This window comes from Providencia sp. LY12 (assembly GCF_057621555.1).
In genome coordinates this window covers 4,024,731-4,255,416 of record NZ_CM172594.1, presented here as the reverse complement: position 1 = coordinate 4,255,416, position 230,686 = coordinate 4,024,731, and the positions used below count along the sequence as shown (strand labels likewise).

The following is a 230,686-nucleotide window of genomic DNA, read 5'->3' as shown; positions in this document are numbered from 1 at the left end:
TGGCTAATTGATAATCACCGTTATGGTTACAACCTATTTCAGCGACAATAAAAATTTTATTCATTCTATATTTCTCTAATTAGTCTTGTGGGTGAACCTGCAACAACAACGTTATCTGGGATATTGCGAATAACTACAGAACCGGAGCCAATAATGGAACACTCGCCTATATTGATCTGCCCATTTACTACAGTACAACTTCCGACAAAAGTCTTCTGTCCAACATTGACATCACCATTCAATACAACATTTGTTGAAATGTTAGTGCATATTCCAATTGTATTGCCATGTTCAATTAAAGCTCTAGTATTAATTACGGCGCCATCTAATATTGTTGTTCCACTATTAATGATACTCATTTTCCCTATATAAATCCCTGTACCTAAATACACACTCTTAGATAATATTGCTGTGGGATCTATAACATTAATAAGTTCTAGTTTTTTTTCTTTTAAAAGAATTAAAAATTCATGTCGGACAACAGGGTCTCCAATACCAATAAAGTATACATAATCTGACGGATTGCTAATGTGATAGATGCTTTTAGCTATAATTGGATAGCCTTGGTGAGTTCCTATTTTGTAGGTATCTACAAATCCTGATAATGAGTATTGGTGTTCATCTAAGCTATCAATAATAGATTTAGCAAAACCACCAGCACCAATGATAATTAATTTCTTTTTTGTCATGATTTTCTGATTCTATTTTAAGACGTAAGAAACCATGTTTAACTACATAATAGTAGTTATTAGATCCCATAGCTACCGCACTGGGTTATCGGGTCCCAGAGCGCCATTGAATTTCAAAATTTAGTGTTTATTAATTGAAAATGCTGCATTTTTTTCAGGTCTGCTCAATTAATAAACACTGCTTATGATAGCTTTCCCATATAGGTCGACTTGTGCCGTAAGCACAATCAATCAAAAGCCCTTAATAATAGCACTAAAGTATCGGAGTGACTATCGGTGTGAGGCGCCTAAAAATCGCTACTTTACCAGTAATCTTCTGATCACCTTTTTGAAACCATTAAGTGAGTTATTAGTATATAGTTCTATCAAAAATTGTTAATTTCACATTGGGTGGCATATTGGTTTGAGTGGTATCTATACTTAGGGGCTAATCTGATAGTCAAGAAAAAGCATGTATACGGCTAGATAGTATAAAAAATAATGATAATCACAGCTGTAACTTGATGTATGTTATTAATATATAAATAGATCACGCCCATGTGGTGTAGGAAAAGGTAATTACTCGAATAACGATATAATCAATGAAATATAATATTTATAAGAATTGTCTGAGCTATTTCTTACTTACAAGTATATGTGGTAAACGCGTATAGGCAAATATCGCCAAATGTTTGAGACACTAATTTCATCACTATTTGTGAATATGAATAAGTTAATTATCAGTCAGGTTGAGTTTGGATGGGAATATTAGGCGAAATAAGATAGGAATATATGGCTGATATATAAAAAGGCCTTTGGCGCATGAGCACCAAAGACCTTCATAATCCAAGATTAGCGCCCGTGTTCTGGCAGCCAAATCTGTAGGCGTAATCCACCTAGCGGGCTGTCGTCAGCTTTTACCCAGCCTTTATGTTGGGAAATCGCTGTTTCAACAATTGCTAAGCCAAGCCCTGTACCGCCGGTTTCTCTGTCGCGAGCTTCATCGGTGCGATAGAAAGGTCGGAAGATATGCTCGCGGTCAGCAGGGCTAACACCTGGGCCATCATCGTCGACAGTAATTAAAATACCGTTATTTTCTTCTTTGAAATCAACCGCAATATGGGTGTTTGAGTAGCGCAGTGCGTTACGCACTATGTTTTCAAACGCACTGCCAATGGCGGATGGATTGCAATATAACGGCCATGAGCCAGGGTGCGATGTGACATCCAGCGTCTTGTTCATCTGCTCCGCTTCGAAGCTTGCATCATCTAGAATATCTCCCCATAACTCATCGGCTTTGATGTGTTCGCGAAGAATTTCATTTTTATGCTGGCTGCGAGAGAGAACCAGCAAGTCATTGATCATGCTATCTAAACGGTGAGTTTCTGTTTCGATGCGCTCCAGTTCTTTACTCTCACCATGGCGGCGACGTAATAATGCCGTCGCTAGCTGTAATCGTGTGAGTGGGGTGCGCAACTCGTGAGATATGTCAGAAATCAATCGCTGTTGAGCGGTAACCATGCCATCTAACGCACTGATCATCTGGTTAAAACTGTTACCCGTAGATAAGAATTCTTGGGGACCCGATTCTAGCTCTGGGTGTGGGCGCAAGTTACCTTTCGCCACATCGTCCGCCGCCATTTTTAATTTACGGGCAGGGCGAGCCAAGCTCCATGATAGCCACAATAGCAACGGTGCGCTGATTAGCATGGTGGCAATCAAGAGTAAAAATGGTCTGTCAAACAAGAGATTAATAAAGTCTGATTGCGGGCTGCTAGCTGGGCGAACTAAATACAGTTGGTAGTGATCTTCACCGTCTCGAATAGAAAATGGACCTAGAATTTCTGCGCGTCCGTACTTTTTCTTCTTCGGATGGTCGGCATTATCGGATTGACCAATAAAGTTGCGGATCACCTGCATTTCACTCGGCATCGCACCAATCACGCGGCCTTCACTGGTCACGATAATCAGCCGTTGCCCTGGGGGCGCCCATTTTTTGATGGCGTTGGAAATCCGTCGCCACCAAAGTAGGTCGTTCATCGGTGCTTGAGCGAGTTCGGCTTCGATGTGTTGCTCAAGCATCTCCCCTTGGCGTTGCTCACTTTCCATCAGGACGGTGAGCTGCCGAGAGTCGAGCTTAGGCACCATCAGCACTAGCATTAATACTAGTGCGAGGGTAAACCAGAAAATCGCAAATATTCGAGCTGTTAAGCTGTTGATCATGTGGCAGAAACCATCAAGTAACCGCGTCCACGCAAGGTTTTAAACCAAGGTTGACCATCGGTGCGTTCTGGAAGTTTGCGGCGCAAGTTTGAAATATGCATATCAATCGCACGGTCAAATGGCGTGAGGCGCTTACCCAAAACTTCTTGGCTTAAATGCTCTCTTGAAACCACTTGCCCTAAATGCTGGGCTAATAGATAGAGCAAAGTAAACTCGGTGCCGGTTAAATCAAGGATTTCGTTATCGAAGCTGGCTTCTTGACGACCCGGATTGAGCTGTAATTTATCCACTTGTAAGGTTGGGGTGTTGCTGTTGTCCCCTTGAGTTTGCTCGCTCCAGTTTGAGCGGCGCAGTAACGCACGAATCCGCGCTACTAACTCCCTATCGTTAAATGGTTTTGGTAAATAGTCATCGGCACCGAGCTCTAAGCCCAGCACTTTATCTAATTCACTGCCACGCGCCGTTAACATAATGACGGGTGTTTGGTGAATTTGGCGTAACTCTTTTAATGTCTCAATACCGTTTTTCTTCGGCATCATGACGTCGAGTAATAATAGGTCAATGGATGAATCGATTTGCTGTAATGCTTGCTCACCGTCATAAGCGATGACAACATTGAAACCTTCCATTTCCAGCAGTTCTTTTAAAAGCGACGTGAGTTCACGGTCGTCATCAACTAATAGGATTTTATGCATTAATTAAGTCCTCCAACTGCCAAAATACGATAACAATCTTCACGATTCCATGACTTTACGTTCTTTTACATGCTCTGACGCTAGTTTGCAGCCGACCGCGTATATTTAACTCCATTGAATCACGAGCATCGTTCGGAGACAAGGTATCTAAATGCAAAGAATAGTACACAGAACAAAACACAGTTCAGTACATAAAACAGCCGCATACGTTTTAGCTTCTGCATTTGTTTTCGGGCCAGTCGCTGCGTTTGGTGAAGCATCTGAAAGTAGTGTTGATGATGAACCATCATTAGTGCTTCAAATGCAACCGGACCAGCCACTACAAACCACACATATTGCTATTCAGTTTCAGATCCCTGAATCATTAAATAGCGACGAACGTGCCAGTGAATTTATGTTTAATGGTATCACGTTGAGTGAGAAACAGCGCCAACAGCTTCGTGACTTGATGGCTACCCAGCGCCACCGTCATGGTGAAAATGTTGCCTCAATACAAGAACGTGAGTCATTACACAAACTTATTATAGCGGATCGCTTTGATGATAAAGCTGTCCGAGCGCAACTTGAGAAACAATTGCAAAAAGAACTGGATGAACGCGTTGAGATGGCTCGTATCCATCACGAGCTTTACCAGTTACTGACGCCAGAGCAAAAGGCGCAGCTTGAGCAAATTAATCAGCATAAGTTCGCTGAATATCAAGTTATGCAGTAGAGATTCCTAGTAGTGAGTGTAGTTGAGTTTTTTAAAGCCTGTAGTTGAGTTTTTAAGTTGTATCGTTGAGTTTCGAAGTAAGTAGTGAAGTAGCAATAACTGAAGTTTTTCCTTGCCATAGACACCATCCCTGTCTTTATAGCCCCTTTTTAAGGGGCTTTTTTTTGTGTTAAATGGAACTATGTTAACTATAGTTGACAGTGTGAGTGTGATAACTATAGTTGACAGATAGCGAGAAGGGAGGCTCTATGCTGACCGTACTAACGACAGATATTTTTAATAGATGGATGCATGACCTGAAAGATATTCGAGCAAAAACAAAAATACAGGTAAGAATTCGGCGTTTGAAGCAAGGCAATTTTGGTGATGTTGAATCAATAGGTGATGGTTTTTCTGAATTAAAAATACATGAAGGGAAAGGATATCGCGTTTATTTAAGAAAGATTGATAATACAATCGTATTGTTAATCAGCGGTGGTGATAAATCGACGCAGCAAAAAGATATCGACAAAGCCAAACAAATTTTTCGTGAAATTGAAGGTGATCTATGAATATTAAAATAAAAGAGTATGACATTGCTGAGCACTTAACGAACGAAGAAGAAATTCAGCTGTATCTTAATGAAATATTAGAAGAAGGCGATACGGCACTCATTCTTGCAGCATTAGGCGATATTGCGAGAGCGAGAAATATGACCCAATTAGCAAAGGAAGTAGGAATGAGCCGAGAAGGGCTATATAAGGCACTATCTGGTGAAGGTAACCCTGCATTTACCACTATCTTGAAGATAGTTCATTCACTAGGACTAAAGTTGCAATTTAAGAGCGCAAGATAACCCTCTTTTTTACTCTTCTATTACTATCAGTAATATTTTTATTACTGATATGTTGTCTATACATTCACTTTCCACGTACTATCTTCATTTCCAGCGATTATTCCGAACACTTGCAAAATAGATTTTCACACATCCAAAGAGGTCATATTGCGCCATGATCCAGAAACTTACTGCTCAAGATTATAAAAAAATGCCTTGGAAAAATGGGCAAGGATTTACGTTAGAACTCGCAAGAAGCCACGGGGAAGGGCTAGAAAATTTTGACTGGCGAGTGTCGATTGCAGACGTAAAATCCGCGGGCTCATTCTCTTTCTTCCCAAATAAACAGCGCATTATTGGCGTATTGGAAGGCACCGGGATTGTGTTGCAGATAGATAAAAACCTGCCAGTTTCTTTATTACAAAAGCAATTTCACGCCTTTAATGGTGAAAGTGATGTGTATGCCGAATTAATTAATGAAGCCATCCGCGATTTTAATTTGATTTACAACCCTGAAAAGTATTCAGCTCGGCTGCAATGGGTATCTTGTGAGTCAGCAAACTCGTGGATCAGTAATGGAAACTGTGTGCTGATTTTTAACTTACAGGGCAAGCTAGAGTTGCAGGTAGATGGGCAGCACTCAGTCTTAAATGATTTTGAAACCCTATTGGTCGAAAAATCAGGTACTCCTACGCAATATATTGCCTCTCCTGAGCATCATGGGGACTTTTGTGTGATTGAGTTATTCGAAAGATAACGCTGCAAAGCCATTTAAGTCATTTTAGAGTGATTTAACTCAGTCAAATCGCGACTATTTAGTTAGCGGATAATTCTGATAATTTCACTCTTTGGACAAAATTGTTATCAAATTCATAGATTGCTTATTTAATGGCTTTATTCTTATTGTGATTTTAAACAGAATCTTTAGGCTATATCTCCTAATCGTTATTAGAACGAGAATGGTTTATTAAAAACAGTAATATAATTTTTGTAGCAAGGAAAAAAAAGAAGATGAAAATGAAGGCGCTTGTTGCGGTCGCAGTTTCTGCGGTCATTATGACTGGCTGTAAGAGTATGGACACTGGGCTGATGACCAACTCTGGAATGCAATTATTCCAAGCTGCAACATTATCTGATGCAGATGTTAAAAAATTCAGTGATGACGCTTGTAAAGAGATGGATGCAGAAAACAAAATTGCTCCAGCTTCAAGCAAATATACTCAACGCTTAAACAAAATTGCTAAAGCACTGGGTAGTGAAGTTGACGGTACTCCGGTTAACTATAAAGTTTACATGACTAAAGATGTGAACGCATGGGCAATGGCAAATGGCTGTGTACGTGTATACAGCGGCCTGATGGACATCATGAACGACAACGAAGTTGAAGGCGTTCTGGGTCACGAAATGGGTCACGTTGCTTTAGGTCATACCCGTAAAGCAATGCAAGTTGCTTATGCAGCAGTTGCAGCACGTACTGCGGCAGCCGCATCAGGTAACGATGTTGCGACTCAATTAAGCTCTTCACAGTTAGGTGAGCTGGGTCAAAAACTGGTTAACTCTCAGTTCTCTCAACATCAAGAAAGCCAAGCGGATGATTTCTCTTATGATCTGCTGAAAAAACGTGGTGTGGATACTAAAGGCTTAGTGACTGGTTTTGACAAATTAGCAAAACTGGGTAGCAAAGAAACTAGCATGTTTGACTCTCACCCACCGTCAGATGAGCGTGCACAACATATCCGTGACCGTATCGCGGCAGATAAAAAATAATTTTTATCTTGAATGATATTAATGGGGAAGCTAAGGCTTCCCCATTTTTTACCTAACATCTGAGTTTTATATATAACCTGCATTTTATCTTAATTCTGGTGGTGAAAATAAAGTCACAAATCAGAACTTATCCAGTTGTACTCTTGTTCGACGCTGCATATCTTATTAAGAAAATACGATTAAGAATTTTTTTTATCATTGTTTTATTTGTGCTCGATAAGAGAGCAAGGAAAAAAGATGGAAAAAACACAGCGAGTTTCTCTACTGGCGAAAGGAATGGGAATGCTGTTGTCCGGTACTTGTCGTTTATTAACGGGTGTCCGTACACGTTGGGTCGGATGCCAACCGGCTATTACCCCCCGCATCTACTATGCTAACCACTCAAGTCACCTCGACGGGTTGGTTATCTGGTCAGGGCTGCCTCCTTTAATGCGCCATTTTGTTCACCCTGTTGCCGCGAAAGATTATTGGGATGGCACACCATTTCGTCGCTACCTCGTCAATAAAGTGTTTCGAGCCGTCTTGGTTGATAGAAAAGGGGACAAACCTGCAAAAGAGTCTGTCCTTGGGCCGCTAGAAGCGGTGCTTGCTGCAAACCATTCATTAATTTTATTTCCAGAGGGAACTCGAGGAGATGGTGAGGAACTGGGTAGCTTCAAAAGCGGAATTTATCATTTAGCAAAAAAATATCCCAATGTTGAAGTCGTCCCGGTGTATTTGGAAAATTTAAATCGCGTGCTACCGAAAGGAACAAAGCTCGTGGTTCCAGTTATCTGTTCAGCAACGGTTGGGAAGCCACTATCCCCACTGACTGAAGATGAAAATAAGGCGGATTTTTTGCAAAGAGCGAAAGTTGCACTTGAGGAGATGATGCCATGAGTCTTTGGGATCGTGAATTAGCACTGCTGTTATCCGGTGTCTTCGGTATTTTGATGGTCGCCAGCGTGATAGGCGGTATTCTGGCATACCGTTATTCAGGGGAAAAAAGTAACCCAACCATTGATAACTTAAATGCGCGTATTCGTGCTTGGTGGGTGATGTGCATCGTTTGCGTTTTGGCGGTGGTACTTGGGAATATCGGGGTCGTGATCCTGTTTGCATTGATCTCTTTCTTTGCATTAAGGGAATTTATTACGCTAGCACCGACTCGCCGTAGCGACCATGAAGCGCTATTTTGGTGTTTTTTCGTCTTCCTTCCTCTGCAATATGTGCTGGTTGGGATTGAGTGGTATGGGATGTTCTCGATTTTTGTACCCGTGTTTGTCTTCTTGTTTTTACCGACGCGAATCGCGTTGGCGGGGGATACTTACCACTTCCTCGAACGCACGGCGAAAATACAGTGGGGTATGTTGGTCACGGTATTCTGCTTGAGCCACGTACCGGCATTATTGATGCTGAATATTGAAGGTTACCAAGGGGAAAACGTTAAGTTGCTGCTGTTTTTAATTGTGGTCACGCAAATCTCTGATGTGCTGCAATATGTCTTTGGTAAGTTACTGGGTAAACACCCTATTGTGCCTAAGCTTAGCCCAAATAAAACCGTCGAAGGATTTATTGGCGGAATATTAACGTCAGTGTTAATTGGTATCTGTTTGTATTGGGTGACGCCATTTAGTTGGTGGGCCGCAGGGCTTATGTCATTGGCGATTACGTTAATGGGCTTTGTGGGCGGCCTGTGTATGTCTGCCATTAAACGCGATAGCGGGATCAAAGATTTTGGTGCCATTATCGAAGGACATGGTGGAATGTTAGATAGAATTGATTCCCTATGTTTTGCCGCACCAATTTTCTTCCACCTAACGCGTTATTTTTATACCTAATAGCCTGTTATAAATAGATTTTTCTATTTTTCAATAACCGCAAAAGCACCGTAGGGTGCTTTTTTTATGGGAAAATGCTCTGCATCTTGCAATGATGGGGTCGTGCTGAGATTAACATGGTATCATCGAGACTTAATTTGTACTTCGAAGTAAGATGATTACGTTGAGTGGGTTAGTTTTCGTCATTTGAGCTAAAATTATGTAATCGAGATCACAAGAAAACATAAAAGTCGGCGGGAAAACCCATGCATAATCCTTGCTTTGTCGTATTATTCCAGCTGTTGAATCAATTCAGCAAAATTATTGGCTGAGTTTTAGCGGTTAATCCGTCAGCAACTTGTAGTGAATATCAGAGCAGTGCGGTGGTTTTTTCATAGATTTGCAATTTATGTTCATTAATCAGAGGTCATCATGGTCAAGCAGATTAAAAGAATTGGAGTGTTAACGAGCGGTGGAGATGCACCGGGTATGAACGCGGCGATCCGCGGCGTAGTACGTGCAGCTCTCGCAGAAGGTTTAGAAGTGATGGGTATTTTTGATGGATACCTCGGCCTTTATGAAAACCGTATGAAGCAATTAGACCGTTATAGCGTTTCGGACATGATCAACCGTGGCGGTACATTCTTAGGCTCTGCGCGCTTCCCTCAATTCCGTGATGAAAAAGTCCGCGCAGTGGCGGTTGAAAACCTGAAGAAAAACCACATCGATGCATTGGTTGTTATTGGTGGTGACGGTTCTTACCTTGGTGCTAAATGCCTGACTGAACTAGGTTTTCCATGCATTGGCTTACCAGGCACGATTGATAACGACGTTGCTGGAACAGACTACACCATCGGTTATTTCACTGCGTTAGAAACTGTGGTTGAAGCAATTGACCGCTTACGTGATACATCGACTTCTCACAAACGTATCTCTATCGTTGAAGTGATGGGGCGTTATTGTGGCGATCTCACCCTCTCTGCGGCAATTGCAGGTGGCTGTGAGTTTTTAGTTCTGCCAGAACAAGAAATGCCATTTAACCGTGAGGAGTTACTGTCAGAAATCAAACGTGGGATTGAAAAAGGCAAGCGCCATGCGATTGTCGCGATCACCGAGCACGTTTGCGATGTGGATGAGTTAGCAAAATACATTGAAGCAGAAACTCATCATGAAACTCGTGCAACTGTATTAGGTCACATTCAGCGCGGTGGTTCTCCAGTGGCTTATGACCGTATTTTGGCTTCTCGCATGGGTGCATATTCTATCCAACTGCTGCTTGAAGGCTACGGCGGGCGTTGTGTGGGGATCCAAAATGAAAAATTAGTTCACCATGATATTGTTGATGCGGTCATGAACATGAAACGCGTCTTCAAGAAAGATTGGCTGGAAACAGCGAAAAAACTGTACTAATTTCTCACCTCTATTATTGCAAATCTCACCGGTATGGTTGGCATTATGCTGACCATATCGGCGAAGATTGCCCTTGTTCCCCTCGATATTCCTCTTATTTATAAGATTTACCTTTTCGGTATTTCCCGTTGCCGTGGGTATCTGTCAGCCTGATTCCGTATTCAATTAATGGAGAAAAGGATGATGGTACGTTTCTGGCAAAGTTCACGCTATCCCATAGCGGCATTTTCTTTATTGTTATTAACTGCGGGAGCATGGGCGAAAGATATCCAAATTTTAAATGTCTCTTATGACCCGACTCGCGAATTTTATCGCCAATATAATCAAGAGTTTGGTGATTATTGGAAAGCAAAAACGGGGGATACAGTGACGGTGCGCCAGTCTCATGGCGGTTCCGGTAAACAAGCCACTTCGGTGATTAACGGATTAGAGGCTGATGTGGTGACGCTAGCCTTGGCATATGATGTGGATGCGATTGCACAAAGCGGCAAAATTAATCCGGGCTGGCTGAAAAAGCTCCCTGATAACTCCGCGCCTTATACTTCAACTATTGTCTTTTTAGTGCGTAAAGATAACCCGAAAAATATCCATGATTGGAATGATTTGATTCGAAAAGACGTTTCGGTTGTGACGCCGAACCCGAAAACATCCGGAGGCGCACGCTGGAATTATTTGGCGGCATGGGGATATGGATTAGAAAAAAATCAGAATGACCCAGAGAAGGCAAAACAGTTTGTGAAGCAGCTTTATCAAAATGTTGAAGTGCTAGACTCTGGGGCGAGAGGGGCAACCAACAGCTTTGTAGAGCGTGGAATCGGCGATGTACTGATTGCGTGGGAAAATGAAGCGTTGTTAGCCATTAATGAGTTAGGTGCGAAGGGGGATTTTGAAATTATTACCCCGAGTATTTCCATTTTGGCAGAGCCAACCGTTGCTGTTGTCGATAAAACAGTGGATAAGCGAGATCATCGTGAAGTGGCACAAGCCTATCTGGAATTTTTGTATTCACCTAAAGGGCAAGAAATTGCCGCAAAAAACTATTATCGTCCGCGAGATGCTCAAGTAGCCAAAGAATATCAAAACCAGTTTCCACAATTGAAATTGCTCACCGTGGATGAGAATTTTGGTGGTTGGCAACAAGCGCAGAAAACGCATTTTGCTAATGGTGGGATCTTTGATGAAATCATTCGCCGCTAATCGCTAACGATTTAAAGACCAAATTAAGCTCCTAACCGTCCGCTATCATGGCGGAACGGCTAGGAATTTATAACTACCGAATGTTTATCGCTACCAGCTATATTTCACGCCTAGCTGACCGAGATACATCGTTTGTTTATTACTGTTTCCTGATGTTTTTTCACCACCTTTCGGGTATTTCCATTTAGTGGGTTCATAGGCAACGCCGCCCCATAATGCTAACTTCGGTGTCATTTTGTATTCCACTTGAGTTCCGATACGGTAGCCATTACGTAGTTGCTGAGTGATTGAGCCTCTATTGTTGTATTCATTATCATTAATGAGATAGCGGAAATAAGGGGAAATGCTCCAGTCTTGATTAATAGTCACGGGTAAGCCAAGGCGAATTTGGCGTTGTAAGGATTGGGTGGTGAACTCATTATCCCACGCTTTATCGCTGTAATAGCTGATTTTGGCTTTAATGCTATCGGTGAGTTTGTAGCTCACGCCAACTTCAGATTCAAATTCGTAGCTATTGGCCACATAGAAATTACTGTAGTAGTAAAGTGCACCCCAATAATTAAATGTCCATCGTTCATCAAGGTTAATTGAACCAGAAGGCATAACCCAATAGAGGCTGTTGGATGAGCGTGCTTTAGAGCCTGGCGTTCCATCATTAGATTCTTTGCGGTAGGTGAAATTGACATCGAGGTTGGAAATTTTATCTTTAATGAACTGTTTGGTTGCACCGATTTGGGTTCGATTACGAATGTAGGAATCTCTGGAATTGGCGAAGTTTTTTCCGTGATTTCTTAAGGTTTCTCGGTGTTCGAGATCAAACGACCAAGTGGATGCCGGATTACTCAGCGATAACTTACCTATCATACTGGCTTTGTCATACACTTTGTTATTCAGTGAATCCCGCTGACCTTGATACTCTTCGAGCTCGACATACACATTGGTTTTAACGTGCCAATGATTATCACTGGATTGAGAATAACTGGCAGTAGGGAAAATGATTGCTGTGCTAAGAATTGCAGTATTAAGAATTAAACCCGTTATAGACTTCATATTCATCCTTTATAGAAGGCTTTAATTATTTAATGATTGAAAATCGATGGACTCACAGATTAATTATAATAAGGCAGAGTATGTCGGGCTCTGTGGATAAGGATCTAATTATAATTAATAAGGAGCCATTGATTTTTATTACACAACTAATTTACAGAATAAAGAATATCAATCATGAAAAGTCGGCGAGCCGACGCAAGCAATCTAAATGAATTATCTTGAGGTTGTCTATGGTTAATTTTTGATGGTATAGGTATTTAAATTAGTGGGTTAGCTAACTTTTCATTACCTAGTAGATTGTGTTTGTTCGATTTTTATTTATATTTTAAATGAAATTGAAGTTTGTCTGATACTTATATTTTTTTTATTTTACAGTAATTTTTCAAATGTAAAGTAATGGTTTATGTTTTTAATTAATGATTTTTTAAATTCTTTTTTTATTATTTTTTATTTAATGGAATGCAAAATAAAACCGTCTATTTAATGTTAAATTAAAATAGACGGTTAAATAAAATAATTAAATGCAGAATTTAATTATTTAGCTTTTTTTGCTTCAGCTGCTGCTTTAACAATCACCGCAAAAGCATCTGCTTTTAAGGACGCGCCGCCAACTAAAGCACCATCGATATCTGGTTGAGTGAATAACTCAGCTGCGTTGCCTGCGTTAACAGAACCGCCGTATTGAATGATTACTTGCTCAGCGACAGCTGCATCTTTTTTCGCAATGTGGCTACGAATAAATTTATGTACTGCTTGCGCTTGCGCTGGAGTTGCAGATTTACCCGTTCCGATTGCCCAGATTGGCTCATAAGCGATAACCGCGCCTTGGAATGCTTCTGCACCTAATGTGTTCAGGACTGCATCGATTTGACGAGCACAAACTTCTTCAGTCTTGCCAGCTTCGTTTTCTGCTTCGCTTTCACCGATACACAGAACTGGGATTAAACCTTGTTCTTTCAGCACTGCAAATTGTTTTGCAACGAACTCATCACTTTCTTTGTGATAAGTACGGCGCTCTGAGTGACCGATGATGATGTATTTTGCACCAACATCTTTCAGCATTTCAGCAGAAATTTCGCCAGTAAATGCGCCAGACAGGTTGACGTCAACGTTTTGTGCGCCTAATGCAATGCGGCTGCCAGCGATAGCGTGTTTAGCCTGAGTTAAGTACATTGCTGGTGGTGCAATTGCTACGTCACAGCCATCAACGCTGCTCAGTTCGTTACGCAGGCCAGCAATCAGTTCATTGACCATCTGGGTACTGCCGTTCAGTTTCCAGTTACCCATTACCAATGGATGTCGCATGTTATTTCCTCCAACCAAAAAGTTTGAATGATTTATCGATTAGTTTTTCATCACGCGATCAAAGTGTTACGCGCAACGAGACGTTTCTGTCGCTGTTCCTGCATTATAGGAACAATGGATAATAATAGCTTTGCTTTTCATCATGCTTATTGCTAGAGCGTGATCATCATCCATTTCGCGTGTTTGTTGCTCTCAATTATTTACTGCTTTCGCTTGCTTGTTGCTCTAGCTTAATCGGTTCAACAGCAAAAGTAAGCACATTATTGTCACTTTTTACCAAAATATATCGTAATGCACCTAATCTCGCTTCTTCTGCGCGAATTGGGGTTTTATTGGCCATAAACTTGTTCAGCGCGGCGGTCAGCTCAGGGGCTTTATCCAAAGAAACATTAGGGTCAAATTGATGAATAATAGCGATGATATAGCGCTCAATTAATTGGCGACTTTCTTGGGCGTCAGCTTCGTTGTCAGTAGGCAATAATGTGATTTGTAAGCTTTTAATTTTCTCACTACCCCGTTCGAGGACGGCAGATGAGTATATTTGTTGATTAATCCGTGATGCGGCACGAATGTAGGGCGCGGATATATCTTGGCTAGCAATCACTTTGTATTCGTGAAGATACAAATCTTTATAGGTTTGATTAAATTGACTACGTAGCTCTGGGATCGTGAGATTAAAGGTTGGCGCATCAGGCGCTAAATAGGCGACGCTTAAGTTGGTATCAGGTAACGTCGGTACCTTTTGGGAGAGTGCCATTTGTGGAAAATAGCACACAAAAGCGGTTATGATGATGGACATGGAACGGAATATTGGTTGAGCCATTTTTTCTGCCACTTATTCTTCAGAGATTAATATTGTATCAGGATTACACACAATGACATTACTACAATGGGCTTTTTCCTTTAAAGGCAGAATTGGACGACGACCATTTTGGGCGGGTGTTGCAGGCTGTTTTATTTTGATGACCCTGATTTCTCTCTTTCAAAACGCGTTTTCATTACCGGATGTTGTTGTGGTGGTGTTGTTTATTTTATTACTGTATCCCCTTGCTGCAATTTTCACTAAGCGCCTTCATGATAGAGGTAAACCGGGGGGATGGTTTGCTTTAGTCGTGTTAGCCTTTGCCCTTTTTTCCTTCGATGTCAGTCAATTGGCGGAAATTTGGCAATGGGGCATTGGACGCTTTCTTCCATTGCTGATTACGATGATGATGCTGATTGATTGTGGCGTTTTTGTAGGAATGGAAGGTGAAAATCCGTATGGAGAAAAGACAGATAAGGTTGATTATCTGTCTTAGCAGTTAGGCTATTACCAGTACTGTTCGCTAGTAATATGTCCCGGTTTACGGCGTAAATGTTTAACTAACCCGTGGGTTTCTTTGAGTTTATCCCGTGTATCTCGCACCATTTCTGGGTTGCCACACAGCATGATGTGGCATTTATCTGCGTCAATCGGCAACCCAACAAACTCTTCCAATTGATGATCTTCAATTAATGCGGGAACCCGTCCATATAGTGAGCCGGGGACGTGTTCACGGCTCACAACAGTGACAATGCGTAGTTTTCCTTGGAATTGCTGCTCTAATTGCTGCATGAGCGGCAGGTAACTCAGATCTTTTTGGTAACGCACGGCATGCAGTAAGACGATTTTTTCAAAGCGTTCTAGCCCTTTATTCTCTTGTAAAATAGAGAGAAATGGACCAATAGCCGTACCTGTTGAAAGCATCCAAAGATGTTTACATTCTGGGATTTCATCTAGCACAAAGAAGCCAGAGGCCTCATCGGTGATTTGCAGTGTATCGCCGATTTGTAGCTCAGCTAGCTTCGGGCTCAGTTTTCCATTGGGAACAATGACAAAATAGAATTCAAGGCGGTTGTCACTGGGGGCATTCACATACGAGTAGGCGCGGGCAACGCGTTCCCCATTAACTTCAAGGGCGAGTTTAGCAAATTGTCCTGCAATAAACGGTTGAATAGGCGCATCCACCACTAAACTAAACAAGGTTTCTGTCCAATATTTGGCCTCAACCACCCGACCTGTTACCCAATTCGCCATAAATTTGTCCCTCTTATCGAAAAAGCCTCAGAGAAAGTATTCAACAGTGTGAATTATTTAAGATATACATTGCTGAAGTTAATAGGATTTCATACTAGATCAGTTCATTGTTTATGCTTATCGATAAAGTGTTTTAGTGGATTATTCTGTAAATGGGGAGTTTGGTAATTTTAATGTACAGTTAAGTTGACAGAGGTGGCGAATATTACTGCCAACGCAAAGTAAATTAAAATGGTGTCCTACCTCGAAAAATTCATAAATTTTGTTATCTTTATCACACAAGAACAACATCAATTGTTTGCTAGTTATATAATTCCAATGTAATGGGCAAAACAACGAATAAAAATCTATTATTTAATCCTGAGTGCAACTGTTCGTGTTATTAAACTTTAATAATGCGGCGCTATTGTGTGCTCAGGAATTGTGAATGTCTGAGAGCAAAATGAGAAAGCTTGAAAATTTTAATCTGTTGCTAATGTTGATTGCCCTCGCTGCGGTTGGGCAAATGACTCAAACTGTTTATGTTCCCGTTATTGCTGAAATTGCGGTGTATTTCGGTGAACCTTCGGGTGCCGTACAGCGCGTTATGGCGGCGTATCTGTTTTCTTACGGTTTTTCCCAGTTACTGTATGGCCCGTTATCTGACCAAATTGGTCGCCGTCCGGTGATTTTAGCCGGGTTATCTATCTTCTTAATTTCAACGATTGTCGCTATTTTCGCCCCAACATTGACGGTATTGACAGTAGCGAGTGGTTTACAAGGTTTAGGTACAGGGGTTGCTGGAGTAATGGTGAGAACCATGCCGCGTGACCTGTATAAAGGCACTGCACTACGTTACGCCAATAGTTTGCTCAATATGGGGGTGTTAGTGAGCCCACTGTTAGCCCCTATGTTTGGTGGGATACTGGCGCACTTTTTTGGTTGGCACGCCTGTTATATTTTCTTATTCCTATTGGGTGGCGGAGTGTTGTTCAGTATGTATCGCTGGATGCCGGAGACTCGTCCTATTTCACCTGAAAAACATAATTTAGTGGCGTCATACCGTGAATTATTATCTAACGGTTCGTTTCTTTCGTATTTGACGATGTTGATTGGTGCTCTGGCGGGGATCGCAGTTTTTGAAGCTTGTAGCGGTGTATTGATGGGTGGTGTCTTAGGGCTAAGCAGTATTACCGTCAGTATTCTGTTTATTTTGCCTATTCCTGCGGCGTTCTTTGGTGCTTGGTACGCGGGGCGTGAAGGTAAGAATTTCTCCACCTTGATGTGGCAGTCTGTACTGATTTGTTTAGCTGCGGGCATCATGATGTGGGTACCAGGTTGGTTTGGCATCATGAATACATGGACACTGTTGGTACCTGCCGCCATTTTCTTCTTTGGTGCTGGAATGTTATTCCCGTTGGCGACTACTGGTGCGATGGAGCCATTCCCATATTTAGCCGGTGCCGCAGGGGCATTAGTGGGTGGTTTACAGAACGTGGGTTCTGGTGTTGCAACGTGGGTGTCTGCGTTAATGCCACAAAATGGCCAGTTTAGCCTTGGTTTGTTGATGTTCTTGATGTCGATGCTAGTCGTATTGTGCTGGCTGCCATTAGCGCGTCGTATGAGTCATACCGAGCGTATGGTTTAATTTAGAGTGTTGTTTTAGATTTATGTTCAGGGGGCAAATAAGCCCCCTGATTTATTATGCTGCTAATGGTATGAAATGCGCTGCTTCAATCCATTGAGTGGCCTGTTGTTGTGCGCCAATTGTGTCCTCTTTCATTCCTGCCATTTGTGAAGCGAGCGAGTTAAATTCCACAGGGCGATCGTAGTTTAGAAATTCCTTATTTTCTGAGAGTGTATTTTGGGCATTCTGTCCAATGAATATAGAATTAGCAGCTACGTCATCTTGTAAGTGGATATCGGAATATATTTTAATGCCTGCGATCTTTAAATCTGGGGTACTGTCTATCGTGCCTTTTACCGTCAAAATACCATCTTGAGCTGAAAGGTACCAAGGCTCTATAGGTGCATATTCTTGAATTTCACCTTGCTCATCATAAAGGCAGATGGTTGCCCAGTAGATATTGTTTGATGATGCAAATTCGCCAATATCAATTTGTTGATTAAGTTGCACATCAGACAGTAACTGAACATCGGATAGTACAGCCCGCTGAGGGAGTGATGCGAATGAATTTTCTTCATATAAATCAAAATGGTTGAGCGGAGTAAATGTTGCTTCAGTATCCACAATGGGCTGCGATGGGTCTAATGAAAAGTATTGCAGGTTTAATCGCCCTTTTTCGACCCATTTTGCACACAATGTTCGACTATCTTCACTCACCGACCAAAACAGTCTGCTACCACGCCAATAGTTATCTATCTGTAATTGTTCCGGCACAGTTTTTCCATCACCATAAATAAATAAGCGATTTGCTAGGGATTCAGGATTTTTATAGTGATAGAGCGTTGTGTCGTTGTTTTCTTTAGATTCGATAATCTCAATGCTGACTAATTCCCCCTTATTGGGAATGTTCAAATTAAGTTCGTTATCCCTCAAGGAAATTTTTAGGGATTCGGTGAGTAGACCGGATGGTGTGACATAGGTGATCGTCAAACTATGAGGGGAATCAGAATGATCCTGTTGGATCAATTGCCCGATAGTTTGAGTCACGGTGAGGTAGCTATAGGGGTGCTGTGAGCTATTAGGTAAAGGAAGAAATATGCCATTAAGTTGGTAGACGGAGACATATTCGCCTGGGACTTCACTTTCGTTAATTTTAGATAAAAAATGTTGAGCCAAGTAAATATAGTAATCTGAATGCGCTAAGAATGCGTCGTATTGATCGCTGTAATGAGGACAATCACTCGGATACATTGCGGGTATAATCTCATATTCTGGCTCGTCTTTACGGAAGGTTGTGTATTGCTGGCGATATGAATCATATGCAATGTTCTTACCATGACTTTCCGCTGGATATGGGTAACCTGCTTTTGTGGTATGGTCGAGTGCAAGACCATGCCCAAACATTTCATGCCATAAAATACTGGGTTTTGATATTCCGCCACCAAAGTTATGGGTTGCTAACCCAATCACACCTGATGTGCCCCCCTCCATAGATAGCGGCAGGATAGCGATATAAAAAAATTCGCTATACAGCTCTGTTCTCCGCGCTGCTTTTTGGCTCTCTAAATAAGAGCTCTCAATTTGTGACATTGATGGTTCTTGGATACTGCTTGGAGCGTCATATAAAAGATGAATCAGCGTCGTTCTATCTGTATAAATCGCATCATCTTGAACGATACAAGGGTATAAAGCCGATTTCTGAGGGATAGGGGGATAGCTATATAAGGTTAGCTGGTGAATGGGTAATTTGGCGAGCGCTTCTAATCCCCAACTGAGAGGAGAATAAGAGTAAGTACCGTGTCCATCTTGGTAAAGCGTTTTATGCGCGACATATGCAGTGATGGGCTTTATCTTTTTGATTCTAGGAAAAAAACTTCCTTCAGCGGTATAGAAGGGAAATGGTGTACCTTCACCAGGCATTGCGTATTTAGCTTCAACATTTTGGATGCCATATTGAGTTATTGGTATACCCCCCGCGAGAATTTGTATCTCCATATCAGGTTGAATCCATTTTCCCTTTATCGGCGCGGTATAGCTGTAACGGTGCCAATCTTTAGCTTCGAAGCTAGGCGTATTAGGCGGTGGGGTGAGAGCGGCGGGAAGGTTTGATGGACCCGTTAAAACCACTTTCTCTAATTCAATTCCCTCTTTATCTCGAATAATGGCCACAATATCGGGCGCTGTAGCCTCAGAGTCACTGGTAATATCAATTTTTAATAAAGCGGGTCGGTCAGCCGTTAAACTGAAGTATTTAGTATGGGGCTCAAGTAAGTGGGTTTGTGCTAGCTGAATATTGTGAATTTGCATATCGCTTGGCACGGGGTGATGGCGCATCTGAGGCTGATGATAAACCGGATCTGGTAACGTAAAAGTACGCTTACTTGGAAGGGACAGATAAGGCGCTTCTTCAGATTGTAGCTGAATAGACATAGGGGCAGAAACAGAGCCATCTTTCATAATGGCAATAAAATCAAACTGGTCATGCCCACGGAAAGATTGTTTACCATCAGGTATATATTGCCATTCTCCGGTTATTTCGTTTAATACAACCTCTCCAAATAATGGCTCTTCAATAAGCTGAAAATACACAATTTCCTCATGAAATGGCAAACTTCCAGACAGCACACCTACGTGAAATTGATTGGCGATACCATGGGGATTTTCTGCAATAAGAAGAGGGTGTAACTGCTGATTTTTTAGCTGAAATTGGGAAACAATCATGCCGCCACAGGTGATGACAATCTGGTTATTTTTATAGTGAGCTGAGATAAGTGGGAGTTCAAGATCAGCGAGTTGCTGATTAATATAGTCTTCGATTTCGGCAGCAAGCCCCTCCCAGGAATCGTGTGATGATAGGCTGATATCATCCAGTCTTAAAACGGTGTTCAGCCGTGAGTTATTAATCTGAATTGAAAAAGAGTGGCTATTTTGTAACGTCGCTTCCGTGAGTGCGAACGAGCTTATAGACGTAGAAGGTAATGACAGTGCCTGCTGGTAGCCATCAGGGTTGAATAAAGAATGTGGGGCTGGTTGTTCAAGCGAGGTATTTTCTGTGGTAATCAAGGGAGTGTGATGAATGAAATCATCAGGAATAAACTGTACTGATTCTTGCCCTGAAAAGCCCCAACCTAAGCGGATATTGGGGGCATTATCTTGTGTCGTGGTGGTGATTTTAAAGTGAACTTGCTGCCCCTTTTGGGTATGTTTAATCACGATTTCGCCACATTCATCTTGAGCATTAATTTGATGAGTGTACTGATCAATATCCAGTGTGAGGTTATAGGGATGATATTGCGTATCCACATAGAGGATAAGGCGTTCAGATTTAGGCACGGTGAGAACGCCTTCATAAACCCAAGTGGTTGGCTCTATTTGTTGAGGTAATCCGCTGAAATAGTAAGTTAAATTATCTAGAATATAGTATTTTTGCTCGGAGCTATCTTCATCGGATGCAGGGGTGGCAGTGACGGATATCCCTGGTTGAGAATATTGAGTGAAAATCGTTGTATCTTGCTCAGACGCTGGAGAGTCTTGTATGTATTCTAGCTCGTCAAGAAGCAATTGAACTGGCTTCGAGATAAGCGTTGTATCATTTTCAATAATCAGTAAGCCGCCACCAGTCAATTCAAGCCAATGTCGTGCCAGCTCTACTTGCAGATCGTTAGCATCACCCGCAAGAATGAGCATGCCATAATGACGCTCTGATTGGCCGCTTGGAAGTAGTAACTCAACAAATTGCGATTGAGAACGAGGCTCTCCATCGCGCCATTGATGAGGGGAGTTAAAGCTATCAACCCATAAATTATGCAATGGATGGAATTTAAACCCTGAAAAATCATCTTCATCTAGAGTGCTTAATAGATAGTTTTTTCGCTGTTCTCCCGGTAAACGAGGCTTATCCAGTAACCAGTTTGTGATATCAAAAGCGGCTTGTCCTGAATGTGTTTTCTGAGGATCGTCTTGTAGCCCTCCTAAGTAAAAACTGTCTGTGTGGATTTTTGCAACTCGTCCGCGATTTTTGTATAGACCAAGCTCTAAATATCCATGCTGTTGTGCTTGGGATGTGAGTTGTGCACTGGATTGATTGGTGTGCATCAATGCATATTTTTCCCGGTTATCCATAACCTTCACTCCTGAAATAATCTAAAAATAATTATTTATAAAATAATTCATAAACATAGTTATTGCAGGGACGAATTCTAGATAAGCAGGTGGGAGCTTTCTAATTTATTATTCATCTATGAGTGATGTTTTTATTTATTAGCGAATTACTTGAGATGTTGCGATTCGTAGTCGCGAGTAATAAAAAAGCAGTGCCGGAGCACTGCTTTGACGGTTTGTTTAGCAATATATTTTGTTTAGCGATATATGTCGTGATATCGAAAAGTTAAGCGCGGTCTTCCCACTCTTGAGCACGAGCGACCGCTTTTTTCCAGCCTTCGTATTTATAATTGCGCTCAGTGGTTTCAATACCCGGTTTAAAGACACGTTCAATGTTGGCTTTACTTTGCAGTTCATCCAAACTTTCCCAGAATCCAACGGCGATACCCGCTAAGTAAGCGGCACCTAACGCGGTGCTTTCACGGACTTCAGGGCGTTCTACAGAGGTACCGAGAATGTCTGATTGGAACTGCATCAGGAAGTTGTTCGCAACGGCACCACCGTCCACACGTAAGGCTTTTAGGCGTTCACCAGAATCGGCTTGCATCGCATCGAGGACATCGCGGGTTTGATAGGCGATGGATTCCAATGTGGCACGGATAATGTGGTTGCGGTTTGCCCCACGGGTTAAACCAAAAATAGCGCCGCGCGCATACGGATCCCAATAAGGGGCGCCTAAACCGGTAAATGCAGGCACCACATACACACCATTGCTGTCTTTAACTTTGGTGGCGAAATATTCGGAGTCCGTAGATTCATCAATCAGTTTCAGTTCATCACGTAGCCACTGAATAGAGGCGCCGCCCACAAACACCGCACCTTCAAGGGCATAGTTCACTTCGCCTTTAGGACCGCAAGCAATCGTGGTTAATAGACCATGATTGGAGCGAACTGCGGTATCACCGGTATTCATCAAGAGGAAGCAGCCAGTTCCGTAGGTATTTTTTGCCATACCGGATTTTACGCACAGTTGACCATACAGTGCTGCTTGTTGGTCACCCGCAATGCCCGAAATTGGGATACGCGTACCGCCTTTACCCCCAATGTTGGTTTGTCCGTAAACTTCAGAGGAAGGGCGGACTTCTGGCAGCATGTTACGAGGAATATTTAATGCTTTAAGGATTTTGTCATCCCATTCTAAATTACGAATGTTGAATAACATGGTACGAGAAGCGTTGGTATAGTCAGTGACGTGGACGCGACCTTGACTCATTTTCCAAACTAACCAAGTATCGACAGTACCGAACAGTAATTCACCTTTTTCTGCGCGTTCACGAGCACCTTCGACGTTATCGAGGATCCATTTTACTTTGGTTCCTGAGAAGTAAGGGTCGACCACTAAACCCGTATTTTGGCGAATATACTCTTCAAGTTCTTTATCGTTCGTTTTTAAATGGGTACAAAAGTCAGCGGTACGGCGGCATTGCCAAACAATCGCATTATAGACGGGTTTACCTGTCGCTTTCTCCCAAACAATCGTGGTTTCACGTTGGTTGGTGATACCGATACCTGCCACTTCATCGGTACGAATATCGGCTTTAGCGAGAACTTCAATTAATGTCGAACTTTGCGTTGCCCAAATTTCCATTGGGTCATGTTCTACCCAGCCTGGTTTTGGGTAGATTTGCGTGAATTCGCGCTGGGAAATACTGACGATATTTGCATCATGGTCGAGAACGACAGCTCGCGAACTGGTTGTGCCTTGATCAAGAGCGACAATATATTTTTTAACGATATTGGTTTCTGTTGTCATAATTTAAACCTGTTCAGCAATGGGTTAATCTGGTTTTAGGTAAACCCAGTTTTAGAAATAAGAAACGGTATTAAGAGGATTTTTTCTCTTCTTCATCAGACTCGCAAGTCATGCAAGGCAGATGGCGACCAATGAGTTTACGGTAACCGAATGCCCCTAGCAGACCACCAACAATCGGTGCAGTCAATGGGACAAGGAAATAAGGAATATCACGTCCGCCTGTCAGGGCAATATCACCCCATCCAGCCAAATAAGCCACGACTTTCGGACCAAAGTCACGAGCTGGGTTTAAGGCGAATCCAGTCAATGGACCAAAAGAGCCACCGATAACCGCAATTAAGATACCAATTAATAATGGTGCTAATGGGCCTTTAGGAACGCCGTTACCATCATCGGTTAAACCTAAAATTAGGCAGACTAAAATGGCAGCAATCACCACTTCAATAAAGAATGCATGGAGTACGCTGATTTGTGGTGCAGGGTAAGTAGAGAATACACCCGCAGTAAATAGACTTTCTTGCGTGCCACGAACAATATGGTGAACTTGTTCGTAATCGAAAAAGACAGGGGAATACATTGAGTAAACTAGGGCAGCAGCACAAAAGCCCCCTAGCATTTGAGCGATAATGTAAGGAATCACTTTTCGCTTATCGAAACACGCGAATAACCATAATGCTAATGTGACGGCAGGGTTTAAGTGAGCGCCAGAGATGCCCGCAGTTAGGTAAACTGCCAGCGCGACGCCGAAGCCCCAAATCACACTAATTTCCCAAAGACCTAACTGGGCACCCGCAATACGTACAGCCGCGACACATCCTAAACCAAAAAAAACCAACAGAGCAGTTCCAAGAAACTCCGATATGCACTGACCTGTCAGTGTTGAAGGTGTCATTTTGCTCATAATTATTCATCCTGCAATAGTCAATATAGGGGGCGTTTTGCACGAGTAAAATTTTCTTCGCGAAAATTTATTCTGTTAATTTAGCGAGAAAAAAGATAATCGAATATTGCGATTTGTGAAAACTGTGTGTCAAATCACCAAAAAACGAAAACAAACAATCATTTTTAAGGTCGAATTCAAACATTTGAATAGTCACGGTCGAAACAATTAAGAGAATAATGTTTGTAATCAAGTGTAAGTCACTGGACACAGAGGATCATGCTACTTACAATCGGGGGAAAGCGCTTATAAAGGGAGATCCGAACATGTCATTTGAAGTATTTGAGAAACTAGAATCCAAAGTTCAACAAGCCATCGACACCATCGCATTAATGCAAATGGAAATTGATGAACTGAAAGAACAAAACAGTGCATTAAGCCAAGAGTTACAAGCCAACAAATCAGGTACTGAATCACTGGTTCGTGAAAATGAACAGCTGAAGCAAGAGCAGGCGACTTGGCAGGAGCGTTTACGGACCCTGCTCGGCAAGATGGAAGAAGTCTAATCTCCTCGTCATACTTCGCATTGTAGGGGTGTTGGCTGCACTCAGTTATCCTAGTCACATACTTGTGTATGCTCCTAGGAATACCTTCGTTTGCCGCCTACCTACAATACGAATTATTTAGAGGTATTTAGAAGTTTGTTTTCTGAAAGAAGTGAAAAACAGAAAATAGAAAACAGAGCAGAAAAGAAAAAGGCAGATAGTGATATCTGCCTTTTTTGTGGAATTTGGTGGGAATTATTCGTCGATGGCTTCGTCGAAATCGTCGTTGGCTGCTTGGGTAAGCGGTTCTTCGGATAAAATCATGCCCGTGTTATCGGCATACAGATAATCACCGGAGAAGAATGTCACGCCGCCAAAATTAACGCGGATATCGCTTTCGCCGATACCTTCGTCAGGGCAACCCGCAGGGATTGCAGCAACTGCTTGGATGCCGAGATCTAACTCCATTAATGCATCCACTTGACGGACGGCACCGTAAACCACAATACCTTCCCAGCCATTGTCTACCGCTAATCGAGCAAGTTCAGCGTCAATCAGCGCTTTACGCACTGAACCACCGCCATCCACCAGCAAGATGCGCCCATGGCCGTCTTCTTCCAGCAAATCATACAGAATGCCATTATCTTCAAAGCATTTTACTGTAATGATTTGACCGCCAAATGAAGTACGTCCACCAAAGTTGGAGAATAAAGGTTCTACTACATTAACGCTTTCTTGGTAGATGTCGCAGAGTTCGGAAGTATCATATTTCATAGGATTTAGGTCTTTTTTGCTGCAAGAGGAAGGTCAGTATATCCCTTTTAGTCACTGATTGGCAAAATTCCCGCCAGAAAATAAGCGGGAAAAGTCAAAAAAACAGCAAATAATTGAGACTATTTACTCAGGATAACCCCAAGGGAGAATAAAACGTTGGTGACTAAAGCGATTTTCACCATATTTTCTAACATTGGGCGCATCCCTTCTGGGGTAGGATCAGAAAGCACTTTGCGCACATGATTCATCAGCATTGGTACCGCCAATAAGAATAACCAGCCCGCCCAACCTGTTAAATAGAGTAAATTGAAAAATACCAAACATAAGATGGAAACGATGATGATAATGGCGTGGTACATGCGCGCGCCTTGTGGACCTAAACGCACTGCCAACGTGTTTTTACCCGCTTTAATGTCGTTTTCAATATCACGCATGTTATTGATATTTAAAACAGCTACAGACAGTAAACCGCAAGCTGTTGCTGGTAGGATAGTGATGATATTAAAGCTATTCGCTTGTAGGTAAAAAGTACCAATCACACTTAACCAACCAAAGAAAATGAGGACGGAAATATCCCCAAGGCCAAGGTAGCCATAAGGTTTTTTACCGACGGTATACGTAATGGCAGCCACGATAGCCACTAACCCTAAGCCAAGGAATCCGATGGCATCTTCTGGTTTTTCGCACGCGACAATAATCAACAATAGACCGGAAAGGCAAGCCGCGAAGATATTCAGCTTCAGCGCTTTTTTCATATCTTCTTTGGTGATGACGCCTTTTTGCATTCCACGCAGAGGTCCGATGCGTTCAGCGGTGTCTGAGCCTTTAATCGCATCGCCATAGTCATTGGCGAGGTTAGATAAAATTTGTAATAAGCCCGCTGTGATAATAGAAAGCAGAGCGACAGGCCACTTAAAGTTACCCGTGAAATAGGTCAATGCGGATCCAGTGACGATGGCAATCACCCCTAATGGTAGGGTTTTTGGTCGTAAACTTTCTAGCCAAGCTTGTTTGCGGCTGATTGAAGATGAGTTCATGTAATTTATTCACCGTACTCGTGATATTTCAATGGGTAACGTGGCTTTGCTGCTGAGTGACCGTTTGAATTATTGGGAGTAAATGTTCTTATTAAGTTGGATTTTATATGTCAAAAGTGCAGCAAGATTGCTGCACTTTAGCTAACATCCATTAAGGATACATGAAAACCTGATAATTAATAAGATTATAAAATAAATCTACTCAGGTCTTCGTCTGCTACCAGTTCGTCTAAGTGCTGGCGGACATACTCAGCATCGATTGTAATGCTTTGTCCGTCGCGCTCGCTGGCGTCGAAAGAGATATCTTCCATCAGACGTTCTAGCACAGTATGTAAACGACGCGCACCGATATTCTCGGTTGATTCATTCACTTGCCATGCAGATTCTGCAATTTTACGAATACCATCTGCGGTGAATTCAACGCTAACACCTTCTGTTGCCATCAACGCTTTGTACTGTTCAGTCAAAGAAGCATTAGGCTCAGTTAAGATGCGCTCGAAATCTTCAGTGGTCAGCGCCTGAAGTTCAACACGAATTGGCAGACGACCTTGCAGTTCCGGAATCAAATCAGATGGGCTAGAAACTTGGAATGCCCCAGATGCGATAAACAGGATGTGGTCAGTTTTCACCATACCGTGTTTGGTTGAGATGGTGCAGCCTTCGATTAATGGTAATAGGTCACGCTGAACCCCTTCACGGGACACATCTGGACCTGAACTTTGACCGCCGCGTTTACAGATTTTATCAAACTCATCAATAAACACGATACCGTTTTGTTCAACGGCTTCAATGGCTTGTTCTTTCAGCTCTTCAGGATTAACCAGTTTTGCCGCTTCTTCTTCCACCAGCAGTTTAAAAGCTTCTTTGATTTTCATCTTACGAGGCTTCTGTTTTTGACCTGCTAAGTTTTGGAACATAGATTGTAGCTGGTTGGTCATCTCTTCCATGCCTGGAGGAGCCATGATTTCAACGCCCATTGGTGCTGCGGAAACTTCAATTTCAATTTCTTTATCGTCTAATTGACCTTCACGTAACTTCTTACGGAATGCTTGGCGTGCTGGTGATTGCTCATCAACAGGCTCTGCTTGTCCCCAGTTATTTTTTGCTGGTGGGATCAACACATCAAGAATGCGTTCTTCCGCCATTTCTTCGGCACGATAACGGTTTTTCTCGATAGACTGTAAACGCACCATTTTTACCGCAGAATCGGTAAGATCGCGGATGATAGAGTCAACTTCTTTACCTACATAGCCCACTTCCGTGAACTTAGTGGCTTCAACTTTGATGAATGGCGCATTTGCCAGTTTGGCTAAACGGCGTGCGATTTCGGTTTTACCTACCCCGGTAGGACCAATCATCAGTATGTTTTTTGGAGTCACTTCATGGCGTAAATGCTCATTTAACTGCATACGGCGCCAGCGGTTACGCAGGGCGATAGCAACAGAACGTTTAGCTTTATGTTGACCAATAATATGGTTGTCGAGTTCGCTGACAATTTCGCGTGGAGTCATTTCGGACATGCTAGCAATCCTTATGATTTTGAAGAAATTTCTTCAAAGTTGACATTATGGTTGGTGTAAATACAGATATCTCCCGCTATCGCGAGGGCTTTTTCCGCGATTTCGCGAGCGCTTAAGTCTGTATTTTCGAGAAGGGCGCGTGCTGCTGATTGGGCATATGGACCACCAGAGCCAATCGCAATCAGGTCATTTTCAGGCTGAACGACGTCGCCATTACCCGTAATAATTAATGAAGTGTGTTCATCAGCGACGGCAAGCAGTGCTTCTAATTTGCGCAGCATGCGGTCGGTACGCCAATCTTTGGCTAATTCCACCGCCGCTTTAGTGAGGTGTCCTTGATGGAGTTCAAGTTTGCGCTCGAACAGTTCAAAGAGTGTGAATGCGTCTGCGGTGCCACCGGCAAATCCTGCAATGACTTTGTCGTTATATAAACGGCGAACTTTGCGGACATTGCCTTTCATGACGGTATTACCCATCGTCGCCTGTCCATCACCACCGATTACAACTTGGCCATTACGGCGAACACTTACGATTGTTGTCATGAGTTAGCCCCTGGTTGTATTACAAAAAGAATGCAGTTGATTTCATTTTTTGATAGATAAATTTCAAGTGATAGTGGTCTATTCACTATCACTTGAAAGAGATTGATCTCAAAAATAACTGCTTACGAGTACGTTAAAACAGTAGATGGGGGGGCGGCGGGGATTTTTCAACCCCCAGAAGCACGAAGAATACAACCACTCACGCCAACGCCTGCTGCACGGTCACGCATGCTTTCAGCGGTGGACTTAGAATATGGGCCTAATACGATGCGATGCCAGCCACCACCTGCGGTGACGCGACTTTCGATACCCGCAAATGCGAGAGTGGCACGTACTGACTCAGCCTGCTCTGCTGTTTTAAATGAACCGCATTGAACGAGCATATTCTGCATTTTATTCACCGGAGCCGTTTCAGGTTTAGGCTCAGATTTCACTTCCGGTTTTGTGACAGGCTGAGCTTGCTGAACTGGCGCAACTGGACGTGTTTCCGGTTTTTGCTCAATAATCGACGGTTTGCGTTGGGTTGGAGCTTCAACGGGCTTAGCTGGTTCATTGATCACTACTTGTGAGCGCGGTACCGGCTTACCATTAAATGGCACTTCTTGCAGGTTGGTCACAGGTTGACGACGATCAGAATCCATTTGTTCTAACAACTGGCGCTGTTCGGTAGTGAGATCAGACTGACGAATATTGCCGCTATTTGTGCTAGGTTGCGATGGCGAAGTGTAATCTTGCCAAGGCTCTTCCAGCTCCCTTTTATAGCGCCAAGGTTCTTCAGGTTTAGGTGGCAGCGTGCTACCCGGTTTTGCAGCTTGAGTGGGGAGTGCAGTTTGAGGCGCTTCTTTTTTATTATGAGTAATAAAAAATAGCCCACCTACGAATAACACCACAATAGCGACCGCCACAATTAATGTGGTTAGCGGTAGCCCTTGGGCCTTCTTCGATTTGCCTTTGCTTTTTTTACGAGCGGACGACCGTCCTCGAGCTACATAATCTTTTTGTGCCACGCTATTAATTCACTAGTTGTCAGTTGTTAATCGTTATTTAGGTCATATGTTACTTAACCTTAACGATTTTGCCTAGCATTTAGGCGCTTTTGTACTCTCTCTAACGATTAAATCAGAATCTAGGAGACGAGAACCTGCAGTGACACTATTTCCGTGTAGCTGTTCTAGTAATAATAGCATCGCATGGCGACCAATTTCCCTGCGAGGGTGATTGATGGTCGTCAGTGCGGGTAATGTATATTTGGCTTGCTCAAGGTTATCAAAGCCGACAAAAGAGATATCGTCTGGAATGTTCAGACCCATTTTCTTCGCTTGCCACATGGCACCGAATGCCATGATATCAGTATGGCAGAAAACGGCAGTCGGTGGCTCTGGTAAAGAAAGTAATGTTTTTAATGCTTCAGCGCCGCTTTCATGAGAGAAATCCCCACGTACAATATAGCTCTCTCTTAGCCCTTCTCCGGTGCGTAACATGGCTTTTTTATACCCTTCTAAGCGGTATTGGCTATGTGGCATCTCTTCAGGTCCTGCGATACAAGCAATACGTTTATGACCTTGTTTTAGCAGGTAATGGGTAGCATTGAAGGCCGCGGTGAGGTTATCAATATGCACCGTTGGGAGTTTTAACTCTGGCGCGAATTCGTTAGCCATCACAATTGGCGGTAGATTTTTTTGTTCTTCGGTTGAGACGTCAAACGGTAAGTTAGAGCCCAACAGAACCATGCCATCAATCTGTTTGGTAATGATCAGGTTGATAAAGGCATTTTCTTGTTTCTGTTGATGTTTACAGTCACCAATCAGCACAAAGTAACCTTCGTGAGCAGCCACTTCTTCAATACCGCAGATCACATCGCTGAAGAATGGATCGCTAATGTCTGGGACGATCGCGAGAATAGTTTTGGATTCATTGCGTTTATAGCTGCGGGCAAGGTTATGAGGATAATAGCCAACATCTAAGACGGCTTGCTCAACTTTTTGGCGTGTTTGCAGGGAGACTTTTTCAGGGTTCATCAATGTCCGAGAAACGGTGGCTGTTGATACGCCAGCTGCGTTCGCGACATCTTTCATGGTCGCCGTATTATTGTGCTTTTTACTTTCCACAACGCCTTCCTTTGTCTATTTAATCGATTGCTTTTTTTTGAATGGCGCGAACACGTCATTTTGTTAATTAAAAGACATTCTAAAGAGTTTCACAATAATATCTGTTACCTAGTTTGCATAAAAAGTGTGACTTGCATCATTTTTTAGAGCTGCCTCGCAAAATTTGAAAATAGTTATAGTGATAACCACTTAATCCAAATTCTTAATCCATGCGTTTATGGCAAAAAATGACGGTTTAGTTATTGGAGTCAGTTAGTTACAGCACCCCTATTTCGGGTAAATGAGTGCTGTTAACCGTCCGTAGGATCTACGTCAATATTCCATTTTACCTTGCGGCTTTCCGGTTGTTTTAGTAACTCAGGTAATAATTGCGCCATAAACTGTTGCAGATAGGCGCGTGATGGATGTTGCAATAAAAGCTGCCAGCGAAAACGTCCGCCTCGTTTGGCTTGAATAGACGGTGCAGGACCTAAAATCCATAAGCGTGAGTCACTTTGTGGGTGTTGGCTAATATATTGGCGAACATTCTGTAAAAACTGCCTTGAATCCTGATTATTATGATCTTCAGACCGAATAAGAATGTGGCTAGTAAACGGTGGAAGCATTGCCACTCGGCGCTCTTCAAGGGCTTCTGCAGAAAAGGCGTTATAGCCACTTTCTAGTAAGGTGAGCAAAAGCGGGTGCTCAGGGTGGTGAGTCTGTAAGAACACTTCCCCCTGCTTACCTGCCCGTCCTGCTCGTCCTGAGACCTGCACATATAATTGTGCGAAACGTTCGGCGGCTCTAAAATCGCTAGAAAATAAGGCGCCATCAACATCCAGCAATGCCACGAGAGTCACATCTGGAAAATGGTGTCCTTTCGCCAGCATTTGTGTGCCAATCAAAATTCGCGCGCCGCCTTCATGGACCGTGTTCAAATGTTGCTCCAGTTCCCCTTTGCGGCTGGTGGTATCACGGTCAATACGGGTGACAGGCACATCCGGAAATAGCTCGGAAATTCCTTCTTCTAGCTGCTCGGTTCCCATTCCGACAGGCACTAAATGCGTTGATCCACATTGCGGGCATTGGCGCGGAACAGGGCGCTGGCTATCACAGTGATGGCAACGTAACTGATGAAAATTTTGGTGCAAAGTATAGTAATGATCACAACGCTGGCATTCCGCTATCCAACCGCATTCATGGCAGATAAGTGCAGGCGAATAACCTCGGCGGTTTAAAAATAAAATCACCTGATTATTTTGTGCGAGGTGATTTTTAATATGTTGGATCAGTAAATGGGATAGTCCAAATTTAAGCGGCTGCCCTTTTAAATCAATCAAATGCTGCTCAGCGGGACGGGCGTTTCCTGCACGGATAGTGAGATTTAATTGACGATATTTATTCTGTTGAACATTGCTCAGTGTTTCGAGTGATGGCGTCGCAGTTCCCATGATAATTGGGATATTTTCTTTTTTTGCACGGAAAACCGCCAAATCACGGGCATGGTAGCGCCAGCCATCTTGCTGTTTATACGAACTGTCATGCTCTTCATCGATAATAATAATGCCAAGACGGGCAAATGGCGTGAACAAGGCAGAGCGAGTCCCGATGATAATGCCGTTAGAACCTTGCTTTGCCCGTAACCAAACCGCTAAGCGTTCACTGTCATTGAGTGCAGAATGCAGCACATCCACAGGAACGTTAAAGCGTTCACGGAAGCGATTAATGGTTTGTGGTGTTAAGCCAATTTCGGGGACTAATACCAAGGCTTGTTTACCTTGAGCCAGAATATTTTCTAACACACTCAGGTAGACTTCGGTTTTTCCCGATCCGGTGATCCCCGCCAGTAACCACGGCGAAAAATTATCATCTTCTGCGCGAATTGCGCCTACAGCAGTGGCTTGTTCGCTATTGAGTCGTAAACGTTCTCCGCTGACGGCAAACTGTGATTGCCATTTTTCCGCAACTGGTTGAACAGGGTGCAACTCGGCATACTGTTTTTTCTTTAATGCTTGCAGGGCGCTTTCACTGATTTCAAGCTCACTAACTTGATGGCGATAAACCGGACGGCGGCGTAAGAGCGCTAATGCTTGCTGCTGTTTTGGGGATCGTTTTAGCTCATTCAGATCCGCCGCTTGGCCTTCTTCAGTTACTTGCCATTGCCAGATCGGTGTAAATTCAGCGGGTTTCCCTTGGCGCAATAGGGTTGGCATCGCGTGAAATAGCACTTCGCCAATAGGATAATGGTAGTATTGAGATGACCATAACAGCAGCTGCCAGAGATCGTCGGGGAACAGGGTTTTTGAATCTAACACCAGCTCCACGGCTTTGAGTTGGTCTTCGGGAAATTCGCTTTTATCGCTCAGATTAACAACCACACCAAGGGCTTGGCGTTTGCCAAAAGGCACCATAACTCGTCCACCGATGACGGGGACTGGCATATTTGCACCCAAGAGATAATCAAATGTGCGATTTAATGGAACAGGTAACGCCACCTGAACGACGATCATAGCTGGATTTCCGTCTGTTTTTTGTACAAAAATATGAGGGTATTCTGTTAGAGTACCACAAAAATCATGCTATTTTCATTGCGTGATAAACAGATTTTCTGTATGATCCGCCGCCTTTGGTATCAATTAATTTTGTTTTGCCAATAAACTAAATTTAATCAACACGACGTGTGGTGTCCGGCGTTAGGGCTGGAATGGCGACACGGCCTTATTAGAGGTTCTCCCATGAAAAAAGGTATTCACCCTAAATACGAAGAAGTTACTGCAACTTGTTCTTGCGGCAACGTAATGAAAATCAACTCAACAGCTGGTCACTCTCTGAACCTGGACGTTTGTGGTAACTGCCATCCGTTCTATACTGGTAAACAACGTGATGTTGCTACCGGTGGTCGTGTTGATCGCTTCAACCAGCGTTTCAGCATCCCAGGTGCTAAAAAGTAATAAAACCTGTCACGTTGAAGTTGATTTAACGTATTCAGTAAGAAAACCTGTTCAATTGAACAGGTTTTTTATTGCTTAAAATTTACTGAATTAGGTGTATTAAAAACGGTAGGCGATCCCGAACATAAAGTCATGGCTGGCGAGATTGATGGTGGATGTTTCCGTCGCGTTTTTATCGAGGGCATTTGCCATGGATATTTTGTATTTACCTGCTTCGGTAAATCGATAGCCCAAGTCAAATGAGAGGTTATCGTTGAAAGCATATCGGCTACCCAGCCCTAAACTCCATGCTAGTTTATTGATTCTATCTGACTTTGATTGATTTGAACTTTGTTTAAAACCAAAAATTTCGAATTCTGACCGTTGTGTATTTTCATACCGTGTACTTGCTAATCCGAGCCCAAAAGAAATATAGGGCGTGAATGCGGTTTGATTTTTCATATCATAGTAGCTATTTAACATAACGGTCGTTAGCGTCGCTTCGTTTTTCATATCAGAAGAGCCAGAATTACTGGCTGAACCAGAAAGTGCATTAAGGTTATGAGTATCGCTAACTTTTCCTCGCATACCCACTTCTACCTCAGTGCGTACAGGCACTGAAAATTGGTCATAAAAATCATAGCCAATACCGATAAAATTACCAAAAGCAGGGTGACTTTTATCATTAAATTTTAGTGTTCTGAAATCAGATTTTTTTTCATTACTGTATTCGAATTTAGAATCATATATATTCAGGACAGATACACCAATTTTACTGGATATATATACCCCGTTATTACTGGATGCTATTGCTAAATTAGCAAACAACAAGCAACTTGAAGCCAAAAGTAAATTTTTCATAATTAAGCACCAGTGAATGATTTCGGATGGAAACCTTACTGGAGTATAAGTGATGCAGGCGAGGTTATAGTCAGAGTAAGAAACTTCGAGGGATTACGCTAAACGGAGAGAATAAAATGAATATTTTTCAGGGTAAAATTCTGTAAAATACAATTCATTAGAAATAAATGCTCATCGTAATTGTAATATTTAGATTCAACAGCTGAAATAAGTAGGTTGGCATCTCAAGAATATGTATTAAGATGCCAACTGAAAATCCTTAGAAACGGTAAGTTACACCAAACATAATGTCATGGCTTCTGACTTTCACTTTTGAGGTGTTTTCTTGGCTATCAGCGTAGTAACTCGCTTCAGATTTTCCAGCATCTAAGAAGCGGTATCCCATATCCAATGAAACGTGATTATTCACTCGGTATTGCGAACCTAAACCGACGCTCCACGCAAAGTTCGTGGTGGTTTTAGATTTGGTGAATTTTTCATGAGTGAATTGGTTCATGCTAACAATATGTTCATTGTAGTCGTAGCGCATTTTGTGGTTAATGCTTGCCATACCTAACCCGACGCTCACGTAAGGGGTAAATTTGGTGTCATTTTTGAAATCATAATAGGTATTGAGCATTACCGTATTTAAGGTGATATCGGTTTTGACATCATCCGAGCTACTTAAATCGACGTGGTCGTTGTAGGACGCCAAGTTATGGCTTGTGGACGCTTTTTCTCTCATCCCAAATTCAAGTTCGGTACGCAGAGGTAACGTGGTGGTTTTAGAAAAATCGTAACCGACGGCAATGTTGCCACCGAAAACAGAATCATTGGTATTTCCGAGATTGGTTTTTTCAAATTCGTTATCGCTAGTGAGCCATTTTTGATTTGAAACTTGGACAATTGAAGCCCCGATTTTACCTGAGACATACAGGCTTTCTGCCCCTGCAAAGGCAGCACTAGACACCAAACTGAGTAGAGATACGGCAATAATTTTTTTCATTATAAATTCCATTTAGCTATGTATTCGAATCACGCAATATGAGTATAGATAACTATTAAATTTATCTATGCAGGATCCCCATAAAACTTGATATACAGCAGGCTTTATTGTTTTTTAATATAATTAAGCATTTAGCTGTAAAAATAGTCTTTAGAGGAAAGAAAAATCGCGCTTTATCTGACGGATGGCTTGTTCTTGAGATTAATCCATGGAAAAACGCGTACATTGGTTATCGGCAACAAATGAAATTGCTTAACAGCATGAAGATAATGAAAATAAATGATGGGGGATCAGCGGGTAAGAGTGTTATTTAGGTGAAATAGATTGCTAAGATAAGTCACACTCGACCCACATCAGTAAGTCGAGTGCTAAAGAAAGACGCAGAGGGATTAATATTCCCAAGTTTCTGGGTCAATACCCAGTTCGCGCATGATCTCTTTTGCTGCTTCAGGGATCTCATCATTGCGTTCTTTACGCAAATCATCATCATCCGGCAGCGGTTGACCAGTAAACGCATGCAAAAAGGCTTCGCACAGTAATTCACTGTTAGTCGCGTGGCGCAAGTTATTGATCTGACGACGAGTGCGTTCATCAGTTAAAATTTTCAGTACTTTTAAAGGAATTGATACTGTAATTTTTTTGACTTGCTCGCTTTTTTTGCCATGTTCAGCATACGGACTGACATATTCACCGTTCCATTCAGCCATGAGATACCTTGGATATATTCATTGATAATAAAATAATATACGAGTGTCAGTTTCCTGATCCTGAAGATGAATTTTTTTCAAGATACACTCAGCATACGGGTTAAGAATAAAGGGCTTAAGTTATTATTTAATGCGTATTAAAATCAATAAATTAAGTCTTTTTATATGCCGGTAATGTGGTCTAACTATCCATTGGCACATAATTATTATGGCTGATTATTCCATTAGTTGTTATAAACGTAAAGAGGTTTAGACGTCCAGACATGTTGACGTCTAAATTTGCTTTGAGTATGATTTGAACTATCCCATACTTGGAGAGACACTCATGACATACAAAGCATCCACTATCGCGATACATAATGGACTCAATGAAGACTCGCAATTTGGTTGCGTTGTTCCTCCCATCTATTTATCTAGCACCTATAATTTTACAGATTTCAATGAGCCAAGAACCCACGACTATTCCCGTCGCGGCAATCCTGGGCGAGATATTGTACAGCGAACACTGGCACAGCTAGAAGGAGGAAGTGGTGCCGTGATGACTAACAGCGGGATGTCGGCTCTCCATTTATTATGCACGGTATTATTACAGCCGGGTGATTTACTCGTTGCTCCTCACGATTGCTACGGCGGCAGTTACCGCTTATTTAACAGCTTGAGCCAAAAAGGGGCTTATCAGGTTGAATTTGTTGACCAAAGCGACGAATCAGCGTTGCAAACGGCATTAGCGAGAAAACCCAAACTGGTACTCATTGAAACCCCAAGTAACCCGTTACTGAGAATTTATGATATCCAACATATTTCGAACCTTGCACATCAAGCAGGGGCTTTGGTGGTGGTGGATAACACATTTTTAAGCCCTGCATTACAGCAACCATTAGCGTTAGGTGCTGATTTTGTTGTACATTCTTGTACAAAATATCTCAATGGTCATTCAGATATTATTGCGGGTGCTGTGATTGCAAAAGAAGAGAAATGGGCTCTAGAATTAGCATGGTGGGCGAATAATATTGGTGTCACTGGCGGTGCATTTGACAGTTATCTGTTACTCAGAGGTATTAGAACATTACTGCCTCGCATAAAACAGCAGCAGCATAATGCGGGTGAAATCGTAAAATATCTTAAAACTCAGCCGCTGGTGAAGAAAATATATTATCCTGCCTTGAGTGATCATCCGGGACATCACATTGCTGCCGCGCAACAATCTGGCTTTGGCGCAATGTTAAGTTTTGAATTTGCAGGCGATGAAGCGCAACTTCGTCAGTTTTTACAGGCGCTGAGCTTGTTTACATTAGCGGAATCTCTCGGTGGTGTAGAAACCTTGATTTCCCATACGGCGACCATGACCCATGCAGGCATGTCCCCTGAAGCGCGAGCCGCAGCAGGTATTACTGATAGTTTACTGCGCATTTCAGTTGGTCTTGAAGATAGTCAGGATCTTATCGCAGATTTGAGCCACGCATTTAAGGTTGCGTCATAACGTTAGCGGAGTTTTTGATGAGTGCAATAACAGCATTTGAGGTGATCCCTTGTCACCGACAGTTACACAAGTTTGGGGGAAGTAGCTTAGCTGATGTGAAATGTTATCAGCGTGTCGCCACCATTATGGCGAACTACAGCCAACCCGGCGATTTAATGGTTGTTTCTGCGGCAGGGAGTACCACAAACCAGCTGATAAGTTGGCTTAAATTAAGCCAGAGTGACCGTATTTCTGCCCATCAAGTGCAACAAGCGCTACGCCGCTACCAGCAAGATTTGATCAGTGGTTTACTGCCTGAAGAGAAGGCTAATGAGCTCAATCAGCTATTTGTTGCGGATTTAGAACGACTCAGTGGGCTACTGGATAAACCTATCAATGATGCTACCTACGCAGAAGTTGTGGGGCATGGTGAAATTTGGTCTGCACGTTTAATGTCTGCCGTGCTTGAACAGTTTGATATGGCAAGCGCTTGGCTAGATGCACGTACATTTTTACGCGCAGAAAGAGCAGCGCAGCCACAGGTGGATGAGGTTCAATCCCGCCATCTCCTACAGCAATTACTGGTGCAACATCCTCAGCGCCGTCTTGTGGTCACAGGGTTTATCTCCCGTAATCAAAAAGGTGAAACCGTCCTGTTAGGACGTAATGGCAGTGACTATTCGGCTACCCAAGTAGGGGCATTAGCGGATGTCGGCAAAGTCACCATTTGGAGTGATGTGGCAGGGGTATACAGTGCGGATCCTCGCAAGGTGAAAGATGCATGTCTATTGCCGTTATTGCGTTTAGATGAAGCGAGTGAATTGGCTCGCCTTGCTGCGCCTGTCTTACATACGCGTACTTTGCAGCCTGTTTCCGTCAGCAATATTGATTTGCAGCTGCGCTGTAGCTACCAGCCGGAGCAAGGCTCCACCAAAATTGAGCGTGTATTAGCCTCGGGGACGGGAGCAAAAATTGTCACCAGCCACAACGATGTGTGCTTAATTGAGTTGCGAATTGCCCCAGGGCGCGATTTTAACCAAATCTGCAAGGATGTGGATTTATTATTAAAACGCGTACAACTTCGCCCATTGGCGCGAGGCGTTCACCATGACCGCGCTATCTTGCAACTGTGCTACACCTCGGAAGTGGTGGAAAGCGCGTTGAATGTATTGGAAGAAGCGGCATTGCCTGGGTCTCTTTCATTACGTGAAGGTTTTTCACTGGTGGCTCTGGTTGGCGCTGGTGTGTGTAAAAAACCGCTGCATAGCCACCGTTTTTATGAAGAGCTTAAAGGGCAGCCGGTTGAGTTTATCTGGCACTCAGAAGATGGCATTAGCTTAGTCGCGGTACTGCGTACTAATCAAACTGAGCATATCATTCAAGGCATGCACCAAAGCTTATTCCGCGCCGAAAAGCGCATCGGCTTAGTATTATTTGGTAAAGGCAATATTGGCGCCCGTTGGTTAGAGCTGTTTTCGGTTGAGCAGCAAAATATTTCTGCTCGCAGTGACTTTGACTTTGTTTTGGCGGGTGTCGTGGATAGTCGCCGCAGTTTATTGAATTACCAAGGTATTGACCCAAGCCGTGCATTAGCTTTCTTTGATGATGAAGCGGTCGAGCATCAGGACGACAATCTGTTTTTATGGATGCGAGCGCACCCTTATGATGACCTGATTGTGTTGGATGTCACAGCCAGTGGCGAGCTTGCTAATAGTTATGTGGACTTTGCGAGTTACGGTTTCCATGTTATCAGTGCAAACAAACTCGCAGGGGCAGCGCCTACTCAGCAGTATCGTGAAATTCGTGATGCATTCGCCAAAACGGGGCGTCATTGGCTCTATAATGCGACCGTTGGCGCTGGGTTGCCGATCAACTACGCAGTGCGCGATCTCAAAGAAAGCGGTGACGCGATTCTGGCGATCAGCGGGATCTTCTCTGGCACATTATCGTGGCTATTCTTGCAGTTTGATGGCTCAGTGCCTTTCAGTGAGCTTGTCGAGCAAGCTTGGCAGCAAGGATTAACGGAACCGGATCCGCGCATCGATTTATCTGGGCAAGATGTGATGCGCAAGCTCATTATTCTGGCGCGAGAAGCGGGCTATGATATCGAACCGGATGATGTGCGCGTGGAATCGTTAGTGCCAGCGCAAGCGGAAACAGGCTCACTGGATGAATTCTTTGAAAATAGCGCCGTGATTAACGAGCAGATGCAGCAGCGCTTAGAAGCCGCGAAGGAGCTGGGGTTAGTGCTACGTTACGTGGCGCGGTTTGATGCAGTGAAAGGTAAAGCAAAAGTGGGTGTCGAGGCGGTTAAACCTGAGCACCCGTTAGCCTCTTTATTGCCGGGGGATAACGTTTTTGCCATTGAAAGCCGTTGGTACCGTGATAACCCATTGGTGATCCGTGGACCAGGTGCGGGTCGCGATGTGACCGCCGGTGCTATCCAATCTGACCTGAATCGACTTTCTCAGCTTTTATAAAATCAGTAACGCACGGGTTAGATAAACGCGTGCGTTCTCTTCATTTCCCAAATTTTCCAATTCCTATTTTATTCTTAAATAAGATTCATGACTTAAAAGTGCTGAATCGACGATAGATTGCGCTGACGCAATACTTAAATAAGAAAAATTAATAAAAATGGTGCCGTAATTAAATTTCAGAAAAATCACCCAAAGCGCTTTTTTTCTGATATGAATATAGGGTACAGGGTGAAATTCGCGGTCTGCATCACAAAACATAATTCTAGCCGACTGAAATTTTATTACAGGAAATCCAGCGCAGTTTGTTAACCGTTCATGAGAAGCGGGGTGGCATCCTGCCAACAGCACAAGATCAGGAGTCCCATGAATCAGCAATATTCCGCAATGCGCAGTAATGTCAGTATGTTGGGTAAGCTACTCGGTGATACCATCAAAGACGCTCTTGGTGAAGATATCCTCGATAAAGTCGAATCTATTCGTAAGCTATCCAAATCCTCCCGCGCAGGTAATGAAGTTCAGCGCCAAAAATTATTAATGACCTTGCAAACACTGACCAACGACGAGCTATTACCCGTTGCGAGGGCATTCAACCAATTCTTAAACTTAACCAACGTGGCAGAGCAATACCACAGTATTTCTCCCCACGGTGAAGCGGCGAGTAACCCTGTTGCCCTACAGAAATTATTTGGGCGTTTAAAAGAGCACGATTTTAGCCACGGTGATATTCAAAAAGCCGTTGAAGAGCTCTCTATTGAGCTGGTGCTGACCGCCCATCCAACCGAAATCGCCCGACGTACCTTAATTCACAAATTGGTTGAGGTGAACACCTGTTTATCCCAGCTCGATCATGATGATTTAGCGGATTACGAACGCAACAATATTATGCGTCGCTTACGCCAACTGGTGGCGCAATCTTGGCATACCGATGAAATTCGTAAAATTCGCCCTACGCCAATCGATGAAGCGAAATGGGGCTTTGCGGTTGTTGAAAACTCGCTGTGGGAAGGGGTTCCGGCATTTTTACGGGAATTTAATGAACAGCTTGAAGAGTCCATTGGGGCCGGTTTACCCGTAGAAGCAAACCCAATCCGCTTTACGTCATGGATGGGCGGTGACCGTGATGGTAACCCGAATGTGACCGCGGAAGTCACTCGTCACGTTCTGCTATTAAGCCGCTGGAAAGCTGCCGATTTATTCTTGAAAGATATTCAAGTCTTGGTGTCGGAGCTTTCTATGACGGAAGCGACGCCAGAACTGCGTGCGCTGGCGGGCGGCGATGATGTGGATGAGCCTTATCGCCAAATTGCCAAAAATCTGCGTAGCCAATTGTTCTCTACATTGGAATATTTAGAGCGCCGAGTGAAAGGCGAGCAAGTTTTGCCACCAGCGGATTTACTGACGGATAACGCGCAACTTTGGGATCCGCTGTATACCTGCTATCAATCGCTCGTTGCCTGCAATATGAGCATTATTGCTAATGGTTCACTGCTAGATACGCTACGCCGTATTCGCAGCTTTGGTCTGCAATTGGTGCGTATCGATGTGCGCCAAGAAAGCACTCGCCATACTGATGCGCTGTCTGAGCTGACAGAATATTTGGGGCTAGGTAACTATGGCAATTGGTCAGAACAAGAGAAGCAAGATTTCTTACTGACTGAGCTGCAATCGCGCCGTCCGCTGATCCCACAAGATTGGCAACCGACAGCAGAAACGCAAGAAGTATTCGAAACTTGCCGCGTTATCGCTAAAGCGAAAAATGACTCTATCGCCGCTTACGTGATCTCGATGGCGAAAGTGCCATCCGACGTTTTAGCCGTCAAACTCCTGCTAAAAGAAGCGGGTGCCTCCATTAAATTGCCGGTTGCGCCACTGTTCGAAACTCTGGAAGATTTAAATAACGCCGAAAGCGTGATGACTAAGTTGCTTAGCATTGAGTGGTATCGTGAGCTGATTGATGATCGCCAAATGGTGATGATTGGTTACTCCGACTCGGCAAAAGATGCGGGTGTGATGGCAGCGTCATGGGCGCAGTATCGTGCACAAGATGCCCTGATTAAGTTGTGCGATAAAGAAGGCGTGAAACTGACACTATTCCACGGTCGTGGCGGCACCATTGGTCGTGGCGGTGCGCCAGCGCACTCTGCACTACTTTCCCAACCACCGGGAAGCTTAAAAGGCGGGTTGCGTGTGACGGAACAAGGCGAAATGATCCGCTTTAAGTTTGGTCTCCCGCAAGTGACGATTAGCAGTTTAGCCATGTACGCGAGCGCTATCCTCGAAGCCAACTTATTGCCACCGCCAGAGCCAAAAGAAGAGTGGAAGGCAGTAATGAATTCGTTGTCAGATGTATCTTGCGCGATGTATCGCGATTATGTGCGTGAACAGCCTGACTTTGTCCCGTATTTCCGTGCGGCGACCCCAGAGTTAGAGCTGGGCAAATTGCCATTAGGTTCTCGCCCTGCAAAACGTCGTCCTACTGGGGGTGTTGAGACCCTTCGCGCTATTCCTTGGATTTTCGCGTGGACACAAAACCGCTTGATGTTACCCGCATGGTTAGGGGCAGGTGCGGCGTTGAAACATGTCATCGAAAAAGAAGGCAAGCAAGCGGTACTGGATGAAATGTGGCAAGAGTGGACATTCTTCAAAACCCGTATTGCAATGCTGGAAATGGTGTACGCGAAAGCCGATCTATGGTTAGCGGAATATTATGACCATTGCCTCGTTGAGAAACGTTTATGGCCACTGGGACAAAAGCTGCGTGACCAGTTATCTGAAGATATTAAGAGTGTTTTAGCGGTCTCTAAAGATGAAGCGTTGATGGCGGATTTACCGTGGATTGCTGAATCCATCGCGCTACGTAACGTCTATACCGATCCACTGAACGTATTGCAGGCTGAGCTATTGCATCGCTCTCGTCAACAAGAGCATCCAGACCCACGTGTGGAGCAAGCGTTGATGGTGACCATTGCTGGTGTTGCGGCGGGTATGCGTAATACGGGCTAGCAATTAATTTCTGTCAGTAAAAAGGCTGCCAATTGGCAGCCTTTTTCATTTACGGTCGAACGTTATTTTTTGTTTTGATCATTATGGATCAAATGATAAGGCGAACGTGCCCGTGGGTGGATAAAGAAATGGTTCGTTGGGGCATTGTGAGTTTTGATATGAACCATGGAGACGTTGGTGGATTTTCCTACTTTATTGTGGAATGCATAAATCACAAAAGGCAGCAGGAAGATAATTACAAAACTGACCGCGAGCAGCGTCACGTAAGTCGTATCATCTGCTCCGCCCGGCAATGAACTTGGTGGGAAGAATGACACCACAAATGCCAGAATTGAGATCACTAACCCAACAAACGCGATTAACAATTTAAAGCTTTTACCGCCCGGAACGTTGAATGCCCGTTTTTTATCAGATTGTTTGCAGACTAAATGCATATAACCGAGGAACAGCATAAAGTAGCTACACAGATAAATAACAACGGTTAATGCCAGTGCTATCAGGAAGGACATATTTCCGCCGCCACCCGTGTTAGTGAGGACAATAATCGCCACCGTGGTGATCAGTAATTGGGAAATCACTAACGTAACTGGCACGCCATTTTTATTCACTTTGGCAAAGCTTTTCGGCAGAATTCCTTTTTGTGCAGCGACATACATCCCACGGGAAGGTCCCACAATCCAAGAGGCAATTTCCGCTAATACGCCGAGTAACAGCAACGCAGCAATAATCCGTACTGCCCACTCTAAGGTGGAATTAAAGTGGGTAACGAGAACCTCAAAGGTTTGTACCACACCTGCAGACAGGTTGATTTCGCTGTTAGGGATCACGGCAGCAACCGATAAACCGCCAATAGAGCTTAAGCAAATCGCCGCAATCATCAATAAAAACATTGCCGCAGGATAATCTCGACCGGGGTTTTTCATTTCGTTGACGTGGGTTGCTGAGGCTTCAACACCCATGTAGCTGAGAATAAAGGCGACAAAGACCACTAACGTGCCGATTTGAGTGAAGTCAGGAATAAAGGTTTTTGTGCTCATCTCGATAGCTAAAGGTGCACCGCTTGCCAAGTAGCTAATCGCTAGCCCAACGAGAATGAGAGCCGGTAATAAAATCCCAGCAAAGAAACCAACTTTTGCGATACTTGCTGTATATTTAGTTCCACCAAATTGAGTAAAGGCGAGAACCCATAAAATCACCAGAGCGCCGATGGTTTTGGTGATGGGATCAGTATTAAGTTCTGGCCAATTTAATATGTAGGATAGGGCGCCGAGTACAAAGTACAGCATCGGAATAAAACCTATCGCAATTTGCAGATAACCAAATGAAATTGCCGCAAATCCCCAACGCTCTCCCAATGTGTTGGAAACCCACGCGAAAATCCCTCCTTCTTCCCAACCTTCAACGGTGGCCATTTCGGCAGCACATAAGGCTACGGGGATGAACCATAGCAATCCCCCTAAGAGTAAAAAGAAGACTAAACTGAAACCCGATGTGGCGAATGTCGGATATTCATAGACCGCCATCACCATAGACGCGGTGATCGCAAAAAAACCTAACAAGGTGAGTTGTTTTGCGGCTGGAGCTGTTGTTGACGTCGCCATGCCTATTCTCCTGTCATATGTTTTACGAAGTCAGTCGGCGCATAAATGAATACGCCGACTGGATAAACGACTAAGGATTAGCTGTGATTGAAACCGCCGCTTTCTTCTTCAGAAAGTGGTGTACTGACAGGGTGTTTCTCGAAATATTCGAGGGTGCGTTTGAAATCTTCGATGAGCAGTGAGGCGAGGTCTAGGCTGACACCATGACGGACTAAAATACGTTGGATCACCAGGTCTTCGCGGTTTGCAGGCATTGAGTAAGCGGGAACTTGCCAGCCGCGACTACGTAGTTTGTCTGCAATATCATATAAAGAGTAGTTACTAGTTTTCGCTCCGTCTTTTAATTTCCATGCCAGCGCTGGGATACCTTTGGCACTATCGCCATCAAAGATCATCTCAAATGGACCCAGTTTTTCAATTTCACGGGCAAGGTATTGCGCGGTGGCATAGCAAGCATTATGAATTTTAGCGTAGCCTTCGCGACCAAGACGCAGGAAGTTGTAATACTGTGCAATGATTTGTCCACCTGGACGAGAGAAGTTTAATGCGAAGGTTGGCATGTTACCGCCAAGGTAGTTCACATTGAAAATTAGCTCTTCTGGGAGGTCTTTCGCTTCACGCCAAATTACCCAACCGGCACCTAATGGCGCTAAACCAAATTTGTGTCCAGATGCGTTGATGGATTTAACGCGAGGTAAACGGAAATCCCATTCCAGTGTAGGCGCACAGAAAGGCGCGAGGAAACCACCACTTGCACCATCCACGTGAATAGGAATGTCTAAGCCCGTTTCTTTTTGCAGTTTATCCAATGCATCATGAACTGCTTTCACTGGCTCATATTGGCAAGTGAACGTCACACCTAAAGTCGGAACGACACCGATAGTATTTTCATCAACGCGTTTGAGAACTTCTTCAGGGCTCATGATCAGGCGGTCGCCTTCAAGTGGAATTTCACGCAGTTCGACATCAAAATAACGGGCAAATTTATGCCAACAAATTTGGACAGGACCACAGATTAAGTTAGGTTTATCGGTGGGTTTTCCTTTGGCGGCTTGTTTTTTACGCCATTGCCATTTTAACGCCAGACCCCCTAACATTGCGGCTTCTGAAGAGCCAATCGTTGAGCAGCCTAATGTATTGAGTGCGTCAGGAGAGTTCCATAAGTCAGCGAGCATATGCACGCAGCGGTTTTCAATTTCAGCGGTTTGCGGATATTCATCTTTATCAATCATGTTTTTGTCGATAGAGAGATCCATCAAACTGCGAATTTCGTCATCTACCCATGTTTGGCAAAATGTCGCTAAGTTTTGTCGGGAATTACCATCTAGCATTAGCTCATCACGAACTGCACTAAATACATTTCTCGGGTCGCTTTCTTTGATTGGGAATTTCGTTTTTGGTAAGGATTGGGATAAATCAAATGAAGCATAAATATCATCTAATTCACTATATTTTGAAGATACTGATTTATTATTCATACAACGAATCTCCTCAATAATTGAGATGTTATTACTAGGAATGATCAATAATCTTATATTTTCATATAAGCATAAAAATAAATTAGAATAAAGTTCTTTAAACGAAAGTCTTATTTTAATAGCGGTTGTTTTGATTATTTGTTTTTATGGTAAATATGATTTAAATTCGAAGTTAATCAGGTATAACAATTTATCAACATTGTTAATCTGGGTTTTCACTACGTCATTCAATGTGAAAAAATGAGTTGCATCAATGGGATATGTGGTTTCTTTGGTTTTGTAAGCTATTGAAAAATAATATTTTCATTATCAGGTAAATAATGGTGAATAAGGATAAAATAGCGTTTTATGTGATTTTTAATGATATTAATCAGCGCATCACTAAACGACTATTTGTTTTGGATTGATCTAATTTCGGTTTTTTAATTAAATATTTACTGTATTTTAATTCTATTTGGACATATTCAATGAATTATTTATGTCATAATTTTAATATCTAGTCTAATAATGATTAGTTTGAGTCTGCATTAACTATGTAAAATGGAATTATAGAGAATGGCGATAAATAGAATAGAGGGAAGGAGAATATGACTGGGTTAATTCACGATAAATGAATTAACCCGATAAGTGATAGGAATGAAGTGGTTACTTCAACCTAACACCCAATTATTTTGGTCTAACGCCTAATGTGTGGCAAATGGCGTAAGTCAATTCAGAGCGGTTTAAGGTGTAAAAATGGAAATCTTTTACGCCTTCACGACTTAAAATTTTCACCATGTCCATGGCAATTGATGCACCAACAAGATTGCGACTTTCAGGGTCATCATCTAAGCCTTCGTACATTCTATTCATCCAACTTGGGATGCGCACATTGGTAATTTTGGCAAAACGTTCTAGTTGGCGGAAGTTAGAAACTGGCAAAATTCCCGGTACGATTTCCACATCAATGCCCGTTGCTACGCAGCGGTCACGAAAACGTAGGTAGCTTTCAACATCGAAGAAAAATTGGGTAATGGCGCGGTTGGCTCCGGCTTCAATTTTTTTCTTCAAATTGATTAAGTCTGCCTGAGCACTTTTAGCTTCAGGGTGTACTTCGGGGTAAGCGGCGACGGAAATGTCAAAGTCAGCTTCCGTTTTCAGTAACTCAACCAAGTGCTCAGCATACATATCGGGCTTACGGCTGTTATTAGGAAGGTCTCCCCGTAATGCCACAATATGGCGAATACCGTTATTCCAGTAATCGCGCGCGATGGTTTTTAGTTCATCAGGGCTGGCATCGATGCAGGTTAAGTGCGGTGCTGCCACTAATCCTGTTTTATCTTTGATATCTTTAATGATGCTATGGGTTCTATCTCGCTCACCGGAGTTAGCACCGTAGGTGACAGAGACAAAATTCGGTTTTAAGACCTTGAGCCTATCGATAGACTTCCACAATGTTTGTTCCATTTCTGCTGAGCGAGGTGGGAAAAATTCAAATGAGACATTAATCTGCCCATCTAATTCAGCTAAATTTTGGTTCAACGCCTCGCGCTGATTTGCGTGAAAGAAACTCATACCCTGTGACCTCGCCTCAAGAAACTCATTATTTAATGATTATTTTCGTTATTCGATTATATGCACTCTTTTGTACTTCTATACGTTTAGACGTCTAAATAGAGATTACGCGATATTGAGTGAGAGTCAACTCCTAAATCAAATTTGGAATTGATGTTTTTTCAGACGCAACAAGAGAAAAATTCATGATGGGAAGATGCGGAGCCGAGTGACTCCGCATGCAGTACAACATTATTCAGTAAAACAGAAGTGCTCGACCATTTGGCTGATGAGTTGGCGGGTTGGTTCAATAAAGCTCATATCGATGAACTCATCAGGCTGGTGGGCTTGTTCAATAGAGCCGGGACCCAGCACCAGTGTTGGACAAAGTTCTTGGATAAATGGCGCCTCCGTACAGTAGTTCACAGTTTCCGCTTTTTTACCTAATAGCTGCTCAATGACTGCCACCATTTTATGATCTGTGGGGCATTCATAGCCGGGGATTGGTGGGTGCATCTCTTCAATGGCTAAGCGACCCGGCCATTTTGCACGAACGGGTTCGAGAGTTTCATTGAGTAGCTCGTCCAGATCTTGCAACGTTAAACCTGGCAGTGGGCGAATATCCATATGTAATTCACAGCAACCACAAATTCGGTTCGCTGCATCACCACCATGAATATGACCGAAGTTCATGGTTGGATAAGGGATCACAAACGCAGGGTTGTTATAGCGCTCTTTCAATGTATTTCTTAAGGTCATTAAGTGAGAGATAGATTCATGCATTAATTCAATGGCATTAACGCCTCTATCTGGATCACTGGAATGCCCAGATTGACCTGTAATACGAATGGCATTGGAAAGATGTCCTTTATGCGCGCGAATAGGCTGCAATGAAGTTGGTTCACCGATGATGGCGAAATCAGGACGCAACTGCGTGCTAGCGGCAAAAAAGCGAGCACCAGCCATCGAGGTTTCTTCATCTGCCGTGGCGAGAATATGCAAAGGGCGCTTTAAGGTGCTGAGGTCAACATCTCGCAGTGCATCAATAATAAAGGCAAAAAAGCCTTTCATATCTGCGGTGCCTAGCCCATACAGTTTGCCATTATGTTCGGTGAGCTTGAACGGATCTTTACTCCAGCGACCATCATCAAATGGCACGGTATCCGTGTGACCACATAGCATCAACCCTCCGTTACCTTCGCCAATCGAGGCTAACAGGTTATATTTATCTCGGGTATCAGGGACCGGTTGAATATTCACAGTAAAGCCTAAGGTTTCTAACCATCCACCTAATAGCTCCACCAGCGCTCGGTTACTCTGATCGAGTTGCGAATCGGTCGCACTAATCGACGGAGTGGCGATTAATTGACGATAAATCTCAATAAATGCAGGTAATTTAATATTCACTGTTGACAGCCTTTATCCATAATAGTATCAATATTCATGCACTTTATTTGAATAAAAATACACATTAAACTGTTTGGGTCACGAGTACAAGGTAGAAAACACATGTTGAACACACTCATTGTCGGGGCCAGTGGTTATACTGGAGCAGAATTAGCCGCTTACTTACAACGTCACCCCGATATTCATCTTTCTGGGCTGATGGTTTCCGCACAAAGTGCGGATGCAGGTAAATGCTTTTCTGATTTACATCCCCAGTATAAAGGCATTATCGACCTTCCGGTTCAGCCGCTTACCGATGTGGCTGAGGCAGCAAAAGGGGTCGATGTTGTTTTCCTCGCGACCGCCCATGAAGTGAGCCATGACATCGCGCCCCAGTTTCTTGAAGCGGGTTGCGTGGTGTTTGACCTTTCGGGTGCTTATCGTGTTCAAGATGCGGCGTTTTATCCGCAATACTACGGTTTCGAACATACAAATACCCAGTGGTTAATGCAAGCAGTTTACGGTTTAGCGGAATGGCAGGCAGATAAAATCCGTCAAGCTCAGCTGATTGCGGTACCGGGGTGTTATCCAACGGTTTCTCAACTTTCATTAAAGCCGCTGATTGAAGCGGATTTGCTCGATGAGAACATGTGGCCAGTCATTAATGCGACCAGTGGCGTTTCAGGGGCAGGGCGCAAAGCTTCCATGACGAACAGCTTTTGCGAAGTGAGCTTACAGCCTTACGGTATTTTCACTCACCGTCATCAACCTGAAATCGCGACGCATCTAGGTAGAGATGTGATTTTCACGCCACATTTAGGCAATTTTGCACGGGGCATACTGGCGACCATCACTTGCAAAGTGAAAGCCGGCGTTACAGCGGAGCAAATTAGCCAAACATTTAAAGATGTGTATCACAACAAACCGTTAGTTCGTTTATATGACAAGGGGGTTCCTGCACTGAAATCGGTGGTTGGCACGCCATTTTGTGATATCGGCTTTGTATTGAAAGGTGAGCACCTGATTTTAGTGGGTACAGAAGATAACCTATTAAAAGGTGCCGCAGCGCAAGCCGTTCAGTGCATGAATATTCGGTTTGGTTTCAACGAAACGCAGTCATTACTTTAATGCTCTTATGGCAATTTATTAAGGATAAATCCCCATGCAACCTTTAGTCATTAAATTGGGTGGTGTGTTACTCGATAGCGAAGAAGCCTTAGAAAGATTATTTACGGCGATCCAAACCTACCGTCAAGCTCATCAACGTGAGCTGGTGATTGTTCACGGTGGTGGGTGTTTAGTCGATGAATTAATGCAAAAACTGCAATTACCCGTCGTGAAAAAGCAAGGATTGCGCGTTACGCCAGCAGACCAAATCGACATTATTACTGGTGCGTTAGCCGGAACGGCGAATAAAACCTTGTTGGCATGGGCGATTAAACATCAATTGCAAGCGGTGGGTTTATCCCTTGGGGATGGACACAGCGCAGTGGTTACGCAAATTAATGATGAGTTAGGCCATGTGGGTAGCGCGAAAGCGGGTGATGCGAAGTTACTGAAATTATTACTGTCTGCGGGATATTTACCCATCATTAGCTCTATCGGGATCACCGAAGAGGGGCAACTGATGAACGTCAATGCAGACCAAGCCGCGACAGCGATTGCCCAAGCACTGAATGCAGATTTAGTCCTGCTTTCTGATGTGAGCGGTATTTTAGATGGTAAAGGTCAAAAGATTGATGAAATGACCACCGCCAAAGCCCAGAAACTTATCGATCAAGGCATCATCACTGATGGAATGATAGTCAAAGTGAATGCGGCTTTAGAAGCGGCTTCCACATTGCAACGTCCGGTGGATATTGCAAGCTGGCGTCATGCGGAACAGTTGCCATCATTATTTAATGGCACCGCGATTGGCACACGAATTCTTGCTTCTTGAATGAAGAACTGAGCAAGCAAACAGACAAATCAAACATTTATTTTAAAAGAATTGGGACAGGTAATTTATGAAAAAGGGCATTAAGAAGATTGTATTAGCATACTCCGGTGGATTAGATACGTCGGCTATCATTCCATGGTTAAAAGAGAACTACGATGACTGTGAGGTCGTGGCATTCGTTGCTGATGTGGGTCAAGACAGAGAAGACTTAGTCGGTGTTGAGAAAAAAGCCCTGCAATCAGGTGCTTCTGAATGCTATGTGGTTGATCTGCGCGAAGAGTTTATCAAGGAATATATCTACCCAGTACTGAAAACGGGTGCATTGTATGAAGGTAGCTATTTACTGGGTACGTCAATGGCGCGTCCAATTATCGCTAAAGCGCAAGTTGAAATCGCATTGAAAGTTGGCGCAGACGCAGTCGCGCACGGCGCAACCGGTAAAGGTAATGACCAAGTGCGTTTCGAAAGCACTTACACCGCTTTAGCACCACAACTGAAAGTTGTTGCGCCATGGCGTGAGTGGGACTTACGTTCCCGTGAAGCTCTGCTGGATTACCTGAAAGAACGTAATATTCCAACTACCGCTAGCTTAGAGAAAATCTACAGCCGTGATGAAAACGCATGGCACATTTCTACCGAAGGTGGCGTATTAGAAAGCACATGGAATGCAGCCAACCAAGATTGCTGGGTATGGACGGTTGATCCGAAAGACGCACCGGATGAAGCTGAGCTGGTGACTGTGGGTGTGAAACACGGTGAAGTGGTTTCTGTGAACGGTAAAGCCCTGTCTCCATTGGGTTGTTTAGAAACATTAAATACGCTGGGTGCAAAACATGGCGTGGGTCGTATCGATATCGTAGAAAACCGTTTAGTGGGTATGAAATCCCGAGGTTGCTATGAAACCCCAGGGGGCACCATCATGATGGCTGCGCTGCGTGGTGTTGAGCAATTAGTATTAGACCGCGATAGCTACAAGTGGCGTGAGCAGTTAGGTCTGGAAATGTCTTATGTGGTGTATGACGGTCGCTGGTTTGCGCCACTTCGTCATTCTCTGCAAGCAGCGGCAGAATCCCTGGCTCAGGATGTGACGGGGGAAGTGGTTCTGAAACTGTATAAAGGGCAAGTGACTGCTATCCAGAAGAAAGCGGATAAGAGCCTGTACTCTGAAGAGTTTGCAACATTTGGTGAAGATGAAGTTTACGATCATAGCCATGCTGGTGGCTTTATCCGTCTCTATTCGCTCTCTTCACGTATTCGTGCGCTGAAAGAACAGAACAAAGCAAAATAGTTTTATCGGTATGACCCCGACAGCCAAATCAGGCTGTCGGGCAGACACTTATTTTATCAATCAGGTAGGGACTCGTTATGGCACTTTGGGGTGGACGTTTTAGTCAGCAGGCAGATCAACGGTTTAAACAATTCAATGATTCACTGCGTTTTGATTATCGCTTAGCTGAGCAGGATATTATTGGCTCAGTGGCATGGTCAAAAGCGTTGGTCACGGTTGGCGTACTGTCTGATAGCGAGCAAAAATCTCTCGAGCAAGCACTCAATGTGCTATTGGCGGAAGTGCAAGCCGATCCTGAGATTATCTTGCAAAGCGACGCCGAAGATATCCATAGCTGGGTCGAAGGTAAACTGATTGATAAGGTCGGTGATTTAGGGAAAAAACTGCACACAGGTCGTAGCCGTAATGACCAAGTTGCGACAGATTTAAAACTGTGGTGTAAAGGCCAAGTGGCGCTGTTATTAGAAGCTGTGACTGAGTTACAAAAAGCGTTGGTCATCACCGCTGAACATAACCAAGATGCAGTGATGCCAGGCTATACCCACTTACAACGTGCCCAGCCAGTGACATTCGCTCATTGGTGTTTAGCGTATTGCGAAATGTTGTCTCGTGATGAAAGTCGTTTGCAAGATACTTTAAAACGTTTAGATGTCAGCCCATTAGGGTGCGGGGCGTTGGCGGGTACAGCCTATGATATTGACCGCGAGCAATTGGCATCATGGTTAGGTTTTTCCTCCGCAACGCGTAATAGTTTAGATTCGGTGTCTGATAGAGACCATGTGTTAGAGCTGTTATCCGACGCAAGTATTGGTATGGTGCACTTATCACGTTTTGCTGAAGATTTGATTTTCTTCAATAGTGGCGAAGCCGGGTTTGTAGAGTTATCGGATAAAGTGACTTCAGGTTCGTCGCTGATGCCGCAAAAGAAAAATCCTGATGCATTGGAGCTAATTCGTGGTAAATGTGGCCGTGTTCAAGGGGCATTAACCGGCATGATGATGACACTGAAAGGATTACCGCTTGCCTACAACAAAGATATGCAAGAAGACAAAGAAGGGTTATTCGATGCCCTTGATACATGGTTAGATTGTATGCATATGGCGGTACTTGTTCTGGATGGCATCCAAATTCGTCGTCCTCGTTGTGAAGATGCAGCAAAACAAGGCTATGCAAATGCGACCGAGCTGGCTGATTATTTAGTCGCAAAAGGCGTTCCATTCCGTGAAGCTCACCATATTGTGGGTGAAGCTGTTGTGGCTGCGATAGCGCAGGGGAAAGCATTAGAAGAAATGGCATTAAGTGATTTGCAAAAATTCAGTGCAACTATCCAACTGGATGTGTATGAGATTTTATCTCTGCAGTCTTGTCTTGATAAGCGATTAGCAAAAGGTGGGGTATCTCAAAAGCAGGTAGCAAAAGCCATTGTAGATGCGAAAACTCGCTTGAAGATGTAAATAAAGAAAATGTAGTAAAAAATGGGGGGTAGCATGGCTACCCCAATTTCCATAACGTTTAATTTTAACTATATTTAATTGTTAACATACCCATCTGTTTGTCTTCATTCAGCCAATCATAAGAATAGACACTTCGACCGCCATTCAGGACTTTCCAACCTTGAGTTTTTACTAACTTTTTCAGGTCAATGCTATTGGCAACCATATCGTCATTGTCATTCAGACAATTTAAAGTGACATTATTATTATTTACTTCATTCAAGCAAGAGGCATAGACAATTGAACCTGTAAATTGGATGGTACCGTTATGTTCGCTGTTTTCTGCATAGGCATTAACGGCGCTAAAAGCAGGAACGAGTAATAATGCCATGACTGCGCGAGAGAAGGTTTTTTTAGCGATTGATGTTAAATTTTTCATAATAGTATCCCCTAACTGATTTGTGTTTAATCAATTTTTTTAAGTGGCTTAATTTAATAAATTCGGTATTGCGTAAGGTATATATTGGCTACTTTTATTTTTTCAATTACCTCGTGCTATTTGATGGAGCGTATAATAATTCAATTAACTCGATTAAGGTGTAAATATTGAAAATCAAATGTATGGAAATTTTAAAATTAAATTAAACAATATGGGATAAGTTAAATATAGTATAAGTAAAAGCACTCACCCATAAAAAACTATTTAGTCACCAATTTGCTTATAATTATGGTATAAAAAACCTTTTTATTCGATATTTTCGAATGAAAAATTCAAGTTATGAGATTTTAAAGCACTCATTCATTGAGTGATTGATAATATATATCAAAATCTATGTAGATCACTTTAATATACTCTTTTATATGTATTTACAAACTTTAATTAAATGTGAAAGCGAATATAACAAAATGTTTCATTACTATGGGGTAATACTTAATAAAGCTATTCTATTTATAATTGCTATTACCTTATTTTCGGGTATTAAGTTCCATTAGTGTGTTTTGAACCATTCGCTATTATCATTTTTTAGAAGGTTTTCGATAATCATTCTATATAGAAATATAAGAGAAATTATCTAGATGGCTAAGTATCAATATTCCGTACTTTCATGATAAACAATATGCGTTTTACATTTGATATCATCTGTATTGAACATTCCTTAGTTTTAAAGTGACTTAATGTCTTTTGTAGCGGAATCCAATGCTCACAATGCTTATCACGTTTTTTCTTCTTACCTTAATTAACTTATCTAAACGTCTAAAAGGTGTCTGACTACGAGTTAAGCTGCCAATTTTTACGTTGGCGTTATTTGTTTTGCGTTTGATTACAGTAATTATTTGTCTAAATGATTCGAAATTCAACGTTCGAAATATTAGTAAATATTACTGAAAAAACAATGGGTTAATAACGATTGTTATCATATCTAAGAGCAATAGTGTAATTTACCTTTATGGATATTAATGGCCGTTCAATTTATTGGAACGAAGTGCTATTTTCTGTATCAATTTGCATTATTGTACTAGTTTTATGTCATTGTTAAATTTAGGTTAGGTAATTATTTATTTTAAAATAGTAATATTTAGTGATTTAACTTGGATAATATTACTCGGAATAAGAGTAATATTGTTTGATACTTCTGTTCGGTACTATTTTTCTCAATTAAATTATAGAAATACATTTACTTTCTTATTCTTACAATTTGTTTCATTTTTACATGAGATAAATCTTAAAAAGGCAAGGGTGTTTTTTAATTTTATTGATAGATGAAATATTATCTATTCTTTATAATGATTGGTATTATCTATATAGTCAGGCATAACGAGAGGAAAAAGGCGGATGAATATTCGTGATCTGGAGTACCTAGTTGCACTTGCTGAGCACAAGCACTTTAGACGTGCTGCGGATTCTTGCCATGTAAGTCAGCCTACGCTGAGCGGTCAAATTCGTAAGCTTGAAGAAGAGCTCGGCGTGATGCTATTAGAAAGAACCAGCCGAAAAGTGCTTTTTACTCAACAAGGTTTATTGCTCGTTGAGCAGGCAAGAACGATCTTAAGAGAGATAAAAGTTCTACAAGAAATGGCAGCTTTACAAGGTGAAAGTATGTCGGGGCCTTTACATATAGGGCTGATCCCAACGGTTGCACCTTACTTACTTCCGCACATTATTCCTGAATTACATCGTGTGCACCCTAAACTAGAAATTTACTTGCACGAAGCACAGACTCAGCAATTATTAGCTCAGTTAGATAGTGGTAAGTTGGATTGTGCCATCTTGGCAGAAGTCAAAGAAACGGAACCATTTATTGTGGTGCCATTATTTGAAGAGCCAATGAAACTCGCAATTTATGAAAATCACCCATGGCATGCCCGTGACACGGTTGAAATGGGCGAATTAGCGGGTGAGAAATTATTGATGTTGGAAGATGGTCATTGTTTACGTGATCAAGCGATGGGGTTCTGTTTCCAAGCCGGGGCAAAAGAAGATACCCATTTCAGAGCGACAAGCTTAGAAACGCTGAGAAACATGGTCGCAGCGGGTAGCGGAATTACATTACTACCAGATTTGGCGGTACCTCATGAGGCTTGTCGTGATGGAGTTTGTTATTTGAACTGTATCGAACCTGAGCCAAAACGCCGAATTGTATTAGTTTACCGCCCGGGCTCTCCATTGCGTGGACGTTATGAGCAGCTTGCTGAAACAATTTACAGCTCGATGGATAAGTATTACAGAAATAAAAAGTAAGCGATAAAAACAAAAAAGTGATTGCGGGAATAAACCTGCAATCACTTATTCTAAAGCCAATCATTCAGTGTAAAGCGTAGTGACTCGCTAAAACAGTCGATTTAGACCATTCAATGCTGCAACTCGGAACGCTTCTGCCATGGTTGGATAGTTAAATGTGGTGTTAATGAAGTATTCGATGGTATTCCCTTCACCTTTTTGTTCCATAATCGCTTGGCCGATATGAATAATCTCAGCCGCTCTCTCACCGAAACAGTGAATACCTAAAATTTGAAGTGTTTCTCTATGGAAGAGAATTTTCAAACTACCCACATTCATGCCCGCAATCTGTGCTCGTGCTAAATGTTTAAACTGAGCACGACCAACTTCATAAGGGACTTTCATTGCCGTCAATTCTTGTTCTGTTTTACCCACAGAACTAATTTCTGGAATGGTATAAATACCCGTCGGAATATCTTCAACTAAATGGGCATTACCTAAGCCAGAGGTAATTGCGCGAGCCGCAATTCGCCCTTGGTCATAAGCCGCAGAAGCTAGGCTTGGATAGCCAATCACATCACCAACAGCATAGATGTGCTCATTACTGGTACGATAAGCATGGTCAACTTTAACTAAGCCACGACCATCGGCTTCGATTCCCACATTCGCCAGACCGATATTATCCGTATTACCAGTACGGCCGTTCGCGAACAGTAAGCAATCCGCTTTCACTTTCTTGCCCGATTTAAGATGAACAATAACGCCATCATCTAAACCTTCAATCTTTTCATATTCTTCGTTGTGACGAATAACCACGCCACTGTTCCAAAAATGATAAGACAACGCATCAGACATCTCTTGATCAAGGAATGCCAATAAATGATCGCGAGTGTTGATCAAATCGACTTTGACCCCTAACCCACGAAATATGGATGCGTACTCACAACCAATCACACCCGCACCATAAATAATCACATGGCGAGGTTCGTGGGAAAGGCTGAGAATGGTATCGCTGTTATAAATTCGGGAGTGGGTAAAATCAACATCAGGCGGGCAATAAGGACGTGATCCAGTCGCAATGATAATTTTATCTGCACTTAGGACATCACAACTTCCATCTGCATAGCGCACGCTAACATGCTGATCATCAACAAAAGTTGCTTCACCAGAAAACATTTGGCAACCATTGCGTTCATAAAACCCTTCACGCATGCGAGTTTGCTGACTTATTACGGTTTCGGCATGAGTAAGAATTTCAGAAAAAGAGGAGCGTAAACTGCGGGAATTATCACTATATAGAGGGTTTTGATTAAATTCGATAATGCGACTCACAGCATGACGAAGGGCTTTAGAGGGAATCGTACCCCAGTGGGTACAGCCGCCGCCGACACTATTATAACGTTCTATAACAGCAACGTTTTTTCCTTGTTTAACCAGCCCCATAGCGGCACCTTCACCACCAGGACCGGAACCAATGACAATTGCATCAAAATGGGTATGTTGTTGCATGAGGTAAGCCTGTTTTAATTCTAGGGACGTTGTGATAGTAACATTCGTTTGCCATCTTGTCTCAATTCGAAATCCTAAAGACAAATAAGTATAGGAAGTAGATAAAAATAAAGAGGTGCAAAGTATATAAAAAGTTTATAGGAAAAAAGTCGATAAAAGACACAGCCTAGAAAAAATGAAGCTGGGTGAAATTCTGAAAATGGTGAAATTGATGGGAGAGTCATCTTTTCATTAAACTAGATTAATAATTTTCAGGTATGCTTAACGGATGGGCGTATTCAAAAGTGATATTTTGATCTATTCGCGGCGTTTTAATTGTAGAAAACTAGGAAAATCGTGAGCAACACTATTGGCGTTAGAGCAAAACAAAAAGAAAAAACACGTCGTTCGCTCGTGGAAGCGGCATTTAGCCAATTAAGTGCAGAACGTAGTTTTACTAGCCTCAGCTTACGGGAAGTCGCTCGTGAAGCGGGCATCGCACCAACTTCGTTTTACCGTCACTTCAAAGATGTTGATGAGCTTGGATTAACCATGGTTGATGAGAGCGGTTTGATGCTACGTCAACTGATGAGACAAGCGCGCCAACGTATCGCAAAAGGCGGGAGTGTGATCCGCACATCAGTCTCCACTTTTATGGAGTTTATTGGTAATAACCCTAACGCGTTTAGGTTACTATTGCGTGAGCGCTCAGGAACTTCTGCTGAATTTCGTGCTGCGGTCGCACGAGAAATCCAACATTTTATTGCAGAATTAGCGGATTATCTTGAATTAGAAAATCGTACGCCGCGTTATTTCACTGAAATGCAAGCCGAGGCGATGGTCACTATCGTGTTTAGTGCGGGTGCTGAAGCGCTTGATATTGATGAAGAAAAACGTCGACGCCTCGAAGAGCGGTTAGTGTTGCAGCTACGTATGATAGCCAAAGGCGCTTATTACTGGTACCGCCGCGAGCAAGAAAAACAAAATGATACAGACCCTGACTTAACCAAAGAGTAAAGGAGAGACAATGACGGAACACAAGAATTATGAGAGGAGCACATTACTGCTATCTTTAGTAATTGGCTTATCGACTCACGGAACGTTCTCTACCCTGTTTAATTCCCTTGTGGAATTTTCTATCTTCCCAATCGTCACATTAATTTTGGCTGTTTACTGCTTACACCAGCGTTATTTAAATCAAGCGATGCCAATGGGATTACCAAAATTTGTCGCCGGCAGCTTTTTCTTAGGTATGTTTGGCTACGCAGCGATTTTACGGGTCCAACATCCTGATGTCGGTTCTAACTTTATCCCGGCCACGGTGATTGTCATTATTGCGTTGTGGATGTACACCAGCTGGAAAGCACGTAAAAAAGAGCTACACGAACAAGCTCTCGAAAGCGAAACTGAACATTAATATCAGTTTTGAATAAAAAGAAACGCCGCAACATAATAGTGCGGCGTTTTTTTATGGATAATTTATAGGGAACAATTTATAGAGAGTATTAGCGTCGAGTGAGTAACACACCACTTTCCATATGATGGGTATATGGGAATTGGTCAAATAAAGCCAGTTTTTCGACTTTATGGGTTTTGGTGAGTTCCGCTAAATTATCGCACAGCGTTTCAGGGTTACAGGAGATATACAGAATATGGTCATATTCTTGTACCAGCTGAACAGTTTTGTCATCCAAGCCACTGCGTGGTGGGTCGACAAAAATAGTATTGCACTGGTAATCCGCTAAATTAATCCCTTCTAAACGATTAAATTCACGAACGCCATTCATGGCTTGAGTAAAATCTTCCGCAGACATTCGGATAATCTGCACATTATCTATTTTGTTAGCTTCTATATTGTATTGCGCCGCATGCACTGAAGGTTTGGCAATTTCAGTCGCTAAAACACGATTGAAGTTTTGAGCCAGCGCCAGTGAAAAGTTGCCATTACCACAATACAACTCTAATAAGTCGCCAGTTGAATGTTGAGTCGCATCAATCGCCCACTCTAACATTTTAATATTCACCTGTGCGTTTGGCTGTGTGAAGCTATTTTCCACCTGGCGATAAATCATGTTTTTCCCTTTTACAGGTAAAACTTCATCGACATAATCGTGGTCGAGCATGATTTTAGTTTTAGAGGCGCGGCCAATAATTTGAACATCAAAGCCTTTCGCCGTTAAATCGGCTTTCAATTGTTTGGCTTGTTCCGTCCATTCTTCCCCTAATTTTTTATGATAAAGCAGAGAAACAATCAGCTTATTACTCAGCGTTGATAAGTAATCTATTTGGAATAATTTATGGCGCAGTAGTTCAGTGCGTTTTAATAAAGGCAGAAGTTCAGCCATCATGTCGTTGATTAGCTGGCTAGCAACTGGAAATGACTCAATTCGAATGCGTTCTTTGGTCTCTTTATCAAACATAATATGAAATAGGTCATCACCTTCGTGCCAAATTCTAAATTCTGCACGCATCCGATAATGGGAAGTTGGAGATGAATAAATTTCAGGTTCAGGCGCAGCATAAGGGGCCATCAAACTCTTCAGACGGTCAACTTTCTCTGCAAGTTGCAGTTCGTAATCTTCGGTGTGCAAGGTGTTTTGCATCATATGGCCCCATAAAACAGTCAAAATTCACATCAGGGGCGAAATTGTAGGGCAAGCAGCGAAGATGTCCAGTTTTCATTATCGATTCATGGACAGTGATAGCTATTCAATTTAGGATTATGTGCTGTGGTTGAGGGAATTTGGTGAGAGTCCAGAACTGACGCGCAACGGTAATTAAGGTATTCCCGTCATTCTTCAAACTACATGGGTGTTGGCATCGCTCAGCTATCCTAGTCACATACTTCAGTGTGCTCCTAGGAATATCTTCGCTTGCCACCTACATGCAGCTTGAATTATTTAGGGGATATAACAGGTCGAATTTTTATTTTATATATCGCTTCATATATAGAAACCCAACTTGTCACTTTATAAGTCCGATACCTACCACACTTCTTATCGCTTTGTTGAATCTCAGCGCGGATCTGATTTTCGGCGTCGCGGAATGTTAATTTAATTGATTTTCCGAGTGTAAACATAATGAATAATAACAAGTCGCTATCGCTTTCGGTGGCAGCTCTGGCAGTGTTGTGCGGTATTTCCTCTTTGGCAAGTGCAAGCTCTAATTCGTCAGATGAAATGGTGGTGTCTGCTAACCGTTTCGAGCAACCTATCTCTTCTATATTAGCGCCAGTCACTGTAGTGACCCGTGAAGATATTGATCATTGGCAGTCAAATACCGTGATTGATGTATTGAGACGCCTGCCGGGTGTGGATGTTGCACAAAATGGTGGAATAGGGCAACAAAGTTCCCTCTTTATTAGAGGAACAGAATCACGCCATGTTTTGGTTTTAATTGATGGTGTTCGTCTTAATCAAGCAGGGATTTCTGGTTCTTCAGATATGAGCCAAATTCCAATCTCGCTAGTGCAGCGTATTGAATATATTCGTGGCGCACGTTCAGCAGTTTATGGCTCTGATGCAGTGGGTGGTGTGATTAACATTATTACTCGCCGTAATAATGAAGGAACCACACTGAATGCTGGAATTGGTTCTTATGGCTATCAAAACTATAACGGTTCAACGCAACAAAAAATTGGTGAGAATACAACCGTTACGGGCGCGGCGGCTTATACATATACAAAAGGGTTTGATGTAGAGGCGAGAGGTAGTACAGGGAATTACCCAAATGGATATCCTCAGTCAGATAAAGACGGTTTCTTAAATAAAACACTATGGTTGGGAATTGAACATCAATTCTCTCCGAATGTTTCGGCTTATGCCCGTGGTTATGGTTATGATAACCGGACTGATTATGATGGTAGCTATGATACCGATTACACAAACATGCAGCATTACCTTGTTGATACACGTAAGTTCTCGAGTCGAACTTATGAAACAGGTCTGAAATACCATCAAGGCAATTACTCAACATCACTGCTAGGAAGTTATAGCCACTCTAAAGATTACAATTACGATCCAAGATACGGTCAATATGGACTGTATTCTAATCTGGATGAGTCTAAACAATATAATCTGCAATGGGGTAATAACTACCAATTTGGTAAAGGTAGTCTAAGCACTGGCGTTGATTATCAACGTCAAAGCGTTGAGCCAGGCGGTTACACAAATACGAGTAAAAAACAAACCGTTAATAACACGGGAATCTATCTTACGGGGCAATATGCACTAATAGATTCAGTGATTGCTGAAGCAGCTATACGCTCGGATCACCACTCAGAGTTTGATTGGCATACAACATGGCAGTCTGGGCTGAGTTGGGAGTTTTATGATGGCTACAAACTTGTTGGTTCTTATGCCACCGCCTATAAAGCACCTAATTTAAATCAGCTATATGTAGATAACCCTTCATGGAAAATGAAAGGAAATCCAGACCTAAAACCTGAAGAAAGCCAACAATGGGAAATTGGCTTAGAAGGCACAACAGGTCCTTTATTCTGGCAAATCAATGCGTACCGTAATGATATTGATAATTTAATTGCATATAAGTCTGGTGCACAGTTCAATTCTTATGAAAATATTGGTAAGGCTGAAATTAAAGGTGTGGAATGGGTTGGCGAGTTTGATACGTGGATGTTCCATCACCAATTTACGTATCAATATATTGACCCTCGTAATAAAGATACCAATAAGGTATTGGAACGCCGTGCTCAGCAACAAGTTAAGTATCAGTTAGATTGGAATATAGAAAAACTCGATATGGGCTTGACCTATCAATATATCGGCTCGCGACATGATACAGCTTATTATGAGAATGGTAAGTCAGAAAACCTAAAACTCGGGGGTGTAAGTCTTTGGGATATCACAGCTGCATATCCAATCACTTCACATCTCACAATTCGTGGTAAAATAGCTAATATGTTCGATAAAGACTATGAGACCGCGTATGGTTATCGCACCGCTGGAAGAGAATATTTCCTCACAGGAAGCTACAACTTCTGATAACAACCTATCTGTTCGCCCGACCATTCTGGTGTTTGACTCTGGAGTGGGCGGGTTATCTGTCTATCGTGAAGTCAAAAAACTGATCCCGAATGCGCACTATATATATGCATTCGATAATGAAGCCTTCCCTTACGGGGAGAAAAGTGAAGAGTTCATTATTGATAGGGTTTATCAAATCGTTAATGCCATCGCGAAAAAGCATCCTCTCACCATTGCCGTCATTGCGTGTAATACTGCAAGCACAGTGAGCTTACCTAACTTAAGAGCAAATTTTGCTTTCCCAATTGTCGGTGTCGTTCCGGCGATTAAGCCCGCAACTAAACTGACGCGTAATGGTGTAGTTGGTTTGTTGGCAACTCGGGGTACGGTGAATCGTGAATACACAAAAGAGCTGATTGAGCGCTTTGCGACAGACTGTAAAGTGATCTCTTTAGGTTCAGCGGAACTCGTACAATTGGCAGAAAGAAAATTGCATGGTGAAATATTGCCGCTGGATGAAGTGGCTCAAGCCGTCAAACCGTGGATTAAAATGAAAGAGGCCCCAGATACGGTGATTCTTGGCTGCACTCATTTCCCTCTTATAGTAGAAGAGTTAGAAAAAGTGCTTCCAAGTGGAACTCGATTCATTGATTCTGGCGCCGCGATTGCCAGAAGAACCGTTTGGCTCATCAATAATCAGGCTGAAGTTACGGATTCAAATGAAGAAGACTTCGCTTACTGCTTATCAATGAATGACAGTTTACAAGAATTACGCCCTGTTCTTGAGGCAGAAGGCTTCAAATCGGTGCAAAAACTGGCAATTTAAGCCAAATTCGCTGAAAAGCTGAGCGAACGAAAAAAAATATCAAAAAAAGGGTTGCCAGATTTTTCTGACTCCCTATAATGCGCCACCACTGACCGGGAACAAGCCAACGCAAAGCGCGATGGACACTGAACCGGCAGCGAGAGAATCTGAAAAGATTAAGTGAAAAAATACTTGACTCTCAATGAGGAAAGCGTAATATACGCCACCTCGCGACAACGACCTAAGTTGATAAAAACTGAGTCGAATTTCTAAAGAAATGTCGCACCGCTCTTTAACAATTTATCAGACAATCTGTGTGGGCACTCACAGGACACTATCAAAAAAATATTTGATTTTAAGTCTTGAAGAGTGACTAACACGTTAATTCATATATATGAACTAATAGGTAATTTGGTTTCTTCGGAAATCAAACGACAGTAAACATTCTTTGAGCATCAAGCTTTTTAATTGAAGAGTTTGATCATGGCTCAGATTGAACGCTGGCGGCAGGCCTAACACATGCAAGTCGAGCGGTAACAGGGGAAGCTTGCTTCTCGCTGACGAGCGGCGGACGGGTGAGTAATGTATGGGGATCTGCCCGATAGAGGGGGATAACTACTGGAAACGGTAGCTAATACCGCATAATCTCTTAGGAGCAAAGCAGGGGAACTTCGGTCCTTGCGCTATCGGATGAACCCATATGGGATTAGCTAGTTGGTGAGGTAATGGCTCACCAAGGCGACGATCCCTAGCTGGTCTGAGAGGATGATCAGCCACACTGGGACTGAGACACGGCCCAGACTCCTACGGGAGGCAGCAGTGGGGAATATTGCACAATGGGCGCAAGCCTGATGCAGCCATGCCGCGTGTATGAAGAAGGCCTTAGGGTTGTAAAGTACTTTCAGTTGGGAGGAAGGCGTTGATGCTAATATCATCAGCGATTGACGTTACCAACAGAAGAAGCACCGGCTAACTCCGTGCCAGCAGCCGCGGTAATACGGAGGGTGCAAGCGTTAATCGGAATTACTGGGCGTAAAGCGCACGCAGGCGGTTGATTAAGTTAGATGTGAAATCCCCGGGCTTAACCTGGGAATGGCATCTAAGACTGGTCAGCTAGAGTCTTGTAGAGGGGGTAGAATTCCATGTGTAGCGGTGAAATGCGTAGAGATGTGGAGGAATACCGGTGGCGAAGGCGGCCCCCTGGACAAAGACTGACGCTCAGGTGCGAAAGCGTGGGGAGCAAACAGGATTAGATACCCTGGTAGTCCACGCTGTAAACGATGTCGATTTGGAGGTTGTTCCCTTGAGGAGTGGCTTCCGGAGCTAACGCGTTAAATCGACCGCCTGGGGAGTACGGCCGCAAGGTTAAAACTCAAATGAATTGACGGGGGCCCGCACAAGCGGTGGAGCATGTGGTTTAATTCGATGCAACGCGAAGAACCTTACCTACTCTTGACATCCAGAGAACTTAGCAGAGATGCTTTGGTGCCTTCGGGAACTCTGAGACAGGTGCTGCATGGCTGTCGTCAGCTCGTGTTGTGAAATGTTGGGTTAAGTCCCGCAACGAGCGCAACCCTTATCCTTTGTTGCCAGCGATTCGGTCGGGAACTCAAAGGAGACTGCCGGTGATAAACCGGAGGAAGGTGGGGATGACGTCAAGTCATCATGGCCCTTACGAGTAGGGCTACACACGTGCTACAATGGCGTATACAAAGAGAAGCGACCTCGCGAGAGCAAGCGGAACTCATAAAGTACGTCGTAGTCCGGATTGGAGTCTGCAACTCGACTCCATGAAGTCGGAATCGCTAGTAATCGTAGATCAGAATGCTACGGTGAATACGTTCCCGGGCCTTGTACACACCGCCCGTCACACCATGGGAGTGGGTTGCAAAAGAAGTAGGTAGCTTAACCTTCGGGAGGGCGCTTACCACTTTGTGATTCATGACTGGGGTGAAGTCGTAACAAGGTAACCGTAGGGGAACCTGCGGTTGGATCACCTCCTTACCATTGAAGTGTACTTGTGAAGTGCTCACACAGATTGTCTGATAGAAAGTAGAGCAAAAAGCGCGTCTGCGAAGCTGACTGTAGTGTCCCCTTCGTCTAGAGGCCTAGGACACCGCCCTTTCACGGCGGTAACAGGGGTTCGAATCCCCTAGGGGACGCCAATTGCGCGGAGAATGAGTGAAAGACGTTCCCCACAAATAATGATTAAGCCAATTACGTTGTAGTTGGTTTAACAATTATGCTCTTTAACAATCTGGAACAAGCTGAAAATTGAAAACAACGCACATTGTTTATCGCTTAAACAATGTGAGAGTCTCTCAAAAATCTCAACGTGAATGTGTTCAATTGACCGTCGGGTCAGTTGGTAAAGACACCTTCGGGTTGTGAGGTTAAGCGACTAAGCGTACACGGTGGATGCCTAGGCAATCAGAGGCGATGAAGGACGTGCTAATCTGCGATAAGCGTCGGTAAGGTGATATGAACCGTTATAACCGACGATTTCCGAATGGGGAAACCCAGTGCAATTCGTTGCACTATCGTTTGATGAATACATAGTCAAACGAGGCGAACCGAGGGAACTGAAACATCTCAGTACCTCGAGGAAAAGAAATCAACCGAGATTCCCCTAGTAGCGGCGAGCGAACGGGGAGCAGCCCAGAGTCTTAATCAGCATTAGCATCAGGAGAACGGTCTGGAAAGGCCGGCAGTAAAGGGTGATAGCCCCGTATCCGAAGGTGTTAGTGTTGTGAACTCGACGAGTAGGGCGGGACACGTGTTATCCTGTCTGAATATGGGGGGACCATCCTCCAAGGCTAAATACTCCTGATTGACCGATAGTGAACCAGTACCGTGAGGGAAAGGCGAAAAGAACCCCGGCGAGGGGAGTGAAATAGAACCTGAAACCGTGTACGTACAAGCAGTGGGAGCACCCTTGTGGTGTGACTGCGTACCTTTTGTATAATGGGTCAGCGACTTATATTCTGTAGCAAGGTTAACCGTATAGGGGAGCCGTAGGGAAACCGAGTCTTAACTGGGCGAATGAGTTGCAGGGTATAGACCCGAAACCCGGTGATCTAGCCATGGGCAGGTTGAAGGTTGGGTAACACTAACTGGAGGACCGAACCGACTAATGTTGAAAAATTAGCGGATGACTTGTGGCTGGGGGTGAAAGGCCAATCAAACCGGGAGATAGCTGGTTCTCCCCGAAAGCTATTTAGGTAGCGCCTCGTGAACTCATCTTCGGGGGTAGAGCACTGTTTCGACTAGGGGGTCATCCCGACTTACCAACTCGATGCAAACTACGAATACCGAAGAATGTTATCACGGGAGACACACGGCGGGTGCTAACGTTCGTCGTGAAGAGGGAAACAACCCAGACCGCCAGCTAAGGTCCCAAAGTCATAGTTAAGTGGGAAACGAAGTGGGAAGGCTCAGACAGCCAGGATGTTGGCTTAGAAGCAGCCATCATTTAAAGAAAGCGTAATAGCTCACTGGTCGAGTCGGCCTGCGCGGAAGATGTAACGGGGCTAAACTATGCACCGAAGCTGCGGCAGCGATATGTAAATATTGTTGGGTAGGGGAGCGTTCTGTAAGCCTGTGAAGGTGTGCTGTGAGGCATGCTGGAGGTATCAGAAGTGCGAATGCTGACATAAGTAACGATAATGCGGGTGAAAAACCCGCACGCCGGAAGACCAAGGGTTCCTGTCCAACGTTAATCGGGGCAGGGTGAGTCGACCCCTAAGGCGAGGCAGAAATGCGTAGTCGATGGGAAACGGGTTAATATTCCCGTACTGGTGATAATTGCGATGGGGGGACGGAGAAGGTTAGGCTGGCCGGGCGACGGTTGTCCCGGTTTAAGGATGTAGGCAGGTGAATTAGGCAAATCCGGTTCACTATATGCTGAGGTCTGATGACGAGTCACTACGGTGGCGAAGTAGCTCATACCCCGCTTCCAGGAAAAGCCTCTAAGCTCTAGATTATCATTAATCGTACCCCAAACCGACACAGGTGGTCAGGTAGAGAATACTCAGGCGCTTGAGAGAACTCGGGTGAAGGAACTAGGCAAAATGGTGCCGTAACTTCGGGAGAAGGCACGCTGGCATTAGGTGAAGTGGTTTACCCATGGAGCTGAAGCCAGTCGCAGATACCAGCTGGCTGCAACTGTTTATTAAAAACACAGCACTGTGCAAACACGAAAGTGGACGTATACGGTGTGACGCCTGCCCGGTGCTGGAAGGTTAATTGATGGGGTTATCCGTAAGGAGAAGCTCTTGATCGAAGCCCCAGTAAACGGCGGCCGTAACTATAACGGTCCTAAGGTAGCGAAATTCCTTGTCGGGTAAGTTCCGACCTGCACGAATGGCGTAATGATGGCCAGGCTGTCTCCACCCGAGACTCAGTGAAATTGAACTCGCTGTGAAGATGCAGTGTACCCGCGGCAAGACGGAAAGACCCCGTGAACCTTTACTATAGCTTGACACTGAACATTGAGCCTTGATGTGTAGGATAGGTGGGAGGCTTTGAAGCGTGGACGCCAGTCTGCGTGGAGCCAACCTTGAAATACCACCCTTTAATGTTTGATGTTCTAACGTAGCCCCGTAATCCGGGGTGCGGACAGTGTCTGGTGGGTAGTTTGACTGGGGCGGTCTCCTCCCAAAGAGTAACGGAGGAGCACGAAGGTTGGCTAAGCATGGTCGGACATCATGCGGTTAGTGCAAAGGCATAAGCCAGCTTGACTGCGAGAGTGACGGCTCGAGCAGGTACGAAAGTAGGTCTTAGTGATCCGGTGGTTCTGTATGGAAGGGCCATCGCTCAACGGATAAAAGGTACTCCGGGGATAACAGGCTGATACCGCCCAAGAGTTCATATCGACGGCGGTGTTTGGCACCTCGATGTCGGCTCATCACATCCTGGGGCTGAAGTAGGTCCCAAGGGTACGGCTGTTCGCCGTTTAAAGTGGTACGCGAGCTGGGTTTAGAACGTCGTGAGACAGTTCGGTCCCTATCTGCCGTGGGCGTTGGAAGATTGAAAGGGGCTGCTCCTAGTACGAGAGGACCGGAGTGGACGCACCACTGGTGTTCGGGTTGTCATGCCAATGGCATTGCCCGGTAGCTAAGTGCGGAAGAGATAACCGCTGAAAGCATCTAAGCGGGAAACTTGCCTTGAGATGAGTCTTCCCTGACTCTTTAAGGGTCCTAAAGGAACGTTTAAGACTAAGACGTTGATAGGTTGGGTGTGTAAGCGTAGCGATACGTTGAGCTAACCAATACTAATGAACCGTGAGGCTTAACCTGACAACACCGAAGGTGTTTTCGAGAAGAGAGATTGAGTTGATTCAATGAGAGTGGAAACCGGAAGGTAGACACACAGCTTGTTCAAGATTGATATTCTGGTTTAAGAGAAGACTTAAACGGGAATAAACAGAATTTGTCTGGCGGCAATAGCGCGGTGGTCCCACCTGACCCCATGCCGAACTCAGCAGTGAAACGCCGTAGCGCCGATGGTAGTGTGGGGTCTCCCCATGTGAGAGTAGGGAACTGCCAGACATCAATTTTTAAGGTTGTGTCAGTGCTGACTGACCGTACCATATTGCTGATATGGCTCAGTTGGTAGAGCACACCCTTGGTAAGGGTGAGGTCCCCAGTTCGAATCTGGGTATCAGCACCATGAATACTAAAATAATTTAAAAGAATTTACCTAGCGGCAATAGCGCGGTGGTCCCACCTGACCCCATGCCGAACTCAGTAGTGAAACGCCGTAGCGCCGATGGTAGTGTGGGGTCTCCCCATGTGAGAGTAGGGAACTGCTAGGTTTTAAATATAAGAAGCCACCCAATAGGTGGCTTTTTGCTATCTAACGATCTGTACTTTTCAAAACTCTTCTCAATTTCTTACTTATCATATTATTTCCACCTACATGCTATTCACTGCTAGGTCTGGCTGATAGACTTATAAAAACTTAGATTATTATTTGAAATGAAGGTAGCAATGAACCTGACCGCCGAACTCAAATCACTTAATAGCTTCGGTATTGATGCCAAAGCTATTAAGGTGAATATTGTACAAAGCGCTGATGCGCTGTACCAACAGTGGACAACAGCAAAAAATGACAATCTTCCAGTACTGCTATTAGGCGGGGGAAGCAATGTGTTATTTACTGAAGACTTTGAAGGTGTGGTCATTGTAAACAGAATTAAGGGGATCGAAATTACTGAGTCTGCAGATGCTTGGCATGTACACGCATCCGCGGGGGAAAACTGGCATCAACTACTTGAAACATTGCTTCATAAAGGAATATATGGCGCAGAGAATTTAGCGCTGATCCCTGGATGCGTAGGTTCTGCACCGATACAAAATATTGGAGCTTATGGCTTAGAGCTAAAAGATATTTGTGAATATGTGGATATCCTCTGCTTAAATACAGGTCGAATCACTCGAATCCTTGCTGAAGAATGCGGTTTTGGATATCGAGACAGTATCTTTAAACATGAATATCAGAATTCACATGCGATTATCAGCGTTGGATTGATTTTTGCTAAGGAATGGTCACCAAAGCTAACATATGGTGATTTAGCTAAGCTCGATCCTAATACTGTAACGCCTTCTGATGTGTTTGATACGGTATGTGCGACTCGCAGAAGTAAATTACCGGATCCCGCTGTAACAGGTAATGCTGGTAGTTTCTTTAAAAATCCGGTCGTCTCTGGTGAACTCGCGGAGACAATCAAAGCTAGCTATCCTAATTGTCCTCAATACGCTCAGGCAGATGGAAATGTGAAATTAGCGGCAGGTTGGTTGATTGACCAATGTGGCTTAAAAGGTTATGAACTAGGTGGTGCTGCAGTTCATACACAGCAAGCTTTGGTATTGATCAATAGAGAGAATGCGACAGGAAAAGATATTGTGGAGCTCGCTAAGCATGTCAGCCACACAGTTGCACAGCATTTCGATATATTTTTGGAGCCTGAAGTTCGTTTTATAGGACGAAATGGAGAGGTCAATGCGATGGACTGTATACAATGAAAGAGATGAGTATTCCATTACAGGTTATCGATATTTTGGCGGATGGACAAATTCATTCAGGAGAACAACTGGGTGAACGCTTAGGAATGACGAGAGCGGCAATTAACAAACATATTAAAACATTGCGCTCATGGGGTCTTGATATTCAAACTGTGACTAGCAAAGGATATCAGCTTCCTTCGCAAATTAACCTACTGAGTAAAGAACGCATTGAACAGTATGTTACTGACTCTAATGTTATAGTTGAACCGGTTATCGATTCAACTAACCAATATATGTTGGATCGAATCCCTCATCTGCAATCTGGGGATACTTGCTTAGCTGAATACCAAAGTGCAGGAAGAGGTCGTCGTGGGCGCCAATGGATTTCGCCATTCGGATGTAACCTTTACCTTTCAACATATTGGAAGTTAGAACAAGGTCCTGCTGCTGCGATTGGTTTGAGCTTAGTGGTTGGTATTGTGATTGCCGAAACCTTAAATAAATTATGTGGAAATAAAGTCAAAGTTAAATGGCCTAATGACCTCTACATGAATGATAAGAAGCTTGCTGGAATTCTGGTTGAACTAACCGGTAAAACTGGTGATGCAGCGCATATTATTATTGGTGTTGGTATCAATATTGGTATGAGTAAAAATATCATTAAAAAAGAAGAAACAATTAATCAAGCTTGGTCTGCATTAATTGATGAAATTGAAAATATTGAGAGAAATGAATTAGCAGGAAATATTATTAATTCATTAAAAGAATCATTACATATATTTGAAAAACAAGGATTGAAACCATTTTTATCTCGGTGGTTTGAATTAGATAACTTTTTAGATCGCAAAGTTAAGCTATTGATTGGTAATGATATTGTTATTGGTGTTGAAAGAGGGATAAATGAGCAGGGTGCTCTGTTATTACAAAAAGAAAATGGAGAAATTATTCCCTATATTGGCGGTGAAATATCATTAAGATCGAATGAGAGTTAATTAAATTGGCCGGATAATACCGGCCTTATTAACTATTTTCTTAAGCGTACATTCCGAATAGAATGATTTTCGCCCTTAGTCATAATTAAACTTGCCCGTTCTTTAGTTGGCAAAATATTCTCTTCAAGATTTAAACCGTTAATCTCATCCCAAATAGAACTTGCCACATTGATAGCTTCTTCTTCACTGAGCTTAGAGTAATTATGGAAATATGAATCGGGATCAGAAAACGCACCTTGTCTAAATTTCAAAAAGCGTCCGATATACCATTGCTTCAGTAATTGAGGATCGGCATCAACATAAATGGAAAAATCAACAAAATCAGAAACAAAGACATGGTGAGGATCTTGAGGGTAGTCCATATCACTTTGCAGGACGTTTAACCCTTCTAATATTAAAATATCAGGTTGATCGATAACTTGTGTCTGATCAGGAACTATATCGTAGGTTAAATGCGAATAAACAGGCGCTGCAACATTGCGTGCTCCTGACTTGATTTGAGAAACAAAGTTAACCAACTTTCTCATATCGTAAGACTGGGGAAAGCCTTTTTTCTTCATTATATCTTTGTCGCGTAAGACTTGGTTTGGATATAAGAAGCCATCGGTAGTAATCAAGTCAACTTTTCGATGTTCAGGCCAACGGGTCAGTAGCGCTTGTAGCAAACGGGCGGTCGTACTTTTTCCTACAGCAACACTACCAGCGATACCAATGATATAGGGTACTTTTGCACCATTAGTTCCTAAAAATTGCTCTAACACCGCCTGACGGCGCAAATTGGAACTTATATAAAAGTTCAGCAGACGCGACAGAGGAAGATAAATTTCGATGACATCATCCATGGAGAGCTCTTCATTAATACCTTTCAGTTCAAGAAGCTCACTTGATGATAATGTTAGAGGAACAGAATCACGCAAAGTGGCCCAATGCTCTCTATCGAACTCTAAATATGGTGTCGTCATAAAATTTTCTTTTTGTTTCATAAGCCAACATCTGCCTATTGTGTGCAGGTTGGACAGGCTGCTAAAGCATCTGTATCCATAGAATTTGATAGCATCATAGCGAGTGAAGGGAAGTAGGCGTAGGTTTTTTTGTGTTTTATGTGAATTTTTTTTGACGTATGCAAAAAAAAGCAGGATTTTTGCTGAAAAACTAAACGATCAAAACAGGAGGAAAACTGTGATAGTGAATAAAAAAATTATATTTTACGAAACCAAACTTGATAACGGTGCTTTACTCCTCAGATTATAATCGATTATAGTTAATGGCTGCTGTTGATGTTTTAATCTTAAAATAGATAAAAAATCAACAAAATCGCAAAAAGTGAATAAAATATGAGCGAATGAACAAAAAATTAAATTTTTTTGTTGCAACCTGCGCTCACTCTTCCTAGAATGCGCAGCACTTGATGCCGGCATAGCTCAGTTGGTAGAGCAACTGACTTGTAATCAGTAGGTCCCGAGTTCGACTCTTGGTGCCGGCACCATTAAAAATTTGGATAGGTGGGATACCCAAGCGGCCAAAGGGAGCAGACTGTAAATCTGCCGTCACAGACTTCGAAGGTTCGAATCCTTCTCCCACCACCATCTCCAATAAGCTTCTATAAGCTTTGCGGAAAACAGTTTAACAGCTGATAACTCAGGTAGCCGAGTTCATTGCGGGCATCGTATAATGGCTATTACCTCAGCCTTCCAAGCTGATGATGCGGGTTCGATTCCCGCTGCCCGCTCCAAGATGTGCTGATATAGCTCAGTTGGTAGAGCACACCCTTGGTAAGGGTGAGGTCGGCAGTTCGAATCTGCCTATCAGCACCACTTCCCCGATGTTCTCAATTATCTCCTGTTTTGTCTCCTGTAAAGAAAGAATACAAGCGAATTTAATCCTTGCTTGGTTGATGTGGTTTAACCACCGATTCCGTGTCTTAGAGGGACAATCTAATGTCTAAAGAAAAATTTGAACGTTCAAAACCGCACGTTAACGTTGGTACAATCGGCCACGTTGACCATGGTAAAACTACCCTGACAGCAGCAATCACTACTGTTCTGGCTAAAACTTACGGCGGTAACGCTCGTGCATTCGACCAAATCGATAACGCACCAGAAGAAAAAGCGCGTGGTATCACCATTTCTACTTCTCACGTAGAATACGATACTCCAACTCGCCACTACGCACACGTAGACTGCCCAGGTCACGCCGACTATGTTAAAAACATGATCACTGGTGCTGCGCAGATGGACGGTGCAATTCTGGTTGTTGCTGCGACTGATGGCCCAATGCCACAAACTCGTGAGCACATCCTGTTAGGTCGCCAAGTAGGTGTTCCTTACATCATCGTTTTCCTGAACAAATGTGACATGGTAGACGACGAAGAACTGTTAGAATTAGTTGAAATGGAAGTTCGTGAACTTCTGTCTCAATACGATTTCCCAGGCGACGACACTCCAGTTGTTCGCGGTTCAGCACTGAAAGCGCTGGAAGGCAACCCAGAGTGGGAAGCGAAAATTGTTGAATTAGCAGGCTACCTGGATTCTTACATCCCAGAACCAGAGCGTGCAATTGACAAGCCATTCCTGCTGCCAATCGAAGACGTATTCTCAATCTCTGGTCGTGGTACAGTAGTAACAGGCCGTGTTGAGCGTGGTATCATCAAAGTTGGTGAAGAAGTTGAAATCGTTGGTATCCAAGCAACGGCTAAGACGACTTGTACTGGTGTTGAAATGTTCCGTAAACTGCTGGACGAAGGTCGTGCGGGTGAGAACGTTGGTGTTCTGCTGCGTGGTACTAAGCGTGAAGAAATTCAACGTGGTCAAGTACTGGCTAAACCAGGTTCAATCAAGCCACACACCCAATTCGAATCAGAAGTTTATATTCTGAGCAAAGATGAAGGTGGTCGTCATACTCCATTCTTCAAAGGCTACCGTCCACAGTTCTACTTCCGTACAACTGATGTAACCGGTACTATCGAACTGCCAGAAGGCGTAGAGATGGTAATGCCAGGCGACAACATCAACATGATCGTGACTCTGATTCACCCAATCGCGATGGATGATGGTTTACGTTTCGCAATCCGTGAAGGTGGTCGTACTGTAGGTGCGGGTGTTGTTGCAAAAATCATTGCATAATACCGCTCTTTCTGAATAAGAAAGAACCACAGAAAAAGGGACGTCTTAGGACGTCCTTTTTGTTTTTATATGACTCATTAATTTGTTTTATTTTCAAAAATTGCAATTAATGATAATTGAAATGCCAATCATTTTCATTTAAACTTACTGTATGTAATTTGTGCAGGTAAATGATCATGTATGTATGCCTTTGTGAAGCAATCACTGATAGACAAATCAGGAACGTGGCGCGTAAATATCACGTCACCTCTTTGAAAGGGCTACGTCAAATTTTGCCAGTAGGGCGCGAATGCGGAAAATGTATCCGACAAACGCGTGAGATTTTGCAGGAAGAACTTCAGCATCTTGAAGAGCAGTGTATTGAACACGTCGCATAACCTTTTCAAATATTCCTCTATTGTTTAATTAAAATTCGCCACACAGAACACTGTGTAAATATTATCCATATCATCAATTTCAGTACTACACTTATAGGACTGGAAGCGATGGAGGGTAAAAATGAAAGGCGATAAAAAAATGATAGCCCACTTAAATAAATTGCTGGGCAATGAACTTGTTGCAATTAATCAATATTTCCTACATGCCCGAATGTTTAAAAATTGGGGGCTAACTAAACTCAATGAAATGGAATATCACGAATCGATTGATGAAATGAAGCACGCTGATAAGTACATTGAGCGTATTTTGTTTCTCGAAGGTATTCCGAATCTACAAGATCTCGGTAAGCTGAATATCGGTGAAGATGTCGAAGAGATGCTTGCATCAGATTTGAAATTAGAACTCGATGGCGCCAAAAATTTAAAAGAAGCCATTAGTTATGCGGATTCAATCCATGACTACGTTAGTCGAGACTTAATGATAGAGATTCTTGCAGATGAAGAAAATCATATAGATTGGATTGAAACTCAGCTGGAATTGATCAAACGTTTAGGTATTCAAAACTATCTTCAAGCACAAGTTATCGAAGAATAGTTTTGTATGATTGGCGAAAATATAATTAGGCCCAGTGATGGGCCTTTTTTATATCTGCTAAATTTGCACATCAGAAAATTCGCACATATTTTCCCCGATTGCTTGCGTTTCGCGATAAATTACGTATAATGCGCGGGCTTACTGATGAGTAAGCCCTAAATTTTAGGACTGAAATCTCAGTATTGAGTCAACGATTTGTTGCTCATTTAGACAATACTCCCGATATGGGGGTTACATCAAGAACGATTACACTCCCCTATCAATCGAAATGGGTGCGAGGAGTAATCATTTACGTTTATAAAATAGTTGGAGCTCTGGTCTCATGCAGAACCAAAGAATCCGTATCCGCCTGAAAGCTTTTGATCATCGTTTAATCGATCAATCAACTGCGGAAATCGTAGAGACTGCTAAGCGCACTGGTGCGCAAGTACGTGGTCCTATCCCGCTGCCGACACGTAAAGAGCGTTTTACCGTTCTGATCTCTCCGCACGTTAACAAAGACGCGCGTGATCAGTACGAAATTCGCACTCACAAACGTCTGGTTGACATCGTTGAGCCAACCGAGAAGACCGTTGATGCTCTGATGCGTCTGGATCTGGCTGCCGGCGTTGACGTGCAGATCAGCCTGGGTTAATCAGGTCGTCGAACGATTGAGAGGTTGAAACAATGATTGGTTTAGTCGGTAAGAAAGTGGGTATGACTCGTATCTTCACTGAAGATGGCGTTTCCATCCCTGTAACTGTTATCGAAATTGAAAATAACCGCGTTACTCAGGTTAAAACTGCAGAAACTGACGGTTACAATGCAATTCAGGTTACTACTGGTAGCAAAAAAGCTAACCGTGTAACTAAGCCTGAAGCAGGTCATTTCGCTAAAGCTGGCGTTGAAGCTGGCCGCATTCTGCGTGAATTCCGTACTGAAGAGGGTACTGAATTTAACGTAGGTCAAAGCATTAGCGTTGAAATTTTCGCTGACGTTAAAAAAGTCGACGTTACTGGTACATCTAAAGGTAAAGGTTTTGCCGGCACAGTTAAGCGCTGGAATTTCCGTACTCAAGATGCTACTCACGGTAACTCCTTGTCTCACCGTGTTCCGGGTTCTATCGGTCAGAACCAGACTCCGGGCAAAGTGTTTAAAGGCAAGAAAATGGCAGGCCAACTGGGTAATGAACGTGTAACTGTTCAAAGCTTAGATGTAGTACGTGTTGACGCTGAGCGCAACCTGCTGCTGGTCAAAGGTGCTGTTCCAGGAGCAACTGGTAGCAACCTGATCGTAAAACCGGCTGTCAAGGCTTAACGTCGAGGAGATAGGAATGGAATTGGTAATGAAAGACGCGCAAAGCGCGCTGACTGTTTCCGAAACTACCTTCGGGCGTGATTTCAATGAAGCGCTTGTTCACCAAGTAGTTGTTGCGTATGCAGCTGGTGCTCGTCAAGGTACTCGTGCTCAGAAAACTCGTGCTGAAGTTTCTGGTTCTGGTAAAAAACCATGGCGTCAAAAAGGCACAGGCCGTGCACGTTCTGGTTCAATCAAGAGCCCAATCTGGCGCTCTGGTGGTGTTAGCTTCGCAGCTAAACCACAGGACCACAGTCAAAAAGTTAATAAGAAGATGTACCGCGGTGCTCTGAAAAGCATCCTGTCTGAATTGGTACGTCAAGATCGTCTGATCGTTGTCGAGCAGTTCTCTGTAGAAGCGCCTAAAACTAAGCTGCTGGCACAGAAACTGAAAGATATGGCTCTGCAAGATGTTCTGATCATCACTGCTGAATTAGATGAAAATCTGTTCTTAGCAGCACGTAACCTGTACAAGGTTGACGTTCGTGATGCAGCAGGTATCGACCCAGTTAGCCTGATTGCTTTCGACAAAGTGGTTATGACTGCTGATGCTGTGAAGCAAGTTGAGGAGATGCTGGCATGATCCGTGAAGAACGTCTGCTACAAGTACTGCGCGCGCCGCACGTATCTGAAAAAGCTTCTACAGCGATGGAAAAAAGCAATACCATCGTTCTCAAAGTTGCAAAAGACGCAACTAAAGCAGAAATCAAAGCTGCTGTACAGAAACTGTTTGAAGTTGAAGTTGAAGGTGTTAACACTTTGCTGGTTAAAGGCAAAACTAAACGCCACGGTCAGCGTTCTGGTCGTCGTAGTGACTGGAAAAAAGCTTACGTTACGCTGAAAGAAGGCCAGAATCTGGACTTCGTTAGCGGCGCAGAGTAAGTCGGAGGAGTAAAGAACAATGGCAGTTGTTAAATGTAAACCTACGTCTCCGGGCCGTCGCCACGTTGTTAAAGTGGTTAACCCTGAGCTGCATAAGGGTAAGCCTTATGCTCCGCTGTTAGAAAAAAACAGCAAATCCGGTGGTCGTAACAACAATGGCCGTATCACTACCCGTCATATTGGTGGTGGCCATAAGCAGCATTATCGTTTAGTTGACTTCAAACGCAACAAAGACGGTATCCCTGCAGTTGTTGAACGTTTGGAATATGATCCAAACCGTTCTGCGAACATTGCACTGGTACTATATAAAGACGGTGAACGTCGTTATATTCTTGCACCAAAAGGCCTGAAAGCTGGTGACCAGATTCAATCTGGCGTTGATTCAGCTATCAAAGCTGGTAACGCACTGCCAATGCGCAACATCCCTGTTGGTTCTACAGTTCATAACATCGAACTGAAACCAGGTAAAGGTGGTCAGTTAGCGCGTTCAGCAGGTACTTACGCTCAAATCGTTGCTCGTGATGGTGCTTATGTCACCCTGCGTCTGCGTTCTGGTGAAATGCGTAAAGTTTTAGCTGATTGCCGTGCAACCTTAGGTGAAGTTGGTAACGCTGAGCATATGTTACGAGTTCTCGGTAAAGCTGGTGCTAGCCGCTGGCGTGGTATTCGTCCTACCGTTCGCGGTACTGCGATGAACCCAGTTGACCATCCACATGGTGGTGGTGAAGGCCGTAACTTTGGTAAACACCCAGTAACACCATGGGGCGTTCAGACCAAAGGTAAGAAAACTCGTAGTAACAAGCGTACTGATCAATTCATCGTACGTCATCGTTCTAAAAAATAATTAGAGGATAAGCCATGCCACGTTCTCTCAAGAAAGGTCCTTTTATTGACCTGCACTTGCTGAAGAAGGTAGAGAAAGCGGTGGAAAGCGGAGACAAGAAGCCTCTCAAGACTTGGTCCCGTCGTTCAACGATCTTTCCTAATATGATCGGATTGACCATCGCTGTCCATAATGGTCGTCAGCATGTTCCAGTATTCGTAACCGACGAAATGGTTGGTCACAAACTGGGTGAATTCGCACCGACTCGCACTTATCGCGGCCACGCGGCAGATAAGAAAGCTAAGAAACGTTAAGGATAGGAGGAAGAGATGGAAACTTTAGCTATGCATCGCCACGCTCGTTCTTCTGCCCAGAAGGTTCGCTTAGTAGCCGACCTGATTCGCGGTAAGAAAGTGTCGCAAGCTCTGGAAATTCTGACCTACACCAACAAGAAAGCTGCTGGTTTAGTGAAGAAAGTACTGGAATCTGCTATTGCTAACGCAGAGCAAAACGATGGCGCTGACATTGATGACCTGAAAGTTGCGAAAATTTTCGTAGACGAAGGTCCAACTATGAAACGCATCATGCCGCGTGCGAAAGGCCGTGCAGATCGTATTCTTAAGCGCACCAGCCACATTACTGTGGTTGTGTCCGATCGCTGAGACTCTGGAGACTAGCAATGGGTCAGAAAGTACATCCTAATGGTATTCGCCTGGGTATTGTCAAACCTTGGAACTCTACTTGGTATGCGAATACTAATGAATTCGCTGACAACCTAGACAGCGACTTTAAAGTACGCCAGTACTTGAATAAAGAATTGGCAAAAGCGTCAATTTCACGCATCGTAATCGAGCGTCCTGCTAAAAGCATCCGTGTGACTATTCACACTGCTCGCCCAGGTATCGTTATCGGTAAGAAAGGTGAAGACGTTGAAAAACTGCGTAAAACAGTAGCGGATATCGCTGGTGTTCCTGCGCAAATCAATATCGCCGAAGTTCGTAAACCAGAACTGGACGCTAAATTAGTTGCTGACAGCATCTCTTCACAGCTGGAACGTCGTGTTATGTTCCGTCGTGCTATGAAGCGTGCAGTACAGAACGCAATGCGTCTGGGCGCTAAAGGTATCAAAGTTGAAGTCAGTGGCCGTTTAGGCGGTGCTGAAATCGCTCGTACCGAGTGGTATCGTGAAGGCCGTGTGCCACTGCACACATTACGTGCTGACATCGATTACAACACTTCAGAAGCGCACACCACTTATGGTGTTCTCGGCGTTAAGGTATGGATCTTCAAAGGTGAGATTCTGGGTGGTATGGCTGCAGTTGAACAAGCTGAGAAACCAGCTGCTCAACCTAAAAAGCAGCAGCGTAAAGGCCGCAAGTAAGGAGCGTCGCTATGTTACAACCAAAGCGTACAAAATTCCGTAAGGTGCACAAAGGCCGCAACCGTGGTCTGGCGCAAGGTACGGATGTTAGCTTCGGCACTTTCGGTCTTAAAGCTGTTGGCCGTGGTCGTCTGACTGCACGTCAGATCGAAGCGGCACGTCGTGCTATGACCCGTGCTGTTAAGCGTCAAGGTAAAATCTGGATTCGTGTATTCCCAGACAAGCCAATCACTGAAAAGCCACTCGAAGTTCGTATGGGTAAAGGTAAAGGTAACGTAGAATATTGGGTTGCCTTAATTCAGCCTGGTAAAGTCCTGTATGAAATGGACGGTGTGCCTGAAGAGCTGGCTCGTGAAGCATTCTCTCTGGCAGCAGCGAAACTGCCTATCAAAACCACCTTTGTAACTAAGACGGTGATGTAATGAAAGCACAAGAGCTGCGCGAAAAAAGCGTAGAAGAGCTGAACGCTGAACTTTTAAACCTGTTACGTGAGCAATTTAACTTACGTATGCAGGCTGCGAGTGGTCAGCTGCAACAGTCTCATCTAATGAAACAAGTGCGTCGTGATATCGCACGCGTGAAGACTTTACTGACTGAGAAGGCAGGTGCGTAATGAACGATAAAATCCGTACTCTGCAAGGTCGTGTAGTTAGTGACAAAATGGAGAAATCTATTGTTGTTGCTATCGAGCGTATGGTGAAACACCCTCTGTATGGTAAATTCATCCGTCGTACGACTAAATTGCACGTACATGACGAGAACAATGAATGTGGAATTGGTGACGTGGTAGAAATCCGCGAAACTCGTCCACTGTCTAAGACTAAGTCTTGGGCCTTAGTTCGCGTTGTAGAAAAAGCTGTTCTGTAATAGAATAGATTTTTCGTGATGAATAAACGGCTCTTTTTGATCGAGCCGTTTATTTTTTCCTGTCCAACACGAAGATGTGGTGTTATAATGCCGCGCCCTCGTAGTATGGGTATATTTGAACGGCCTCTTCATAATGAGGTGGCTCAGTAGTAGTTGACATTTAGCGGAGCACTAAAATGATCCAAGAACAGACTATGCTGAACGTGGCCGACAACTCCGGTGCACGTCGCGTAATGTGTATCAAGGTTCTAGGTGGCTCGCACCGTCGCTATGCACATGTAGGCGACATCATTAAAATTACTGTTAAGGAAGCAATTCCACGCGGTAAAGTTAAAAAGGGTGATGTCCTGAAAGCGGTAGTGGTGCGCACCAAGAAGGGTGTACGTCGCCCTGACGGTTCTGTCATTCGCTTCGATGGTAATGCTTGTGTGTTATTAAACAATAACAGTGAGCAAGTAATCGGTACGCGTATTTTTGGGCCGGTAACTCGTGAACTTCGTAATGAGAAGTTTATGAAAATTATCTCTCTGGCACCTGAAGTACTCTAAGGAGCGAACTATGGCAGCGAAAATCCGTCGTGATGACGAAGTTATCGTGCTAACTGGGAAAGACAAAGGTAAGCGCGGTAAAGTAAAGCAGGTTATTTCTTCTAGTAAAGTTATCGTTGAAGGTATCAATCTGGTTAAAAAACATCAGAAGCCAGTTCCGGCTCTGAACCAACCAGGTGGCATCGTTGAAAAAGAAGCGGCTATTCAAGTTTCTAACGTTGCAATCTTTAACGCGGCAACTGGCAAGGCTGACCGTGTAGGCTTTAGATTCGAAGACGGCAAAAAAGTCCGTTTCTTCAAATCTAACAGTGAAACTATCAAGTAATTTTTGGAGTATACGATGGCGAAACTGCATGATTACTATAAAGACGAAGTAGTTAATAAACTCATGACTGAGTTTAACTACACTTCTGTCATGCAAGTCCCTCGGGTCGAGAAGATCACCCTGAATATGGGTGTTGGTGAAGCGATCGCTGATAAAAAACTGCTGGATAACGCAGCAGCTGACTTAACAGCAATCTCTGGTCAAAAACCATTGATCACCAAAGCACGCAAATCTGTTGCAGGCTTCAAAATCCGTCAGGGCTATCCAATCGGCTGTAAAGTAACTCTGCGTGGCGAACGCATGTGGGAGTTCCTTGAGCGTCTGATTTCTATTGCTGTACCACGTATTCGTGACTTCCGTGGCTTGTCCGCTAAGTCTTTCGATGGTCGCGGTAACTACAGCATGGGTGTACGTGAACAAATCATCTTCCCTGAAATCGATTACGATAAAGTGGATCGTGTACGTGGTTTAGATATTACTATCACCACTACTGCGAAATCTGATGATGAAGGTCGCGCACTGTTAGCAGCGTTCAACTTCCCGTTCCGCAAGTAAGGCAGGTTACTCATGGCTAAGAAATCTATGAAAGCGCGTGATGTTAAGCGTGCTAAATTAGCTGAGAAATTCTTCGCAAAACGCGTAGAACTGAAAGCTATCATCTCTGATGTTAAAGCATCTGATGAAGATCGCTGGGACGCTGTTCTCAAGCTGCAAACACTGCCACGTGATTCAAGTCCTTCTCGTCAGCGTAACCGCTGCCGTCAAACTGGGCGTCCGCATGGTTTCCTGCGGAAATTTGGTCTGAGCCGTATTAAAGTCCGTGAAGCCGCTATGCGCGGTGAAATCCCGGGCCTTAAAAAGGCTAGTTGGTAATTGTCACCATATTGAATCACGGGAGTAAAGACAGATGAGCATGCAAGATCCCATCGCGGATATGCTGACCCGTATCCGTAACGGTCAGGCCGCGAATAAAGTTGCGGTCACCATGCCTTCCTCCAAGCTGAAAGTGGCGATTGCCAAAGTGCTGAAGGAAGAAGGTTATATTGAAGATTTTAAAATTGAAGGCGACATCAAGCCAGAATTGGAACTGACTTTACGTTATTTCCAAGGTAAGGCTGTCGTAGAAAGCATCCAGCGTGTAAGCCGCCCAAGTCTGCGCATCTATAAGAAAAAAGATGAGCTGCCACAAGTTATGGCTGGCTTAGGTATCGCTGTTGTTTCTACCTCTAAAGGTGTCATGACTGATCGTGCAGCTCGCCAAGCTGGTCTTGGTGGCGAGATTCTCTGCTACGTAGCTTAATTCGGGAGGAAAGAATGTCTCGTGTGGCAAAAGCACCCGTCGTCATTCCTGCCGGCGTAGAGGTAAAACTCAACGGTCAGGTTATTTCGATCAAGGGTAAAAACGGCGAGCTTACTCGTACTATCCATAATGCAGTTGAAGTTAAACATGAAGATGGCCACTTAACTTTCGCTCCGCGCGAAGGTTTTGCTGATGCATGGGCACAAGCGGGTACTTCTCGCTCACTGCTGAATGCAATGGTTATCGGTGTTACCGAAGGCTTCACCAAAAAACTTCAACTGGTCGGTGTTGGTTACCGTGCAGCAATCAAAGGCAATGCAGTAAGCTTGTCTTTAGGTTTCTCGCATCCGGTTGAACACGCACTGCCAGCAGGCATTACTGCTGAATGTCCAACACAAACTGAAATCGTACTGAAAGGTGCGGATAAGCAAGTGATTGGTCAAGTTGCAGCAGAACTGCGTGCTTACCGTCGTCCTGAGCCTTATAAAGGCAAAGGTGTTCGTTACGCCGATGAAATCGTGCGTACTAAAGAGGCTAAGAAGAAGTAAGGTAACACTATGGATAAGAAAGCAGCTCGTATCCGTCGTGCGACCCGCGCACGCCGCAAGATCCAAGAGTTGGGTGCGACTCGCCTGGTGGTACATCGTACTCCACGCCATATTTATGCGCAGGTTATTGCACCTAACGGTTCTGAAACATTGGTTGCCGCTTCTACTACAGAAAAAGCTATCAATGAGCAAGTGAAATTCACTGGAAACAAAGATGCAGCAGCAGCAGTTGGTAAATTAATTGCTGAGCGTGCACTGGAAAAAGGCATCACTGTTGTTGCTTTTGACCGTTCTGGTTTCCAATATCATGGTAGAGTCCAGGCACTGGCAGATGCTGCCCGTGAAGCTGGCCTTCAGTTCTAAGGTAGAGGTGTAAGATGTCTCACATCGAAAAACAAGCTGGCGAACTGCAGGAAAAGCTGATCGCGGTAAACCGCGTAGCTAAAACCGTTAAAGGTGGCCGTATTTTCAGCTTTACCGCACTGACTGTAGTTGGTGATGGTAACGGTCGCGTTGGTTTTGGTTACGGCAAAGCGCGCGAAGTTCCGGCAGCAATCCAGAAAGCGATGGAAAAAGCCCGTCGCAGTATGAAAACCGTTGCTCTAAACAACGGCACATTATTCCACCCAGTGAAAGGTACACACACCGGTTCTCGCGTGTTTATGCAACCTGCTCACGAAGGTACCGGTATTATTGCCGGTGGTGCAATGCGTGCTGTTTTAGAGGTAGCTGGAGTTCGCAACGTACTGGCTAAAACCTATGGTTCCACTAACCCAATCAACGTGGTTCGTGCAACACTGGATGCTTTAGACAGCATGAAGTCTCCAGAAATGGTCGCAGCTAAGCGTGGAAAATCCGTCGAAGAAATTCTGGGGTAATCAGCCATGGCTAAGACTATTAAAATTACACAAGTTCGCAGTTCAATCGGTCGTCTGCCGAAACATAAGGCAACACTGGTCGGTTTAGGTCTGCGTCGCATTGGTCATACAGTAGAGCGCGAGGATACTCCTGCTGTTCGTGGTATGATCAACTTGGTTTCCTACATGGTTAAAGTTGAGGAGTAAGAGATGCGTTTAAATACTCTGTCTCCGGCTGAAGGTGCCAAGCACGCGCCTAAACGCGTAGGTCGTGGTATCGGTTCTGGTCTGGGTAAAACCGGCGGTCGTGGTCACAAAGGTCAGAAGTCTCGTTCTGGCGGTGGCGTACGTCGTGGTTTCGAAGGTGGCCAGATGCCTTTATACCGTCGTTTACCGAAATTCGGTTTCACTTCACGTAAAGCAATGATCACTGCGGAAATCCGTCTGTCTGATTTTGCTTCTGTTGAAGGCGATGTTATTGATCTGAACGCACTGAAAGCCGCGAACGTTATTGACATCCAGATTGAATACGCAAAAGTTATTCTGTCTGGCGAAGTGAATCGTGCAGTTACTGTACGTGGCCTTCGTGTTACTAAAGGTGCTCGCGCTGCAATCGAAGCTGCCGGCGGTAAAATTGAGGAATAAGTGACAGATGGCTAAACAACCAGGATTAGATTTCCAAAGTGCCAAAGGTGGAGCTGGCGAACTAAAACGCAGACTTTTGTTTGTTATTGGGGCGCTAATTGTTTTCCGAATTGGTTCTTTTATTCCAATCCCTGGTATTGATGCCACTGTGCTTGCCAAATTGCTCGAACAGCAACAAGGCACCATCATTGAAATGTTTAACATGTTCTCTGGTGGTGCTCTTAGCCGTGCTTCTATCTTTGCTCTGGGTATCATGCCGTATATTTCGGCATCGATCATTGTCCAGTTATTATCTGTGGTTAACCCACGATTAGCAGAGATCAAGAAGGAAGGAGAAGCAGGTCGTCGGAAGATAAGCCAATATACTCGCTGGGGTACTCTGGTATTAGCAATATTCCAATCTATTGGTATTGCAATGGGTCTACCGAATATGCCAGGGATGCAGGGATTAGTTCTTGATCCAGGCCTCCCATTCTACTTCACGGCAGTTGTTAGCTTAGTCACAGGAACTATGTTCCTTATGTGGTTAGGTGAGCAGATAACTGAAAGAGGTATCGGTAACGGTATTTCAATTATTATCTTCGCTGGTATCGTTGCGGGTCTCCCGCCGGCTATTGGCCATACCATCGAGCAAGCTCGGCAAGGCGATCTGCACTTCCTCCTGTTGCTGTTGGTTGCGGTATTAGTATTCGCGGTAACTTTCTTTGTAGTGTTTATGGAACGTGGCCAACGTCGTATCGTCGTAAACTACGCTAAACGCCAACAAGGACGCCGTGTCTACGCTGCACAAAGTACACATTTACCGTTAAAAGTGAATATGGCGGGTGTAATTCCTGCAATTTTTGCTTCCAGTATCATACTATTCCCGGGTACAATAGCGTCTTGGTTTGGTGATGGAACTGGCTGGGACTGGCTGACTACAGTATCTATGTACTTACAGCCTGGACAACCGTTATATGTGTTGCTTTATGCCTCTGCGATCATCTTCTTCTGTTTCTTCTATACTGCGTTGGTTTTCAACCCAAGAGAAACAGCAGATAACCTGAAGAAGTCCGGTGCATTTGTACCAGGAATTCGTCCGGGAGAGCAAACGGCCAAGTACATCGATAAGGTAATGACACGATTAACATTAATCGGTGCTCTTTATATTACCTTTATCTGCCTAATCCCGGAGTTCATGCGTGACGCAATGAAAGTACCTTTTTACTTTGGTGGTACTTCCCTCTTAATCGTGGTTGTCGTTATCATGGACTTTATGGCTCAAGTGCAAACTCTGATGATGTCAAGTCAGTATGAGTCTGCATTGAAGAAAGCAAATCTAAAAGGTAAATAATCACGCGAGTGATTATGGTTTGCTTAGAAGTTACGGAGAGTAAAAATGAAAGTTCGTGCTTCCGTCAAGAAATTATGCCGTAACTGCAAAATTATCCGTCGCAATGGTAGCGTTCGTGTGATTTGCAGTGTTGAGCCAAGACATAAACAACGTCAAGGCTAAGAAAAAGCATTTTTTTCTTGCAAAGTTGGGTTGAGCTGGCTAAATTAGCCAGCCAATCTTTTTTATCTAAGATACATTATTGTTTGAGTATCCTGAAAACGGGCTTTTCAGCACAGTAATGTATATTTTAACTTAGGAGTGCATAGTGGCCCGTATAGCAGGCATTAACATTCCTGATCATAAACATACCGTAATCGCTTTAACATCGATTTTCGGCATCGGCAAAACTCGTTCACAGGCTATCTGTGAAGCAACTGGTATTGCTGAAAATGTTAAGATCAGTGAGCTGTCTGAAGAACAAATCGACAAGCTGCGTGACGAAGTTGCTAAATACGTTGTAGAAGGTGACTTACGCCGTGAAATTACCCTGAGCATCAAGCGTCTGATGGACCTTGGATGTTACCGTGGTTTACGTCATCGTCGTGGTCTTCCTGTGCGCGGACAGCGTACTAAGACTAACGCTCGTACCCGCAAGGGTCCGCGTAAGCCGATCAAGAAATAAGTCGGGGTATTGAATAATGGCAAAGGCACCAGTTCGTGCACGTAAGCGTGTAAGAAAACAAGTCTCAGACGGTGTGGCTCATATCCATGCTTCTTTCAACAACACAATCGTTACCATTACTGACCGTCAGGGTAACGCATTAGGTTGGGCAACTGCCGGTGGTTCCGGTTTCCGTGGTTCTCGCAAATCCACTCCGTTCGCAGCTCAAGTTGCGGCAGAGCGTTGCGCAGAAGCTGTGAAAGAATACGGAATCAAAAACCTGGAAGTTATGGTTAAGGGACCGGGTCCGGGTCGCGAATCAACAATTCGTGCTCTGAACGCCGCTGGTTTCCGCATCACTAATATTACTGATGTGACTCCTATCCCTCATAACGGTTGTCGCCCACCGAAAAAACGTCGCGTTTAATACGTTTCGTTTTTTTTAGGACTGTTGGAGAAAGAAAATGGCTAGATATTTGGGTCCTAAGCTCAAGCTGAGCCGTCGCGAAGGAACAGACCTCTTCCTGAAGTCTGGTGTTCGCGCGATTGACACCAAGTGTAAATTAGAACAGGCACCTGGCCAGCACGGTGCGCGTAAACCGCGTCTGTCTGACTATGGTGTTCAGTTACGTGAAAAACAAAAAGTTCGTCGTATTTACGGTGTTCTGGAACGTCAATTCCGTAACTATTATAAAGAAGCAACTCGCCTGAAAGGCAACACAGGTGAAAACCTGCTGACCCTGCTGGAAGGTCGTTTAGATAACGTCGTTTACCGTATGGGCTTTGGCGCAACTCGCGCAGAAGCACGTCAAATGGTTAGCCACAAAGCTATCATGGTAAATGGTCGTGTAGTTAATATCGCTTCTTATCAGGTTTCCCCGAATGACGTTATCAGCGTTCGTGAGAAAGCTAAAAAACAGTCTCGTATCAAGGCTGCTTTAGAGCTGGCTGAACAGCGTGAGAAGCCAACTTGGCTGGAAGTTGATGCTGCTAAAATGGAAGGTGTGTTCAAACGTATTCCTGAACGTACTGACTTGTCTGCGGACATTAACGAACACCTGATCGTCGAGCTTTACTCCAAGTAAAGCTTAGCACCAAAGAGAGGACACAATGCAGGGTTCTGTGACAGAGTTTCTAAAACCGCGCCTGGTAGATATCGAGCAAGTGAGTTCGACGCACGCTAAGGTGACCCTTGAGCCTTTAGAGCGCGGCTTTGGCCACACTCTAGGTAACGCACTGCGCCGTATTCTGCTTTCGTCTATGCCGGGTTGTGCGGTGACAGAGGTTGAGATTGATGGTGTACTGCATGAGTACAGCACCAAAGAAGGTGTACAGGAAGATATCCTGGAGATTCTCCTCAACCTGAAAGGGCTGGCGGTAAAAGTTCAGGGGAAAGATGAAGTTATTTTAACCTTGAATAAATCTGGCATTGGCCCTGTGACTGCAGCCGACATCATCCATGATGGTGATGTCGAAATCGTCAAGCCACAGCATGTGATCTGCCACCTCACTGACGAAAGCGCATCTGTAAATATGCGTATTAAAGTTCAGCGTGGTCGTGGTTATGTGCCGGCTTCTGCCCGAGTTCATTCGGAAGAAGATGAGCGCCCAATCGGTCGTCTGTTAGTCGATGCTTGCTATAGCCCTGTAGAGCGTATTGCCTACAATGTTGAAGCAGCTCGTGTTGAGCAGCGTACTGACTTGGATAAGTTAGTAATCGAAATGGAAACTAATGGTACAATCGATCCTGAAGAGGCGATTCGCCGTGCAGCTACCATCCTGGCTGAACAACTTGAAGCTTTTGTTGACCTACGTGATGTACGTCAGCCAGAAGTTAAAGAAGAGAAACCAGAATTCGATCCTATCTTACTGCGCCCAGTTGACGATCTGGAATTGACTGTCCGCTCTGCTAACTGCCTCAAAGCAGAAGCTATCCACTACATCGGTGATCTGGTACAGCGTACAGAAGTTGAGTTGCTTAAAACTCCGAACCTTGGTAAGAAATCTCTTACTGAAATTAAGGACGTCTTGGCATCTCGTGGTCTTTCTCTGGGCATGCGCTTAGAAAATTGGCCACCAGCAAGTATTGCTGATGATTAGGATCACAGGTTAAGGTTTTACTGAGAAGGATAAGGTCATGCGCCATCGTAAGAGTGGTCGTCAATTGAACCGCAACAGCAGCCACCGCCAAGCTATGTTCCGTAACATGGCAGGTTCTTTAGTTCGTCATGAAATCATCAAGACGACTCTGCCTAAAGCGAAAGAACTGCGTCGCGTCGTTGAGCCGCTGATTACTCTTGCCAAGACCGACAGCGTAGCTAATCGTCGTCTGGCATTCGCACGTACTCGTGATAACGAGATCGTTGCAAAACTATTTAATGAACTGGGACCTCGTTTCGCAGCTCGCGCAGGTGGTTACACTCGTATTCTTAAGTGTGGCTTCCGCGCAGGTGACAACGCTCCGATGGCTTACATCGAGCTTGTTGACCGTGCTGTTGAGTCTCAAGAAGCAGCTGCAGAGTAATCTGTAATTGCTTTCAAGAAAACCGGGTGTATTGCCCGGTTTTTTTGTACCTGCTATTCTAACCCTCCAAATTAATTCTTTTCCATCCTTGAATTTTTATTTTCTATCCATACTTATAGGCATAAGCAAATGAGCATGTATAAGATAGGTCAAATAGCTAAGTTGGCAGATGTTACACCAGATACGATCCGTTTTTATGAAAAACAGGGGCTGATGGGGCACAAAACGAGAACGGAAGGCGGCTACCGGTTGTTTACGGAGCAAGATTTACAGCGCCTACGTTTCATCCGTTATGCTAAGCAGCTAGGGTTTACACTCGAAGCGATTACTGAGTTATTATCGATTCGCGTTGACCCCGAACATCACACTTGTCAGGAGTCAAAAAATATCGTTGATATTAGACTGATTGAAGTGGAAAAGAAGATCCAAGAGCTGATCATTATGAGGGACTCATTGAAAACCTTGAGTTCAGCATGTTGTGGTGATGAACATGCATCAACATACTGCTCTATCATGGAGATTTTGGAAAAAGGCGCATCAAAGATTTATTAATTTAAAACTGATTATGAAGGTAGATTATGAATAAGTATCAGCATAAGCGTGGTGAAATTAAAGATAATGCCATTGAGGCACTGTTACATGACCCTCTATTTCGCCAGAGAGTTGAGAAGAATAAGAAAGGCAAAGGAAGTTATACAAGAAAAGGAAAATCAAATAAGGCTGGTAACTGGGAGGCCAGTGGTAATCGGTTAATAAACTTATTACCACTGGCCTTTTAGTTATTTTTTATTCTGTTCTTTCAGTAAGTCACGAATTTCAGATAGTAAAACTTCCTCTGTAGATGGTGCAGCAGGCTCTGCTGGTGCAGCTTCTTCTTTTTCACGACGAACTTTGTTCATTACTTTGATCGCCATAAAAATAGCAAATGCGACAATAACAAAATCAAAAACAGTTTGGATAAACATCCCATAATTCATTACGACGGCAGGTACACTTCCTTCCGCTTCTCGAAGTACAAGGCTGAATTGTTTAAAATCTACGCCACCAATGATTAATCCAAGTGGGGGCATGATCACATCGGCGACTAATGAAGAAACAATTTTACCAAATGCAGCACCAATAATAATACCGACTGCCATATCCACAACATTGCCCTTCATGGCAAATTCGCGGAACTCTTTTAAAAAACTCATGTACGACCCCTTCCCTTTATTTATTAACTAAATGACTAAACGTGTGGAACCACGTATCAAAATTATAGTATCTAGAATTATCAACCTGCAAATTTTTACTATTTATTTTAGATAATTATAAAAAGAACGGACTTGGCTGGAACAGCTTTTCCACATCCGGAACATATTTTTTATCGGTAATAAACATAATGACATGGTCACCTTGCTCGATAATATGGTAATCACTAGCAATGATAACTTCTTCCTCTCTTACGATGGCACCAATAATTGTGCCTGGAGGAAGTTTAATTTCTGATATTTTTTTACCAACTACTTTTGAGGTGTTCTCATCACCGTGGGCGATCGCTTCAATGGCCTCTGCGACTCCTCGGCGTAGCGATGAGACACTGACAATATCCGCTTTTCTGACGTGACCAAGTAAAGCTGAAATGGTAGCTTGCTGTGGAGATACTGCAATATCAATAACACCACCTTGAACTAATTCAACATAGGCAGACCGTTGAATTAATACCATGGCTTTTTTGGCTCCCATTTTTTTTGCAAGCATAGCGGACATGATGTTTGCTTCATCATCATTGGTAAGAGCAATAAACACATCCATTTGTTCAATGTGTTCTTCAGTCAGTAACTCTTGATCTGAGGCATCGCCATAAAAAACAATCGTATCGTGGAGCAATTCAGCCAATTCAGTTGCTCTTTCCTGATTACGTTCAATCAGTTTAACGCTATAGTCTTTTTCCAATCGCTTAGCTAAACCAGCACCTACGTTACCACCACCCACAATCATTAAACGCTTGTATGGTTTTTCTAATCGCTGAAGCTCACTCATTACTGCTCTAATATGTTGAGTGGAGGCAACGAAGAAAACTTCATCACCCGCTTCAATAATGGTTGAGCCTTGAGGACGAATCGGCCTATCTTGACGGAATATGGCGACAACGCGAGTATCAATGTGCGGCATGTGTTCACGTAAGCTAGACAATGCATTACCCACCAGAGAACCGCCATAGTAGGCTTTTACAGCGACAATACTTACTTTACCTTCAGCAAAGTTAACGACCTGTAGGGCGCCCGGGTATTGGATAAGTTTATAGATATATTCAATAACCAGCTGTTCTGGTGATATCAGATAATCAATAGGGATTTGCTCTGCCAAAAAAAGCTTGTCAGCTTCGCGGATATATTCGGTTGCACGAATACGCGCGATTTTATTCGGTGTATTAAATAGGCTATAAGCAATTTGGCAAGCAACCATGTTGGTTTCATCCGAGTTAGTCACTGCAACTAACATATCCGCATCTTCAGCTCCAGCATCTCTAAGAACTCGAGGGTGGGAGCCATGCCCATTAACGACGCGTAGATCAAATTGATCCTGTAGCTGACGCAAGCGATCGGCATTGGTATCAACAACGGTAATATCGTTATTTTCATCCACTAAGTTTTCAGCGAGTGTCCCACCGACTTGCCCTGCACCTAGAATAATGATCTTCATAGCATCTTCCTATCTCAGAGTCTTTGTTAAATATTACTGTACGTGCTTGAGTAAGCGGGCGTAAAAGAAACCATCGCCCCCAGTTGCGCTTGGTAATATTTGTAGGCCTAATTCTGTACCATCATTCATACTTGCATCAGTATGTTTAGAAAGGAAATGCTGAATTTGCTGGCTATTTTCTTCAGGCATGATGGAGCATGTGGCATACACTAATGTACCGCCAGGTTTTAAGTATGGCCATACAGCCTCTAAGATTTGAGCCTGTAGCTGAGATAGCTCTTGAATATCTGAATCGCGTCTTAGCCATTTAATATCAGGGTGGCGCCTAATAACTCCCGTTGCAGAACACGGAGCATCAAGCAAAATACGATCGAATTGTTGATCTTTCGCCCACTCTTCAGGTTTCGTACCATCCCCTTGAATAACAATAGCTTGTTGCTTCAATCTTTGCAGATTTTCTTTCACTCGTTTGAGTCGTGACTCATCAATGTCTACAGCAAGAACATGGGCTTTAGGAGCTAGTTCTAAAATATGTGTTGTTTTTCCGCCCGGAGCGGCACATAAGTCGAGAATATTCTCGCCATTAACTGGAGAGAGTAATTCAGCACAGCCTTGCGCAGAAACATCTTGCACTGTAGACCAGCCATCTTCAAAACCAGGTAAACCGGTAACGGGAGCCGCTTCTTCTAAGCGAATTGCACTTGGATGGGATGGGTGCAAGTGTGCTGTAATTTCCGCTTGTTCGAGTAACTCTAAATATTGCGCGGCAGTATGATGTTGAGAATTAACTCTTAACCACATCGGGGGACGTTGGTTATTGGCATCAACGATATTTTCCCAGTTATCAGGGTAGGCAGTTTGAATGCGTTTTAATAACCAACTAGGATGTAAATATTGGCTATTGTTATTTGTATTGCGCTCTTCTAACTGAACTTGCTGACGCTGAAAAGATCGTAGTACTCCATTTATTAGGCCTTTCAATTGTGGGCGCTTTAATGCAACAGCACCATCCACGGTTTCTGCTAAAGCTGCATGTGCAGGGATGCGTGTATAGAGCAATTGATAGATCCCAACCATGATGAGGTAATGCAAAGTTCTTTGCTTGCCTGTTAGCGGTTTTTCCATAAGCTGGCTAATAAACCATTCGAGCTTTGGTAGATAACGTAAAACACCGAAGCAAATTTCTTGCAGTAGTGCTTTATCTTTATCATTAATATTACGTTGAAGATCAGGTAAAACGGTACTTAACGATTGTCCGTTATCTAAAACCTGACTAATGGCGGTCGCAGCGATACTACGCAAATTATATTTGTTTTTCATAATTGAAAGAGAGTCTATTAGTTATTTAAGTAGCATTACCGGATCTGCATTTTCAGGTAATGCTACCAATATATTAGTCTAGCAATTGCTCAGGTATGAACCATTCGCGGCGGGAGTTAAGGATATCTTGCGCACTCATCGCTTTTTTACCAGGTGGTTGTAGCTGCGTAATATTTAATATCCCATTGCCAGTAGCAACACTGATGCCTTTTTTATCGGCACTGATGATAGTACCTGGGCGCTGATTATGCGCTTGAGCGATGACTTCCGCTTGCCATACTTTGATTAATTGCTCTTGAACCATGAAATAACTCATTGGCCAAGGGTTAAAGGCACGAATACAGCGTTCAATGTGTTCAGCAGGTAGTTTCCAATCAATTCGCGCTTCATCTTTAGATAATTTTTCAGCGTAATTGGCAAGTGAATCATCTTGTTTTTCTGGGGAACAATGGCCCGAAGAGAGTAAATCTACTGTATGAATGAGCGCTTTAGGCCCTGTCATCGCCAGCTTTTCATATAAAGTCGCACTCGTATCTTCAGCCGTAATCGGGCAAGTGGCTTTATATAACATATCTCCAGTATCAAGACCGGCATCCATCTGCATGATCGTGACACCAGTTTCATGGTCGCCAGCCCAAATAGATCGTTGAATTGGAGCTGCACCTCTCCAGCGTGGTAACAATGAACCATGAACATTCAAACAGCCTAAACGGGGAATATCCAAAACGGCTTGTGGCAGGATCAAACCATAAGCAACGACAATCATCAGATCAGCATTTTGATCTTTGATCCATTGTTGATTGTCTGGATCACGTAAAGTAACGGGCTGGAAAACAGGTATTCCATGTTCTTCCGCAAGAATTTTCACTGGGCTCGGTGTTAGCTTTTTGCCTCTACCTGCAGGTTTATCGTGACGAGTTAATACACCAACAACGTTATGATTGGTTTCTAACAATGCAGCCAAGTGTTTAGCTGCGAAATCAGGCGTACCTGCAAAAATAATTCTTAATGGTTCTGACACGATCCTTTCCCATTTATAGTAATAAAGACTAACTTATTATCAAATCAACGATTTTTAGCTTCTTTAGCTCTCAGTCTATCAAGTTTTTCTACTTTCTGGCGGATACGTTGGCGCTTTAACGGTGATAAGTAATCAACGAATAGTTTTCCAACTAAATGGTCCATTTCATGTTGAATACAGATAGCCAGTAGACCATCAGCTTCAAGTTCAAATGAAGTACCGTTATAATCAAGAGCACGCACTTTCACTTTCTCCGCCCTTGGTACAAATCCTAGCTGTTCAGGGATTGATAGGCAGCCTTCTTCTATACCTGTTTCACCTTCTTTATTAAGAAGCTCAGGATTGATAAGTACAAGGCGCTCATTACGTGATTCAGAAACGTCAATAACAATGATGCGCTGGTGGATATCCACTTGCGTTGCTGCGAGCCCAATGCCTTCCTCGTCATACATCGTATCGAACATATCATCAATAATACGCTGGATAGATACATCAACTTTTTCAACTGGTTTTGCAACGGTGCGAAGGCGCTCGTCTGGGTAATGTAACACGTTTAAGACTGACATAAATTTTTCGAGTAGTTTCCAAAATTTGAAAAGTAATTACCGTCTATTCTAGACATTTATCAGTCATATTGACAGTATTGGTTATGATTTGTTCGTTTCCAAATGTGCTAACTTATCTGTCAGGAAGACAAAATGAATGAACAGGAAATATGGCTAAGGCTTTCGCAAGTTAGCCGCGTTGGGATAAAAACAGCACTAAAGATAATATCTAAATTAAAACAATTGGATAAAGTAAATCATACAGGCTTAAAGGTCTGTGGGCTGAATGAAATGCAGCGATTGCAATTCTTAAATGTCCCTTTAAAGCGTATTGATTCAACTTTGAAATGGTTGGAAGTCAAAGAAAATCAATTAATTACATTTTTAGATGCGCAATATCCTTTTTTGTTAAAGCAGATATATAACCCTCCTTTATTACTGTTTGTGTCGGGACGAAGTGAATTATTATCTGAAAAGCAAATTGCCGTCATAGGAAGCCGGCAAGTTACTGCATATGGTAAAAAATGGACTGAAGCATTTGTTAGAAAATTCATCGATTATAATTTGGTGATCACTAGCGGTTTAGCATTAGGAATTGATGGTATCAGTCATAGAACTGCAATAGAAAACCAAGGAAAGACAGTCGCAGTATTAGGAAGTGGACTTTCCCATATTTATCCAAAACAACACGTTGATCTAGCAGAACGAATTAGGTCTGAAGGGGTATTAGTTTCAGAGTATTTTCCTGATGCTCCTCCATTAGCAAAACAGTTTCCTCGAAGAAATCGTATCATTAGTGGGCTAAGCAAAGCAGTATTGGTTATTGAAGCGGGTATGAAAAGTGGGTCGTTGATTACAGCTCGATATGCAATTGAACAAAATCGAGATCTATTTACACTGCCTGCACCATTAGGTAACTCAGCATTTAGCGGCAATCATTGGTTGATACAACAAGGGGCATACTTATTGGTAGAGCCCGAGGATATATTGCTACATTTAGAATGCTCACCAAATTGGATACAACCAGAGCTAGAGATTGAAACCACTGCTGAGCCAGAGTTAAATCTGACAGAAAGTCGGATTTTAGGTATGGTAGGCTACCAATCGACCCCTGTAGATATTATCGCGACTGAGTTACAGTTACCTATCACGCAAGTGATTTCAGCCTTAACTGAACTGGAGATAGATGGTGCAGTTATATCAGTGGCTGGTGGATATATTCGAGTCAGTTAGTTGTTGAAGAAGAGAATGGATTAAACAAAAACATGTCGAAGCAATTGCCTTTTGATACAGATAAAAATGAATACTGTCCTGAATGTAACTCTTTGCTGGTTATTCGAAACGGAGCTCATGGGCCTTTTTTAGCGTGCTCTGGTTACCCTCAATGTCATTATATTAAGCCATTAAGAGCTGTTGCTGAGACTCACATTGTCAAAGTATTGGAAGGTCAAAGCTGTCCTAAATGCGGATATGATTTGGTGTTAAAACAAGGGCGTTTTGGGATGTTTATTGGCTGTAGCCACTATCCTGAATGTGAACATACAGAGCTCATCGATAAACCGGATGAAACTAAGGTTCCTTGTCCTCAATGCCAAACAGGTAATTTACTACAAAGAAAATCCCGTTTTGGTAAAACTTTTTATGCTTGCGATAATTATCCTAACTGTCAGTTTATCCTGAATAATAAGCCTGTAGTGGGAAAATGTCAGTCTTGTGAATACCCATTACTTATGGAAAAAAAGGTTGGACAGGGAGTAAGATTGTTCTGTGCCAGCAAACGCTGCGGTCAGTTACAAGAAGAACTATGAGTTAAAACTATGCAAAATCAATCTACACCTGCAATTAAAAATATTATTGAAGCATTGAAACAACAACAAGTTATCGCTTATCCAACTGAAGCCGTTTTTGGCTTAGGATGTGACCCTGATAGTGAAGTTGCGGTAAATAAATTACTTGAATTGAAACAGCGCCCTTGGGAAAAAGGGTTAATTTTGATCGCTGATAATTATGAGCAGCTCAAAAATTATGTCGATGACAGCAAACTTAATGAGCAGCAGCGCCAAGCGATGTTTGCTACATGGCCAGGGCCTGTCACCTGGGTGATCCCGGCAAAGAAAACGACACCAAAATGGTTAACGGGTCAATTTGATACTTTAGCTGTTCGTGTGACAAACCATGAATTAGTGAAAGCGCTTTGCAGTGAATATGGCAAGCCAGTTGTATCAACGAGTGCAAATTTGAGTGGGTTGGAACCATGTCGAACCACAGAAGAGGTGATTGCGCAGTTTAAAGATACGATCCCCGTTCTTGATGGGGCTGTTGGTGGAAGATTAAATCCATCAGAAATTCGAGATGCTTTAACTGGGCAATTGTATCGTAAAGGATAATGATTAATGGGAATGTTTGCAGTTTTTGGTAATCCGATTCAACACAGTAAATCACCCTCAATACATCAAATGTTTGCTAAGCAGGTAGGCATTGATCTTGAATACCAGAAAATACTTGCTCCCGTAGAAGATTTTGAAGCTTATTTATCAGACTTTTTTGAAAAAGGCGGACAGGGTGCAAACATTACATTGCCGTTTAAAGAAAGGGCCTTTCAATTTGTATCAGAGTTAACGGAAAGAGCTCAAACCTGTGGCGCCGTAAATACCATTAGAAAGCTCGATAATCACCGCTTTTTGGGTGACAATACTGATGGTGCGGGATTGTTGCTTGATTTACAGCGCCTTGGGTTTGTATCGTCTTCAAGCAAAATATTAGTTATTGGAGCTGGTGGCGCAACTCGTGGCGCTTTATTACCTCTACTTGAGTACGGCTGCGATATTACGTTGACTAACCGAACCTTTATAAAAGCAGAATCTTTGTCTCACCAGTTTTCGGCTCTTGGGAAAATACAGAGTAGACCAATGGAGAAGCTCATTTCGGCGGAATTTGATCTGATTATTAATGGTACGTCTTCAGGAGTGACTGGAGAGATTCCTAAAATCAGTCCTGAACTGTTTTCTGAACAGACCGCATGTTATGACATGTTTTATCAACGAGGTTTAACACCCTTTTTGTCATTCGCTAAGCAGCATCAAGTGAATAAGCTAGCTGATGGCTTAGGTATGCTGGTTGGGCAAGCGGCATTTGCGTTTAAACTTTGGCATGGGGTGATACCAGAGATTGAGCCAGTATTAAAAGAGTTAAAAAAGGAACTTGAATAATGAATCAAGCGATTCAATTTCCAGACAGGGAAGTATGGGACCCGGCTATCAATAAGGTGCGTTTTCCTGTTTTAGTTAATGGACTACTTTCAGAGTGTGTTGTTTCACAAGCCCTACTTATTAAACGATATGGCCAGAATGAAGCTCCACTGGCGCTTTTTCAACATTATCGCTGGGATATAGAAGAAGAGTTCGAGGCCTTGATTGAACAAGGACTCGACAATGAACATGGCTTCTATGAATTGCTGGACGATAAGTAATTATTTTTCCACTCAACATAATTATTAGCTGAATAACGTAAATGACTAAGTTCAGCTTCGGTGAGCTTTCGAATCGCTTTGGCTGGGCTTCCCATATATAAGTAACCAGACTCTAACCTTTTTCCCTGAGTGACTAGGCTATTAGCGCCGATCACGACATCATCTTCAATAATAGCCCCATCGATCACGATAGATCCCATACCGACAAGAACTCGATTACCTATCGTGCATCCGTGCAGCATGACTTTATGTCCAACAGTGACATCTTCCCCAATGATTAATGGATTTCCATCAGGATTGCTGGTGGACTTATGGGTGACATGTAACACGGAGCCATCCTGAATATTCGTTCGTGCCCCTATAGAGATATAATTCACATCGCCGCGTAGCACTGATAGTGGCCAGATACTTACATCTTCGGCTAAGCGAACATCTCCAATGACGACAGAAGATGGGTCAATAAAAACATTTGTAGCGACTGAAGGGAAGGTTTCTAAATAAGGTCTTAAAGATGTATTCATATTCGTAGCCATAAAACGTAGATGGATATAAAGGTAACTATAAGGAAGCTCTTAATTAAGAATCAAATAATTAAGAGATGACAATATGAATAGAATTATACGGCAAAATAGCTGTTTTTATAATCATAGTGATAGTAAAAAAAGCATAATGATGAAATTATCTGCAAACGATATTTTTTTTAAAAAAAAAGGTTGTGTAATTTTTCGAGCTCCCTATAATGCGCATCCGTTGTCACGACAAACCGGCTCGAAGAAAACCTCGAAGCCCCGTGATAACAGAGGTGAAGAAAGAAAATAGTTGAAAATAATCGCTTGACTTTCTAAATAAAAAACGTAGTATACGACACCTCGCGACAACGACCTAAAGTCGATAATCAAAAGATTAAGTCGCACCGCTCTTTAACAATTTATCAGACAATCTGTGTGGGCACTCACAGGACACTATCAAAAAAATATTTGATTTTAAGTCTTGAAGAGTGACTAACACGTTAATTCATATATATGAACTAATAGGTAATTTGGTTTCTTCGGAAATCAAACGACAGTAACATTCTTTGAGCATCAAGCTTTTTAATTGAAGAGTTTGATCATGGCTCAGATTGAACGCTGGCGGCAGGCCTAACACATGCAAGTCGAGCGGTAACAGGGGGAGCTTGCTTCTCGCTGACGAGCGGCGGACGGGTGAGTAATGTATGGGGATCTGCCCGATAGAGGGGGATAACTACTGGAAACGGTAGCTAATACCGCATAATCTCTTAGGAGCAAAGCAGGGGAACTTCGGTCCTTGCGCTATCGGATGAACCCATATGGGATTAGCTAGTTGGTGAGGTAATGGCTCACCAAGGCGACGATCCCTAGCTGGTCTGAGAGGATGATCAGCCACACTGGGACTGAGACACGGCCCAGACTCCTACGGGAGGCAGCAGTGGGGAATATTGCACAATGGGCGCAAGCCTGATGCAGCCATGCCGCGTGTATGAAGAAGGCCTTAGGGTTGTAAAGTACTTTCAGTTGGGAGGAAGGCGTTGATGCTAATATCATCAGCGATTGACGTTACCAACAGAAGAAGCACCGGCTAACTCCGTGCCAGCAGCCGCGGTAATACGGAGGGTGCAAGCGTTAATCGGAATTACTGGGCGTAAAGCGCACGCAGGCGGTTGATTAAGTTAGATGTGAAATCCCCGGGCTTAACCTGGGAATGGCATCTAAGACTGGTCAGCTAGAGTCTTGTAGAGGGGGTAGAATTCCATGTGTAGCGGTGAAATGCGTAGAGATGTGGAGGAATACCGGTGGCGAAGGCGGCCCCCTGGACAAAGACTGACGCTCAGGTGCGAAAGCGTGGGGAGCAAACAGGATTAGATACCCTGGTAGTCCACGCTGTAAACGATGTCGATTTGGAGGTTGTTCCCTTGAGGAGTGGCTTCCGGAGCTAACGCGTTAAATCGACCGCCTGGGGAGTACGGCCGCAAGGTTAAAACTCAAATGAATTGACGGGGGCCCGCACAAGCGGTGGAGCATGTGGTTTAATTCGATGCAACGCGAAGAACCTTACCTACTCTTGACATCCAGAGAACTTAGCAGAGATGCTTTGGTGCCTTCGGGAACTCTGAGACAGGTGCTGCATGGCTGTCGTCAGCTCGTGTTGTGAAATGTTGGGTTAAGTCCCGCAACGAGCGCAACCCTTATCCTTTGTTGCCAGCGATTCGGTCGGGAACTCAAAGGAGACTGCCGGTGATAAACCGGAGGAAGGTGGGGATGACGTCAAGTCATCATGGCCCTTACGAGTAGGGCTACACACGTGCTACAATGGCGTATACAAAGAGAAGCGACCTCGCGAGAGCAAGCGGAACTCATAAAGTACGTCGTAGTCCGGATTGGAGTCTGCAACTCGACTCCATGAAGTCGGAATCGCTAGTAATCGTAGATCAGAATGCTACGGTGAATACGTTCCCGGGCCTTGTACACACCGCCCGTCACACCATGGGAGTGGGTTGCAAAAGAAGTAGGTAGCTTAACCTTCGGGAGGGCGCTTACCACTTTGTGATTCATGACTGGGGTGAAGTCGTAACAAGGTAACCGTAGGGGAACCTGCGGTTGGATCACCTCCTTACCATTGAAGTGTTTTTGTGAAGTGCTCACACAGATTGTCTGATAGAAAGTAGAGCAAAAAGCGCGTCTGCGAAGCTGACTGTAGTGTCCCCTTCGTCTAGAGGCCTAGGACACCGCCCTTTCACGGCGGTAACAGGGGTTCGAATCCCCTAGGGGACGCCAATTGCGCGGAGAATGAGTGAAAGACGTTCCCCACAAATAATGATTAAGCCAATTACGTTGTAGTTGGTTTAACAATTATGCTCTTTAACAATCTGGAACAAGCTGAAAATTGAAAACAACGCACATTGTTTATCGCTTAAACAATGTGAGAGTCTCTCAAAAATCTCAACGTGAATGTGTTCAATTGACCGTCGGGTCAGTTGGTAAAGACACCTTCGGGTTGTGAGGTTAAGCGACTAAGCGTACACGGTGGATGCCTAGGCAATCAGAGGCGATGAAGGACGTGCTAATCTGCGATAAGCGTCGGTAAGGTGATATGAACCGTTATAACCGACGATTTCCGAATGGGGAAACCCAGTGCAATTCGTTGCACTATCGTTTGATGAATACATAGTCAAACGAGGCGAACCGAGGGAACTGAAACATCTCAGTACCTCGAGGAAAAGAAATCAACCGAGATTCCCCTAGTAGCGGCGAGCGAACGGGGAGCAGCCCAGAGTCTTAATCAGCATTAGCATCAGGAGAACGGTCTGGAAAGGCCGGCAGTAAAGGGTGATAGCCCCGTATCCGAAGGTGTTAGTGTTGTGAACTCGACGAGTAGGGCGGGACACGTGTTATCCTGTCTGAATATGGGGGGACCATCCTCCAAGGCTAAATACTCCTGATTGACCGATAGTGAACCAGTACCGTGAGGGAAAGGCGAAAAGAACCCCGGCGAGGGGAGTGAAATAGAACCTGAAACCGTGTACGTACAAGCAGTGGGAGCACCCTTGTGGTGTGACTGCGTACCTTTTGTATAATGGGTCAGCGACTTATATTCTGTAGCAAGGTTAACCGTATAGGGGAGCCGTAGGGAAACCGAGTCTTAACTGGGCGAATGAGTTGCAGGGTATAGACCCGAAACCCGGTGATCTAGCCATGGGCAGGTTGAAGGTTGGGTAACACTAACTGGAGGACCGAACCGACTAATGTTGAAAAATTAGCGGATGACTTGTGGCTGGGGGTGAAAGGCCAATCAAACCGGGAGATAGCTGGTTCTCCCCGAAAGCTATTTAGGTAGCGCCTCGTGAACTCATCTTCGGGGGTAGAGCACTGTTTCGACTAGGGGGTCATCCCGACTTACCAACTCGATGCAAACTACGAATACCAAAGAATGTTATCACGGGAGACACACGGCGGGTGCTAACGTTCGTCGTGAAGAGGGAAACAACCCAGACCGCCAGCTAAGGTCCCAAAGTCATAGTTAAGTGGGAAACGAAGTGGGAAGGCTCAGACAGCCAGGATGTTGGCTTAGAAGCAGCCATCATTTAAAGAAAGCGTAATAGCTCACTGGTCGAGTCGGCCTGCGCGGAAGATGTAACGGGGCTAAACTATGCACCGAAGCTGCGGCAGCGATATGTAAATATTGTTGGGTAGGGGAGCGTTCTGTAAGCCTGTGAAGGTGTGCTGTGAGGCATGCTGGAGGTATCAGAAGTGCGAATGCTGACATAAGTAACGATAATGCGGGTGAAAAACCCGCACGCCGGAAGACCAAGGGTTCCTGTCCAACGTTAATCGGGGCAGGGTGAGTCGACCCCTAAGGCGAGGCAGAAATGCGTAGTCGATGGGAAACGGGTTAATATTCCCGTACTGGTGATAATTGCGATGGGGGGACGGAGAAGGTTAGGCTGGCCGGGCGACGGTTGTCCCGGTTTAAGGATGTAGGCAGGTGAATTAGGCAAATCCGGTTCACTATATGCTGAGGTCTGATGACGAGTCACTACGGTGGCGAAGTAGCTCATACCCCGCTTCCAGGAAAAGCCTCTAAGCTCTAGATTATCATTAATCGTACCCCAAACCGACACAGGTGGTCAGGTAGAGAATACTCAGGCGCTTGAGAGAACTCGGGTGAAGGAACTAGGCAAAATGGTGCCGTAACTTCGGGAGAAGGCACGCTGGCATTAGGTGAAGTGGTTTACCCATGGAGCTGAAGCCAGTCGCAGATACCAGCTGGCTGCAACTGTTTATTAAAAACACAGCACTGTGCAAACACGAAAGTGGACGTATACGGTGTGACGCCTGCCCGGTGCTGGAAGGTTAATTGATGGGGTTATCCGTAAGGAGAAGCTCTTGATCGAAGCCCCAGTAAACGGCGGCCGTAACTATAACGGTCCTAAGGTAGCGAAATTCCTTGTCGGGTAAGTTCCGACCTGCACGAATGGCGTAATGATGGCCAGGCTGTCTCCACCCGAGACTCAGTGAAATTGAACTCGCTGTGAAGATGCAGTGTACCCGCGGCAAGACGGAAAGACCCCGTGAACCTTTACTATAGCTTGACACTGAACATTGAGCCTTGATGTGTAGGATAGGTGGGAGGCTTTGAAGCGTGGACGCCAGTCTGCGTGGAGCCAACCTTGAAATACCACCCTTTAATGTTTGATGTTCTAACGTAGCCCCGTAATCCGGGGTGCGGACAGTGTCTGGTGGGTAGTTTGACTGGGGCGGTCTCCTCCCAAAGAGTAACGGAGGAGCACGAAGGTTGGCTAAGCATGGTCGGACATCATGCGGTTAGTGCAAAGGCATAAGCCAGCTTGACTGCGAGAGTGACGGCTCGAGCAGGTACGAAAGTAGGTCTTAGTGATCCGGTGGTTCTGTATGGAAGGGCCATCGCTCAACGGATAAAAGGTACTCCGGGGATAACAGGCTGATACCGCCCAAGAGTTCATATCGACGGCGGTGTTTGGCACCTCGATGTCGGCTCATCACATCCTGGGGCTGAAGTAGGTCCCAAGGGTACGGCTGTTCGCCGTTTAAAGTGGTACGCGAGCTGGGTTTAGAACGTCGTGAGACAGTTCGGTCCCTATCTGCCGTGGGCGTTGGAAGATTGAAAGGGGCTGCTCCTAGTACGAGAGGACCGGAGTGGACGCACCACTGGTGTTCGGGTTGTCATGCCAATGGCATTGCCCGGTAGCTAAGTGCGGAAGAGATAACCGCTGAAAGCATCTAAGCGGGAAACTTGCCTTGAGATGAGTCTTCCCTGACTCTTTAAGGGTCCTAAAGGAACGTTTAAGACTAAGACGTTGATAGGTTGGGTGTGTAAGCGTAGCGATACGTTGAGCTAACCAATACTAATGAACCGTGAGGCTTAACCTGACAACACCGAAGGTGTTTTCGAGAAGAGAGATTGAGTTGATTCAATGAGAGTGGAAACCGGAAGGTAGACACACAGCTTGTTCAAGATTGATATTCTGGTTTAAGAGAAGACTTAAACGGGAATAAACAGAATTTGTCTGGCGGCAATAGCGCGGTGGTCCCACCTGACCCCATGCCGAACTCAGCAGTGAAACGCCGTAGCGCCGATGGTAGTGTGGGGTCTCCCCATGTGAGAGTAGGGAACTGCCAGACATTAAATTAAAGCTTATTGCGAAGCAATAAGTTGCTGAAAGGCAAAAAGAATAAGTGGAGCGGTAGTTCAGTTGGTTAGAATACCTGCCTGTCACGCAGGGGGTCGCGGGTTCGAGTCCCGTCCGTTCCGCCACTTAATTTAGGGGCGTAGTTCAATTGGTAGAGCACCGGTCTCCAAAACCGGGTGTTGGGAGTTCGAGTCTCTCCGCCCCTGCCAGTTACCAATTAAGTAATAATAAAAGAAGTATCTATTGATAACCCGATTATATTAATCGGGTTTTTCTTTTTATATCCCTCTATTTTCTTCCTAGCTATGAAATTTCCTAGCATTTATCCTATCTACCTATCTACCTATCTACCTATCTACCTATCTACCTATCTACCTATCTACCTATCTACCTATCTACCTATCTACCTATCGTTAAATATTCCATCTAAGTGATAAAATGTAGCAATAAAAAAGAGCGATAGTTCGCCCTTTTTCGAATTCTCTAATATTTATTGAGTATTTGGTATTGGTGTTTTAATAAGTTGATTAATTAGAACTTGCTGATCATTTTTTTTCAGCCAAATTGCGTATAAAGGCTTAGCAATAACGTTATTTGAGAGTGTTTTTAACGTTGGATAATGTTGGAGCCAATGTGTTGGTAAAAATGCCGCTGAAAGCGATACAGGCAACAATTGACGCGTAATTTCTGCGGACGTCGTAATCATTACAGGGGAATCATCTTGAAGTAGCGTTGGCTCATTCTTGGGATGAAAATCAGCCCCCCATTCTAGCTTGATAAAATTATACTGAGTAAGGGCTATATTCTTTTGGGATGCCATTAATTGAAGTTGAATAGAACCAATGATGGTACTTTCAAATTCATCCATTTTTGGTGGCTCGATCGCTATCAGTAAGTCTAATTCTCTAGAGTGTAACTGTTTGACGAGTGATTGGCGTGTAGATACGCGAGCTTCTAATCGTAGCTCATCATGTTGGTTATATAAAACTTCCAACCAACCAGTGAGATAACTTTCCCATAATGATGAAGTAGCGCCGATAGACAGCTCTGTATGCTGGGATGCGTGTGATATCTCTTTTTTGGCTTGAAGCCATGTATTCATTAGAGATTCAGCATAAGGAACTAAACGTTCTCCAGCAGCAGTTAAACGAATATTATTTCGGTGTCGTGTGAATAGACTTGTACCTAATTGGGTTTCTAACTGTCTGATACGAAAGCTAACGGCAGACTGCGTTAAGTAGAGAGATTCTGCGGCTCTGCCGAAGTGTCTGGTTCTACTAACTTCTAAAAAAGTTCTTAATAACTCGCTGTCCACACGCATCTCCAATAATTTTTGTCGTGATGATTCAAATGTTTTGTTTTACAGATTGTCAATGCTGTCTAATACTCCGCGCCATATAGAGTTGACCGTAATCAGTTAGGAGTGTGTCAGATGGCAGATAGCTTCATCACGACTAATCGTTTTTTTGATAATAAACATTACCCACGTGGCTTTTCTCGTCATGGTGATTTCACCATCAAAGAAGCTCAGTTGCTAGAACGTCATGGTCAAGCTTTCAATGAGCTTGATACAGGAAAACGCGCAGCGCAAACAGAAGAAGAAAAATTATTCGTCGCTGTTTGCCGTGGAGAGCGCGAACCTACAACCCTTGAAGAAAAAGTATGGGTGAAATATTCTAGCAGAATTAACCGTCCAAAGCGCTTCCACACACTATCGGGTGGTAAGCCACAGATAGATCCATCAGAAGACTATACTGATACGGATGATTAATTTCATTAGTATTAAAACAGTATAAGCATTAAAACAAATAGGGACTTAGGTCCCTTTTGTTGTTTATGTCTAAGCATTAACTTTTGTCTTAATTCCTTCAGCTTACTTGTTTTTGCAAATGAAGCAATAACTTATCCATTACCCGATACCCTAGCGCCTCTAGTAAATGTTCACGTTGTATATTCGGTGAATAGCTAAGATCTGCAATTGTTCGCGAAACTCTAAGAATCCTGTGCCAAGCGCGGATAGATAGCCCTAGTTTAATAAGTGCACTCTCTAAGAATAGTGCATCTTCAGCAGCCAGTAGGCAGGTTTTTGTTGTTTCACTTGCTGTTAGCTGACTATTAATTTTACCCGCTCGATTGATTTGTTGGTTTCTTGCATCAATAACTCGTAAGCGAATTTGTTTGCTAGCTTCGCCTTGGTGCGTTTGTTGACTTAAAGTACCTAGAGGGAGTAGAGGGATCTCAATAGAGAGATCAAACCTGTCTAAGAATGGCCCTGAAATGCGTGATAAGTATCGTAGTACTTTCGTTGGAGAGGTACGGCTCATTTCTCCTTGGTAATGCCCAGTGGGGCTAGGGTTAAGTGCTGCGATTAATTGGAAGTTAGCAGGGAAACACACCTTAGCTTTTGCTCTTGAAATGACAATTTGATGAGATTCTAGCGGTTCTCGTAAAGAGTCTAATACGGAGCGTGTAAATTCAGGTAATTCATCTAGAAACAATATGCCGTGATGGGCGAGGGATATCTCTCCTGGCTTAGGTAAGGAGCCACCACCAATCAAAGCGGTCATTGATGTATTGTGGTGAGGGCATCTAAATGGTCGTGTAGGCCACTTATTTATGGTTTCCATGGTTTGGCTAAGGCTATGTAATGCTGTGACTTCCAGTGCTTCTTGAGGCGTTAAGGGCGGGAGTAAAGTTATCAACCTGTGAGCTAACATAGTTTTACCTGTACCGGGAGGACCTAGCAGTAATAAATTGTGTCCACCTGCTGCGCTGATTTCTAATGCTCGCTTTCCTTGCTCTTGACCTATGATATCGCGAATATCATTTTCATGGTCAAAGGGATAGGCATGTTGAATAACTTGTTGATTACTCGATAGTGTACTTTTTTGATGCAGGTAATGACAAAGTTCCAGTAAAGATGTGGCAAAACTGACGCTTCTATCAGCTAATAAACTGAGTTGATACTGATTATCTTTCGATAGAATTAATTGCCTGTTTTGGTTTATTGCTGCTTGAGCGGCAGGGATCCCACCGTTGACATAGCGTATATCTCCAGAGAGCGCTAACTCACCAAGAAACTCATGATCTTTCAATAACTGATCAGGAATTTGTCCTGATGCCGCAAGTATTGCAATCGCAATAGCTAAATCATAACGACCACTTTCTTTAGGCAAATCTGCTGGCGCTAAGTTTACCGTCATTTTTTTTACTGGATATTCAAAGCCACTATTAACCATAGCACTCCGCACCCTATCTCGCGCTTCTTTAACTGCTGTTTCTGGTAACCCAACTAAAGTTAACCCCGGTAGCCCATTACTAATATGCGCTTCAACAGTCACAAGAGGAGCGTCTAATCCAATAGATGCTCGAGTGTAAACAATAGCTAACGTCATAAATCACCTCTTTGATTGACTAGCATAATATTCTGTTGTGAATCAGACGTGTTTTTCTATTGTGATTTTGATATTTGCGAAGCGACTCGATAATTAAATTGTTTAATTGCATGGGTGTTTCATTTTTTCTCGATGCGTTTTGAAGGCTTTAATTTAGCTAGTTACATTCATTTTGTTTTTTGAATAACAATAGTTTCAACAGCAAATTGGTTAAGTGAGATTAATTTTTTGGATAGGCTTGATAGCGTACATTTCACTAAATCAGAGACAGAGAATTGAACTAAATCATGGGTAAATATTATTGCTAATCGCTAGGTTTTTGCTTTATTAATAGTTGTTTAGTCTGATTTAATTATAATTCATTGAATTTAAATGAAATAAAAAACTTAATCATTAAAAAAATAAATAAGAGTTGTCAAAGTAATTTTAAAATGATAGTTCTTTAATAAAGATAACGATTAAAGTTGAAAAGATTAAACACATGAACAAATTCATCCAAGTGATTAGCCTAATTATTAGCGTGGTGGTGATTATTATCCCACCGTGCGGGGCTGCACTTGGACGACGAAAGCTGAAATAATAGCTAAATCTTACGAGAACCCCGCACCGAAAGGCGCGGGGTTTTTTTTGACATAAAATTTATGCAAACCAACAAAGATAATAAAAACATAATAAATACAAGTAAATAAAAAGGCAGATAGGTGATAAACATGAACGGAGCACAGTGGTTAGTTCAAGCATTAAGGACACAAGGCGTTGATACTGTTTTTGGATATCCAGGTGGCGCTATCATGCCTGTTTATGACGCGTTGTATGATGGTGGTGTGGAGCATTTGCTGTGTCGCCATGAGCAAGGCGCAGTTATCGCTGCCATCGGCTATGCTCGTTCGACAGGAAAAACAGGTGTTTGTATTGCGACTTCAGGTCCTGGAGCAACAAACGTGATTACAGGATTGGCTGATGCATTGCTTGACTCAGTCCCTGTTGTTGCTATCACCGGGCAGGTAGCTTCAGAGTTTATTGGTACAGATGCCTTTCAGGAAATTGATGTTTTAGGATTATCTTTGGCCTGTACAAAACATAGTTTTTTGGTGGAATCCATAGAGGACTTACCTCGTATTCTTGCTGAAGCTTTCGCAATCGCAAATAGTGGGCGTCCCGGACCAGTACTGATTGATATTCCGAAAGATATTCAGCTGCAACGTGCAGATTTATCGCCCTATTTAATGCCTGTAGAGCAACAAGACTCGACTTCTGAGGATACAATCCAACAAGCAAGAACGCTGTTGGAACAGTCAGAAAAACCGATGTTATACATTGGTGGTGGAGTCGGGATGTCAGGGGCTGTAACTGAATTAAGAGCCTTTATAGAACACACAAAGATTCCGTCAGTTGTCACCTTGAAAGGTTTAGGTGCAGTACATCCAGCAGATAAAAACTATCTAGGCATGTTGGGGATGCACGGTACAAAAGCTGCCAATATTTCAGTGCAACGTTGTGATTTACTCATCGCGGTTGGTGCGCGTTTTGACGATAGAGTTACAGGTAAATTAAACACTTTTGCTCCTAATGCGAAAGTTATTCATATCGACATTGATCACGTTGAGTTGGATAAATTACGTCAAACCCATGTTGCCCTATTGGGTGATGCGAAAGTGTTATTACCTCAATTGATGGTGACAAAAAATATCACAAGTTGGCAGGAAGAGGTTCAACAGCTTAAGCAGGAGTTTGGTTGGCGTTATGACCACCCTGGTGAACCAATCTACGCCCCATTATTACTGAAACAACTATCAGACAAAATGAAACCCAATACTGTTGTTACAACAGACGTTGGTCAGCACCAAATGTGGTCTGCTCAACATATTGTTGTTGATGGGCCAGAGAATTTTTTAACGTCAAGCGGATTAGGAACGATGGGTTTTGGGATCCCAGCAGCGGTGGGTGCTCAAGTCGCTCGCCCTGAAGATACCGTTGTTTGTGTCTCTGGCGATGGCTCTTTCATGATGAACGTGCAAGAACTGGGAACTATCAAACGTAAGCAATTACCCGTTAAGATTTTATTGTTAGATAACCAACGATTAGGAATGGTTCGTCAATGGCAAGAGCTGTTTTTCGAGCAACGCTATAGTGAAACCATTTTGACTGACAACCCAGACTTTGTTGCATTAGCGAGCGCTTTTGGCATTCAAGGTCGCCGTATTAGATGTAAATCAGAAGTGGACGCAGCACTCGATGAGCTACTGACAAGTGAGGGCGCGTTTTTATTACAGGTATCAATTAATGAATTAGAAAATGTCTGGCCATTGGTTCCACCAGGGGCTAGTAACGAAAAAATGATGGAGAAACCGTTATGATGCAACATCAACTCTCGATATTAGCCCGTTTCCGCCCCGAGGTTTTAGAGCGTATTTTGCGAGTAACTCGCCATCGTGGATTTCGGATTAGTTCTATGAATGTGGATCAATTATCAGATAGTGATAATGTAAGTATCGAACTAACTGTCAGCAGCCAGAGACCGTTGGCACAGTTATGTGCACAGTTAACGAAGTTGGCTGACATCACTGAAGTTGAAATAAAACAACAAGAATCGCGACTATTACGCACACAAAGTGCAATGTAAGGAATAGATAAAATGACTAAGAAAGCTGACTTTATTTGGTTTAACGGTGAAATGACGCCATGGGCAGATGCTAAAGTTCATGTAATGTCTCACGCTCTGCATTACGGAACTTCCGTATTTGAAGGCGTCCGTTGCTATGATTCACACAAGGGACCTGTGGTTTTCCGTCATCGTGAACACATGCAGCGTTTACATGATTCTGCGAAAATTTACCGTATGCCTGTCAGCTACAGCGTTGATGAGTTAATGGAAGCTTGTCGTGCAACTCTGCGTAAAAATAACTTAGTCAGCGCCTATATTCGTCCATTAGTTTTCATTGGTGATGTGGGCATGGGGGTGAACCCACCAGATGGTTACAGTACAGATGTTATTTTAGCCGCATTCCCATGGGGAGCATATTTAGGTGAAGAGGCATTAGATCAAGGAATTGATGCAATGGTCTCTTCATGGAATCGTGTTGCACCGAATACTATCCCTACTGGTGCAAAAGCAGGTGGTAACTACCTGTCTTCATTACTGGTTGGTAGCGAAGCGCGCCGCCATGGCTACCAAGAAGGTATCGCTCTGGATGTTCATGGTTATCTTTCTGAGGGTGCAGGCGAGAATATCTTTGAAGTAAAAGATGGCATTTTGTATACCCCGCCATTTACGTCATCGGCGTTACCAGGGATCACCCGTGATGCCATTTTGACATTAGCGAAAGATATGGGAATTGAAGTGCGTGAACAAACGTTGTCTCGTGAATCTCTGTACTTAGCGGATGAAGTCTTTATGACAGGAACCGCAGCTGAAATCACGCCAGTTCGCAGTGTTGATGGTATCCAAGTTGGTATCGGTCGTTGTGGCCCTGTGACGAAGAAAATTCAGCAAGCATTCTTTGGCTTATTTAACGGTACAACAGAAGACAAATGGGGCTGGTTAGATCCAGTAAACCCTCAATAATTAAATATTAAAAATTACAGGCGGTCGTTCCCCGCCTGTTTTAAAACTCGGGAGTTAAGATATGCCTAAGTACCGTTCAGCAACAACCACTCATGGCCGTAATATGGCAGGAGCGCGAGCATTATGGCGCGCGACAGGTATGACCGATGATGATTTTGGAAAGCCAATTATTGCCGTTGTAAACTCATTTACTCAGTTTGTTCCAGGTCATGTGCACTTACGTGATTTAGGCAAGCTCGTCGCAGAACAAATCGAACAAGCGGGCGGCGTCGCGAAAGAGTTTAACACTATTGCAGTGGATGATGGGATTGCAATGGGACATGGCGGTATGCTGTATTCCTTACCTTCCCGTGAGCTGATAGCAGACTCGGTAGAATATATGGTGAATGCGCACTGCGCAGATGCCATGGTATGTATTTCCAACTGTGACAAAATCACCCCAGGTATGTTAATGGCATCCTTGCGCCTGAATATTCCCGTGATTTTTGTTTCCGGTGGACCAATGGAAGCAGGAAAAACCAAGCTTTCAGATCAAATCATCAAACTTGACCTTGTGGATGCGATGATCCAAGGCGCGAATCCAAATGTCAGTGATGAAGATAGTGAAAAAATTGAACGTTCAGCATGTCCAACATGTGGGTCATGCTCAGGGATGTTCACTGCGAATTCAATGAACTGTTTAACCGAAGCATTGGGTCTTTCTCAGCCAGGAAATGGTTCATTACTTGCGACTCACGCTGATCGTAAAACGTTATTTATCAATGCAGGTAAGCGAATTGTTGAGCTGACTAAACGTTATTACGAACAGAATGATGAAAGCGCATTACCGCGTAATATCGCGACAAAGGCTGCATTTGAAAATGCGATGACATTAGATATTGCGATGGGAGGCTCTACAAATACTGTTCTGCATTTACTGGCAGCTGCACAAGAAGCAGAAGTAGATTTCACCATGGATGATATTGACCGCTTATCTCGTCAAGTCCCTCATTTATGTAAAGTTGCACCAAGCACACAAAAATATCATATGGAAGATGTACACCGTGCTGGTGGTGTGATTGGTATTCTTGGGGAGCTGAGCCGTGCAGGTTTATTGCAGGAAGATGTGAAGAATATTCTAGGTCTTTCATTACCAGAAACATTAGCTCAGTACGATGTTATGTTGACGAAGGATGAATCTGTAAGATCTATGTTTTCAGCGGGACCTGCAGGTATTCGAACCACCCAAGCATTTTCTCAAAATTGCCGTTGGCCATCGCTAGATACTGACCGTGAAAATGGTTGTATCCGCAATCTTGAGCATGCTTATAGCTTGGATGGTGGTTTGGCGGTACTTGCTGGCAATATCGCCGAAGATGGCTGTATCGTGAAAACGGCAGGGGTTGATGAAGGTAGCTTAACTTTCCGTGGACCTGCAAAAGTGTTTGAAAGCCAAGATGATGCGGTAGAGGCTATCTTAGGTGGAAAAGTTGTTGCCGGCGATGTTGTTGTTATCCGTTATGAAGGTCCTAAAGGCGGACCAGGTATGCAAGAAATGTTGTACCCAACTTCTTATCTGAAATCGATGGGATTAGGTAAAGATTGTGCACTGATCACCGATGGGCGTTTCTCAGGAGGAAGTTCAGGTTTATCAATCGGGCATATCTCTCCTGAAGCGGCAAGTGGCGGATTGCTGGCTCTGGTACAAGATGGGGATATTATCGATATCAATATTCCAAAGCGTACCATGTCCCTAGATGTTAACGACAGTGAGTTAGCAAAACGTCGCGAAGCAGAATTAGCGCGCGGAGATAAAGCCTATACTCCGCGTAATCGTCAGCGTGAGGTTTCTTTCGCTTTGCGTGCTTATGCTTCTTTGGCGACGAGTGCGGATAAAGGTGCTGTACGCGATAAGTCTAAATTAGGAGGCTAATTGTGGCAGCCGCAAAACCATTACCTGCGGCACCGACAGGTGCCGATTATCTCAAGGCGGCGCTTAGTGCGCCTGTCTATGAAGCGGCACAAGTGACGCCACTTCAAGAAATGAGCAAGCTCTCTTCACGTCTGGGTAATACGATTTTAGTCAAACGTGAAGATAGGCAGCCAGTACACAGTTTTAAATTACGTGGCGCTTACGCCATGATTGCGGGCTTGACCGAAGAGCAAAAAGCTAAAGGTGTTGTCACAGCATCAGCAGGGAATCATGCGCAGGGCGTAGCGTTGTCGGCTAATCGTGTTGGCATTAAGGCCAAAATTGTTATGCCAGTGGCAACCGCAGATATCAAAGTGGATGCTGTTCGCAGTTTTGGTGGAGAGGCCATTTTATACGGCGCAAATTTTGATGAAGCTAAAGCTCACGCAATTGAGATAGCAAAACGCGAAGGATATACCTTTGTACCGCCATTTGATCATCCGTCTGTGATAGCAGGTCAAGCAACTATTGCACTAGAACTCCTTCAGCAGGATGCTCACCTCGACCGTATTTTTGTGCCTGTTGGGGGCGGTGGATTGATTGCTGGCGTCGCTGTATTAATCAAACAGTTGATGCCTGAGATTAAGATTATCGGTGTAGAAGCTGAAGATGCAGCCTGTCTAAAAGCGGCATTAGAGGCTGGTCATCCTGTTGATCTCCCTCGTGTTGGTTTATTTGCGGAAGGCGTTGCTGTGAAACGCATTGGTGACGAAACCTTTCGCCTATGCCAGCAGTATGTCGATGATGTGATTACCGTAGATAGTGATGCTATTTGTGCGGCACTGAAGGATATTTTTGAAGATGTGAGAGCGATTGCAGAACCGTCGGGGGCGTTAGCGTTGGCGGGACTAAAAAAATATGTTCAGCAACATAACATTAAAGGTGAAAGGCTGGCGCATATTTTGTCAGGTGCAAACATGAACTTCCATGGTTTACGTTATGTCTCCGAGCGTTGCGAATTAGGTGAACAACGAGAAGCGCTGCTTGCGGTGACTATTCCTGAACAGAAAGGTAGTTTTTTGCGATTCTGCCAATTGCTTGGTAACCGCTCAATCACTGAGTTTAATTATCGCTATACAGATGCTGACCCAGAGCGTGCCTGCATTTTTGTGGGTGTTCGCTTAAATGGTGGTGAGCAAGAGCGGCACGACATTATTCAAGGGCTGCAAAATAATGGTTATGAAGTCGCTGATTTATCGGATGATGAAATGGCGAAGTTGCATGTGCGCTATATGATTGGTGGGCGCCCATCGAAGCCATTGGATGAAAAGCTGTATAGTTTTGAGTTTCCTGAATCTCCAGGGGCGTTATTGAAGTTCTTAGAAACACTAGGAACTCACTGGAATATCACGCTATTTCATTATCGTAGTCATGGAACGGATTATGGGCGAGTGCTGGCGGCCTTTGAGCTTTCGGGGCCAGAAGTACGCTTTGATCGCCACCTTGATGCACTAGGATATGAATATCATGATGAAACAGGGAATCCATCCTTCCGTTTCTTTTTAGCGCCTCAAGATAGCAGAAAAACATTAGATTGAGTGTTCTGGGAGCAATTCCCAGAATGCTTTAATTAATGGTTCACTCAGGCGTTTGCTGAGCAGGCAAACGCCAAGTTCAAACGGTTCGACCATCGAAATATTATCAAGTTGAGAGACACGGCTACGAACTGGCTCGGGGCTATTATCAACGACGACACTTGGTATTAATGCAATACCACACCCCAATGCCACCATAGATACAATCGCCTCATGACCTGAAACCGTTGCGTAAATCACTGGATTATGGATACGATGGCGTTTAAACCATAATTCAATACGTTTACGAGAAGGTCCATGTTCAGGAAGAATGAAAGGCACTGTAGACCAATCAGGCTCCTTTTCTGTCACCATACTCCGTACCGCACAAGGCAGTGATGGGGCAATAAGCACTAGGGGGATTTCCCCAATTTTTGCGAATCTCACGTTATCGGGCAATTTTTCAGGTTTACCTGCGATGCCTAAATCGGCTTCTTTGGTTTCGACTTTTTCAACGGCATCTGCGGCATCGCCCGTAGTGAGTTTTATTTCAACGAGTGGATGCAAAGCACGAAATTTATCAAGTACTTGAGGTAAATGACTATAAGCGGCGGTGACTGAGCAAAATAGGCGTAATTCCCCGCTTAATGACGGGCTTTGCTGGTTGAGAGCATGTTTTAACTGCTGATATTGCAACAGCGTTTGCTGGGCAAATTGCTTGAGATGCTCACCCGCTTGGGTCAGTTTTACCGAACGGTTATCACGGATGAACAGAGGATGACCCAATTGATCTTCTAAACGCTGAATTTGTCTTGATAGTGTGGATGGGCTGACATGCATGGCCTTTGACGTTCGACCAAAGTGGCAGCTTTCTGCTAAGTGTAAAAACAGTTGTAGATCACGAATATCCATTTTGCCCTCTGATGATAACTTGATTATCGTTGCAAATATTGCAACATTACATTGTTAATATATCAATTTAAGCAATGCTCATCATCGCATATAGTAAATCCATAACTGCTCAATAATGAGCAACAGGTAACGAAGTTGCCTGATAATACGAACACAACAGAACACTGACCGAATAATGGAGTAAGACCATGGCGAATTATTTTAATACATTGAATTTACGTGAGCAGTTAGCGCAATTAGGCAAGTGTCGTTTCATGAAACGCGAAGAATTTGCGGATGAAGCTGGCTATCTGAAAGGTAAAAAAATCGTCATCGTCGGTTGTGGTGCTCAAGGTCTGAACCAAGGTTTGAACATGCGCGATTCTGGTTTAGATATCGCTTATGCGCTGCGTCCAGAAGCGATCGCAGAAAAACGTGCGTCATGGCGTAAAGCGACAGAAAACGGTTTCAAAGTTGGAACTTATGAAGAACTGATCCCTGAAGCAGATTTAGTTGTTAACTTAACGCCAGACAAACAACACTCTACGGTTGTTCGTGCCGTTCAGCCAATGATGAAACAAGGCGCTGCACTGGGTTATTCTCATGGTTTTAACATCGTTGAAGTGGGTGAAGAAATCCGTAAAGACATCACGGTTGTGATGGTTGCACCAAAATGCCCAGGCACCGAAGTTCGTGAAGAATATAAGCGCGGTTTCGGTGTTCCAACACTGATTGCTGTTCACCCTGAAAATGACCCGAAAGGCGAGGGGATGGCAATTGCGAAAGCATGGGCAGCAGCGACTGGCGGCCATCGTGCGGGTGTTTTAGAGTCCTCTTTCGTTGCTGAAGTTAAGTCTGACTTAATGGGTGAGCAAACAATTCTGTGTGGTATGTTGCAAGCAGGTGCGTTACTGAGCTATGACAAAATGGTTGCTGATGGCGTAGAGCCGGGCTATGCAGGGAAATTAATTCAGTTTGGTTGGGAAACAATCACGGAAGCACTGAAGCAGGGCGGCATCACCCTGATGATGGATCGCTTATCTAACCCAGCGAAAATCCGTGCTTATGCATTATCAGAACAACTGAAAACCATCTTAGCGCCACTGTTCCAAAAACATATGGATGACATTATTTCTGGTGAGTTTTCATCAACAATGATGGCTGACTGGGCGAACAATGATAAAAACTTGCTGACATGGCGTGAAGAGACCGGCAAATCATCTTTTGAAAACTACCCAGAATTTGCAGGTAAAATCGCAGAGCAAGAGTATTTTGACCACGGTGTTCTGTTAGTTGCGATGGTTAAAGCGGGTGTTGAGTTAGCGTTCGATACCATGTTAGAAGCGGGTATCTTAGAAGAGTCAGCATACTATGAATCACTGCATGAGCTGCCGCTGATTGCTAACACGATTGCACGTAAGCGTTTATATGAAATGAACGTCGTTATCTCTGATACTGCGGAGTACGGTAACTACCTGTTCTCATTCGCAGCGGTTCCAATGCTGAAAGAGTTTATGACCAAGTTACAAGCGGGTGATTTAGCAAAACCAGTTGCAGATAACGGAACAGATAACGCGCAATTGCGTGATATTAACGAAGCTATCCGTAATCATCCTATCGAGAAGATCGGTAAAGTTTTACGCGGGTATATGACGGATATGAAGAAAATTTCAGTTGGAAGTTGATTTTTCTTCACTATTCGCGTGATAGGTGCGTTGGCTGCACTCGGTTACCCAAGTCACATACTCAATGTATGCTCCTTGGGATAACCTCCTTTGCCGCCTTCCTCTAACGCGAATAGTTTAGAAAAATATTTCTATGTAATAATAGAACAAAGCAAAACCACATCGCTCTGCTGAATGATGTGGTTTTTTGTTTTTTATAAATAGGCAGGATCGTTGCTCAAGAGTTGGGTCGGTTTCTGCTACAATCTGTAGCAAATTCCTTTTTGAATAACTAAGTGATACAGAGAAACCATGCGATTAAATCCTAGCCAGCAACAGGCGGTTGAATATGTAGATGGTCCGTGCCTTGTTTTGGCAGGGGCAGGCTCAGGTAAAACACGGGTTATTACCAATAAAATTGCGCATTTGATCCGCCAATGTGGCTATCAGCCTCGGCAGATTGCGGCGGTGACATTTACCAATAAAGCCGCGCGCGAAATGAAAGAGCGTGTGGGACAAACATTAGGTAAAAAAGAAGCCCGAGGGTTAATCATTTCTACATTCCATACTTTGGGACTGGAAATTATCAAACGCGAATATAAAGCGTTAGGTATCAAAGCCAATTTTTCTTTGTTTGATGACCAAGACCAAATGGCGTTACTCAAAGAACTCACGTTTGACCTGCTTGAAGAAGATAAAGATCTTCTTCAACAATTGATCTCCGCGATCTCAAATTGGAAAAACGATCTTATTTCTCCTCAGCAAGTGGTTGGGCAAGCGAGAACGGAAAAAGAGCACCATTTTGCTGAGTGCTATCGCCGCTATGAGCTGCATTTAAAAAGCTGTAATGTCTTGGATTTTGATGACTTAATCAGCAAACCAACATTGCTGCTGTATCATAATGAAGAAGTTCGGGAGCGCTGGCAGCAAAAAATTCGTTATTTGCTGGTGGATGAATACCAAGATACGAACACCAGCCAGTATCAGCTCGTGAAATTACTCGTGGGCAGCCGTGCTCGCTTTACCGTCGTTGGTGATGATGACCAGTCGATTTACTCTTGGCGCGGTGCGAGACCGCAAAACTTAGTGTTACTCAGCCAAGATTTTCCAAAACTGAATGTGATTAAATTGGAGCAAAATTACCGCTCATCAGGTCGTATTTTGAAAGCGGCCAATATTTTGATTGCCAATAACCCTCATGTCTTCGAGAAAAAATTATTTTCTGAGTTGGGGTATGGGGCGCCATTAAAGGTGCTGACAGCGAATAATGAAGACCATGAAGCGGAACGCGTGATTGGTGAATTAATTGCTCACCACTTTATTAATAAAACTCAATATAAAGACTATGCGATTTTGTATCGCGGTAATCATCAGTCGCGTATTTTTGAAAAAATGCTGATGCAAAACCGCATTCCTTACCGAATTTCAGGTGGGACATCATTTTTCTCACGACCTGAAATTAAAGATCTTTTAGCTTATTTGCGGGTGCTGACTAACCCTGAAGATGACAGCGCTTTTTTGCGCATTGTGAATACACCGCGCCGAGAAATTGGCCCTAAAACTATCCAAAAATTGGGAGAATGGGCGAATCAACGAGGCAAAAGTTTGTATCACGCCAGCTTTGATTTAGGTCTGGAACAGACTTTAACAGGGAAAGGGTTGGAAGCGTTGCAACGTTTCACTCATTGGATGGAAGGGATAGTCCGGATTTCGGAGCGTGAACCGTTGATAGCGGTACGGGATCTTTTACGGGAGATGGATTACGAAAGCTGGTTGTACGAAACCTCTGCCAGTACCAAAGCCGCCGAAATGCGAATGAAAAACGTCAATCAATTGTTTACATGGATGAGCGAAATGATTGAAGGGGATGAGCTGAATGACCCAATGACGCTCAATCAGGTTGTCACTCGTTTTACGTTGCGCGATATGATGGAACGTGGGGAAGATGATGAAGATTCAGATCAGGTTCAGTTGATGACATTGCACGCATCTAAAGGTCTTGAATTTCCATATGTTTTCTTAGTTGGGATGGAGGAAGGGTTATTGCCTCATCAAAGTAGTATCGATGAAAATAACATTGATGAAGAGCGTCGACTGGCCTACGTGGGTATTACGCGAGCGCAGAGAGAGTTATTCTTTACTCATAGCCGTGAGCGCCGCCAATATGGTGAACTGATCCGCCCTGAACTGAGCCGCTTTTTAATGGAATTACCGCAAGATGATTTGGTGTGGGAGCAGCAACGAAAAGTGGTTACTGCCGAAGAGCGGATGCAAAAAGGGCAGTCCGCTTTAGCGGATATCAAGGCGCGCTTAGGGTTAAATAAGAAAACCGATCAGTAGCGAAAGAGTCTAAGAGAGTTCCCACGACAAGGTGGGAACCTATCATCACCAATTTAGAACCATATCAATTGGAGCTATTACGTTCTTCTAAGGCCAATTGCCAATTCACATACCCTTGCCACTGAACCTCTTGCTGTAGATTCTCAGCTCGTAAAGGGTGCTCCTCAAGCCAGCGGTACGGCAATGCGATGGTTAAATCCTGTCCATTAGCATTAAGGCGCAATGCTGGTAATGTATCATCACGTCTACGGCTGGCGAAAATAATGGCTAGTCGTAATAAACGGCATAATGCGTAAGTTTGCTGAATGGGTAGTGCATTTTGTTGGCTCAGGGAAGCGAGATCGATTTGACCTTGCTGGTTCTTGAGAAGAACCGCGAGAAAACGTTTTTGCGCGGGAGTGAAGCCTGGTAAATCAAGGTGAGTGATTAAATAGCTTGCATGCTCTGGACCTTTGCGAAAATCAACACTTAGCCCAATTTCGTGTAATGCACAAGCGCTGGATAACAAATCACGGCAACGGCTATCTAACTCCCACTCTTTGGCAACTTGGAGGTAGAAATGTTCAGCAAGCTGACACACGCGGTTAGCTTGCTCAATATCCACAAGGAAGCGTCGCTGAATATTGCGTAATGTGCGTGCGCGAATATCTTGCTCAATAGGTAGTTCAAGCATGCCGTACACTAAGCCTTCGCGAAGAGCGCCGCCGGCTAATGTCATATTTTCGATATTCAGTGCCTTGAAAATCGCGATCAGAATCGATAAGCCACTCGGGAAAACGAGGGCACGTTCAAACGTGAGGCCCTCGATTTCAAGCTCTTCTAACTTATGGCACTGGATAGCTTTGTGCTTCAGTTGCTGTAATTTACTCAGGGTGATGAGTTCATCCATCCCTTGAGCAATCATAATTTCCTGAATCGCCTGTACAGTGCCTGATGCGCCGACACAAATTTTCCACCCGTGATTTTTAAGGGCATCTGCGATAGGCGCAATGACATGTTGAGCAGCCGCTTCGGCTTGAGCAAAGTTTTCTTCTGTTAGCGTTCTGTCGCTAAAGTAGCGTTCAAGCCAAGTCACACAACCCATTTCGAGGCTATAAAGTAACTGAGCTTTAGCGCCTGTACCAGTGACAAGTTCGGTGCTGCCGCCCCCGATGTCAACCACTAAGCGTTGCTCTGGACCGCCGGTTGTATGGGCGACGCCTTGATAAATCAAGCGAGCTTCTTCTTCTCCTTGGATCACTTTCACGGGATTTCCGAGGATCTGGCTGGCTTTCTCAATAAAAACATCGGCATTTTTGGCAAGGCGCAATGTCGCGGTTGCCACAACTCGAATTTGCGAGTTAGGAATATCTTGCAGATGTTCTGAGAAGAGACGCAGGCATTGCCAGCCTCGCTCCATGGCTTGCTCAGATAAAACATTATCTTTATCTAAACCCGCAGCCAGGCGAACTTTCCGTTTAACCCGAGAAATAATCTGAATGCTACCTGCGGTCTCGCGAACAACCAGCATATGAAAGCTGTTGGAACCCAAATCGATAGCGGCATACAGAGAAGAAGATTTCAGCATAGGGTATTTACTCAGCCTGCACGTTTATGGTTATTACGTGGGCCATTATGGCGACGCGGCGCATTAGAATTGCGGCGTGGACCACTTGGGCGCGGACGATGACGGCGTTTTGGTGCCGGCAGGTCGCTCAGCAGTGCATCACTGTTATATTTACTGACAGGGATAGAGTGCTGAATATACTCTTCGATTGCAGGTAAGTTTAGTGCGTATTCTTCACACGCTAAGCTGATAGAATTTCCGCTTTCACCCGCACGACCTGTACGTCCAATACGGTGTACATAGTCTTCGCAATCGTCAGGTAAATCATAGTTAAATACATGAGTTACTGATGGTATATGTAATCCACGAGCGGCAACGTCAGTCGCAACTAAGATATCAATTTGACCTTGAGTGAACTGATCTAAAATACGCAGACGTTTTTTCTGAGCGACATCGCCAGTCAATAACCCGACACGGTGACCATCAGCTGCAAGGTGAGCCCAGATATCATCACAACGATGTTTCGTATTTGCGAAAATAATGCAACGCTCAGGCCACTCTTCTTCGAGTAGCGTTTGCAGCAGGCGCATTTTTTCTTCGTTGGATGGATAAAATAACTCTTCTTTAATACGGTGACCGGTTTTTTGTAGTGGTTCAACTTCCACATATTCCGGGCTGTTCATTTGTTCGAACGCTAATTCTCTAACACGGTAAGAGAGCGTCGCGGAGAACAATAAGTTGAGTCTGTCCGCTGCGCCAGGCATACGGCGGAATAGCCAGCGAATATCTTTAATAAAACCGAGGTCATACATACGGTCAGCTTCATCCAAAACAACAACTTGGATAGCCGCTAAATCAACGTGACCTTGTTTTGCGTAATCAATAAGGCGACCCGTTGTTCCAATAAGGATATCAACGCCGTTTTGTAGTACGCGTAATTGTTCGTCATAGCCATCACCACCATAGGCTAGACCCATTTTCAAACCAGTGTACTCAGCGAGCTCTTTAGCATCGGAGTAGATCTGTACGGCTAATTCGCGAGTAGGTGCCATGATCAGCGCACGTGGCTGATTGGTTTTTTTCCCCTCAATTGCCGGGTGAGTTAAGAGAAAATGAAATGTAGACGTTAGGAATGCTAACGTTTTACCTGTACCTGTTTGTGCTTGCCCCGCAACATCTTTGCCTTCGACAGTATAAGGCAGGGTAGACGCCTGAATAGGCGTGCAAAAGTTGAAGCCTTTTTTATTAAGTGCTTCAATGACTTTTGGGTGCAATGCGAAGTCGGAAAACTTCTTTTCTGTCAAGTGTGCTTTACTCATAGTATGTTAGAATATCAGTTATCGGTTGGTTTACGAAAGCGTATCTTTTGAAATAAAGCATACTGCTGCCAATTAATGTTACACTATGTCTGTAAAAATGATCCTTTGGAGTACAACATGAGCGACAAAATTAAACATATTACTGATGCAAGTTTTGAGTCAGACGTTCTAAATGCAAGTTCACCTGTTTTAGTCGACTTCTGGGCTGCATGGTGTGGACCTTGTAAAATGATCGCGCCAATCCTTGATGAAGTTGCTGAAGAATATACAGGCAAAGTGACTATCGCAAAACTGAATATTGATGATAATCCAGCGACTGCCCCAAAATTTGGTATTCGCGGTATCCCTACACTGTTATTATTCAAAAACGGCAGTGTAGCTGCAACTAAAGTTGGTGCTTTATCTAAAACTCAACTGAAAGAATTTCTAGACGAAAATCTGTAAGTTATAGCTTTATATAAGCCAAAACGTTTAGCGGCGCATTTATTTTATATAGAGAGTCGCTAGACGTCCCCATTTAAGCATGATAAGTTATCCGCATTCCTCATAGAGTACCCGTAAGAATTACCTTGTTTGCCTTTGCTCTTTTCTGAAACGTCTAGCTTGCAGTTCTGTTCAATGCCAATTTTAGTTACTGATTATTAATATAAAGTTGATAATTCATGGTTGTATCACTGTGGCTTAAGTCTTGAGTAAAATAAATGGGCTGTATTAGGGATAAGATGTTGTCCTAAAATGTATAAAAAACTATTGCTAATATTGATTACGTTTCTAATAATATGCGGCATGTCATCTTGATGATTATAACGCTTTCGTTAGTCACAACACCTTCACAGCAATATTAGTTGTAGCTAGCACAAATTTTAATGCATTGTTGTTGGTTATGAGTCCATATCTATCAACAGGGCACTATAAAGTTAAACTGGCGCTTCATAGGTTCACTATACTAAATAGGTTCACTATAAAAGTTGCCTCCAATTTACGTTCATAGTTCGAGAAATACCCCGAGTTAAAGAACCCACCATTATGAATCTTACCGAATTAAAAAATACGCCAGTATCAGAACTGATTACGTTAGGCGAAAACATGGGGCTAGAGAACTTAGCCCGTATGAGAAAGCAGGATATTATTTTCTCAATTTTGAAGCAGCATGCTAAAAGTGGAGAAGATATTTTCGGCGATGGCGTACTGGAAATATTGCAGGATGGATTTGGTTTCCTCCGTTCAGCAGACAGTTCTTACCTCGCAGGCCCTGATGATATCTATGTTTCCCCTAGCCAAATTCGCCGCTTTAACCTACGCACCGGCGACACCATTTCAGGAAAAATTCGTCCCCCGAAAGAAGGTGAACGTTATTTTGCCCTCTTGAAAGTTAACGAAGTTAACTTTGACAAACCTGAAAACGCCCGCAGCAAAATCCTTTTTGAAAACTTAACCCCATTACATGCCAATAATCGTCTGCGCATGGAGCGTGGTAACGGTTCTACTGAAGATTTAACTGCGCGTGTATTGGACTTAGCCGCACCTATCGGCCGTGGACAGCGTGGTTTGATCGTTGCACCTCCGAAAGCGGGTAAAACCATGTTACTGCAAAATATTGCGGCTAACATTGCCCACAACTATCCTGACTGCGTATTGATGGTTCTGCTAATCGATGAGCGTCCAGAAGAAGTTACTGAGATGCAACGCTTAGTTAAAGGTGAAGTGATCGCTTCAACATTTGATGAGCCAGCTGCGCGTCACGTTCAAGTTGCTGAAATGGTTATCGAGAAAGCGAAACGTCTGGTTGAGCATAAAAAAGACGTTATCATTTTACTGGATTCTATTACTCGTCTTGCTCGTGCATACAACACCGTCGTACCTTCTTCAGGTAAAGTATTGACTGGTGGTGTGGATGCAAACGCATTACATCGTCCAAAACGTTTCTTCGGTGCTGCTCGTAACGTTGAAGAAGGTGGTAGCTTGACTATCATCGCAACCGCGTTAGTTGATACCGGTTCGAAAATGGATGAAGTAATTTACGAAGAATTTAAAGGAACAGGTAACATGGAATTACACCTGTCCCGTAAAATTGCTGAAAAACGTGTTTTCCCTGCGATTGATTACAACCGCTCTGGTACACGTAAAGAAGAGCTGCTCACCTCTCAAGATGAACTGCAAAAAATGTGGATTCTGCGTAAGATTATTCACCCAATGGGCGAAATCGATGCAATGGAATTCCTTATCAGCAAATTAGCTATGACTAAGACTAACGAAGAGTTCTTTGATTTTATGAAAAGAGCATAGTCTCGTTAGGATTATGAGTATAGAAATAGGCGCTCTAATTAGAGCGCCTATTTTTTTTATCAATGAACTGTGAGTATTCACAAAACAATAGTCTTTATTATTTATCAACATGAGCATGAGTTACTTTATTTATGTGTAAAATAAAATAATTAACGGATACTAGCTTATTCACTAGAAGATGGTATTTTCTACATTAATTTTTATACTTAAGTAGAACCAATGGCTGATGTTTACTCGTTTAGATGGAAACAATCATAAATCATGGTTAACAAATCTGAGATTGTGTTTTATGGCATGCATCTTGCTTTATTAAAGGATAAAATCTTTAGGTTAAATTTGTCACACAAAACTATTTATTTATGCTGAATTTGAGCTGTATGTTTTTTTCGGCATGTTTTGTGCATGTTAAAAACAAGAAAAATGTGTTTTAGCGTACGATTGATTTTTGTTCGAATACTGTGTGATGGACTTCTATCACAGCAACCAAAAGTTTTAGTGTTTAAAAGTTAGATAGAAATATAAGAGAGTAGAACAGTGGATAGCACACACTTTATGAGTAATCTCTTCTATGTCTTTTTGTTTACCTTAGCCTTTATTTTTGTCGCGCGTATCGTAGCTAAAAAAATTGGCTTGGTTGATAAACCGAATTTCAGGAAGAAACACGTAGGATTGGTTCCGCTGGTTGGGGGGATCTCTGTTTTCTTTGGCGTTTGCTTCGCGTTTATGATCACAGAAGAATATATTCCCCATAAGTGGCTATATATTGCTTGTGCGGGGCTCTTAGTGTTCGTTGGTGCACTGGATGATAGGTTTGACATCAGTGTGAAGTTACGTGCTGGAGTTCAAGCGATTGTCGCCGTGGTAATGATGACTGCGGGTGGGCTGTCACTGGAATCTCTAGGCCATGCATTTGGTCCTTGGGAACTGGTACTTGGGCCATTTGGTTATATCGTCACCTTATTTGCCGTTTGGGCTGCGATCAATGCCTTCAACATGGTTGATGGTATTGATGGCCTGTTAGGCGGCTTGTCCTCGGTTTCCTTTGGTGCCCTTGGTTTCTTACTGTATCAAAATGGTAACTATGCGTTAGCGTTTTGGTGTTTTGCGTTTATAGCGGCTATCCTTCCTTATATCCTCATGAATATGGGTGTTTTAGGGCGTCGCTTTAAAGTGTTCATGGGTGATGCGGGAAGTACGTTGATTGGTTTTACCATTATTTGGATCTTGGTAGCATCAACACAAGAAGACGTTCATCCAATCAACCCAGTGACTGCATTATGGATTATTGCTATTCCGCTTATGGATATGGTGGCAATTATGTACCGCCGTATTCGTAAAGGTATGAGTCCATTTTCACCGGATCGTCAGCATATTCATCACTTGATTATGCGTTCAGGTTTTACCCCGAAAGGGGCATTTGTAATCATCACATTGGCTGCGGCAATTCTTGCGTGTATTGGTATTATTGGCGAACGCCTCTCATTCGTTCCTGAATGGGTAATGTTGGCATTATTTTTGCTTGTATTTATGATGTATGGTTACTGCATCAAGCGAGCATGGAAAGTCGCCCGTTTTATCAAACGAATTAGACGTCGTGCGCGTAAGAGTGCGGTCCGGTAACGACAAACGAACTATAGAGGTTCTGTGCAGTGAATAACTCAGAAACGCAACCTAATCAACATCAAACCTCGCTTGAAGCGGAGTTAGATATTCGTGATTTATGCCGCTCACTATGGCAGGGTAAAATTTGGATCGTCGCATGTGCAGTGATTTTTGCTGCGATTGCACTGGGAGCGTCCTATTTTATGCAGCCGAAGTGGAGCACAACGGCTATCACGGATTTACCAACTGTGAACAATCTGGGAAGTTATTATTCTCAGCAACAGTTTCTGCGCAACCTTGATTCTCGTATTAATGCGGTGGGGCAAGAAGGGCAATTACCAACGATTGCCAAAGAAGCTTATGAAGAATTTACCAAACAACTTGGTTCTTACGATACTCGCCGCCAATTTTGGTTAGGTACTGAGTATTATAAACAGCGTTTGGAGAATGATCCGAAAGCGGATGCGGCATTGTTGGATGAGCTAATCAACAATATCGAATATACGCCAGCTGATGCACTCAAAAACCCAACAGATAGCGTGAAGTTAGTGGCTGAAACAGCAACAGACAGCAACCAACTTTTACGTGAATATATTGAGTTTGCTAATCAGCGCGCAACCACAAATTTGAATGATGAATTGAAAGGGACTTGGGCAACCAAAACCCAATCAATGAAAGCGTTAGTTAAACGTGAAGCGATGGTCGCAACGGCAGCGTATGATCGTCGTCTAAATAGCCTTGAACAAGCCCTAAAAGTAGCGGAAAAACAAGGCATTTCGCGTAATCAAACCACTGCGCCAGTGGATGAAATTCCTGACTCAAAAATGTTCATGTTAGGGGTTCCATTACTGCAAGCTCAAATTGAGACGTTAAAAGCAACTGGTCCAGATTTTGATACAGATTATGATCAGAATGTGGCGATGTTATCAACGCTGAATGTTGAGCCTGTTCTTCAAGATAATTTCCACGCGTATCGTTATCTGCGTACGCCTGAAGATCCAATCAAACGCGATAGTCCGCGCAGAGCATTCATTGCCGTTCTGTGGGGTACAATTGGTATGTTAGTAGGTGCCGGAGTGGTACTGTCTCGCCGTCGCCCATCGTAATGTCATATTCGCCACCGGCGGCAAGGTCGGTGGCGAAATAGCATCATTAAAACTAAAGAAAGCAGTAAACTGCGAAGAAAATATAAGAGAGTCACTGTGAAAGTATTGACTGTATTCGGCACACGGCCTGAAGCCATTAAAATGGCTCCATTGGTTCATGCTCTTGCTGATGATGCAGACTTTGAAGCGAAAGTGTGTGTCACCGCTCAGCACCGTGAAATGCTAGATCAAGTACTGAACTTATTTGAGATCACGCCCGATTATGATCTCAACATTATGAAACCAGGTCAGGATTTAACCGATATTACTTGCCGTATTCTGGAAGGATTAAAGGCAGTATTTGCGGATTTCCAACCCGATGTTGTCCTTGTTCATGGCGATACCGCCACAACAATGGCAACCAGTCTTGCGGCATTCTACCATCGCATCCCTGTCGGGCATGTTGAGGCTGGACTGCGCACAGGGAACCTCTACTCTCCATGGCCAGAAGAAGGTAACCGTAAAATTGCGGGGCACCTTGCTCAGTACCATTTTGCACCGACAGAAAACTCGCGCCAAAACTTACTCAACGAATCCATTCCCGATAGCCATGTTTTTGTGACGGGTAATACGGTCATTGATGCGCTGTTGTGGGTCAAAGAGAAGGTAATGGGTAACCAAAACATGATGGCTGAATTAGCCGGAAATTACCCATTTATCGATCCAAATAAAAAAATGTTGCTTGTAACGGGTCACCGCCGTGAAAGTTTTGGTGGTGGTTTTGAGCGCATTTGCCATGCATTAGCGGATATCGCTCAAACTCACCCTGATGTTCAAGTGGTTTACCCTGTTCACTTAAACCCGAATGTGAGCGAGCCTGTAAAACGTATTCTGCATGGTATTGATAATATTATCTTAATTAGTCCCCAAGAATATCTGCCGTTCGTCTATTTGATGAACCACGCGTATCTGATTTTAACGGATTCCGGCGGTATTCAAGAAGAAGCGCCATCTTTAGGCAAGCCTGTTTTAGTTATGAGAGATACCACCGAACGCCCTGAAGCTGTTGATGCAGGAACAGTCCGTTTAGTGGGTACAGATACACAAACCATTGTAAATGAAGTTAATCGGTTACTGACAGATGAAGCGGAATATCACGAAATGAGCCGCGCACATAACCCGTATGGTGATGGTCATGCTTGTCAGCGTATTCTTGCAGCATTAAAAAGCAATCAGGTGAAATTATGAGTTTTGAAACTATTTCTGTTATCGGCCTCGGTTATATCGGTTTACCAACAGCGGCAGCCTTCGCATCTCGTAAGAAGCAGGTTGTCGGCGTAGATGTCAACCAGCATGCTGTTGACACTATCAATCAAGGTAAAATCCATATTGTGGAACCTGAGCTGGACGTTGTGGTGAAAAAAGCAGTTGAAGACGGTCACTTAAAAGCCTTCACCAAGCCACAACCCGCAGACGCATTTCTGATTGCTGTTCCGACACCATTCAAAGGTGAACACGAGCCTGATTTGGTGTACGTGAAAGCGGCAGCTGAATCTATCGCACCAGTCCTGAAAAAAGGCGACTTAGTGATTCTGGAGTCCACGTCTCCAGTAGGTACGACGGAGCAAATGGCACAGTGGTTAGCAGCAGCTCGCCCTGATTTGACCTTCCCTCACCAAGCTGGTGAAGAAGCAGATATCGACGTGGCATATTGCCCTGAGCGCGTACTGCCAGGTCAAGTGATGGTTGAACTGATCAAAAACGACCGTGTTGTCGGCGGGATGACACCTAAATCTTCACTGCGTGCTAGCGAACTGTACAACATCTTCTTAGAAGGTGAGTGTGTAATCACTAACTCAAGAACAGCTGAAATGTGCAAGTTAACGGAAAACAGCTTCCGTGACGTCAATATCGCATTTGCTAACGAATTATCGCTGATTTGTGCAGACCAAGATATCAATGTTTGGGAACTGATTAGCCTTGCAAACCGTCATCCTCGCGTGAACATTTTGCAACCGGGCCCAGGCGTTGGTGGTCACTGTATCGCAGTAGACCCATGGTTTATCGTGGCACAAAGCCCAAAACAATCTCGTTTAATCCACACTGCTCGTTTAGTTAACGATGGCAAGCCAATCTGGGTTGTTGATCAAGTGAAAGCCGCAGTGGCTGATTGCTTAGTGGAAACTGGCAAAAAAGCGAATGAAATCAAAATCGCATGTTTCGGTTTATCGTTCAAACCAAATATCGATGACCTGCGTGAGAGCCCAGCAATGCACATCACCAAAATGGTTGCGAACTGGAACCCAGGTAAAACATTTGCGGTTGAACCACATATTCACGAATTACCAACTGCACTGAAAGGTATTGCGGAGCTGGTTTCTATTGAAACTGCTGTGAGCGAAGCGGATGTGATCCTGATGTTAGTCGACCATAACCTGTTTAAAGGTATCCAAGGTTCTGCTATCCCACAAAAATGGGTCGTGGATACAAAAGGAGTATGGCGTTGAAACGTATTTTAATTACAGGTGGAGCCGGTTTTATCGGCTCTGCTGTTGTTCGTCATGTGATTGAAAACACAAAAGACCACGCGATTGTGGTTGACTGCTTAACTTATGCGGGCAATTTGGAATCATTAGCGGAAGTCGCCAATAGCGAGCGCTATGCTTTTGAACAAGTGAACATTTGTGACCGTGCAGCATTGGATAAAGTGTTTGCTGAACACAAACCTGATGTCGTGATGCATTTAGCTGCAGAAAGCCACGTTGACCGCTCAATTGATGGTCCAGCGGCATTTATCGAAACCAACATTGTGGGTACTTACACCCTGTTAGAAGCGGCTCGTCATTACTGGTCTGCACTTGAAGATAGTAAAAAAGCGGCTTTCCGTTTCCATCACATTTCAACTGATGAAGTGTATGGCGACTTGGAAGGTCCTGATGGCTTCTTTACGGAAACTACACCGTATGCACCAAGCAGCCCATATTCAGCCTCAAAAGCGTCTAGCGACCATTTAGTGCGTGCGTGGCAGAGAACGTATGGTTTACCGACCATGATCACCAACTGCTCAAATAACTATGGTCCTTATCACTTCCCTGAGAAGCTGATCCCATTGATTATTTTGAATGCGATTTCCGGTAAGCCGCTGCCAGTGTATGGCAAAGGTGAGCAAATTCGTGATTGGCTGTTTGTGGAAGACCATGCGCGAGCGCTGCATTTAGTGGCGACTCAAGCACAGCCAGGTTCAACCTACAATATTGGCGGTCATAACGAGCGTCGTAATATTCAAGTGGTTGAAACAATTTGCGAATTACTTGAAGAGCTGCACCCGCAGAAACCTCAAGGGGTTGCTCATTACCGCGACTTAATCACGTATGTGAAAGACCGTCCTGGTCATGATATGCGCTACGCCATTGACGCCGATAAAATTGAGCGTGAATTAGGCTGGACACCAGAAGAGACGTTTGAATCCGGGATCCGTAAAACGGTTCTGTGGTATTTAAACAACGAAACTTGGTGGCGTCGTGTGCAAGATGGCTCCTATGCCGGTGAACGTCTGGGCTTAGGCAGCTAGGAGGCAATATGAAAGGTATTATTCTGGCTGGTGGCTCGGGAACGCGTTTGCACCCGATCACTCGCGGCATCTCAAAACAGTTGCTGCCTATCTATGACAAGCCAATGATCTACTATCCGCTGTCAGTGTTAATGCTGGCAGGGATCCGCGAAATTCTAGTGATTTCGACGCCGGATGATTTGCCAATGTTCCAGCGTTTGCTGGGCGACGGTCATGAGTTTGGTATCGAATTGAGCTACGCGGAACAGCCTTCTCCAGATGGGCTGGCTCAAGCGTTTATCATTGGTGAAGAGTTCATTAATGGGGACTCTTGCTGCTTAGTGCTGGGCGACAACATTTTCTTCGGTCACTCATTCAGCCCTAAATTAATGTCAGTCGCGGCACGCCAAAAAGGCGCGACAGTGTTCGGCTATCAAGTCATGGATCCTGAGCGTTTTGGTGTGGTGGAATTTGATGACAATTTTAAAGCGTTGTCTATCGAAGAAAAACCAAAACAGCCAAAATCAAACTGGGCAGTAACGGGTTTATATTTCTATGATAACCAAGTGGTTGATTTTGCTAAACAAGTAAAACCTTCTGAGCGCGGTGAATTAGAAATTACCTCTATCAACCAAATGTATTTAGAGCGCGGCGAGCTTAGCGTTGAACTGCTTGGTCGTGGATTCGCTTGGTTAGATACTGGAACTCATGACAGCTTAATTGAAGCCGGAACATTTGTTCAGACCGTTGAGAAACGCCAAGGCTTTAAAGTGGCTTGTTTAGAAGAGATTGCATGGCGCAATGGCTGGTTATCTGACGACCAAGTCAAAGAAGCGGCAACTCGCCTAAATAAAACGGGCTATGGCAAATATTTAGAGGACTTACTTCGTGTCCGTCCGCGCCAATATTGATCCCCTAGATTGGGAGTCTGATTTTTTCAAACGTTCAACGGCGAAACTGGATTTCGCCGCGACTGATGCGCAGATTATTCTTTCTTATCAATTGGATAAGTTTGATATTGTGCAAGCGAAAGTTGCGGCATCCGAAACAGCTAAAATCGATGAACTTGCCAGTATGGGATTCAGTTTTGTTGAAGGCGAAATTGATTTTGCGTTAACTATTGGCACAGAAAATGCTTATCTAAACACAGCGTTATCAGAGGCGGATAATGTGGTTGTTGCACAAACAGGGGATATTGTTTCTCTGCGCGACACCGCGGCCTCTGTGTTTAGTAACAGCCGCTTTAGAACCCCTTGGTACCATGAAGGGGACAGCGGTCGGTTTTATGCATTATGGATAGAAAAAGCCGTTCTCGGCACCTTTGACCACACCTGTTTACTCCTTAGAGATAATGCAGGTGATATTTTAGGTTTCGTTAGCCTACGCAGCCTTGATGCAAATACAGCGCGAATTGGGCTGTTAGCGGCAACGCCAAGTGCAGCAGGACGCGGTATCGGTCGGAAATTAATGTCAGCAGCGTATCAGTGGTGTGTGCAACACCAAAAAAGACAGTTAAATGTTGCCACACAAATGAGCAATGTTGCGGCGTTAAATCTTTATTCACGTAGCGGTGCGGCTATCGCCAGCACAGCATATTGGTTATACAGGGGACAACATGATTCCATTTAATAAACCACCCGTTGTAGGTACTGAAGTTGAGTATATGAAGCAGGCCATGGCAAGTGGCAAACTGTGCGGGGATGGTGGTTTCACTAAGCGTTGTGAAGAGTGGATGGAGAAACGTTTTAACTGTCCGAAGGTCCAGTTAACGCCGTCTTGCACCGCTTCATTAGAAATGGCAGCGATCCTGATTGATATTAAGCCAGGCGATGAAGTCATCATGCCAAGCTTTACCTTCGTATCGACCTCTAACGCATTCGTGTTACGTGGCGCTAAAATTGTGTTTGTGGATATTCGTCCAGATACGATGAATATCGATGAAACCAAAATTGAAGCGGCAATCACTGATCGTACACGTGCAATTGTTCCTGTTCACTACGCAGGCGTGGCTTGCGAAATGGACACCATCATGGCGATTGCGAAGAAACACAATTTATTTGTGATTGAAGACGCAGCGCAAGGCGTGATGTCCACCTATAAAGGTAAAGCACTGGGTACCATCGGTCATATTGGTTGCTATAGCTTCCATGAAACCAAAAACTACTCTTCGGGTGGTGAAGGTGGTGCGACCTTAATCAATGATAAGGCGTTGATTAACCGCGCAGAAGTGATCCGCGAAAAAGGTACAAACCGCAGTCAATTTTTCCGTGGTCAAGTGGACAAATACACTTGGCGTGACATCGGTTCAAGCTACCTGTTATCTGACTTACAAGCAGCCTATTTATGGGCGCAGTTAGAAGAAGCAGACAAAATCAACGAACGCCGCTTACTGCTGTGGGATCGCTATTATCAAGCGTTACAACCACTGGTGGCTGCAGGTCGTTTAGTGTTAGCATCCGTGCCGGAAGGGCTGAAGCATAATGCCCATATGTTCTATATCAAACTCAAAGATGTGGAAGAGCGCACAGCGTTCAATGACTATATGAAATCCCATGGTATTTTGACGGTGTTCCATTATGTGCCACTGCACACCAGCCCTGCTGGACTGGAATTCGGCTATTTCCACGGTGAAGACAAATACACTTCGGTTGAAAGTGACCGTTTAGTGCGCCTGCCAATGTTCTACAACATGACAGACGACGAGCAACAAGTGGTTATTGAGCGAATCAAAGCGTTCTTTGCCTAATGTCACTCGCTAAAGCATCGGTTTGGACTGCTGGGTCTACCCTGATTAAAATCGGGGTGGGCCTGTTGATCGTGAAATTATTTGCAGTCTCATTTGGCCCTAGTGGTGTGGGTCTAGCGGGGAACTTCCGCCAATTAATTACGGTGCTAGGCGTATTGTCTGGCGCTGGGATCTTCAATGGCGTCACAAAATATGTGGCAGAACACCATCAAGATCCGCAGAAATTACGGGCTGTGCTGGGAACGTCTTCAACGATAATCCTCGGATTTTCAACGTTACTGGCGATTATTTTCTTGCTATGTAGCGCCCCTATCAGTGCTGCACTATTTGATACTGAGCAATACAGTGGCGTGATCCGCATGGTTGCCTTGATTCAAATGGGTATCGCGTATGCGAACTATTTCTTGGCGATTTTGAAAGGTTACCGAGACGCTGCAGGGAATGCGACGGCCATCATTTTTGGTAGCATAATCGGCGTAGTCGCCTATTATTTATGCTATCTGATGGGAGGTTATGATGGCGCACTTGCAGGGCTAGCATTGGTACCCGCTTTAGTGGTATTGCCTGCGGTTGGGATGATTATTCGACGTAAACAATTTGCGTTGTCATCACTCAAACCCGCATGGGATAAAGCCATTGCCACTAATTTAGGTAAGTTCACCATCATGGCAATGCTCACGGCAATCACACTGCCTGTTGCCTATATCATGATGCGAAATTTATTGGCACAGACTTATAGCTGGGATGAAGTGGGATTATGGACGGGCGTTACCACGATTTCGGATGCCTATTTACAATTCATCACAGCAACATTTTCGGTCTATTTACTGCCCACGCTGTCCCGTTTACAGCATAAAAATGAAATTTCTGCCGAAATTGTTAAGGCATTGAAGTTTGTATTACCGGCTGTTGCCGCCGTGAGCTTTACGGTTTGGCTGCTGCGTGATTTTGCGATTTGGCTGCTGTTCTCAAAAGAGTTTACAGGGATGAGAGACCTGTTTGCTTGGCAGCTGGTCGGCGATGTATTGAAAGTGGGTGCTTACGTCTTTGGTTATCTCGTCATCGCGAAAGCAGCGCTGCGTTTTTATGTTCTTACGGAAGTAAGCCAATTTGTTCTGTTAACGGGCTTTGCCCATTGGTTTATTCCTGAACATGGCGCCGTGGGGGCGACACAAGCCTATATGGCGACCTATATCGTATATTTTACTCTCTGTTGTTGCGTATTTTTGATCTACCGTAGGCGAGCATGACAACCTTAATACATGTACTGGGATCTGATCTCCCGCATCATAATCAGACGGTTTTAACGTTTTTTAATAACGTTATTTGCCAAGAGATGGCACCGTCACAAAAGCCGCATTTTATGGTGGTGAGCCAGGATGCGCAGCTTGCTGCTGCCTATCCGATGCTTGAAATTGAAGTTTTTGACAGCAAACAATCTATTGCAGATAGCGTTATTCGTCGCGCGAAAGCGGAGCGTCGTACACGCTTTTTCTTCCATGGGCAATTTAATGCGCCAATTTGGTTAGCACTGCTTTTTGGCAAGATAAAATCCCATCAATTCTGGTGGCATATTTGGGGTGCTGATCTCTATGAAGAATCTAGCTCACTGAAATTCAAGCTGTTTTATATTCTACGTCGTCTGGCTCAAAAAAAAGTGGGGCACGTTTGTGCAACACGGGGAGATTTGTGCCATTTTCAGCAGTCGAATCCTAATGTGCCATCATCGGTTCTCTATTTCCCGACGCGTATGGATCCGGCATTGACGCTAAACGAACGTCAGCCTCGTGAGGGCGAGCAATTAACTATCCTGCTCGGTAACTCAGGTGACCGCTCTAATCGTCATGTGGAAGCGCTGAGCGCGATTAAACAGCAATTTGGTGACAAGGTGAAGGTGATAGTCCCGATGGGCTACCCAGCGAATAACCAAAACTATATTGCCGAAGTTGAGCAAGCAGCACAAAGCGAATTCCCTCAGGGGCAGGTGGATATTCTTAAAGAACGTATGGCGTTCGATGATTACCTGAATTTGCTGAAAACCTGCGACCTTGGCTACTTTATTTTTAATCGCCAACAAGGGGTTGGAACGGTTTGTTTGCTTATTCAGTTCTCTATTCCTTTTGTCATTAGTCGCCAAAATACCTTCTGGCAAGATTTAACGGCGCAGAATGTCCCAGTCTTTTTCTATGGTGATGAGCTGACTCTGCCATTAGTGGATGAAGCACAACGCCAAATGAATTCGCTGAATAAACAGCATATTGAATTCTTTGCGCCTAACTTTACTGATGGCTGGAAACAGATCCTCAGCATTGCGGAGGCGAAAGCATGACATTGCTTGAATTGGGTGGCTTAGCGCTTATCTACCTAATCTCTATTATCTTTATCGGCACGCTGATGTATAAAGAGTTTTTGCGCGTGCGCTTTAATTTTAATATTTTCTTTACCTTATTGTATTTGCTGACGTTTTACTTCGGATTCCCGTTGACTTGTGCATTGGTTTTCCAGTTTGACGTGGCAATCGTCCCCGCAGATTACTTGATGTATGCCATGTTGGCGTCAACCAGCTTCTACGCCATTTACTATGTGACGTACAAAACGCGTTTAACTAAGCGCGTGGATACCCAGCGTCGCGCCGTATTTAGTATGAATAAGGTGGAAACCAATCTGACCTGTCTACTGCTGATTGCCGTGGCGGTGGTTACTGTAGGCATTTTTTTCATGGATAACGGTTTCTTGCTGTTTAAGTTGAAATCCTATAGCCAGATATTCTCCAGTCAGGTATCGGGCGTGGCATTGAAGCGCTTTTTCTACTTCTTTATCCCTGCAATGCTGATTGTTTATTTCTTGAAACCCACGCAAAAACGCTGGATTTTCTTCTTGATCAGCACGGTTTCATTCGGTTTCTTAACTTATGTGATTGTAGGCGGAACCCGTGCCAACATTATCTTGGCATTTGCCCTGTTCCTATTTATCGGGATTGTCAGAGGCTGGATCACGCTTTGGATGCTGGCAGCGGCGGGTGTGGCAAGTATTGTTGGGATGTTCTGGTTAGCTCTCAAGCGTTACGGTCTTGATGTGAGCGGTGCCGAAGCGTTTTACACCTTCTTGTATCTAACTCGCGATACGTTCTCGCCATGGGAAAACTTAGGATTATTGCTCAGCTATTATGACCAAATGGAATTCCAAGGTTTAGCGCCGATTATCCGTGATTTCTATGTGTTTATTCCAGCATGGGTATGGCCTGAACGCCCTGATACGGTATTAAACTCGGCTAACTATTTTACCTGGGAAGTGCTGAATAACCATTCTGGGTTAGCGATTTCGCCTACGTTAATTGGCTCGCTGGTGGTCATGGGGGGCGTGCTGTTTATCCCGCTGGGCGCTATCGTGGTGGGCATGATCATTAAATGGTTTGATTGGATTTATGGGTTAAGTCTAAAAGAATCCAACCGTTACAAGGCTGCGATTATGCAGGCATTTTGTTTCGGCGCCATCTTCAACATGATTGTATTAGCTCGTGAAGGGGTCGATTCCTTTGTCTCGCGCGTAGTCTTTTTCTGCTTAGTCTTCGGGCTATGTTTAGTGTTAGCTAAATTACTGTACTGGTTATTTGAAAGTGCCGGTCTTATTCGTACCAAAGCCGCTTTATATTTAAAAAGTGGTCAACGGGAAAGCCGTTAAAAGGAGCATCATGGAACAGTCGTCAATTCCTCAATATAGCATCAGAGGTCATAATATTTGGGGCTTTAAAAACATGGCCCATTTCTTGGACTATCTGTTTGCTGACGGTAAGACCAAAACAGGCACATTAGTGGCTATCAACGCAGAGAAAGTGATGATCGCAGAGCAAGATACTGCGCTGAATACCTTATTAGGGCAGGCGGAATACCTTTATGCAGATGGGATCAGCATTGTGCGTGCTATTCGCCGTAAATATCCAAAAGCCGAGGTTTCTCGTGTGGCAGGTGCCGATTTATGGGAAGGCTTAATGGAGCGTGCAGGAAAAGAAGGTACCCCAGTATTTTTAGTGGGCGGCAAGCCAGAAATTCTTGAGCAGACCAAAGCGAAGCTACGCGCACAATGGAATGTCAACATTGTGGATTCCCAAGATGGCTACTTTACGGCAGAAGACCGCAGTGCACTGTTTGAGCGTATTCACGCGAGCGGTGCCAAGATTGTGACCGTGGCGATGGGCTCTCCTAAGCAAGAAATTTTTATGCGTGATTGCCGTGTTGTGCATCCTGATGCTTTGTATATGGGCGTCGGTGGGACTTATGATGTGTTCACCGGGCATGTTAAGCGTGCGCCTAAAGTATGGCAAAACTTAGGGCTAGAATGGCTGTATCGCTTACTTTCCCAACCAACACGAATTAAACGACAGTTTAAATTGCTGAAGTTTTTAGGCTACTACTACGGTGGTAAGCTTTAAGCGCTTTTCTGACTGAATAAACCCGCATAATGCGGGTTTATTTATTTCTGGCGCCCCCATTCTATCTTCAAATATACCTGCAATTGCTCAAAAATAGATGCAACCTAAGGGATCTCACGGTATCTTGGGGGATTGTATTTTTTATTTTATTTTCGACAACCAGCCGCGATGACTAAAAAGTTATGGCTATTAGAGCTGCGAATATCGAATGGTTATTATCGACAGGGGAAATTATGGATAAGCCACAGCAAGGTCTTCAGCGAGGGCTAGAAGCCCGTCATATTGAGCTGATTGCTTTGGGCGGAACAATTGGGGTTGGGCTATTTATGGGCTCAGCGAGTACGTTGAAGTGGGCGGGACCATCCGTATTGCTGGCGTATATTATCGCAGGGTTATTTGTCTTCTTCATCATGCGTTCTATGGGCGAAATGCTCTTTCTGGAGCCAGTCACTGGTTCATTTGCTTCATTTGGTTATAAATATTTAAGTCCTTTTTGGGGATGTTTAACCGCGTGGGGTTATTGGTTTATGTGGGTCGCGGTTGGAATTTCAGAGATAACCGCAATAGGGGAATATGCAAAGTATTGGTTCCCTGATGTGCCCCAGTGGATATTTGCGATGGTTGCTGTTGCGTTGGTGGCACTGGCAAACCTCGCCGCAGTGAGGCTATACGGTGAGCTGGAATTCTGGTTTGCGATGATTAAAGTGACCACGATCGTCGTGATGATTTTGATTGGTTTGGGGCTAATTTTCTTTGGTCTTGGCAATAATTTCGAACCGATTGGATTGGCTAACTTGACTGAGCATGGCGGATTCTTCGCTGGAGGCTGGAAAGGTTTCTTATTTGCGCTGTGTATTGTGGTGGCGTCTTATCAAGGTGTTGAGCTCGTCGGGATCACCGCAGGAGAAGCCAAAAACCCACAAGTGACACTGAAAAAAGCCATCAATAATATTCTGTGGCGCATTCTTATTTTCTATGTTGGCGCTATTTTTATTGTGGTGACACTGTTCCCGTGGACGGAAGTCGGGCAACAAGGCAGCCCGTTTGTGATGACGTTCGCTAAAGTGGGAATTGTCTCGGCAGCTGCAGTCATTAACTTTGTGGTGCTCACCGCAGCGTTATCTGGCTGTAATAGCGGAATGTACAGTGGTGGACGTATGCTATACGCGCTGGCGAAAAATAAGCAGTTACCAAGTGGACTATTAAAATTGACGAAAAACGGAGTGCCAGCGCGTTGTGTCGGTTTTACTATCTTATGCTTGGTCGCAGGGTCGAGCTTGAACTACATCATTCCAAATCCTGAGCAGGTGTTTGTGTATGTATATAGTGCGAGCGTCTTGCCAGGAATGGTGCCTTGGTTAGTGATCTTGACCAGCCAGCTACGTTTTCGCAAGCAGAACCAGCAGCAGATGGCAGGGCATACGTTTAAATCGATTCTGTTTCCATGGGTGAACTACGCCACACTGCTGTTTTTAGCCTGTGTGCTGGTGGGGATGGCGATTAATCCAGAAACGCGTTTGTCACTAATTGTTGGGGCTATCTTTTTATTGACGGTTTCAGGGCTTTATTTTGTAATCCGCTGCCTGAGCTGTAAGGAAAAAAGTCCATCATAGAAATTGTTTTCGAGCCAGAAACGCCAAAATAGGCGAGAAAGAGGGAAAAAATGCTCTCTTTCTCGACGAAATGGATAAAAGGCAAGCAATCGATAATTTTATTGAAAAAAGGACTAGACAGCAGGGGGATAAATCCGTACTATCCTCTCCCGCAACGGCGTTAAGCGCCCGTAGCTCAGCTGGATAGAGCGCTGCCCTCCGGAGGCAGAGGTCTCAGGTTCGAATCCTGTCGGGCGCACCATCAAAAGGTGACAAGCTACGGTGGCAAAATAAAGTTGTATGTAGTAGTATGACAACACTTTGAAATAAGTGAAGTTATGGTGGCTATAGCTCAGTTGGTAGAGCCCTGGATTGTGATTCCAGTTGTCGTGGGTTCGAGTCCCATTAGCCACCCCATTTTTTTTGTGACATTGCGAGGGTGGCGGAATTGGTAGACGCGCTAGCTTCAGGTGTTAGTGTCCTATGGACGTGGGGGTTCAAGTCCCCCCTTTCGCACCACGAAAAAAATGATGTCGAGTTACTGCCTTAAGCAGTTAAATTTCGGCGAGTAGCGCAGCTTGGTAGCGCAACTGGTTTGGGACCAGTGGGTCGGAGGTTCGAATCCTCTCTCGCCGACCAATTTAAAGAACCCCGCTCAATCGAGCGGGGTTTTTGCATTTTAAAACCTTAACCATTTCTAACCTGATTATTTTCTCTTCCGGCTTCTTATCTTCTTATCTTCTTATCTTCTTATCTTCTTATCTTCTTATCTTTATCCATGAATCTGTTTTTTTATTGTCTTTATTCTTGAGATCTCCGGTATCGCTCTTAACAAGAATGACTCTTATCTAAATATGCTTATAACGTTATGTTTTTAATGAATAAAAATGTTTGTCTCAGATCCGATACAAACCCCTATTTCAATGTCGTCAAAAAGAGACATTTTACTAATTGATTTATATGAAGAAATTAATAGGCATTCTAAGCTGTCTCTAAATTGAGACAAAATAGCTGAATCGAACAGAATGGGATTTGGTAAGAATGAGGTGTTAAAAAGTCACAATAAGTAAGAAATAAAAATATCGTTTAAAAGCAGGGGAGTTACGAGGTGAGAAAAGAAAAAATTGGAACGATATAAAAGTTGGCACGCATTCTGCATTATCTATTATGTAGATGCTCATCCCACTTATTATGACAGCCTAGCTTCATAAACCCAGGGATGACGCAAAGCCGATTATCGGTGCCTATTGTCCAATTTAGATGATCAAGAGCTAATCCTCTTACCATCAGCGAACGGACGAAACGTTGAGTGAGGCACCATCCGTCTGTAGACCTGATTGTTATTTACACCTGCTTCGGCAGGTGTTTTTTTTTGTATCAATCTTGGGTTGTCATTTTCTTTCCTAACCTGATGAGCATTAGGAAAGAAACATTATCTTCTCGCTTACGCTTTTTTCTCTTTGCTTAACCACTTGCTGATCCAGCGAGTTACATAGGTATAGGCAATAATAATAAAGGTAATAATAAAGATATCTTTATTCAGATCGGCGGTATTGAAGCCAATGATCGAAATAAAAATAAACGGGGATAAAATCAGAAGTAGCAGGTCAAAAAAGATCTGTAAACGATTTTGGCTCGCTACAATCCAACGCCAGAGAGTTTTCACTACATTCATATCTTTATCCTGAATTCATTCAAAACGAAAATGTATACGATTATTTATACACTATGTGACCCTTTTATAACATAGCAATATGCGGTTTGCCTTGATTCGCTAAAAGTGAATCTCACTGCGACTATCTTTTTGAGATAAATAGTAAAGATCCAAATCATAGATATAAAAAACGCCTCGGACTGGGAGGCGTTTTAGATCAAAGCTTAACGAGTGAGTTAAAAATTTATCCCTTTGCTCGCTCTTGTTTGAGGGAGTGAGTGAGCGCCTCTTGGCGAATTTTCGCCGCTTCATTCGGTTTGTGTAGCTTGTCATAAGCGTCGGCTAACCAAGCTGCATCATAAGCATCAAAACGCTGTGCCAATGCGGCTTTAAAGTAGGTTTCTGCTTTTTCCCATTGGGCATGTTGAAGCGCAAGGATCCCTAATGTGCTATTGAGTAATGGTGTCGCGCCAGACTGTTTGACGAGGCTTAACAGTGTTTTTTCAATCGCTTCAGGTTGCTCGCTTTGTAATTTCGGTATCAGCAGCAGTAAACGTTCGTCATATTGCTGCTTCAATCCATCAATAATCATCTTTTCTGCGCTACGCGTATCACCACATTCAATTAAATGTTCGGCTAAGAAAGCTTGTAATGGCACTTCATGGCGAACTTTACGTGGCTGAGCTTTCCACCAATTTTTCAAGCCATCGCTACCACCTTCAGCCATACATTGGTTCATGAGCCCTTTGTACGCTTTGAGTTTTAACGCTTCAAGCTCATCTTCATTATGTAACTGGACTTTTGCCATAATCGGCAGCAGCTCAATGAGTGCTTGGTATGCGCCGGTACCTAAGTAAGCTTGTTCAGCTAAACGTAAAATTTCTGGGTGGCGTGGTGCTTGGTCGAGCAGCTTGTCGATGCCATTACGGGCAGCATGAATTTCGCCTTCCGCCAATTGGATGCGAACACGGCTAATATCCACGGGAAGTTGATCTTTACCTGCGGCTTCAGCAGCCCTATCTAAATATTGATGGGTGCGATAACTATCCCCACGTTGCTGGGCGGCTTCAGCTGCCATCAAGTAGTTAATGACTGGCTGCTGAGAAAAATCAGCATGCTTACTCATTAGTTTCTCGACTTGCTCCAAATCACCTTCGGCTAATTTGAGTAAGGCTTTTTGCGTTTGAGTGTGCGCTTTATGGTATTTATGACCGCTAAGCCAGCCTTTTGTCCGTGAGGTGGTGCTCATAAAGCGGCGGTAGCACCATCCAAGGAATAACAGAACAAATTGCAGCAGGATAAAACACAGCACAAGGCTGGTGACGCTGGTCGTAATATCGTAGCTATCGGTACGAATAAATACATAGCCTTGGTGACCTGCTAATAGAGGACCCAAGATAATGCCCGCAATCAGGACGATAAAGAGAACAAAGACTTTAATCATGATCACCCCTTATGCTCAGGGGCGTTTGCCGCATCCGTTACAGGAGCTTCGGCGGCAACGTCCGGTTTGTCGGTTTGCGTATCTGTAGGCGTTGTTGCCTCTTCGGCAGCTTTATCCGCTTCTTTTACCGCCTCAAGCGCGGCATCCTCGGAAACGCCAGTGGGTTCTGCATTTTGAGATAACAAATTGCGTACTCGCGTTTGCATCACTTTTTCCAGCTTCGCTTGGCTTTCTAAAGCTTCAGGCATATCGGCATCAATCGGTTGATTGATTAAATCATCGAGTTCCGTCAAAAAGGCTTTAGTGGCTGGTGCGTCCACATCAAAGTAAGCGCGTACCCACGTAGAAGCTTGCTCAAGGGATTGCTTGTACGTCTCTTCTTGATAACGCGGCACGGCTTGAGCTGCGATAAGTAATTGGGAGCGAATATTTTCACGCAGATAAATATCTTGGTTTGGGGCTAGCAACGGTGCTTCGGAGCCATCACGAGCGCGCACAGTGATAAAATCGCTGGTGAAACTTTTCCAGCTGCGTGCGAGGTTATCTTTCCAGTCTGCAATATCGTCACTGACATCAGTGCCGGTATCTTCTGGCGCATCGCCATTATTTAAATCGGCGAGGCGTAAGTTATCGACATCATTACTGAGCTGATTCAAGCGCAAAATAATGCCGTCATAGTCAATTTGGTTGATGGCAGCTAGCTTGTTCATATCATTGGCGATAGCTTTACGAATATCCAGCAAACTTGGGTCATTCATTTCCGCTAAACTGGTATCTGCGCTTTTTAATAGTACGGCAGCGGTGACAGGATCATGGTCATTCCATAATTTGCGACCCGCCATTTTTACCATAAAATCAGCTTGGGCAATCAGCCAGTTTTTTACGTCTGAGCTGGAGAGTGCGGTGACGTGAGCTTGTAATTCTTGCATGCGACGATTGAGTTGATCTTCATAATCTCGCGCATGGTTTTTTAGCTCGGTGTTGGTCGCGATGAGCGCATCCACACGTTGTCTATCGGCATTTTGTTGTTCAACTAATTCACTGACTTGCTGTTTCAGTTGGTTATTATCATGAACCAACTGAGCATTACTTTGCTGAGTAAAGTAGTACATCCCGCCGCCCATGACGACGATAATGGCGATAGCGATCGCACTGACTGCAAGACCAGAGCGTTTCTGTTTGGATGAAGGCGTCGGCTGACGAGTCTCTTTTTTCTCTGTCACAGCTTCATCATTAACAGTGTCGGTAATTTTGTCTTGTTCCGTCATAAATTAGCATCCCATATCGGTTGAAATTAATGCTTCAAGTAAAGCGTGATTATCTGCGCTAGTTGCCACACAGACCCGACGCCACCCACTTTGGCGGGCTTTTTCTGCAATTCGTTCGCTGACAACCAGTAGCCGGCGGGAATACCACCATTGTTGCATATCTTCAGCAATCAAATCGTTAAGTAGGGTCAACATTTCACCACTTGTAACCACGATGTCGGTGATATCCATGTTAAACCAAGTTTGGTTAAACTCAGTTTTATCATAGTGTACAGGTCGCCTTGCGTAGCATTCGCAGTAATCAACATCTGCACCTCGAGCGCGTAATGTTGAGGCAAGGAGTTCACGACCGCCATTACCTCGAAGGAGTAAGGCACGTTTTCCCACTAAATTTTGCAGGTCAGGGTGGGTGAGTAACACCTCGCTGGTTTCTCCTGCTTCAGCCCAACGGATAATTTGTCCAGTTAGTTGCTGAAAATAGTGACCTGTAGATTGTCCTATACCATAGTAGGATAACTTATCTGACCAGTCTCGTCCTGCTTGTTCCAGTGCTAAATTTGCATACCAGACGGCATTTTTAGATAAAAGAAAGACAAGGTCGTTTTCTGATAATCCATCTAAGCGAGAAGACAAAGTATTGAGCTGTGAACCCGCTTCAATCGTAATTAAGGGAGCCGGGTAAGCCTGCCCCCCAGTAGCATTAATGGCTGTTATCAACGCGGAGCCTGATGGCTCTGGGCGAGTAACAAGGACCCTCATGCTGGTGCATTGCCTTTATAGACTTCAGTGAGAATTTCACGGGCGCCATTATCAAGCAACTCTTCTGCCAGAGAAATACCGGCTTGGATTGCGTCGGTAGGCGCGATTAAGCGTTCTCCACGAATGACTTGGCTACCATCTGGGGCTCCAACGAGCGCACGTAGCCAGATTTTATCCCCTTTCCAAATAGCATAGCTACCAATAGGCACTTGGCAACCGCCTTCAAGGCGCATATTCATGGCGCGTTCAGCAAGGACACACACGGAGGTTTTATCGTGATTCAATGCGGCGAGTAAGTCACGGGTGCGTTGATCATCTAAGCGGCACTCGATACCTACGGCGCCTTGCCCAACGGCAGGTAAAGATTGTTCTGGTTCCAGTGCAGCTTTGATTCGCTCATCAAGTTTTAAGCGTTTTAGACCTGCCACTGCAAGGATAATGGCATCGTATTCGCCGTTGTCGAGCTTAGACAGGCGGGTACCGACGTTGCCGCGTAGGTCACGGATAACTAAATCTGGGCGTAATTCTCGTAACTGGCACTGACGGCGTAAGCTGGATGTACCGACGATGCTGCCTGCTGGGAGTGCATCAATATTGGCATAATGGTTAGAAACGAACGCATCTCGTGGATCTTCGCGCTCACAAATGGTGACCAAGCCTAACCCTTCAGGGAACTCTACAGGTACGTCTTTCATTGAGTGAACGGCAATATCTGCGCGACCTTCAAGTAACGCTAGCTCTAATTCTTTGACGAATAAACCTTTTCCACCGACTTTCGCTAATGGGGTATCTAAAATAATGTCCCCTTTGGTGACCATTGGGACTAACTCTACCTGTAAGCCGGGATGGCGTTGCTCTAATTCTGCTTTTACGAAATAAGCTTGCCATAGCGCCAGAGGGCTTTTACGCGTTGCGATACGCACGATATTTGTTGATGTCATTTCACTGTTTTCTCAGGCGAATATCGCCGCAGATTAACCATACAATTGGCGTTAGTTTTAACATGTTAGCGGTAATTTTTCCAGTTGGTCGCAGAATGAGCGATATAAGAAGAATGAACGGATGAGATGTATCAAGTGAAGTTCGCTTTTTTACATCTTTTTTGTGAGCCTCTTGGAAAAAAATGACTTAAAAGAGGATCTAGATAACAAATCTCTTTAGCTATTCGTGCTTTTTTGGAATTGCAGTGGGTGATATTTTGAAGGAATTTTGTTGAAGCGTGTAAGCGCAGACCCTGCCAGCACTGGGCTGAATTTAGATTAAGGCTGCTTTTTTGTTATACAACCCATGATGGTGATATTATTCCATTGAAAAACAAGGGATATTTCTGCAATGCAAAAATAAAAAGTCTTTTTATACAATATGTTGAAAAATAATTTGTATTAAAAATAGACGGGAAAAATTATGTGATCTACTTTACCCTTTTGCTCCAAGGTGTTAAATTGATCACGTTTCCGACAATCCCTTTGAAAAGTAATTTAAGTTTTTCTCTATCTGTTGGGTGCTGGGAAAATTCCCCCAGGTTTGTCATTACATTCTTTCAGTCAGGCGTAACCTTTGTACCTCTATATTGAAACTTTAAAGCAAAGACTTGATGCGATAAACCAATTACGGTTGGAACGCGCGACGGCTTCTATGAGTGAAACCTTTTCGAAGGTTTACAGCTTGTTGCCTGTCTTGTTTCATTATCATCATCCCATGATGCCGGGTTATATTGAAGGCGACGTCCCTCATGGCGTCTGTTTCTTCTCACCAGATGCAGAACAACTCAAATGGTTACAACCTTTCGAACGCTTCTTATCCACAAACAACCAAGCTAATGGTGAATTGCCAATTACAGGCATTTACTCGATGGGTAGTACCTCCTCTGTGGGGCAAAGCCACTGCTCTGATATTGATGTGTGGGTTTGTCATCCTTCTTGGTTAGATAACGAAGAAAAACGATCTTTACAGAAAAAATGCACATTAATTGAACAGTGGGCTGCCTCGCTGGGCATTGATGTCACTGTCTTTTTAATCGATGAAAATCGTTTTCGCCATAATGCAAGCGGGCATCTTGGTGGTGAAGATTGTGGTTCCACACAACACATTTTATTGCTGGATGAATTTTATCGTACAGCGGTGCGTATGGCTGGGAAACGTCTGTTATGGACAATGGTGCCTGTTGAAGAAGAGCAACACTATGACGAATATGTCATGGGGCTGTATGCTCAAGGGGTACTGACACCGAACGAATGGCTGGATTTAGGCGGCCTCGGTGAATTGTCAGCCGCGGAATACTTTGGTGCCAGTTTGTGGCAGCTATATAAAAGCGTCGATTCTCCGTATAAAGCGGTGTTGAAAAGTATTTTACTGGAGTCCTACTCTTGGGATTATCCGCACGGTAAGTTGTTAGCGTTAGAGTTTAAACGCCATTTGCATGCAGGTGAAATCGTCTGTTACGGATTGGATTCATACTGTCTCATGTTGGAGCGCGTAACCCGTTATCTGACTGAAATTAATGATTCCACGCGTTTGGATTTAATTCGTCGCTGCTTCTATCTAAAAGTCTGTGAAAAGCTTTCGGAAGATGAAGATGACCAATGTTCTGGTTGGCGCCGTGATGTGCTGTCCCAGTTAGTGGAGTCGTGGGGATGGAGCGCCGAGCGTCTGGCTGTGTTAGATACGCGTAGCCAGTGGAAAATTGAGCGTGTGCGTGAAGCGCATAATGAGCTGCTCGATACGATGATGCAAAGTTACCGTAACTTAATTCGATTTGCCCGTCGTAATAATTTAAGTGTTAGTGCTAGCCCACAAGATATTGGGGTATTAACCCGTAAGTTATATGCTGCGTTTGAAGCGCTACCCGGTAAAGTGACATTAGTAAATCCACAAATTTCCCCAGATCTTAGCGAAGAGCACTTGACATTTATTTATGTGCCTGAAGGACGTGCCAATCGTAGCGGCTGGTATCTGTATAACCAAGCGCCGCAAATCGACACGATTATCGGTCATCAACCTTTAGAATATAACCGCTATCTGAATAAGCTGGTGGCGTGGGCCTATTTTAATGGGTTACTGACTGAAAATACGCAAGTTCATATGCATCATGGCAAATCCCAATGCGATGAACGCAAATTACTGGAATTAATGCATGATGTATCGAGCCATTTCCCAATAAGATTGCCTGCTCCAACTCCTAAAGCGCTGTATAGCCCATGTGAAATCCGCCACTTAGCCATCATCGTTAACTTAGAAAAAGACCCGACACAGGTCTATTCTGAGCAGGTGGTGCATGTGGATTTCAGAAAGCTGGATATTTTCAGTTTTGGTGAGTCTCAAAAGTGCTTGATCAGCAGCATCGACCTTCTGTATCGCAATTCATGGAATGAAGTTCGTACCCTGCATTTCAGCGGTGAGCAGTGCATGTTAGAAGCACTGAAAACCATCCTCGGTAAAATGCACCAAGATGCGGCACCACCTGAAGCGGTTGAAGTATTCTGTTATAGCGAACATTTACGTGGGCTTATTCGTACTCGCGTACAGCAGTTAGTGTCAGAGTGTATTGAATTGCGCTTATCCAGCAATCGTCATGAACCTGGTCGCTTTAAGGCATTACGCATTGCAGGGCAAACATGGGGTCTGTTCTTTGAGCGTTTAAACGTCTCTGTACAAAAACTCGAAAATGCCGTTGAGTTCTACGGTGCAATCTCCCATAACAAGTTGCATGGTTGGCCAGTAAAATTACAAGCGAAAGGGGATAATCATCTTCCTGCGGTTGTGGATGGCTATGCCAGCGAAGGGATTGTGCAGTTTTTCTTTGAAAATACACCCGATAATACAGGGTTTAATATCTACGTATTGGATGAAGCTAATCGCGTGGAAATTTACTCTCATTGTGAAGGTTCCAAAGAAGAGCTAGTGCGCGATGTCAGCAAATTCTACTCTTCCTCCCATGACCGCTTTACCTACGGTGCAAACTTTATCAATTTCAATTTGCCGCAGTTTTATCAAATTGTGGAAGAAGAAGGCAAAAAGCAAGTTATTGTCTTCTCTGACGCTTCTTGGCCATTTACTGAAGATGAAGAGGATGATGAATATCCCTCGCCACCACAATTAAACCAATCTGAACAGCTAGACCATTCTAAACAGCATGCTCAATACTATTAATTTTATTATGTTGATTTTATTATGATAAAAAACAGACAGAGTAAGTTATAGACTCTGCCTGTGATTTTTGGTGTGTGTATTTAGAACGAGAATGGGAAGTGACTTTGGAAGGTAATGGCATTGCCCAACATGGACAAAAACTCTTGACCTGAGCGGTCGCAAATCCACTTTCCATCTTTATAATCATAATGATAGCCACCTTGTTTGGTTGCTAACCAGATTTGGTGGAAGGCTTCTTGTTTGTTGATGATGATTTTGCTGCCATCTTCAAAGCTTAAGGTCATGACGCCGCCATTAATTTCACTATCAATATCTGCATCGCCATCGTAATTATCTAAATGCTCTTCAATCGAGCTGAGCAATTGCTCTGCTAACTGATGAAATTCGCTATCGTTCATGATGTATTTCCTGTTTATACTTTTATTTAGGCGAAATTATAGGGTTGAATGTATTCGAGGGTCAAACGGCGCACATCTTACTTGTGAGATGCCATTTGAATTATTTAACGTATATAATATTAATATGTTTGATAAACAGGCGTGATTTGAAAAGCGACACCTGTTACTGTGTGAAATATCAGATTGCAAAATTTAGTCTTACAGGCGAAACATCATAATGAAAAAAAGTTTATTTGGACTTAGCGCACTTCTCGTTTTATTCACCCTTTCTGGCTGTGGCTTAAAAGGGCCGTTGTATTTTCCGCCTGAAGACAACGCAGCGGCGCCTGCTAAATCTGACGTGCAACCTAAAGCTCCAAGCAGCTCGAACCAAGAGCCTGCTGCGACCAAACAGTAAGCCTCTGCTATGGAACGTGAATTGCAGTTCTCAAAAATGCATGGCTTAGGCAATGATTTTATGGTGGTGGATGGCGTCACACAGAACGTCTATTTTTCACCTGAACTGATTTGCCGCCTAGCGGACAGGCATACCGGCGTTGGTTTTGACCAGCTTTTACTGGTCGAAGCCCCTTATGATCCTGATCTCGATTTCCATTACCGTATTTTTAACGCAGATGGTAGTGAAGTTGCACAATGTGGCAATGGAGCGCGCTGTTTTGCCCGTTTTGTCCGTTTAAAAGGTCTGACAAACAAACAGAAAATTAAAGTGAGCACCCAATCTGGGCGTATGACTCTCACAATTAATGAAAATGATGATGTTTGTGTGAATATGGGCGAGCCTGATTTTGAACCGCAAAACGTCCCTTTTCGTGCCGTGAAAGCGGAAAAAACCTATATTATTCGAGCACAAGAACGTACAGTGTTTGCGGGTGTTGTCTCAATGGGAAATCCGCACTGTGTGGTACAAGTGGACAGTGTCCAAACCGCAGAGGTAGAAGTGCTGGGTCCTGCATTGGAAAGCCACGAACGCTTTCCTGAACGTGCCAACATCGGTTTTATGGAAATTGTCAGCGCAGACTATATTCGCTTACGTGTTTATGAACGTGGTGCGGGGGAAACCCAAGCGTGCGGAAGTGGTGCATGCGCCGCAGTTGCCGTGGGTGTAGGACAGGGCTTATTAGCTAACCGTGTTCGTGTCGATTTGCCGGGCGGTTCCCTCGATATTAGTTGGGAAGGTCCCGGATCACCGCTGTATATGACAGGTCCTGCGACCCATGTTTATGATGGAGTGATCCAAATTTAATCTTGATTGAGTGGAGAGAGGGGAATAATGGATAAGCCTGAACAAGTGCCTGAGATTGCTCAGTTAATTGATGAGCAAGATGTGGTGCAATATTTAAAACAGAACCCTTATTTCTTTATTCGCAATGCGTCTCTTGCTGAACATATCAAGGTTCCTCATGCCGTTCAGGAGGCTATCTCGCTTCCTGAATTGGTGATGAGTCGTCAACGTCAGAAAATCAAAAATCTCGAACAGGATATCCGCTTTATGGTGGAACAAGCCCACGAAAATGGGCAACTGTTCGATGAGCTTCTTTATCTCGTCATTGAAATGTCTTCCGCAAATAGTTTGCGGGAGATGCTATTTGTGCTGAATCGCTGGGCTAAAAAGCTCGGGCTATCAGGAGCTTCTGTACGCTTATTTAGCGATAGTTGGCGATTATCTGCGCCATTGGATGCCTACGAATTGGTGCTCCCACGCCGTGTTTTTGAACCGGTACGTATTCAGCGTTTTGGGGATAACCTCAATTATCTTGGACGGCTAAATGGCCCTGAACTCCAACTTTTACTTCCTGAGGCTCAAAATGTGGGCTCAGTAGCGATTTCGTTGTTTGGGCATCATGGGGAATCTGGCATGGTGATATTTACCAGCCGTGACCGTGAGCACTATCAACAGGGTATGGGTACAGTAATGCTGGAAAAAGTGGCTCAAATTCTACCGAGGTTATTATGTCAATGGATAGAACGCCTGTAGACATTCAGCCTGAAGGGCTGATGATTCAAGTGGAAGCCTTTTTGCGTTACCTCCGTGTTGAACGTCGATTGAGTCCAGTCACGATAACGAATTATCGTCGCCAATTAGGTGCAGTTTGCCAAATTTTAGGTGAACTGAAAGTGAGCCAATGGCAGCAGTTGGATATGACGATAGGGCGCAATATTGCCGCGAAGAGCCGTCGAACAGGCTTGCAAGCAGCGAGCATGGCATTAAGGCTGTCCGCACTACGTAGTTTTTGTGATTGGATGGTGCAGCAAGGCGAGCTACCGGCAAACCCAGTTAAAACCATTCATGCTCCTAAAGCGAAAAAACGTCTACCGAAAAATATGGATGTGGACGAAGTTTCCCAACTGTTGAATATGGACAGTGGCGACCCGCTCGTGGTGCGAGACAGAACCATGCTGGAAGTGATGTATGGCGCGGGATTACGTCTCTCTGAGCTGGTTGGTTTGGATGTTAAGCACCTTGACCTCAATTTAGGCGAGGTCTGGGTGATGGGGAAAGGCAGCAAAGAACGTAAAATTCCCCTAGGAAAAACGGCAGTGAGTTGGCTAAAACGCTGGCTTGAAATGCGCGAATTGTATGAGCCTGTTGATGGCGCGGTATTTATTTCCACGAAAAGTGGTAAGCGTATCTCGAATCGCAATGTGCAAAAGCGGTTTGAGCAGTGGGGCATTAAACAAGCGGTAAATAGCCATATAAATCCCCATAAATTACGTCACTCTTTTGCAACTCATATTCTCGAATCAAGTGGTAATTTACGTGGGGTACAAGAGTTATTAGGTCATGCTAATCTCTCTACCACCCAAATCTATACCCATCTTGATTTCCAACATCTCGCTAATGTTTATGATGTGGCACATCCGCGAGCGAAGAGGGAGAAATCTTAATGCACTTTTACCGTCCGTTATCACCCATCAAAGCAATGACGTTTGATTTGGATGATACGTTGTACGACAACCATCCCGTGATTGATAAAACGGAAGAGGAAGTTTTACGGTTTATTCGTGAATATGACCCGCGTTTTCATCATTTTACGAATGATGACATTTATGCATTTCGCTATCTAGTGGAAGAACAAGAGCCGGATATTCGTCATGATATTACCCGCTGGCGCTGGTTATCGTCGAAAATGATGCTGTGCCACTATGGTTATAATAAAGAGGATGCCCTCAAAGGTGCGGATGATATTATGGCGCACTTTACCTACTGGCGTAATCAAATTCATGTCCCGCAATCCACCCATGAAACGCTAGCAAAATTAGCCGAAAAATTACCGCTGGTGGCGATTACGAATGGTAACGCCGAGCCGCAAGCGTGTGGGCTGGGACAATATTTTCAGTTTGTATTAAAAGCTGGGCCGGATGGGCGCTCTAAGCCATGCTGCGATATGTATCATCTTGCTTCTACGCGTTTGAATATCGAGCCAGGCGCTATTTTACATATTGGAGATAATTTGCTGACCGATGTAGAAGGGGCGATTAATAGCGGTATGCAAGCCTGCTGGTTCAACGTGGACCATACGACGTTAATGGATGAGAAAGAAGGGCGCATATTGCCTCATGTGGAAATTTGTCGGTTGGATTCTCTCCTGTCATTGGTATAATCCTTTCTCTGTATAAAAACACAGTGGTGGTAGCCACTGTTAAACCATTTCCAAACCAATCAGGTTTGAAATGGTTGTTTAGGTTTATGAAAATAAACGAGGAAAATCAAGTTATTGATTTTCGCCTGATAACACAAAGAGGGAAAAACCACGCTTTTCTCCCTCTTTGTCAGTAACCTCACAGTGGTGGTAGCCACTGTCTTGCTTTGATGGTAACTATGGACGTCTCATATCTGCTCGAAGGTCTTAATGACAAACAGCGCGAAGCGGTTGCAGCCCCGCGCACTAATTTACTGGTACTTGCAGGCGCAGGTAGCGGTAAAACCCGTGTGTTGGTTCATCGCATTGCGTGGCTTATGTCGGTGGAGAATGCCTCCCCATTTTCGATTATGGCCGTGACGTTTACCAACAAAGCCGCCGCAGAAATGCGTCACCGTATTAATCAGTTAGTGGGTACTAGCGAAGGTGGCATGTGGATCGGTACTTTCCACGGTCTCGCACACCGTTTACTTCGCCAGCATTACTTGGATGCGAATCTGCCGCAAGATTTCCAAATTCTAGACAGTGATGACCAGTACCGTTTGATTCGTCGCCTGCTTAAAGCCATGAATCTTGATGAGAAGCAGTGGCCGCCTCGTCAGGGAATGTGGTACATCAACGGCAAAAAAGATGAAGGGTTGCGTCCTCAACATGTTGAAAGCTATGGTAATCCAGTCGAAGCGACATGGCTGAAAGTGTATCAAGCCTATCAAGAAGCTTGTGACCGTGCAGGGCTGGTAGATTTTGCCGAATTACTGCTACGCGCTCATGAGCTATGGCTGAATAAGCCTCATGTTTTACAGCATTATCGCGAGCGTTTTACCAATATTTTGGTGGATGAGTTCCAAGATACCAACAGCATTCAATATGCGTGGATCCGCGTGTTAGCGGGTGAGACTGGTAAAGTGATGATTGTCGGCGATGATGACCAATCAATCTATGGCTGGCGTGGCGCTCAAGTTGAAAATATTCAGCGTTTCTTGAATGATTTCCCCGGCGCAGAAACTATCCGACTCGAGCAAAACTACCGTTCGACCAACAATATTTTGAAAGCAGCAAATACGCTTATCGCCAATAACAGTGACCGTCTCGGTAAGAATTTATGGACGGAGGGCGGTGATGGTGAGCCGATTTCCCTTTATTGCGCCTTCAATGAGCTTGATGAAGCTCGCTATGTGGTTGGGCGAATTAAACAGTGGCATGAAAATGGCGGTGCACTGCAAGACTGTGCCATTCTTTACCGCAGCAACGCTCAATCTCGTGTGATGGAAGAAGCGTTGATTCAAGGCGCGATGGCATACCGTATTTATGGTGGTCAACGCTTCTTTGAACGCCAAGAGATCAAAGACGCATTATCCTACCTTCGATTAATTGCTAACCGTAACGACGATGCCTCTTTTGAGCGTGTGGTCAACACGCCAACACGAGGCATTGGTGAGCGCACGTTGGATACGGTTCGCCAAACTGCACGGGATCAGCAACTGACACTATGGGAAAGTTGTGAGTACTTACTTCGCGAGCAAGTCCTGGGAGGAAGAGCGGCAAGCTCCATCGAACGTTTCTTAGAGTTAATCGACGCATTAGCGAAAGAAACCCAAGAGATGCCACTGCATGTGCAAGCTGACCGTGTGATCAATGACTCTGGTTTGCGTGCGATGTATGAGCAGGAAAAAGGCGAGAAAGCCCAAGCGCGAATTGAAAACTTGGAAGAGTTAGTTAACGCAACCCGCGATTTTAGTTATCAAGATGAAGACCAAGATTTGATGCCATTACAGGCATTTTTATCTCATGCGGCATTGGAGTCTGGGGACGGTCAAGCGGATGCCAGCCAAGATGCGGTGCAATTGATGACGCTACACTCAGCGAAAGGGCTGGAATTCCCTGTTGTGTTTATGGTGGGTGTGGAAGAAGGCATGTTCCCAAGCCAAATGTCGATGGATGAAAGTGGGCGCTTAGAAGAAGAGCGCCGTCTTGCCTATGTGGGGATCACCCGCGCTATGGTGAAATTGACAATCACTTACGCCGAAAGCCGTCGTCTTTATGGCAAAGAAGTTTATCATCGTCCTTCTCGCTTTATTGGTGAGCTACCGACGGAGTGTGTGGAGGAAGTTCGATTAAGAGCCACGGTTTCCCGCCCTGTCAGCCATCAACGTCTTGGCACACCGATTAGCCAAAATGATTCTGGCTATGCGTTAGGGCAGAGAGTGATGCACCCTAAATTCGGCGAAGGTACGATTATTAATCTCGAAGGTAGTGGGGAACATTGTCGCTTACAAATTGCTTTTCAAGGGCAAGGGATTAAGTGGCTGGTGGCGTCTTATGCGCGGTTAGAAATGTTGTAGATCTAAATTACATATAGCACCGCAAAGGACTGTGGTGCTAATTAAAAATAAATCCAAAAAATATAATGTTATATAAAATAATTACACCTTATATTTATATTATAAACATATAAATTAAATATTTGTTTTTTATTTTTACCTACTATAATCTCTATTTTCATTTTAATTAAATTAATTAATGGAGATTTATCATATGGAAAATGAAAGATTTGCTCGTTTAGATGAAAAGTTAGATTTAATTAAATCAAAGATGGAAAGAATTAATTATTTATTAGATGAAGCAAATGGTAGCGCACAAAAATCAATAGAAAATATGAATTTTACGAGTGATAAGTTGTCTATCTCTCACCGACGTGATGCTAGCTCAATGCAGAAAACCATGAATAAGGTTGAGAGTGAAATAAATAATCGCTCGCTTGAGCAAGCGAAGAAAGTCAGCCTAATTTCGACTATGTTATTAAAACAAGAATCTATGCTTACTGATTTGAAAGAAGATGAGGGCACTTATAGCCAAGCTGAAATTGATTTTTATATTAAAGAAGTCAATCAAGATTTAAAGAATAATGAAGTTTGGAATAAACCAGAATACTCTTTCAAGAAAGTAGACTTCACTAATCATGGCGGATTAAGGGGCATGATTTTTACGCCGATTGCTGATTTTAATAAAAAAAGTGATGAGTTAGCCAAAGCTATCTATGAAGTTGAAATGTTGATGTATGAAATTAATGAAGAACGTCTGAATATTGAGCTAGATAGGCTGGAGTCAATGAAAAAGCCAGCCGTATTAGATATTCAACCTGATTTTGAACCCGGTTTTGAGCCTCAAGCATTTGACATCCTTATTGAATCTCAATCAGGTTTTGAATCCACCTATGAAGGTTACTTCACAATAGACAGCCCAATAGATTTTGTTGAAGTACCATCACTTGCATGTGATTGTGGTGGTTTAGGGCGAACAGCTTTTTGTATGTAATGTGTTCTAATTAGAATTTTTACAGGCTGGTATTTAAGAGGTATTTGATGAAATTTGAGTACCTCTTATTTTGGAGTATCTCTAGGTCTTTGATACAGAAAATAATTATGTTATTTGATAATAAGGAATGTAGGTGTTTTAGCCCTTAGTATTGATTGAGTTATTGAATCATCAAGATTTGCGTTTTTTATTTTAATTTTTTCCGATAATCAAGTATAAAATCTCACCTAATAACCACTCTTAGATTCATCATGTCTATCAATCAACTTATTGATTCACTTTCCACACAAGGTTGGTATGTGTGGAACGATTTTCTGAATCTGTCAGAAATTCAGGCTATTAAAAGTTGTATCCCCGATACCCTGCAAGACGCGCGTATTGGCTATCAAAACACATTACAAGACAACAAAACTATCCGTGGTGATCAAACAGTGTGGCTCGAACCTGAAATGGGCGTAGCAGTCGTACACTATCTAGATAAAATGGAAAACTTGCGTCGGGAACTTAACTGTCAGTTATTTCTTGGATTGCGGGATTTTGAAACCCATTTCTGTCGCTATCCTAATGGTGGATTCTATAAAAAGCATGTGGATAACTTCCGTGGGCAAGGGCGCCGTAAAATCACCACTGTGCTATATATGAATGAATCATGGCAGCAGGGTGATGGTGGTGAAATTGTGATGTATGATATTCAAGATAACGAGCTATTTACCTTAGAGCCGTTAGCGGGGCGCATGGTGTTTTTTATGTCTGAAGATTTTCCCCATGAAGTCCTGCCTACTCAAAAAAAGCGCGAAAGTATTGCCGGTTGGTTTTTAACTGAAAAAATACTGTAGCCCTTTCTCGTCTAATGCCGCCTCTGTAAAGAGGCGGGCTGTAAATTAATCACTTTAATAATAAAACTTCAGCTTATATATAAATAATAAGTTTGTTTTTTAATCTGCCTACCTTTATTTTAAATTTATTATCTTGAGCGGCATAAAGATAATAAATATTTGTTAATTTAAATATAAATAAAGGATGAATTATATGATTAAGTTAAAAAATGATTTACTAGAAAATCTAAATTATGATGAACATGAAATAGATGAGCCGCAAATTTCGATCTGTTTTGGTGGCGATGAAATTGAATCGGTGATGATTGAGCAAATGGCTATATTAAGTTCAAAAGATGGTAGCCCAGTTAATAACAATCTGTTGAATGCATTTGAGACAGAAATTATTAATTGTGAAATTATCCTTGGTGACATGTATTGCTGGTAAGTTATAAATTGGGAAGCCACAGCTTTACTGTGGCTCCCCATAACTTAATTAACCCGCTTAAACTCTTTCCCAACAAACGTTATCGATGCATTGCCCCGCTCAATCTGATAGTGGGAATGATGACGTTGCTTATCTAGATCTGTCCTCTGCTGAGATTGAAACTCACTGAGCTTCCAATGGATTAGCTCTTTCGCCAGTTTCTTATTTGCATGCTGGCTACGCTCCGATTGGACTTTCACACTAATCCCTGTCGCGACATGCTTGGCACGTACTGCGGAACAAGTTTTATTCACATGCTGACCTCCGGCACCTTGAGATTTTGTGAATTCATATTCGATTTCACTCTCCTCTAGGGGCTGAATAGGCGCAAATGTGATTATGCTAATAAACCAGTTTTTGCGTTTATGGCGTGGTCGCAGAGGGCTTTGGCATTGCCATTGAACGGTTCCACTCCACGCGTTGACCAGCTGTTCGCTCTGTTTCCCCTCTAAGGAGACTAACACTGACTTTAGCCCCTGCTTGGATGGAAAAGACTCCAACACATCAACTTGAACATCTAACAAAGCGGCTTCTTTTAAAAAACAAGAAAACGCTTTTTCCACGGCGATACAGCACTCATCGGGTCCTTGAGCTGAGGAAAACTGTAATAATGTCATTAACAATCTCCACTCGTTTTATAGGTGATCACGGGCGCTACGCGGGCAATAACCTGAATAATGCCGACCTCAACCATGCTTTCGATAACGGTCTCAATGGATTTATACGACTGCGGTGCTTCTTCATAAATCAATTGTTTGTTTGCACAAATCACTCGGCTACCTAAAGTGGTTCGGGATAGCTGTAATGGCGTATATTTATGTGATAAACGACCTTTGCATTCCGTTCGCATCCACTTGCGTCCCGCACCGTGAGCGAGGGAGTTTAAGCTCAAATCGCTGGCAATTGGCGCGACTAAATAGCTGTAGTCACCGCGAGAGCCGGGGATCACCACGAAACCTCTATCGGATGGAGTCGCACCTTTGCGATGTAGCCAGCCGTCGATTCCGTCGATACGGCATGGCTCAACAAGATTATGATTGAGGTCGAAACGTTGCTCTCCCGAAGCCTTAACTTGCTGCATCATGCGCAGCCCAATCAATTGGCGGTTGATCTGTGCGAATTGTAGCGCGTCTTGGTGTGCTTTGAGGTAAATCTTAGCATCATCAGATTGTTCATCCAGCCCATTATGACTATGTTGTTCAACATGTTGGCGTAGAATAGATTGCCCTAAACCACGCGAGCCACTGTGCACGAGTAGTAATAATTTTTGTTTATCAAGACCGCTTTGCTCAAACAATTCTTGGTTTATGATTTTATCGACGGATTGAAACTCCGCGAAATGGTTACCGCCACCAATAGAACTGAGCGAAGTCATAAAATCATGGGATTTCATCGACTCAGGAACGTGCTCATCTAGCCACTCTTGCGGGGCATGATCCGTCATTTCAGATAGCTGTTTTTCCAGCTTATCCAAGTTAACTTTGGCACGCTTGATATCGATTTGGAACAGGCTCATGCCACAGCCAATATCATTGCCAACCAACGCCGGATAGAAGCGTTTAGCTGAGAAAAATGCTGCACCAATTGGGTAGCCACGCCCTGGGTGTAAGTCAGGCATGCCGACCACAGAAACCATGTCGGGTAAATTAGCGGTTGTTTGTAATTGTTGGATTGCTTTACTTTCAATCCATGTAGATTCTGTCGCGATATAACTAACGTGTTCACCGACAGAATGAAGAATATTGCCCATAAGCTATTAACTCATTTTTAATGTGAAAAATAAGGTGATTAGCAGGCAAGTTTTGAGAAGATAGCTGAACTAACGTTTAAAACGATTTTTAACGTCTAAGACTATTTCTGAGGTTGCCCGCAAAGAGTTTGATTAGTTGTTGTCATGATGAACCTCCTTGCAGTGAATTGATTAAATGAATGAAAACGCGGCGGATATTAACGGGAACTTTTTCCTTTTGCAATAGAGAAAAGAAAAAAAGTGTAAAATTAATCTTTATCCTAAAATTGATTATTTTTATAAATAAATATTTTATCCTTATGGTTTTAATTTTTCATTCAAGTATTTTTCTTGATTTCTTCTCAGGTTTTGAATTAGCTCCTAAAATAAGTTTAAAATTACATTGTCTATTGATAATTTGAAAGTTAATCAATAGTATCGATTAAGTAGAGTTAAAATGCTTACTTGTTTTTATATTTCTCAATAGCTATTGATGTGTTAATAATGATTTATTTTTAAGCTGTGAATTATTGTTATTCATTTAATTGATTTATATTGTTAATCTTAATGATAATGGCCAAATAGATGTTTTTTATCTGATTTCTACTCTATAACTGGATGATTTTTTAATAAAAGCATTACTTCTTGTGAAAGAAATAATGCTTTCAACATGGATGAAATTATTAATGAATAAACTTGAAAGTAACAATAAATTCCTTGAATTACTACGGAAGGAAAAATATGAACTGGAACATGAATTTAATGTGCTGAGATATAATAACGGTAAATTAGAAGAACGTTTGGATTCTGAATTTCTTAATAAGGATAGGGATGATTTTGCTAGTGATTTAGAATATTATGAATTTAGAATTGAGCAAAGTAAGGTTTTTGATGAGTATTATGAGAATAATGCCAGGATAAAAGAAAAAGAAGCTAAAATAAAGGATAACAGTGAATTAATTTATAAAGTTGAGCATGATGATAGATCTATAAGGATAGTTAAGCAAAGCATTGTAACGAACGGTGAAGACAAGCTTATTTCAGATGGCAAATTGAATTTTGGTAAACTCTCATCTGATCCATACAATATTGATGCAACATCAAATCGTATAGTTGAAAACAGTGCTAGCATGAAGATGGAAGTCAGCGTTTCAGATCATGTTAAAAGTGCAGATACCATAAACTCTTATTATCAAGTCATATTCGGTGTCCCTGTTTATACAACAGGCTTTTAGCATTAAATGATTATTTTAGATCAGGAGGTTATCGGTTTTAACTTACTGGTTTAATTGATTGACAAAACTCCATTATTGGTTAACGGCTAAATAGATGTTTTGTTATCTGGTTTTTGCTTTTTAATAAAAGCATGACTTCTTATAAAGAACGTTATGCTTTCAATATGGATAAAATTATAAATGAAAGCACGTAAGAAAAAGTATGAAGATCTAGATTCGATAATAAAAGAAAGAAATGAATTGAAAGATAGATATGATTCATTGAAATTCAATCATAATAAATTAAGGAATTATTTAATTTCTGAGCATCCTGATAAGAATGTAAATTGTTTAGATACTTATACGGATTATTATAAATATGCCGGTGAGGGAGGTGAACTTATTAATGAATATGATGAAAAATGTAACGAGATTAATGAAATAAAAGCTAAATTAATTGAGGCCGATAAATTAATTTATAAGTATAGAAATTACAATATACTTCCGCTAACCAATCAAGCACTCTACGACAAATGGAAGTCCGAGTATGTAAAGTTGGATGACCAACATAATTTCGACACATCAATAAGTTGTATTGCTGAGGGTGTTGCTCGCATGAATAAGGACGTTAGCATTTCAGATCATGTTAAAAGTGCAGAGATCACTAACTTCTATCATGAAGCCCTATTTGGTGTTCCTGTTTATATAACAGGCTTTTAGCATTAAATTATTATTTTAGACTAGAAAGTTATTGGTTTTAACTTACTGGTTTAATTGATTGAGATGAAGGCATATTTTTATGCCTTCATCAGATTAATGATAATTAAATATTTAAGACGCGATATGAACTGTTTTTCCGCCCACAATGGTGCGCAGCACTTTCACATTTTCAATATCATCCGCTGGGATGGTAAATACATTGCGATCCAGCACGATCATATCTGCGAATTTACCCGCCTCAAGCGATCCTAAAACGTCTTCACGATGTTGAGCATAAGCAGAGTCAATCGTAGCCGAACGTAACACTTCGAGCACGGTCATATCGCGGTCATTATCCAGTCGTGGCGCTGGCTGACCATTAATATTACGACCACGGCGAGTTGCGGCGACTTTCAAATCATACCATTCGTCAAAATCATCGATTGGCCAGTCGCTACCAAAGGCAACAACTGCACCCGCATCAATAAACTTAGCAATAGGCTCTAGCTGCTGGAAACGGGTTTCGCCCAGCATGTTTTTCTCGAAAACAGCCAGCTCAGGGGTTGGTGCAGCCCATTGGAATGATAAGCACGCAATAGTTTTCAGGCGCGCAAAACGGGCATAATCTTTGGCATCCACCAGTTCATTGTGGGCAAGACCTGGGCGGATATCTTTCTCTGGGTGAGCCGCACGCATTTTTTCAATGGCATCCAGCACGATAGAGACGGCACCTTCACCGACGGTATGTAAGTGAGGATCGTAACCTGCTGCGGCGATTTTCTCGAGCAGCTCATCCAAAATTTCAGCCGTGAAATAGAGGTCGCCGTAGTTATCGGTTTCTACCCAATTCGGGGCGGAATCAGTCCCTTTGTTCACGCGGTATGGCTGTAATAATGAGGCAGTCATGGTTGGGTATTGCAGCACGCCATCCACGAACATTTTGATATTACGTAAGCCAATACCCGGTGCTGGTGTCCACTCTGCTTGGTGCCATTTTTTGGCGAACGCCACGGCTTTATCGACAGCAGCCGCAACGGCAGCCACATTCGGGGTATCATCAGGCGTGATTTCGCGCGCAGCTTGGAAGCGCAAAGTGAGTTCACCACGTTGTTGAAGTTGGTGGAACGCGCTTAATTGCTGCTCAGAAACACGGGCATCCATGACCATGGTAACGCCTTGCTGATTCAATACTTTTTGGACTAATTCAGCCACTTCAACCGCTTGCTCATCACGAATAGACGGGATGCTATCCGCAGCACGCATGGCAGGTGCATCTTCTAAAATTCCGTTGAGTTCACCATTTTCATATTTACCGATTTTGCCATCAGGTGGCTCAGGAGTTTCTTTGGTGATCCCGAATAATTCGAGGGCGCGACTATTGGCTAAGAGGGTATGGCAGTCATTAGAGAACAACACCACTGGGCGCTTAGTATTGAGCTTGTCCATATCTTCACGGTACATATCAATACCTGCTGGTAACATGCCTTGGCGTAACCATGCCGTGACTTTTAGCCAGTCATTTTCGCCGGTGCGAGGATCTTTATCTAGGTGGTCTTGTACGCGCTGTAAAATTTGGTCGATAGTCAGGGATTCGTAATTAAGATGGCAGCCGAACAGCTGAATGCCGCCCCAAAATGGGTGCATATGTCCATCAATGATCCCTGGCATCATCATCTTGCCTTCAAGGTCGATGCTCTCAGTTTCTGGACCAACATATTGATGTAATTCATCCGAAGTCCCTGTTGCAAGAATATAACCTTCTTTCAAGGCGATAGCGTCGACAACACTATCTTGACTGTCTGCGGTATAGATATAACCGTTGAAATAAATAACATCAGCAATTTTATTATTCATCGTAAACCGTCTGTATCAGGGGCTCCTACGGAGCCAGAACCAAAAAAACAATGGGGAAGATAAGCTTCCCCATAATCAACGAAAGGTACCGGAGGATTAATTGATAATCATCTCAGTCTCGGCATCAGAGATAGCAGGTGGACGACGAGTAAAACCATGAGTCAGAAGCGTGAGGTAGCCTGCCCCTGCCGCTAGCCAACATAAGCCGACTGTGAAGGCTTCTGCATCTAAACTTGTCCATAACCACAAGGTTAAAACAACCCCAATGGATGGCATGACCAGGCAAGTGAGCAGCTTGGTATTATCCAATGAGGCTTTGCGGTCAATGTAGAAATGTTTTATGACTGACAAGTTCACAAAGGTAAAGGCTATCAGCGCACCAAAGCTAATCATCGACGCAACCATACTGAGTGATAACACCAGTGACATCAATGAAGCCACAGCCACAAAGATAATGGAATAGACCGGTGTATTTAGGCGTGGGTGCAAATACGCAAAGATAGAGCGAGGTAGCACACCTTCACGACCCATTGCATAGAAAATACGCACGATACTGGCTTGCGAGGTCATTGCTGAAGCAAAGACACCGATAACATAAGCGGTAATAAAGCTCGATGCCATCAAAGAGGCGCCGATCCACTTCATTTTATCGCCCACTTGCTGCATCACCGCGATACTGGCGACATCCGTATTAGGGAGAAAATCTTGCCATACTGGGTACATTAAGTGTGCACCGTAAGAGATGGCAATAAACAAGGCTCCTGCAATAAATACAGTATATAAAATCGCTTTAGGTAGAGCACGGCGTGCGTCTTTTGTCTCTTCGGCCATGGTTGAAATAGCATCAAAGCCCAAGAAGGCTAAGCACAGTACCGCAGCACCCGCAAACAGCCCAGATACTTGTGATGACATCACGGTGAGCGGCGCCATAAGGGCTTCAACATCCAGTACCATCGCGTTTTGCAAGCAGATGTACAAGAAGATGGCGATGAAGACAAATTGCATCAGAATAATCAGCATATTCATCCAAGATACCAATTTGATACCCAAAATGTTCATGATGCTGACAACAGCGATGGTTGAGCAGATTATCACTGGCATTGGGATATTCGGGAACGCTTCGTGAACGAAGATCCCAATCGCAATGTAGTTAATAATCGGCAGAAATAGATAATCCAGCAGTTGTGCCCAACCAACAAGAAATCCAAGAGTGCCACCAAAGGTTTTTTGCACATACGAATAAGCAGACCCAGAAAGCGGGAGCGCGCTGGTCATACGGCAATAGCTCATGGCGGTAAAGAAGACAGCAGCGAGCGTAATTAAATAAGCGATAGGCAGATGCCCTTCACTTAATACAGTCACTTGTCCATAGGTGGTAAAAATTCCGAGTGGCACCATATAAGCCAGCCCGAAAAATACTAACGCAGGGGTGGTCAGTACACGTTTCATTTGAACGGTATTCTGTTGCATTTTGAAGCCCTTCCCAAAAGCCCTTAACAACGTTAACTCTGTCTGAATACACAGGCCGAGTGAACCTAAAATGCAGCCATATAACTTGAGCTATAGCACTACATGTTTTGTTTTTTACATACACAAATCATTTAATTAGGTATGTGGATAGACGCCTTGTATTCAATTTCAGAAAACCTCGCACCAGGACAGAATATAAATCACTGTCATCGTGCGCACTTTAATGAAACGTCAGTAATGAATCGGACCATTACCATCCGCTGGGGTGAATACAAGCGGCGTACAATATAATTATCAAGTTCCTATTAAGCAATCATTTATTTCAACAAATAAATATACTGTTTTATTTCAATGGGTTGATATTTGAAAGGTGTATAAATAAGGTTAAATTTAACGTAAGTTCAATATGAATCAAATTCCCGATAAAATCAAGGAATAAAAATTTTTATAATATATTGAAATATAAAAAGAAAATCTTTGATTTTGAAATTAACCCAAATAAGAGAAAAACACCCAAAAGGCAACTTATTTTTAATAAAAATAAGTTGGTTATATTAAATAATTTAAACTTTCTAGTTCCATTAAATGAAACGTGCATTAAGTGGGTAATATAATAAGCGGGTTAATACTAATTTAAGACAGATATTATGGGCACGAATGCCCATAATATGGAAAATTAAATTCTATTTTCTTCTGAGTTTCTGCTGTGTATATAAAGCATCTAAAGTAAATAAAATTAATGCAACCCAGATAAAACCAAATGTAATTAACAATTCTTGGGTCATCACCTCGCCATACACAAATACGGCAAGTAAGAACATAATGCTTGGGCCTAAATACTGGAAGAACCCTAACGTTGATAATCTTAAATGGTTAGCGGCTTCAGTAAACAGTAACAATGGCACTGTGGTAATAATCCCTGCAGCGATCAGGAGAATATTTAAATGCCAGCTGTTCATTGTCATGTCACTTGTCGGGCTATCTGCAAAAAATAGCAGGAAGATAACGCCGACAGGTAGCAACCATAAGGTTTCAAATGTCATACCCGTTTGCGCATCAACACCCAATTTTTTACGTAATAAACCGTAGGTGGCAAACGTCACGGCAAGGCTTAATCCAATGATTGGCACGGAGCCAAACTGCCAGAGTTGAATTAATACGCCAGTAAGAGCTAATCCGACCGCAACCCATTGCATTCGGCGGAAGCGTTCATGTAAAAATATCATGCCAAACAATACGTTAACCAGAGGGTTGATAAAATACCCTAAGCTGGCTTGTAGCATATGCCCATTATTTACCGCCCAGATATAAATCAGCCAGTTAGACGCAATTGTCACAGCTGTTACACCTAAAATTAAGATCTTTTTAGGCTGTTTTAAGACTTGGCGGAAATAATTCCAATGGCGCGTGATGGTCAGTAATAGCAGCATAAAGAAGAATGACCAAATAATACGGTGAGTCAAAATTTCTTCTGCAGGCACTTCTTTGATGGATTTAAAATAAATGGGGGCGACACCCCAAATAAAATAAGCGCCTAAGGCACATAGTACGCCTTTGGTAGTATTTTGTTGGCTCATGAATAGCTCTGAAATTGATATAAAGTCAAACTGAGAGATCGAAGCCAAGAATGTGAGAGGCTCGATGTGTGATGTCGTTAATGTGACATTGCTCAGGTTTTTTTACAAGCTATTAGTTAATGAGGTTATTAATTATTTACTAGGCTGTTTCATCCGCTCAGATTTTTTTACCCAATCAAATAAGTCGCAGTGGCTGTAGCAATATGCTGATTTTTCTCATTATGTAATTCACTGCGGGTGACGGCAATTTTATTACCATCGCGTAGTAAGCTGGCGCTCGCGATAAAAACCTCTCCACGCCCAGGGCGCAAATAATCAACGCGTAAATCAATTGTGCCCATTTTGGACATCTTGTCGGCAATATCTTGGTGAACGAGAGGCTCAATGCGTTGAAGGATCCGGTTGATGCACACCATACCTCCCGCCACATCTAATAAGGATGCAATAACACCACCATGGAGAATATTTTGGGTGAAATTACCAATAAGCTCGGGACGATTTTTCACGGATAGCTGGACTAAGTCATCCGTCATTTGTAGTAGTTCAATTCCAAGTAATTGATTAAAAGGCATTCTATAGATAAATGCATCGCTCATAAATTTGCTGGCTTCTTCGAAAGTATAGATGCGGTCATTCATTTTAGGATCCTTGTCTATGATGTTAATGATAAGTTAACATTATGTATGTGCTAATATCTAGAAAACAAATGAATAATCTTTCAACGGTTGATCATTTTTCGGTGTAAAATGAAACAAATTTTTTTCACCGCAGTTGAAATAGGAATGGCAAATGCGCGCTTTACAAATGTTGTTGAGTTCTGTGCTCTGTTTCTGGTCTGTTTCACTTTTTGCATCTGACAATACCAACGAACCGGCACAGCAGGATACTGAAAATCATACACCCGTTCGCGGAAGTATTATTTCGGGGTTACTGCAAAATTATGATAACCCATTCGTTCTGTATCCTTATGAACCCAATTACATCATTTATACCTATACGTCTTCGATGAATAAGAAGGCCATCGCGAGTTATGATTGGGGTGATGATGCACTGAAAGATGAAGTGAAATTCCAATTGAGCTTGGCGTTTCCTATTTGGCGTGGTATTGCGGGGGAAAATTCGGTTCTCGCGGCATCTTATACCCAGCGTTCTTGGTGGCAATTGAGTAATAAGAAAGAATCTTCGCCATTTCGTGAAACCAACTATGAGCCACAGATTTTTGTTGGTTGGGCGCTAGATAACCAATTTGCGGGCTGGACGTTACGCGAATTCGAAACGGGCTTTAACCATGAATCAAATGGTCGCTCTGATCCAACATCCCGTAGTTGGAACCGTATTTATGCCCGAGCAATGGCGCAAAAGGGTGACTGGCAAGTGGAATTGAAGCCATGGTACCGAATTCCTGAAAGTGAAAGCAGCGATGACAACCCAGACATTAATAAATATCTCGGCTATTACCGCGTAAAAGTGGGGTATGCACTTGGGGATAGCGTTATTTCAGCTGCGGGTCACTATAACTGGAACTCAGGGTATGGTAACGCGGAGTTGGGCTGGAGCTATCCAATGACGAAGCACGTGCGTTTGTATACCCAACTGTTTAGCGGTTATGGTGAGTCGATGATAGACTACGACTATCGCCAAACACGTTTTGGTATCGGTGTGATGCTTAACGATATCATGTGATCTGGGCAGACATCCCAGTCATTTCAGGGTAATATCTTGCCAATAGCTGCTCTTTTCGGGCAGCTATTTGTTTCAACCTCTAGAGGAAATTCGTGTCTACCGCTTGCGTTATCAATCAACTTTCACTGGCTGAAAATGTGCTCAACAGCACGTTCGGCTACCAATCCTTTCGTCCGGGGCAAGATGCTGTCATTGGCGGTATCCTCGATGGTCGTGACTGCTTAGTATTGATGCCAACAGGGGGCGGAAAATCGCTCTGCTACCAAGTGCCTGCGTTGGTCAAACAAGGCATTACGCTGGTGGTATCACCTTTAATTTCCTTAATGAAGGATCAAGTTGATCAACTCAAGTTACACGGTGTTGAAGCGGCTTGTTTAAATTCCTCACAAACCCCGCTAGAGCAGCGCCAAATTATGGAATTATGCGCTCAAGGGAAAATCAAACTTTTGTATGTGGCGCCAGAGCGCTTATTGACCGACTACTTTATTCAGCAAATTGGTGGCTGGGATATTGCCTTACTGGCGGTAGATGAAGCGCACTGTATTTCCCAATGGGGCCACGATTTCCGCCCTGAATATCGTTCGTTAGGTCAATTACGCCATTCTTTACCGAATGTACCAGTGATGGCGCTGACTGCCACGGCAGATGAAACCACGCGCGCTGATATTATTCGCTTACTCGAGCTTAATGACCCATTAGTCCATGTGAGCAGCTTTGATCGCCCGAATATCCGCTATACTTTAGTCGAGAAGTATAAGCCGTTAGATCAATTATGGTTTTTTATTAAGGCTCAGAAAGGTAAATCGGGAATTGTTTACTGTAATAGCCGTAGTAAAGTTGAAGAAACCGCGGAAAGATTGCAAAAACGTGGCTTGAGTGTGGCTGCTTACCACGCGGGTTTGGAGAGCGCCCAACGTGACTGGGTACAAGATGCTTTTCAGAAAGATAATCTGCAAATTGTGGTTGCGACCGTGGCATTTGGAATGGGGATTAACAAGTCCAATGTCCGCTTTGTGGCACACTTTGATATTCCTCGCAACATTGAAGCGTATTACCAAGAAACAGGACGAGCGGGGCGTGATGGCGTCGAAGCCGAAGCCATTCTCTTCTACGATCCTGCTGATATGGCGTGGCTCCGCCGATGCTTAGAAGAAAAACCAGCGGGAATGCAGCAGGATATTGAACGTCATAAACTGAATGCGATTGCTGCCTTTGCGGAAGCGCAAACTTGTCGTCGCCTAGTTTTACTAAACTATTTTGGTGAAAACCGCCAAAAACCTTGCGGTAACTGTGATATCTGCCTTGATCCGCCAAAGCGTTATGATGGGCTGATGGATGCGCAAAAAGCACTCTCCTGTATTTATCGCGTTGGGCAGCGGTTTGGTATTGGCTATATTGTTGAGGTGTTACGAGGCGCTAACAATCAACGGATCCGCGATTTAGGGCACGATAAACTGCCAGTTTATGGCATTGGTAAAGAGCAAACGAATGAACATTGGGTGAGCGTCTTACGTCAATTAATTCATTTAGGCATGATCACGCAAAATATCGCGCATTTTTCCGCACTACAATTGACGGAAGCAGCCAGACCCATACTGCGTGGTGAAATGCCATTACAGTTAGCGGTTCCACGTGTTTTAGTCACCAAAAGCCGGAATCAACAAAACAAAATTTATCATGGCAATTATGATAAGAAGCTGTTTGCCAAATTGCGTAAATTACGCAAATCCATTGCGGATGAAGAAAATATCCCGCCTTTTGTGGTGTTCAACGATGCAACGTTGATTGAAATGGCAGAGCATTGCCCGACCAAACCCGTTGAATTATTACTGATTAATGGGGTTGGTGAGAAAAAATTAGAGCGTTTTGGTGAGGCGTTTATGACACTCATCCAAGACCATCTAGAAGGTTATGAATGAGGAAACCCCATGACGCCAGATAGTCTAAAAGCCAGTTGGTTAAATCGAGAAACTGAGTTTTCGGCCTTTACCAACGGTCCGCTTTTAGATTTTTGGCAACTACGTGAAGAAGCTGAGTTTTTAGGTGTTGATGACGTTCCTATTCGCTATGTGCGTTTTATTCATGCAAAGCACCATAAAGCTGTGGTTATCTCACCGGGTCGCAGTGAAAGTTACGTTAAATACCCTGAAATCGCCTACGATTTTTATCATCTAGGATTCGATGTTTTTATTATTGATCATCGTGGGCAAGGGCGATCAGGCCGTATGCTGGCGGATCCCCAAAAAGGGCACGTTGAAAAATTCACAGATTACATTGATGATTTTGAAAAATTCATTGATTTAGAAGTGAGAGATCGTCACTATCCTAAATGCTATGCGTTGGCTCATTCGATGGGAGGCGCGATTCTCGCTGGGTATTTACTCCGAGATAGCGTGACATTTGACGCCGCCGCATTGTGCGCTCCCATGATTGGCGTGAATTTACCGATGCCCCATTGGCTCGCGAGCTTTATTGTTGAGCGTGCAGAACCGCGCCGCAGTGTGCGAAATGATTATGCGGTTTCAACGGGAAAATGGCAGCCATTACCTTATTTAATCAATGTGTTAACCCATAGCCAAGAGCGTTATCGACGTTATTTACGCTACTATGCGGATTATCCTGAATTACGTCTCGGTGGTCCAACTTACCACTGGTTACGAGAAAGTTTTGCGATTGGCAAAGAGCTGGTTGCGAAAGCGGGAGAGATTGAAACCCCTCTGATGCTCCTTGAAGCGAGCGAAGAGAAGGTAGTCAGTAATCGAGAGCTACAAGCTTTTTGTCAAAGTCGGCAAAAAGCGCAAACAGGACGAGAAGAAAAATTACCCCTCATTATCGAAGGGGCTCACCACGAAATCCTGTTTGAAATAGATGCATTGAGAGCCATGGCCCTCAATGCAATTTGTGATTTTTTTGAGCAGCATTAGCCATAATTAGGGATCTTGTATGAAATATCCGGTTGTTGCTTCCGATTTGGACGGAACACTTTTATCTCCCAATCATGATTTAACTCTGTATACCAAAGATACACTTAAGCAGCTTGTAGCGACCGAAGAAGTCCGGTTTGTGTTCGCGACGGGACGCCATCATATTGATGTTGCACAGATCCGTGATGGTCTGGGTATTGATGCTTATATGATCACCTCGAATGGGGCGCGTATTCATAATACCAATGGTGACCTCATTTTTGCGAACAACGTTGACTCGCAGATAGCGAAAGAACTGTGCTTAATGGAGTTTGATCACCCTGAAATTCTCACCAATTACTACCATGGTGATGATTGGTTTATTAACCGTGAAAGCCCTGAGCAGAAAGAGTTTTTCAAAGAGTCCGTGTTTAATTACCAACTGTTTGACCACCGCGATTTCCCTACATCGGAAGTCTGTAAAGTGTATTACACGAGTGAAGATCATGATTTACTGGTCGATCTGCAACAGCGTATTCAACGTCGCTGGCAAGATAAAGTGCATGTTACTTTCTCCTTACACAGCTGCCTTGAAGTGATGGCAGGCTCCGTTTCTAAAGGGGAAGCTTTGAAACAAGTCACGGCATTGCATGGTTATGGAACCCATGATTGCATCGCGTTTGGTGATGGCATGAATGACAAAGAGATGCTGAAGTTAGCGGGCAAGGGCTGCATTATGCAGAATGCTCATCAGCTGCTGAAAGATGCTTTACCGCAGATGGAAGTGATTGGTTCTAACCAAGATGATGCGGTTGCTCGTTATTTGCGAAGTAAATATTTAGACAACAAATAATCACTTTTGCTATGTGTATTAGCAGAAAGCCAGATAGAATAAAAAACTATCTGGCTTTTTATTTGCCTTTTGTCATGAATGATAACGAAAAGTGCTATTTGTCTAAATTAAGGCGTTTATCCTATTTTGTCTTCTGACGAGTAAATTTAAACTACTTCAAATGAAAAGCGAGTTTAGGCTGTATAATCTGCCAGATCAGCCGATAATAACGGGTATTACTGTGTCGCCAGTTGCCATACTGCACTGTTGAGGGTTACTTAGGATGAAAAGAATTGCGTTAGCGCTGTTGTTAGGATCTGTTTGTTATAGTTCATTATTACTGGCTACACCGGCGAAACCAACGACCGCCAGTGAACAGACGACGATAGAGCAAATTACGCAGTTAGCTGAAAAAGGTGATCCCGCATCTCAATTCCTGTTAGGTGAGCGTTATTTTAAAGGTCAGGGCGTTTCCCAAGACTCCAAAGTGGCAGCGGAATGGTTTATCAAAGCTGGTGATCAAGGTAATTCAGATGCCCAATTCCGCCTTGGTACTATGTATGTAAATGGTTTTGGTGTTCGCCGAGATTATGATAAAGCGATGCTGTGGTACGAAGAAGCCGCTAAAAATGGTGATACTCGCGCAGAAACCAACATGGCCACCATGTATGCACAGGGCTTAGGGGTTAAACAGGATCTGGAAAAAGCTGCATACTGGTTTAGAAAGGCAGCGCAAGGCGGTAATGTGATTGCACAGTTCAAAATCGGGCAAATGTACTCGATTGGCAGTGGCGTCGCATTAGATAATGAAAAAGCTGTGTTTTGGTTCAGAAAAGCCGCAAAACAGCGTGATGCAAATTCCCAAGACCGTTTAGGGGTGATGTACTCTGAAGGGAAAGGGGTGAAAAAGAACCTACAGCAAGCGTATGCATGGCTGTCTACCGCGGTTTATAGTGGTAATAAAGAGAGCCAACGTTTACAGAAAAAAATCGCAGAGCAGTTGAACGCAGAAGAGCTGAAACAAGCGCAAAAACTGGCTGATAACTACATTAAAACCTACGGTAATAGCGAAGAAAGCTAATTCGTCCAATATTAATTTAACGGGATATCAGCAGGTATCCCGTTAATCCGATCACAGACAGAATCAAATATCCCCAGCAAAAGCGGTAAAATCGATTATATCCCCATCCTCGGCGTACACTGAGTTGTAGCGCTTTTGTCGATAATTGACGCACTTTCAAACGGTAAACCACTAAATACAGCAGGCTGAATCCTTGCCACAGATAGAGCGTATTAAAGGCAAAACCCTTTCCGACAATCAGCAAAATCACCAATGGAATCAGAAAAAACAGAATGGAGCCTACACGCTCATACTGTGCAATTTTTAATTTGATGGATTCGTCTTGGATTTCTACTGCTTGAGTCATTACTCTGCCTTTTTTACCATAGAAAATAAGGGAGCAAGTGCTCCCTCAATAAACTTATAGCTCACCAGTACCACGAGGTGGGTTGCGACCAGAAAGGTTATTTGTGGCGCTTTGAATCGAATTACTGCGCACATCCACACGGGCTTGGAACGGTGGGAATGGCAATGTAATTCCTTGTTCTGCAAAGGCTTCTAAAATATGCTGATGGATTTCGTGGCGAGCCGGTAAACGGTGCCCCATTTCACCTGCATACACCCGCAGCTCGAAAATTTGGATCCCTTGCTGTAAGTCCACGAGATAAACTTCAGGATTCGGGTTATCCAAGATCATGGACGAGCGTTTTGCGGCCCGCAGGATAATCTCTGTCACTTTTTCGCTATCGGCATCCGCAGGAGCAGGGATGGTCATCACGATACGGGTAATGGTGTCGGTCAGAGACCAGTTAATAAACTGTTCAGTAATAAATGCCTTGTTCGGCACAATAATCTCTTTTCTATCCCAGTCCGTTAAGGTAGTGGCGCGGGTATTAATCTTAGTGATACTACCGGTTAAGTTACGGATAGTGACCGTATCGCCGATACGGATCGGTTTTTCAAACAGGATCATCAAGCCAGAGATAATATTGGCGAAAATTTCTTGTAAGCCAAACCCGAGCCCGACCCCCATTGCAGCAATAAGCCACTGCAGTTTTGACCAGTCGATCCCCAGCATTGAGAAACCGACAATAGTTCCGATGATGGTGATGCTGTACTTGGTCAAGGTACTGATGGCATAACCGGTACCCGGTGTTAAATCGAGATGCTGAAGAACCGCCAGTTCTAATAGTGCAGGCAAGTTTCTGACGAGCTGTGCAGTAACGATAATCACCAAAATAGCGATGAAAATCGACCCCATTGTGATGGCTTGAACGGTTTCGACTCCATTGATGGATGAGGTCACATCCCACAGGCGAATATTTTCAAGGAATGAAAATGCGGTATGTAATTCGGACCACAGCCAGATTAACGAGACCAGCGCTATCATAGTCAGAATGGAGCGTACCAATCCAACTGATTGGGAACTGATAGTATCAAGGTCAAGAACCTGCTCTTCGATATCAATATTCCCTTCACCGCTAGCATTGGGTAATTGAGAGTCTTCTTCCCCTTTAGCTCGCTGGGCTAAGATCTCCGCACGGCGCTGTTTTGCTCGCTCGAAGGCGAGTTTGCGGCGCTGCATCGACATCCAGCGCTGGATTGTGTGATAAACAATTAGAATCACAAACCAAATCGCAACAGAGGTTTCGAGCCGCGCTAGTAGTGCTTGAGACGTTGAGAAATAACCTAATACGGAGAAAAATGCAGCAATCACCGGCGCAATGAAAATGAGCCACCATAATGCGGTATTAACTAAGTTTTCACCGGAGCCGTGCCTGTCCAAATACAATGGAATTTTAGAACGGCGTAAGTTGTTGGTAATTAGGCTTAATGCGACGCACAGCACTAAGAAGCAGAGGCGGCCTAAGGTCGCGGAGAACTCTCTTTCGCTGTAATGTTCAAAGGTGATGATTGCCATCACTAACGGCACAATCACAAAAATGGCTAATCGATAATGGCGCATTGCGCGCTTAACCGCGTCTTTATCCCAACCAAAGTGGGAAATGAACAGCCCAGTTGGGCGTGAGAATGTTTCACTGATCATAAACAGCCAGAGCAGCGGGGTCGTTGCGCTAACGCCGTAGCCAATCGCCGCTGCCATCGGATATTGCCATGCACTTTGTAAGCCATAACCAATGGCAGACCACATCATTGGAAGGGGGAGTGCGACAATAATCGACCAGAAAATAGTACGAACGGTTAAATAGAAACGGTCTTGTGTGACTTTACCAATGCGTAGGCTGGAGCGGTCTAAGAACGCTTGATAATGGCGGCGCGTGCTAACACTGAAAATCACTAAGATAATGGAACCTAGCAGGTATAAGAACGAGTCTTGGCTCGTGACCATCACTTGTAGTGCGCCCGTTAGCTGGGAGAGAGTATCCAGTGAAAGTAGCTGGGTCATGTCAGTAACCACAAGTACCGGATAATTAATGCTAATTGGCGGGACGTCAGCGACCCAGAATAGATAACGGTTTGAGGCGTCTTTCACCTCTTTTAGCGCATCAGTTAATTGCCCCGTTGCAACATTGAGCTTAGTCAGCTCTAACATTTCGCCATCAAAGCCCGAAATGAGAGAGGTTAATAGCTCTTTGCGGGTCTTCATCAGTGATTGATAAACCTGCGACTGGGCAGGACTTAAATCATTAGCACTTTCTTGCACCGACACATCGAGCTTGGATAAGCGCTCAAGCATATCTTCATAATTTAGCCGCTGAACACGTAAATCCGCCATTTCACGGTCAAGTTGCTGGCTTTTAGGGATATCTGGAAGGCGAGAAAGTTGTGTTCGAAGCGCTTCCCCTAAGGAACTTGAACTGCTGATCCACTGGGCTTGTTCACGGATAGTGGACAGTGCTTGTCGCGCATTTCGAATGCTGGTGGAGATTTCGGCTTGGTTGGTGGTGATTGCGCTCATGCGCTGCGCTTGCTCGGTCAACTCTTGGGACATTTTGCGGTTGATATCGAGCTGTTCTTTTAAGAACGGGGTCAATTCACCCTGTTCCGCCAACATTTCTGTATGCTCTAACGCCAATATTGCTTTTTGCTGGCGTTGGGTATTTTGAAAATCACGGAGTTGCTGAAGTTCAAGCTCTAGGCGCTGATAACGCTTTTTCTCAAGCTCTAGCGCCATTCGAGAAATTTCTTGGCGGTTATTAGCTGATAACTGCGCCATTTCTAGCTCGTTCACAATCGATTTGCGAGCACTTACTTCGGCTTGAGCTAAGGTATATTGAGCTTCAGCTAACGGAGTCGTTGGCGTATTGAGCGACTGGAAACGCGTTGAGGCGTCAGTTAACTGGCGTCGAGCTTCAGACAGCTGCTGTGGCAAGAGATTCAGGGATTCGCTGATTTCACGCCCTTTGTCTTGCTCTTGCTGCATCAAGCGCCCTTGATCAAGCAATTGGCTGCTTACTTGAGTAATACGCTGCTCGAGTTCACTTAAGCTAATGCTAGTGGGGATCGCGGGCGGTGTATCCGTTTCATTGAGCAAGTTTTGGCGGATGGTTTTGATAATTCTAGGAAAATTATCAATAGCGTCTTGGTAAGACTTTGCCTTATTGTCCGCATCTCGAGCTTCATTAATCCAGCTTAATGCCCCTTGCAACGCTTGAGCAATCTCAGCATCTTTGGGGTTTTTGTTTGGATCAAGCTGTTTGAGCTCCTGTGTAATCTGTGCTTCATCTTGCGCGGAGGCTGGCGCCGCTTGGGATGAAAAAACGATTAACAGGCTAAGTAAAAAACTGATAATCAAACGCACAGTGAGGAGCTCCTTCAGCGATAGAATAACTTAATTATAGTTTAAATGATTAGCTAACAGTTTCAGTGCGTTGCTGTTCATCCGTTGATTCAGCCAACAGCTCACCCATGCGGGTTGCATAGCCTGGGATCAATGAGGCATTAAAGCGAATTTTGTTAGGCTCAAACAGATTAATAACAGTAGAACCCAGTTTAAATAGACCCATTTCTTCCCCTTTTTGTAGGAAGATAGCGCCTTCTTCACCTTGTGCTGGATACGTCCAACGTTTAATCACGCCTTCACGTTGTGGGTTAACACAACCGCTCCAAACCGTATCAATGCTGCCTACAATGGTTGCACCAACTAAAATCTGCACCATTGTGCCAAATGGGGTATCAAACACGCAGATCAAACGTTCATTACGCGCGAATAGGTTCGGCACATTTGCTGCGGTTAATGGATTAACGGAGAACAGATCGCCAGGGACGTAAATCATCTCTGTTAATAAGCCATCACATGGCATATGCACGCGGTGGTAGTCGCTTGGGGATAAATAGGTTGTGATAAAATCACCACCACGGAATTTATCCGCTAACTGATATTGACCAGCAAGCAGGGCTTCAACCGTATAGTTATGACCTTTTGCCTGAAAGATTAGGTCATTATCAATAGGCCCTAATTGGCTAACAGCACCGTCCGCAGGTTGTGCAAGTTTATGCTCAGCTTCAACAATTGGGCGCGCGCCATCTTTCAGCGTACGGATGAAGAAGTCGTTAAAGGTTGAATATGCAGTCAATTCACTTTTTTGAGCTTCATTCATATTCACTTTATAGGCTTTAGCGAACAGCTTTATTGCCCATTGGGTTACAAACCCGACGTTTCGACTAGCAAACCATCCTGCAAGTTGGGTAAGCCCTTGTTTAGGAAGTATAAATTGCAGGCGGATTTTGATTTTATCTAGCACGTTAACCTCTGAATTTTAAAGGTAAGTTAGTGAAAGGGCGCTATTGTAACTGAAACTAATCTGCTTTCTAATTATTTCACAAAGCAGATAAGATGTGAGCGCTCACTAACTTATTTTAGACTGATTTTGGGGATTATTTATCTTTAGCGGTAAAGTTACCACGCAGTTTAACTTGTTCCATACTTTCTAAAATACGGTGATAGTTTTCAAAGCGTGATTCGGCAATTTTGCCGTCTTCCATTGCGTCTCGCAGTAAACAACCAGGGTCATCTAAGTGTTTACAATCGCGGAATTTACAGCCACCAAGGTAATCTTTAAATTCGACAAATCCTTTGGTCACTTGTTCCTTTGTCAGGTGCCAGAGACCAAATTCACGCACGCCCGGTGAATCGATGACATCACCACCCTGTGGGAAGTGGTACAGCCTGGATGCAGTCGTGGTGTGTTGCCCTAAGCCCGAGGTATCAGAGACATCATTGACTAAGATCGCGGCTTCATTTTGAGGTAACAGCGTGTTCAATAAACTGGATTTACCGACACCAGATTGACCAACAAAGACTGACACTTTACCGGATAGGGTGTTAGTGAGTGCTTCCATTCCTTCACCGGTATGGCTGGAAACTTCGAGCACTTGGTAGCCAATGTCGCTATAAATTGTCATTAAATCACTGACCCACTCGCGATTTTCGTCATCTAGCAAGTCAACTTTGTTTAAGACAATAATCGGCTGGATCCCTGTGGTTTCACAGGCGACTAAGTAGCGGTCGATAATATTGAGCGATAATTCAGGTAAAATCGCAGAAACCACGACGATTTGGTCGATATTGGCGGCGATAGGTTTTAACCCATCATAATAATCAGGACGAGTTAAGACGGAGTGGCGCTCATGAACGGCTTCGACAATACCGTTCACTTTTATATCACTCTGTGTGTTTAGCGCAGGACGCCAGACAACTTTGTCCCCGGTCACTAAAGATGAGATGGTTCGACGCAGGTTACAACGCTGTATAGTGCCGTCTGAGGCTTCAATATCCGCATGTTGACCAAAGCGGCTAATTACTAAGCCCTCTTGAGCCTCACCTAATTGGCTATCATCAATCTCAATAGTTTTCTGCTTTTTGAGCCTTTTTTGATGATTTTCTTGCACGCGGCGCTGTTGGCCTTTCGAAAGTTTCTGCTTAGCCACCTGACCTCTCTCACTTAAATAATTTGGCGTCTATATTATAACCGATAGGGATATTATTGAAAAACAACATACCTATAACGGATAGAACGAAGGGTGTTATCATACCTTAACTCCACCGTATTCAGTTAGGGCATATCATGCAAAAGAATGAGAATAATTTAATTTGGATCGATTTAGAAATGACCGGGCTCGATCCTATTCGTGATCGTATTATTGAAATAGCTACTATTGTGACTGACAGTAACCTGAATATCTTAGCCGAAGGCCCTGTTATCGCGGTACATCAAACCGAAGAGCAGCTGGCATTGATGGATGAGTGGAATGTAAACACCCATACTAATAGCGGCTTAGTAGAGCGCATTCGTAAAAGTACCATTGGTGAACGTGAAGCCGAGCTGGCGACCATTGAATTTTTAGAAAAATGGGTACCAAAAGGCGCATCGCCTATCTGTGGGAATAGCGTAGGACAAGACCGCCGCTTCTTATTTAATTATATGCCAGAGTTAGAAAGCTATTTTCATTACCGCTATCTTGATGTGAGTACATTAAAAGAGTTAGCTCGCCGCTGGAAGCCTGAGATCCTCGCTGGATTCTCAAAGAAAAACACCCACCAAGCGCTGGATGATATCCGCGAATCAATTGCTGAGCTGGTATATTACCGAGAAACGTTTATTAAATAATATTGCTATCAGGGTGAGTTGGTTTTTCTCAAAGAGCCAACTTTTCCTCGATATTCATTGTAATGCAATTTGCATTACGTTTGTCATTACGATAGTCTTTGTTAAGTTACTTTGAAAGTAGGAGAAAGTGATGTCAACAATTCAGATTAGAGTCGATGAACAATTAAAGAAAGAAGCCTATCAAGCCTTAGAAAATTTAAATTTATCACCATCAGATGCACTGAGATTATTTTTACGTTACGTCGCAGAAAATAAGAAGCTTCCTTTTGCTGAGGTTTCTGTTGTTGTGAGTGACAATGATGATGATGAAGATATTCTGGCTGTCGTTCGTGAGCGTTTGAAGAAACCAGCTAAACGAATCAGAGTGAATTTGGATGATTTATAATATTGACTTCGATGAACGCGCATTAAAGGAATGGCAGAAGCTTGGTAGTGATATCCGAGAACAATTCAAAAAGAAACTGAAAAAATTACAAACTAGTCCCCATGTGGAATCAACACGGCTACAGGGGGATTTATCCGGTTGCTATAAAATCAAATTACGGGCATCAGGTTACCGTTTGGTGTATCAAGTTATTGATTCTGAAATTGTTATTTTAGTTATCTCAGTAGGTAAGCGAGAAGCGGGTAAAGCTTACACAACGGCAAGCTCAAGAGTTGCGAAAGGGATAAAGCCATAGTCGCAGTAAATATGGCTGCGCAAATTAACAAACTTAACACCTTGAAATGCTTATTTAACAAACGGCGACGACAAAATCATCACTATGATTGTTTTATCATCAAACGAACAAAAAAATAAAAAAATTGAGTTCAAACGCTTGCTAGTATCTTAATTTCTCGTATAATGCGCTCCCCGTACCGATGAAGTTTTTGTGATTTTATTGGCACGATTAAGGCACCAAGAATTGGTTATGCGGGAATAGCTCAGTTGGTAGAGCACGACCTTGCCAAGGTCGGGGTCGCGAGTTCGAGTCTCGTTTCCCGCTCCAAATTTTCTTGATGTTTTAGCTAGAGCACTATTTTCGGAATGCGGGAATAGCTCAGTTGGTAGAGCACGACCTTGCCAAGGTCGGGGTCGCGAGTTCGAGTCTCGTTTCCCGCTCCAAACTTTCTTAGTGTTTTAGCAGAAGCAGTACCCACCAAATGCGGGAATAGCTCAGTTGGTAGAGCACGACCTTGCCAAGGTCGGGGTCGCGAGTTCGAGTCTCGTTTCCCGCTCCAAATTTTTACCTCTCAATTTTCTCTGTTTCTCTTTTTACATGACGCCCAATAAACATTCTATTAAATGCTAGTTTTTTGCTTACGCATTAATACTTATTGGCCTTTTAGCGTTCATTATTTACACAAAAGCAGCTTTTGCCTTCCTTGCCCACGATCCTTTTATTATTTATGATCTTTTTAGGATCCAAGTGAGTTTTTTGCTTGCATTCATAGGCGGAGAGCCATAGAATAGCCACCCCTTAGCAATAGGGCATCCTATAAGAACTTCAGCTAAAATGGCGAACGTTCGAGTGAAAGGTAAAAAATCTTATTTTTACCGGTTCAGTTAAAATTTCTTATTAACCTGACTTTTTGATAACTTTACTTTAGTTAGTTAACTAAAATTCAGCGTTTTTTATTACTTCTCTCCATGAGAAAGTTATCCACAACCTGAGTGGATCTAGGTTCATTTTATCCTAGATAGAAATACTTTGCTGCACAGAGTTATCCACAGGTTAGTTATTGGTTAATTTTTGACTATCACAAAATGAATATTATTAATTTTAATTTTAATTCATTGAAATTAAAGTAAAAAACTATTTCTTCAAAATGTGCTTAGCACAACTTGCAAATCCTTTACCTATTGTCGGGTAAGCACTTTTTTATTTTATTCACATCAGTTTGACAATTGATAGATTAGGATATAAGGCTGGACTTTTTTTAGGCGTCTCTAGGTAAACCTTTAGTAATTGCCCGAACAAGACGTTTTTGTTGCGAAGTTTGAATTGTGACTTGGTTTTCTTCTCGACGCTTGAGTTGTTGGCCAATCGACCATTGGAAGTGCTCGTCTAACATAGGGTTGATCCCTAGACGACTCTGTAATGCGAGAATAATATTATCTTGATAGGGTGCATTACCCAAAGCAACGCTGATATTACGTAGCCATTTTATATAGCCGATACGGCGAATCGCCGATCCTTCCGTAATACGGAGAAATTTCTCTTCGTCCCATGAAAAAAGATCCAATAGCTCCGGCGTATGCAATGCGGCTCTAGGGCTAAAATCCTCTTCATCCGTCAACTGAGAAAAGCGATTCCACGGGCAGATAAGTTGGCAGTCATCACAACCATAAATCCGATTACCCATGAGAGGGCGAAACTCTTCGGGGATAGCACTATCGAGTTCAATGGTTAGATAGGAAATACAGCGCCTTGCATCAACAGTATAAGGCTCGACAATTGCACCTGTTGGGCAAGTTGTCATACAAGCAACACAGCGCCCGCATTGCTCTTCAACGGGTTGATCAACGGGTAGAGGAAGATTGACAAGCAATTCGCCAAGGAAAAACCATGAGCCTGAATGTTGGTTGAGCACCAGTGAGTGCTTGCCCGTCCAGCCTAAACCCGCTTTGACAGCAAGTGGGCGTTCCAGGATAGGTGCCGAGTCAACAAAAGGGCGAAAATTCAAATCATCGGAACACTCAAACTGGCTGCAATACTCGAGGATCCGATCACTAAGCACTTTTAAGCGTTTTTTTAATAGCTTATGATAATCGCGACCAAGGGCGTAGCGGCTGACATAGCCTAGTTCTGGATTGTTTAGCGTGCTGGCAAAAGCTGCCTTAGCAGGAAGGTAGTTCATTCGAACACTAATGACACGCAGTGTGCCGGGGTGTAATTCATGGGGTCTCGCCCGCATCATACCATGGCGCTTCATCCACTCCATTTCTCCATGATATTGTTTATCCAGCCATGCTTGGAGCTTGGGTTCTTCAAGGGTAAGATCCGTATCGCAAATACCGACTTGTTGAAAGCCAGCATCGATGCCCCATTGTTTAATATTTTGGGCAAGAAGGTCGAGATCGAGGCGTGTGGACATGGGAAATATCTAGGTAAAAGTGGATTCGCAGGCACTCTAACACGATCATTGGATTTCTCAAAATCTACGGATCGCGTTGGCACGATCTTGCTCGGAAATGTCCGATCTCGATGTTCCAACAATGTTAAATAACACAAATAGATCTGCTTGAGTTAAAATAGGCGTTAATATCAATATTGAATGAATTTTATCATTATAATTGGCTTCGCTAACTATGAAAGAACGCACAGTACAACTTGCTAATGAAGAGCAAACAGTCGCGCTTGGGTGCACGATCGCTATGGCCTGTAAACAAGGCGCAGTTATTAACCTGTATGGCGATTTAGGTGCAGGAAAAACCACATTTAGTCGTGGATTTTTACAAGCATTGGGCCATCAAGGCCATGTAAAAAGCCCAACCTATACACTCGTTGAGCCTTATGAATTAGCGGATAGACACGTTTTTCACTTTGATCTGTATCGCTTAGCTGATCCTGAAGAACTTGAGTTTATGGGGATCCGCGACTATTTTTCAGACAACTCAGTTTGTTTAGTGGAATGGCCACAGCAGGGTAAAGGCTTCTTACCTGAAGCGGATCTGGAGATCCATTTAACCTATCAAGATGAAGGGCGTCAGGCTCGGGTTGTCGCTTTTTCGACAACCGGAGAGTCGTTATTGGAAGCGTTAACGGTATTCTAAGGAACATATAGCTCATGATGAATGCATCGATGAACAGAATAACTACCAAGGGTATTTTTTCTCTTTTCTTATTATTGATGATGTTTGCTCTGGCTCTGGTGACATCAACCGCCAAAGCTGCATCTCTCTCTAATATTCAAGTTAGTAATAGCCCTTCACAGGCGCAAGTGACATTAACATTTGTTGATGGAAAGCCTGATTATTCCTACTTCCCGTTGCACTCACCAGAACGCTTAGTGATTGATGTTCAGCAACGTGGTGAAATTATTGGCTTACCACTTAAGCTACCGAAAGGGGACTTGGTGAAGCAAGTTCGCGCTAGCCAAGCACCTGATAGCCAGCACAAACGTATCGTCCTTGAGCTTTCTCAAGCGGCAAAAACTAAAGCGGTTGTTCAGCAGGTTTCTGGTCAATACCAAGTTGTCTTTACGGTATCAACAGGTAAAGGACAGACATCAAATTCATATAATAATACCGTGATGCCAGCCCAGCCAACGGCAACGCCATCCACACGTAATTCGCAGCCTGTTCAGCCGGTACAAGAAAAACCATTAAAAATGAATGTACCAGCGGTGGCTTCATCGACCACGCCATCAACCCCAGCAACGCCAACCAAAACCTTGCCAAAAGGTACTAAGCAGGTGGTGATTGCGATTGATGCGGGCCATGGTGGAAAAGACCCAGGGGCGATTGGTAAAAACGGTTATAAAGAAAAAGACGTGACACTAAGTGTGGCGCGTAAATTGTATCAAAAACTGGATGCAGATCCGATGTTTAAGCCTGTAATGACAAGGGACGGAGACTATTTTATTTCCGTCAGTGGTCGTTCAGACGTTGCTCGTAAGAAAGGCGCCAACATGCTGGTTTCTATTCATGCTGATTCAGCACCAAACAGTAGCGCTCGTGGGGCATCCGTTTGGGTACTATCTAATCGCCGAGCAAACAGTGAATTAGGTAGTTGGTTGGAGCAACGTGAAAAGCAATCTGAGCTTCTTGGTGGGGCGGGTGACGCACTTAGTGGTGCAGATCCGTATTTAAGCCAAGCGGTATTGGATTTACAGTTTGGGCACTCACAACGTGTGGGTTACGATGTTGCCGTTCATGTCATTCAGCAGCTCAGAAAAATTGGTAATATTCATAAGAAAACGCCAGAACATGCGAGCCTTGGCGTACTACGTTCTCCCGATATTCCATCCATTTTAGTGGAAACTGGGTTTATCAGTAATACATCCGAAGAGCAGCTATTGAAGTCCAATGATTATCAAGAAAAAGTGGCTGATGGTATTCACCAAGGGTTACGTCAGTACTTTTTAGCGAATCCGCTGCAAGCAGCGCCAAAATAAGTGAATTAGGTTATGGCAATCCAGATCCTTTCTCCTCAATTAGCAAACCAAATAGCAGCGGGCGAAGTGGTCGAAAGACCCGCCTCCGTGGTTAAAGAGTTAGTCGAAAATAGCCTTGATTCAGGGGCAACTCGTATCGATATCGAGATTGAGCGAGGAGGAGAAAAGCTGATCCGGATTCGGGATAATGGTTGTGGGATCAACAAAGATGAATTGATCCTCGCTTTAGCGCGCCATGCCACCAGTAAAATTGCCACATTAGATGACCTTGAAGCTATCATGAGCATGGGTTTCCGTGGAGAAGCCCTTGCCAGTATTAGCTCTGTTTCCCGCCTGACATTAACCTCCAAACCTGCTGAGCAGACTGAGGCATGGCAATCCTATGCAGAAGGTCGTGACATGCAGGTGACGGTAAAACCCGCAGCCCATCCAAATGGCACAACGGTCGAAGTGCTGGATCTCTTTTACAATACGCCAGCTCGTCGCAAATTTATGCGCACAGAAAAAACCGAGTTTGGGCATATTGATGAAATCGTGCGTCGAATTGCACTTTCTCGCCCTGATGTGGCAATTAATTTGTCGCACAATGGCAAATTAGTTAAGCAGTATCGTGCAGCGCAAGATGCCAATCAGCATGAGCGCCGTTTAGGCTCAATCTGCGGAACGGGTTTTATGCAAGGCGCGTTAGCGCTTTCATGGGAGCACAGTGATTTAGGAATCAAAGGCTGGGTAGTTACACCATCAACGACGTCTAGCGGAGTCAGTGATATTCAGTATTGCTATGTGAATGGTCGTATGATGCGCGATAAGCTGATCAACCATGCGATCCGTCAAGCTTATGAAGGTCATTTGGATGAGAATCAACAACCTGCTTATGTGCTGTACTTGACCATCGATCCAAAGCAAGTGGATGTGAACGTCCATCCCGCTAAACATGAAGTGCGTTTTCATCAAGCTAGATTAGTGCATGATTTTATCTATCAAGCGGTACGCGCTGTATTGCTTAATGCACTGACGGAAAATGAACTTCCAGGAATAGAGCCTGTATCCAACGAAGTTGAAAATCGTGCATCTGCTGGGGATAACTACTTTGCATCTCCGGCTTCACCGGAAATAGAGAAACCACAAGGATCTCAACGGATTCATGCTCAAGAGCCTTCACTTTCTTATGGTGAACCACGAAGTGAATCAGTCATGGGCAAAAGTCGCTCTTTTGCTTCGGACAATGCAGGCAAATCCAGTCCAACACCAAGCTATCAACGCTCAGAGCCAAGCTATGAACGTAAAGCGGGTGAACTGTATCAACGTTTGATGTCGATTCCCGTTGCGCCTGAAGATAAAAAACCGTTATTCCCAGAAAGAAAGCCGTTGAATGTCAGTCCTGTAGATAGCCAATCTGTAGCGAAAAGTGCGGATAACTACCAATTCGGTAAAGTATTGACAATTTACGCAAAAAACTTTGCATTAATTGAGTCTTCATTAGGGATAATCCTGTTATCCTTGAATGAAGCGAATTACTTACTCAAGCTGGCTCAATTAACGCCAGAAAATGGTGGATTAAAACCTCAACCGTTGCTGATTCCCTTAAAATTGTCACTAAAAAGTGACGAAATAGAGGTTTTGCAACGTTATAAGGAACAATTGACACTATTTGGTATCGATGCCTCGATATTTCATGGAAAAGTAACAATTCATACGGTATCGTTACCGTTAAGAACGCAAAATTTATCGCAGCTTTTTTCTGATTTAATCGTGTTTTTGTCAGCAAAAGAGAGTGTCTCGAATGAAAATATCGCGCAATGGCTAGCAAATGCGATTTCACAGGCAAAAAACGAAGAAAGTTGGAGTTTGGCGCAGGCAGTTCAATTACTGGCTGATGTTGAGCGGATCTGTCCGCAGTGGGTTACAAATCCACCGCCAACATTATTACAATTAATTAATTTACAACCCGTGGTAGCTACACTGACAAATGAGTGATTTAGTAACTCAACAAAAACCTAATGCCATCTTCTTAATGGGGCCAACGGCTTCGGGCAAAACGGCATTGGCCATCGAATTACGCAAGCATTTGCCTGTGGAGATTATTAGTGTCGATTCGGCATTGATTTATCGAGGAATGGATATTGGTACCGCGAAGCCTAATCAAGAAGAGCTTAGCCAAGCCCCGCATCGTTTGATAGATATCCTCGATCCATCTCAGCCTTATTCTGCGGCTGATTTTCGTCGTGACGCATTAAATGTAATGGATGAAATTTCGTCTCAAGGTAAGATTCCATTACTGGTTGGCGGCACTATGCTTTATTTTAAAGCCTTATTAGAAGGGTTATCACCGCTGCCATCAGCCTCTCCAGAAGTGCGTGAGGCAATTGAGAAGATAGCGCAAGAACAAGGTTGGGCTGAAGTACACCGCCGTTTGGCTGAGGTCGATCCCGTCTCTGCGGCTCGTATTCATCCTAATGATCCACAAAGATTATCCCGAGCTTTAGAGGTATATCTCATTTCGGGACAAACTTTGACTGAAATGACTCAAACAGCAGGCACAGAATTGCCTTATAATGTGTTTCAGTTTGCTATTGAGCCACAAGATCGTAAAATTTTACATGAGCGTATCGAACGTCGTTTTCGTTTAATGCTAGAAGCAGGGTTTGAAGACGAAGTGAAAGCGCTATACCAACGAGGCGATCTTCATGTTGATTTACCTTCCATTCGTTGCGTAGGTTATCGACAAATGTGGTCTTATCTCGATGGTGAAATAGATTATGATGAAATGGTTTATCGAGGGATTTGCGCGACGCGCCAATTGGCTAAACGGCAGATCACTTGGTTGAGAAGCTGGGACAATGTTCATCGGTTAGATAGTGAACAACCTCAGCAAGCGCTTGACACCGTTATTCAGGTTATTAGTGCATAGGGCTATTCTTTGTGTACAATTAAAGCGTTAAGCGTAATTTTTGAGTAGTAATTTTTAGGAATCGTAAGATTCTCATTTAAAAAACAACAAAATAAGGAAAACATAGAATGGCTAAGGGGCAATCTTTGCAAGATCCGTTCCTGAACGCATTACGTCGTGAAAGGGTTCCGGTCTCTATTTATTTAGTTAATGGTATTAAATTGCAGGGTCAAATCGAATCTTTTGACCAATTTGTTATTTTGCTGAAAAACACAGTTAGCCAGATGGTTTATAAACACGCTATCTCTACTGTGGTTCCAGCACGCCCTGTTTCTCATCATAGCGGTACTGGTACTGCTGGCGCTGGCAATGGCAACTACCACGGTGGTGCTTCTGCTGGGCAAGATGGCGAATCAGCTGAGTAAGACTGTACGCTAAAAACAAGGAAAGCATGGGTAGGGAGACTATACCTGTGTCTTTCCTTTGCAATTATTGTTTAGCCTAAGAGGTTACACCTTGTTTGATAGGTATGAAGGCGGTGAACTAGCTGTACTGGTTCATGTCTTTTTTGATCAAGAAAAAGACATTGATAATTTAGCAGAATTTGAGTCTTTAGTGACGTCTGCTGGCGTTAAACCTGTACAAATAGTAACTGGCAGCCGTAAGGCTCCCCATCCAAAATTTTTCGTTGGGGAAGGGAAAGCTGAAGAAATCGCTGAAGCCGTCGAAGCTAGTGGTGCTGATGTGGTGTTATTTAACCACACACTTAGCCCTGCTCAAGAACGTAATCTCGAACGGGTTTGCCAATGTAAGGTCGTTGATCGTACAGGGGTAATTTTAGATATATTTGCACAACGTGCGCGTACGCATGAAGGTAAACTTCAAGTTGAATTAGCTCAATTACGGCATTTATCCACTCGCTTAGTGAGGGGATGGACGCACCTTGAGCGACAAAAAGGCGGGATTGGTTTACGTGGTCCCGGTGAAACTCAGCTTGAAACTGACCGCCGATTACTCAGAGATAAAATCAAACAGATTTTATCTCGTCTCGGACGAGTCGAAAAACAGCGTGAGCAAGGTCGTCAATCAAGAAGCAAAGCAGATATTCCAACTGTTTCCTTGGTGGGCTATACCAACGCCGGAAAATCCAGTTTATTTAATCGGATGACGTCGGCAGATGTTTACGCAGCAGACCAACTGTTTGCTACGTTAGATCCTACTTTACGTCGTATTGATGTTGATGATGTAGGAACTGTCGTTTTAGCGGACACTGTGGGTTTTATTCGCCACCTTCCACATGATCTGGTTGCTGCATTTAAAGCAACTCTGCAAGAAACGCGTGAAGCCACTTTACTGCTCCATGTGATTGATGCAGTTGATGTCCGACTGGATGAAAATATCCAAGCGGTTGACAGTGTGCTGGAAGAAATAGATGCAAATGAAATCCCAACACTTTTAGTGATGAACAAAGTTGATATGCTCGACGATTTTGTCCCGCGTATTGACAGAGATGAGGATAACAAGCCAGTTCGTGTCTGGGTTTCAGCGCAAACAGGTGAAGGTATCCCTTTGTTGCTTCAAGCATTAACGGAACGCCTTTCAGGTGAGATCGCACATTTTGAACTGCGTTTACCACCGAATGAAGGTCGCTTACGGAGTCGTTTTTATCAACTTCAATCCATCGAGCGTGAATGGCAAGAAGAAGACGGCACTATTGGACTTGAGGTGCGTATGCCAATGGTGGATTGGCGACGCTTATGCAAGCAGGAGCAACAATTACCTAACTATGTTGTTTAAAAATGATGTTAAAACAGTTAGTTGACTGAATTAACCGCAACACAGTTAGGCAATGGAATTGATATTAAGAGCCCAATATCCTCGACTTGATTCAAGACGCCCATGGGTGAAATGAATGATGAGAAATATCGCTCTTAGCCCTAAAAATCAATCATAAAGAATGGAGCTAAAACATGGCGTGGAATCAGCCCGGTAATGACGGACAAGACCGCGATCCGTGGGGAAGCGGCAATAAAGGCAGCAACTCTGGCGGGAACAAAGGTGGTCGGAAACCTGGGGCTTATGATCTCGACGATCTCTTTCGTAAAATAGGCAGCAAGCTTGGCGGCGGCGGTAATAAAGGCGGCGGTGAAGGTAATAACAAACAGCCATCACAGCTGAGCGGTCGTTTAGGTATGTTAGCACTTGCTGCGGTTGTCGTAGTATGGGCAGGCTCAGGCTTCTATACCATTAAAGAAAGTGACCGTGGCGTAGTATTACGTTTTGGTGAATATAGTGGTGTTGTCGGACCTGGTCTGAACTGGAAACCAACGTTTATCGATCAAGTCGTTCCTGTGAACGTTGAAACCGTTCGCGAGCAAGCGACTAACGGTATGATGCTGACATCAGATGAAAACGTTATCCGCGTTGAAATGAACGTTCAGTACCGTGTTACCGATCCTGCTCAATACCTGTTCAGCGTGACGAATCCTGATAATAGCCTGCGTCAAGCGCTGGATAGTGCGGTGCGTGGCGTTATTGGTCAATCTGCTATGGAGCAAGTATTGACTACGAATCGAGCCTTTATCCGTGATGTTACGCAGAAAGAGCTAGAAGCAACGATTGCACCATACAAAATGGGTATTACCCTGCTGGACGTCAACTTCCAAGCGGCTCGTCCGCCTGAAGATGTTAAAGCGGCGTTTGATGATGTAATCTCCGCAAGGGAAGAAGAACAAAAAACAATTCGTGAAGCGCATGCTTACCGAAATGAAGTTCTGCCTCTCGCGAAAGGTAACGCGCAACGTATGATCGAAGAAGCTGAAGCTTACAAGGCGAGCGTCGTCTTCAAAGCAGAGGGTGAGGTCGCAAGCTTCGCGAAAATGCTACCTGAATATCGTGCTGCACCAGAAATTACCCGCGAGCGTTTATACATAGAAACGATGGAACGCGTATTAGCAAATACACGTAAAGTAATTGCTAATGATAAGAGCAACAGCATGTTAGTCTTGCCGTTGGATCAAATCATGCGTGGTGCGACGGGCAATACGACTGCGGCACCAAAAGTGAATCAGTCAGCAAGAATGACGAACTCAACGAACAATTCATCTTCTACGAGTTCAGCGCCTGCGCAGCCAAACAATCCTGTGCGTGGTGATGCAGTTAGAGTAGGGAGACAATAATCATGCGTAAGTCATTTATTTTTGTAGTGATTGCTGTTTTAGCCGTTGCCTACGCATCAATCTTTATTGTTCCTCAAACTGAGCGCGGTATTGTATTACGCTTTGGTAAGGTTTTACGTGATTCTGAGAATAAACCCATCGTTTATGAACCAGGTCTGCATTTCAAAGTTCCATTTATTGAAACTGTGAAAATGCTAGATGCACGTATTCAGACGTTAGAAATTCAAGCTGACCGTTACCTGACTAGCGAAAACAAAGACTTAATGGTGGATTCATACCTGAAATGGCGTGTCACTGATTTCAGCCGTTACTATGTAGCGACTGGTGGTGGTAACCCATTCCAAGCAGAAACCCTGTTAAAACGTAAGTTCAGTGACCGTTTACGTTCTGAGTTTGGTCGTTTAAGTGTTAAAGACATCATTACTGACTCTCGTGGTCGTTTAACTGTTGATGTTCGCGATGCACTGAACAAAGGTACAGCAACCGACGAAGCAACCAAAGATGCTGATGCTGCAATTGCAGATGCGGCGGCTCGCGTTGAAAAAGAAACTAACCTGAAGCCACTGGTTGTGAACGCAAACAGTATGGCGGCGTTAGGTATCGAAGTGGTTGACGTGCGTATCAAACGTATTGAATTACCAAATGAAGTTTCTGAAGCCATCTATGCACGTATGCGTGCAGAGCGTGAAGCGGTAGCGCGTCAGCACCGTTCACAAGGTCAGGAAGAAGCGACTAAAATTCGTGCGGTAGCGGATAAGACAGTAACAGAAACACTGGCAGAATCAGAGCGTACAGCACTGACCCTGCGAGGTGAAGGTGATGCAATGGCAACGAAACTGTTTGCTGATGCATTCAACCAAGACCCAGAGTTTTATGCCTTTATTCGTAGCCTGCGTGCTTATGAGCAAAGCTTCAAAAGTGGTGATGACGTAATGGTGCTTAGCCCAGATACAGATTTCTTCCGCTTTATGAAGGCGCCAACTAAGCTGCGTTCAACGGATTAAATGATAAACAGCTTAAGTTACGTGCAACGAGCTTAAATTACTGTTAATCTAATAAAGAAAAGCCCGCTTCGGTGGGCTTTTTTTCGCCTGTCGTTTTAAGTGATGGATTTTTCAGGGAAAATTTGAGCTGCTCAGGTTGGGAAAATTCACTTTGAGTCTACGACAGAAATAAAACTACCATTTTACTTGCTTTCTAGAAAAAAATTTTTGTAATGCCAAAATATCACTGGAACAGTTCATTTTTGATGGTAGAATTCATTTTTAAGCAACCGAGTGTATTTCGAAATGGGTAAGAACGTTGTCGTACTGGGCACCCAATGGGGTGACGAAGGGAAGGGCAAGATCGTTGACTTGCTGACAGAACGAGCTAAATATGTAGTTCGCTATCAGGGCGGCCATAATGCTGGCCATACTCTTGTTGTAAACGGTGAAAAAACCGTTCTCCACTTAATTCCATCCGGTATTCTTCGTGAAAATGTCATCAGCATCATTGCTAATGGTGTTGTTCTTGCGCCTGATGCTTTAATGAAAGAGATGAAAGAACTGGAAGACCGCGGTGTTCCTGTTCGTGAGCGTTTACGTATCTCTGAAGCATGCCCACTGATCCTGCCTTACCACATCGCATTAGACAATGCGCGTGAAAAAGCGCGTGGAGCAAAAGCTATCGGTACAACTGGTCGTGGCATCGGTCCTGCATACGAAGATAAAGTTGCACGTCGTGGTCTGCGTGTTGGTGACTTATTCGATAAAGCAACTTTCGCCGAAAAATTAAAAGAAATCATCGAATACCATAACTTCCAACTGGTTAACTATTACAAAGAGCCTGCGGTTGATTACCAAGAAACATTAGATTACATCATGTCTGTTGCAGATCTTCTGACTAGCATGGTAATTGATGTTTCTGATTTGCTCTATAAAGCACATCAGAAGAATGAATTAGTGATGTTTGAAGGTGCGCAAGGTACTCTGCTGGATATCGACCACGGTACTTACCCGTATGTAACTTCTTCAAACACAACAGCGGGTGGTGTTGCAACAGGTTCTGGCTTAGGTCCACGTTACGTGAATTACGTACTGGGGATCATCAAGGCTTATTCAACACGTGTTGGTGCGGGTCCATTCCCAACTGAACTGTTCGATGAAACGGGTGAATTCCTGCGTGAGAAAGGCCAAGAATTCGGTGCAACCACGGGTCGTAAGCGTCGTACTGGTTGGTTAGACATCGTAGCTATTAACCGTGCTGTACAAATTAACTCTCTGTCAGGTTTCTGCTTAACTAAGCTGGACGTTTTAGATGGCTTAAAAGAAGTAAAAATCTGTGTAGGTTATCGTCGTAAAGATGGCACCGTGTTAGAAACTACACCTTTAGCAGCTGATGAGTGGGAAGGCTTAGAGCCAGTGTATGAAGTCATGCCTGGTTGGAGCGAAACGACTTTCGGCGTTAAAGAAAGAGGGTTATTACCAAAGGCCGCTTTAGCTTACATCAAACGCATTGAAGAACTGACTGGTATCCCTGTTGATATTATTTCAACTGGCCCAGACCGTTCAGAAACGATGATCCTGCGTGATCCGTTTGACGTTGAGTAATAGACAGAACAGCGCTCACTGAGCGCTGTTTTTTTATCTCTCCCATTTTCCTTCCGATGAATTCCTTTTTGATAAAACGCTAAAATTTTCAGATAATATCCATCAAGTTGAACATTATGTGCCATTACAAGCATCTTTACGTGCAAGGATGGGCTAGACTAAAACTAAGGCGATATACTGTAGAAAATCGTTCAAAATGTACTTTAGATGGTAGCCAGAAAACAAATATAACGAAAATGGCAGATAAGTATTTCACGACATATTTGTAGCACCAAAAAATTTTTGAGGTGATTGTGCAGCTGACAAGTTTTACTGACTATGGGTTACGCGCCCTAATCTACTTAGCCGCTCTAGAAAAAGGGCAAATGACGAGTATTACACAAGTTACTGAAGTATATGGTGTTTCTCGTAATCATATGGTTAAAATTATTAATCAGCTAAGCCACCTTGGCTATGTAAAAGCCACCCGTGGTAAAAATGGCGGGATCGCACTGGGTCAACCGGCGGAATCAATTCGGATCGGTGATGTTGTCCGCGCATTAGAACCACTCACTCTAGTCAATTGTAGTGGCGAGTTTTGCCATATTACGCCCGCTTGCCGCCTAAAAGGTGTGCTGCAAAAGGCAATACAACAATTTTTACAAGAACTAGACCAATATACGCTAGCGGACATGGTCAAAGATAATAGTCCGCTGTATCAATTACTGCTCGATTAATGTCTCAGTAATTTATCACTCTGATGACAATGGAGGTAACAATGTCAAACGATCCTTTTCAGGAAAGAGAAGCAGAAAAATACGAATCCCCAATTCCGAGTAGAGAGTTTATTTTAGATCTCTTATCTAAGCGCACAGCCCCTGCAAACCGTGAAGAAATTGCACAGCTACTCAACCTCTCTACGGAAGATGAATTGGAAGCATTGCGTCGTCGCTTACGTGCGATGGAACGTGATGGACAGTTAGTTTTCACTCGCCGCAAATGTTATGCATTACCAGAACGCATTGACCTATTAAAAGGTAAAGTTATTGGCCACCGTGATGGCTATGGTTTCTTGCGTGTCGAAGGTAAAAAAGAAGATTACTACTTATCTCAAGATGAGATGAAGCGAGCTTTACATGGTGATGTGATTTTGGCTCAACCTTATGGTCAAGACCGTAAAGGGCGTACTGAAGTGCGTGTTGTACGTGTATTAGAGCCGCGCAATAACCAAATTGTTGGACGCTATTTTATTGAAGCAGGAATGGGGTTTGTTGTTCCCGATGATAGCCGTTTAAGTTTCGATATTTTAATTCCGAAAGACAAACAGTGCGGCGCCCGTATGGGTAACGTGGTGGTGGTAGAATTAGAAACTCGCCCACAACGCCGCTCTCAAGCTGTTGGGAATATTATTGAAGTACTCGGTGAAACCATGGGTACGGGTATGGCGGTCGAAATCGCATTACGTACTCATGAAATTCCGCACTCTTGGCCGCCACAAGTGACAAAGCAAGTGGCTGATTACAGTGAAACAGTCCCTGAAGCTGCGAAGAAAGGGCGTGTGGATCTGCGCGATCTTCCACTCGTCACCATCGATGGCGAAGACGCTCGTGACTTCGATGACGCCGTTTACTGTGCACCGAAAAAAGGTGGTGGTTGGCGTTTATGGGTGGCGATTGCGGATGTGAGCTATTATGTCCGCCCACAAACGGCACTGGATACGGAAGCCCATAGCCGTGGTAACTCGGTCTATTTCCCATCCCAAGTTGTGCCAATGCTGCCGGAAGTACTGTCTAACGGGTTATGTTCACTAAACCCAGGCGTAGATCGTCTGTGTATGGTGTGTGAAATGACGGTTTCGGCATCCGGAAAACTCTCTTCATATAAATTCTATGAAGCGGTGATGAGCTCTCACGCGCGTTTAACTTACACCAAAGTGTGGAAAATGCTGCAAGGGGATGAAGAGCTACGCGAGCACTACAAAGCGTTAGTACCTCATATCGAGCATTTACACCAATTATACAAAGCGTTAGATGCAGCACGTATTGAGCGTGGCGCTATCTCGTTTGAATCTGAAGAAGCCAAATTTATCTTCAATGCGGAACGTCGCATTGAGCGTATTGAGCCTGTAGAGCGTAATGATGCACACAAATTAATTGAAGAGTGCATGATTTTAGCTAATATTGCGGCGGCGCGATTTGTTGAGAAAAACGAAGAGCCTGCACTATACCGTGTGCATGACCGTCCGAAAGAAGAGAGCGTTATGAACTTACGCTCAGTATTCAGCGAGTTAGGTTTAACTCTGCCGGGTGGCATGAAGCCAGAGCCAAAAGATTACGCCCAAGTAATGAACGAAGTCGCTGAGCGCCCAGACCATGAGCTATTGCAGACCATGATTTTGCGGTCAATGAAGCAAGCGATTTATGATCCAGAAAACCGAGGTCACTTTGGTTTAGGTCTGAAATCGTATGCGCACTTTACCTCGCCAATTCGTCGTTATCCTGACTTAACTTTGCACCGTGGTATTAAATACCTACTGGCAAAAGAGCATGGTCATGGAGATAAGCGCTGGACGGAAACTGGCGGATGGCACTCCGATATGGACAGCATGCTGCAATTGGGTGAGCACTGCTCACTGACCGAGCGCCGCGCAGATGAAGCTACCCGTGACGTCGCAGATTGGTTAAAATGTGACTTCATGCAAGACCAAGTGGGACAAGTGTTTACTGGACTTATCACTAGCGTGACAGGTTTCGGTTTCTTTGTTCGCTTAAATGACCTATTTATTGATGGCTTAGTGCATATCTCAACCCTCGATAACGACTATTATCGTTATGATGCGGTTGGACAGCGCTTAATTGGTGAATCTTCCGGTACAACTTATCGCCTTGGCGATGAAGTGGAAATCCGTGTAGAAGCGGTACATATGGATGAGCGCACCATTGATTTTGCTTTAATTTCAACGACACGAAAAGCGAAAAACCCGGGTAAAACCACGCGGGATAAGATGAAGAAAGAAGTTAAAAATGCGACACGTTCAGCCCGTCGAAAAGGCGATGTGAGCAAAGAGAAAAACTTCGAACCTGATTCTGCATTTCGTCGTTCAGAGAAAAAAAGCAAGAAAGACAGCAAAGACGCGAAACCTGAAGGTAAAGGAAACGGTAAAGCGAAAAGCAAAAAGCCGTCCGATAAAACCAAAAAAATCAGTGCCAAGTTAAAAGCAAAACGCGTGGCGAAAAAATCCCAAAAACAAGAGGGATAAGCGCGTTTCATGATACAAGGTGGCGGGCAATCGCCACCTTTTGATTTTCCACCTATTTAATGTTCTCAACCTAAAAGATATTTATGAGCGAAATTATTTACGGCATTCACGCAGTGAAAGCCCTGCTTGAGCGTTCTCCGCAACGTATTAAAGAAGTCTATATTTTAAAAGGTCGTGAAGACCGCCGCCTGATGCCTATCGTTCATGAAATCGAAGCGTTGGGCATTGTGGTGCAAGTGGCAAATCGCCAATGGATGGACGCACAAACTGAAGGTGCGGTACACCAAGGGATTATCGCCAATGTGTTAGCCGGTAAACAGTATCAAGAAGGGGATCTTCCAGATTTACTGGAAAGCACCGAATCGCCATTTTTACTGATCCTCGACGGTGTGACTGACCCACATAACTTAGGTGCGTGTTTACGTAGTGCAGACGCAGCCGGTGTTCATGCAGTGATTGTTCCTAAAGACAAATCCGCACAATTGAACGCAACCGCGAAGAAAGTGGCATGTGGCGCGGCGGAAAATGTTCCGCTGATCCGGGTGACTAACTTGGCAAGAACCTTACGTTTACTGCAAGAGTACAATGTGTGGATTGTCGGCACCGCTGGCGAAGCTGACCATAACTTGTATCAAAGTAAGCTGACAGGCTCTATTGCACTCGTGATGGGCGCGGAAGGTGAAGGTATGCGTCGTTTGACTCGCGAACATTGTGACGAGCTGATTAGCATCCCAATGGCGGGCTCAGTTTCATCGCTGAACGTCTCTGTGGCAACGGGCGTGTGCCTGTTTGAAGCAGTACGTCAACGCATTGCCAAATAAATCATAAAATAATTTTTGCTTAATTTGTCCCCATCTCTTGAGTTTTTTATCTGGGATGGGTATAGTTACGCGTCAATTTTTTAGCCGCACTCAACAAGTTCCTTGCCTCCGCGGGCCGCGGTTAACCCAGACAGGAGGCTAATAATCCGTAAGGAGCAACTACTAATGCGTCATTACGAAATCGTTTTTATGGTCCATCCTGACCAAAGCGAACAGGTTCCGGGCATGATCGAGCGTTACAGTGCTGTTATCACTAACGCACAAGGTCAGATTCACCGTCTGGAAGACTGGGGCCGTCGTCAACTGGCTTACCCAATCAACAAACTGCACAAAGCTCACTATGTTCTGCTGAACGTAGAAGCTCCACAGGAAGCGATTGATGAGCTGGAAACTAACTTCCGCTTCAACGATGCCGTTATCCGCAGCATGGTTATGCGCTTAAAACACGCAGTAACAGAAGCTTCTCCAATGGTCAAAGCCAAAGACGAACGTCGCGGCCGTGACATGTCTGATGATTATCAAGACGAAGAAGCAGAAGAAACTGGGGATTCTGAAGAGTAATTGCTCAGGTGATCACTAATCGTCTGGTGCTGACAGGCACAGTCTGTAAAGCATTGATTCGAAAAGTGAGTCCGTCCGGCATTCCACATTGCCAGTTTGTTTTAGAACATCGTTCTGGACAACAGGAAGCTGGAATGTCACGGCAAGCATGGTGCAGAATGCCCGTCATTGCCAGCGGACAAGCCTTACAAACCCATACTCACAGTATAACGGTCGGCAGTCTGATTACTGTTACAGGTTTCATTAGTACCCATCAGGGACGTAATGGAATCAGTAAATTAGTCTTACATGCCGAGCAGATTGATTTGATAGATTCTGGAGACTAGCCATATGGCACGTTATTTCCGTCGTCGCAAGTTCTGCCGTTTCACAGCGGAAGGCGTTCAAGAGATCGACTATAAAGATATCGCAACGCTGAAAAACTATATCACTGAAAGTGGTAAAATTGTACCAAGCCGTATCACCGGTACTCGTGCAAAATATCAACGCCAGCTCGCTCGTGCTATCAAGCGCGCTCGCTACCTGTCTCTGTTACCATACACTGATCGTCATCAGTAATTGGTACAGTCCATTAACGACTAATAGAGGATAAGGTAATGCAAGTTATTCTGCTTGATAAAGTAGCTAACCTAGGTAGCCTGGGTGACCAAGTTAACGTTAAATCGGGCTACGCTCGTAACTTCTTAGTACCACAGGGCAAAGCTGTTCCTGCAACTAAGAAAAACGTTGAATTCTTCGAAGCTCGCCGCGCTGAACTGGAAGCTAAATTAGCTGACGTTCTGGCAGCAGCACAGGCTCGTGCAGCAGCTGTTACTGCGCTGGGTTCTGTTACTCTGGCTTCTAAAGCTGGTGACGAAGGTAAACTGTTCGGTTCAATCGGTACTCGTGACATCGCTGACGCAATCACTGCGGCTGGCGTTAAAGTTGCGAAAAGCGAAGTTCGCCTGCCAAACGGCGTTCTGCGTACTACTGGTGACCACGAAGTTCACTTCCAGTTACACAGCGATGTTTTCGCAGAGCTGAACGTTATCATCGTTGCTGAGTAATCAATAATGATGATAGTTGCCACTGTTAACGCGGTGGCACAATAAAAAAACACCGGGAATCCGGTGTTTTTTTATTTCTAACGTATGCAAAACTTACTGATTAACTGAACATTGGTAATCCAGCAATTCTCCCGCACTACCTAAATTAAACTGCCAAACATCCATCCGATTCGCTAATAATACCATCGAACCATCTTTCAGCTCCGTCACCGCCAGTCCATAGTTCCCCATGCTGTCATTATGTGCTTGAACATATTCATTTAGCTGCTTGAAAGGGCTTTGTTGGCTATCTAACTTTTTCGCCCAATATTCATGCCCTTCCAATTCCACTGGAAAAACATGCCACTCAGATTTAATCGCATCTGCATGTTGGTTAACTAGCTCAATAACCTGCGGTTTTAGGCAAGCAATATGGATATGAAGTTGATCTTGGGAACGCCCATATTGTGAATTAATCGCTAAAGCGAGTTTATCATCGCTAATAACGGGTTGACCCGCGGGGCTAACACTCTCACGTTCATTCCAGGCAAGCGTAAAGTAATCCGGACTATTATCTTCGAGTAATAAAGGGGATTCGATACCACTGACTCTATCGGTTGGCAGTACCAAATTATGAACCGGGCCTTTTTTATCTTTGAAGAGTACATAGCGATTGTCTAAATCCACTTTCATGCAAGATGGATTACGCTGGTCAGGATCATTGATAGCAATGCACTGCTGGCTAATGATATTCCACAGCCCATCTGCATGGTATTTAATCCATGAAATATAGCCAATAAGACTGAGTAGTAGGAGTAAAACTACGGCGGCAATAATTTTAATGAGTTTCTTTTTGCAGGTATTGTTGTTTTTCTGCATAGATTGTCCTGTTCTTTTCCCTGTTTAACTATTAAGTGTAATAAAGAACAGTGATTATACGTAGTTTATGGTGAGAAACGTCATCAAATAACGTCTAAATTGAATTTTTATTCTGAAAATAAAAGAAAGGTCGGGGTATTGTATGAAATCCCCGACGTTAAAATATAAATTAAGGTGTTCGGTAATAGCTACCATCGCTTAAGCGTGTAAAGCTATAGGTTTGACCGTTGGTTGCTGTAATTTCCAGCTGTTGAACTTCACCTTTCCCATTGGCTTTCAATCGGATTTTCTGCCCTTGCTGCAAGTTGCTAAGGGGTTTTTCTGAGCCTTCAGCTTTTGCCATGATAAAGGCATCATTTGCCTGCAAGTTATTATCACGAAATAGCTGCGCCAATGTTTTTCCTTTCTGAACGCGATAATTCTGCCATTCATTAGCTGACGGGCGTGTGGTTGGTGGCGTGGATGGCTGTGATGGCACGCTGGTGCTTGGCTGCTGTGTCAGCTGAGATGTTTGCGGCTCTTGAATAATTTCAGGTTCACTTGGCAATGATGGTGATGTATCTGGGATGTTGGTTGTCGGTTGTTCTGGCTGCGATAACACCGTATCCGGGATTGGATTAGGCTGCGAAGTCGGTGGGATCACGATAGGTTGGTTTGGCACATTGCTTGTATTATTTTGCGTGGAATTAGATTTATCGCCAGTAGGCCAAAATAAGGCAGCAATAACGATCAGCGCTAGAATAGCAATTCCATAGCGATGAAAAGTGGATAGTCTCAACATGACCCCTCCTATATTTGAGGAATAATTAATCACAGACGTTTTAACGCATACTAGCACTATTTACGCGTAAATTAACAAGTTGAAGACTAATTTAGGAGAACACTGAATAATTTAGACAGTTTTATTCTTCCGTTATCGGGTTTAGGTTTACCCATAGGAAAGGGGCTGCTATCCTTGGTTTTTCTCAAAAAATGAAATGGGTATTTTCATGGCAAACCAAAACTTTGATTCAGTAGAAGCTCAAGCGAGCTATGGCATTGGTCTACAAATTGGACAGCAATTATTAGAATCAGGACTAGAAGGCTTAGTTCCAGACGCAATTTTAGCGGGTCTGACTGATTCTTTAGAAGGCAACATGCCATCAGTTCCAGTTGAAGCTCTGCATAAAGCACTGCGTGAAATGCACGAGCGTGCAGATGCAGTTCGCCAAGAGCGTCAAAAAGAACTGGCTGCAGAAGGTCAAAAATTCTTAGATGAAAACCAGAAGAAAGACGGCGTATCGACTACTGAGTCTGGTTTGCAATTCTCTGTGATCAACCAAGGTGAAGGCGCAATCCCAGCGCGTTCTGACCGTGTTCGCGTTCATTACACCGGTCGTTTAATTGACGGTACTGTGTTCGACAGCTCCGTACAGCGCGGTCAGCCAGCAGAATTCCCAGTAAGCGGCGTGATCCCAGGTTGGATTGAAGCGCTGACATTAATGCCAGTGGGTTCAAAATGGGAATTATACATTCCTCATGAATTAGCTTACGGTGAGCGTGGTGCTGGCGCATCCATTCCTCCATTCAGCACCCTCGTTTTCGAAGTTGAGTTACTGGAAATTTTATAATTTTCTGACTGACTTACAGAAAAGAATAATCGCCTCATTCGCTTGCCATTTTGGTATAGCTAATGAGGCTTTTTTATTAGCGTAAATATTCTGCTCTTGTTACTCTTAAAGGCTTAGTGTCATTAGGGGAAATAAAATGCGCCAACAACTCTGTACACTTGCCCGAGAGGCGGGTGATGCCATCATGAAAATCTACAATGAGCATGCGCCATTGCAGGTTGAACATAAACAAGATGATTCCCCTGTCACGGCTGCGGATATTGCCGCCCATCAAATCATCAAGGAGGGGCTTTCACGTTTAGCACCTGATATCCCTCAACTTTCAGAAGAAGATCCACCAGAATGGTCTGTACGTCGTGATTGGCAACGTTACTGGCTTATTGACCCATTGGATGGAACTAAAGAATTCATTAATCGCAATGGTGACTTCACCGTGAATATTGCGTTAATTGAAAATGGCATTCCAGTCATGGGTGTGGTTTTCGCACCCGCAAAAGGGTTGATGTATTACGCCGAAGGCTCTCAAGCGTGGAAAGAAGAGCATGGGCAAGTTCAGCGTATTCATGTCAAAGCTGCGACGCCACCTGTGGTGGTGATCAGTCGTTCTCATCAAGACTCCCAATTGATGGCGTACCTCGCTAACCTTCCAGATCATCGCACTGCGGAGATAGGTTCATCGCTAAAATTCTGCCTAGTGGCTGAAGGCAGCGCACAGTTATACCCACGTTTTGGACCTACCAATATCTGGGATACAGCCGCAGGACATGCAGTGGCATTAGGTGCTGGGGCTAGCGTGGTGGATTGGCAGGGAAATACACTGGATTATTCCCCGAGAGAGTCTTTTTTGAACCCCGGTTTTGAATGTCGTTAAGATAGCGAAAATAGCAAGATAATAAAAAGTCGGGTAGCTAATGATCAACTTACCCGACTTGAACAACATGATTCAATGCTTAGTTATCTAATTGCAGCACTTTAGCTGTTGCAGTACGAATATCTAAACATGCTTTTGCATCCTGTTTTAAATCAATTCCATAAGTTGGAATGATAGTCTTCAATCGAGCTTCCCAACCATCCGCAGAGAGTTGATCTGCAAAGCAGGTTTTCAGTACGTTGAGGGCGATAAACGCCGCAGTCGATGCACCTGGTGATGCGCCCATTAATACGGTGAACGATTTATCTGCACTCGTAATCAACTCTGTACCGAACTCCAATACGCCTTTTTTCACTGGATCTGGTTTAATGATCTGAACGCGTTGGCCTGCGACCACTTCTTTCCAATCTTCACGCTGCGCATCAGGATAGAATTTTTGCAGCATAGAGAATTGATGAGCAGACGTTTGCAGTACTTGTCCCACGAGATATTCAGCTAATGACCAATCATCTTTCGCGATGGCAAGCATCGGTTCAATATTGTTCAGTCTGATGGAATCAAACAGATCCAAATAAGATCCATGTTTTAGGAACTTACTCGAGAAACCAGCATACGGTCCAAACAGTAAAGAGCGTTTTCCGCCGATGATGCGGGTATCTAAATGCGGTACAGACATCGGTGGCGAGCCTTTATCGGCTTTTCCGTAAACTTTGGCGTGGTGGCGAGCCGCCACTTTTTCATCATCACAGCGCAACCAAATTCCACTCACAGGGAATCCGCCGTAGCCTTTACCTTCCGGAATACCGGATTTTTGCAGTAATTCAATGGCGCGACCACCGGCTCCCACAAAAACAAATTTTGCGGACGTAATGGTTTTTTCGTGAGTCAGAAGGTTCTTCACTTCCACATTCCAGCGCCCATCAGGCGTCTGTGTCACATCAATCACTTCATGTTTATAGTGAAGAGAAAACCCGTTCTGTTCGCTCAGTTGCGCCATCAATAAGTGGGTTAAGGCACCGTAATCTACATCAGCCCCAGTAACGACACGGGTAACCGCAATTTTTTCATTAGGATCACGACCTTCAACCACTAATGGCGTCCACTCATCAATCTGTTTTAGGTCATCGCTGTATTCCATATTGTGGTAACAGTGATGGGCAGACATTTGACGGAAACGTTGTTGTAAAAACTTGATGTTGTCTGCACCAGATACAAAGCTCATGTGCGGACAAGGATGGATAAAGTCCCGTGGATTTTTGATTTTGCCTTTGGTGACTAAGTAGGACCATAGCTGACGAGACAGGTCAAATTCAGTGTTTACTTCAAGGGCTTTGCTGATATCTACCGTGCCATCAGGGTTTGGCGGGGTATAGTTCATTTCACAGTTTGCTGCGTGACCTGTCCCCGCGTTATTCCATGGATGGGAACTCTCTTGGGCACAATCATTTAATCTTTCGAATATCGCGATAGTGAGATTTGGCTCCAGCTCTTTAAGAAAAGTGCCGAGGGTGGCGCTCATGATCCCCGCACCGATTAGCGCGATATCAACATTTTCTGCAATGGGTTTAGTCATGGAAATCCCTATTTTTTATTCGGAGTGAAACACAAGTCTGTACCGTCTTGATACACCACATAAGCGCGTCTCCAAGGTTCATCACCAATCAGACGCCATTTGTGTCCTGTTCCGGTGTTGTCTTGAGCAAGCAGAATGTCACCTGGTTTGATAATAAATGTGGAGCCATCTTTGGTTTCGAACTCTAAGGTACCAGTGAGGGTGATTACATAGCGAGGAACGGGGTCTTTATGCCAATCCCACGAGCCACCTGAAACGGTTTCGCGGAAGGTGAGTTCACTGACGGCAATGGCAGGGCTTTGGTCATCTCCACGAGCAACACCATTCAGTTCAATGGTGCCTTCTTCAAACAGAGAGTTACCGTCTTCACCTGTCCACATACGAATACAACGGATCATCTTATTTAGCTCCTTAACTTAAGAATAATATTGCTTAATAACTAAGATAATATTCAGTGTTTCGATTTTTACCTTAACGAAAAAATAGTGAAGTTCTGAAGATAGAATATCTTTAAATCTAAAGTTTTTTAATGGCAAGGTCAAAGTTAATATTTTTAAGTGAAAGTATTTTATTGAAAAAATAGACTTTTTAATTTTATCGATGATTGTTTTTGGATGGGTTTATTTGATGTTTTTTTAATTTAAATCAAAGCGATAAAAGATAATTCTTTTTTGATGGAATAAACTCTATTTTATTCTTTTTATTATCGAGTTTAGATGCTCGGTAATGGAAAGTGTAATAAATTGTAATTTATAAAAAATAAGAGAATAAAGTATGAAAATAAGAAAGAGAATAGAAAAATAAATAGCAAAGAAATCGTTTAATGATGACTATATAAAATAGTTTAAGAATTGAAGGGCAAAAAAGCTATTTTCACCCTTTAAAAACTAACTATTTTTTGGGACTTAGAATTCCGCTTAAGGCGAGATGTTGAATAAGCATAATGGTTTTGCCATCCATGATTTCACCATTTTTGATAGCGGCAAGCGCATTAGGGAATGACCATTCGATAACCTCAATATCTTCACCTTCATCAGCGAGTCCGCCACCATCACTTTGGCGGTCTTTATCACTGTATTGGGCAATGTAAAAATGCAGCTTTTCAGTGACGGAGCCTGGGCTCATAAAGGCTTCAAACACCTTTTCGATATTATCAATTTTATAGCCAGTCTCTTCTTCGGCTTCAGCAATAATTCTTGCTTCAGGGGAAGAGCCTTCAAGTAGTCCGGCAGCGGCTTCAATTAGCAACTGTTTATATCCAGAAACGTACATTGGCATACGGAATTGACGGATCAAGATAATGCTATTTTTGGATGTGTTATAAAGCAAAATGACAGCGCCATCGCCACGGTCATACACTTCACGCTCTTGTTTTTGCCAAGAACCGTCGTGTCGCTGTAATTCATAGGTATATTTTTTGAGAATGTACCAATTATCTGACAGTAATTTTTCGCTGATATTCCTAACTTGAGGCTGTTTCATAAATAAGTCGCACAGGGATAAGGTAAATTTAATCTAGCATTACAAATAGAAAGGGAAAATAGACAGTAAATAATAAAAAGCCAGTAAGGCTGTATTACTGGCTTTTTATCGAGATGGATTATTTGATGACTTGAAGTTGTTTAACGTCGATCTCTTTAGAATTCCAGTCTTTATCAACTTCACCGCGAATTTCGATTTTATCTTTCGGCGTGACGTTCACTCCATTGAAGCGTTTTTGGCTAATTTCAACGGTGATTGTGCCCGTGCCATCGGTGAATTCGTAATGTTTTTTGTCCAGTTGTTTAACGAGATTACCGCGTAAAACAACCCAGCTGTTGTCAGATAATTCAAGGGCTTTCGCAACCGTTGTTTCACTTGCATTTGGTCCGTTAAAACCGCCTTCTTGGGTTTTCATGGTTTCAGTGTTAGTGGTGTTGGCGACTTCACCTGGACCTGAAAAACCACCAGTAGCAGCAAAAACAGGAGCGGTAGCAAGGGCAGCGATTAAGGTGATTAAAGGTAATTTTTTCATTTTTGTTTCTCCACAAGTAACCAGAAATTTGGTCTATGGGATGTATTTAACCAAGTAAATCTTAACAGGATCTTAAGAAATCAAATTAATTAAATATATTTTTAATTTGGACAATCACCACTGGTCATCATGAATTTAATAAGATAAATATAACAATATTCGATGCGGAGGTTGAGTATGCGTATTTTATTAATAGAAGATGATCGATTAATTGGCGATGGTCTAAAAGTAGGGTTAACACAATTGGGGTTTACCCTTGATTGGTTTATGGATGGTAAACAAGGTCAACAAGCTTTGTTTGATGCCCCTTATGATGCAGTTGTGCTGGACTTATCACTTCCGCATATTGATGGTATGGATATTTTAAAATTCTGGCGTAAGCAAGGGCGTGATGAGCCTGTTTTGATTCTGACGGCGCGGGATGCCCTTGAGCAACGGGTCAATGGGTTACAACAAGGAGCTGATGATTATCTGTGTAAGCCGTTTGCGCTTGCGGAGGTTGCAGCACGTTTGCAAGCGTTGATCCGTCGGCGTAGTGGGCAGCTATCACCCACTTTGGTACATGGTGATGTGGAGATGGATCCTTTAGCGATGACGGTCACCTATCAAGGAAATCCTGTGCAGTTGAAGGGTAAGGAGCTGGCGCTATTATCATTATTTTTGCACAACCCGAAAAAAGTGCTGTCTCGTAGTGCGATAGAAGAAAAGTTGTATAACTGGGATGAAGAAGTCTCTAGTAACTCGGTTGAAGTTCATATTCACCACTTACGCCGTAAATTAGGCAGCAAGTTTATTCAAACTGTTCATGGTGTTGGTTATCGACTGGGTGATGAAGCATGAAAACGTTCAGCTTAAGGCTCAAATTGACTTTGATGTTATTGCTCCTCGCGGTAATGACGTGGGGAATTGCTAGCTCATTGGCATGGTATCAAACCTATAAAACCATTAACGAATTGTTTGATACTCAACAGATGGTATTTGCAAAGCGTTTATCGGTGTTGCCGACGGATATCGACTTGCCTCAAGCATCATTGAGTAAAACCAAAAAGTTATTGCGGAAAAATCGTGGAAGCCAAGACGATGACGCATTGGCATTTGCGATTTTTACTCCGAGTGGCGAAATGGTGCTCAATGATGGGGACAACGGACGTAAAATCGAGTTTCAATTTACGCGTGAAGGATTCAGCGAGGGAACACTCAAAGGTAGTGATGATGAGTGGCGCTTTGTTTGGCTTAAATCTATTGATAATCAATATATTATTGCAGTAGGGCAAGAATGGGAATACCGCCAAAGTATGGCTAATAGCATTATGTTTTCCCAGCTCATACCGTGGCTGGTGGCGCTACCGATAATGTTAATCGTATTTTTATGGTTACTCACTCGCGCATTAAAACCCCTACGGGATGTGGCTAAACAGCTACGGCAGAGAAAGCCGGATGAGCTGAGCCCAGTGATGGTGCCGACAATTCCTAGTGAAGCAAAGCCAATCCTAGATTCTCTGAACGGATTATTCGACAAAATAAATCACATGTTTGTTCGTGAACGGCAATTTACCTCTGATGCTGCCCATGAACTGCGTAGCCCTCTTGCTGCACTGAAAGTCCAAACCGAAGTGGTACAAATTGCTGGAAGTGACGAGGCGATTCGCCAACATGCAGTGTCTAATCTTTCAGAAGGGATTGACCGAGCCACTCGGCTAGTGGACCAGCTATTAACCTTATCCCGCTTAGAGTCTTCTAATCAATTAGATGATGTGAGTGAAGTGAGTTGGCAGGAATTAATTGAGCAAGCCGTTAAAGAGAGCGAGCTGGAAGCTCGGCAAAATCAGGTAACGTTGAAAATATCAATCATTGAAACGCCGCCGCCTTTTAAAGGGCAGAAACTTTTATTGTCCGTACTCTTAAGAAATCTTCTTCACAATGCTATCCGCTATGGTAAGGCTGCCGGTAAGGTTGAAGTCAATTTGTATCGCCACTATCTGGAAGTGAAAGATGATGGTGATGGGGTTTCTTCTGAGGTATTAGCGCGCTTAGGGGAGCGTTTCTATCGACCACCGGGACAAGAAAAAACGGGCAGTGGCTTAGGGTTATCAATTGTTAAACGCGTGGCTCAGTTACACCATCTCCATGTGACGTTTAATAATGTCACGGAAGGGGGCTTTTGTGTCACTGTTCGTTGGAATGCATAAGTTAGTCTATTTTATGCACAATATTGAATGAGGTTGTTGCAGAATAATTAGCTGAATTTTAATCTTATTGTGATGTGCTTTTGCGGTTATGTTCAACAGGAACTCATGATAGTAAAACAAATTCCTAAGCGTCAACATCAGTCGACGCTTAGGAAAACATTATGTTTATGATAACGAGAGCTGGAGTGGCTCTTTTCTTATCTGTTGAATGTTGGTTTCGCTAACTCTGGTTCTGTTAATTACGGCTTTTCTAATTCGGTGACAATCACGCTAATGGCTTTATTGATCTCTTGAGGCGTTAGCGCGCCATCTTTATAAAATAAGACATTACCTTGCTTGTTGAGAATGATAATGGCGGAACTCTCTGGCGCAAGGCTCCATGCATTCTTCACGACACCATCACTATCAACAATAAATTGGGAGTAAGGAAACTCTTTCTTGCTGTCTTCCACGCTGTTTTTTACAAATACACCGGTACCAAAAATTGAATCATCCGTATTGATAATGCTGGTGGTTTGGTATTTATCGTGAGGGAATTTGGCTTGTTTAATCGCTTCGATGAGCGGAGCATTAAGCTCTTTGGCGGAAGAGCGTCCTGCAATGTGTTGAATGGTGCGAACTTTGCCGGCAAGTTGCTGGCTCTTCCACGGTTGGTAATTGAATTTTCCCGCATTATCTAACTGTAATTCGCCTTTATCTGTGACGGTAACGGCGGGTACAGGTTGATTTAATTGAATATTAATCGCGAATCCCGTTGAAGATAAACCCAGTAAGCAGGTTAATAAAAGCAGTTTTTTTATCATAAAGGTACCTTTAGAAATCATTGTCATTGTTGTGTATAGGGTGAGGATTTCTGGTGCTGCTAGTTATAGCATAGCTCATCGGATGAGTGGCAAGATGAAAATTAACAAAATCGTAAAATTCAGCATAAAGATGAGGTTTAAGTATGATTTAACAGTATATTGACAATGTCATGTTGTGTCAGCATTTTGAATAAAATTGCAATTTCCGAACCAAAACAAAATTTTCTAGTCTATGATTATTGAACGATATGCAGTGAGGTATCGTCAGAACAACATGGAGATCAGTTCTAATGAAAATTTTTAAGCATTATAACCCATCGAAAATTGCTCTATACGTGAAAACACTATTCAGAGGTAGGCTCTACATTAAGGATTTTGGGGCTTTCGAATTCAATAATGGGAAGATTTTACCGCCAAAAGTGACTGATAAAACGCATTACAATGTAATGAATGAAGTGAACAAGCAAGTGGTATTACTGCGAGCTGAGTTGGGCTAAACAGGCTATTAGCCAGCTAAGTGTTAGGCTAACAACCTTCAAGCGCCTTAAGAATAACAACGCCACTGACAGTGGCGTGTTCATATTTGGCTATCAGTGGTTATTTTGAGTATGTGACGTATCTTCACTACCCGCAGTACCTGGCTGAACGACAACCGCGGACGGTGTATTCGTGATACGCGTGACCAGCAGTTGATCAATCTTGTAGTTATCAATATCGACCACTTCAAATTTGTAGCCCGCATATTTCACATAATCAGTGCGTTTCGGCATCTTTCTCAAGCGATACATCATAAAGCCTGCGATGGTTTCGTAGTTGCTGAAATCTGGGAATTCATCGATATCAAGGATACGTTGAACATCCTCAATTGGCGTTCCCCCATCAACCAACCATGAATTCTCATCACGGGTAATAATTTGCTCTTCTTGCCCCGGACCAATCAAGTCACCCATTAAGGTGATCATCACGTCATTGATGGTAATAACTCCCATCACTAAGGCATATTCGTTCAGGATAACGGCAAAATCGACGCCACTATTTTTAAAGGCTTCTAAGGTATCAGACAGAGATAAGGTATCCGGAAGCATTAATGTGTTCTGGATATGTACACCGTCACGTAAGCTCAGGCTTTGACCATTTAATACGCGGTTGAGGAGCTCTTTGGAATCTACATAACCAATCACATGGTCGATATCCCCTGCACAAACTAAAAACTTCGAATGTGGCTGAGTGGAGATTTTGTGTTTGATGCTCTCTTCAGATTCGTCTTTATCAAAGAAAATGATGTTTTCTCGTGGTGTCATCGCCGATGGAACGGTACGGGACTCAAGTTCAAACACATTTTCAATAAGTTCGTGCTCTTGTTTACGCAACACCCCAGCGACAGCGCCCGCTTCAACAACAGCAAAGATATCATCAGAAGTAATGTCTTCATTACGTGCAGTGGGTAATTTGAACAGTTTGAAAAATAAGTTCGCTAAGCCGTTAAAGAACCATACGAGCGGGCTTAACACCACTAAGCAGAAACGCATTGGGTTAACAATGCGTATAGCGATAGCTTCAGGTTTTACCATTCCAATACGTTTTGGTGTTAAGTCAGCCACCAGAATAAATAAGCTGGTTACGATGGTAAATGACAGGATAGAAGCGGTTTGCTGTGCCCATGCCGGGGATAAGAATTTAATGAATAGCTCTTGCAATGCAGGAGCGAATGCAGATTCACCCACAATACCGGCTAAAATCGCGACGGCGTTTAAGCCAATTTGTACAACGGTGAAGAACATGCCCGGCATTTCTTGTAGTTTGAGAACGCGAGCGGCGTTAATGTTGCCTTCGTCGGCCATTAACTTCAATTTAATACGGCGAGAAGCTGCCAATGAAATTTCGGACAGCGAAAAAAATGCGCTGATTGCACATAATAAAAGAACGATAAGTAAACTGTTTAGCATAAATTATCCAACCCTCTAGGTAGTGAATTGTCACTTCTTGAAATCCTAAAGGCAATGTAAGGGTATTCCATTTCAATATTAATTAGCGCCTTAGCGCGGTGGGTATCGCGCTAAGTATAGCACTAGCCTATTTTATCTGGCTATATATTCGTCATTATAATGTCATTCAAGATGGAAGACAGACCCCAATGCCACCAAGCCCACAATAGCCGTTGGGATTTTTATACAGATATTGCTGGTGATAATCCTCAGCAAAATAGAAGGTTTCGAGTGGTCGAATCTCGGTGGTAATCGGGCGGTTATCCTGCTTTTCAGCCATCGCCTGTTGGTAAGCTTCGCGGGTTTGTATCGCCAGTTGGTACTGTTCATCTGACACGGTGTAAATTGCTGAGCGATATTGGGTGCCAATATCATTACCTTGGCGCATGCCTTGGGCTGGGTCGTGATTTTCCCAAAATAGCGTTAGCAGCTGAGCAAATGAAATGATTTCAGGGTCAAAAACCACGCGAACGATTTCAGTATGTCCGGTTAATCCGGTACACACTTCTTCATAGGTTGGATTCGGTGTGAGACCACCGCTGTAACCTGCAGATGTCGTATAAATTCCCGTTTGTTGCCAAAATAATCGTTCCACACCCCAGAAGCAACCCATTGCAAAATAAGCAATTTCCATATTCTTAGGAATAATCTCAATCGAATGATGGGTCACTGCATGGTAAGGTGACAACGCCATTGACGAGTGACGCCCCGGAAGTGCTTGAAATTCATTATCGGACTGAAATTGATTAAAAGTCATAACGATTCCTAAATACAATCTGTATAGAAATAAAGTAAAAATTGGGATAAAAACTTGTGTCAGTGGTCTATTTTACTCAAAATAAGTCGTTGTTGAATAATAAGCCAAATTGTCTATCACCCTAGGAGCAGGCGTGTCGAAATATCTTACCCTTTGTGTAGTATGCCTAACAACGGCGGTACCAGCGGTATTTGCTGCGAATCTACGCCTTAATATTGAAGGGCTTGAAGGGCAACTCAACCAGAATGTCCGTATTCAGCTTTCTAATATTTCACAAGATGAAGTCGTTGCAAATGGACGTTTTCGTGCTCGAGTAGAAAAAGCGATTCGTGAAGGGTTAAAACCACTGGGATATTATGAACCTACAGTAGAATTTAGCTATGAAGAGAAAACCCCGCCAGCACGTTCAATTTTGACGGCCAAGGTTTCTCCGGGGGAGCCTATTCTTCTACAAGGTGTCAATGTGGTGTTAGAAGGGGGAGCGAAAACAGACCCTGATTACGCCAAGATGCTGAAAAAAAGCACGCCGAAATATGGCATCATCCAAAATGATGGTGATTATGAAGACTTCAAAGGTAAATTTAGCAGCCTAGCTATCCGTAAAGGGTATTTCGATGCCATGATGGAAAAAAGCCAGCTAGGCATTTCTGTTGATCATCATGCTGCTTATTGGGATTTTGATTTTAACAGTGGTGAGCGCTACCGTTTTGGTAAATTAACCTTTGAAGGCTCGCAAATTCGCAAGGATTACCTCGAAAACCTTTCTCCTTTTAAAGAAGGGGAATATTACACGTCAGAACAGCTTGCCGAATATAACCAACGTTTAGCATCAACAGGATGGTTCAACTCTGCGCTAGTCACGCCGAATATTCAAAAAGCTCGTGAGGAGCATACGGATCTATTACCCATGGAAGGGGTCATGATCCCAAGAGCGCAAAACTTCCTTGAGTTGGGTGGTGGTTACGCGACCGATGTGGGGCCTCGCGTAAAAGCGATATGGAACAAGCCGTGGATAAACTCACGGGGACAAAGTTTAACCTCCAGCATTAGTCTCTCTCAGCCGGAACAGCTGATTGATGCCAGCTACAAAATTCCACTCAAAGCGAATCCTCTAGAGCAATATTATGCGATTCAAGGTGGGTTCAAACGCACGGATTTGAACGATACTCAATCGAATACCACCACACTGAACGTGTCTCGTAATTGGGATTATTCAAGTGGTTGGCAGTATGGCGTGAATATGCGCTGGATGTTGAGTAACTTTACCCAAGCGGATGTGACCAACACCACGATGTTGCTGTATCCGGGGGCAAACGTCAGCCGAATTCGTCAAAAAGGTGGCGTGATGCCAACCTGGGGTGATAGCCAGCGCTATTCTATCGATTACTCCAATAAAATATGGGGTTCGGATATCGACTTCCTGGTATTACAAGCCAAGAATGTGTGGATCCGTACTCCATGGGAAGGACATCGATTTGTCGTACGTGGAAACCTTGGTTGGATTGAAACCAATAACTTTGACAAAGTCCCGCCAGACTTACGTTTCTTCGCAGGGGGTGACGGTAGTGTCCGTGGTTATGGTTATCAAAAAATCTCCCCAGAAGATAGTAGCGGTAAGCTTACCGGGGCATCTAAGCTGGCGGTTGGATCCGTCGAATATCAATATAATTTCACGGGTAACTGGTGGGGAGCCACCTTTATTGATAGCGGTGAAGCGGTAGACGATTTCAAAAATAGTGATTTTAAAACCGGTGCCGGTGTGGGGATCCGTTGGGTTTCCCCGGTTGGACCGATTAAATTTGATTTAGCCAAGCCTATTGGTGACCCAGATAATAACAAAATTCAGTTTTACATCGGATTGGGGACAGAACTATGAAATGGATGAAATGGCTAAAGTGGATTGCAATCACCATTTTATTATTGTTAGTTCTGGTCGTTGGTGCGCTGTATTGGGTTTTGGGTACTAAATCGGGCCTGCATTTTGCGTTGAACTCCGCCACACGTTTTGTACCTGAACTGACTATTGGCTCCATTGATGGTGATATTAACGATTTAACGCTCTCTGGCGTGAAGTACCAAATGCCAGGTGTGGATGTGGATGCGAAGAAAATCCACCTTGCATTACGTTTAAAGTGCCTGACCAGCCGTGAAGTCTGCATTGATGATTTATCAACAGAAAGCGTGATGGTGAATGTGGATACTAGCCAATTCCCGCCGTCTGAAGAAACTCCGCCTTCTGAGCCGCTAACAGAACTGAATGCCCCGCTAACCATTCGTTTGGCTCAATTAGCGTTGGTTGATACTCATGTTAATGTCGATGGGACTGTGATTGATCTCGACAAATTCGCCACAGGGATCACATGGCAAAAAAGAGCTATCGAAATCACGCCAACCGATATTATTAACCTTGCTATAAGCTTACCGCCTAGTGAGCTGGCTGAGGCGCCAAAACCAGTTGAACCCGTCGTGCCTGAAGGTGAGCAGCCATCCCTTGGTGATCAGCTTAAAACGTTATTTTCTAAGCCGCTATTAGCGGAGCTACCTGAAATTATCCTACCGGTTGACTTGAATGTTGAGGGGATCAATGCCTCTAATTTCCAATTAAAAGGCGACACGGACATTACGATTAATAGCCTGAATTTGAAGTTAGAAAATGAAGGGCAGAATGTTTTATTAAAGCAGCTAAAAGTCGATGCACCGCAAGGTAATGTTGCGGTTTCTGGATCGATTTCTTTGCAAGAAAAATGGCCAGTCGCGCTATCCGTTATTGGTGAAAGCCGCCTTGAAGATTTAAATGGACAGAAAGTCGATTTAACGCTTAAAGGTGGACTGATGGATGAGCTGATGCTGGCATTGAATCTGAATGGTCCAATTACGGCGACACTAGAAGCTCAGACCGATTTAGCGCAGGCAGATTTTCCGATTGAGTTGACTTTAGAAAGCAAAAAATTAACTTGGCCGCTGGTGGGAGAAAGCCAATATAAGCTTGATGACACTCGCTTACGCTTAAATGGTCGTCCTTCTAGCTATGACCTTTCATTACGTTCAGCCATCACGGGGCAAGACCTACCGCCATCTAAGTTATTATTAGATGCGAAAGGGAACGAAGAAAAAATTGATTTAACCCGTTTACGCTTATCCGCATTGCAAGGTAATGCAGACCTATCCGGGGTGGCTGATTGGAGTAAAGCTATTAGCTGGAATATGGTGCTGACGTTATCAGGTATTAATACGGCGAAGCAATATCCAGAATGGCCAGCGAAAGTTGAAGGGAAAATTGCCACGCGAGGCAGCCTATATGGTGGAAGCTGGCAGTTAGAGATCCCTGAAATCACCTTAGATGGTAATGTTAAACAGCACATCTTAAAGGCGCGTGGGCAAGCTAAAGGAAATGCCGCAGGGCAATGGAATATCCCAGACTTTAACCTCTTGCTGGGCAAAAACAGCGTGAATGTGAAGGGCTCTTTAGCGGATAAATGGAACCTTGATGCCAAAATTAATGCCCCAGCATTGAATGGGTTAGTGCCAGGATTAGGCGGCGTGATCATTGGGGATCTCAAACTTCGCGGTGATTTACAAGCCCCACAAGCGCTGGCGGATTTAACGGCGCGTGGCGTGAAATGGCAAGATTTAACTGTTGAGACCACCACCATTAAAGGTAACGTAGCAACGGGTGACCAAATCAAAGGTGATTTATCTGTGGTGGTGCGCGGATTGCGCCAAGCGGATTTAGCCATTAGTAACCTAACGCTAGATGCTAAAGGGACTGAAAAACAGCATACGTTAAAACTGAATGTGACGGGCAAACCAGTTTCTGGACAGCTCGCGCTGGCAGGGGGCTTTGATCGTCAAACGGAAGTGTGGAAAGGTAACTTAAGCAATACCTTATTTGATACTGAGGTTGGGGAATGGCGCCTGAATCAAGCCATGTCCTTGAACTACAATAACACCACGCAAGAAGTGGTCATTGGTAGCCATTGCTGGGTCAACCCGAATGCTCGCGTGTGTGTACCGAAGCCGGTTAAAGCGGGTAAAAGTGGTAGCGCTGATATTGTATTAGAACGTTTTGACCTTGCAATGATCAAACCGTTTATGCCAAGTGATACTCGCGTAAATGGGGTATTCACCGGGCGTGCAAATGCTATTTGGAAAGCGGATGGTAGCCTGCCGCAAGTGAAAGTGGATTTGAGCGGTGATGGAGTCAAAGTCGTGCAGTTTGTTGATGGTGCACGTTTACCTATCGCGTTTGATACGCTGACATTAAATGCAGGTATGAAGAATGGTCGCGCGGATCTGAACTGGCTGTTGAAAATCGCAGACAACGGTCAATTTAAAGGTAATGTGCAAATTTCTGACCTCGAAAGAAAGCGCTTACTCTCCGGCAACATTGAAATTAACGCCATTACATTAGGTTTAATTAAACCGCTACTTGGCGAAAAAGACATTGCGAATGGCAACCTGAATGCAAATCTACGTGTTGGTGGCTCGGCGCATAACCCGCTAATGAACGGTAATGTCACGTTATCTGGGTTAGAAGTGAAGTCTGGGCTGATCCCGTTTGATATCCAAAATAGCCAATTAGCAGTTAACTTTAATGGTACCAGTTCCGTGATGACTGGGCAGATCAAAACGCCAGAGGGTTACCTGAATATCGATGGTGATGCGGATTGGCGCAACATTGATGCATGGCGAGCGAAAGTATTGGCAAGAGGGAATAACTTACGAGTTTCTCTGCCGCCAATGATCAAAATTGATGTGCAGCCTGACTTGATTCTGGAAGCGTCGCCGAAATTGCTGACCTTAAATGGTAGCGTCACTATTCCATGGGCGCGTATTACGGTGCAAGAATTACCTGAGTCTGCGGTGAGTGCGTCTTCGGATGTGGTCATGCTGGATGACCAGCTAAAACCGATCAATCCGAAACAGTCGTCGATTCCAATTCAAACCAATTTAAATATTAATATTGGCAATGATGTGCGTCTGGATGCATTCGGATTAAAAGCTCGGTTAACTGGGTTATTAAAAGTTGCTCAGGATAAACAAGGGTTAAGCTTAAATGGCCAGGTAGATATTCCATCAGGACGTTTCCGCGCTTATGGGCAAGATTTGATTGTGCGTAAAGGGCTGATTCAATTCTCGGGACCTGCTGATCAGCCGTTCTTAAATTTAGAAGCAATTCGTAATCCTGAAAACACCGCCGATGATGTGATTGCCGGTGTGAAGGTAACAGGACTTGCCGATAAACCAAAAGTTGAGATATTCTCTGAGCCCGCAAAAACCCAGCAAGAGGCACTTTCCTATCTGTTAAGAGGGGAAGGGCTCGATAGCGGTGATGCGAATGGGTCACAAATGACCTCGATGTTGATCGGGTTGGGGGTTGCTCAAAGTGGTCAATTGGTAGGTAAAATTGGTGAAACATTTGGAGTGTCAGATTTAGCCGTCGATACGCAAGGGGTGGGTGACAGTTCGAAAGTGGTTGTGAGTGGGAAAATTACGAACGACTTGCAAGTTAAGTATGGAGTTGGCATATTTGATTCTTTAGCGACGCTCACTTTACGCTATAGGGTCATGCCGAAACTGTTTTTAGAAGCCGTTTCTGGCGTTAATCAGGCTTTGGACCTGCTTTATCAATTCGAGTTTTAATATATGCGTATCATTGTTTATGGCAGTTTAAGGCGCAAGCAAGGGAATCATCACTGGATGACTTATGCTCAGCTGCTAGGTGAGCATAAGCTAGAAGGCTATGAACTGTATGACCTTGGATATTATCCAGCGGTTATCAGAGGGAATGGCACGATTGAATGCGAGGTTTATCGTATCAATCCGTCTATTCTGACTGAGTTAGACGAACTGAAGAAAAATTCACAAGATTATGAGCGTGAGTTAATTCCAACACCTTACGGTAATGCGTGGATTTATCTCTATAAACACTCAGTTGAAGGCCTGCCTAAAATCAAAAGTGGTGATTGGCTAAAGCGCCATGAAGAAGAGTAATCAGTAGTTTATCTGTATGAGTCATCAAGAAAAACGCCGAGCACTGAAGATTCAGTGGTCGGCGTTTTTTATGGATGTTAAGCGTGGCTCATGGCTTTGAGCATTTTTACAAACTCATCAATATGATGGCGTTCTGTCGTTGGGTTCATAAAGACCGCTTTTTCACCCGGTATATAAACAAAACGGTTATGTTCCGCATAAGTCGAACAGGCGATGGAATCCACCCAATTGGTGAATAGCCCGGCTTTACCGCGTGCTAAGAACAGATTGCGGTGCCATTTGCTATTTCTAATCATGGTTTCATAAGCGGCTTTATCGCTCGCACAACTTAATTCATAGTTAAAAATGTCCTGTGGATCCGCATTCAATTTAGGGGAATAAAGGCGAAAGCCGACACTAGGTCCTTGGTTTTGAGGCACCATGACTGCGGTATTTTCCATTTCAATTAACTGGTTGCGCATGTAGTTAGCATTTTGTAGGCAGTGAGCAATAATGGTTTGGTACCCTTCAATGCCAAGATAATGCAGCCCTGCATAGGCGCCAAAGATCCCAACTCCACTGCGGCTACATTCAATGGTGGATTGCAAGTGAGTTTGCCCTTCTAAATCATGTTCAAAGTACGTGAAGTTTTCCGGTGAGTTTTCAAGGGCTTTGAAGTCATTGCCATCACGTACCATCACTAAGCTCGAGGTGTAAGGAACATAGCCCCATTTGTGGAAGTCGATAGTGATGGAATCGGCATATTTAAGCTGTTTGAATTTTTCTACAGTGTGGCGTAATCCAAACAGTGTGGCTTCATTGATAGCAAGCGGGTTAGTATTAAAATCATAATTAATAAAGAAAATTATTGGCCAGCCGACGGCTGCATCCACGTGAATATGCGGTTTTTCTGTTACTTCGAACTCTTCACACAGGCGGTTTCGCAATTCATAAACTTGTTTTATTTCATCGACACCAAAGGTATCTGTGGTACCTGCGGTTAATAAGATCACGGGGATCTTGCAGTGAACGGTATAACAGGCGCGGATCTGTTGCTCTAAGTCATACAAGTCGATGGTGTTGTCCGAGGCGACTTTAATACGAATGGTTTTGTTTTGAATATCCACCCCCAGTAATGACAGGTTAGTCATGTTGGAGTAGTGGCCGCCTTGGGAGTTGATAATCCGGTAGTCTTGATCCACAGACATACCCAGTTGGCGAGAATCTTTTAATGTTTTGCGAATGCCAAATAGGTAACCATATAAATTACACATGGTCCCGCCTTGAGTGAACAATCCAGAAGCTTGATTTTCATCATAACCAATTAAGTTAGCGACTTGTTTAATCACTGTTTTTTCCATGGAATCGGCGACGCCGGAATATTCGCAATAAACCATGTTGGGATTGCCTAAAAGACCAAGCATAGAGCCATATAATGCAGGGTCTGAAGGCATCGCAATCACGTTTTCGACGGACAACGGGTTTTCCCAGTTTTTACATAATGCGGAAGCAAAAGCTAGCAGGGTATCTTGCTGATTTCCGGGTAAATTAATTTGCTGCTGGACATGGGATTGCTGAGCCAATTGATTGAACCACTGAGCGCCATTTGGATATTGATTGATTAACTGATTGTCTGCGAGTGTGGTTTTGCGAAATTGGGTGATAGCTTGGATTTTTGGGTCATTAAAAATAGGCCATTTATTTGGATCGCGGCTAAAAAAGTTTGCCACAATATTGTGGTACTGCTGTTCGAATTCGGGTGTGAGTAGGTTCGCACTTTGGCGAGCAAGAAGCTCTGATTGATTCACGCTAGACTCCCATTTACATTTATACAATTAATGATTTATGTAAATACTCTACACCTGAATCTATATTGATTTAAATAATATCAAATTGACTAATTCATCTGGTTTATCATCATAACATCATGATAATAAATAAGTTAAAAGTCATTCTAGTTATTTTTTACTAAGAAAATATATTCCTATATTGATAAGCCAATCACAGATTTATAATCTGAGTAATATTTAATTTTAATTGATATTATTTCGAATTTTCCGCTAAAATCAGTCAATTAATTTAATGATTGTTAAATATTCAGGAATTTAATTCTGGTTTTATTTTGGGTTATATAACTACCGATATATATATCTGAATATTATAAAATTGTGAAAAAATATTAATATTGTAAGGGGAAGGTATAGGTAAAAAAAAGCACTGGTCAAAACCAGTGCTTTTCTATCCACAGAAGGGATTAATTATTTCTTTGCAGCGCGTTCGAAAGAAGCGATGATTTCAGCTTTAGCTGCTTCTGCATTCTCCCAACCGTCAACTTTAACCCACTTACCTTTTTCTAAATCTTTGTAATGCTCAAAGAAGTGGGTGATTTGCGCACGCAGCAGTTCAGGAATGTCGTTCACATCTTTGATGTGATCGTATTCTTTGCTCAGTTTAGTGTGCGGTACTGCAACTAATTTCGCATCTTCACCAGATTCGTCAGTCATTTTCAGTACGCCAACTGGACGGCAACGGATGACTGAACCTGGTTGTAATGGGTATGGAGTTGGTACTAAAACATCAACTGGGTCACCATCTAAAGACAGGGTGTTGTTGATATAACCGTAGTTGCACGGATAGAACATCGCAGTAGACATGAAACGGTCTACAAACAGTGCGCCAGATTCTTTATCAACTTCATATTTGATTGGATCAGCGTTAGCTGGGATTTCGATGATTACGTAGATATCTTCAGGCAGTTCTTTACCTGCCGGTACATTGTTCAGGCCCATTAAAATGTATCCTTATGAGTGCTTAAAATAACGTGGGGGACATTATAGCCGCAAAGAGAGGTAAAACTCACTAGTTGGAGAGAAATTCAGTCAAAAAAGGCGAGAGAGTCTCGCCTTCAGGTCAAACGGAATGTTTGATTATTCTGCGTCTGGGTACTCACGCATGAAGGATTCCGCTTTCTCAACCATGGCTTTCGTTCCCACAAAGAACGGCACACGTTGGTGCAGCTTGGTTGGGATGATGTCTAACACACGGTTAGTACCATCACTTGCTTTACCGCCCGCTTGTTCCGCTAAGAATGAAATTGGGTTGCATTCGTACAGAAGGCGAAGTTTACCGGTTGGGTGGCTAGCGGTGCTTGGGTAAATATAAATACCGCCTTTGAGTAAGTTACGGTGGAAGTCCGCCACTAAAGAGCCGATATAACGCGTGGTATATGGGCGGTGGGTTGCTTCATCCTGCTCTTGGCAATATTTGATGTATTTCTTAACGCCGATAGGGAACTTGATGTAGTTACCTTCGTTAATGGAATACATTTTACCTTCTGCTGGGAACATGACTTTTTCATGAGACAGACAGAATACACCTAATGATGGGTCGTAGGTGAAGGCATGAACGCCAAAACCAGTGGTGTATACCAGCATGGTTGATGAACCGTAAACCACATAGCCCGCAGCAACTTGGCGGTTACCTGGTTGTAAGAAGTCAGCTTCTGTAACCGGTTGGCCAATTGGGGTAATACGGTGATAGATAGAGAAGATTGTTCCAACGGAAACGTTTACATCGATATTCGAAGAACCATCCAGAGGGTCCATTAAAACGACATATTTCGCGTTTTCTGCACGGTCACCTTCGAAAATGACGATTTCATCTTCTTCTTCTGAGGCGATACCGGCGACTTCTCCGCGCGCTTTCAAAGCCGCTTTCAGTTTTTCGTTTGCATACAGGTCAAGCTTCATCTGAACTTCACCTTGAACATTCGAAACACCGCTTGTGCCGAGAATGTCAACGAGTCCAGCTTTGTTAATATCACGATGGATAATTTTAGCGCCCAGTTTGATTGCTGACAGTAATGCAGTCAGCTCACCTGTTGCATGAGGAAAATCTTGTTGCTTTTCGACGATGAATTCGCCTAATGTTTTCATGACGAAGGTCCTGAATAAAATTGACAGAAATTTGCGGGTCTTTATTGTACCCTCGGGCGGAGAGTTTATCTAAATAAAGAAAAGATTAATAGGCTAATACATTTATAAACCTGTGATTGATGAGTAGAATAGTGACAAACCTCATGCTATTGGATGGAAAAGAATGCACATACATATTTTAGGCATATGCGGAACCTTTATGGGCAGCTTAGCCATTTTGGCTCGTTCGTTAGGGCACAAAGTGACTGGATCTGACGCAAACGTCTACCCACCGATGAGTACATTGCTTGAAAAACAAGGCATTGAACTAATTCAAGGATTCGACCCTGCGCAGTTAGAGCCAACCCCTGATATGGTGGTGATTGGGAATGCGATGACCCGTGGAAATCCATGCGTTGAAGCCGTATTAGAACGTGGTTTACCTTATACTTCAGGACCACAATGGCTCCATGATCATGTTCTTCCTGAGCGCTGGGTATTAGCCGTTGCAGGGACTCACGGTAAAACAACAACCGCGGGGATGCTGGCGTGGATCCTGCAAGACTGTGGTTATGAACCAGGCTTTCTGATTGGCGGTGTTCCGGGGAACTTTGATGTTTCGTCCCAGATTGGTAAAAGCCCTTTCTTTGTTATTGAAGCGGATGAATATGATTGCGCGTTCTTTGATAAGCGATCCAAATTCGTACATTACAGCCCTAAGACGCTGATTTTGAATAACCTCGAATTCGACCACGCGGATATTTTTGAAAATCTCGAAGCGATTCAAAAACAATTCCATCACTTGGTTCGCATTGTGCCAAGTAGCGGCAAAATCTTTATGCCAAGTAACGACAATAATCTCAAGCAAGTGATGAATATGGGGTGTTGGAGTGAACAAGAATTGGTGGGAGAAAACGGTGAGTGGCATGCCGTGAAACTCAATCATGATGGCAGCCAGTTCGAAGTGTATTACCAGCAGCAAAAAGTGGGTGAAGTAAACTGGTCTCAAGTAGGTAATCATAATATCCAAAATGGTTTGATGGCGATTGCTGCTGCGCACCATGTTGGCGTACCTGCGAAAGAAGCTTGTTTAGCATTGGATAAATTTATTAACGCCCGTCGCCGTCTTGAGTTACGTGGTGTTGAAAATAATGTCAGTGTTTATGATGACTTCGCTCATCATCCAACGGCAATTTTAGCGACGTTAGAAGCATTACGTAGCAAAGTAGGTGGTACTTCTCGCATTATTGCTGTGCTGGAACCTCGTTCAAATACCATGAAAATGGGGATCAGTAAGAATGATATCGCGCCAGCTTTAGGGCGTGCAGATGAAGTTTTCTTATTCCAACCTAGCAATATTCCGTGGATGGTCACTGAAATTGCAGAGCATTGTGTGCAGCCTGCGCGTTGGCACGCAGATATTGATACTCTCGCCAATATGGTGGTTGAGACGGCTCAGCCCGGTGACCATATCCTGGTGATGAGTAATGGCGGTTTTGGTGGTATTCATGAAAAACTGCTGGTAGGACTAAAACATAAAGCCGAAGCCAAATCTGACGAATAGTCTATAAGCGCTATCGTGAATCAAAGCCCTAACTTCAGTTAGGGCTTTTTCGTTATAGCTGCTGAAGAAGCTCGACGTTTGCGCGTTCTGGTTGCCCGGAGCAGCTTAATACCGTGCCTTGCATCTCTTTTTTAACACTTCCAAGATAACAATCCACCGAGTCTGTCAATAAGTGAAACAGACAGCCGACGGCGATAGCTTTGAGTTTCCATGAAGGAAAGAAAAATAAGACGACATAAGCAATAGCAGCCCAAATGGTGTGCATAGGGTGGAAGCCTACGCCGCAACGATCAGGATCGAATATAGGATCGGCGAGAAGGTGATCAAGGTCGATAGCCATGGTGGAAACCATTAAGAGCCCAGCAAGCTTCCAGTTTTTTCGCCAAAATAAATAGCCAAATAAAAAGGGCACTAAAAAATGGAAACCGTAGTGAACGATATTCCGTAAAATCTCAAATAACACGGGCTTATCTCGATATGAATCAGTGGAAGACGCGTCACTATAGAATTAAAAATACAAAGAGGGAACTGGGTTCCCTCTTTTTCGATATCTAAAATTTTTCGAAAGGACTAAAGTTCTTGTTCGAAAAGCACCAAAATGGCTTCGTACAGTTCACGCGTTGTGAAATCGTTGGTTGGCGTTGAGAAAATTGTATCATCGCCAGCGATGCTGCCTAAGATGCCTTCAGCTTTGCCTAAGGAGTCTAACAGGCGGGCAATTAACTGCGCTGCTCCTGGGCTGGTACGGATCACAACAACAGAGTGGTTGTAGTCAACATCCAGAACTAAGTTCTTCAGCGGGCTGGTGGCAGTAGGGACACCAGGCTCGGTTGGTAAGCAATACACCATTTCCATTTTTGCGTTGCGGGTACGTACTGCACCAAACTTCGTCAACATTCTGGAAATTTTAGATTGATTAATGTTTTCGAAGCCTTGTTCTTGAAGAGCGATCACAATTTCGGCTTGTGAACTGAATTTTTCTTCTTTAAGGAGTGCCTTAAAGGCTTTTACCAAGTCTTCTTGTTTCGACATAGTGCGCATAATTAACCCATCTTTTGGTATTAAACTGAGTTGTATTATGTTGAAAAGTGCATTTTTATGCAAGAAAATTGATTTTTTGAGTGTTTAATGAGCGATTTTAGATAAGTATTTTCTGGTAATAAGAAGGGGTTTATCTTAAATTGTTGGTTCGAAATTTAACTTAAAAATAAATTGATTTAACAATAAGTTACTGTAAAAAATTTGTTAAATAATTAAGCGGTGCTGAATAAATCGTCAAATAAAATTGGGTTTAATGTTAAATGCAATAGCAATAAAAACTATTTGTTAAAAAAGTGTCCGTTATCTCATTAACAGATAAGGAATTTGTTTAGAATAGAACTATTGTGTTGGTGATTTATCTCGCGTTAACACTTCTCTCTAACTGTTAAAGAATTGTTTTTTATAAGTAATGTGTTTAGTGCGTAGTCAGATGAATTCATATATTTTAAAGTACAATTAAGGAGTTTTAGAATGAAAGTTGCAGTCCTAGGTGCAGCAGGTGGTATCGGTCAGGCTCTCGCCCTTCTTCTCAAAAACCAGCTCCCAGCAGGTTCAGAACTCTCCCTCTACGACATCGCGCCAGTAACTCCAGGTGTTGCCGCTGACTTAAGCCACATCCCTACCGACGTTAAAGTGGTTGGTTTTGCGGGTGAAGATGCAACCCCAGCACTGAAAGGTGCGGACGTAGTATTAATTTCTGCGGGTGTCGCACGTAAGCCAGGTATGGATCGCTCTGACCTGTTCAATGTGAACGCAGGTATTGTACGTAACCTTGTTCAACAAATCGCGGTTACCTGCCCGAAAGCATTGATCGGTATTATTACTAACCCAGTGAACACAACCGTTGCTATCGCAGCTGAAGTTCTGAAGAAAGCTGGCGTGTATGATAAAAACCGTCTGTTCGGTGTAACGACACTGGATATCATCCGTTCAAATACTTTCGTTGCTGAATTAAAAGGTAAGAAAACTCACGAAGTTGAAGTGCCAGTTATTGGTGGTCACTCAGGCGTGACAATCCTGCCATTACTGTCTCAAATTCCTGGTGTTAGCTTCACTGATGAAGAAATCGCAGCACTGACTAAGCGTATTCAAAACGCAGGTACTGAAGTGGTTGAAGCTAAAGCGGGTGGCGGATCTGCAACACTGTCTATGGGTCAAGCGGCAGCACGCCTGGGCTTATCTTTGATCCGTGGTCTGCAAGGCGAAAGCAATGTGGTTGAGTGTGTATACACTGAAGGTGAAGGCGAACACGCTCGCTTCTTCGCTCAACCTGTTGTATTAGGCAAAAACGGTATCGAAAAACATTTACCAATTGGTAAATTAAGTGCATTTGAAGAGAAAGCACTGAAAGATATGTTAAGCGTACTGAAAGCAGATATTGAATTAGGTGAAAAATTCATTAATGGCTAATGCCAATTAAGAATTAGCGCTTAAATAAGGGCGGAGTTGCTTTCATGCGATTCCGCCCTTTATTTTTATACTCGATAAGTTTTCGCTTATCAAAATAAGGGGAAACCCCTTGAAGGTACAATGAATTAACCTTGCTGTTTTTAAAGAAAATAATAGTGGGCTTTATCTTTCAGTTCTGATCAAAAATAGCGACTGATTTTAGATATTCTCTTCTTCTGGCTCCCTGTTTGCTAATTCGCTTGTTTCCTCGATTTTCTTTGGCTTTTCTCGAACTTTTCTTTCTAATAAATCACCCGTCATTGGATCATAATAGCGACTGGGCCAGATTTCCGATGGATGAATACCTAAAAAGTTTGCGATGATCCATTCTCCTTTAGGCCAAGGTCTCGATAGCGCATTCGCGAGCGTTGATGAGCTCAGCCCTGCTTCGCGAGAAATCGCCGCTAGGGTTGTTCCACGTTTGCGTAAAGCTGCAATGATATCTGCTGGGTGCCAGTTTGATTTCCGTAACATCATTTTTTAATCCTTTTTTCACTCAGAATCATGTAGAGTTAGTGGTACATCTAACAGAGTATTGTGATACATTCAGTGCAATCGTTCTGTTATTGGAAATAAAATAACAGAATTTCCCAATAATAATTTCTGATTTTTTCTAAAAATTCATTTTTATGAAACTGTCGTTGTTTTTATGAAAATAACGGAAAGGTTCAGATGATTATTGTGAATTCAGCTAACACTTTGAAAATAAAAATAACTCATTTTAGTTAGCTCTCTATTTTTTATATTTTCTTATATTTATTCTGTTTATCGCGAAGATTTATATTTCTTAATAATGTATTGAATTATTTGAAAAGAATGATTTTCTTAGTCAGCACTATAAAATTCATAGATATAAAATAGTTAATACAAAGTTATTGATATAACTAGCGGATATACAAAAGAAATTATCTATATCGATATAATTTATTAACTATTATATTTGAATATTAAAAATGGATATTGAAACGATTAAGAAAATAAAGAAAGTTTATAGTTAATCGAAGTCGTCATTATGATGACAAGGAGCGTCGATAATGAACAAGGAATGGTTAACGGCCAAAGAGCTCGTTGGGCGCCAAGGGCTTCCAACAAGCACCCAAGGTATTAATGCCATGGCGAGGCGAGAAAAATGGTTGAGTCGAAAACGACGAGGTATTCAAGGAAAAGCATTGGAATACCATATTAGCTCGGTTCCCATTAATCTCGAAGAGTTCACGGTGATGTATGAAACTTCGGCAGGCTACCAAATTAAGCGTGATGAACAAGCGCATATTTGGCAAGAAGCTTATAACCAGCTTTCCCATGATGAACGCGTGAAGATCTTATCGTTTATTATGCGCAAAGGTGCTTTAGCTTTAATTCATCTTATTAATCAAAATAGCCATACATAGATTACGTACAGTATTGAATCGAATAAATTTTTAGAAAAATAACTTTGGTATAGCGACAAAAGCAGGTTGCAAAATATAAGCTAAGCGTAAAAGTGATATTATGAAAAAATTGTGGTTCACTGCGAAAGAATTAGCAGGATTAGAAGGTCTTCCATCATCACCTCAGGGAATTAACTTGATGGCGAGAAGGGAAGGTTGGAAAAGTCGTCGTAAAAGAGGTGTTCAGGGGAAGGCCGTTGAATACTATATGGAAAGCTTGCCGAGTGAGATCCAAGGTCAGCTTTCGTTTCATGAGCCATCTGCACCGTATCAAGTGCAACGTGTTGATGCACTGCAAATTTGGTCTGAGGCTTATTACCAACTGACGGAAGATGAGCGCAAAATATTTGTGAAATATATTTTGCGTCACGGGTTATCATCGCTATTGGCAAAAATAGAGCCTGAACCAGAAGATGAATAACCATAAAAAAGGGTGAAATTGCTTTCACCCTTTTCAATATTGATTTAGCTCTCTAACGGTGATTATGAATGGCGCTGAATAGCAACGTGCGCTAAACCAATCAATGCTTCTTTATACACTGAGTCTTCAAGGGCGTTTAAAGCATCAATGGCTTTTTGAGCTTCTTCCTGCGCGCGTTGGTAAGTGTATTCTAATGAGCCGCAGCGTTTCATTGTGCCAAGGACAGTGTCTAATAGATGGCGACCATTTCCTTGCTCAATTGCTTGTCTAATTAGTGCTGACTCTTCTGCATTACCATGTTGCATTGCATGTAACAGTGGTAGTGTTGGTTTACCCTCATCGAGATCATCTCCAGTGTTTTTACCTAACTGGGTATTATCTGCATCATAATCAAGAAGATCGTCAACTAACTGGAATGCGGTCCCAATGTAGCGACCATAATCTTGCAGCGCTTTCTCTTGCTCAGGCGTGGCATTGGCTAAGATAGCTGACGCGTGAGAAGCCGCTTCAAATAGACGCGCAGTTTTACTGTAGATCACTTGCATGTAGCTCTCTTCAGTAATATCAGGATCGTTGCAGTTCATTAATTGTAAAACTTCACCTTCAGCGATCACGTTGGTGGCTTCAGACATCAATTTTAAAACACGCATCGAATCAAGATCCGTCATCATTTGGAAGGATCGAGTATAAATAAAGTCACCTACTAATACGCTTGCCGCGTTACCAAATACAGCATTAGCTGTCTGTTTTCCACGACGCATATCTGATTCATCGACCACATCATCGTGTAATAAAGTGGCGGTATGGATGAATTCGATTAATGCAGCAACTTGAATATGCTTATGTTCAGAATAGCCTAGGGATCGTCCTGCGAGGATCGCGATCATTGGACGGATCCTTTTTCCGCCTCCGCTAACGATGTAATAACCTAATTGATTGATTAATGCTACGTCTGAGTTTAATTGGCTGAGGATCGCTTCATTTACTGCTGACATATCCTCGGCTGTCAGTTCAACGATAGATTCTAAATTCATTGTAATATATTCATATTATTAGTTTTTGGGGTATTCCCTAAGCCAAAAATGGGAAAACCGATATCACAGTAATAGCGTAAGCATAACACTATTAATAATAAGATTATCGGGTGAAATGCAAAAAATGTTTAAATAAGTAACAATTAAAGATATTCCTGAGAAATCAGCCGGAAAAAGATAGGGCTGATAAAAAAGTCGTATTTTTTGTAATCTAACTGCATTATAGGCTTGTGTTCTGCTGCTTTTTTGCGTAGAATTCGCGCCCTATTGTGAATATTTTATAGCGTGCTCTGGAATTGAAATATTTAGCGAGTACGCGGAAAGCGGAGTTAATATGTACGCGGTTTTCCAAAGTGGTGGTAAACAACACCGAGTTAGCGAAGGTCAAACTGTCCGCCTAGAAAAGCTGGACATCGCAACAGGTGAAACTGTTGAATTTGATCACGTTCTGATGGTTGCTAATGGCGATGAGATCCAAATCGGTGCTCCTATCGTTGAAGGCGTTAAAGTGAAAGCGGAAGTGGTTGCACACGGTCGTGGCGATAAAGTTAAAATCGTTAAGTTCCGTCGTCGTAAACACAGCCGTAAGCAGCAAGGTCACCGTCAGTGGTTCACTGATGTTAAGATCACTGTCATCGCTTAAGATTTAGGAGAGCAGATTAATGGCACACAAAAAGGCTGGTGGTTCGACTCGTAACGGTCGTGACTCAGAAGCAAAACGTTTAGGTGTTAAACGTTTTGGTGGTGAAGCTGTATTAGCAGGTAGCATCATCGTTCGTCAACGTGGTACTAAGTTCCACGCAGGTAACAACGTTGGTTGTGGCCGTGACCACACTCTGTTCGCATTAGCGGACGGTAAAGTTAAATTTGAAGTTAAAGGTCCTAACAATCGTAAATTTATCAGCATCGAAGCTGAATAAGTTTTCTGACTTTTAATTTTTGAATTAAAGCCCTGCAAAAACCTTTTGCGGGGCTTTTTATATTCAGAATATGCCATCTCTGGGTAATACCGCCATCAGGCACTATAATGGCCAGCAGACGGAGAAAGAATTATGAAATTTGTAGATGAAGCCAAAATTTTGGTCGTGGCAGGAGATGGTGGCAATGGTTGTGTCAGCTTCCGCCGTGAAAAATATATCCCGAAAGGTGGGCCTGACGGTGGTGACGGTGGTGACGGTGGTGATGTCTATTTACAGGCAGACGAAAACCTCAACACACTGATTGACTACCGTTTTGAAAAATCATTTCGTGCAGAACGTGGCCAAAATGGTCAAAGCCGTGAGTGTACAGGTAAACGTGGTGAAGACATCACGGTTAAAGTCCCTGTAGGAACGCGTGTACGCGATCTTGGCACTAATGAAGTACTCTGTGATATGACTCGTCACGATCAACGCCATATGGTCGCTAAAGGCGGTTTCCATGGGCTTGGTAATACTCGTTTTAAATCTTCCGTTAACCGTGCTCCGCGTCAGCGTACCATGGGAACGAAAGGTGAAACGCGTGAAATCTTATTAGAGCTGATGTTACTTGCTGATGTCGGAATGCTGGGTATGCCGAATGCTGGTAAATCCACATTTATTCGTTCAGTATCAGCAGCGAAGCCAAAAGTTGCCGACTATCCATTTACAACCTTGGTTCCAAGCCTCGGCGTGGTACGTATGGATAACGAGCAGAGCTTTGTGGTTGCAGATATTCCAGGATTGATCGAAGGTGCTGCGGAAGGTGCAGGACTTGGGATCCAATTCCTGAAGCACTTAGAGCGTTGCC

Annotated in this window: 213 protein-coding genes, 16 tRNA genes and 7 rRNA genes (2 of these 236 only partly in view); 163 read left to right on the top strand and 73 right to left on the bottom strand. The window is 43.5% G+C overall.

The window, feature by feature from the left end:
- The 4 genes from neuB to cpxR all read right to left on the bottom strand — a co-directional run.
- On the bottom strand, window positions 1-64 hold the 5' portion of the coding sequence (gene neuB / locus ACY3ZI_RS20220) for an N-acetylneuraminate synthase (RefSeq protein ID WP_487375741.1). The gene continues 977 nt to the left of window position 1, outside the view; the window shows 64 of its 1,041 coding nt (coding positions 1-64); its start codon is at window positions 62-64; its stop codon lies off the left edge, out of view.
- Between the two features lies 1 nt (window position 65).
- Window positions 66-689, bottom strand: coding sequence for an acetyltransferase (locus ACY3ZI_RS20215; RefSeq protein WP_272535724.1), 624 nt, complete (start codon window positions 687-689; stop codon window positions 66-68).
- 831 nt (window positions 690-1,520) lie between these two features.
- A complete protein-coding gene (gene cpxA / locus ACY3ZI_RS20210; RefSeq protein ID WP_036950809.1) occupies window positions 1,521-2,891 on the bottom strand; it encodes an envelope stress sensor histidine kinase CpxA in 1,371 nt (456 codons plus the stop codon).
- On the bottom strand, window positions 2,888-3,586 hold the full coding sequence (gene cpxR / locus ACY3ZI_RS20205) for an envelope stress response regulator transcription factor CpxR (RefSeq protein WP_006660535.1): 699 nt from the start codon (window positions 3,584-3,586) through the stop codon (window positions 2,888-2,890). The genes cpxA and cpxR overlap by 4 nt, the downstream gene beginning before the upstream one ends.
- A 151-nt stretch (window positions 3,587-3,737) precedes the next feature.
- On the opposite strand from cpxR, the gene ACY3ZI_RS20200 reads away from it, so the two are divergent.
- The 9 genes from ACY3ZI_RS20200 to ACY3ZI_RS20160 all read left to right on the top strand — a co-directional run bounded on the left by ACY3ZI_RS20200 (window position 3,738) and on the right by ACY3ZI_RS20160 (window position 11,285).
- On the top strand, window positions 3,738-4,298 hold the full coding sequence (locus ACY3ZI_RS20200; RefSeq protein WP_211887648.1) for a Spy/CpxP family protein refolding chaperone: 561 nt from the start codon (window positions 3,738-3,740) through the stop codon (window positions 4,296-4,298).
- Window positions 4,299-4,546: 248 nt separating this feature from the next.
- Window positions 4,547-4,849, top strand: coding sequence for a type II toxin-antitoxin system RelE/ParE family toxin (locus ACY3ZI_RS20195; protein ID WP_132497042.1), 303 nt, complete (start codon window positions 4,547-4,549; stop codon window positions 4,847-4,849).
- Window positions 4,846-5,133, top strand: a complete 288-nt coding sequence (locus ACY3ZI_RS20190) for an addiction module antidote protein (RefSeq protein WP_108479168.1) — start codon at window positions 4,846-4,848, stop codon at window positions 5,131-5,133. The genes ACY3ZI_RS20195 and ACY3ZI_RS20190 overlap by 4 nt, the downstream gene beginning before the upstream one ends.
- A gap of 154 nt (window positions 5,134-5,287) precedes the next feature.
- Window positions 5,288-5,869: a HutD/Ves family protein gene (locus ACY3ZI_RS20185; protein ID WP_211887659.1), complete on the top strand. Its 582-nt coding sequence runs from the start codon at window positions 5,288-5,290 to the stop codon at window positions 5,867-5,869.
- Between the two features lie 254 nt (window positions 5,870-6,123).
- A complete protein-coding gene (gene loiP / locus ACY3ZI_RS20180) occupies window positions 6,124-6,879 on the top strand; it encodes a metalloprotease LoiP (protein WP_154603263.1) in 756 nt (251 codons plus the stop codon).
- Between the two features lie 237 nt (window positions 6,880-7,116).
- Window positions 7,117-7,758, top strand: a complete 642-nt coding sequence (locus ACY3ZI_RS20175) for a lysophospholipid acyltransferase family protein (RefSeq protein ID WP_211887660.1) — start codon at window positions 7,117-7,119, stop codon at window positions 7,756-7,758.
- Window positions 7,755-8,699 carry a phosphatidate cytidylyltransferase gene (locus ACY3ZI_RS20170; RefSeq protein ID WP_036950825.1) on the top strand — a complete coding sequence of 315 codons (945 nt, stop codon included), beginning with the start codon at window positions 7,755-7,757 and terminating at the stop codon, window positions 8,697-8,699. The genes ACY3ZI_RS20175 and ACY3ZI_RS20170 overlap by 4 nt, the downstream gene beginning before the upstream one ends.
- 411 nt (window positions 8,700-9,110) lie before the next feature.
- Window positions 9,111-10,088, top strand: coding sequence for a 6-phosphofructokinase (pfkA, locus tag ACY3ZI_RS20165; protein ID WP_132497045.1), 978 nt, complete (start codon window positions 9,111-9,113; stop codon window positions 10,086-10,088).
- Window positions 10,089-10,271: 183 nt separating this feature from the next.
- Entirely contained in the window at window positions 10,272-11,285 is a 1,014-nt protein-coding gene (locus tag ACY3ZI_RS20160; RefSeq protein WP_211887695.1) for a sulfate ABC transporter substrate-binding protein, read from the top strand.
- 90 nt (window positions 11,286-11,375) lie between these two features.
- Here the strand turns inward: ACY3ZI_RS20160 and ACY3ZI_RS20155 are convergent, their stop codons facing one another.
- The 3 genes from ACY3ZI_RS20155 to ACY3ZI_RS20145 all read right to left on the bottom strand — a co-directional run bounded on the left by ACY3ZI_RS20155 (window position 11,376) and on the right by ACY3ZI_RS20145 (window position 14,463).
- Window positions 11,376-12,341, bottom strand: a complete 966-nt coding sequence (locus ACY3ZI_RS20155) for an OmpG family monomeric porin (protein WP_211887662.1) — start codon at window positions 12,339-12,341, stop codon at window positions 11,376-11,378.
- A gap of 528 nt (window positions 12,342-12,869) precedes the next feature.
- On the bottom strand, window positions 12,870-13,640 hold the full coding sequence (tpiA, locus tag ACY3ZI_RS20150) for a triose-phosphate isomerase (protein ID WP_036950832.1): 771 nt from the start codon (window positions 13,638-13,640) through the stop codon (window positions 12,870-12,872).
- A 196-nt stretch (window positions 13,641-13,836) separates the two neighbouring features.
- Window positions 13,837-14,463, bottom strand: coding sequence for a DUF1454 family protein (locus ACY3ZI_RS20145; protein ID WP_211887664.1), 627 nt, complete (start codon window positions 14,461-14,463; stop codon window positions 13,837-13,839).
- Window positions 14,464-14,515: 52 nt separating this feature from the next.
- Between ACY3ZI_RS20145 and ACY3ZI_RS20140 the strand changes: the two genes are divergently transcribed.
- Window positions 14,516-14,938, top strand: coding sequence for a DUF805 domain-containing protein (locus ACY3ZI_RS20140; protein WP_036950836.1), 423 nt, complete (start codon window positions 14,516-14,518; stop codon window positions 14,936-14,938).
- An 11-nt stretch (window positions 14,939-14,949) separates the two neighbouring features.
- On the opposite strand, the gene fpr is transcribed toward ACY3ZI_RS20140, so the two are convergent.
- Window positions 14,950-15,696, bottom strand: coding sequence for a ferredoxin--NADP(+) reductase (fpr, locus tag ACY3ZI_RS20135; RefSeq protein WP_487375740.1), 747 nt, complete (start codon window positions 15,694-15,696; stop codon window positions 14,950-14,952).
- Between the two features lie 442 nt (window positions 15,697-16,138).
- On the opposite strand from fpr, the gene emrD reads away from it, so the two are divergent.
- A complete protein-coding gene (gene emrD, locus ACY3ZI_RS20130) occupies window positions 16,139-17,323 on the top strand; it encodes a multidrug efflux MFS transporter EmrD (protein ID WP_036950922.1) in 1,185 nt (394 codons plus the stop codon).
- Between the two features lie 54 nt (window positions 17,324-17,377).
- On the opposite strand, the gene ACY3ZI_RS20125 is transcribed toward emrD, so the two are convergent.
- The 3 genes from ACY3ZI_RS20125 to ACY3ZI_RS20115 all read right to left on the bottom strand — a co-directional run bounded on the left by ACY3ZI_RS20125 (window position 17,378) and on the right by ACY3ZI_RS20115 (window position 24,117).
- Entirely contained in the window at window positions 17,378-21,424 is a 4,047-nt protein-coding gene (locus ACY3ZI_RS20125) for a hypothetical protein (RefSeq protein WP_487375739.1), read from the bottom strand.
- A gap of 265 nt (window positions 21,425-21,689) precedes the next feature.
- Entirely contained in the window at window positions 21,690-23,216 is a 1,527-nt protein-coding gene (glpK, locus tag ACY3ZI_RS20120; protein WP_487375738.1) for a glycerol kinase GlpK, read from the bottom strand.
- Window positions 23,217-23,286: 70 nt separating this feature from the next.
- Window positions 23,287-24,117 carry an MIP/aquaporin family protein gene (locus ACY3ZI_RS20115; protein WP_272522218.1) on the bottom strand — a complete coding sequence of 277 codons (831 nt, stop codon included), beginning with the start codon at window positions 24,115-24,117 and terminating at the stop codon, window positions 23,287-23,289.
- 305 nt (window positions 24,118-24,422) lie between these two features.
- Between ACY3ZI_RS20115 and zapB the strand changes: the two genes are divergently transcribed.
- The gene (gene zapB / locus ACY3ZI_RS20110; RefSeq protein WP_108479177.1) at window positions 24,423-24,662 is read left to right on the top strand and encodes a cell division protein ZapB; all 240 of its coding nucleotides are present in this window, start codon (window positions 24,423-24,425) and stop codon (window positions 24,660-24,662) included.
- Between the two features lie 234 nt (window positions 24,663-24,896).
- Here the strand turns inward: zapB and rraA are convergent, their stop codons facing one another.
- The 7 genes from rraA to priA all read right to left on the bottom strand — a co-directional run bounded on the left by rraA (window position 24,897) and on the right by priA (window position 33,111).
- A complete protein-coding gene (gene rraA, locus ACY3ZI_RS20105) occupies window positions 24,897-25,415 on the bottom strand; it encodes a ribonuclease E activity regulator RraA (RefSeq protein WP_154603274.1) in 519 nt (172 codons plus the stop codon).
- Between the two features lie 119 nt (window positions 25,416-25,534).
- Entirely contained in the window at window positions 25,535-26,452 is a 918-nt protein-coding gene (locus tag ACY3ZI_RS20100; protein WP_036950853.1) for a 1,4-dihydroxy-2-naphthoate polyprenyltransferase, read from the bottom strand.
- Window positions 26,453-26,637: 185 nt separating this feature from the next.
- A complete protein-coding gene (gene hslU / locus ACY3ZI_RS20095) occupies window positions 26,638-27,972 on the bottom strand; it encodes an ATP-dependent protease ATPase subunit HslU (protein WP_108479178.1) in 1,335 nt (444 codons plus the stop codon).
- An 11-nt stretch (window positions 27,973-27,983) separates the two neighbouring features.
- Window positions 27,984-28,514, bottom strand: a complete 531-nt coding sequence (gene hslV / locus ACY3ZI_RS20090; protein WP_006660514.1) for an ATP-dependent protease subunit HslV — start codon at window positions 28,512-28,514, stop codon at window positions 27,984-27,986.
- Window positions 28,515-28,681: 167 nt separating this feature from the next.
- Window positions 28,682-29,521 carry a cell division protein FtsN gene (gene ftsN / locus ACY3ZI_RS20085; protein ID WP_211887671.1) on the bottom strand — a complete coding sequence of 280 codons (840 nt, stop codon included), beginning with the start codon at window positions 29,519-29,521 and terminating at the stop codon, window positions 28,682-28,684.
- Between the two features lie 72 nt (window positions 29,522-29,593).
- Window positions 29,594-30,622 carry a DNA-binding transcriptional regulator CytR gene (gene cytR, locus ACY3ZI_RS20080; protein WP_036950860.1) on the bottom strand — a complete coding sequence of 343 codons (1,029 nt, stop codon included), beginning with the start codon at window positions 30,620-30,622 and terminating at the stop codon, window positions 29,594-29,596.
- A gap of 290 nt (window positions 30,623-30,912) precedes the next feature.
- Window positions 30,913-33,111 carry a primosomal protein N' gene (priA, locus tag ACY3ZI_RS20075; RefSeq protein WP_487375737.1) on the bottom strand — a complete coding sequence of 733 codons (2,199 nt, stop codon included), beginning with the start codon at window positions 33,109-33,111 and terminating at the stop codon, window positions 30,913-30,915.
- Between the two features lie 225 nt (window positions 33,112-33,336).
- On the opposite strand from priA, the gene rpmE reads away from it, so the two are divergent.
- Window positions 33,337-33,552 (top strand): 50S ribosomal protein L31, encoded by a 216-nt coding sequence (gene rpmE / locus ACY3ZI_RS20070; RefSeq protein WP_036950864.1) that lies wholly within the window; start codon window positions 33,337-33,339, stop codon window positions 33,550-33,552.
- 99 nt (window positions 33,553-33,651) lie between these two features.
- Here rpmE and ACY3ZI_RS20065 read toward each other — a convergent pair whose 3' ends face one another.
- The 3 genes from ACY3ZI_RS20065 to metJ form a co-directional block, all read right to left on the bottom strand.
- On the bottom strand, window positions 33,652-34,392 hold the full coding sequence (locus ACY3ZI_RS20065) for an outer membrane protein (RefSeq protein WP_211887675.1): 741 nt from the start codon (window positions 34,390-34,392) through the stop codon (window positions 33,652-33,654).
- A 259-nt stretch (window positions 34,393-34,651) separates the two neighbouring features.
- Window positions 34,652-35,377, bottom strand: a complete 726-nt coding sequence (locus ACY3ZI_RS20060; RefSeq protein ID WP_132497057.1) for an outer membrane protein — start codon at window positions 35,375-35,377, stop codon at window positions 34,652-34,654.
- Between the two features lie 389 nt (window positions 35,378-35,766).
- Window positions 35,767-36,084 carry a met regulon transcriptional regulator MetJ gene (gene metJ / locus ACY3ZI_RS20055; RefSeq protein WP_036950870.1) on the bottom strand — a complete coding sequence of 106 codons (318 nt, stop codon included), beginning with the start codon at window positions 36,082-36,084 and terminating at the stop codon, window positions 35,767-35,769.
- Window positions 36,085-36,409: 325 nt separating this feature from the next.
- Here metJ and metB point away from each other — a divergent pair, with 325 nt between their 5' ends.
- From metB to ppc, 3 genes are all read left to right on the top strand, one after another.
- A complete protein-coding gene (gene metB, locus ACY3ZI_RS20050) occupies window positions 36,410-37,564 on the top strand; it encodes a cystathionine gamma-synthase (RefSeq protein ID WP_211887676.1) in 1,155 nt (384 codons plus the stop codon).
- A gap of 17 nt (window positions 37,565-37,581) precedes the next feature.
- Window positions 37,582-40,023 (top strand): bifunctional aspartate kinase/homoserine dehydrogenase II, encoded by a 2,442-nt coding sequence (locus tag ACY3ZI_RS20045; RefSeq protein WP_211887678.1) that lies wholly within the window; start codon window positions 37,582-37,584, stop codon window positions 40,021-40,023.
- A 363-nt stretch (window positions 40,024-40,386) separates the two neighbouring features.
- Complete coding sequence (gene ppc, locus ACY3ZI_RS20040; RefSeq protein ID WP_487375736.1) at window positions 40,387-43,026, top strand: phosphoenolpyruvate carboxylase; 2,640 nt, start codon at window positions 40,387-40,389, stop codon at window positions 43,024-43,026.
- 62 nt (window positions 43,027-43,088) lie between these two features.
- Here the strand turns inward: ppc and gadC are convergent, their stop codons facing one another.
- The 4 genes from gadC to argE all read right to left on the bottom strand — a co-directional run bounded on the left by gadC (window position 43,089) and on the right by argE (window position 49,045).
- Window positions 43,089-44,627, bottom strand: a complete 1,539-nt coding sequence (gene gadC, locus ACY3ZI_RS20035; protein WP_036950880.1) for a glutamate/gamma-aminobutyrate antiporter — start codon at window positions 44,625-44,627, stop codon at window positions 43,089-43,091.
- A gap of 77 nt (window positions 44,628-44,704) precedes the next feature.
- Window positions 44,705-46,105 (bottom strand): glutamate decarboxylase, encoded by a 1,401-nt coding sequence (gene gad / locus ACY3ZI_RS20030; protein WP_036950882.1) that lies wholly within the window; start codon window positions 46,103-46,105, stop codon window positions 44,705-44,707.
- 666 nt (window positions 46,106-46,771) lie between these two features.
- Window positions 46,772-47,659 (bottom strand): methylenetetrahydrofolate reductase, encoded by an 888-nt coding sequence (gene metF, locus ACY3ZI_RS20025; RefSeq protein ID WP_211887680.1) that lies wholly within the window; start codon window positions 47,657-47,659, stop codon window positions 46,772-46,774.
- Between the two features lie 231 nt (window positions 47,660-47,890).
- Entirely contained in the window at window positions 47,891-49,045 is a 1,155-nt protein-coding gene (argE, locus tag ACY3ZI_RS20020) for an acetylornithine deacetylase (protein WP_323085670.1), read from the bottom strand.
- A gap of 102 nt (window positions 49,046-49,147) precedes the next feature.
- On the opposite strand from argE, the gene argC reads away from it, so the two are divergent.
- From argC to argH, 4 genes are all read left to right on the top strand, one after another.
- Window positions 49,148-50,152 (top strand): N-acetyl-gamma-glutamyl-phosphate reductase, encoded by a 1,005-nt coding sequence (gene argC / locus ACY3ZI_RS20015; RefSeq protein WP_211887683.1) that lies wholly within the window; start codon window positions 49,148-49,150, stop codon window positions 50,150-50,152.
- A 34-nt stretch (window positions 50,153-50,186) separates the two neighbouring features.
- On the top strand, window positions 50,187-50,963 hold the full coding sequence (gene argB / locus ACY3ZI_RS20010; protein ID WP_036950890.1) for an acetylglutamate kinase: 777 nt from the start codon (window positions 50,187-50,189) through the stop codon (window positions 50,961-50,963).
- A 67-nt stretch (window positions 50,964-51,030) separates the two neighbouring features.
- Window positions 51,031-52,251: an argininosuccinate synthase gene (locus tag ACY3ZI_RS20005; protein WP_036950892.1), complete on the top strand. Its 1,221-nt coding sequence runs from the start codon at window positions 51,031-51,033 to the stop codon at window positions 52,249-52,251.
- A gap of 77 nt (window positions 52,252-52,328) precedes the next feature.
- On the top strand, window positions 52,329-53,705 hold the full coding sequence (gene argH, locus ACY3ZI_RS20000; protein ID WP_487375735.1) for an argininosuccinate lyase: 1,377 nt from the start codon (window positions 52,329-52,331) through the stop codon (window positions 53,703-53,705).
- A 64-nt stretch (window positions 53,706-53,769) separates the two neighbouring features.
- Here argH and ACY3ZI_RS19995 read toward each other — a convergent pair whose 3' ends face one another.
- Window positions 53,770-54,123, bottom strand: coding sequence for a hypothetical protein (locus ACY3ZI_RS19995; RefSeq protein WP_154634179.1), 354 nt, complete (start codon window positions 54,121-54,123; stop codon window positions 53,770-53,772).
- 1,395 nt (window positions 54,124-55,518) lie between these two features.
- Here ACY3ZI_RS19995 and oxyR point away from each other — a divergent pair.
- The gene (oxyR, locus tag ACY3ZI_RS19990; RefSeq protein WP_211887688.1) at window positions 55,519-56,424 is read left to right on the top strand and encodes a DNA-binding transcriptional regulator OxyR; all 906 of its coding nucleotides are present in this window, start codon (window positions 55,519-55,521) and stop codon (window positions 56,422-56,424) included.
- An 87-nt stretch (window positions 56,425-56,511) separates the two neighbouring features.
- Here the strand turns inward: oxyR and sthA are convergent, their stop codons facing one another.
- Window positions 56,512-57,912: a Si-specific NAD(P)(+) transhydrogenase gene (gene sthA, locus ACY3ZI_RS19985; RefSeq protein WP_036950900.1), complete on the bottom strand. Its 1,401-nt coding sequence runs from the start codon at window positions 57,910-57,912 to the stop codon at window positions 56,512-56,514.
- Window positions 57,913-58,248: 336 nt separating this feature from the next.
- On the opposite strand from sthA, the gene fabR reads away from it, so the two are divergent.
- Both fabR and ACY3ZI_RS19975 read left to right on the top strand, forming a co-directional pair.
- Window positions 58,249-58,908 (top strand): HTH-type transcriptional repressor FabR, encoded by a 660-nt coding sequence (gene fabR, locus ACY3ZI_RS19980; RefSeq protein ID WP_036950902.1) that lies wholly within the window; start codon window positions 58,249-58,251, stop codon window positions 58,906-58,908.
- Between the two features lie 10 nt (window positions 58,909-58,918).
- On the top strand, window positions 58,919-59,308 hold the full coding sequence (locus ACY3ZI_RS19975; RefSeq protein ID WP_036950904.1) for a YijD family membrane protein: 390 nt from the start codon (window positions 58,919-58,921) through the stop codon (window positions 59,306-59,308).
- An 88-nt stretch (window positions 59,309-59,396) separates the two neighbouring features.
- On the opposite strand, the gene trmA is transcribed toward ACY3ZI_RS19975, so the two are convergent.
- Window positions 59,397-60,494 carry a tRNA (uridine(54)-C5)-methyltransferase TrmA gene (gene trmA, locus ACY3ZI_RS19970; protein ID WP_211887696.1) on the bottom strand — a complete coding sequence of 366 codons (1,098 nt, stop codon included), beginning with the start codon at window positions 60,492-60,494 and terminating at the stop codon, window positions 59,397-59,399.
- 477 nt (window positions 60,495-60,971) lie between these two features.
- Here trmA and btuB point away from each other — a divergent pair, with 477 nt between their 5' ends.
- The 10 genes from btuB (at window position 60,972) to birA (ending at window position 71,680) form a co-directional block, all read left to right on the top strand.
- A complete protein-coding gene (btuB, locus tag ACY3ZI_RS19965) occupies window positions 60,972-62,894 on the top strand; it encodes a TonB-dependent vitamin B12 receptor BtuB (RefSeq protein WP_211887690.1) in 1,923 nt (640 codons plus the stop codon).
- Window positions 62,839-63,702 (top strand): glutamate racemase, encoded by an 864-nt coding sequence (murI, locus tag ACY3ZI_RS19960; protein ID WP_487377581.1) that lies wholly within the window; start codon window positions 62,839-62,841, stop codon window positions 63,700-63,702. The genes btuB and murI overlap by 56 nt, the downstream gene beginning before the upstream one ends.
- A gap of 444 nt (window positions 63,703-64,146) precedes the next feature.
- A 16S ribosomal RNA gene (locus tag ACY3ZI_RS19955) occupies window positions 64,147-65,685 on the top strand.
- A gap of 85 nt (window positions 65,686-65,770) precedes the next feature.
- Window positions 65,771-65,846: transfer RNA gene (locus ACY3ZI_RS19950), tRNA-Glu, on the top strand.
- A gap of 226 nt (window positions 65,847-66,072) precedes the next feature.
- A 23S ribosomal RNA gene (locus ACY3ZI_RS19945) occupies window positions 66,073-68,978 on the top strand.
- Window positions 68,979-69,114: 136 nt separating this feature from the next.
- Window positions 69,115-69,230: ribosomal RNA gene (gene rrf / locus ACY3ZI_RS19940) — 5S ribosomal RNA — on the top strand.
- A gap of 45 nt (window positions 69,231-69,275) precedes the next feature.
- A tRNA-Thr gene (locus tag ACY3ZI_RS19935) sits at window positions 69,276-69,351 on the top strand.
- A gap of 29 nt (window positions 69,352-69,380) precedes the next feature.
- Window positions 69,381-69,496, top strand: a 5S ribosomal RNA gene (gene rrf, locus ACY3ZI_RS19930).
- Together the 16S, 23S and 5S rRNA genes with 2 tRNA genes alongside form the textbook arrangement of a ribosomal RNA operon.
- Before the next feature lie 175 nt (window positions 69,497-69,671).
- Entirely contained in the window at window positions 69,672-70,706 is a 1,035-nt protein-coding gene (gene murB, locus ACY3ZI_RS19925) for a UDP-N-acetylmuramate dehydrogenase (RefSeq protein WP_211888013.1), read from the top strand.
- Window positions 70,703-71,680, top strand: a complete 978-nt coding sequence (gene birA / locus ACY3ZI_RS19920; protein ID WP_487375734.1) for a bifunctional biotin--[acetyl-CoA-carboxylase] ligase/biotin operon repressor BirA — start codon at window positions 70,703-70,705, stop codon at window positions 71,678-71,680. Before murB ends, birA begins: the two co-directional genes overlap by 4 nt.
- 32 nt (window positions 71,681-71,712) lie before the next feature.
- Here birA and coaA read toward each other — a convergent pair whose 3' ends face one another.
- Window positions 71,713-72,663: a type I pantothenate kinase gene (coaA, locus tag ACY3ZI_RS19915; RefSeq protein ID WP_036950939.1), complete on the bottom strand. Its 951-nt coding sequence runs from the start codon at window positions 72,661-72,663 to the stop codon at window positions 71,713-71,715.
- Between the two features lie 427 nt (window positions 72,664-73,090).
- Here coaA and ACY3ZI_RS19910 point away from each other — a divergent pair.
- The 37 genes from ACY3ZI_RS19910 to ACY3ZI_RS19730 all read left to right on the top strand — a co-directional run bounded on the left by ACY3ZI_RS19910 (window position 73,091) and on the right by ACY3ZI_RS19730 (window position 90,564).
- Window positions 73,091-73,166, top strand: a tRNA-Thr gene (locus ACY3ZI_RS19910).
- A gap of 15 nt (window positions 73,167-73,181) precedes the next feature.
- Window positions 73,182-73,266, top strand: a tRNA-Tyr gene (locus ACY3ZI_RS19905).
- 71 nt (window positions 73,267-73,337) lie between these two features.
- A tRNA-Gly gene (locus ACY3ZI_RS19900) sits at window positions 73,338-73,412 on the top strand.
- Window positions 73,413-73,418: 6 nt separating this feature from the next.
- Window positions 73,419-73,494 (top strand) — tRNA-Thr (locus tag ACY3ZI_RS19895).
- Between the two features lie 123 nt (window positions 73,495-73,617).
- Window positions 73,618-74,802: an elongation factor Tu gene (gene tuf, locus ACY3ZI_RS19890; RefSeq protein ID WP_187128653.1), complete on the top strand. Its 1,185-nt coding sequence runs from the start codon at window positions 73,618-73,620 to the stop codon at window positions 74,800-74,802.
- A 176-nt stretch (window positions 74,803-74,978) separates the two neighbouring features.
- The gene (gene bfd / locus ACY3ZI_RS19885; RefSeq protein WP_211888004.1) at window positions 74,979-75,179 is read left to right on the top strand and encodes a bacterioferritin-associated ferredoxin; all 201 of its coding nucleotides are present in this window, start codon (window positions 74,979-74,981) and stop codon (window positions 75,177-75,179) included.
- A gap of 121 nt (window positions 75,180-75,300) precedes the next feature.
- Entirely contained in the window at window positions 75,301-75,774 is a 474-nt protein-coding gene (bfr, locus tag ACY3ZI_RS19880) for a bacterioferritin (protein WP_036955915.1), read from the top strand.
- A gap of 322 nt (window positions 75,775-76,096) precedes the next feature.
- Window positions 76,097-76,408, top strand: coding sequence for a 30S ribosomal protein S10 (rpsJ, locus tag ACY3ZI_RS19875; protein ID WP_001181005.1), 312 nt, complete (start codon window positions 76,097-76,099; stop codon window positions 76,406-76,408).
- Window positions 76,409-76,440: 32 nt separating this feature from the next.
- Window positions 76,441-77,070, top strand: coding sequence for a 50S ribosomal protein L3 (gene rplC, locus ACY3ZI_RS19870; RefSeq protein WP_036955911.1), 630 nt, complete (start codon window positions 76,441-76,443; stop codon window positions 77,068-77,070).
- Window positions 77,071-77,086: 16 nt separating this feature from the next.
- Window positions 77,087-77,692, top strand: coding sequence for a 50S ribosomal protein L4 (gene rplD / locus ACY3ZI_RS19865; protein ID WP_036955909.1), 606 nt, complete (start codon window positions 77,087-77,089; stop codon window positions 77,690-77,692).
- Window positions 77,689-77,991, top strand: coding sequence for a 50S ribosomal protein L23 (rplW, locus tag ACY3ZI_RS19860; protein ID WP_006657015.1), 303 nt, complete (start codon window positions 77,689-77,691; stop codon window positions 77,989-77,991). Before rplD ends, rplW begins: the two co-directional genes overlap by 4 nt.
- Before the next feature lie 19 nt (window positions 77,992-78,010).
- A complete protein-coding gene (gene rplB / locus ACY3ZI_RS19855) occupies window positions 78,011-78,835 on the top strand; it encodes a 50S ribosomal protein L2 (protein WP_006657016.1) in 825 nt (274 codons plus the stop codon).
- A 14-nt stretch (window positions 78,836-78,849) separates the two neighbouring features.
- Complete coding sequence (gene rpsS, locus ACY3ZI_RS19850; RefSeq protein ID WP_004265426.1) at window positions 78,850-79,128, top strand: 30S ribosomal protein S19; 279 nt, start codon at window positions 78,850-78,852, stop codon at window positions 79,126-79,128.
- A 15-nt stretch (window positions 79,129-79,143) separates the two neighbouring features.
- Window positions 79,144-79,476 carry a 50S ribosomal protein L22 gene (rplV, locus tag ACY3ZI_RS19845; protein ID WP_004265430.1) on the top strand — a complete coding sequence of 111 codons (333 nt, stop codon included), beginning with the start codon at window positions 79,144-79,146 and terminating at the stop codon, window positions 79,474-79,476.
- Between the two features lie 17 nt (window positions 79,477-79,493).
- Window positions 79,494-80,195, top strand: a complete 702-nt coding sequence (gene rpsC / locus ACY3ZI_RS19840) for a 30S ribosomal protein S3 (protein ID WP_004907131.1) — start codon at window positions 79,494-79,496, stop codon at window positions 80,193-80,195.
- A gap of 11 nt (window positions 80,196-80,206) precedes the next feature.
- Entirely contained in the window at window positions 80,207-80,617 is a 411-nt protein-coding gene (gene rplP, locus ACY3ZI_RS19835) for a 50S ribosomal protein L16 (protein ID WP_004926449.1), read from the top strand.
- Window positions 80,617-80,808 carry a 50S ribosomal protein L29 gene (gene rpmC, locus ACY3ZI_RS19830; protein WP_006657017.1) on the top strand — a complete coding sequence of 64 codons (192 nt, stop codon included), beginning with the start codon at window positions 80,617-80,619 and terminating at the stop codon, window positions 80,806-80,808. Before rplP ends, rpmC begins: the two co-directional genes overlap by 1 nt.
- Window positions 80,808-81,062: a 30S ribosomal protein S17 gene (rpsQ, locus tag ACY3ZI_RS19825; protein ID WP_006657018.1), complete on the top strand. Its 255-nt coding sequence runs from the start codon at window positions 80,808-80,810 to the stop codon at window positions 81,060-81,062. The genes rpmC and rpsQ overlap by 1 nt, the downstream gene beginning before the upstream one ends.
- Before the next feature lie 176 nt (window positions 81,063-81,238).
- Window positions 81,239-81,610 carry a 50S ribosomal protein L14 gene (gene rplN, locus ACY3ZI_RS19820; RefSeq protein ID WP_004265449.1) on the top strand — a complete coding sequence of 124 codons (372 nt, stop codon included), beginning with the start codon at window positions 81,239-81,241 and terminating at the stop codon, window positions 81,608-81,610.
- A 10-nt stretch (window positions 81,611-81,620) separates the two neighbouring features.
- Complete coding sequence (gene rplX, locus ACY3ZI_RS19815) at window positions 81,621-81,935, top strand: 50S ribosomal protein L24 (protein WP_004265452.1); 315 nt, start codon at window positions 81,621-81,623, stop codon at window positions 81,933-81,935.
- 15 nt (window positions 81,936-81,950) lie between these two features.
- Window positions 81,951-82,490, top strand: coding sequence for a 50S ribosomal protein L5 (gene rplE / locus ACY3ZI_RS19810; RefSeq protein ID WP_006657019.1), 540 nt, complete (start codon window positions 81,951-81,953; stop codon window positions 82,488-82,490).
- A gap of 12 nt (window positions 82,491-82,502) precedes the next feature.
- Window positions 82,503-82,808 (top strand): 30S ribosomal protein S14, encoded by a 306-nt coding sequence (rpsN, locus tag ACY3ZI_RS19805; RefSeq protein ID WP_004265458.1) that lies wholly within the window; start codon window positions 82,503-82,505, stop codon window positions 82,806-82,808.
- A gap of 34 nt (window positions 82,809-82,842) precedes the next feature.
- Complete coding sequence (gene rpsH, locus ACY3ZI_RS19800; RefSeq protein WP_004907134.1) at window positions 82,843-83,235, top strand: 30S ribosomal protein S8; 393 nt, start codon at window positions 82,843-82,845, stop codon at window positions 83,233-83,235.
- A 14-nt stretch (window positions 83,236-83,249) separates the two neighbouring features.
- Window positions 83,250-83,783 (top strand): 50S ribosomal protein L6, encoded by a 534-nt coding sequence (rplF, locus tag ACY3ZI_RS19795; RefSeq protein WP_006657020.1) that lies wholly within the window; start codon window positions 83,250-83,252, stop codon window positions 83,781-83,783.
- Between the two features lie 9 nt (window positions 83,784-83,792).
- A complete protein-coding gene (gene rplR, locus ACY3ZI_RS19790; protein ID WP_006816326.1) occupies window positions 83,793-84,146 on the top strand; it encodes a 50S ribosomal protein L18 in 354 nt (117 codons plus the stop codon).
- Between the two features lie 14 nt (window positions 84,147-84,160).
- Window positions 84,161-84,661 (top strand): 30S ribosomal protein S5, encoded by a 501-nt coding sequence (gene rpsE / locus ACY3ZI_RS19785; protein ID WP_006657022.1) that lies wholly within the window; start codon window positions 84,161-84,163, stop codon window positions 84,659-84,661.
- A gap of 6 nt (window positions 84,662-84,667) precedes the next feature.
- Window positions 84,668-84,847, top strand: coding sequence for a 50S ribosomal protein L30 (rpmD, locus tag ACY3ZI_RS19780; protein ID WP_006657023.1), 180 nt, complete (start codon window positions 84,668-84,670; stop codon window positions 84,845-84,847).
- 3 nt (window positions 84,848-84,850) lie between these two features.
- Window positions 84,851-85,285: a 50S ribosomal protein L15 gene (rplO, locus tag ACY3ZI_RS19775; RefSeq protein ID WP_006657024.1), complete on the top strand. Its 435-nt coding sequence runs from the start codon at window positions 84,851-84,853 to the stop codon at window positions 85,283-85,285.
- Between the two features lie 7 nt (window positions 85,286-85,292).
- Window positions 85,293-86,618 carry a preprotein translocase subunit SecY gene (secY, locus tag ACY3ZI_RS19770; RefSeq protein WP_036955906.1) on the top strand — a complete coding sequence of 442 codons (1,326 nt, stop codon included), beginning with the start codon at window positions 85,293-85,295 and terminating at the stop codon, window positions 86,616-86,618.
- 45 nt (window positions 86,619-86,663) lie between these two features.
- Window positions 86,664-86,780: a 50S ribosomal protein L36 gene (gene rpmJ / locus ACY3ZI_RS19765; protein ID WP_004265484.1), complete on the top strand. Its 117-nt coding sequence runs from the start codon at window positions 86,664-86,666 to the stop codon at window positions 86,778-86,780.
- Between the two features lie 145 nt (window positions 86,781-86,925).
- A complete protein-coding gene (rpsM, locus tag ACY3ZI_RS19760; protein ID WP_004907144.1) occupies window positions 86,926-87,282 on the top strand; it encodes a 30S ribosomal protein S13 in 357 nt (118 codons plus the stop codon).
- A 16-nt stretch (window positions 87,283-87,298) separates the two neighbouring features.
- The gene (gene rpsK / locus ACY3ZI_RS19755; RefSeq protein WP_004388621.1) at window positions 87,299-87,688 is read left to right on the top strand and encodes a 30S ribosomal protein S11; all 390 of its coding nucleotides are present in this window, start codon (window positions 87,299-87,301) and stop codon (window positions 87,686-87,688) included.
- Window positions 87,689-87,725: 37 nt separating this feature from the next.
- Window positions 87,726-88,346, top strand: a complete 621-nt coding sequence (gene rpsD, locus ACY3ZI_RS19750; RefSeq protein ID WP_004265487.1) for a 30S ribosomal protein S4 — start codon at window positions 87,726-87,728, stop codon at window positions 88,344-88,346.
- A gap of 25 nt (window positions 88,347-88,371) precedes the next feature.
- Complete coding sequence (locus ACY3ZI_RS19745) at window positions 88,372-89,361, top strand: DNA-directed RNA polymerase subunit alpha (RefSeq protein ID WP_036955903.1); 990 nt, start codon at window positions 88,372-88,374, stop codon at window positions 89,359-89,361.
- A gap of 37 nt (window positions 89,362-89,398) precedes the next feature.
- Complete coding sequence (gene rplQ, locus ACY3ZI_RS19740; protein WP_036955900.1) at window positions 89,399-89,785, top strand: 50S ribosomal protein L17; 387 nt, start codon at window positions 89,399-89,401, stop codon at window positions 89,783-89,785.
- Between the two features lie 135 nt (window positions 89,786-89,920).
- On the top strand, window positions 89,921-90,337 hold the full coding sequence (gene zntR / locus ACY3ZI_RS19735) for a Zn(2+)-responsive transcriptional regulator (protein ID WP_036955922.1): 417 nt from the start codon (window positions 89,921-89,923) through the stop codon (window positions 90,335-90,337).
- Window positions 90,338-90,363: 26 nt separating this feature from the next.
- On the top strand, window positions 90,364-90,564 hold the full coding sequence (locus ACY3ZI_RS19730) for an alternative ribosome-rescue factor A (protein WP_249215551.1): 201 nt from the start codon (window positions 90,364-90,366) through the stop codon (window positions 90,562-90,564).
- Here ACY3ZI_RS19730 and mscL read toward each other — a convergent pair whose 3' ends face one another.
- The 5 genes from mscL to def all read right to left on the bottom strand — a co-directional run bounded on the left by mscL (window position 90,565) and on the right by def (window position 95,377).
- Window positions 90,565-90,978, bottom strand: coding sequence for a large-conductance mechanosensitive channel protein MscL (gene mscL / locus ACY3ZI_RS19725; protein WP_036955890.1), 414 nt, complete (start codon window positions 90,976-90,978; stop codon window positions 90,565-90,567).
- A 115-nt stretch (window positions 90,979-91,093) separates the two neighbouring features.
- The gene (gene trkA, locus ACY3ZI_RS19720) at window positions 91,094-92,470 is read right to left on the bottom strand and encodes a Trk system potassium transporter TrkA (protein WP_036955884.1); all 1,377 of its coding nucleotides are present in this window, start codon (window positions 92,468-92,470) and stop codon (window positions 91,094-91,096) included.
- A gap of 33 nt (window positions 92,471-92,503) precedes the next feature.
- Window positions 92,504-93,790 carry a 16S rRNA (cytosine(967)-C(5))-methyltransferase RsmB gene (rsmB, locus tag ACY3ZI_RS19715; protein WP_036955881.1) on the bottom strand — a complete coding sequence of 429 codons (1,287 nt, stop codon included), beginning with the start codon at window positions 93,788-93,790 and terminating at the stop codon, window positions 92,504-92,506.
- A 73-nt stretch (window positions 93,791-93,863) separates the two neighbouring features.
- The gene (gene fmt / locus ACY3ZI_RS19710; protein ID WP_211888005.1) at window positions 93,864-94,811 is read right to left on the bottom strand and encodes a methionyl-tRNA formyltransferase; all 948 of its coding nucleotides are present in this window, start codon (window positions 94,809-94,811) and stop codon (window positions 93,864-93,866) included.
- Between the two features lie 44 nt (window positions 94,812-94,855).
- Complete coding sequence (gene def / locus ACY3ZI_RS19705) at window positions 94,856-95,377, bottom strand: peptide deformylase (RefSeq protein ID WP_211888006.1); 522 nt, start codon at window positions 95,375-95,377, stop codon at window positions 94,856-94,858.
- Between the two features lie 132 nt (window positions 95,378-95,509).
- On the opposite strand from def, the gene dprA reads away from it, so the two are divergent.
- From dprA to ACY3ZI_RS19680, 5 genes are read left to right on the top strand one after another with little or no spacing between them, the layout of a single operon-like run.
- Window positions 95,510-96,589 carry a DNA-processing protein DprA gene (gene dprA / locus ACY3ZI_RS19700; RefSeq protein WP_487375733.1) on the top strand — a complete coding sequence of 360 codons (1,080 nt, stop codon included), beginning with the start codon at window positions 95,510-95,512 and terminating at the stop codon, window positions 96,587-96,589.
- Between the two features lie 32 nt (window positions 96,590-96,621).
- Window positions 96,622-97,164, top strand: coding sequence for a DNA topoisomerase family protein (locus tag ACY3ZI_RS19695; protein WP_036955862.1), 543 nt, complete (start codon window positions 96,622-96,624; stop codon window positions 97,162-97,164).
- A 9-nt stretch (window positions 97,165-97,173) separates the two neighbouring features.
- A complete protein-coding gene (tsaC, locus tag ACY3ZI_RS19690) occupies window positions 97,174-97,743 on the top strand; it encodes an L-threonylcarbamoyladenylate synthase type 1 TsaC (protein WP_211888008.1) in 570 nt (189 codons plus the stop codon).
- A 6-nt stretch (window positions 97,744-97,749) separates the two neighbouring features.
- A complete protein-coding gene (gene aroE / locus ACY3ZI_RS19685; RefSeq protein WP_211888009.1) occupies window positions 97,750-98,565 on the top strand; it encodes a shikimate dehydrogenase in 816 nt (271 codons plus the stop codon).
- Window positions 98,565-98,825, top strand: a complete 261-nt coding sequence (locus ACY3ZI_RS19680) for a DUF1488 family protein (protein ID WP_211888010.1) — start codon at window positions 98,565-98,567, stop codon at window positions 98,823-98,825. The genes aroE and ACY3ZI_RS19680 overlap by 1 nt, the downstream gene beginning before the upstream one ends.
- Here the strand turns inward: ACY3ZI_RS19680 and ACY3ZI_RS19675 are convergent.
- Window positions 98,801-99,346 carry a gamma carbonic anhydrase family protein gene (locus ACY3ZI_RS19675; RefSeq protein ID WP_211888011.1) on the bottom strand — a complete coding sequence of 182 codons (546 nt, stop codon included), beginning with the start codon at window positions 99,344-99,346 and terminating at the stop codon, window positions 98,801-98,803. The two genes, ACY3ZI_RS19680 and ACY3ZI_RS19675, sit on opposite strands and share 25 nt — an antisense overlap.
- A gap of 571 nt (window positions 99,347-99,917) precedes the next feature.
- Between ACY3ZI_RS19675 and ACY3ZI_RS19670 the strand changes: the two genes are divergently transcribed.
- From ACY3ZI_RS19670 to ACY3ZI_RS19645, 6 genes are all read left to right on the top strand, one after another.
- Window positions 99,918-101,456 (top strand): 16S ribosomal RNA (locus ACY3ZI_RS19670).
- A gap of 85 nt (window positions 101,457-101,541) precedes the next feature.
- Window positions 101,542-101,617: transfer RNA gene (locus ACY3ZI_RS19665), tRNA-Glu, on the top strand.
- Window positions 101,618-101,843: 226 nt separating this feature from the next.
- A 23S ribosomal RNA gene (locus ACY3ZI_RS19660) occupies window positions 101,844-104,749 on the top strand.
- Between the two features lie 136 nt (window positions 104,750-104,885).
- Window positions 104,886-105,001 (top strand): 5S ribosomal RNA (rrf, locus tag ACY3ZI_RS19655).
- Window positions 105,002-105,057: 56 nt separating this feature from the next.
- Window positions 105,058-105,134: transfer RNA gene (locus ACY3ZI_RS19650), tRNA-Asp, on the top strand.
- A gap of 8 nt (window positions 105,135-105,142) precedes the next feature.
- Window positions 105,143-105,218, top strand: a tRNA-Trp gene (locus ACY3ZI_RS19645).
- Window positions 105,219-105,499: 281 nt separating this feature from the next.
- Here the strand turns inward: ACY3ZI_RS19645 and hdfR are convergent.
- On the bottom strand, window positions 105,500-106,330 hold the full coding sequence (hdfR, locus tag ACY3ZI_RS19640; RefSeq protein ID WP_211886790.1) for an HTH-type transcriptional regulator HdfR: 831 nt from the start codon (window positions 106,328-106,330) through the stop codon (window positions 105,500-105,502).
- Between the two features lie 111 nt (window positions 106,331-106,441).
- Between hdfR and ACY3ZI_RS19635 the strand changes: the two genes are divergently transcribed.
- Complete coding sequence (locus ACY3ZI_RS19635; RefSeq protein WP_036948772.1) at window positions 106,442-106,780, top strand: MaoP family protein; 339 nt, start codon at window positions 106,442-106,444, stop codon at window positions 106,778-106,780.
- Between the two features lie 97 nt (window positions 106,781-106,877).
- Here ACY3ZI_RS19635 and ACY3ZI_RS19630 read toward each other — a convergent pair whose 3' ends face one another.
- Window positions 106,878-108,404, bottom strand: coding sequence for a YifB family Mg chelatase-like AAA ATPase (locus tag ACY3ZI_RS19630; protein ID WP_211886792.1), 1,527 nt, complete (start codon window positions 108,402-108,404; stop codon window positions 106,878-106,880).
- A 481-nt stretch (window positions 108,405-108,885) separates the two neighbouring features.
- On the opposite strand from ACY3ZI_RS19630, the gene ilvL reads away from it, so the two are divergent.
- The 6 genes from ilvL (at window position 108,886) to ilvA (ending at window position 115,458) form a co-directional block, all read left to right on the top strand.
- On the top strand, window positions 108,886-108,984 hold the full coding sequence (ilvL, locus tag ACY3ZI_RS19625; protein ID WP_108478773.1) for an ilv operon leader peptide: 99 nt from the start codon (window positions 108,886-108,888) through the stop codon (window positions 108,982-108,984).
- A gap of 130 nt (window positions 108,985-109,114) precedes the next feature.
- Entirely contained in the window at window positions 109,115-110,761 is a 1,647-nt protein-coding gene (gene ilvG, locus ACY3ZI_RS19620; protein WP_487375732.1) for an acetolactate synthase 2 catalytic subunit, read from the top strand.
- On the top strand, window positions 110,758-111,027 hold the full coding sequence (ilvM, locus tag ACY3ZI_RS19615; protein ID WP_036948778.1) for an acetolactate synthase 2 small subunit: 270 nt from the start codon (window positions 110,758-110,760) through the stop codon (window positions 111,025-111,027). The genes ilvG and ilvM overlap by 4 nt, the downstream gene beginning before the upstream one ends.
- A gap of 12 nt (window positions 111,028-111,039) precedes the next feature.
- Window positions 111,040-111,969 carry a branched-chain amino acid transaminase gene (locus tag ACY3ZI_RS19610; protein WP_006658220.1) on the top strand — a complete coding sequence of 310 codons (930 nt, stop codon included), beginning with the start codon at window positions 111,040-111,042 and terminating at the stop codon, window positions 111,967-111,969.
- Between the two features lie 61 nt (window positions 111,970-112,030).
- A complete protein-coding gene (gene ilvD / locus ACY3ZI_RS19605; RefSeq protein ID WP_036948781.1) occupies window positions 112,031-113,881 on the top strand; it encodes a dihydroxy-acid dehydratase in 1,851 nt (616 codons plus the stop codon).
- A gap of 2 nt (window positions 113,882-113,883) precedes the next feature.
- Window positions 113,884-115,458 carry a threonine ammonia-lyase, biosynthetic gene (ilvA, locus tag ACY3ZI_RS19600; protein ID WP_487375731.1) on the top strand — a complete coding sequence of 525 codons (1,575 nt, stop codon included), beginning with the start codon at window positions 113,884-113,886 and terminating at the stop codon, window positions 115,456-115,458.
- On the opposite strand, the gene ilvY is transcribed toward ilvA, so the two are convergent.
- Window positions 115,450-116,346, bottom strand: a complete 897-nt coding sequence (gene ilvY / locus ACY3ZI_RS19595; protein WP_132496295.1) for an HTH-type transcriptional activator IlvY — start codon at window positions 116,344-116,346, stop codon at window positions 115,450-115,452. The genes ilvA and ilvY overlap by 9 nt on opposite strands.
- 188 nt (window positions 116,347-116,534) lie before the next feature.
- Between ilvY and ilvC the strand changes: the two genes are divergently transcribed.
- Complete coding sequence (gene ilvC / locus ACY3ZI_RS19590) at window positions 116,535-118,010, top strand: ketol-acid reductoisomerase (protein ID WP_211886798.1); 1,476 nt, start codon at window positions 116,535-116,537, stop codon at window positions 118,008-118,010.
- Window positions 118,011-118,301: 291 nt separating this feature from the next.
- Window positions 118,302-120,329, top strand: coding sequence for a DNA helicase Rep (gene rep / locus ACY3ZI_RS19585; RefSeq protein WP_211886800.1), 2,028 nt, complete (start codon window positions 118,302-118,304; stop codon window positions 120,327-120,329).
- A gap of 64 nt (window positions 120,330-120,393) precedes the next feature.
- Here rep and gppA read toward each other — a convergent pair whose 3' ends face one another.
- Together gppA and rhlB are read right to left on the bottom strand one after the other, a co-directional pair.
- Window positions 120,394-121,896 carry a guanosine-5'-triphosphate,3'-diphosphate diphosphatase gene (gene gppA / locus ACY3ZI_RS19580; RefSeq protein ID WP_211886802.1) on the bottom strand — a complete coding sequence of 501 codons (1,503 nt, stop codon included), beginning with the start codon at window positions 121,894-121,896 and terminating at the stop codon, window positions 120,394-120,396.
- Window positions 121,897-121,907: 11 nt separating this feature from the next.
- Window positions 121,908-123,194, bottom strand: coding sequence for an ATP-dependent RNA helicase RhlB (gene rhlB / locus ACY3ZI_RS19575; protein WP_036948801.1), 1,287 nt, complete (start codon window positions 123,192-123,194; stop codon window positions 121,908-121,910).
- Window positions 123,195-123,311: 117 nt separating this feature from the next.
- Here rhlB and trxA point away from each other — a divergent pair, with 117 nt between their 5' ends.
- The 19 genes from trxA (at window position 123,312) to ACY3ZI_RS19480 (ending at window position 141,123) form a co-directional block, all read left to right on the top strand.
- Window positions 123,312-123,638: a thioredoxin TrxA gene (gene trxA, locus ACY3ZI_RS19570; RefSeq protein ID WP_036948804.1), complete on the top strand. Its 327-nt coding sequence runs from the start codon at window positions 123,312-123,314 to the stop codon at window positions 123,636-123,638.
- Window positions 123,639-124,220: 582 nt separating this feature from the next.
- On the top strand, window positions 124,221-125,480 hold the full coding sequence (gene rho / locus ACY3ZI_RS19565) for a transcription termination factor Rho (RefSeq protein WP_004915469.1): 1,260 nt from the start codon (window positions 124,221-124,223) through the stop codon (window positions 125,478-125,480).
- A 552-nt stretch (window positions 125,481-126,032) separates the two neighbouring features.
- Window positions 126,033-127,100, top strand: a complete 1,068-nt coding sequence (gene wecA / locus ACY3ZI_RS19560) for a UDP-N-acetylglucosamine--undecaprenyl-phosphate N-acetylglucosaminephosphotransferase (RefSeq protein WP_132496300.1) — start codon at window positions 126,033-126,035, stop codon at window positions 127,098-127,100.
- Between the two features lie 29 nt (window positions 127,101-127,129).
- Window positions 127,130-128,188, top strand: coding sequence for an ECA polysaccharide chain length modulation protein (gene wzzE, locus ACY3ZI_RS19555; protein ID WP_487375730.1), 1,059 nt, complete (start codon window positions 127,130-127,132; stop codon window positions 128,186-128,188).
- Window positions 128,189-128,284: 96 nt separating this feature from the next.
- Window positions 128,285-129,415, top strand: coding sequence for a non-hydrolyzing UDP-N-acetylglucosamine 2-epimerase (gene wecB, locus ACY3ZI_RS19550; protein ID WP_211886806.1), 1,131 nt, complete (start codon window positions 128,285-128,287; stop codon window positions 129,413-129,415).
- Window positions 129,412-130,674: a UDP-N-acetyl-D-mannosamine dehydrogenase gene (gene wecC, locus ACY3ZI_RS19545; protein WP_211886808.1), complete on the top strand. Its 1,263-nt coding sequence runs from the start codon at window positions 129,412-129,414 to the stop codon at window positions 130,672-130,674. The genes wecB and wecC overlap by 4 nt, the downstream gene beginning before the upstream one ends.
- Complete coding sequence (rffG, locus tag ACY3ZI_RS19540; RefSeq protein ID WP_181477694.1) at window positions 130,665-131,738, top strand: dTDP-glucose 4,6-dehydratase; 1,074 nt, start codon at window positions 130,665-130,667, stop codon at window positions 131,736-131,738. The genes wecC and rffG overlap by 10 nt, the downstream gene beginning before the upstream one ends.
- Window positions 131,739-131,746: 8 nt before the next feature.
- Window positions 131,747-132,628, top strand: a complete 882-nt coding sequence (rfbA, locus tag ACY3ZI_RS19535; protein ID WP_036948820.1) for a glucose-1-phosphate thymidylyltransferase RfbA — start codon at window positions 131,747-131,749, stop codon at window positions 132,626-132,628.
- Window positions 132,606-133,346: a dTDP-4-amino-4,6-dideoxy-D-galactose acyltransferase gene (rffC, locus tag ACY3ZI_RS19530; protein ID WP_211886809.1), complete on the top strand. Its 741-nt coding sequence runs from the start codon at window positions 132,606-132,608 to the stop codon at window positions 133,344-133,346. Before rfbA ends, rffC begins: the two co-directional genes overlap by 23 nt.
- Entirely contained in the window at window positions 133,333-134,463 is a 1,131-nt protein-coding gene (rffA, locus tag ACY3ZI_RS19525) for a dTDP-4-amino-4,6-dideoxygalactose transaminase (protein WP_487375728.1), read from the top strand. Before rffC ends, rffA begins: the two co-directional genes overlap by 14 nt.
- Window positions 134,463-135,713: a lipid III flippase WzxE gene (wzxE, locus tag ACY3ZI_RS19520; protein ID WP_036948828.1), complete on the top strand. Its 1,251-nt coding sequence runs from the start codon at window positions 134,463-134,465 to the stop codon at window positions 135,711-135,713. The genes rffA and wzxE overlap by 1 nt, the downstream gene beginning before the upstream one ends.
- On the top strand, window positions 135,710-136,792 hold the full coding sequence (locus ACY3ZI_RS19515; RefSeq protein WP_108478783.1) for a TDP-N-acetylfucosamine:lipid II N-acetylfucosaminyltransferase: 1,083 nt from the start codon (window positions 135,710-135,712) through the stop codon (window positions 136,790-136,792). Before wzxE ends, ACY3ZI_RS19515 begins: the two co-directional genes overlap by 4 nt.
- A complete protein-coding gene (gene wzyE, locus ACY3ZI_RS19510; protein ID WP_154599723.1) occupies window positions 136,789-138,144 on the top strand; it encodes an ECA oligosaccharide polymerase in 1,356 nt (451 codons plus the stop codon). The genes ACY3ZI_RS19515 and wzyE overlap by 4 nt, the downstream gene beginning before the upstream one ends.
- A 10-nt stretch (window positions 138,145-138,154) precedes the next feature.
- Entirely contained in the window at window positions 138,155-138,892 is a 738-nt protein-coding gene (gene wecG / locus ACY3ZI_RS19505) for a lipopolysaccharide N-acetylmannosaminouronosyltransferase (RefSeq protein WP_036948834.1), read from the top strand.
- A gap of 233 nt (window positions 138,893-139,125) precedes the next feature.
- Window positions 139,126-140,505 carry a bifunctional threonine/serine APC transporter ThrP gene (gene thrP, locus ACY3ZI_RS19500; protein WP_487377579.1) on the top strand — a complete coding sequence of 460 codons (1,380 nt, stop codon included), beginning with the start codon at window positions 139,126-139,128 and terminating at the stop codon, window positions 140,503-140,505.
- A 164-nt stretch (window positions 140,506-140,669) separates the two neighbouring features.
- A tRNA-Arg gene (locus ACY3ZI_RS19495) sits at window positions 140,670-140,746 on the top strand.
- Between the two features lie 79 nt (window positions 140,747-140,825).
- Window positions 140,826-140,901: transfer RNA gene (locus tag ACY3ZI_RS19490), tRNA-His, on the top strand.
- A 16-nt stretch (window positions 140,902-140,917) separates the two neighbouring features.
- A tRNA-Leu gene (locus ACY3ZI_RS19485) sits at window positions 140,918-141,003 on the top strand.
- A gap of 43 nt (window positions 141,004-141,046) precedes the next feature.
- Window positions 141,047-141,123: transfer RNA gene (locus ACY3ZI_RS19480), tRNA-Pro, on the top strand.
- Window positions 141,124-141,928: 805 nt separating this feature from the next.
- On the opposite strand, the gene ACY3ZI_RS19475 is transcribed toward ACY3ZI_RS19480, so the two are convergent.
- The 5 genes from ACY3ZI_RS19475 to hemC form a co-directional block, all read right to left on the bottom strand.
- Window positions 141,929-142,159 carry a DUF4014 domain-containing protein gene (locus ACY3ZI_RS19475; RefSeq protein ID WP_006658197.1) on the bottom strand — a complete coding sequence of 77 codons (231 nt, stop codon included), beginning with the start codon at window positions 142,157-142,159 and terminating at the stop codon, window positions 141,929-141,931.
- Window positions 142,160-142,382: 223 nt separating this feature from the next.
- Window positions 142,383-143,582 (bottom strand): protoheme IX biogenesis protein HemY, encoded by a 1,200-nt coding sequence (gene hemY, locus ACY3ZI_RS19470; RefSeq protein WP_211886810.1) that lies wholly within the window; start codon window positions 143,580-143,582, stop codon window positions 142,383-142,385.
- Between the two features lie 2 nt (window positions 143,583-143,584).
- Window positions 143,585-144,850: a uroporphyrinogen-III C-methyltransferase gene (gene hemX / locus ACY3ZI_RS19465; protein WP_487375727.1), complete on the bottom strand. Its 1,266-nt coding sequence runs from the start codon at window positions 144,848-144,850 to the stop codon at window positions 143,585-143,587.
- A 3-nt stretch (window positions 144,851-144,853) separates the two neighbouring features.
- Window positions 144,854-145,609: a uroporphyrinogen-III synthase gene (locus ACY3ZI_RS19460; protein ID WP_487375726.1), complete on the bottom strand. Its 756-nt coding sequence runs from the start codon at window positions 145,607-145,609 to the stop codon at window positions 144,854-144,856.
- Window positions 145,606-146,550, bottom strand: coding sequence for a hydroxymethylbilane synthase (gene hemC / locus ACY3ZI_RS19455; protein ID WP_211886814.1), 945 nt, complete (start codon window positions 146,548-146,550; stop codon window positions 145,606-145,608). The genes ACY3ZI_RS19460 and hemC overlap by 4 nt, the downstream gene beginning before the upstream one ends.
- Window positions 146,551-147,166: 616 nt before the next feature.
- Between hemC and ACY3ZI_RS19450 the strand changes: the two genes are divergently transcribed.
- A complete protein-coding gene (locus ACY3ZI_RS19450) occupies window positions 147,167-149,758 on the top strand; it encodes a class I adenylate cyclase (protein ID WP_211886815.1) in 2,592 nt (863 codons plus the stop codon).
- Between the two features lie 80 nt (window positions 149,759-149,838).
- Here ACY3ZI_RS19450 and cyaY read toward each other — a convergent pair whose 3' ends face one another.
- Window positions 149,839-150,156, bottom strand: a complete 318-nt coding sequence (gene cyaY, locus ACY3ZI_RS19445) for an iron donor protein CyaY (RefSeq protein WP_006658190.1) — start codon at window positions 150,154-150,156, stop codon at window positions 149,839-149,841.
- A gap of 217 nt (window positions 150,157-150,373) precedes the next feature.
- On the opposite strand from cyaY, the gene lptM reads away from it, so the two are divergent.
- From lptM to ACY3ZI_RS19400, 9 genes are all read left to right on the top strand, one after another.
- On the top strand, window positions 150,374-150,553 hold the full coding sequence (gene lptM, locus ACY3ZI_RS19440) for an LPS translocon maturation chaperone LptM (RefSeq protein ID WP_036948849.1): 180 nt from the start codon (window positions 150,374-150,376) through the stop codon (window positions 150,551-150,553).
- 21 nt (window positions 150,554-150,574) lie between these two features.
- Window positions 150,575-151,399, top strand: a complete 825-nt coding sequence (dapF, locus tag ACY3ZI_RS19435) for a diaminopimelate epimerase (protein ID WP_181478845.1) — start codon at window positions 150,575-150,577, stop codon at window positions 151,397-151,399.
- Window positions 151,400-151,426: 27 nt separating this feature from the next.
- Window positions 151,427-152,131: a DUF484 domain-containing protein gene (locus tag ACY3ZI_RS19430; protein ID WP_211886816.1), complete on the top strand. Its 705-nt coding sequence runs from the start codon at window positions 151,427-151,429 to the stop codon at window positions 152,129-152,131.
- Window positions 152,113-153,042, top strand: a complete 930-nt coding sequence (xerC, locus tag ACY3ZI_RS19425; protein ID WP_132496311.1) for a tyrosine recombinase XerC — start codon at window positions 152,113-152,115, stop codon at window positions 153,040-153,042. The genes ACY3ZI_RS19430 and xerC overlap by 19 nt, the downstream gene beginning before the upstream one ends.
- Window positions 153,042-153,758: a 5-amino-6-(5-phospho-D-ribitylamino)uracil phosphatase YigB gene (yigB, locus tag ACY3ZI_RS19420; RefSeq protein WP_211886817.1), complete on the top strand. Its 717-nt coding sequence runs from the start codon at window positions 153,042-153,044 to the stop codon at window positions 153,756-153,758. The genes xerC and yigB overlap by 1 nt, the downstream gene beginning before the upstream one ends.
- Window positions 153,759-153,976: 218 nt before the next feature.
- Window positions 153,977-156,139 carry a DNA helicase II gene (uvrD, locus tag ACY3ZI_RS19415; protein WP_487375725.1) on the top strand — a complete coding sequence of 721 codons (2,163 nt, stop codon included), beginning with the start codon at window positions 153,977-153,979 and terminating at the stop codon, window positions 156,137-156,139.
- Window positions 156,140-156,332: 193 nt separating this feature from the next.
- A complete protein-coding gene (locus ACY3ZI_RS19410) occupies window positions 156,333-157,112 on the top strand; it encodes a hypothetical protein (protein WP_249215506.1) in 780 nt (259 codons plus the stop codon).
- Window positions 157,113-157,363: 251 nt separating this feature from the next.
- Window positions 157,364-157,948: a 2OG-Fe(II) oxygenase gene (locus tag ACY3ZI_RS19405; protein ID WP_211886821.1), complete on the top strand. Its 585-nt coding sequence runs from the start codon at window positions 157,364-157,366 to the stop codon at window positions 157,946-157,948.
- A 193-nt stretch (window positions 157,949-158,141) separates the two neighbouring features.
- Window positions 158,142-158,375, top strand: a complete 234-nt coding sequence (locus tag ACY3ZI_RS19400) for a hypothetical protein (protein WP_487375724.1) — start codon at window positions 158,142-158,144, stop codon at window positions 158,373-158,375.
- Between the two features lie 44 nt (window positions 158,376-158,419).
- Here the strand turns inward: ACY3ZI_RS19400 and prfH are convergent, their stop codons facing one another.
- On the bottom strand, window positions 158,420-159,031 hold the full coding sequence (prfH, locus tag ACY3ZI_RS19395) for a peptide chain release factor H (protein WP_487375722.1): 612 nt from the start codon (window positions 159,029-159,031) through the stop codon (window positions 158,420-158,422).
- Complete coding sequence (locus tag ACY3ZI_RS19390) at window positions 159,031-160,164, bottom strand: RNA ligase RtcB family protein (protein WP_487375721.1); 1,134 nt, start codon at window positions 160,162-160,164, stop codon at window positions 159,031-159,033. The genes prfH and ACY3ZI_RS19390 overlap by 1 nt, the downstream gene beginning before the upstream one ends.
- A 665-nt stretch (window positions 160,165-160,829) precedes the next feature.
- Here ACY3ZI_RS19390 and ACY3ZI_RS19385 point away from each other — a divergent pair.
- Entirely contained in the window at window positions 160,830-161,378 is a 549-nt protein-coding gene (locus ACY3ZI_RS19385; protein WP_211886826.1) for a hypothetical protein, read from the top strand.
- A gap of 180 nt (window positions 161,379-161,558) precedes the next feature.
- On the top strand, window positions 161,559-162,077 hold the full coding sequence (locus ACY3ZI_RS19380; RefSeq protein WP_487375720.1) for a hypothetical protein: 519 nt from the start codon (window positions 161,559-161,561) through the stop codon (window positions 162,075-162,077).
- Window positions 162,078-162,188: 111 nt separating this feature from the next.
- Here ACY3ZI_RS19380 and ACY3ZI_RS19375 read toward each other — a convergent pair whose 3' ends face one another.
- The 4 genes from ACY3ZI_RS19375 to ACY3ZI_RS19360 form a co-directional block, all read right to left on the bottom strand.
- Window positions 162,189-163,910 carry an amidohydrolase gene (locus ACY3ZI_RS19375; RefSeq protein WP_487375719.1) on the bottom strand — a complete coding sequence of 574 codons (1,722 nt, stop codon included), beginning with the start codon at window positions 163,908-163,910 and terminating at the stop codon, window positions 162,189-162,191.
- A 96-nt stretch (window positions 163,911-164,006) separates the two neighbouring features.
- Window positions 164,007-165,380 (bottom strand): APC family permease, encoded by a 1,374-nt coding sequence (locus ACY3ZI_RS19370; RefSeq protein ID WP_036948882.1) that lies wholly within the window; start codon window positions 165,378-165,380, stop codon window positions 164,007-164,009.
- A gap of 683 nt (window positions 165,381-166,063) precedes the next feature.
- Window positions 166,064-166,957 carry an EamA family transporter RarD gene (gene rarD, locus ACY3ZI_RS19365; RefSeq protein WP_036948885.1) on the bottom strand — a complete coding sequence of 298 codons (894 nt, stop codon included), beginning with the start codon at window positions 166,955-166,957 and terminating at the stop codon, window positions 166,064-166,066.
- A gap of 167 nt (window positions 166,958-167,124) precedes the next feature.
- Entirely contained in the window at window positions 167,125-167,595 is a 471-nt protein-coding gene (locus tag ACY3ZI_RS19360; protein WP_108478800.1) for a thioesterase family protein, read from the bottom strand.
- Window positions 167,596-167,746: 151 nt separating this feature from the next.
- Between ACY3ZI_RS19360 and pldA the strand changes: the two genes are divergently transcribed.
- The 5 genes from pldA (at window position 167,747) to ACY3ZI_RS19335 (ending at window position 173,456) form a co-directional block, all read left to right on the top strand.
- On the top strand, window positions 167,747-168,640 hold the full coding sequence (gene pldA / locus ACY3ZI_RS19355) for a phospholipase A (protein WP_211886829.1): 894 nt from the start codon (window positions 167,747-167,749) through the stop codon (window positions 168,638-168,640).
- A 92-nt stretch (window positions 168,641-168,732) separates the two neighbouring features.
- Complete coding sequence (gene recQ, locus ACY3ZI_RS19350) at window positions 168,733-170,559, top strand: ATP-dependent DNA helicase RecQ (protein ID WP_036948892.1); 1,827 nt, start codon at window positions 168,733-168,735, stop codon at window positions 170,557-170,559.
- Window positions 170,560-170,568: 9 nt separating this feature from the next.
- A complete protein-coding gene (gene pldB / locus ACY3ZI_RS19345; RefSeq protein ID WP_211886831.1) occupies window positions 170,569-171,564 on the top strand; it encodes a lysophospholipase L2 in 996 nt (331 codons plus the stop codon).
- Window positions 171,565-171,583: 19 nt separating this feature from the next.
- The gene (gene yigL, locus ACY3ZI_RS19340; RefSeq protein WP_108478802.1) at window positions 171,584-172,396 is read left to right on the top strand and encodes a sugar/pyridoxal phosphate phosphatase YigL; all 813 of its coding nucleotides are present in this window, start codon (window positions 171,584-171,586) and stop codon (window positions 172,394-172,396) included.
- A 262-nt stretch (window positions 172,397-172,658) separates the two neighbouring features.
- Window positions 172,659-173,456, top strand: a complete 798-nt coding sequence (locus tag ACY3ZI_RS19335) for a tetratricopeptide repeat protein (RefSeq protein ID WP_036948904.1) — start codon at window positions 172,659-172,661, stop codon at window positions 173,454-173,456.
- Window positions 173,457-173,472: 16 nt separating this feature from the next.
- Here the strand turns inward: ACY3ZI_RS19335 and ACY3ZI_RS19330 are convergent, their stop codons facing one another.
- From ACY3ZI_RS19330 to rsgA, 4 genes are all read right to left on the bottom strand, one after another.
- Window positions 173,473-173,802 (bottom strand): hypothetical protein, encoded by a 330-nt coding sequence (locus ACY3ZI_RS19330; RefSeq protein ID WP_211886832.1) that lies wholly within the window; start codon window positions 173,800-173,802, stop codon window positions 173,473-173,475.
- 54 nt (window positions 173,803-173,856) lie between these two features.
- Window positions 173,857-177,198: a miniconductance mechanosensitive channel MscM gene (gene mscM, locus ACY3ZI_RS19325; protein WP_211886833.1), complete on the bottom strand. Its 3,342-nt coding sequence runs from the start codon at window positions 177,196-177,198 to the stop codon at window positions 173,857-173,859.
- A 49-nt stretch (window positions 177,199-177,247) separates the two neighbouring features.
- The gene (asd, locus tag ACY3ZI_RS19320; RefSeq protein WP_211886834.1) at window positions 177,248-178,141 is read right to left on the bottom strand and encodes an archaetidylserine decarboxylase; all 894 of its coding nucleotides are present in this window, start codon (window positions 178,139-178,141) and stop codon (window positions 177,248-177,250) included.
- A 133-nt stretch (window positions 178,142-178,274) separates the two neighbouring features.
- Window positions 178,275-179,327, bottom strand: coding sequence for a small ribosomal subunit biogenesis GTPase RsgA (gene rsgA, locus ACY3ZI_RS19315; RefSeq protein ID WP_211886835.1), 1,053 nt, complete (start codon window positions 179,325-179,327; stop codon window positions 178,275-178,277).
- A 137-nt stretch (window positions 179,328-179,464) separates the two neighbouring features.
- On the opposite strand from rsgA, the gene orn reads away from it, so the two are divergent.
- The 6 genes from orn (at window position 179,465) to ACY3ZI_RS19285 (ending at window position 181,228) form a co-directional block, all read left to right on the top strand.
- Window positions 179,465-180,007 carry an oligoribonuclease gene (orn, locus tag ACY3ZI_RS19310; RefSeq protein WP_487375718.1) on the top strand — a complete coding sequence of 181 codons (543 nt, stop codon included), beginning with the start codon at window positions 179,465-179,467 and terminating at the stop codon, window positions 180,005-180,007.
- A gap of 130 nt (window positions 180,008-180,137) precedes the next feature.
- On the top strand, window positions 180,138-180,392 hold the full coding sequence (locus ACY3ZI_RS19305) for a type II toxin-antitoxin system RelB/DinJ family antitoxin (protein WP_211886837.1): 255 nt from the start codon (window positions 180,138-180,140) through the stop codon (window positions 180,390-180,392).
- Window positions 180,382-180,687, top strand: a complete 306-nt coding sequence (locus ACY3ZI_RS19300; protein ID WP_211886838.1) for a type II toxin-antitoxin system RelE family toxin — start codon at window positions 180,382-180,384, stop codon at window positions 180,685-180,687. Before ACY3ZI_RS19305 ends, ACY3ZI_RS19300 begins: the two co-directional genes overlap by 11 nt.
- A 233-nt stretch (window positions 180,688-180,920) precedes the next feature.
- A tRNA-Gly gene (locus ACY3ZI_RS19295) sits at window positions 180,921-180,996 on the top strand.
- Window positions 180,997-181,036: 40 nt separating this feature from the next.
- A tRNA-Gly gene (locus ACY3ZI_RS19290) sits at window positions 181,037-181,112 on the top strand.
- Between the two features lie 40 nt (window positions 181,113-181,152).
- Window positions 181,153-181,228 (top strand) — tRNA-Gly (locus ACY3ZI_RS19285).
- 699 nt (window positions 181,229-181,927) lie between these two features.
- Here the strand turns inward: ACY3ZI_RS19285 and queG are convergent.
- The gene (gene queG / locus ACY3ZI_RS19280; RefSeq protein ID WP_108478804.1) at window positions 181,928-183,085 is read right to left on the bottom strand and encodes a tRNA epoxyqueuosine(34) reductase QueG; all 1,158 of its coding nucleotides are present in this window, start codon (window positions 183,083-183,085) and stop codon (window positions 181,928-181,930) included.
- Window positions 183,086-183,299: 214 nt separating this feature from the next.
- Between queG and tsaE the strand changes: the two genes are divergently transcribed.
- From tsaE to rplI, 16 genes are all read left to right on the top strand, one after another.
- Entirely contained in the window at window positions 183,300-183,764 is a 465-nt protein-coding gene (gene tsaE, locus ACY3ZI_RS19275; protein ID WP_487375717.1) for a tRNA (adenosine(37)-N6)-threonylcarbamoyltransferase complex ATPase subunit type 1 TsaE, read from the top strand.
- A 14-nt stretch (window positions 183,765-183,778) separates the two neighbouring features.
- Entirely contained in the window at window positions 183,779-185,107 is a 1,329-nt protein-coding gene (gene amiB / locus ACY3ZI_RS19270; RefSeq protein WP_181477678.1) for an N-acetylmuramoyl-L-alanine amidase AmiB, read from the top strand.
- Window positions 185,108-185,119: 12 nt separating this feature from the next.
- A complete protein-coding gene (mutL, locus tag ACY3ZI_RS19265) occupies window positions 185,120-187,084 on the top strand; it encodes a DNA mismatch repair endonuclease MutL (RefSeq protein WP_487375716.1) in 1,965 nt (654 codons plus the stop codon).
- A complete protein-coding gene (miaA, locus tag ACY3ZI_RS19260; RefSeq protein ID WP_211886842.1) occupies window positions 187,077-188,018 on the top strand; it encodes a tRNA (adenosine(37)-N6)-dimethylallyltransferase MiaA in 942 nt (313 codons plus the stop codon). The genes mutL and miaA overlap by 8 nt, the downstream gene beginning before the upstream one ends.
- A 107-nt stretch (window positions 188,019-188,125) precedes the next feature.
- On the top strand, window positions 188,126-188,422 hold the full coding sequence (gene hfq / locus ACY3ZI_RS19255; protein WP_006662385.1) for an RNA chaperone Hfq: 297 nt from the start codon (window positions 188,126-188,128) through the stop codon (window positions 188,420-188,422).
- Window positions 188,423-188,513: 91 nt separating this feature from the next.
- A complete protein-coding gene (hflX, locus tag ACY3ZI_RS19250) occupies window positions 188,514-189,794 on the top strand; it encodes a ribosome rescue GTPase HflX (RefSeq protein WP_211886844.1) in 1,281 nt (426 codons plus the stop codon).
- A 173-nt stretch (window positions 189,795-189,967) separates the two neighbouring features.
- Window positions 189,968-191,176, top strand: a complete 1,209-nt coding sequence (gene hflK, locus ACY3ZI_RS19245; protein ID WP_154628847.1) for an FtsH protease activity modulator HflK — start codon at window positions 189,968-189,970, stop codon at window positions 191,174-191,176.
- Window positions 191,177-191,178: 2 nt separating this feature from the next.
- Window positions 191,179-192,180 carry a protease modulator HflC gene (gene hflC, locus ACY3ZI_RS19240; RefSeq protein ID WP_132496337.1) on the top strand — a complete coding sequence of 334 codons (1,002 nt, stop codon included), beginning with the start codon at window positions 191,179-191,181 and terminating at the stop codon, window positions 192,178-192,180.
- Window positions 192,181-192,465: 285 nt separating this feature from the next.
- On the top strand, window positions 192,466-193,767 hold the full coding sequence (locus ACY3ZI_RS19235) for an adenylosuccinate synthase (protein ID WP_211886846.1): 1,302 nt from the start codon (window positions 192,466-192,468) through the stop codon (window positions 193,765-193,767).
- Window positions 193,768-194,060: 293 nt separating this feature from the next.
- Window positions 194,061-194,483, top strand: coding sequence for a nitric oxide-sensing transcriptional repressor NsrR (gene nsrR / locus ACY3ZI_RS19230; protein WP_036948950.1), 423 nt, complete (start codon window positions 194,061-194,063; stop codon window positions 194,481-194,483).
- Between the two features lie 41 nt (window positions 194,484-194,524).
- Entirely contained in the window at window positions 194,525-197,005 is a 2,481-nt protein-coding gene (gene rnr, locus ACY3ZI_RS19225) for a ribonuclease R (protein WP_487375715.1), read from the top strand.
- A gap of 83 nt (window positions 197,006-197,088) precedes the next feature.
- Window positions 197,089-197,826, top strand: a complete 738-nt coding sequence (gene rlmB, locus ACY3ZI_RS19220) for a 23S rRNA (guanosine(2251)-2'-O)-methyltransferase RlmB (protein WP_154603050.1) — start codon at window positions 197,089-197,091, stop codon at window positions 197,824-197,826.
- Between the two features lie 165 nt (window positions 197,827-197,991).
- A complete protein-coding gene (gene rpsF / locus ACY3ZI_RS19215) occupies window positions 197,992-198,387 on the top strand; it encodes a 30S ribosomal protein S6 (protein ID WP_006657979.1) in 396 nt (131 codons plus the stop codon).
- An 8-nt stretch (window positions 198,388-198,395) separates the two neighbouring features.
- The gene (priB, locus tag ACY3ZI_RS19210; protein ID WP_036948958.1) at window positions 198,396-198,713 is read left to right on the top strand and encodes a primosomal replication protein N; all 318 of its coding nucleotides are present in this window, start codon (window positions 198,396-198,398) and stop codon (window positions 198,711-198,713) included.
- Window positions 198,714-198,717: 4 nt separating this feature from the next.
- Entirely contained in the window at window positions 198,718-198,945 is a 228-nt protein-coding gene (gene rpsR, locus ACY3ZI_RS19205) for a 30S ribosomal protein S18 (protein WP_000135199.1), read from the top strand.
- A gap of 38 nt (window positions 198,946-198,983) precedes the next feature.
- Window positions 198,984-199,433 carry a 50S ribosomal protein L9 gene (gene rplI, locus ACY3ZI_RS19200; protein WP_036948960.1) on the top strand — a complete coding sequence of 150 codons (450 nt, stop codon included), beginning with the start codon at window positions 198,984-198,986 and terminating at the stop codon, window positions 199,431-199,433.
- A gap of 93 nt (window positions 199,434-199,526) precedes the next feature.
- Here rplI and ACY3ZI_RS19195 read toward each other — a convergent pair whose 3' ends face one another.
- A complete protein-coding gene (locus ACY3ZI_RS19195) occupies window positions 199,527-200,291 on the bottom strand; it encodes a CDP-diacylglycerol diphosphatase (protein ID WP_211886851.1) in 765 nt (254 codons plus the stop codon).
- A 169-nt stretch (window positions 200,292-200,460) separates the two neighbouring features.
- Window positions 200,461-201,072 (bottom strand): LysM-like peptidoglycan-binding domain-containing protein, encoded by a 612-nt coding sequence (locus ACY3ZI_RS19190; RefSeq protein WP_211886853.1) that lies wholly within the window; start codon window positions 201,070-201,072, stop codon window positions 200,461-200,463.
- Window positions 201,073-201,280: 208 nt separating this feature from the next.
- On the opposite strand from ACY3ZI_RS19190, the gene bamJ reads away from it, so the two are divergent.
- Together bamJ and cysQ are read left to right on the top strand one after the other, a co-directional pair.
- The gene (bamJ, locus tag ACY3ZI_RS19185; protein ID WP_036949262.1) at window positions 201,281-201,901 is read left to right on the top strand and encodes a BamJ family beta-barrel-assembly machinery protein; all 621 of its coding nucleotides are present in this window, start codon (window positions 201,281-201,283) and stop codon (window positions 201,899-201,901) included.
- 136 nt (window positions 201,902-202,037) lie between these two features.
- Window positions 202,038-202,772: a 3'(2'),5'-bisphosphate nucleotidase CysQ gene (cysQ, locus tag ACY3ZI_RS19180; protein WP_487375714.1), complete on the top strand. Its 735-nt coding sequence runs from the start codon at window positions 202,038-202,040 to the stop codon at window positions 202,770-202,772.
- 79 nt (window positions 202,773-202,851) lie between these two features.
- Here cysQ and mqo read toward each other — a convergent pair whose 3' ends face one another.
- The 4 genes from mqo to ACY3ZI_RS19160 form a co-directional block, all read right to left on the bottom strand.
- Window positions 202,852-204,345 (bottom strand): malate dehydrogenase (quinone), encoded by a 1,494-nt coding sequence (gene mqo, locus ACY3ZI_RS19175; protein ID WP_487375713.1) that lies wholly within the window; start codon window positions 204,343-204,345, stop codon window positions 202,852-202,854.
- Window positions 204,346-204,353: 8 nt separating this feature from the next.
- Window positions 204,354-204,743 carry a cupin domain-containing protein gene (locus ACY3ZI_RS19170; RefSeq protein ID WP_211886860.1) on the bottom strand — a complete coding sequence of 130 codons (390 nt, stop codon included), beginning with the start codon at window positions 204,741-204,743 and terminating at the stop codon, window positions 204,354-204,356.
- A 493-nt stretch (window positions 204,744-205,236) separates the two neighbouring features.
- A complete protein-coding gene (locus ACY3ZI_RS19165) occupies window positions 205,237-205,827 on the bottom strand; it encodes an NUDIX domain-containing protein (protein WP_487375712.1) in 591 nt (196 codons plus the stop codon).
- Between the two features lie 118 nt (window positions 205,828-205,945).
- Window positions 205,946-206,359, bottom strand: coding sequence for a YgiW/YdeI family stress tolerance OB fold protein (locus tag ACY3ZI_RS19160; RefSeq protein WP_487375711.1), 414 nt, complete (start codon window positions 206,357-206,359; stop codon window positions 205,946-205,948).
- A gap of 177 nt (window positions 206,360-206,536) precedes the next feature.
- Here ACY3ZI_RS19160 and qseB point away from each other — a divergent pair, with 177 nt between their 5' ends.
- Both qseB and qseC read left to right on the top strand, forming a co-directional pair.
- Entirely contained in the window at window positions 206,537-207,199 is a 663-nt protein-coding gene (qseB, locus tag ACY3ZI_RS19155; RefSeq protein WP_036948983.1) for a quorum sensing response regulator transcription factor QseB, read from the top strand.
- Window positions 207,196-208,548: a quorum sensing histidine kinase QseC gene (qseC, locus tag ACY3ZI_RS19150; protein WP_487375710.1), complete on the top strand. Its 1,353-nt coding sequence runs from the start codon at window positions 207,196-207,198 to the stop codon at window positions 208,546-208,548. Before qseB ends, qseC begins: the two co-directional genes overlap by 4 nt.
- Window positions 208,549-208,787: 239 nt before the next feature.
- Here qseC and ACY3ZI_RS19145 read toward each other — a convergent pair whose 3' ends face one another.
- On the bottom strand, window positions 208,788-209,351 hold the full coding sequence (locus ACY3ZI_RS19145) for a YtfJ family protein (RefSeq protein WP_211886866.1): 564 nt from the start codon (window positions 209,349-209,351) through the stop codon (window positions 208,788-208,790).
- Window positions 209,352-209,641: 290 nt separating this feature from the next.
- Between ACY3ZI_RS19145 and ACY3ZI_RS19140 the strand changes: the two genes are divergently transcribed.
- Window positions 209,642-209,848, top strand: coding sequence for a DUF1107 domain-containing protein (locus ACY3ZI_RS19140; RefSeq protein WP_036948988.1), 207 nt, complete (start codon window positions 209,642-209,644; stop codon window positions 209,846-209,848).
- Between the two features lie 93 nt (window positions 209,849-209,941).
- On the opposite strand, the gene paeA is transcribed toward ACY3ZI_RS19140, so the two are convergent.
- Both paeA and msrA read right to left on the bottom strand, forming a co-directional pair.
- Window positions 209,942-211,297, bottom strand: a complete 1,356-nt coding sequence (gene paeA, locus ACY3ZI_RS19135; protein WP_132496349.1) for a polyamine export protein PaeA — start codon at window positions 211,295-211,297, stop codon at window positions 209,942-209,944.
- 166 nt (window positions 211,298-211,463) lie between these two features.
- Complete coding sequence (msrA, locus tag ACY3ZI_RS19130; RefSeq protein WP_487375709.1) at window positions 211,464-212,093, bottom strand: peptide-methionine (S)-S-oxide reductase MsrA; 630 nt, start codon at window positions 212,091-212,093, stop codon at window positions 211,464-211,466.
- A 133-nt stretch (window positions 212,094-212,226) separates the two neighbouring features.
- On the opposite strand from msrA, the gene tamA reads away from it, so the two are divergent.
- From tamA to ACY3ZI_RS19115, 3 genes are read left to right on the top strand one after another with little or no spacing between them, the layout of a single operon-like run.
- Window positions 212,227-213,969 carry an autotransporter assembly complex protein TamA gene (tamA, locus tag ACY3ZI_RS19125; protein ID WP_036948997.1) on the top strand — a complete coding sequence of 581 codons (1,743 nt, stop codon included), beginning with the start codon at window positions 212,227-212,229 and terminating at the stop codon, window positions 213,967-213,969.
- Window positions 213,966-217,736 (top strand): autotransporter assembly complex protein TamB, encoded by a 3,771-nt coding sequence (gene tamB, locus ACY3ZI_RS19120; protein ID WP_487375708.1) that lies wholly within the window; start codon window positions 213,966-213,968, stop codon window positions 217,734-217,736. The genes tamA and tamB overlap by 4 nt, the downstream gene beginning before the upstream one ends.
- Window positions 217,737-217,739: 3 nt before the next feature.
- Window positions 217,740-218,087 carry a gamma-glutamylcyclotransferase family protein gene (locus tag ACY3ZI_RS19115; RefSeq protein ID WP_132496352.1) on the top strand — a complete coding sequence of 116 codons (348 nt, stop codon included), beginning with the start codon at window positions 217,740-217,742 and terminating at the stop codon, window positions 218,085-218,087.
- A 77-nt stretch (window positions 218,088-218,164) separates the two neighbouring features.
- Here ACY3ZI_RS19115 and ACY3ZI_RS19110 read toward each other — a convergent pair whose 3' ends face one another.
- The 3 genes from ACY3ZI_RS19110 to fbp all read right to left on the bottom strand — a co-directional run bounded on the left by ACY3ZI_RS19110 (window position 218,165) and on the right by fbp (window position 222,001).
- Complete coding sequence (locus tag ACY3ZI_RS19110; RefSeq protein ID WP_487375707.1) at window positions 218,165-219,874, bottom strand: pyridoxal phosphate-dependent decarboxylase family protein; 1,710 nt, start codon at window positions 219,872-219,874, stop codon at window positions 218,165-218,167.
- A 450-nt stretch (window positions 219,875-220,324) separates the two neighbouring features.
- Window positions 220,325-220,855 carry an inorganic diphosphatase gene (gene ppa, locus ACY3ZI_RS19105; protein ID WP_006658000.1) on the bottom strand — a complete coding sequence of 177 codons (531 nt, stop codon included), beginning with the start codon at window positions 220,853-220,855 and terminating at the stop codon, window positions 220,325-220,327.
- Window positions 220,856-220,993: 138 nt separating this feature from the next.
- Entirely contained in the window at window positions 220,994-222,001 is a 1,008-nt protein-coding gene (gene fbp / locus ACY3ZI_RS19100) for a class 1 fructose-bisphosphatase (RefSeq protein ID WP_487375706.1), read from the bottom strand.
- Between the two features lie 163 nt (window positions 222,002-222,164).
- Between fbp and mpl the strand changes: the two genes are divergently transcribed.
- Entirely contained in the window at window positions 222,165-223,544 is a 1,380-nt protein-coding gene (gene mpl, locus ACY3ZI_RS19095; protein WP_211886873.1) for a UDP-N-acetylmuramate:L-alanyl-gamma-D-glutamyl-meso-diaminopimelate ligase, read from the top strand.
- A 52-nt stretch (window positions 223,545-223,596) separates the two neighbouring features.
- On the opposite strand, the gene ACY3ZI_RS19090 is transcribed toward mpl, so the two are convergent.
- Entirely contained in the window at window positions 223,597-224,007 is a 411-nt protein-coding gene (locus ACY3ZI_RS19090) for a DUF6122 family protein (protein WP_036949011.1), read from the bottom strand.
- A 107-nt stretch (window positions 224,008-224,114) separates the two neighbouring features.
- Window positions 224,115-224,585, bottom strand: a complete 471-nt coding sequence (gene argR, locus ACY3ZI_RS19085) for a transcriptional regulator ArgR (protein WP_036949013.1) — start codon at window positions 224,583-224,585, stop codon at window positions 224,115-224,117.
- A 471-nt stretch (window positions 224,586-225,056) separates the two neighbouring features.
- Here argR and mdh point away from each other — a divergent pair, with 471 nt between their 5' ends.
- Window positions 225,057-225,995, top strand: a complete 939-nt coding sequence (gene mdh / locus ACY3ZI_RS19080; protein ID WP_154603033.1) for a malate dehydrogenase — start codon at window positions 225,057-225,059, stop codon at window positions 225,993-225,995.
- A gap of 198 nt (window positions 225,996-226,193) precedes the next feature.
- Here the strand turns inward: mdh and ACY3ZI_RS19075 are convergent, their stop codons facing one another.
- Window positions 226,194-226,511, bottom strand: coding sequence for a helix-turn-helix domain-containing protein (locus ACY3ZI_RS19075; RefSeq protein ID WP_487375705.1), 318 nt, complete (start codon window positions 226,509-226,511; stop codon window positions 226,194-226,196).
- Between the two features lie 557 nt (window positions 226,512-227,068).
- Here ACY3ZI_RS19075 and ACY3ZI_RS19070 point away from each other — a divergent pair.
- Together ACY3ZI_RS19070 and ACY3ZI_RS19065 are read left to right on the top strand one after the other, a co-directional pair.
- Window positions 227,069-227,425: a DNA-binding protein gene (locus ACY3ZI_RS19070; protein ID WP_211886875.1), complete on the top strand. Its 357-nt coding sequence runs from the start codon at window positions 227,069-227,071 to the stop codon at window positions 227,423-227,425.
- 100 nt (window positions 227,426-227,525) lie between these two features.
- Window positions 227,526-227,885, top strand: a complete 360-nt coding sequence (locus ACY3ZI_RS19065) for a DNA-binding protein (RefSeq protein ID WP_211886876.1) — start codon at window positions 227,526-227,528, stop codon at window positions 227,883-227,885.
- Between the two features lie 62 nt (window positions 227,886-227,947).
- Here the strand turns inward: ACY3ZI_RS19065 and ispB are convergent, their stop codons facing one another.
- Window positions 227,948-228,919, bottom strand: a complete 972-nt coding sequence (gene ispB, locus ACY3ZI_RS19060) for an octaprenyl diphosphate synthase (RefSeq protein WP_036949027.1) — start codon at window positions 228,917-228,919, stop codon at window positions 227,948-227,950.
- A 334-nt stretch (window positions 228,920-229,253) separates the two neighbouring features.
- Here ispB and rplU point away from each other — a divergent pair, with 334 nt between their 5' ends.
- The 3 genes from rplU to cgtA all read left to right on the top strand — a co-directional run.
- Window positions 229,254-229,562, top strand: coding sequence for a 50S ribosomal protein L21 (gene rplU / locus ACY3ZI_RS19055; RefSeq protein ID WP_006658010.1), 309 nt, complete (start codon window positions 229,254-229,256; stop codon window positions 229,560-229,562).
- Window positions 229,563-229,581: 19 nt separating this feature from the next.
- Window positions 229,582-229,839: a 50S ribosomal protein L27 gene (gene rpmA / locus ACY3ZI_RS19050; RefSeq protein WP_004905922.1), complete on the top strand. Its 258-nt coding sequence runs from the start codon at window positions 229,582-229,584 to the stop codon at window positions 229,837-229,839.
- Window positions 229,840-229,971: 132 nt separating this feature from the next.
- A protein-coding gene (cgtA, locus tag ACY3ZI_RS19045; protein WP_036949030.1) for an Obg family GTPase CgtA crosses the window boundary here: on the top strand, window positions 229,972-230,686 show its 5' portion. Its footprint extends 461 nt past the window's final position; the window shows 715 of its 1,176 coding nt (coding positions 1-715); its start codon is at window positions 229,972-229,974; its stop codon lies beyond the right edge, outside the window.

Bases quoted from the DNA above. Each gene is read 5' to 3' on its own strand.
- metB (WP_211887676.1), top strand. From the start codon at position 36,410: ATGACATACAAAGCATCCACTATCGCGATACATAATGGACTCAATGAA.
- hemX (WP_487375727.1), bottom strand. From the start codon at position 144,850: ATGACGGAACAAGACAAAATTACCGACACTGTTAATGATGAAGCTGTG.
- qseC (WP_487375710.1), top strand. From the start codon at position 207,196: ATGAAAACGTTCAGCTTAAGGCTCAAATTGACTTTGATGTTATTGCTC.
- ACY3ZI_RS19610 (WP_006658220.1), top strand. From the start codon at position 111,040: ATGACTAAGAAAGCTGACTTTATTTGGTTTAACGGTGAAATGACGCCA.
- murI (WP_487377581.1), top strand. From the start codon at position 62,839: ATGGTTATCGCACCGCTGGAAGAGAATATTTCCTCACAGGAAGCTACA.
- cysQ (WP_487375714.1), top strand. From the start codon at position 202,038: ATGCGCCAACAACTCTGTACACTTGCCCGAGAGGCGGGTGATGCCATC.
- ACY3ZI_RS19405 (WP_211886821.1), top strand. From the start codon at position 157,364: ATGTCTATCAATCAACTTATTGATTCACTTTCCACACAAGGTTGGTAT.
- rpsH (WP_004907134.1), top strand. From the start codon at position 82,843: ATGAGCATGCAAGATCCCATCGCGGATATGCTGACCCGTATCCGTAAC.
- zapB (WP_108479177.1), top strand. From the start codon at position 24,423: ATGTCATTTGAAGTATTTGAGAAACTAGAATCCAAAGTTCAACAAGCC.
- bfr (WP_036955915.1), top strand. From the start codon at position 75,301: ATGAAAGGCGATAAAAAAATGATAGCCCACTTAAATAAATTGCTGGGC.
- ACY3ZI_RS19170 (WP_211886860.1), bottom strand. From the start codon at position 204,743: ATGATCCGTTGTATTCGTATGTGGACAGGTGAAGACGGTAACTCTCTG.
- ACY3ZI_RS19140 (WP_036948988.1), top strand. From the start codon at position 209,642: ATGAAAATTTTTAAGCATTATAACCCATCGAAAATTGCTCTATACGTG.
- secY (WP_036955906.1), top strand. From the start codon at position 85,293: ATGGCTAAACAACCAGGATTAGATTTCCAAAGTGCCAAAGGTGGAGCT.
- wzxE (WP_036948828.1), top strand. From the start codon at position 134,463: ATGTCACTCGCTAAAGCATCGGTTTGGACTGCTGGGTCTACCCTGATT.
- ACY3ZI_RS20170 (WP_036950825.1), top strand. From the start codon at position 7,755: ATGAGTCTTTGGGATCGTGAATTAGCACTGCTGTTATCCGGTGTCTTC.
- ACY3ZI_RS19730 (WP_249215551.1), top strand. From the start codon at position 90,364: ATGAATAAGTATCAGCATAAGCGTGGTGAAATTAAAGATAATGCCATT.
- priA (WP_487375737.1), bottom strand. From the start codon at position 33,111: ATGATCGTCGTTCAGGTGGCGTTACCTGTTCCATTAAATCGCACATTT.
- ACY3ZI_RS19115 (WP_132496352.1), top strand. From the start codon at position 217,740: ATGCGTATCATTGTTTATGGCAGTTTAAGGCGCAAGCAAGGGAATCAT.
- def (WP_211888006.1), bottom strand. From the start codon at position 95,377: ATGTCAGTCTTAAACGTGTTACATTACCCAGACGAGCGCCTTCGCACC.
- rplW (WP_006657015.1), top strand. From the start codon at position 77,689: ATGATCCGTGAAGAACGTCTGCTACAAGTACTGCGCGCGCCGCACGTA.
- ACY3ZI_RS19400 (WP_487375724.1), top strand. From the start codon at position 158,142: ATGATTAAGTTAAAAAATGATTTACTAGAAAATCTAAATTATGATGAA.
- ACY3ZI_RS19330 (WP_211886832.1), bottom strand. From the start codon at position 173,802: ATGACTCAAGCAGTAGAAATCCAAGACGAATCCATCAAATTAAAAATT.
- rraA (WP_154603274.1), bottom strand. From the start codon at position 25,415: ATGAAATATGATACTTCCGAACTCTGCGACATCTACCAAGAAAGCGTT.
- ilvL (WP_108478773.1), top strand. From the start codon at position 108,886: ATGAACAAATTCATCCAAGTGATTAGCCTAATTATTAGCGTGGTGGTG.
- msrA (WP_487375709.1), bottom strand. From the start codon at position 212,093: ATGACTTTTAATCAATTTCAGTCCGATAATGAATTTCAAGCACTTCCG.
- prfH (WP_487375722.1), bottom strand. From the start codon at position 159,031: ATGACATTATTACAGTTTTCCTCAGCTCAAGGACCCGATGAGTGCTGT.
- miaA (WP_211886842.1), top strand. From the start codon at position 187,077: ATGAGTGATTTAGTAACTCAACAAAAACCTAATGCCATCTTCTTAATG.
- rplU (WP_006658010.1), top strand. From the start codon at position 229,254: ATGTACGCGGTTTTCCAAAGTGGTGGTAAACAACACCGAGTTAGCGAA.
- ACY3ZI_RS19380 (WP_487375720.1), top strand. From the start codon at position 161,559: ATGAAAGCACGTAAGAAAAAGTATGAAGATCTAGATTCGATAATAAAA.
- ACY3ZI_RS20160 (WP_211887695.1), top strand. From the start codon at position 10,272: ATGGTACGTTTCTGGCAAAGTTCACGCTATCCCATAGCGGCATTTTCT.
- ACY3ZI_RS19630 (WP_211886792.1), bottom strand. From the start codon at position 108,404: ATGACGTTAGCTATTGTTTACACTCGAGCATCTATTGGATTAGACGCT.
- metF (WP_211887680.1), bottom strand. From the start codon at position 47,659: ATGAGTTTCTTTCACGCAAATCAGCGCGAGGCGTTGAACCAAAATTTA.
- ACY3ZI_RS20100 (WP_036950853.1), bottom strand. From the start codon at position 26,452: ATGAACTCATCTTCAATCAGCCGCAAACAAGCTTGGCTAGAAAGTTTA.
- gadC (WP_036950880.1), bottom strand. From the start codon at position 44,627: ATGGCGACGTCAACAACAGCTCCAGCCGCAAAACAACTCACCTTGTTA.
- gppA (WP_211886802.1), bottom strand. From the start codon at position 121,896: ATGCTGAAATCTTCTTCTCTGTATGCCGCTATCGATTTGGGTTCCAAC.
- rplB (WP_006657016.1), top strand. From the start codon at position 78,011: ATGGCAGTTGTTAAATGTAAACCTACGTCTCCGGGCCGTCGCCACGTT.
- wecC (WP_211886808.1), top strand. From the start codon at position 129,412: ATGAGTTTTGAAACTATTTCTGTTATCGGCCTCGGTTATATCGGTTTA.
- cpxA (WP_036950809.1), bottom strand. From the start codon at position 2,891: ATGATCAACAGCTTAACAGCTCGAATATTTGCGATTTTCTGGTTTACC.
- ACY3ZI_RS19070 (WP_211886875.1), top strand. From the start codon at position 227,069: ATGAACAAGGAATGGTTAACGGCCAAAGAGCTCGTTGGGCGCCAAGGG.
- rnr (WP_487375715.1), top strand. From the start codon at position 194,525: ATGTCAAACGATCCTTTTCAGGAAAGAGAAGCAGAAAAATACGAATCC.
- wecG (WP_036948834.1), top strand. From the start codon at position 138,155: ATGGAACAGTCGTCAATTCCTCAATATAGCATCAGAGGTCATAATATT.
- ACY3ZI_RS19370 (WP_036948882.1), bottom strand. From the start codon at position 165,380: ATGCAACAGAATACCGTTCAAATGAAACGTGTACTGACCACCCCTGCG.
- yigB (WP_211886817.1), top strand. From the start codon at position 153,042: ATGCACTTTTACCGTCCGTTATCACCCATCAAAGCAATGACGTTTGAT.
- aroE (WP_211888009.1), top strand. From the start codon at position 97,750: ATGGGAATGTTTGCAGTTTTTGGTAATCCGATTCAACACAGTAAATCA.
- rplE (WP_006657019.1), top strand. From the start codon at position 81,951: ATGGCGAAACTGCATGATTACTATAAAGACGAAGTAGTTAATAAACTC.
- rffA (WP_487375728.1), top strand. From the start codon at position 133,333: ATGATTCCATTTAATAAACCACCCGTTGTAGGTACTGAAGTTGAGTAT.
- ppc (WP_487375736.1), top strand. From the start codon at position 40,387: ATGAATCAGCAATATTCCGCAATGCGCAGTAATGTCAGTATGTTGGGT.
- ilvG (WP_487375732.1), top strand. From the start codon at position 109,115: ATGAACGGAGCACAGTGGTTAGTTCAAGCATTAAGGACACAAGGCGTT.
- rpmA (WP_004905922.1), top strand. From the start codon at position 229,582: ATGGCACACAAAAAGGCTGGTGGTTCGACTCGTAACGGTCGTGACTCA.
- mutL (WP_487375716.1), top strand. From the start codon at position 185,120: ATGGCAATCCAGATCCTTTCTCCTCAATTAGCAAACCAAATAGCAGCG.
- ACY3ZI_RS20175 (WP_211887660.1), top strand. From the start codon at position 7,117: ATGGAAAAAACACAGCGAGTTTCTCTACTGGCGAAAGGAATGGGAATG.
- ACY3ZI_RS20190 (WP_108479168.1), top strand. From the start codon at position 4,846: ATGAATATTAAAATAAAAGAGTATGACATTGCTGAGCACTTAACGAAC.
- hemY (WP_211886810.1), bottom strand. From the start codon at position 143,582: ATGATTAAAGTCTTTGTTCTCTTTATCGTCCTGATTGCGGGCATTATC.
- coaA (WP_036950939.1), bottom strand. From the start codon at position 72,663: ATGAAACAAAAAGAAAATTTTATGACGACACCATATTTAGAGTTCGAT.
- tsaC (WP_211888008.1), top strand. From the start codon at position 97,174: ATGCAAAATCAATCTACACCTGCAATTAAAAATATTATTGAAGCATTG.
- ACY3ZI_RS19145 (WP_211886866.1), bottom strand. From the start codon at position 209,351: ATGATAAAAAAACTGCTTTTATTAACCTGCTTACTGGGTTTATCTTCA.
- ACY3ZI_RS19635 (WP_036948772.1), top strand. From the start codon at position 106,442: ATGGCAGATAGCTTCATCACGACTAATCGTTTTTTTGATAATAAACAT.
- rpsE (WP_006657022.1), top strand. From the start codon at position 84,161: ATGTCTCACATCGAAAAACAAGCTGGCGAACTGCAGGAAAAGCTGATC.
- hfq (WP_006662385.1), top strand. From the start codon at position 188,126: ATGGCTAAGGGGCAATCTTTGCAAGATCCGTTCCTGAACGCATTACGT.
- ACY3ZI_RS20125 (WP_487375739.1), bottom strand. From the start codon at position 21,424: ATGGATAACCGGGAAAAATATGCATTGATGCACACCAATCAATCCAGT.
- argC (WP_211887683.1), top strand. From the start codon at position 49,148: ATGTTGAACACACTCATTGTCGGGGCCAGTGGTTATACTGGAGCAGAA.
- rplF (WP_006657020.1), top strand. From the start codon at position 83,250: ATGTCTCGTGTGGCAAAAGCACCCGTCGTCATTCCTGCCGGCGTAGAG.
- hslV (WP_006660514.1), bottom strand. From the start codon at position 28,514: ATGACAACAATCGTAAGTGTTCGCCGTAATGGCCAAGTTGTAATCGGT.
- rplD (WP_036955909.1), top strand. From the start codon at position 77,087: ATGGAATTGGTAATGAAAGACGCGCAAAGCGCGCTGACTGTTTCCGAA.
- rpsN (WP_004265458.1), top strand. From the start codon at position 82,503: ATGGCTAAGAAATCTATGAAAGCGCGTGATGTTAAGCGTGCTAAATTA.
- fbp (WP_487375706.1), bottom strand. From the start codon at position 222,001: ATGAAAACATTAGGCGAATTCATCGTCGAAAAGCAACAAGATTTTCCT.
- rho (WP_004915469.1), top strand. From the start codon at position 124,221: ATGAATCTTACCGAATTAAAAAATACGCCAGTATCAGAACTGATTACG.
- ACY3ZI_RS20195 (WP_132497042.1), top strand. From the start codon at position 4,547: ATGCTGACCGTACTAACGACAGATATTTTTAATAGATGGATGCATGAC.
- rplQ (WP_036955900.1), top strand. From the start codon at position 89,399: ATGCGCCATCGTAAGAGTGGTCGTCAATTGAACCGCAACAGCAGCCAC.
- rep (WP_211886800.1), top strand. From the start codon at position 118,302: ATGCGATTAAATCCTAGCCAGCAACAGGCGGTTGAATATGTAGATGGT.
- rplV (WP_004265430.1), top strand. From the start codon at position 79,144: ATGGAAACTTTAGCTATGCATCGCCACGCTCGTTCTTCTGCCCAGAAG.
- rpmD (WP_006657023.1), top strand. From the start codon at position 84,668: ATGGCTAAGACTATTAAAATTACACAAGTTCGCAGTTCAATCGGTCGT.
- tamB (WP_487375708.1), top strand. From the start codon at position 213,966: ATGAAATGGATGAAATGGCTAAAGTGGATTGCAATCACCATTTTATTA.
- hflK (WP_154628847.1), top strand. From the start codon at position 189,968: ATGGCGTGGAATCAGCCCGGTAATGACGGACAAGACCGCGATCCGTGG.
- yigL (WP_108478802.1), top strand. From the start codon at position 171,584: ATGAAATATCCGGTTGTTGCTTCCGATTTGGACGGAACACTTTTATCT.
- ACY3ZI_RS19305 (WP_211886837.1), top strand. From the start codon at position 180,138: ATGTCAACAATTCAGATTAGAGTCGATGAACAATTAAAGAAAGAAGCC.
- cpxR (WP_006660535.1), bottom strand. From the start codon at position 3,586: ATGCATAAAATCCTATTAGTTGATGACGACCGTGAACTCACGTCGCTT.
- hemC (WP_211886814.1), bottom strand. From the start codon at position 146,550: ATGACATCAACAAATATCGTGCGTATCGCAACGCGTAAAAGCCCTCTG.
- rpsF (WP_006657979.1), top strand. From the start codon at position 197,992: ATGCGTCATTACGAAATCGTTTTTATGGTCCATCCTGACCAAAGCGAA.
- loiP (WP_154603263.1), top strand. From the start codon at position 6,124: ATGAAAATGAAGGCGCTTGTTGCGGTCGCAGTTTCTGCGGTCATTATG.
- oxyR (WP_211887688.1), top strand. From the start codon at position 55,519: ATGAATATTCGTGATCTGGAGTACCTAGTTGCACTTGCTGAGCACAAG.
- argH (WP_487375735.1), top strand. From the start codon at position 52,329: ATGGCACTTTGGGGTGGACGTTTTAGTCAGCAGGCAGATCAACGGTTT.
- rpsK (WP_004388621.1), top strand. From the start codon at position 87,299: ATGGCAAAGGCACCAGTTCGTGCACGTAAGCGTGTAAGAAAACAAGTC.
- ACY3ZI_RS19475 (WP_006658197.1), bottom strand. From the start codon at position 142,159: ATGAATGTAGTGAAAACTCTCTGGCGTTGGATTGTAGCGAGCCAAAAT.
- pldA (WP_211886829.1), top strand. From the start codon at position 167,747: ATGCGCGCTTTACAAATGTTGTTGAGTTCTGTGCTCTGTTTCTGGTCT.
- ACY3ZI_RS19460 (WP_487375726.1), bottom strand. From the start codon at position 145,609: ATGAGGGTCCTTGTTACTCGCCCAGAGCCATCAGGCTCCGCGTTGATA.
- rpsC (WP_004907131.1), top strand. From the start codon at position 79,494: ATGGGTCAGAAAGTACATCCTAATGGTATTCGCCTGGGTATTGTCAAA.
- murB (WP_211888013.1), top strand. From the start codon at position 69,672: ATGAACCTGACCGCCGAACTCAAATCACTTAATAGCTTCGGTATTGAT.
- rplC (WP_036955911.1), top strand. From the start codon at position 76,441: ATGATTGGTTTAGTCGGTAAGAAAGTGGGTATGACTCGTATCTTCACT.
- ACY3ZI_RS20115 (WP_272522218.1), bottom strand. From the start codon at position 24,117: ATGAGCAAAATGACACCTTCAACACTGACAGGTCAGTGCATATCGGAG.
- ACY3ZI_RS19375 (WP_487375719.1), bottom strand. From the start codon at position 163,910: ATGAATAATAAAATTGCTGATGTTATTTATTTCAACGGTTATATCTAT.
- rplN (WP_004265449.1), top strand. From the start codon at position 81,239: ATGATCCAAGAACAGACTATGCTGAACGTGGCCGACAACTCCGGTGCA.
- tsaE (WP_487375717.1), top strand. From the start codon at position 183,300: ATGAAAGAACGCACAGTACAACTTGCTAATGAAGAGCAAACAGTCGCG.
- argR (WP_036949013.1), bottom strand. From the start codon at position 224,585: ATGCGCACTATGTCGAAACAAGAAGACTTGGTAAAAGCCTTTAAGGCA.
- mpl (WP_211886873.1), top strand. From the start codon at position 222,165: ATGCACATACATATTTTAGGCATATGCGGAACCTTTATGGGCAGCTTA.
- sthA (WP_036950900.1), bottom strand. From the start codon at position 57,912: ATGCAACAACATACCCATTTTGATGCAATTGTCATTGGTTCCGGTCCT.
- tuf (WP_187128653.1), top strand. From the start codon at position 73,618: ATGTCTAAAGAAAAATTTGAACGTTCAAAACCGCACGTTAACGTTGGT.
- wecA (WP_132496300.1), top strand. From the start codon at position 126,033: ATGAGTAATCTCTTCTATGTCTTTTTGTTTACCTTAGCCTTTATTTTT.
- ACY3ZI_RS20145 (WP_211887664.1), bottom strand. From the start codon at position 14,463: ATGGCTCAACCAATATTCCGTTCCATGTCCATCATCATAACCGCTTTT.
- ppa (WP_006658000.1), bottom strand. From the start codon at position 220,855: ATGGGCCTGAACAATGTACCGGCAGGTAAAGAACTGCCTGAAGATATC.
- tpiA (WP_036950832.1), bottom strand. From the start codon at position 13,640: ATGCGACATCCATTGGTAATGGGTAACTGGAAACTGAACGGCAGTACC.
- xerC (WP_132496311.1), top strand. From the start codon at position 152,113: ATGGATAGAACGCCTGTAGACATTCAGCCTGAAGGGCTGATGATTCAA.
- dprA (WP_487375733.1), top strand. From the start codon at position 95,510: ATGAATGAACAGGAAATATGGCTAAGGCTTTCGCAAGTTAGCCGCGTT.
- ACY3ZI_RS19195 (WP_211886851.1), bottom strand. From the start codon at position 200,291: ATGCAGAAAAACAACAATACCTGCAAAAAGAAACTCATTAAAATTATT.
- thrP (WP_487377579.1), top strand. From the start codon at position 139,126: ATGGATAAGCCACAGCAAGGTCTTCAGCGAGGGCTAGAAGCCCGTCAT.
- queG (WP_108478804.1), bottom strand. From the start codon at position 183,085: ATGTCCACACGCCTCGATCTCGACCTTCTTGCCCAAAATATTAAACAA.
- ACY3ZI_RS19995 (WP_154634179.1), bottom strand. From the start codon at position 54,123: ATGAAAAATTTAACATCAATCGCTAAAAAAACCTTCTCTCGCGCAGTC.
- ACY3ZI_RS19160 (WP_487375711.1), bottom strand. From the start codon at position 206,359: ATGAAAAAATTACCTTTAATCACCTTAATCGCTGCCCTTGCTACCGCT.
- ACY3ZI_RS19065 (WP_211886876.1), top strand. From the start codon at position 227,526: ATGAAAAAATTGTGGTTCACTGCGAAAGAATTAGCAGGATTAGAAGGT.
- rpmJ (WP_004265484.1), top strand. From the start codon at position 86,664: ATGAAAGTTCGTGCTTCCGTCAAGAAATTATGCCGTAACTGCAAAATT.
- ilvC (WP_211886798.1), top strand. From the start codon at position 116,535: ATGGCGAATTATTTTAATACATTGAATTTACGTGAGCAGTTAGCGCAA.
- pfkA (WP_132497045.1), top strand. From the start codon at position 9,111: ATGGTCAAGCAGATTAAAAGAATTGGAGTGTTAACGAGCGGTGGAGAT.
- birA (WP_487375734.1), top strand. From the start codon at position 70,703: ATGAAAGAGATGAGTATTCCATTACAGGTTATCGATATTTTGGCGGAT.
- qseB (WP_036948983.1), top strand. From the start codon at position 206,537: ATGCGTATTTTATTAATAGAAGATGATCGATTAATTGGCGATGGTCTA.
- rplR (WP_006816326.1), top strand. From the start codon at position 83,793: ATGGATAAGAAAGCAGCTCGTATCCGTCGTGCGACCCGCGCACGCCGC.
- ACY3ZI_RS19335 (WP_036948904.1), top strand. From the start codon at position 172,659: ATGAAAAGAATTGCGTTAGCGCTGTTGTTAGGATCTGTTTGTTATAGT.
- rplP (WP_004926449.1), top strand. From the start codon at position 80,207: ATGTTACAACCAAAGCGTACAAAATTCCGTAAGGTGCACAAAGGCCGC.
- ACY3ZI_RS19745 (WP_036955903.1), top strand. From the start codon at position 88,372: ATGCAGGGTTCTGTGACAGAGTTTCTAAAACCGCGCCTGGTAGATATC.
- uvrD (WP_487375725.1), top strand. From the start codon at position 153,977: ATGGACGTCTCATATCTGCTCGAAGGTCTTAATGACAAACAGCGCGAA.
- rpsS (WP_004265426.1), top strand. From the start codon at position 78,850: ATGCCACGTTCTCTCAAGAAAGGTCCTTTTATTGACCTGCACTTGCTG.
- cyaY (WP_006658190.1), bottom strand. From the start codon at position 150,156: ATGAACGATAGCGAATTTCATCAGTTAGCAGAGCAATTGCTCAGCTCG.
- metJ (WP_036950870.1), bottom strand. From the start codon at position 36,084: ATGGCTGAATGGAACGGTGAATATGTCAGTCCGTATGCTGAACATGGC.
- ispB (WP_036949027.1), bottom strand. From the start codon at position 228,919: ATGAATTTAGAATCTATCGTTGAACTGACAGCCGAGGATATGTCAGCA.
- rsmB (WP_036955881.1), bottom strand. From the start codon at position 93,790: ATGAAAAACAAATATAATTTGCGTAGTATCGCTGCGACCGCCATTAGT.
- ilvD (WP_036948781.1), top strand. From the start codon at position 112,031: ATGCCTAAGTACCGTTCAGCAACAACCACTCATGGCCGTAATATGGCA.
- trxA (WP_036948804.1), top strand. From the start codon at position 123,312: ATGAGCGACAAAATTAAACATATTACTGATGCAAGTTTTGAGTCAGAC.
- ACY3ZI_RS20045 (WP_211887678.1), top strand. From the start codon at position 37,582: ATGAGTGCAATAACAGCATTTGAGGTGATCCCTTGTCACCGACAGTTA.
- ACY3ZI_RS20065 (WP_211887675.1), bottom strand. From the start codon at position 34,392: ATGAAAAATTTACTTTTGGCTTCAAGTTGCTTGTTGTTTGCTAATTTA.
- trkA (WP_036955884.1), bottom strand. From the start codon at position 92,470: ATGAAGATCATTATTCTAGGTGCAGGGCAAGTCGGTGGGACACTCGCT.
- rfbA (WP_036948820.1), top strand. From the start codon at position 131,747: ATGAAAGGTATTATTCTGGCTGGTGGCTCGGGAACGCGTTTGCACCCG.
- hslU (WP_108479178.1), bottom strand. From the start codon at position 27,972: ATGTCCGAAATGACTCCACGCGAAATTGTCAGCGAACTCGACAACCAT.
- wzyE (WP_154599723.1), top strand. From the start codon at position 136,789: ATGACATTGCTTGAATTGGGTGGCTTAGCGCTTATCTACCTAATCTCT.
- ilvY (WP_132496295.1), bottom strand. From the start codon at position 116,346: ATGGATATTCGTGATCTACAACTGTTTTTACACTTAGCAGAAAGCTGC.
- ACY3ZI_RS20140 (WP_036950836.1), top strand. From the start codon at position 14,516: ATGACATTACTACAATGGGCTTTTTCCTTTAAAGGCAGAATTGGACGA.
- rpmE (WP_036950864.1), top strand. From the start codon at position 33,337: ATGAAAAAAGGTATTCACCCTAAATACGAAGAAGTTACTGCAACTTGT.
- rarD (WP_036948885.1), bottom strand. From the start codon at position 166,957: ATGAGCCAACAAAATACTACCAAAGGCGTACTATGTGCCTTAGGCGCT.
- mqo (WP_487375713.1), bottom strand. From the start codon at position 204,345: ATGACTAAACCCATTGCAGAAAATGTTGATATCGCGCTAATCGGTGCG.
- hflC (WP_132496337.1), top strand. From the start codon at position 191,179: ATGCGTAAGTCATTTATTTTTGTAGTGATTGCTGTTTTAGCCGTTGCC.
- bfd (WP_211888004.1), top strand. From the start codon at position 74,979: ATGTATGTATGCCTTTGTGAAGCAATCACTGATAGACAAATCAGGAAC.
- amiB (WP_181477678.1), top strand. From the start codon at position 183,779: ATGATGAATGCATCGATGAACAGAATAACTACCAAGGGTATTTTTTCT.
- ACY3ZI_RS19515 (WP_108478783.1), top strand. From the start codon at position 135,710: ATGACAACCTTAATACATGTACTGGGATCTGATCTCCCGCATCATAAT.
- ACY3ZI_RS20200 (WP_211887648.1), top strand. From the start codon at position 3,738: ATGCAAAGAATAGTACACAGAACAAAACACAGTTCAGTACATAAAACA.
- ACY3ZI_RS20005 (WP_036950892.1), top strand. From the start codon at position 51,031: ATGAAAAAGGGCATTAAGAAGATTGTATTAGCATACTCCGGTGGATTA.
- ACY3ZI_RS19190 (WP_211886853.1), bottom strand. From the start codon at position 201,072: ATGTTGAGACTATCCACTTTTCATCGCTATGGAATTGCTATTCTAGCG.
- pldB (WP_211886831.1), top strand. From the start codon at position 170,569: ATGACGCCAGATAGTCTAAAAGCCAGTTGGTTAAATCGAGAAACTGAG.
- ACY3ZI_RS19695 (WP_036955862.1), top strand. From the start codon at position 96,622: ATGTCGAAGCAATTGCCTTTTGATACAGATAAAAATGAATACTGTCCT.
- ACY3ZI_RS19680 (WP_211888010.1), top strand. From the start codon at position 98,565: ATGAATCAAGCGATTCAATTTCCAGACAGGGAAGTATGGGACCCGGCT.
- ACY3ZI_RS19385 (WP_211886826.1), top strand. From the start codon at position 160,830: ATGAATAAACTTGAAAGTAACAATAAATTCCTTGAATTACTACGGAAG.
- ACY3ZI_RS20060 (WP_132497057.1), bottom strand. From the start codon at position 35,377: ATGAAAAAAATTATTGCCGTATCTCTACTCAGTTTGGTGTCTAGTGCT.
- ACY3ZI_RS20215 (WP_272535724.1), bottom strand. From the start codon at position 689: ATGACAAAAAAGAAATTAATTATCATTGGTGCTGGTGGTTTTGCTAAA.
- ACY3ZI_RS19975 (WP_036950904.1), top strand. From the start codon at position 58,919: ATGACGGAACACAAGAATTATGAGAGGAGCACATTACTGCTATCTTTA.
- ACY3ZI_RS19165 (WP_487375712.1), bottom strand. From the start codon at position 205,827: ATGAAACAGCCTCAAGTTAGGAATATCAGCGAAAAATTACTGTCAGAT.
- ACY3ZI_RS20185 (WP_211887659.1), top strand. From the start codon at position 5,288: ATGATCCAGAAACTTACTGCTCAAGATTATAAAAAAATGCCTTGGAAA.
- zntR (WP_036955922.1), top strand. From the start codon at position 89,921: ATGTATAAGATAGGTCAAATAGCTAAGTTGGCAGATGTTACACCAGAT.
- ACY3ZI_RS19075 (WP_487375705.1), bottom strand. From the start codon at position 226,511: ATGATGTTACGGAAATCAAACTGGCACCCAGCAGATATCATTGCAGCT.
- rplX (WP_004265452.1), top strand. From the start codon at position 81,621: ATGGCAGCGAAAATCCGTCGTGATGACGAAGTTATCGTGCTAACTGGG.
- ACY3ZI_RS20155 (WP_211887662.1), bottom strand. From the start codon at position 12,341: ATGAATATGAAGTCTATAACGGGTTTAATTCTTAATACTGCAATTCTT.
- hdfR (WP_211886790.1), bottom strand. From the start codon at position 106,330: ATGCGTGTGGACAGCGAGTTATTAAGAACTTTTTTAGAAGTTAGTAGA.
- ACY3ZI_RS19675 (WP_211888011.1), bottom strand. From the start codon at position 99,346: ATGAATACATCTTTAAGACCTTATTTAGAAACCTTCCCTTCAGTCGCT.
- mscL (WP_036955890.1), bottom strand. From the start codon at position 90,978: ATGAGTTTTTTAAAAGAGTTCCGCGAATTTGCCATGAAGGGCAATGTT.
- rpsR (WP_000135199.1), top strand. From the start codon at position 198,718: ATGGCACGTTATTTCCGTCGTCGCAAGTTCTGCCGTTTCACAGCGGAA.
- orn (WP_487375718.1), top strand. From the start codon at position 179,465: ATGCAAAAGAATGAGAATAATTTAATTTGGATCGATTTAGAAATGACC.
- ACY3ZI_RS19360 (WP_108478800.1), bottom strand. From the start codon at position 167,595: ATGAATGACCGCATCTATACTTTCGAAGAAGCCAGCAAATTTATGAGC.
- btuB (WP_211887690.1), top strand. From the start codon at position 60,972: ATGAATAATAACAAGTCGCTATCGCTTTCGGTGGCAGCTCTGGCAGTG.
- ACY3ZI_RS19430 (WP_211886816.1), top strand. From the start codon at position 151,427: ATGGATAAGCCTGAACAAGTGCCTGAGATTGCTCAGTTAATTGATGAG.
- ACY3ZI_RS19410 (WP_249215506.1), top strand. From the start codon at position 156,333: ATGGAAAATGAAAGATTTGCTCGTTTAGATGAAAAGTTAGATTTAATT.
- paeA (WP_132496349.1), bottom strand. From the start codon at position 211,297: ATGCTAAACAGTTTACTTATCGTTCTTTTATTATGTGCAATCAGCGCA.
- gad (WP_036950882.1), bottom strand. From the start codon at position 46,105: ATGAATAATAAATCAGTATCTTCAAAATATAGTGAATTAGATGATATT.
- ACY3ZI_RS19300 (WP_211886838.1), top strand. From the start codon at position 180,382: ATGATTTATAATATTGACTTCGATGAACGCGCATTAAAGGAATGGCAG.
- ACY3ZI_RS19235 (WP_211886846.1), top strand. From the start codon at position 192,466: ATGGGTAAGAACGTTGTCGTACTGGGCACCCAATGGGGTGACGAAGGG.
- rpsQ (WP_006657018.1), top strand. From the start codon at position 80,808: ATGAACGATAAAATCCGTACTCTGCAAGGTCGTGTAGTTAGTGACAAA.
- fpr (WP_487375740.1), bottom strand. From the start codon at position 15,696: ATGGCGAATTGGGTAACAGGTCGGGTGGTTGAGGCCAAATATTGGACA.
- rpmC (WP_006657017.1), top strand. From the start codon at position 80,617: ATGAAAGCACAAGAGCTGCGCGAAAAAAGCGTAGAAGAGCTGAACGCT.
- rplI (WP_036948960.1), top strand. From the start codon at position 198,984: ATGCAAGTTATTCTGCTTGATAAAGTAGCTAACCTAGGTAGCCTGGGT.
- rlmB (WP_154603050.1), top strand. From the start codon at position 197,089: ATGAGCGAAATTATTTACGGCATTCACGCAGTGAAAGCCCTGCTTGAG.
- glpK (WP_487375738.1), bottom strand. From the start codon at position 23,216: ATGACAACAGAAACCAATATCGTTAAAAAATATATTGTCGCTCTTGAT.
- rpsD (WP_004265487.1), top strand. From the start codon at position 87,726: ATGGCTAGATATTTGGGTCCTAAGCTCAAGCTGAGCCGTCGCGAAGGA.
- rplO (WP_006657024.1), top strand. From the start codon at position 84,851: ATGCGTTTAAATACTCTGTCTCCGGCTGAAGGTGCCAAGCACGCGCCT.
- lptM (WP_036948849.1), top strand. From the start codon at position 150,374: ATGAAAAAAAGTTTATTTGGACTTAGCGCACTTCTCGTTTTATTCACC.
- emrD (WP_036950922.1), top strand. From the start codon at position 16,139: ATGAGAAAGCTTGAAAATTTTAATCTGTTGCTAATGTTGATTGCCCTC.
- rffG (WP_181477694.1), top strand. From the start codon at position 130,665: ATGGCGTTGAAACGTATTTTAATTACAGGTGGAGCCGGTTTTATCGGC.
- argB (WP_036950890.1), top strand. From the start codon at position 50,187: ATGCAACCTTTAGTCATTAAATTGGGTGGTGTGTTACTCGATAGCGAA.
- mdh (WP_154603033.1), top strand. From the start codon at position 225,057: ATGAAAGTTGCAGTCCTAGGTGCAGCAGGTGGTATCGGTCAGGCTCTC.
- trmA (WP_211887696.1), bottom strand. From the start codon at position 60,494: ATGCAAAACACCTTGCACACCGAAGATTACGAACTGCAACTTGCAGAG.
- ilvM (WP_036948778.1), top strand. From the start codon at position 110,758: ATGATGCAACATCAACTCTCGATATTAGCCCGTTTCCGCCCCGAGGTT.
- rhlB (WP_036948801.1), bottom strand. From the start codon at position 123,194: ATGAGTAAAGCACACTTGACAGAAAAGAAGTTTTCCGACTTCGCATTG.
- bamJ (WP_036949262.1), top strand. From the start codon at position 201,281: ATGGCAAACCAAAACTTTGATTCAGTAGAAGCTCAAGCGAGCTATGGC.
- ACY3ZI_RS19390 (WP_487375721.1), bottom strand. From the start codon at position 160,164: ATGGGCAATATTCTTCATTCTGTCGGTGAACACGTTAGTTATATCGCG.
- rpsJ (WP_001181005.1), top strand. From the start codon at position 76,097: ATGCAGAACCAAAGAATCCGTATCCGCCTGAAAGCTTTTGATCATCGT.